The organism is Hymenobacter arizonensis (assembly GCF_900115775.1).
Classification (GTDB): Bacteria; Bacteroidota; Bacteroidia; order Cytophagales; family Hymenobacteraceae; genus Hymenobacter; species Hymenobacter arizonensis.
In genome coordinates this window covers 57,672-285,578 of record NZ_FOXS01000005.1, presented here as the reverse complement: position 1 = coordinate 285,578, position 227,907 = coordinate 57,672, and the positions used below count along the sequence as shown (strand labels likewise).

Genomic DNA, 227,907 nt, shown 5'->3' with positions numbered 1-227,907 from the left:
AATATCAGCGGTAGTTGGTGGGGTGGCCACGAAGAAATCGGAAGCAGAAGCGGTACCCTCGCGCAGGAGCTGCTCGGGCAGCAGCTCGTACTTCAACATGGGGAAACGGTGGCCGTTGGGCAGCGGGTGAGCGTAGGTGGGCGCGAAGGCAATGGGGAGCATGAAGCAATAACAGCCGTGGGGCTAACTGGTCGGCAAGCGCCAAAAGAAACACAACCGGCCGTAAATAGCGGTTTGCGCCTCAGCAATATGGCCAGCGGCCCAGCAAACGGGGAACTACGACCCCTACTCTGCACGTATTATTATTAAATAGCAATAAAGCACAACTACGCTTGCCTTTGTGCGCGTTGTATTGCTTCTTGCTGCTGCGAGTACGACCACCAGCTGCTGGCAAAGCTGAGGAAACCCCAGAGACATCAAAAAGCCCCGGCCGATGAGGCTGGGGCTTTCTTTTTGCGGAAGTCAGGATGAGCTGTGGCAGCTCTTTGAATCGGCCGTGAATGAGGCTCGCAGGGCTAGGCCAGCGCCTTAGTGCCATGTTACTCTTTGTATTGCTGCACGTTCAGATACATGCTGACGTTGATGGGTAGCACGCGCCATTCGTCCTCGCTCTTGTTGCGCACGGCCACGCGGTGCGCAACCGAGGGGAAGGCGCCGGGACCTCCGAAGGCCTGAGTGGCCTCGGGCAGCTTTTCGCCCTGCAGCCACTGCACGCCCACAGCTACGGTTTGCCCCTTGGGGAGATGAAGGTTGTAGGGGCTCAAGTCTACGCTGCTCCAGCCGGTTTGCTGGCTCGGAATGGTGAATTGAATGTCGTTGGTGAGCAACGATTTGGTGGGCTTGCCGCCTTCCACGGCATAGAGCGTAAAGCGCAGGCGAATGCGCTGAAACCCGTTCTGCTCGATGTAGACGCTAAAGGCGTCGAGGTAGCAGCTCTGGCGGATGGGCAGAATGGTGCTCACCTCCCAGCCCCGTTCGTCGGACGCCACGGAAGTCACGTCGCGGATGCTGGTGCTCCAGCGGGCGGTGCCGCCTTTGGAGTTGCGGCCAATAATGGCTGGCGTTACTTGCCGATGGCGCACCTGCACCTCCTGCAAGGCCTGCTTGGCGGGCTGCAAGGGCCACACGGCAGCCGGTTTGCTCAAGGCTGCAATGGTGAGGCGCAAAGCGCGGTACCCAATGCACGAAATAATGACGGAGTCGGTGGCGGAAACAGTAGCCGGAGCTTGAAAGGAAAAGCTGCCGGAGGCATCGGCGGTGGTGCCCACCGGTTTGCCCTTGACGCCGATGGTGGCGAAAGCTACCGGCACACCGGAACCCTCGGCCACCACGCGGCCGGCCAGCAGTTGGGCCTGGGCGCTAAGCGTGCAGCTCAGGCAGAGCAGAAACAACAGGGAAAACGTGCAACGAAACATGCGGAACTGGTAAGCTGAACAACGAGGAATGGAGCACCAGCATCCGCCAAAGGTTGCTTTCGAAACCCGTAGCTAGCTGAAAGCTTAGGCAAGACAATCAATTTTAAAGTTGGTCTTGCCTTACAACCAGGCATCTTTATTCAGCCAGCGGCCAAGACAAAGAACAACGGCCGAGCGCATCACCAAACCACGTTTAAAACTTGCAAAACAATCGAACCAACGGCAACCTCGACTAGCGCCTCGGTGACGGGAGGCCCTAAGGCTGCTGGCCGGCACACCCCGCCGCGACAAGCGGCTTTCGAGGGATTCGTCATTGGCCAATACGGCAAGCAAACGCGTTTTTTGACCCGGTGCGAGCCCCTGTGCTTGCATATTAATGCCCCCCCCGGGCCTATGGTCGTTGCTAAGGTGAGCGGCACGGCCCTGCCTATGACTTGTAATGGCTCACGCTAATACCATCCCGAAACGGGCATAACCGCTGGCCCGCACTTGAGCCCTTCCACTACTGTCGAGAACCGTATGATTTAAGGTACCTTTATAGTCTTTCTCTTAGTTTATTTTTAGTTCCGCCGCCATGTCCACCACTTCGGTTCCGTCTCATGGCGATGCTGCGGCCCTCGTTCCTCTTCCCGAGCTCGACCCCCTGATGCGCGACCTGTTGGCCATCTCGCTGACGGCCGTCAGCCTGTTGCGCCCCGCCTACAGCGAGGCCGGCGAGATTCACGATTTCACCCTTGACTACCTCAACCCCGCCGCTCAGCGCAGAGCGGGCTTACCCGAGCAGCCCAGCGAAACCCTGCGCAGCGGCTTTCCTAGCACGTTTACCAACGGCGTTTTCGACCTGTACCGGCGCACCTATGAAACCGGCCAGGACGGCCGCCTCGATTTCAACTACGAGGCCAATGGCCTGAGTCACCACTTCCAAGGAACGGCCCGGCGCAGCGGCGACTTGCTAGTGGTGAGTTCCACCGATACCGCCGACCAGCCCCACGCGGCAGCCGACGCAACCCTGCACCAGGCTGGCGCCGCCACCCAAGCCGATGACTTTAGCGAGCAGGTGCGCGCCCGCCAGCAGGTGCAGCAGCTCAACGAAGAACTAGCCGCCACCAACGCCGAGCTACACGCCACCAACGACGAACACTTGCGCACCAACACCGCGTTGAGCGAAGCGCAGCACCAGCTAAGGCAGCTCAACCAGCAGCTGGAAGCCCACGTGCTGGAGCGCACCCAGGACTTGGAAGGGGCGCGCAACGAGGCCGAGGCCGAGCGCCACCGCCTCCGCGCCCTTATTGCCGAAGCCCCCGCCCTCATCGCCCAGCTGCGCGGGCCCAACCATTTTGTGGAGCTGGTCAACGAGCGATTTGGCAGCTTGCTCAGCGGCCGCGAACTAGCCGGACTGCTGTACCGGGCCGCCATGCCAGAGCTGAAAAATCAGCCCTTTTTCGACCAGCTCGACGCAGTGTATCGCACGGGCGAGTCATACTATGGCAAAGAGGTCCCAGCCGTGCTGGACCGCTCTAATTCCGGGCAGCTGAGCACCGACTACTTCAACTACACCTACCAAGCCACGCACGATGCCAGCGGTCGGGTCGATGGGATTTTGGTTTTTGCTGAAGAGGTGACCGAGCAAGTTCTGGCCCGCCAGGAACGCGAAACCCAGCGCGAGCAGCTGCAAAATCTGTTCATGCAGGCGCCGGCTCCCATTGTCATTCTGGACGGACCAGCGATGGTGTACCAGCTGGTGAACCCGGCCTATCAGCGCATGTTTCCGGGCCGCGAGCTGCTGGGCAAGTCCTTGCTGGAAGCCCTGCCTGAGCTAGCCGGCTCAACCATTCCGCAGCTCCTACACGAGGTCTACACCACGGGCGAAGCCTACCTGGCGCGGGAAATGCCCCTGCGCATTGCACGCCACGAAGGGGCGCCCCTGGAAGACATGTACTGCACGTTTACTTACCAAGCCCGGCGCACCTGCTACGGCGTCATCGACGGGGTCCTGGTGTTTGCGCACGACGTGACCGACCAGGTCAGGGCCCGCGGGCGGGTGCAAGAGCTCAATCAGGAGCTGGCCGCCATCAACGAAGAACTGCACACCACCAACGAAGAGCTGGCCACTTCCAATACCCAGCTCGTGAGCATCAATTCGGACCTGGACAACTTCGTGTATACGGCCTCGCACGACCTTAAAGCCCCTATCTCCAACATTGAAGGCCTGCTCGCCACGCTGCGCGAAGAGCTGCCTGCGCCCGCCAAAGGCAGCGAAGTGGCGCTCATTCTGGACCTGATTCAGAACTCGGTGGAGCGCTTCACCCACACCATCTCCTTGCTCACCGACATCACCAAGCTACAGAAGGAATACAACCAGTTTGCAACCCCGGTGGTGCTGAGCCAAGTCATCGACGAAGTGCGCCTAGACCTGGCGCCCTTGCTGCAGGAAGTGGGCGGCCACCTGCACGTCAACGTAGCGGCCACGCCCACCATCACCTTTGCCGAGAAAAACCTGCGCTCAGTGGTCTACAACCTCGTGAGCAACGCCTTCAAGTACCACAACCCCGAACGGGAGGCTAATGTGACCATCCGGAGCCGGGTAGAGGCGGCATATCTGGTGCTGGAAGTGGAAGACAACGGCCTCGGCCTGGACTTGAGCGGCGACCACCAGTTGTTCGGCCTGTTCCGGCGCTTTCACACCCACGTCGAGGGTTCGGGCGTGGGCCTGCACATGGTGAAGAAGCTGGTGGAGAATGCCGGTGGCAAGATTGAGGTGAAAAGTAAACCCGGTCAGGGCTCTACCTTCTCCGTATACTTTCCTTGCTAACCTGCTTTCCGCTGCTCAACGCTGTGCCGGGCCTTTTGGCGTTCTCCCCCCACCCCGCCATGCCCCGATTACGCTGCGTTCTGCTCGTCGACGACGACCCCACCACCAATTATTTACACCGCAAGCTGCTCAATAAGCTGGGCGTTGTTGAGCACATCCTCACGGCCCTCAACGGAGTAGAGGCCATGGCCCTCGTGAATGCCCAGTGCCACGACGACTTTCGGACCTGCCCGGACCTGATTCTGCTGGACGTGAACATGCCGCTGATGAACGGTTTCGAGTTCCTGGATGCCTACCACTCCCTTCCCACGTCGCAGCAGTGTGCTAAGGTTGTGGTGATGCTCACCACCTCCCTGCACCCGCGCGACGTGGAGCGCGCCCACCATCTGCCCGTTTCCGGCTTCCTCACCAAGCCCCTCACGACCGATAAATTTCTGGACATTATCCAGGCAAACTTTGCTGCTAGGGTGACAGAGCCCATTTAGTGGCAACAATAAGTTGCCGTTTGTTTTGCGCACCGCTCAAGGGAATAGTAGGCTCCTCTTCCTCGAAGATTCTTAGCCGAGGCGGTTCAGGAAGGCTTCTCACGCTATCCAACTCGCCTGCCCACGACTCGAAAACCGGAACGCCGACGAGAGCAAAATCAATAAAAAAAACCCTCACTGCACATTGCAATGAGGGTTTCCTGTGAGGCGTATTGGGCTCGAACCAACGACCTCCACCGTGTCAGGGTGGCGCTCTGAACCAACTGAGCTAACACCCCAGGCTGTGGCTACGTACTAACGAGTAGCCGCCTCAAAGGTAGCGCTTGGGCGCACAGGCAGCAACCGTTTTTTCGCCTTTACTCAGCGCCCCGGCAACTTTCTGGCCCGGGCAAAGTATAGCTGCAAAAGGGGATAGTAATCTTACCCTGGGCATTGGCCTCATTTCCTCATCTTCTTTCACTCATGAAAAAGACTCTTCTGTTTTTACTGTTCGCCGTAACTGGTTCTACGGCGGCATTTGCACAGGCGCGGCCGGGCGGCAGCCTTTCTTCTAAGGACTACACCGGTGGCGGCGTCACCGACTCGCGCAATACGGGCTTTGGCATCAAGGGCGGCATCAACGTGAACAGCCTGCGCGGCGACGACGTGCAGAACGTAACACGAGATGCCCGCAACGACTTTCACACCGGGGTGTACGGCCAGTTTGGCTTCAACGAATTCGCCTCGGTGCAAGCCGAGCTGCTTTACTCGCGCCAAGGCTTCGACGCCAATACGGGCGTGGGCGCTGGCGCGGCAACGCAGCAGCGCTACCGCATGGACTACATCACGGTGCCCGTCATGTTTGTGGGCAACGTGACCGAAACGCTCAGCTTTCACGTCGGGCCGCAAGTGTCGCTGCTCACCAACATCCGGCGTGGCAGCGAAGACCTAGACATCTCGGCCAACGGCTTTAACTCGTTGGACTACGGCGGAGTAGGCGGAGTAGAAGCCCGCCTGGGCCCGGCGCGGCTTGGCGCCCGCTACAACCTGAGCTTGGGCAAGCTGTTCGAAGACGGCGGCTCGTCGACTACCATCAACCCCAATTTCTCGAACGCCAAAATCTACAACAACCTCTTCCAGATTTACTTGGGCATCGGCTTCACCCAATAAGCATTTCCCTTTTCCTTCTTCCACATTTCCATCCTCAAAAAAGGAAGTCTTCTAGGCTTCCTTTTTTTGTGGGGTGCCGCCCGCCCTGCCCATGCCCGACATTGCTTCCCTCCTCCTAGCCAGCGAATTGCTTATTGGCCGGGGCCTGGCCGTGCTCGCCGCCTGGGCCCTGCTCAACCTCGTGGTGAGCGGGTATATGGTGGCCAACGCCGACCGCCGCCACGAGCCCTACCATTTCCACAGCATGAACGTGGGCTGGGGCCTGGTGAACGCGGGGCTGGCCTGCTGGGGTATACTGCACCTGCACTTTACCGCCCCGGTGGGCTTGCGGCTGGCCGACTTGCTCCAGAGCCAGTTGGTGAATGAAAACCTGTTCATCTTCAACACCGGGCTCGACGCGGCTTATATTATGACTGGTTTCTACCTACAAGCCCTGGCCCGCCAGCCCGAGCAGGCCCACCCCACCCGGCTGCGCGGGTTTGGTCGCTCGTTGTGGCTACAAGGCGGCTTTCTGCTGGTTTTCGATGCCGTGATGTGGGGCCTGCTGCACTGGCAGGGCCAGGCGTGGCTCCCGCTGATGGGCACCTGAAGCAAAAAGCCCCGTTTCTGTGCAGAAACGGGGCTTTTAGGATGGAACAAAGTTCGCGTGGGCGAGCTGCAACTCTCCAACACGGGAGCTTAGGCGTTGCCGCCGTGCTGGGGCTCGAGCATTTCTTCTACAATCTTCTTGTTGAAGGCCGGAATGTCCTGGGGCTTGCGGCTGGTGATGAGGCCGTGGTCGGTTACCACTTCGGCGTCTTCCCAGTGGGCACCGGCGTTGCGCAGGTCGGTTTGGAGGCTGGGCCAGCTCGTGACGCGCTTGCCGCGCACGACGTCGGCCTCAATCAGCGTCCAGGGGCCGTGGCAGATGGCGGCGATGACTTTGTTGGAAGCAGCAAATTCGCGTACGAATCTGACCACGTCCTTGTCCATGCGCAGGATGTCGGGGTTCATTTGGCCACCGGGCAGCACCAAGGCGTCGTAGTCGGCGGGTCGAGCGTCGGCAATGACTTTGTCGACGTCTACTTTGCTGCCCCAATCTTTGCTGGGACCGTCCCAGCCCTTAATGGAGCCGCTTTTGAGGGAGATGACGTGGGTTTCGGCGCCCTCGCCTTCGAGGTATTTCTTGGGTTCGTCGAGCTCCGATTGTTCGAAGCCGTCGGTGGCAATGATGGCAATTTTCTTACCCTTGAGTTTGTCGCTGCTGAAGATGCTCATAGCTAGTGTGGTGTAAACGAGAAGGCCGGGGATATACCCGGCCTGCTTGGTTTACGCCCTCCCGCGCCTTTGGTTTGGCCTGCAGTGCAGGCAAAAGAAAAGCATTGGCTGGCAGCAAGTGGTAAAACGCCCGCTATGCCGAGCGCAGCCAACCACCGCCGCGCTACGCATCAAACCAGTGAATGGTAAACGTGGTGCCTTCGCCCACGGTGCTGGCCACCTCCAGGTGCCCGCCCCGGCTCGTGATGATGCGCTGCACCAGGTACATGCCCACGCCGGCGCCCCCAATGTGCGGATGCTGGCGGTTGAAGGGCTGAAAAACAGAATTGGGCGCGTCGGGCAAGGCCATGCCCAGGCCGTTGTCTTGCACGGTGAGGGTGGGCTGGCCCGTACTGCTGAGGTGGCTGTGCACCTGCACCAGGGGCGCCCGCTCGGGGTCGGCAAACTTGAGGGCGTTACTGAGCAGGTTGTGCATAATGGAGCGCAGGTTGGCGCGGCCGTAGGTGAGCGAGGGCGCTTCTTCGAAATTGAGCTCGACGGTGGCGCCGGCTTCCTGCACCTGGGCGCGCAGGCCCAGCAGCACTTCTTCGGCCACGCTGCGCAGGTTCAGGGCCTCGGCGGGGGCCGAGAGGCCGCGCTGGTCCTGCACGGTGGCGGCCAGCTCCTGCAAGGTGGTGTCGAGTTGGCTGAGGGCGCCGTCGACCATGGTCTGGATTTCTTCTTCTTCGGGGTCTTTGAATGAAGCGGTGCGGCGCAGCTCGTCAAACAGGCCGCGCAGGTTGAGCAGGGGCTGCTTGAGGTCGTGCGAAGCCGTGTACACGAAGGTGTCGAGGTCGCGGTTGGTGCGGGCCAGCTCGTCGTACTGGGTTTGCAGCACCTCGCGCAGGCGGTGCTGGTCGTCTACATCGGTGCAGGCCCCGAACCAGCGCGGGCCGCGCGTATCGGTGAGTTGGCGGGCCCGGATGATGTGCCAGCGGTAGACGCCGTCGTGGCGGCGCATGCGGAACAGGCCTTCGTAGGGCTCGCCGGTGGCGATGCTGTGCACCCAGCGGCGGGCCGCGTTGGCCTGCTCGCTGGGCTCGAGCAGGTTTATCCAGCCAGTGGGGCCCAGCTCGTCGCGGGTGAGGCCGGTGTACTCGCCCGTGAACTGGTTGTAGTAGTCGATAAAGCCTTCGGCCGTGGCCGTCCAGATGAGCTCCGGGATGCTGTCGGCCAGGAAGCGCAGCTCGGCCTCGCCGCGGCGCAAGGCCTCGGACAGCTCGCGCTGGTCGTGAATTTCGGTGAGGGCGCCGTGCCAGAACACGGGCTTGTCGGGGGCGTGTAGCTCGGGCAGGGCGCGGCTGAGCAGCCAGCGGTACTGGCCGTCGTGCCGGCGCAGGCGGTACTCGTAGTTCCAGCCGGTGCCGGCAGCCCGGGCGGTGTCGGACTGGTAGAGTATCCGCAGCCGGTCGTCGGGGTGGATGAGCAGGGGCCAGATGGCGTTGAGGTCGGCCGTGGGCGGCTGGCCCGTGAAGTAGTACCACTGCGGGCTCACGTACTCCACCTTCCCCTTCGCATTAAGAGTAAACGTGATTTGGGGCACCGTTTCGGTGAGCACCCGCAGGCGGGTGTCGAGGCGGCGGGTTTCGATGGCCAGCTCGTGGGCCCGTTGGCGGGCTTGTTCCTGGGCGGTCACGTCCACGGCAAAGAGCAGCAGGCCGCTCACGGGGCCGCCGCCTTCGCGCACGGGCTCCAGGGCAATGTCGTAGTAGCTAAGCTCGGAGGGCTGGCTCTCGCTGGCGGACATCACCAGGCGGTAGGCCTTGGCCACGAAGGGCCGGCCCGACTGGTACACCTGCTGCATGACGTCGAGCAAATCGGCGGGAATGATGCCGGGGTGCTCGGCCACCAGCCGGCCCTCCTGCGCCTCTTGCCCAATCACGGCACGCATGGCGTCGTTCACGAAGCCGTAGCGCAGCTCAGCCCCCTGCAAGGTGGCCACTCCCGCGGGCATGTGCTCGAGGATGTCCTGTAGTCTCTGCTCACGCATGGTTTTTATGCTTCAGGGAGCACCAGTGCCCATGAGTGGCAGCAGCGTTCCGGGGTGGGATGGCCCGGCGGCCGGGAATGTGCCTCAGGCATGGGCAGGCTCGGCCGGCTCGGTGGCCACGGCATCGGGGCCGAACACGGCCAGGCGCACCAAATCCACCATCATAGCGTCTGCGATGGTGAGGGTGCTGGGGGGCTGCCGCAGGTGGTCGGGCAGCAGAAATCCTTCCAGGGCATCGAAACCGCTGCTTTGCAGGGGGTGGAAAGCCATCGACCAGTCGGAGAAGCTGCGGGCGGCAATGTTTTTCTTCACCAGCTCGACCACGTTGGAGTGGCGGCCGTCGCGGGAAATCTTTTCAAACAAGGGTTCGAGGACGGCGGCATCGCCTTCGATGAGCTGGGCAATGTTGCCGTGGCTGTAAAACAAGACCCCGGTAACGTTGCGGCTGGCGTTGTCGCGGCGGCACTGGTCCAGCATTTGCTGCAACTCCTGGTCGGAGAGCGGGCGCACCGCCCGGCTCATGTAAACAATGTGAATCATACTGAAAACAGCGGCCCTGAAACGAAACCGCCGTGTTATACGGACTGATGCTTTAAGCGGTACAGTAGCACGCGAAAAAGTATCCCAAATATACGACACCTCAAAAACACAAGTGCCCCCCTGCTATCAGGAGCCACTTTCTAACATTTTGGCGGGGCCGTTTGATTCACAAACAGCTTTTCTTCTGGGGCTGGGAAGCTGCCTTTAAGGGCGGCAAAACAAGGGAGCATCACTTGAAGAGAAACCCAACTTAAGCGCAACTTTGAATGACGATTTTTGCTTATTCAGCTTACCAGCGGTACCTGACGGCTTGCTCTTTAAGCAGCTTTTGGCGTGGCGCGAATGGCAACGCCCGGCTCCCTTTCCTCCTAAAAAGTACCGGGTTACTGCAAGAAGATTTTCATTTTTCTAGTTACCTTACTACACTATGAAGCACCTCTTACTGGCTCACTTTACTTCTCGGCTGTGCTGGCTGCTGCTGGCCCTTTTAGCGCCGTTGGCAGCAACGGCCACGCACATTGTGGGCGGCGAGCTGGAATTGCAGCACAAAACCGGCAGCACCTACACGCTCACGCTCAACCTTTACTTCGACGCCATTAACGGCGAACCCGGCGCGCTCGACCCCCAGCTCACGGCCAGCATTTTTGCCAAAGCCAACAACCAGCGCATAGTGAATATAGTGCTGCCGAGGACCGCCGACACCTTCGTCAACTACACCAATCCGGCCTGCGCTGTGGGCTCGCTGAGCACCCGCCGCATTGTGTACACCCGCGACATCGTGCTCGAAGCCAACACCTACAACAGCCCCCAAGGCTATTACGTGGCCGTAGAGCGCTGCTGCCGCAACAACACCATCAGCAACATTGTGGCGCCCAACAACGCGGCCCAAGCCTTCTACATGGAGTTTCCGGCCGTGGTGCGCAACGGCGCGCCGTTTATCGACTCGACGCCCCGCATTTTCCCGCCGCTGGGCGACTACGCCTGCCGCAACGAGCTGTTCTACTACGACTTTGGCGGCCAGGACCCCGACGGCGACTCGCTGGCCTACGACATGGTGACCCCGCTCAACGGCTACACCAGCTCCACTGCCCCCTCGGTGACGCAGTCCGGCCCCGCGCCCTACCGCCTCATCACCTGGAACCCCGGCTTGGGCACCACCAACCAGATTCCGGGTAGCCCGGCGCTGGGCATCGACGCTCGCACCGGCCGCCTCACCGTGCGGCCCAGTAGCCTGGGCCTGTTCGTGTTCGGGGTGCGCTGCTCAGAATACCGCCGCGGCGTAAAAATTGGCGAAACGCGCCGCGACTTCCAGCTCTTCGTGCTCAACTGCCCCACCAACACGGGCCCGCAAATGCAGGTGCGCGCCACGGGCAGCCCGGCCGTGTATCGCCCGGGCCTCGACACCCTGCGCCTGGTGCCCGGCGGCAACCGCTGCCTCACCATCCGCTTCACCGACCCCGACCCCAACTCGGTGCTCACGATGAGCACCCGCCCGGTCAACTTCACGGGGCTGCTGCCACAGTTCACCACCGCCAGCACCGGCCGGGTGCGCGCCGCCGGTGCCCCCGATACCCTCACCACCACGCTTTGCTTTCCGGAGTGCATCGACACCCGCGGCCAGGTGTACCTGCTCGATGTGATAGTGGCCGACAACGGCTGCAGCCTGCCCCGGCGCGACACCGTGCGCGTGGCCTTCACGGCCACGCAGCCGCCCAATGCCCCGCCGGTGCTCACCAGCACGTTCCCACCGGCCCCGCTGCCCGTGTCCGAGGCCACGCCGGTGGTGATACGCCTGCCCCTGGGCACCCGCTACACCGCCACGCTGGCCGGCACCGATGCCGACCGCCACGCGCTGGCCCTTACGGCCACGGGCCTGGGCTTCGACTTGGCCAGTATGAAGATGAGCTTCACGGCCCAGAACGGCGCTGGCCAGGCCGATGGCACTTTCAGCTGGGACCCGGCCTGCGAGGCCGTTCCCTCCGGGGGCTTGCTGGTGCGGTTTCGCCTAACCGAAACCGGCCCTTGCGTACCCCAGACTCGGGACCGGCTGGTGCGGTTTGAAGTGGCGCCGCCTGGGGATTCCGCGGCCTTTCGTCCGCCCAACATCATCACGCCGAACGGCGACAAGCTCAACGACTTCCTCACCATGCCCGACCTGCCCGTCGACTTCTGCGAGCGCAAGTTTGCCAGCATTCAGATTTTCTCGCGCTGGGGCAAGCCGGTGTACCAATCGTCGGAGCGGGGCTTCCGCTGGGGCGGGCAGGGCGCGGCGGGCAGCTACTTCTACCTCGTCACGTACACCGACGGCCGCAAGTTCAAGGGCTGGGTGGAGGTGAAGCCCTAGCCAGCGCACCTACGATGTAGAAACGCGACACCTCGCGTCTCCGCGTCAGGCATCTCCGCATAAGGCATCGTTGACTATTTAATCCAAGACTTACGCAGTGCTACAAGCCGCGAAGCGGCGCCATGTTGGTAGTCAGTGGACTAATGTGCTGGCTTGAGCCGCGAAGCGGAGGCACTTTCGCCTGGCTACACGCCGCCGCTTTGCGGCTCCTGACCGCTTTTTCCGCTCTTTTCTACCACCGTGGCGCCGCTTCGCGGCTGATGGAACGGGGTAAATCCTACTATCGGTCGACACCGAGGCTCGAACCGCAGGTCGGCGCAGCCAAGTGGCGCGTCTTTACCTCGTTCCAGCGACTCAATATGCCTTGCGTAACCCTGCCACCAGCCGCTGCATCTGGTGCTGCTGAAACGGTGAGATGGCATGCACGTCCGAGAAATTATAGCGCACCACCACCGCATTGGCATTGTCGGTGAACTGGTCCAGAAAGCCTGGCACCAGCCGCAGCAGCGCCAGCACTTCGTAGCTCTCGTACACGAGGTAGGTGCGCCGGCTGCTGCCGTGGTGCAGCCGCTCTTTTTTGGCCAAGTCGAAGTAGCCCGTCAGCGGGGAAGAGTTGAAGGCAAACACCTTCTCCACCCGCGCGCAGGTGAAGCCCGCGTGCTGGGCCAGCCCACCGCCCAACGAGTGCCCGGCCGCGAAAATGCGCTGTCGGCCGCCATACGCCGAGTCCAGCTTGGCTACTAATATGGGCGTCAGGGCGCGGGTTTGTTCGTACTGGTCCCATACGCCGGGCGTGTTGGTGAGGGGCCGCACGTTGGCCACCCAGTCGGCAAATTCCAGGTAGTTGGTGCCCCTGAAAACCAGCACCGCCAGTGGCGGAGTGCCCGGCGCCGTTCGCACCCACACATCGTATACCAGTCCGCTGGCCATGCGCTGCTTGGTCGGTGGCGCCAGGGAGTGGCTGAAGGCAAATGGCTGCCAACCGCGCCGCACCAGCTCGCGCCGCTCCGTGGCGTACTTGGCGGTGTCCTGGCGGTAGTCGGGCCGGTGGTTACTGGATTTCACGCCCGAATACACAATGGCGCTGAGCATAGCCATATCGCCCACCAGCAGATAATCCGGGTCGTAGAGGGTGGGCGTTAGGCGGGCCTGCGCCACTTCCGCCACACTGCGGGTGTATTGCTTGGCTTTGATGCGCACCACTGCTTGGTCGTGCGGTTGGCAGGACGCGCTAAGCAGCAGGCAAAAACAGAAGCCGAGCATTCTAATAAGAGCCTCCTTCTGCAGATTTCTGCTTCGCATAAAATTCAGGGGCGCCTTTGAGCTCAGGCAATGTGTTTGCAGCCCAACGTTATTGGATGATGAGAGAGATAATCACAGCAATACCTTCCCAACAAGAGCGAATTTGAGCCCAATGTACACGCCGCGTTCCGTAGCGCGACCGTGCCCGGCAGGTCCCGAGCCCGGGGCGCCCCTAAGACCGATGCCCCTCCCCTACTTTTACTCCACGCAATGCAGCGCCAACCGCTGCCCCAGCGTCTGTAGCATCTTATGATTAGAACCATTCTTGCCCTCGCGCTGCTGGCGGGCTCGTTTCGCGCCACCGCCCAGTCTCTGTACATGCCGCGCGACATCCAGCAGGCTTACGACAAAGGCACCCGCAGCCCCGATGGCCGACCCAGCCCCAAGTACTGGCAAAACCGCGCCCGCTACGACATCACCGTGACGGCCGCCCCGCCCGCCCGCGACATCCGCGGCCGTGAAACCATCACCTACTTCAACAACAGCCCCGACACGCTGAAGCAAGTGGTGATGCGCCTCATCATGAACATTCACCGGCCCGGCGCCGCCCGCGACGGCGACGCCTCGCCCGACTACCTCACCGAAGGCCTGGTAATCGACACCCTCGGCATCAACGGGGAGGCCCGGCCGTTCCCGGCCAATCAGGGCTTGGGCACCATTCAGGGCGTGCGGCTGCCGCGGCCGCTGGCCCCGCGCGACTCGGTGAAGTTCACCGTGGCCTGGCACTTCCCCATCTCCCTCGAAAGCGGGCGCGAGGGCCGCATCGACCCCACCAGCTTCTTCCTGGCCTACTTCTACCCGCGCATCGCCGTCTACGATGACTACGCCGGCTGGGACCGCATTCCCTTCGTCGACAGCAAGGAGTTTTATAACGACTTCAACGACTACACCCTGCGCGTGCGCGTTCCGGCCAACTTCATTGTATGGGCCACCGGCACCCTCCAAAACCCCGACCAGGTGCTGCAAAAGCCCTTCGCCAAGCGCCTGAAGCAGTCCATGACCAGCGACAAGGTCATTCACGTGGCCACCGCTGCCGACTTGGCTAAGAAGAACATCACCGCCCAGCAGCCCTTCAACACCTGGGTCTGGACCGCTAAGGATATTTCTGACGTCACGGTAGGTCTCAGCAACCGCTACGTGTGGGACGCCGCTAGCGTGGTGGTAGACGCCCGCACCAAGCGCCGTGCCAGCATGCAGGCCGCCTACGCCGATTCCACCGTCGACTTCCGCCAGTCGGTGAAGAATGGCCAGTTTGCTCTCGGCTGGTTTTCTGACCCCAAAAACTGGCCCGGCATCCCCTACCCCTTCCCCAAGATGACGGCTTTCCAGGGCTTCGCCGACATGGAATACCCCATGATGGTGAACGACAGCCCCCAGGAAGACCCCAAGTTCGCGCAGTTTGTGCAGGACCACGAAATTGCCCACACCTGGTTCCCCTTCTACATGGGCATCAACGAAAGTCGCTTCGCGTTCATGGACGAAGGCTGGGCCACCACCTTCGAGCGCCTCATCAACACCGCCGAAAACGGCGCCGCCACGGCCGACGACTTCTACAAGAAATTCCGCGTCAGCCGCTGGATAAACGACCGCAACGCCGCCCAGGACCTGCCCATCATTACACCCAGCAACGAGCTGCGCGCCGGCTACGGCAATAACGCCTACGGCAAGCCCTCCCTCAGCTACTTCGCCCTCAAGGACATGCTCGGCGATGCCATGTTCAAGAAATGCCTGCACGCCTTCATGGCCGATTGGCACGGCAAACACCCCATTCCGTGGGACTATTTCAATTCCTTCAGCACTACCTCGGGCCAAAACCTGAACTGGTTTTTCAACAACTGGTTTTTCACAAATAGCTACATCGACCTCGCCGTGGCGCCCGTCACCGGCACCACCGTCACGGTCCAGAACATCGGCGGCTTCGCCATCCCCTTCGATGTGGCCGTGGAGTACACCGATGGCACCAAAGCCACCCTGCACCAGTCGCCCGCCGTCTGGCAGGCCAACCAGAAGCAAGCCACCATCACCCTGCCCAAAGCCCCCAAAACGGTGAGCTTGCAGCAAGGCGTTTTCATGGATGCGAACGAGAAAAACAATAGCTGGACTCAGCGGTAGCCGCCCCACTCCGAAACTCGCCGAACCGACCAAACAATAAAAGCCCTAAGTTGACGCCGAAAGCCCCCGCTGAGCACCAGCGGGGGCTTTCTTCTATGCCATTGGCGCCTGTATGCTCCTGATTCTGGTCGTTCTGCTTTTCTGCTTAATACTTGAAATTTCATGAAAAGTCCAGCCCGGCTGCGCGCGTAGAATGCCCCTTGATTTCCCAGTCTGAACAAGGGTTGGCTTTCCAGCATCTTCAGTTTATACCCTGTTTACGAATACAAGCGAAGATTTTCAGCTTTACGCTAATTTCCATTTGCTTATTAATGCAATAACGCAAGGTATCCCGCGGGCTGGGTTCCGAACAAGGGTTCCAAGTCCAGCCCGCAGGGCGGTGCACTATTCTATCATTAAGCGCCCTACCACCGGCTGGACATTGGTCATCTTAAGATGAACCGTGTACATCCCGGCAGCTAAGCGACGGACATCAACGACGGTCTGAATCCCGGCCGGGGCGGCGGCCACAGGCTGTTGGTACACCACCTGGCCAAGGCTATTGAGGAGCATAATGGTGCCCTTTTGGGTGAGCAGTCCCGCTGGCACGGCCAGTGTAAACTGCTGCTGGGCGGGGTTTGGATACAGCACGAGGCGCTGTGCCGTGGCGGAGGCAGTAGCGGTAGGACGGGCAGGCCCGTTCAGGTGAATGACCAGATTGAAATTACCAACGCTTGGAGCTACAAAGTCTAAATCGCCGTCACCATCCAGGTCGCCTACGGCAATATCGTCTTGGTTTGTGGTGGGCACCGCCGTGACACTAGTAAATAAAGCGCTGCCGTTGTTGAGGTGAGGCCGCACCTCGTTGAGGCCCCCTGTCACGCTGCGAACGTTAATCAGTGCGTCCAGGTCGCCGTCGCCGTCAATGTCACCAAACACTAAGCCTCTTGGCACTTCGTTATGAGTAGCATAAGTGATGTGCTGCCCCGGCGTAAAGCGGGCCAAGCCATCGTTGAGGTACACATTCAGGCCCGCATCTGCTATGCTAAAGTTTGGGTGGTAGCCCACAACGGCCGCATCCAAATCGCCATCGTTGTCGAGGTCAGCAATCGAAAAGCTAACCGGAACGCGGGGCAAGGCCAGCGAGTAAGTCCCCGTGAACGTACCGTTGCCATCGTTGAGGCGTACAACCAGCAAATTGCCGGACCCGTTTGTGTTAGTACCAGTAGCCACGAGGTCAAGGTCGCCGTCGCTGTCCACATCGCCTAGCCTTATGGAGCGACACGGGGTCGACATGGACTGCTGTGCCCCTGTTGTGAAGGTACCGGTGCCGTTGTTTTTAATTACATAAGCGGCCACCTGGTTGTAGTTCACGGTTACAATATCCAAGTCGCCATCGCCGTCGATATCGCCAACCTCTAGGCTTTGTCCGCCCGGGCCGTTGATGTTTTGCACGGAGCCAAAGGTTCCGGTGCCATCGTTCATGCGCACGGAGACAATAAAGTCGTGCACCGTCACGATATCCAAGGCGCCGTCGCCGTTGAAATCCGCTAGGCGCAGGAAGTGGGCATGTGCCGAAACCTGCAAAGGGGTAGCTTTTACGAACGTGCCATTGCCGTTGTTTAAGGCAAAATTGATAAAATCGTATCCGCCGTTAGTATAGTTGACGGTTACTACGTCTTGGTCGCCGTCATTATCAATGTCCCCGATTTGTGCTTCCCAAGGTCCTCCGCTTAGCGCCAGGGTTTGGGGGCTGCTAAAGGTACCCATCCCGCTCCCGCCGGTGGCGGCACGGAAGGTAAAGACTTGTTTGGAAGACTGCCCGCCTTGGGTACCCAGAAAAGAATTAGGGATGGTGACGCTCACTTCTTCGCCCGGAGCAAAGTCTTGCGCGGGGTCAAAGGTGAGCGAAGTGCTTCCGCCCCCTGCCATAACCCCGCCCCGCTTGCCGCGCACCTGGTTGCCAAACACGCGTATATCAGCAGCAGCTGCGCTGCTCACTATCTGCGAAAAATTCAGGTTTAGGTTCGCATTGCGGGCTACATGTTGGGCGTTGCGGCCCGGTGTGAAGCCCGAGGCTACAGCCGAGAACGTAAACGGCGTAGCACTGCTAGCGGTGCCACTGGGAGTGGTGACACTCAGTGCGCCGGTGCTGACTCCCGCAGGCACTAGCACCGTAATCACGGTTTCAGAAACCACATTGAAGCCTGGGGCAGTCAACCCATTGAATCGAACGGCCGTGGCGCCGCTAAAATAGGTTCCCGTAACGGTGACGAGCCGCTGCACCGCGCCGCTGCTTGGAGTAAAGCTGCTGATGGTGGGCGCCGGCATGGTGAAGTTGCTGCTGCTGGTGCTGGTGCCAAAAGGCGAATTGACAACAATTCGGCCGGTAGCCGTATTCGTCCTAATGGTGAGGGTAATTTGGGTGGATGAGACCACCGTAAACGGCACTGAAACCCCGCCCACGGTAACGCCCGTTACGCTGCTCAAAGCGGTGCCCGTGAGGGTAACAACGGTGCCGGCTCCACCACTTGTGGGGGTGAAGCTGCTTATGCTGGGCCCCACTGGCCGGTTGTGGTACACAAACAAGCCAGCCGTGGTACCAAGTCCGGGGCCCGAGAGGCTGTCGCCGCCGATGGTTAAATCCAGGCTGCCATCTAGGTCCATATCGGCCACGGTGACGCAGCGGGGCACAACTTTGTCGCCGAAAGAGGCCGGACGGCCAAACTGGCCCGAACCATTATTAAGCAGCAAAGTCACCCCTGAATAGCTGCTAAGTTGGCCCATAAGTAAATCCAGAGCGCCATCGGCGTCGAAATCGGCTAGGCGCAAGAACCCGGGGTTGCTATAATTTCCCACTTGCTGGCTCAGAACGAAGCCTCCCTGGCCATCGCCAAGAAAGAAGTGCACATTACCCTGAGTGTTATAAGGAGCGGTCCCCAACACCAGGTCGATGTTGCCGTTATTGTCCAAGTCACCTATTTCTAGGCTTATGCCGCCTGCCGGAAGCACAAGAGGCGAAGCAGTCACAAAATCGCCGGTGCCGGTGCCCATGCCACGGCTCATGTAGGGGGTGCCGGAACCGACCGTGAGCAAATCCAGCGTACCGTTGTTGTCGATGTCGGCCAGGCGTAAGGTGTTAGCATAGCGCACAGCCGCAGCATTAGCGTGTCGCCGGAAGGTGCCGTTGCCTTGGTTCATAGCCACCAGCACGCTGTCGGAACCCTGAATAAGAGCGGCAATATCAAGCTCACCGTCGGCGTTCAAGTCCCCCACGGCCACCTCTACGTTTTCTCCGTTACCGTTGAACTGATACAACGGCTGCACCGCTCCAAAGCTGCCCGTGCCAGTGCCTGCGCACCACGTCAGGCGGTTCACTTCGCGGTTGTTGCTACGGCGGGCGAAGTACTCCACCATTAGCAAATCCAAGTGGGAATCGCCATTGAGGTCGGCCACCCGCACCCCCCTCAGCAAAGGCACGGCAAATGCCAGGGTACGGGCTCCAAACTTACCGTGCCCGTCGTTGAACAAGATGCGCAGTTGACTTGAGGAAAACAATTCGATAGATACCAAGTCTGGAGCACCGTCTTCGTCAAAGTCGCCTACAGCACCTGCTGTCTGCGTGTAGTAAGCATAGAAGCCACCGGGGGCATTCGCATGATTCTGCGCCCAGCGCAGATTGGCCCGGCCCGGCCCGCTAGTGGCCGCCGTGAAATTATACACTTGAGGCTGGGCGCTGCCCGTGCTCACGCCGTTCGGCACAGGCAAGGAAACCTGCACCCGTTCTCCGGGTGCAAAACCCAAACTAGGGGCGAAAGTGCGGGAAGCCGTGCCTGCGCCACTGGCCGTGCCCGCGCGCCGGCCCTGCCGCTGCTCGCTGTGCACCACCAGCGCTCCGGCCGAACCAGTGGAAAGGCTTTGCGGAAAGCTCACACTCACATTCGCGCTCAACGCAACGCTCTCGGCATTGCGGGCCGGCGTGCGGGTTGCCACGGGCACAGGCACTACTACCGTGAAGGAATTAGGACTGGTGCCGGTGCCGCCGGGGGTGGTAAGAGCAACAGGGCCGGTGCTGGCAGCAGCAGGCACAACCACCGCGCACTCTGTGGGCGAGACTACCAAGATTTCGGTGGCAGCAACCCCACCAAACGTTATGCCCTTCGTACTGGTAAGATTGGTACCGAAAAGACTGACACGCGTGCCCACGGGCCCTTGCGCGGGTATCATGCTTAAAATAGTCGGAACTGGCCGGCCGGTATTGAATCGCACAGCCACAGTAGCTGCTGTTAGATTGCCGAATGCCAAGTCCACATCGCCGTCTCCATCAAAATCCCCAACCTCAGGCCTGGATACTTCTTGGTTGGCCACGGAAAGAGCATATACCTCCGGCAGCAACAGACCACCGCGCCCGTCGCCGAGACGCACCTGCAAAGAAGCAGCGCTGTTGAGCACCGACGTATTACTCGGTCGGTCGGTACTCATGGTCAGTGCATCGAGCCTGCCGTCTGAATTCACATCCGCCAACGCTAGCGTCTTGGGGTACAAAGGCAGTTCCACTGGTACACCGCGGGGCCCAAACTGGCCGTTGCCCAAACCGGGCCAAACGGCCAGAAGGCCCGGGAGATTACCTCCCCCATTAAGATGATAATTGTATGTTATTACGACTGCATCGGGGAACCCGTCGCCCGTGAGGTCGCCTATTTCCATATCCTGCACTATGCGCGGTGTGTTCACAGCCTGGCCGGGCTGGCGTACCATGACGCCGTGCCCGTTGTTGAGCGCCGTAGCCAGTTCCGTGTTGGAAACGGTCATGATGTCCAGGTCACCGTCCGCATCGAGGTCGGCTAGGCGCATCTGATAGATGTTATTAAATTCGGCTTTTCCGCCCACGACAAACATCCCCGTCCCATTGTTGAGAGCAATGTATACATCATCGGAATTTTGTGCAAAGGCCACGTCCAGGTCACCGTCAGCGTCGAGGTCGCCTACACGGAGCCACCGCAGCGAGTTGTTGGTTGGCACCACTAGGGTTGCCCCGGGTACAAACCTTCCTTGCCCGTTGTTGCTCCACACGCTAATGCGGTTGGCTTGTAACACCAGCAGGTCGAAGTCACCGTCGCCGTCGACATCGGCCGGCTCGGCTTCATAGTCGCCGCTCTGCAAACTGGGCGCCCCCGTGGTAAGGGCAGTAAATGTTCCGGTGCCATTGTTTATCCGTATAAGTAAGGAGCTAGTGGAGGTATTGCTACCCTGGGCTGCCACTATGTCGAGGTCGCCGTCGTTATCAATGTCAACCGCGCGCAGGCCCTGGACCGTAGCCGAAGCCGAGACGGAAGTACTGCCGGCTGCCTCAAAAACCCCTTCACCCGTGCCGCCTGTCGCTATTCGAAAATCAACTACCTGTCCTCTTACCGAGCCACCCGAGGTACCGGTAAGTGAAGCTGGCAGGGTTAACGACACTCGCTCTCCGGGCAAAAACGCCGGGCTGGGCAACAGGGTAAGAGTGGCCGTGCCGCCCCCGCTGGCCGTCGTTAGTTGCCGCCCGCGCCGTTGTGAGCCAAACACCCGCAGGCCAGAAGCAGAAAAGCTAGAAATTGGGCTATTAAAAGTGGCCTGTAAAGCGGCCGTAGCACTAGCTGCCACGGCGTTGCGGGCAGGCACGGTGCTCGTTATGAGCACTGGCGCAACGGGTCCGGACGTCACTACAAAGGGCTGAGGTAGTGTGACCGTGCCGCCAGGCGTGGTCACAGAAATGGGGCCCGTGCTGGCGCCAGCCGGCACTGCAACAGTGAGTTGCACATTAGAATTGACCACAAAACTGGCCGGCGTTCCATTGAATAAAACTACTGAGGTGCTGCTCAGCGCTGAGCCCGCTATGCGCACACCTGTGCCCACTGGCCCGGCACCCGGCGAAAACGCACTCAGCGCCGGCGCTACTACGGGCGGTGCCAAGCCGTTGCGCCCCAGTACTACCCTACCACGGGAGCCGTCGGCAGTGATGATGTCGAGGTCTAAGTCGCCGTCCACATCGCCCAGCGTAACGCCTAATGAATTGGGTAAACGGAAGGAACTCGCAGCTAATTCTAAAGCACCGTACTGAATAGCCAGCACCCCAGCACCATTATTAATATAGGTGATTACCTGACCGCCGCTCCCCTGGGCTACTACAACGTCCGGGTCGCCGTCGGCGTCTACATCGCCGATACTGAGCCCGCTGGGCGTGCTGCCGGTAGGCAAGGCCAGTGTGGTTGTGCCGGAAAACGTACCCAAGTTGTTGAAGCGCACGCTAAGCGTGCCATCTATGGCGTTGGTGGTGAGCAAGTCGAGGTCGCCATCAAGGTCTAGGTCAACCAGTGCCAAATCAGTAGGCGCGACGCCAACGGCCACGCTGGTACTTCCAAAAAACAAACCGGCACCATTGTTCAGCCGCACACTAACCGAGTTGCTACCGCTATTAGCTGTCAGCAGGTCTAGGTCGCCGTCATTATCGATGTCGCCCAATTGGACGGCCGTGGGCTGCTGTCCCACACTCACTGTGGAAGTAGTTGCCGTAAAAAAACCAGTAGTGCTGCTGTTAAAGCCCACGCTGGCCGTGTTACTGCTGAAGTTCGCTGTTACAAAGTCCAGGTCGCCATCACCGTCCACGTCGCCTGTAGCTATGCTCACAGGCCGGGCCCCTACCGTCACTAATTGTCCTGCCAGAGCCAAAATGCCAAATTCTCCGTTGCCGTTGTTGAGGGCAATGGCAACAGTGGCATTGTCGGCATCGCCGGCCAGCAAATCGAGGAAACCGTCGCCATTGACATCCGCCAGCGTGGCGCCACTAGGCGTACGGCCTACTGCAACGTTGCTGTGGGCTGTGAAATGGCCCTGGCCATCGTTGAAGTAAGAATACATCCCGTAGAGGCCAGCGCTAGTCAGCAGGTCCAGGTCGCCATCGTTGTCTATGTCGCCAAGGACTTGGTCGCGAGAATTGGTATGGGCTATTTCGGTGGTATCAAGAAAAAAGCCCCCCCCGGTACCGCCCGTAGCAGCCATGAACTGGTACACCTGACGGCTGGCGCCAATGCCTGCCGCATTGGTAAGCGTATTTGGAACCGTGACGCTTACTCGCTCGCCAGGCATAAACGCCTGAGTTGGGGCAAAATTCAACGTAGCTGTATTCCCCCCGCTCATGGTGCCAGGCCGCCGCCCGCGCGCCTGGTTACCGTACACCCGCAAGTTGGTCGCCGATGCCGCGGTGATGGCTTGAGTGAAGGTGAGCGAAACCGGCCCCAAGCGTGGGGCGGCTACTGCATGGCGGGCGGGCAGCAATGTAGTGGCAACAGGCACCTGCGACCAGCCCACCGAACTGTTTAAACCACTGAGTAGTGAAACAATAAAAACAAACTGTACTAAAGAAGTAAAAAATTGCTGCATATGCAAGATTACTAGAGATTTATAAGCAGCAAAGCTACTCACATCGTAATACTATTACGTTACGAATAACGAACTCTATTTATTACAGCATACTTATCAATCCCCCTTCAAATGTCACAGCTATCACCGAAGCACTAAAGCGCGACTATCCTCACGCCAGCGGGGGTTTTAGTTATGCGCCGACTGCATGAGCCCCCGCTTCTTAAGCATTACGCCGAAAGTAACCGTGCAGTAAGTCAGGCATAAGTACTCAATTAGGGTGCGGGCGCGTGGAGCTAAGCAAGCCGTCCTCCCTCAAGCATCACAGAGGGCTATTCTTATATCACCTAAGCTGCTCAACCCTACTTTTCGCTTTCTTCTCCGGTGGCTGCCCGCTTGCATGCCAGTATCCCAAGCGAGTACAGCGCCGCTACCGCCATACCAATATTGTTCTGGCCAGGCTATTGCGCTTAATGAGCAGAAGCTTGCTATGATAGAACTTGCTATTAGGTTAGAAACACGGGTTGTTTCATTGTCCTCCCACTATAGCTTCTTCGCTGGTTCCAGCAATTGCATAGCCTATTTGGATGCCCGTAACTGCTGGCCGCACGCCTTACGTTTGTGTTATATTTTAATAATATAATATCCAAATAACCTTGGCGTCACTATACCGTCGCGGCCATGGCCAGGCCCAAGCCTACTTATTCTTCTGAGCCTGCCGCGCGCCGCTGCTTCTTCAGCTGCTGGCGCACCTCTTTCACCCGCTCATCAAAGCCGTCCGGGTCGTAGTCGACGCCTTCTACGTCCAGCTCGTCGAGAAGGTCCATCATGGCGTTGGCGTGGTCGGTGCGAGTGCCGGCGGGCATGGCCACGTAGGCCATTTCGGACCACATCAGGGCCAACAGCCGCGCACCGGATTCGTCGCGCATCTGCATTTCCAGCACCAAACTGGAGTTGTCGAAGTGAATGAGCTGGCTGCTTATGCGTACCCGCGTGCCCTGCCGCGCCGGTTTCAGGTAACTAATGTGGTGCTTGGTGATAACCCAAGCGGCTTTTTGCTCACGGGCCAGCTCGCCCATGTTCAGGGCGTAGTGGGCGGTAGTGTGGTCTTCGCGGGCGTTGAGGAAGTAGTCGAGGTAGCGGGCGTTGTTGAGGTGGCCCAGCATGTCGCAGTCCTGAAAATAGACGTGGTGGGTGGTTTCGGGGGTTTTGACGAGCGCAGACATGAGGCTAAGACAATGGCGGAACAAGCGGAATTGGGGCAAATGTCGCAATTCGGGCTTTATGCGGCTTAGCTGGGCACCTCGCGAGTAACCTCACCCCCGGCCCCTCTCCAAAAGAGAGGGGAGCCTGACGAGATGTAACGCGGCCTCTGCGAGTCCGCGCCGGAACGATACCCGAACGACACCCGCCCACGCGCGGACTCGCAGAGTCCCTCCGGGCACGGCCACGCTACAGCTACGCCGCCGTGGCTCCCCTCTCCGCGGGAGAGGGGCCGGGGGTGAGGTTCTACGGAGCTGAATTTCCATGCAAAGCCCAGAAAACTACTCGGCACGCCTAACACTTTGCGGAAAAATTGCTACCTTTTAGCCATCAAAATTCCCGCATCATGTTCACGCTCACCCCAGCCCGTTCCGCTGTCCTTCACGCTCTTGCTGACACGATTATCCCGCCCCTGCCCGATGGCAGCCCGACAGGTTCCCTAGGGGTGGATTTGACAAAATTGGAAGCCGCCATTCAGGAGCAGCCGCTGGGGGCGCAGGCCGAATTTGGCAAGCTGCTCGACCTGATGGAGAAGCCCATCCTGGGCCTCACCTGGTTTGGGCCGCTGAAACCCTTCCGTAAGCTCGACGCCGAGCAGCGCGAGCAGCTGCTGCAAAGCTGGGCCAGCTCCAATGTGCCGCAGCTGCGCAAGGGCTTTCAGGCGGTGCGCAAGCTGTGCACGCTGCTGTACTACGGCGGCAGCATGGCCGATGTGCCGGCCGCCTGGGGCCGCCTCGGCTACCCCGGCCCCGACGAGAAGCCCGTGGACACGCCCCGGCCCATCCGGACCCTGCGCCCAACCCAGGACAGCGAGTACGACTGCGACGTGCTGGTAATTGGCAGCGGCGCGGGTGGCGGCGTGGTGGCCGGCGAGCTGGCCCAGGCCGGCTACGATGTGCTAGTGGTTGAAAAAGGCCCTTACTGCCACGGCTGCGACTTTACGCAGCGCGAAGTAGACATGCTCGGCAAGCTCTATGACGCCAAAGGAGCCCTTTCAACCCAGGACGGCAGCATCGGCATCCTGGCCGGCTCCTGCCTGGGCGGCGGCACCACCGTGAACTGGGCCGGCGCCTTCCGCACCCCCGATTACGTGCTGCAGGAATGGGCCCGTGAGCACAACGCCCCGCAGTTCACCACCCTCGAATTCAAGGAAAGCATCAACGCCGTGGCCCGCACCATCGGCGTGAACACCAACTATACCCGCCACAACGGCCAGAACCAGGCCCTCTGGGACGGCTCGACCAAGCTGGGCCAGGAAGTGAAGCTGATTCCACGCAACGAAAAAGGGCTGACTGATTCCGATAGCCACTTTCGCTCCCTGGGCTACACCACCCTCGGCGATGCCTATGGCATCAAGCAAGGCACCCTGAACACGTATTTGCAGACGGCCTTCGAGCATGGCGCCCGTATTCTGGCCGACACCAAAGTCGACCGGGTGACCATCGAAAACGGCCGCGCCACCGGCGCCGAAGCCGTGCACACCACCGACAACGGCCGCCACGTGCACATCCGGGTGCGGGCCCGGCGCGTGGTGGTGGCTGGCGGCGCCATCCAGACGCCCGCCCTGCTGCTGCGCTCCGGCCTGAAGCACCCGCACCTGGGCCGGCACCTGCACCTGCACCCTACCGTGGTGGTAGGTGCCCGCTACCCGCACGCCATGAACTCCTGGCACGGCCCGAGCATGAGCGTGGTCAACGACACCTACACCATGCTGCACGGCACCAACTTCGGCGCCAAGCTGGAAACGCCGCCCACCCACCCCGGCCTACTGAGCATGGTGCTGCCCTGGCTCTCGGGCAAGCAGCACCACGAGCTGCTGCGCGACGCTAACCACCTGGGCTCGTTCATTGTCCTCACCCGCGACCGCGACGGTGGCCGCGTGACCCTCGACAAGCACGGCGCGGCACTGATTGACTATACCCTGTCGGACTTCGACCGGAATAACATGTTGGAAGGCGTGCGCGCCGCCGCCCAGATTCACGTAGCGGCCGGCGCTACCGCCGTGTACCTGCCCCACGGCACGCTGCCTACCTTGCACGCCCAGGATGGCGCCCTGCAAAACCCGGAGGTGCTCGACAAGCTCCCACACCTGAGCTGGAAGCCCAACCAGTTCGGCCTCTACAGCGCCCACCAGATGAGTACCTGCCGCATGGGCGGCGACGCGGCCACCCACCCGCTCAAAAACAACGGCGAAACCGTGGAGGTGCAAAACCTCTTTGTGGCCGATGGCTCGGCATTTCCGGCGTGCAGCGGCGTCAACCCCATGCTCACCATCATGGCGCTGGCCCACTTCACGGCCCAAGGCATGAAAGCCAGCCGGGCTGTAGAATCGCAGCAAATGGCCACGGCTTAGTTGCACTCAGTTTTTGGCTTGGTTGCGAGCCGCTGGTTTCTCGCAGCTAAACCTTGACCCTCGGGGGCCAAGTTTGCGTATGCAGTCGCACGCTCCCATTTGGAGCCTTTCCGCTATGCTTCGCTTTTCCTATTTAAAACCTCATTTGGTTCTTGCAGCAGGCCTGCTGTTAACGTCAAGCTGCTCGTTGTTTCGACCACGCTCCAAAACCCCCGTGGTGGAAACCGTGCGCACCGAGGACTCGCCCACGCCCAAAACGGCCGCGCGCGACTTGGCCGACGTCATGACCACCGAGCTCCAGCTCACGCCCGACCAAACCATAAGGGTGCGAAACATCCTAAACGGCACCGTGGACCAGGCCAACGCGGCCAAAGCGAAGTACGAGCCCAAGTCGCCCCAACTGCTGGCGGAGCTGAAGCGCATCAACATCAGCTCCCAAAAAGAGCTTCAAGTAGTGCTGGGCCCAACCAAGTTCAAGCAGCTGCAAGCCAAACAAAGCAAAATGGCCGCTGAGATGCAGCAGCGTCGGCAGTAGCTGGGCCGGTAGCGCATTTCAGGTTTCGCACAAGAGCTTAGGCGTATTTCTGATTAATAAAGAACGTCATGTCGAGCGTAGCCGAGACATCTCGCGTGTGGTAGTAATCAATAATGCTACAACACAGCGAGCGAGATGTCTCGGCTGCGCTCGACATGACGTTCTTTTGAAATCGAGCCTAATGGCTATAAATACTTCACCAGTAGCTCTATCAGCTTGCGCACCTTGGGCGTGTAGGGCGGGTACATGGCTTTGATGCCGGTGAAGCCCACGCGCTGGCGCATCACTCCTTTTTCGTTGCTGAAGGCCAGAAAGCCGGAGTGCCCATGGGCCTTGCCGAGGCCGCTGTTGCCCACGCCGCCGGTAGGAAGCTCGGGGTGAGCAAAGTGCAGCACCGTTTCGTTGATGCCCGCGCCGCCAGCCGAGATGTTGGCCAGCAGGTAGCGGCGGTTTTCGGCGCTGTTGGTGAAGACGTACTGGGCCAGCGGCTTTAGGCGGGCGTTCACGTATTCGGTGGTTTCGCTCAGGCTTTTGAAGGTGAGCACGGGCAGCAGTGGGCCAAAAATCTCCTCCTCCAGAATGCGCGCTCCGGCTGGCACATTCGTGAGCAGCGTGGGCTCGATGTAGTTCTGTGAGGCATCGACGGCGCCGCCGGCCGCCACGGTGGCACCGCGGGTTTGGGCGTCTTCGAGCAGGCCGGCCAGGCGGGCAAAGTGGTGCTGATTAACGATGCGGGCCAGGGACTCAGACTGCTGAATGCCGGCCCCGTCGGGGTTGTAGGCCCGCTGGATGGCGGCGCTTAGCTCCTTCAGCAGTTCGGGCTGTACGCTTTCCTGCACCAGCAGGTAGTCGGGGGCTACGCAGGTCTGGCCGTTGTTGAGGAATTTGCCCCATATGATTTTCTCGGCGGCGTCGCGCAGGTTGGCCGTATCGTCGACCACGGCGGGGTTCTTACCGCCTAGCTCCAGGGTAAGGCCGCTCAGGTGCTGGGCGGCCGCCCGCATCACAATCTTACCTACTTCGGGACTGCCGGTGAAGAAAATATGGTCCCAGGGCAGCTTGAGCAGGTCGGTGGCTATTTCCTTGTCGCCCTGCACCAGCGTCACTTCCTCGGGCCGGTACAGTTCCTGGCAAATGCGTTCCAGCAAGGCTGAGGTGGCGGGCGTTTGCTCGGCGGGCTTGATGAGCACAGAGTTGCCGGCCGCGATGGCCGATATCAAGGGTCCCACGGCCAGGTAAAAAGGGTAGTTCCAGGGCGAGATAATGAGCACCACGCCTTTGGGCTCTACCTGCACCCAGGAGCGAGTGCCCAGCAGCGCCATGGACGTGCCCACGGGCCGCGGCGCCATCCATTGCTTCAGGTGCTTCATTGTGTGCTTCAGCTCCACGAGCGAAGTCCAGATTTCGGTCATGTCCGTTTCAGCGGCCGGCTTGCGGAAGTCCAGGTGCAGGGCCTCGTGGATGGCACTGCGGTTGGCGTGCAGCCAGTCGTGCAGCTTTTGCAGGCGGGCACGGCGCTCGGCCACGCCCTCGCGGCGCAGAGCCGGGGCGCGCTGCCGCAGGGCCTCAAACTGCGCTTGAAACGGGTTGGCCGGCTGGGCAGCTGCGGCATCGGGGGCGGAAACAGCGGGTTGCATGGGCAGAAGCAATGAACAAGCCGACCAACACGGTACCGACTCGCTGAAAGATACGCTGCTCGTCGAATATTCCGGGCCGCTATCCGTCGGCGCAAAAGATGACCGCGCCACGTTATTCCAGTGTTCTGCGGGTGTTACCTTTGTGGGTTACTCCGCGGGCCCGGGCTCGCCATTCACTTCGCTTCATTACTCGCTACTCAGTTTTTACCCGGGGTAGCAGCGCTGCTTTTATCATTATTTTTTCGTGAGTTACCATTACCCCCGCTGCGCCATGCGGCTGATTGTTGCGCTGTTTTTCAACCTGCTACTTGTTCCGTCCAGCTCTGCTAATGCCCTCCGCCCCTTGTTTGGTAGTGGGCCCGATTCCGTTGCTTTGGCTGTTAGCAACGGCGATACCACTGCTGCATCGGACACTACCCGGCTAGCACCGCGGGCCCTGAAAAACCCCGCTGCTTTGGCCCCGGCCGACACTTCGAAGCCCACCCTCCGCGATGTGCAGGGCCGCATATCCACCTACACCGTGGCCCCGGGCGTTACCTGGCACTACGCCAAGCCCCGCCCCTTCCGCTGGCTGCTGCACATTCCGCGCGACCTCGGCCAGTTTCCCGGCTATGCGTTTCGCAAGGAAAACACCGGCACTTTCGTTGGCCTCGCCGTGAGCTCCGTGGCCTTGTGGGCCATCGACCAGCCTCTGCTGGAATGGGCGCAGGACCTGGGCCGCAGCATGAACCTCAACGCCAGAAGCACCCAGACCACGCTGGTCTACATCCCCTTCCGCGTGGGCTCCGTCAACCTGCCCTTCGAGTTCAACGTGCCCGACAACCTGAACAGCACCTTCTACTACATCGGCGATGGCTGGACGCACCTGAGCGTAGCCACCGGCTTCTGGGTGTACGGCGGAATTAAAAAAGACAACCGCGCCCTGCAAACCTCCAGCCAGCTCGGCGAGGCCATTCTCAGCACTGGGCTGGTGGTGCAGGCCCTCAAGCGCAGCACCGGCCGCCAAAGCCCGTTTGTATCGACCAAGGACCGGGGCGAATGGCACCTGTTTCCGTCCTTTACGCGCTACCAAAGCTCCGTGCCGAAGTACGATGCCTTCCCCACGGGCCATCTGGCCACGGCCATGGCCACCGTCACGGTGATAGCCGATAACTACTCCGAATACCGCTTCATTCGCCCCCTGGGCTACTCGCTAATGGGCCTGCTGGGCTATTCCATGCTCAACAACGGCGTGCACTGGGCCAGCGACTATCCCGTGGGCATCGCCCTGGGCTATGCATTTGCCAAGCTGGCCGTGCGCAACGGTCGCACCCGCGTAGAGGCCCCTCTGGACCCCGCCACGGAGGGCACCGGCATGGCGCCCCCGCCCCCTAAGCATCAGCCCTGGTACCGGCAGGGCAAGTTTGCGCCCTACACCTATGGTCCCTTCACGGGGGCTTCGTGGTCGCTGCGCTGGTAGCGCCGGGCACCGGCATTGCAGTACTGCAGCAGCACGCCATTCGATTGTCATGCTGAGGCACGAAGCACCTTATCACCCATTGACAGTTCGTTTAACTGGGATAAGATGTTCGTGCTTCAGCATGACTGGTTTTATTTAGTGCAGTTTCGAAGTCATTGTGCAGTAGCGCGGACTAAAAGTCCCTCCGGGTACGACCGCGCTACTGTACGCTGACCGCGAAATGGTTAGGCTAATCGAGCCCTACTCTTGACTACCAAGCTGCAGCGTCGTGTCCATTTGCAGCTGTGACATAAGCAACAAAAAACCTCCACCGCGTACGGTGGAGGTTTTTTGTTGCCGACTGACTGTTATTGTCTGCAGCGGTTTTCTACTCGCTTACTGCCGCACGAAGCGACGAGTGGCGATGCCGTCGGTTGTTTTAGCACGCACGCTGTACACGCCGGCTGGCAGGTGGTGAAGGTTGAGCAAGGGCTGAGCTTGGCCAGTGGGAACGCTGCTTTCAAACACAACCTGACCCAGGGCGTTGATTACGGACAGTTCCACGCCTTTGCGATAGCCAGCAAGCTCAACCATCAGGCGGCCATCCAGCGTGGGGTTCGGGTACACATTGAGGGTGCTACCAGCCACGGCCGTTGCCGTGGAAGTGGCCGTGGCGCTAATGTTAATCGGTACCGGAGCCGAAGCAGCAGAAGCGCAGCCGCCCGACGAAGTAGCCATTACCGTGTAAACACCGTTTTGCGTGGGTGACGTCACGGTGTAGGTTTGGCCGTAGTTGCCGTGCAGCGGGCGGCCATCGAGGTAGAACTGGTTGCGCGCTGGAGAGTTGGAAGTCAGGATAATCGTGTTAGGAACGGGCTCAGCAACGGTCAAAACAGGCGTGTCGGGGGTAGCCTCCGCATTCAGGACAATGGGCTGGGAAGTGGTACCACAACCGCCGCCATTGGTGACCGTGACGGTGTAGCTGCCGCTGCCATGTGCTGCATACGTGGCCGAAGTGGCGCCTGCAATGGCCTGCCCGTCGAGGTTGAACTGATACGTGGCGCCCGAAACCGCGTCGGCAGCCAGTACCGCCGCGCCCCCGTTGCAGAAGGTATTAGCCCCCGAGCGAATGCTCAGCGAAGCGGCCGGCATGCCGTTGATGGTTACCCGGGCCGTGGCCGTAGCAGCTACGCAGCCCCCGCCAGCCCCGATGGTGTTGGTAATGGTGTAAGTGCCGGGCTGGCTATTGGCCAGCGTGATGCCGCCCGTGTTGGCATCGAGGGCAAGGCCGCTGGGCGAGGCGGTGAAAGCACCAGCCGATGCGCCCGCGCCCATGGATGGGGCAACTGCGGTGGCTGCTAAGGTGCAATAGTTGGTAGCGCCGTAGGAGAAGGTGGCCACCGGCGCATTCGTAACGGTGACCTGGGCCGTAGCCGACGTGGGGCAGAGCGCCGTGGATATGCGGTAAGTAACTGTGTAGGTGCCGGAAGTGGAAGCCGACAGGTTGATGACGCCCGTGTTTGCGTTCAGGCTCAAGCCGGTAGTGGAACTGAATGCGCCGCCCGTTGGGCCCGTAACGGTGGGCGTCGGGTTGGTACCGGTGCGGCAGTAGGTACCGGCGCTGTAAGCCAGCGTAGCTACCGGGCAAGGAGTCACAGTGAAGGCAACGCCGTTGGAAGTACCGGCGGGCGTGGTCACGGTTACGGGGCCGCTGGTGGCGCCGGCGGGCACGGTGAGCGCCAGCTGCGTGGCGCTGTTGCTGGTGAAGGTGCTCGTGTTGGTGCCGTTGAAGCTCACGCGGGTGGCGCCGGTCAGGTTGGTGCCGGCAATGGTTACGCTGGCGCCGACTACTGCGCTGGTCGGGTTGATGCTGGTGGCCACTACCCCGCTGGCGTCTTCAATGAAGAACAAGGGCGTTTCGGTGAGGGCTACGTTCTGGGCCGGTACTGTGCTTCGGGTGTTGGTGGTGGCGTGGTTCCACTCGTAGCGCTGCAGCCGGGTAACGTTGAAGGACGAGGGGAAGGAATACGTAGCGCTGGCCGATTCCTGGTTGTCGACCAGAGCTTTCGCCCACAGGGCATAGGCATAGGCGCCGTTTTTGCGGAAAGCAGCACCGTTGAGGCTGGCGGGCAGCGCCAGGGCCGTGGTGCGGGCGGCGTCGTACGTCCAGCCGTAGAGCAGCTTGGAAGTGGTGGCAAAGCCCTGGCCCGCCTGGGTAGCCTTCTGGTTGCCGGGGGTGTCGCGGATGAGGTTTTCAAAAATGCCCATCAGGGCCAGCTCGTCGTTGCCGTTTACCGACGTGCCCACGGCCGGTGCGTTCACCGATTCGCCCAGCTGGTACAGGTAAAACTGCTTGATGTTGTGGCGCTGAGAAAGTATCAACGACTTGATGACGTAGTTGCGCTGCCGCTCGTCCGAAGCCGTGCGGTCGCCGGAGGTGCGGCGGCTCACGTTGGTTTCGCTCATCAGCAGGTGCTTGGCGGGGTAGGTGCTGCCGTAGCCGTACTTGGTCAGCACGTCGACCATGTCCTGGCGCTCTTTCAAAAACTTGTTGACGGCGAAGTCCGAAGAACGGGTATAGGTGAAGCCGTTGATGGCCGTGCTCCAGGAGTGGAGCGAGTAGGTGGGGTAGCTGTGGAAGCTCAAGGCGTCGAGGTAGGCGCCGGCTTTGTGGGGGTACTGGGCCGTGACGGCACCGCCGTTGGGGTTGTCGGTGTAGCGCAGCAGGCAGTCCACGAACTGGGGGTAGCCCACGCCGCCGGTGGTGATGTAGGCATCGGGGCGGTACTTCTTAATTACCTCGTAGCTGATGCGCAGCATCCGGATGTAATGGAAGATGGGCGCCCGCAGGTTGGGCAACTCGTCGGGCCGCGGCAACCGGGTCAGCCAGTCGTTCTGGTTCTGGCCGTAGGTGAAGTCGGGCTCGTTCACCACTTCCCAGAAGCGCACTTTGTCGCCGTAAATCTGAAGCAGACGGAACAGGTAAATAGCGTAGTTGTTGTTCGGGTTCACGGTGCCGTCGGCATTCCAGATGGGCTCGTACAAATTTTTGAACAGCCGCGAGGGCTGCGTGCCACCCGGATAAATCGTGTTGTCGCGGCTGGCCGACGAAGGGCCTTCTACAAAACAGGTCAACTCCTTCATGCCATAGGTATTAAGGTAGGCATTGAAGGTGTTGGCCCGGATATTATAGCCGTAGCCCGAAACAAAATGCTCAGGCAGCGTAGGACGAACCGAGTGCGCGCCCATGGTTTGCGCTGCGGCCGCCAGCTGGTCGTCGCTCCAGGAAGGGCTATAATACCCCAGGTTGACGCCGTACTGGAAGGGCTCATTGTAGGGCCGAACAGCATTATTGGCATTCACTGTCGGTGCCTGCCCAAAAGCTGTCAAGCCTGCTCGAAAAACCAGTAATACAAAGAGAAGCGTAAAGTGTTTCAAAGCAATAGTATTTTAAGGTTAGAGAGATTAAATATTATAGACCGCAACGTACCGGTAATGTACAATTACTATTTGATAAGCCTAAACTAGCACAGGAATTTTAAATGCAAAATCGTCACTCGGTGAACTTGCCGGAAATGCCAGCAAAAACAATGTACCTGAGGAGAAAAAAAGCACGCGAATGCTGTATTATATAGGATAACAATATGGACTTTCTTAATATAATTTGAAGTGCCTGTTGAAAATTTTTGACTTCATCTTTTTATAAATCAGAGTATTACAGTCAATATTATTAGCTTCATTATTGATGAAGCAGTTTTTCTCACACAATTTTTTTCCCGTTTCACAACGCAAGCCCAACCAACCAACAAGCATCGCACTTCATGAATATACTCACTACTTCAAATATTAAAATCCAATTAAATCCACACCCAGTCACGTGATTTGACAGCTCATTTTACTCATAAACACAATTTATAGCCTCAAATAGCGCAGTTTATTTCACTGTATTAATGCAGGATTGAATCTTCCCAACCAACGCCTAGGGATATCAGGCAAGCGTAAAAACGCATTAGTAAAGGCATTCAAAATATATTAAATATTATATGTTTAACGCCGCTATAAGCCTGGGTAATGCCAATACCTTGCGCTGCGACATCGAGGGCTTATCGCTGAGTAGCTGGCCTGGGATGGACGCACAAAAAACCCCGCTCCAGTGAAGGAGCGGGGTTTTTTGATGAGCTAAGGACAGGAAGAACTTCGCCTCTAGGGGCGCTTCACCTTGCGGTTGCCGTCTTCGTCGATTTTGATTTTGGTGCCGTCGGCCATTTTAATTTTGCGCGAGCCGTCGTCGTCTACTTTCACCTTGGCGCCGTTGCGGTACTTGGTTTTGCTGTCGCCGTCGGCTTCGCGCTCCATCTTCTTGATGCCGGAGCCCTGGCCAATGCTGCTGGTGTTGCGCCCAGTGGTGGCACGCGGCGCGGCCGCCGTGGTGGTCGACAGCGTGTATGGGCCGTCGCCGTAGTTGGCGCGATTGGCCGAATAGGTGTTGTAGTACGCCGGGTTGTTCAGCGTGGTGCGGACTTCTTCGTCGGCCCGGTCATTGGCTTCGCGCATGGCCAGGTAGCGGCCGGTGGTGTCGCTTGCGTAGCGGGTTTCGAGGTTCCGCATGGTCTGGCTGCGGGTGTAGTAAGTGCGCTCGATGCGCGTGACGGCGGCGGTATCGGTCAGTTTGAGGTCTTCGGCTACGCGGGAGGCCAGGCGGCGGGCATCGTCGCGGGCCGACACGTCGTCGGTGGTCACCACCGCGGTATCAGCTTCGGTCGTGGTGGTCGTCTCAACCGTTTTCTCTTGTTGGCAGGCGGCGGTGGCGAGCGTAGCGGCCACCAGCAGGCCCAATAATTTCGTGTTCATGAGCAGGAAAAAGTAAAGCGTACAAAAACAGCTATACTGCTGTTTTTGTACGCTTTTACGGACGGGGTTAACCCGGGGTTGTTGGACTGGTTAGGTGTTCACGGTTTCGCCGCCGTTGGGGTGCAAGGTTTGGCCGGTGAAGTAGGTTGCGTCTTCCGATGCCAGAAAAACATAGGCCGGGCCCACCTCGCAGGGCTGGCCGGGGCGCTTCATAGTGGTGTCTTTGCCGAAGGTGGCTACTTTCTCGGCCGGGAAGCTGGCTGGGATGAGGGGCGTCCAGATGGGGCCGGGCGCCACGGAGTTGATGCGAATTTTCTTCTCAGCCAGCTGCTGGGCCATGGAGCGCACAAACACCGTGATGGCGCCTTTAGTAGAAGAGTAATCCACCAATTGCTGGTTGCCGCGGTAGGCGTTGATGCTGGAGGTGCAGATGATGGAGTCGTCTTCTTTGAGGTGCTTGAGGGCGGCGCGGGTCACGCGCACAAAGGAGAAGAAGTTCACCTGGAAGGTATCGAGCCACTGCTCGTCGGAAGTATCGGTAAGGTCGGTGCTCACGAACTGCTCGGCGGCGTTGTTGACCACGATGTTGAGCCCGCCGAGCTCTTGCACGGTGCGCTCCACAATGTCCGTGCAGTAGGTGGCGTCGCGCAGGTCGCCGGGCAGGGTGAGGCAGCGGCGGCCTTCGGCTTCCACCAGCTGGCGGGTTTCGTAGGCGTCCTGCTCTTCGGTGGGCAGGTAGGTGATGGCCACGTCGGCGCCTTCGCGGGCGTAGTGCACGGCCACGGAGCGGCCAATGCCCGAGTCGCCGCCCGTGATGAGGGCCACTTTGCCTTGTAGCTTCTCCGAGCCCTTGTAGTTGGGCCGGATATAGATGGGCATGGGCGTCATTTCGGCTTCGATGCCGGGCTGCTGGTCCTGGTGCTGGGGTGGCAGCGTGGTGGGTTGGTCAGACATAAATCGGGTAACAATTAAGTATGGAAAGGAATGAGCTATTGCTAACGGAGTGCGCCGGGAGGGGTTATTGTCGAGCCTGGCGGGCGCGGTGCCTACGGCGGGGTTTCTAACTTGCGGTTTGTAGCTTGATATTTTAGCCTTATTACTGTTTGCCGATGCCCCCCATGTCCTCCACCCGCCTCAATAAATTCATCAGCGAAAGCGGCTTTTGCTCGCGCCGCGAAGCCGACCGGTACATCGAGCAGGGCATGGTGCTCCTCAACGGCAAGCCCGCCCAGGTGGGCGACCAGGTGGGGCCGCGCGACCGGGTGAGCGTGAATGGCCATAAGCTGGAGCCCAAGCAGGCCGAAGACGCCGTGTACTTGGCCTTCAACAAGCCGGTAGGCGTGACCAGCACCTCCGAGCCCGGCGTGCGCGGCAACATTGTGGACTACGTGAATCACGCCGCCCGCGTCTTCCCCATCGGCCGGCTCGACAAGGACTCATCGGGCCTGATTTTCCTGACCAGCGACGGCGACATCGTCAACAAAATCCTGCGCGCCGGCAACAAGCACGAGAAGGAATACCTCGTGCAGGTGAACCGCATTCTCACCGACCGCATGCTGGAGGAAATGGCCCAGGGCATCCCCATGCTCGGCACCGTCACCAAGCCGTGTCTGATTGAGAAGGAAACGCCCTACATTTTCCGCATCACGCTGGTGCAGGGCCTCAACCGCCAGATTCGGCGCATGGTGGAGCATTTTGGCTACGAAGTGGTGAAGCTCGAACGCATCCGCATCATGAATGTGACGCTGAAAGGCCTGCCCGTGGGCGACTGGCGCGAATTGACCCCGCAGGAGCTGGCCGGCATCATGAAAATGGTGGAGAAGTCGAGCGGCACCGAAGACGCCTCGGGCGGGCGGCGCAAAGCACCAAGCGGCGTCCCCAAAACGCCCGGCGTAGACCGACGCCCCAAGTCCGGGCCGCCCTCCCAGAAAAACCCCTCGGCCAACGGCTGGTGGGGGCCCCGCCCCGAAAAAGCAGCGAGCCCCGGCGCCAGCAAGCGCCCGGCCAAAGCCGGCCCGGGCGGGCCATCGCGCGCCAAAAGCAGCGGCCCAGGCAAACCCGCTATTCGCCCCCCTGCCAAGGGTAGCGCCGGTGGGCGCAGCAAAGGCCCCGGCCCGCGCCGCTAACGCAGCCGCTGCCCCGCGCCAACAGCAGTAAAAGAGGCCGAAGCTCCCAGAGTTTCGGCCTCTTTTTTATTGGTGAACAGTGAAATACATGGGCGCCGGTGCAACTCCCTGAAGCATAGAGTTTCTTTTGGAAGTTCTTGGGCTGCAGCACCTGATTCGAGCCCAGGAGTGCGCTTTTCTCACCTGCTGTTTTCTGCACCTTAAATAACGCCCTGCGGCCTTACAGGCGGCTAGCGCTTGCTGCGCAGCACCTGCAAGGCCGCTTCCAAAGCCGGGTCGGCCACTTCGGCTTTGCTAGCTGCGCCCGGTTTCGGGTCCACGTAAATGGGTGGGCGGAAGCTCTCGCGGGGTTGGCCATTCACGTGAGAAAGTCGCTCGACGGGAATGTTGAAGCCGATGCCGGAATGCGGCAGCGAATAGGAATAGATGCCCCCGTGGAGCCGCGCCATTTCGGTGCCCACCACCTTGGCGCGCTGCAAGGCGTCGAAGCCGATGGCCAGGCCTTCGCCCATGCTGCCCGTCCAGCGGCCCACCAGTACCACCACTGGCGCGGTATAGCGCGGGCCGCGGGGCGCCACTATTTCCAGCCAGATGCGGCGCACGCCGGTTTGGGTTTCTTCCCGTGTCAGTTCGTGGCGTTGGTACGGGGCTTCGGCCTTGATAAACCGGCCCATGATGGCGCGCGCCACGGTAGTGTTGCCCCCGCTGGGGGTTTCGCGCAGGTCCAGCACCAGGCCTTGGGTGTCCATCAGCGCGGTAAGGGCACTATCGAACGGCACGATGAGGCCGTTATCGCCCAAGCTATTGTTGATTTTTAGGTAGCCGACACGGCCGAGGCGACGGGCTTCGAAGCGGCCCGAGTAGCTGATGTTCTCCAGGGCCATGCCGGCCTCGTCGGGGTGCGCGGTGAGGGCACGGCCACTGACCAGCAGGCTCCAGGTGCGCGGGGTGCGGTGGTCGCCTGCCAGCAGCTGGAGCAGCGCAAAATTGCGGGCAGCCGCATCGCTGCCGCGCTGGCTGGTGGGCAGGAATGGGCGCAGCGCATCGTTGAGGTCGACCCCATTGACGGCCGTAAGTACCATACCGGGGCGCACGCCGCTGCGCTCGGCTCCAAACCCGGGGCGTACGGCTTGCACCACGGCTTGGCCGTTCACAAACTCCGCCCATATGTCGGTGCCGGTGGGCACGAGGCGGCGCGAATCGGGTCGGTTGGTGCTCAGGCCGGCATGGTTGTCGTAGAGCTCGGCTAGGGAATTTTCGAGGAGCCGCACGAAAGCGCGGCGGCTGCTCAGGGTGTCGAGCTGCGGGCGAGAGCGGGCACGCACCTGCTCCCAATCCGTTTGCTTGCTAGCGAAATAGCAGTAGTTGGTGCGGATGGTATTCCAGAAAAAGTCAAAATCCTGTTGGTATTGCTGGCGCGTGAGTGGAGGCTTTTGGGCCGCTACCGGCCCTGGCTTCAGCCCCAGGCCGATGCCCGCGACAAGCAGAATCAGCAAACGTTTTTTCATGACCGTAAATAAACAGGAGTTTTGCACGGAACCGTTACATTTAACGACAGCCCGCCGGGAATCAAATTCCAGTTATTCCGGGTTAGGTTTGCTCATGAAGCATTTTCTACTTGCCCTGTTGCTGTGGCTACCCTGGCCACTGCAGGCCCTGGTGCCCCTCGAACCCCTGCAAATTGCCGAGCAGTTTGTGGCCCCCACTGGCTGGCCGGAAATGAAGGAATATTTATGCTGCGAAGCCGCAGGCCAAGCCAAGCGCGAAACGCTGGGCCAGCAGATTCCGCCACAGCTGCGTCGCACCTGCCAGCTGGTGCAGCAAGGGCTCAGCACCGCCGTGGTGGCCGTGGAGCTACGCGACTCCGTGGAGCGCCGCGACTTTTACCTGCACTTCACCAAGGAAGCGGGCGCTTGGAAGCTGCTCGCCATCCGCAACCTGGCCATGACGCACCTCGGGCCGCCCATGGTGGAATTACTCGCAGGCATGTCGCCGGCCGAAGTAGCCGATTACGACCAGAAACATCCCGACGCCAGCCACGCCTTCACCCTGGGCAACCTCCGCCTGTGGACCAGCGCCGACGCCGACATCGCCGGCCACTTCGCCCGCAACCGAACCGATTTTCAGAAACTGCTGCGCCTGGTGCAGGCCGGCAAGTACTTCGCCCCAACCCGCTCGGCCGGCGGTGCCAGCGTTGCCAACGGCGAAAAAGCCGCCAACGCCAACCCCGCCGTGCACACGCTGCTCCGCAAGCTGTTTCTGGCCCAGGTGACGCGCCGCGAAACCAACTGCGACAGCTGCCTGGAGTTTGTGATTGGCGGCAAAGTAGACAGCACGGTGGGCTTGCTCTATCAGCCCAAAGCGGCTTTGCTGCCGCCCATGGACCCCGAGCATTTCATCGTGCTCAAAGCGTTGGGCGAAGGATGGTATTTGTATAAGACAGCCTAAAGCGGATTTAAGTAGCGCGACCGTGCCCGGCAGGGACTTTGTAGTTCGCGTCCCCGCGCCGTTTGCAAATCGTTCGGGTGTCGTTCTGGCACGCGAACTACAGAGTCCCTGCCGGGCACGGTCGCGCTACTGCCTACTCGAAACGTTCTCCTCCCCACGTTCCGCAGCCACATCCGGTACCTTTGCGGCTTCAATGCCCTGCTCCTTATGAAGCCACCCCTCCCCGCTCCTGCCCTGGAAAAAGACCAGCTGCACCCGCGCAACCCGCACCGCGCGCCCTACGATTTTCCGCAGCTCACGCAGCACAGCCCCGAGCTAGCCGCTTTCGTGAAGCCCAACCAGTACGGCAACCTATCGATTGATTTTGCCAATCCTACTGCCGTGAAAGCCTTAAATAAGGCGCTGCTGCGGCAGTTCTACGGCATAGAGTTTTGGGACATCCCAAAGGGCTACCTCTGCCCGCCCATTCCCGGCCGGGCCGATTACGTGCACTACCTGGCCGACCTGCTGGCCGAAAGCAACGGCGGCGTCCTGCCGCCCGGCCAGGAAATCACTGTGCTCGACGTGGGCGTGGGCGCCAACTGCATTTACCCCATCATTGGGCGGTGTGCCTACGGCTGGCATTTTGTGGGGTCCGATGTCGACGGCGTGGCCGTGCGCGCCGCCCAGCAGATTGAGGCAGCCAACCCCGCCCTGGCCGGCGCCATCGAGGCCCGGCTGCAGCCCGCCCGCACCCGCATTTTCGACGGCCTCATTCAAGCCGGCGAGTTGTTCGACCTCACCATGTGCAACCCGCCATTTCATGCATCGGCCGCTGCTGCCGCCGCTGGCAGCCAACGCAAAACCAGCAACTTGGGCACCGGCCGTAGCTCCCGCCCGGCCCTGAACTTTGGCGGGCAAAACAACGAGCTGTGGTGTGAGGGCGGCGAGGCGGCCTTTATTCGCCGCATGGTGCAGGAAAGCGGCCGGCGGCCCCGCTCCTGCTACTGGTACACCAGCTTGGTTTCTAAAAAAGAAACCCTGCCCGGCGTGTACCGGGCCCTGAAAACGGCCGGTGCCACTGATGTGCGCACCATCGACATGGCCCAGGGACAGAAAAAAAGCCGGCTAGTGGCCTGGACTTTCCTCAGTCCCGCCCAGCAAGCCAAGTGGCGAGCCGAGCGGTGGGCAACAATTCAGTAGCGGAGCCGCGGAAAGGGGCTTAATATTGCGTATCTTCGTAGCAATCCACTCCTCTGTTTTGTTCCTCTACTTCAATTAGGAAAAACAGATACAATGATTTAGCAGTACAAAACTATGGGTAGGTCACAAGAGACTTTTGGTAAAAAGGACAACGAAAAAAAGCGCGCTAAGAAGAAAACCGAGAAGGAAGAGCGCAAAGCTGAGCGCCAGGCAAACGCCAAGGCCGGCCAGCCGCTGGAAGAAATGTTTGCTTACGTCGACGAAGATGGCAACATCTCTGCCACCCCGCCAGACCCCAAGAAGAAGCGCATCATCAAGGATGAGGACATTCAGATTGGAGTGGCCCGCCGCACCGATGACGACGACGACGACCCCGTGCGCACCGGCATCGTGAGCTTTTTCAACGATTCGAAAGGCTACGGTTTTATCAAAGACCAGACAACCCAGGAAAGCATTTTCGTGCACGCCAACGGCCTGGCCAGCGGCCCCATTGGCGAAAACGACAAGGTGACGTTTGAAGTAGAGATGGGACCCAAAGGCCCCAACGCTGTGCGCGTGAAGAAAGCCAGCGCTACACCGCCTCCGGCTCCCGCCGCCCCGGCTGCGCCCGCCGCTTAGTCACAATCAGCAACAAAAAAGAGGCGGACGCTCCCGGAGCGTCCGCCTCTTTTTTGTGGGCATTGGGTTGGCGCAGAAAAGCGCTAGGCCTGGTTTTCTTCGGCACCGTCCATGGCGCTTAGGCTCTGCTCGGCGGCGTTTGCATCAGACGATGTGTCGGTGGCCGTGGCGGCGGCTTGACCGCGGCGCTTGTTGAGGTAGCTCAGGCCGAGGGCCACCAGGGCCGCGCCGCCTACCACTTTGGAAGTGGTGCTCAGCCCGCCAATGCTGTTGGCGGTGCCTCTACCGAACTTTTTGAGCGACTTGGTGGCGCCGCCCAGGATGGAAGTCTTCTTGCCGGCTTTGGTTTTCACGGCCTTATTTTTCTTGGTCTTTTTCATAGCAGTTTGGGGAGGGTATGAGAATCTGTTTGTGGTACGAGCGAAACTATTAACTGGTCGTTCGCCAGCTATCGAAAAGCATCGGGCCAGCGCTGCGAAAGGGCTGAGGATGCTTTTTAGTCCTCGTGTTTGGTCTTGGGTGGCTTCCGGCTTTTGCGGGCGGCGCTGGGCTTGCTGGCCGGGGCAGCGGCTTCGTCGTCGGAAAAATCGGCCGCGGCAAGCCGGGCAAATTCGGGGCTGGAAGCTATTGGCGCGGCCTTTTTGTCCTCGGATTTGTCGGGCTTTGGGGCATCGGCTTTGTCATTCGAGTCGAATTCCATCTTAGCCAGGTAGGTGAGGCCAGCGGCCAGGAGGGCAAGGCCGCCCACTATCTTCTGGCCGGTGCTGAGCTTGTACACCTCCTTGGTCACCTTCCGGAACTTGCGCACCGACACGGCCGCAGCGTCCAGCAGGTCTTCCGACACTTCTTCTTTTAGCGAGTGCTTCTTTTTCTTTTTGCCTTTGCCCATGATGATAAGAGGTGAAACGGGTGAAGTATAGGAAAGCCCTAGCCCGTTGGGGAGCGGGGGCGCTACTGCACTCCACTCTCCAACGGGCTAGGTTATTCGCAAGGCTGGCAGATAAGGTTTCCCCGGTGGCCCGGCCCTGGCTTCACGGAGCTGCGGCTGGGGCACCTGTGGCTTAGTTGTCCATGCGCGATTTCTCGCCTTCGATGCCCGTGCTGCGGCGCTGGCTGGCTTTCACGTTCTTGTTGCCAAACTTGTAGCTGAAGTTGAGTTTCACGAAGCGGCTTTCGGTTTGGTCCACGTTGCGGGAGTTGATGCCGTTGGCGAGCACGCTGTAGCGGTTTTGCTGGGTGTTGAAGACGTCCGTCACGTTGAGGGTGAGCGTGCCCAGGTCCTTCAGCACCGATTTTGAGATGCCAAACCCAGTGTAGAAGCGGGATTTGAAAGCCACGCCGCCGAAGGTCAGGGGCGACATGTACATGCCCGATACTTCGGCCTTGAGGCCTTTGGCCAGCGCGAGGGTGTGGTTGGTGGAGAGCATGGCGGCCGGGCGGGCGTTGCGCAGGCCCACGCTGCCGTCGTTCACCTTGGCAAAAGAGAAGCCCGCGGTGGTAACGGTGGTCCATTTGCCGTTGAGTAAGGGCTTCATCAGGGTCATGCTGCCGTCGAGCGATTCGGCGCTGCGGAAGTTACCGAAGGAATTGACTACCACTTGGGTGGCGTCGTCTTTCCGATAGGTTTCGATGAGCACATCGGTGTGATGGCCGTAGCTGAGCGAGGTGCTGAGCAGGCTGCTGTAGGAGTGCGTGAACTCGAAGTTGTGCGAGAAGGACGGGCGGATGTTGGGGTTGCCCTGGGCGTAGCGATACTGGCTGATGTAGTTTACGAAGGGGTTCACGATGCCGAAGCGGAAGCGGTCAATCTTGCGGCTGTAGGAGAAGCCGAGCTGCACTTTCTCCGACTGATTGTACTGAGCCGAAAAGCTGGGGAAGAAGTTGAGGTAGTGGCGCTCGTTGGTTTGGTTGAGGGTGAGCGAGGTGCCGGTGGTGTTGGTTTGCTCGGCGCGCAGGCCCACCTGCACCTCCGTTTTCTTGATACTGCGGCTGTAGGTGGCGTAGGCGGCGTTGATGTTTTCGCGGTAGATGAAGTGGTTGGTCTTGCCCAGGTCCAGGGTCCAGGGCTGGCCGGCGGGCGCCTGCTCCCAGCGGATGTCGTTGTCGGTGGTGGTGAAGGTGGTTTTGAGGCCGGCTTCGAGGTTGCCTTTGTAGAAAGGCTGCGAATAGTCAGCCGAGAGGGATTTTACGGAGTTGCTGGCGGGCGAATTGTCGCGCAGAAAATCGGGGTTCTGGCCGGTGCTGAACTCGTCGGTGAAGGACGTGGCGTAGGTGTTGCCCGAAGCTTTGTTGTAGCCGAAATAGTCGGCGTTGAGGCGCAGTTCCTTGCCCAGGGTATCGAGCTTGGTTTTGTAGTAGAGGTTCACCGAAGGGCTCAGGACTTTGGCCGTGCCCACGGTATTCACCACCGACTCGCTTAGAGGCAGGCCGCGGGTGGTATTGAGCTCGGCGGTGTTCTGGCCGTCGCGACTGCGGGTGCTCAGCATGCCTTTCAGCAGCACACCCGCCGAGCTGTTTTTGCTGAGGTCGTAGTCCAGGCCGGCGCGCAGGGAATTGCTGGCGTTGCGACGGGTTTCGAGGCCATTTTCCTGGAGCTGGGTTTCGCTAGTGGCCGAGCGCACGGCGCGGGTGGTGGCGTAGGTTTTGCTTTCGAGCCGGTCGAGGCCGCCATAGATGTTGAGGCGGTCGGCGCGGTGGTTGAGGGTGAGGCCGGCGTTGTAGCGGCCGTAGCGCCCGGCGCCGGTGCCAGCCGTGAGGACGCCATTGGTGCCAAATTTGCGGCTTTTGGTGGTGATGATATTGATGACGGCGGCTCCCTGGGCGTCGTATTTGGCCGAGGGGTTGGCGATGACTTCCACCTTGTCGAGCGTGCTGCCGGGCATGGCGCTGAGCATGCTTTTCAGCTCCTCGCCGCTTAGGTTGGTGTATTTGCCGTCGAGCAGCACGGTCACGGTTTTGCCGCGCAGGCTGTAGCCGGCGCCGCTTTCCAGCACGCCGGGGGCGCGGCTCAGCACGTCGTGGGCGGTGCCGCCGGCGGCGATGGGACTGGCGGCTACGTTGAGCACCAGCTTGTCGGCCCGCTGCTCGATGAAGGCCTTGGTGGCGGTTACGGTCACGCCGGCCAGCACGTGGCGGTCGGCGGCCAGGGCCAGGGGCGCTACTGCGGTGCTGCGGCCCGCCGCTACGGCCACCGCCACGGGCGCCGATTCCTTGTAGCCCAGGTAGCGCACCAGCAGGGTGTACTGCCCGGCGGGCACCCCGGCCAGGCTGAAGGCGCCTTTGTCGGTGGTCATCGTGCTCAGCGCGTTCTGGGCATCGACGGGCAGCAGGATTACGGTGGCAAACGCCAGGGGCTCGCGGGAAAGGCTGTCGGCTACGGTGCCGGCCACGGAGCCAAGGGCGGCGGGAGTGGCTTGCGCAGCGGCCGTTTGGGCAATGGCCAGGCTAGGAGCGGCAGCCAGGGCACCAACGAGAAGCAGGGAGTTGAAAGCGTTTTTCATGGTGTTTGAGGGAAGAAGGTTTCAAGGGGAGCCCCGCCGCCAACCGGCTGGGAATGGGACAAAGCAACGGACCTCAAACCCCCTCTTTTGGCTTTATTCGACCATTCCCGGTCCGATTTCGACCAAGCTGACCGCGCCATTTTTTAGTCGAAAAAATCCCCGCATTGGTCGAAAACGGCCCCTGTTCATGCCGATACCCCGCCGAAAAGCTGCCACCTTCGTTCCATGCAACCTGCCCCCCCAATTGACCGGCCCAGCCGCTTCCCGCTGTTCTTCGAAATCCTGATTTGGACGCTCTATGTGGGCCTGTTCAAGTACGGTCATTTTCTGGACGAGGCAATTACCCCGCACCGGTCCATGGGCCGCGACCTGTTTCCTTACCCCCAGTTCGTGCTGTTTGGGCTACTCTCTACGCTGTATGTGGTGCCATTCTACCGGCTGCTGGTGCCTGGGCTCATTCGGCAGCGGCGCTACGCCATTCTGGGCGTGGGCTCAGTGCTCTACCTGTGGTGGGGCATCAAGCTGAATACCTGGCTGGCGGCGGTGCTGCTGGTCCCCTTTGCCGCCCCACCCGTGCTGGCCGATTTTTACCAATCATACGCCACTACCAGCCTGCAACAACTGCTCAGCGTAGCCAATCCGCACCTCAGCCTGCTCTTCACCGACCTGCTGGCCTTTAGCTGCGTGGCCTTCGTGCGTCTGGCTTTCGAGCAGGAATACCGCCGCCGCCACCTCGAAAAAGACCACCTGGCCCTGCAGTTGGAGCAGCTCAAGAGCCAGCTGCAGCCCCACTTCTTGTTCAACACCCTCAACAGCATCTATGGCCTCAGCCTGGCTGGCTCGCCCGAAACGCCGCGCTTCATCCTGCTGCTCTCGGAGCTGATGCGCTACGTGCTCTACGACAGCGGCAAGGAGTACATTGCGCTGCCCGAGGAAGTCACGTTTCTTGATAACTACTTCGAGATGGAGCAACGCAAGTACGCTGGCGCCCGCATTGCCCTCACCACCGTGGGCGAGACCGGCGGCCTGCAGGTGCCGCCCCTGCTGCTGCTGCCGCTGGTAGAAAACAGCTTCAAGCACGGCCGCCACCACTATTCCGACGCGGCCACGGTGGAGGCCACCCTCACGGCGACGCCGGGGCTGCTGCGGTTCGTCATCGAGAATGATATGTTGCCGGAGGCGCCAGCTGCTTCGCCCCGCCGCAGCGGAGGCATAGGACTGGTGAACATCCGCCAGCGGCTGAATCTGTATTACCCCAACGCCCATGAACTGGTGCTGTCCGAGCAAAACGGCCGGTACCGGGCCGAGCTTACCTTGCACGTTTCGTAGCGTGGACTTTTAGTCCGCGCGTGGCAGGTCCATTGTTGCTTTTACTCGCGGAATAAAAGTCCGCGCTACATCTTATGTCCTCCTCCCCCATCCGCTGCCTGATTGTTGATGATGAGCCGCTGGCCCACCAGGTGCTCACGCAGTTCATTGCCCAAACGCCGGGCCTTACCCTCAGCGGGAAATGCCGCAACGCCATGGAGGCCCACGACCACTTGCTGCAATACCCCGTGGATTTGATGTTTCTGGACATTGAGATGCCGCTCATCACCGGCCTCAATTTCCTCAAAACCCTTAAGCATCCGCCCAAAACCATCCTCACCACGGCCTACCGCGAGTATGCTTACGAGGGATTTGAGCTGGACGTGCTAGACTACCTGCTCAAGCCCTTCAGCTACGAGCGGTTTGTGAAAGCCACGGCCCGCTACCAGCCGGCCGCCGCCCCCGCCCCAGACCCAGCCGATGAGAAGCACCTGCTGCTAAAGGACCAGGGCGGCCTGCTCAAGGTGCGCCACCGCGACATTCTGTACGTGGAAGGCTGCAAGGACTACGTTAAGATTGTGACCCCGACCAAAACCTACCTGCACCACGAAACCATGAAGGAAATGGCCGATATTCTGGGTGAGCCCTTCGTGCGGGCGCACCGCTCCTTCATTGTGGCCGCGGCCCATATTAAGCTGCTACAGCCCGAGCAGGTGCTGCTGAACGATGGCAGCGTGATTCCCATTGGCAACTCCTACAAGTCAGATTTGCTGGCGTATTTCAAGAAGTAGCACGCTTAATTCGATGCTTTCCAATGAGGCATCTTAGCGTTTCGAAGCCACACTTATTTCTTCTTTTTTCTGCAAAACCACCTCCCAATGCCAAGTAAACTCTTACCTTTTCTCCTTTTCCTGGGCCTCTCGTGCGGCACTGTTTATGGCCAGACCAAGCGGCCCAAAACCAGTGCCGCACCGGCACCGCAAGCGGCGGCACCCTATAAAGCTGCAGCTCAAGGCGAGCTGTACCAAAAAGTAGCAAAGTTGGATGCTGAGATGTTTGCCGCCTTCAATGCCAAAGACGTGGACAAGCTGATGTCCTACTTTGCCGAAAACGTAGAGTTTTACCACGACAAGGGCGGCTTGAGCAACTTCAGCCAAACCAAGGAAGGGTTTGCGCGCCTGTTTGCCCAAACGCCCGATATTAGCCGGACCCTGGTGGCTGGCAGCCTGGAGGTGTACCCCGTCAAGGAGTATGGCGCAATGCACATCGGGGTGCACCGTTTTTGCCACGTCGAAAACGGTAAGGATGACTGCGGCAACTCCAAATTTGTGATGGTGTGGCAGCAGCAAGGCGACGCCTGGAAAATAACCCGAGTAGTGAGCTACGACCACTAAGATGCCTTTTTAGAACGATGTAGAGACGCATAATTGCGTCTCGTCGTTGAACGATGCTTGAGTGATGACGTGCTCACGGCGCGGACGCCGAGACGCCAAGTGTGGCGCCTCTACATCGCTGTGGAGCAACAGGTTGGATTCACAGCAGTAGCACGTCGATGCGGTGGGCGTGTACCTGCTGCAATTCCTCAGACCAGGCGAACACGGTGAAAAAACCGTCTTGAGAAGCCACCAGGGCCAGGGAATCGTGCTGGTCGTGCACAAACTGCGCGGCGGCCAGATGCCGGGTACCGCCGTTTTGGGCTGGGTGCAGCTGCACGGCTTCGCTGCCCACCACGGGCTCGGTGAGCAGCATGGTGTCAACGGGTGTGCCGCCTTGGGCCCGGGCCACCTTGGCCCCAAACGCCAGCAGCTGGTAATCCTGGGTGATGACCGTGGCGCCGTCGACAGCAGTGAACCCGCCCACTACCCCGATGCTGCGGCGCAGCGCATCTTGCCGCCGCCGAGCCGATTGCCCCAGCCGCCGCCGGGTACTGATGCTCTTGAAGGCTGGCGCCACGGGATACGTCAGGGGCTGCACCACCGAGGCCAGCCAGCGGTTTGACCCGGGCGGCACCACCAGCACCAACCCGCCGCGGCCGTGGGCCCGCATGGCCGTGGCAAGCTCCAACAGCACGTGGTCGGTGTGGCCGGTGACCGCCGTGGGCAGGCTCAGGCTGCGACCCGGGAGAAAAGCCTGCAGGGCCGGGCTGTCGCCCCAGCCCTCGTGCCCCTCGTCTACCAGCTGCAGTTGGTCGCCGCGCAGCACGGCTACGTTCACGTACTTGCCAAAGCCGCCGACCCGGCGGTGCTTCACCACCAACAGGCCCGGCTCCACCACTTCCAGCACAAAGCACAGGGGCGGCACCACAGTGGCCGTGCCCCACACGTAGAGTCCGTCTGCGTCGTGCCACACACCTAGGTGAATGCCGGGTTGCTCCACAGCCGGCGCCAGCTTCAGTAGGTTGTAGGGCGTGAGACGGCGGCGCTGGCCAAAAACCAGCGGCTGCCGGGTTTGCTCCGGCGAAAGCAGGGCCAAGGAAATACGCGGCGGGTGCCCTTCCTCCCGGCGCAGGCTGGCCCAAAAGCCCACATCAATCACGGCCTCTACCAAGTGGGCTTCGGGCGGCGCGGCCAGCCGGGAATCCTGCGGCGCACTGTTTGCTCGGTGCCGCGCAAATTGGGCTTCAATCGTAGGCGCCGCCATTCGCGCGGTGAGGTAGGTGGGTTCGGAATGCATGCTGACCAATACGAAGTTTTGAAAAAGTAATCCGTCGTGTTATTAAGGTGAAACCAGGGCCTGAATTGAACTCAGGCTTTTTTAGAGCTTTGCCTTTAAGAATGTCTAAAGAATCACCCAGTCTACCAAAGGAGACTTCTTACCGAAATCAAAATTGACAGGCTACTGACGATATATTTTTTGCCAGCCTAAGCAGCTGATACCATTCGCTTCTATCTTGTCAAATGTTTGATATCAGCATTAAAGCTCTATTGGCTTTCGCCGCTGGTGTCGGAACAGCAAAGTGGAGCCCAGAACCCACTCAAAAAAACGGGGCGTCACCGAAAAGCCTTACGAGTAGGACCTGTCTACCCCTTTTTATTTCATGCAACAATATTTACAAGCACTCCGAAACTACGCTGTCTTTACCGGGCGTGCCAGACGGAAAGAATATTGGATGTTCGTCCTGTTCAACATGCTGTTTGCCTTTGCCGCGGCAATTGCTGACAACATAATCGGCTTCTCAATTGGTGGCCTGGGCTACGGCTACATCTACATGCTTTACACCTTGGCTATGATTGTCCCGGGCATCAGCATTGGGGTGAGAAGGCTGCACGATGTTGGCAAAAGCGGCTGGTTTATGCTCATCCTCTTTATTCCCCTCATCGGCGCTATTTGGTTGCTGGTACTGGCCTGCACCGAAGGCACGCAAGGGGATAGCGAGTACGGCCCAGACCCCAAAGCACCTGCATTCGCTTTTTAAGCGCCGGCAATGAAAACGCAACAGCGGCTGATGCTCCCGGAGCGTCAGCCGCTGTTGCGTTTTGGCCCATGGGTGTCAGCGCGGGCATGTAAAGAAGCTTTTCCCCTTCAACCAACTCCAGAACCGATGTCACGGCTTGGTTTCGGCCAGCCCTCGCTTGATGGTTTGGAAGAGCGGGTTGTCGGGCTTGGACACCTTCTTAAGGTGGGTTTGGGCCGCCAGAAAGTGCGGGCGGGCCACTTTGGGGCGCTTGAGCTGCATATTGAGAATGGCAACGTAAAAATGCAGCAACCCCTGGGCCTCGGGCGTGTTTGGGGCCTTGGCTACTTGGCCACTGAAAAACGATTCGGCCTCGGCCCACTGGTTCTGGGCCTGGTAAATGTCCATGATGTCGGAAAACATCTGGTCATCGGCCGGATTGAGCTGATACAGCCGCGTGGCCCAAGCAGTGGCCTCGGAAGAGCGGTCGGCCACGGCCAGTTCCAGCATGCTGCGCAGCGAGGCATAGTTCTGCGGCTGCAGCTCAAGGCTCTGCTGAACCATTTTCCGCGCTTCGGCCGGTTGCTGTTGCTGGCTGTAAAGCTGACCCAGCATTCGGGCCGCATCGGCTTTCAGGTCCGGTTCGGTGTAGAGCTGGAAGGCCGTTTGGGCATGAGGTGTGGCCTCGGCCGGTTTTTGCAGCTGCAGGAGGGCGTAGGCCAGGTTGTAGTGCGAAGTGGGATACTGTGGGTTTAGGGCAATGGATTTTTCCAGCGGCGCAACGCTGAGCTGCGCTTGGTTTTGCACCAAGTGGGCATACCCTACGGCGTAATGGGACATAAAATCGCCCAACTGGTGGGCATGGGCTTGCTCATAGTTTTTAACCACCAGGTTCAATAGCTCGGCATCGGTCTTGTCGCCCTGGCCGCAGTGGCACATCACCATCTGGTAGTAATAATCGGCCAGTCCTTTGTGGAGGCGGTAGTCTTGCGGAAATCGTTTTTTCAGCTGTCCAATCCGCTGCGGAATGTCGACGAGGTGCATGTTGTAGTTGCCCTCTTTGCCACGCAGCTGCTCCACGGTTTCGCCGGGAGCCAGGTCCTTGAGCGCAAAACCTCGGAAGCCGAGGGTTAACAAGTAGTAGTCGAGCAGCAGCTTTTCCTTCTGCAAGAACACTTCAGGCTGTTGGTCTTTGGGGTCGGCTTTGTCCAGAATCTGGTAGGCAGACTCGTATTTTTTACTCCCTTCTAGCTTGGCCGCCTGCGCCAGGGCCGCAGTGCTTCCGGGCTGACTAGAGGCCGGTTGTGCCAGCACCAACAACATAGACAAAAGCCAACAGTACCGAATATAAAAAAGCATTGTCCGAAGCTGCTCAAGGAAAAATAGAAGGGCGAAGCTAACCATAAAAAGAGGCGAAAGCTCCCGCTGCTTTCGCCTCTTTTCGACGCTAAATGCGCTGGCCTATTTCATTGCCTTTCGTTGCACCAATAGGAGATGCGTTTACTCCCGGTCGAGGTTGGCGCGCTTGTTCAAGGCGGCCAAGCGCACGGTTTCGGCCACCCGCCGGGCGCGGGTTTCGGACTGTTTGGCGCCCAGCACCCAAGTCAGAATTGCCTTGCGGCCCGAGGAGGAGAAGGCGGCGAAATTGGCTTGCGCCGTGGCATCAGCGGCCAAGGCGGCGGCCAAGTCGTCGGGCACGGCACCGGCTTCGGCGGCGTCCAGGCTTTCCCAGGCGCCGTTTTGCCTGGCAATGGCAATGGCAGCCAGGCCGGCGGGCATGAGCAGCCTAGCGGCTTCGAGGCGCTCCAGTCGCTCCTTGTTGACCTTGCTCCAGCCGCTACGGGGCTTGCGCGGCGTGAAGAGCAGCTGCGTCCGGTCTGCGTCGAGCTTGCGCGGGTGCGAGTCTATCCAGCCGAAACAGAGGGCTTCTTCCACGGCCTCGGGGTAGGTGACGCTGGGCTGGCCGCTGGCTTTTTTGAAGTACACCAGCCACACACCGGGGCTGCTGGTGTGGTGCTCGGCCAGCCACTGCCGCCACTCGGCGCGGCTGGTGGGCTGGGCTTGGGGGTAGGCGTCGGTGCGAGGCATGGCGGGGCGCGAAAGCTGCAAAGTGAAACTGGCTTTTAATACTAGCTGGGAGTATTAGAGGATTACTTCCCGACCCGAAATACCCGGCCACCCTGGTAGCGGTAGCGGCCCGCCGCGAGCTTGGTAAGGTCATTGTCGCCGTTGTCGCGGCCGAGGCCTTCTGCTTCGCCCACCACAATGTCGCGCTTCAATTCGATGCGGCGCACCCAGCCGGTGGTGCGCTCGTAGTCGGGGTCGTGGGTGCGGCCGTCGGGCTCGTCGTTGTCGCGGCCGAAGTTTTCGTCTTCTATTTCTGCCAGCGCGCCCAACAGGCGAATGGGCGCCTTCGTTACATCTACCACGCACTTATAGGCCCAGCGACGCCCGCCGCCACTGCCGTAGTGGGAATTGTCAACCGTTACCAGCACCTCGGGGGCGCCGCGGCGGTCTAGGTTGGCGGTGTCGAGCGTTAGGGTGGCGCCGGTCCAGTCATCGCCGTCAAATTCGGGTAGGGCCAGGTCCATTTCCATCCATTGAGCGGCCCGCAGGTTGGTTTTGTAGAAAAGCCGGGGCGCGGCGCCTACTTCCCGCACTTGCATAAAGCCGCCCAGGAGAGTGTCTACCAAAAGGCCGATGGACGGGTCGGGGCGCAAGCCGCTCAGGCTTACCAGCTGCCATGCAAGAGCTACTGGACCTAGGCTGTCGCGCCGGGACGGTGCATCGAGCGGTGCCGGCATGAGGAAAGGCTCAGCCGGCGCCGCTGGCATGGGACCAGGCAAGGCTGCCGCCGAGGTTTCGCCAGCGACACGGTGGGGCGCGGTCCGGGATTCACAGGCGCAGCACAACAGCGTGAGGCCAACCAGAAATTGAGAGCTTAACATCAACCCAAAGATGTAGCACTAACGTGAAAGGCGATGAAAATTTCGGGGCCCTGAAACGTCTGCATTACCATTATATGGGCACCAGTTCGATGTTGAGGGCATTCGGCCGGACCGCCGCATCAGCCTAATAAAAAGGTCAGTCGCCGCGAGTTGTGGCTACGCTCCGGTTTCAGGTCGGCCGCCCAGAAAGTTTTGCGGGGACTCACCTGCATCGGAGTGGTACCGGCGGAACCTCTACATATACTCCCTGGCACAAAAAACCATGACGCCTCAGGACCGAAAGGCCTTCGTGCTCGTGGGCTCCGGCCACGCAGCCATGATGAAGGAGTTCATCGAAGCCGGCCAGCAGTTCCGGTTGAAAGCCTGAAGGACGTGCTGAAGTAGGCTGGGCAATACTTGCAGCGATTGCCCGCCTCTCAACCATGTGGTTGTGCTCTAGAATTCAGGTCACTTTTGGCCTTATTGCTGCCCCCGCAGCTCTTCGGCTTAACCGGCAAGTACCTGCGCAGAACTTACCGGGGCCAGTTAGGGGTTTCAGTAGCCGTCTGGCATCTACTCCAGCTTCTCTATGAAACCATTTGTGGCGCGCGCCGCGCTTTACTGGGGGCTGTTTGCAAGCGCTGTGGGAACCAGCGTGCAACGCCCTGCCCTGCCACCGCTGCCTTTGGCTGCGCACGAGGGCTTTTTGGTGGTGAAAGAGAATGAAGCCTTCTTTGCCCCTGCGCTGGAGCTGGGCACTATCCGGGCCGGCGACGCCGGAGATGAGCTCGATTGCGACTACCTCACCTTGGTGGAGCAGGCCACCGAGCAGGCCCGCCGCCTAGGGGCCAACGTGCTGCAGATTTACGAGCACCGGCACCCCGTGCTATGGGGCAATAATTGCCACCACATCCAAGCCAAAGCGCTACGGGTAATCGACCTGACGCCTTACGAGAAGGAAATACTGTGGCACCCCGAGCGCCACCTCCGGCAGGTTGACTTCAAGGCCCACACCGTGGGCCGGCCCTTCGACGCCGCTACCAGCAGCTTCCTTCGGTACCGGTATTTCAACCGTGCCCGGGAAGGGGTAGCGTTGGTGCGCATTGAAAATGTGTTCGACTGCCACCGCTCCTACTTTAAGGACGTTTATAACGCGGCCTATATTCTCGCCCACGAGCAGGCGCATTTCGATATCAGCGAAATCCATGCGCGCCGCCTGGCCCGGGCCTTGCAGCAACAGGTAAGCAACCTCGAGCAGCTCGACAGCAAGCAGGAACCCCTGTATGAGCAAACCGTAACGGAGCTACGCGCCATGCAAGAGTTGTTCGACCACGATGTGCATCTCAGCGGCCACGCCCACCAAGCTTGGCAGGCCATCATTGCCAGGCAGCTAAGCGCACTAGAGCCGTACGCCAGCAAGACCGTCAGGGTGAAGACTAGAGGGGCTACGTGAATGGTAGAAACTGAAAGCGGCTGAAGCTTCCGTAGCTTCAGCCGCTTTCAGTTTCTTACTTTCCTGCTCGCAATACCTTGCCGTTCTGGTAGCGGTAGCGGCCAGCGGGCAGCTTCGTTAAAGCGCACTCCCCACTTTTGGTGTTGCCGATAGTCCTCACTGGGCCGAGTACTAACTCGCGGCGGCGCACTTTAAAAGTGCGCTTACAGCCAGTGAGTTGTTCGCCTGGCTCAATTTCGTAACCATGCATCGTGGCATATCCTACAAAAGCCTCCTCTTCGGCGGCTAACAATGCCCGAAAAATCAGGATTGGGGTTGAACTGACATCAAGTATGCTTACATGGTCCCAGGCAGTGCCACTACCCGAACCATACGCTGCCGGACGAAACCGCAGCACGAGTTCAGCGGCGCTGCGCCCGTCCAGATTAACGGTATCCAACTCGGTTTCGCCCGATTCCATACCCCAGTGTATGTCCACATCGGGCAAGGCTAGGTCTATTTCCCTCCAAATGGAATCATGGGCGGCTATTTGATAAAACAAGCGCGGCCGTTCGATTCCTTCTACCAAGCGGAACCGGCCCAAATGGGTCGTTGAATAAAGGTTTTTATTTCTGTCCCAGTCGGCATTGAGGCTGTCCCATTCGGCCGTCTTCAACGGCCAGGTTGCCAGCGTATCCGGACCGGTGCGGTCCGTTACTTCCAGCCCCAACAGACCGGTTTCCTCGGGCAGCGCATCGGGCGCCGCGGTCTGCACGGCTGCAACCGGAGCAGCTTTCGGCGTCGGGCTGTCGGCCGGACGACTAGCCTTAGGCGCGGCAACCACCTGTTCTATTGTGCGAGGTCGGTTGCGTTCGCAAGCCAACAGCGAAAATAATACGGCCGCTCCCATAAGGAAGCGGCCGTATCGGATGGAGCCAAAAAGCCACATAACAACGCTGGCTATTCGGATTACATGTGAATCGCCCGGTTCTCCGTAGCCGCCAAGCAGGCTTCTTTCATGGCCTCGGCGTAGGTGGGGTGCGAGTGGCTCATGCGGGCCACGTCCTCGGCGGAGGCGCGGAACTCCATGGCCGTCACGGCTTCGGCGATGAGGTCGGCGATGCGCGGGCCAATCATGTGCACGCCCAGGATTTCGTCGGTCGTTTTGTCGGCCAGCACCTTCACGAAGCCGTCGGTATCGCCGCTGGCGCGGGCCCGGCCGCTGGCTTTGAACGGGAACGAGCCCACTTTGTAGGCCTTGCCCTGCTCCTTGAGCTGCTCTTCGGTGTAGCCCACTCCAGCCACTTCGGGCCAGGTGTACACCACGCCGGGGATGAGCAGGTAGTTGATGTGCGGCTTCTGGCCCACGATGGTTTCGGCCACGAACACGCCTTCTTCTTCGGCCTTGTGGGCCAGCATGGCGCCGCGCACCACGTCGCCGATGGCGTAGATGCCGGGCACGTTGGTTTGCAGGTGCTCGTCGACCTTGATGCGGCCGCGCTCTTCCATTTCGATGCCGGCGGCTTCCAAGTTGAGGCCGGCGGTGTAGGGCACGCGGCCCACGGCCACCAGGCAGTAGTCGCCTTCAAACTTCACCTCCTCCCCTTTCGGGTTGGTGGCGGTCACGGTCACGGTGTCGCCCTCGCGGGTAGCGCCGGTCACTTTGTGGCTGAAGAAAAACTCGATGCCAATTTTGCCCAGCACGCGGCGCAGCTCCTTGCCCAGGCCGCGGTCCATGGTCGGGATGATGCTGTCCATGAATTCCACTACCGACACTTTGGCGCCGAGGCGGGCGTACACGGAAGCCATTTCGAGGCCAATCACGCCGCCGCCTATCACAATCATGTGCTTGGGCACTTCGCGGATGTTCAGGGCCTCGGTGCTGGTGATGATGCGCTCCTTGTCCTGGGCGATGAACGGCAGCACCGTGGGCTTGGAGCCAGTGGCGATGATGACGTTTTTGGTTTCAATCTGCTGGGCCTCGCCGCCCGCCGTGGGCGCGATGCTGATGTGGGTTGCATCAACGAACGAACCCACGCCGGTGAGAACGTCGATTTTGTTCTTTTTCATCAGATAAGAGATGCCGTCGACGTTGGCTTTCACCACGCCGGCCTTGCGGTCTATCATCTGGTTCATGTTCACCCGCAGGTTGTCGAGCTCCACGCCGTGCTCCTTGAAGGCCGTGTGGGCGTTGTGGTAGTGCTCCGACGAGTCGAGCAGGGCCTTGCTAGGGATGCAGCCCACGTTGAGGCAGGTGCCGCCCAGGGTGGGGTATTTCTCGATGAGGGCGGTTTTGAGGCCCAGCTGGGAGCAGCGGATGGCGGCCACGTAGCCCCCAGGACCGGAGCCGATGACAGTGACGTCGTATTGATTCATGAGTAGCGCGTTGATGAAGCGGCACAAAGGTAACACCGCCTTGGGCAGGCGACAGGCAAAATATGGCGTTAGCGAAACGGGGCCTTGATGGCTTTTGGAAGGAGTAGGCAGTAGGAGGTTCGCCCACGGCGGCACCACGTTTTCGCAGCAACAGCCTTTTCTCCTCGAATGGTGTCCCGCACCGAGTGTGGCCAAACGTCCTACTTTAGCAGGGCCACTAGCCTACCGCCCCGAACATACCGCCTCCATGCACCCGCTGCGCGCCTACCTGCACCGTTTCGTACCCGCCCTGACGGATGCCGACTGGCAGCCGCTGGCTGAGGGCCTGCGCCCGTGCCACCTGACCCGCGGGGAGCATTTCGTGCAGGCCGGCGAGCGCCGCCCCGAACTGGCTCTGCTGCTCAGTGGCAGCTGCCGCCTTTACTTCCCACGCCCTGACGGCGAAGAGCGCACCACGTACTTCTTCTTCGAGAACCACCTGCTGGCGGATTATTCCGGCTGCCTGACGGGCCAACCCAGCCAGCTCAGCATTCAGGCGCTTACCGACACCGAGCTGGTTGTCTTCGACTACGCGCTGCTGCGCCGGCTCTACGACGAGCGGCCGGTGTACGAGCGGTTCGGCCGCCTGATGGCCGAATACCACCTGCTCGGCACCGATGCCCGCCTGGTCGAGCACCTGCTGCTCTCGCCCGAAGAGCGCTACCGCGCGCTGCTGGCCAGCGGCAAAACCAAGATTCTGGAGCGCATCCCGCAGCACCTGGTCGCCAACTACCTCGGCGTGACGCCGGTCTCGCTGAGCCGCATCCGGGGGCGGGTGGCACGCACCCGGGGCCAGTAAGCACGGCACCGCGTCGGGGGAGCGCGGCTCATTTCTTAGCTTTTGTTATCGTTGGGCGGGTCTGGGCCAGCGCAATTTTGGGGTGTTCAATGGTATCACCTCACCCCTGCTCTGCACTCATGAAAAACCTGTTAAAAACCGAAGAGCTAGCCGAAGCCCTGTTCGCCCTGGCCGTCTTTGCCCGCCTGCCTTATGCGTGGTGGGTGCTGCCCGCCACCTTCCTACTCCCCGACCTGAGCATGGTCGGCTACCTGGCCGCGCCGCGCGTGGGGGCCGCTTGCTACAATTTTGCGCACCACAAGGCGGTGGCCGTAGCCGTAGGGGTGGCGGGCTGGTGGCTGGGCCTGCCGGCGCTGGAGCTGGCGGGCACAGTGCTGTTCTTCCACAGCGCCGTGGACCGGCTGCTGGGCTATGGCCTCAAGTACGCGACCAGCTTCCGCGACACGCACCTGGGCCACGTGGGGGCCGGTCAGGCGGGATAGCATTTCATTCAACGCCTACAGCTTATACAGCTGCTTCACGCCTTCAACAAGGGATGTGGGCTGGCGGCCCAGAACCGTAGCCAAGTCGGGGCTTACTTCAGATTCCTGACCATGCTTGATATCGGTTATGAACCCTACGGTTCGCTCAATGGCAACTTCCGGCACGCCGCGCTGCCGCATGCCGGCCGCAAACGTGGCGGCTTCGACGGGCATGTAGGTCACCTCTTTTCCGGCTGCCTTGGTCAGGGCAGCGGCAACGTCGTCGAAGGAGTAAGCCTCGCTGCCGGTGAAGTGGTAGGTGCGGGTGCTAAAGTCACGCTCCAGGAGCACTTTGGCAATGGCTTCGCCCATGTCGCTGCGCAGGGCGAAAGTAACTTTGCCCTGGCCCGCGGGCAGGTTGATGCCCGTTTCCAGCACGTTGGGGCCAGTGAACAGAGGCAGCACGTCCATGTACAGGATGTTGCGGAACAGAATATGAGGCAGCCCGCTGGCCTCGATGTACGCTTCCGTATCGAAGTGGCGCACCATAAGCTGGTTGACGAGGGTTTTGGGGTCTTTTAGCGCCCGACTGGTGTAGGCCAGGCACTGCACGCCAGCCCGTTTGGCAGCATCCACTACGTTGTAGTGCCCCTGCAGGGCATCTTCTTCGCCGCCACCCGAAATGAGTAGCACCTGCTCGATGCCTTGCATGGCACGGTCCAGCGCGGCGGGGTCGCCGTAGTCACCCACGCGGATGCTCACGCCTTGGGCCTGCAAGGCAGCGGCTTTGCGCTCGTCGCGCACCAATGCCGCCAGTTGGGTAGCAGGCGTATTTGCCAAAAGAGTTTGCAGCACGGCCATACCTAGCTGGCCGGTTGCTCCGGTTACTAAAATCATAAAAGGGGATTTTGCGTGAAAGAATAGACAAGCAACTTCTGGCGGCGCTACTCATTGGCTCAGTATTGGTCCATCAGAAAGCCTCCTGAAGTTGCTGCTGCAAAATTCCCCACCCGGGCCGCTGGCCGGAATGGCTAGATGGCGGCAGGCTGTGGCGAAAAGGCGGCAAACGCCGCTATCCGGCCTGCCGGTAGGCCGTGGGCGAAAGGCCGGTGCTGTTTTTGAAAAACCGACTGAAAGCAAACTGGTCGGCGAAGTGCAGGCTCGCGGCCACTTCCTGAACGGGCAAGCCGGGTGTTTGCAGCAGGGCCTTGGCTTCCAGCACCACGGCCTCGGCAATCCAATCGCTGGCGGTGCGGCCGGTGGCTTCTTTCACCAGTTCGTTGAGGTGCTTCGGCGTGATGCACAAGGCCGCCGCGTAGAATGCCACGCTGCGGACGGTGGTGCAATGCGCCTGCACTAGCTGCCGGAAGGCCGCCGCCAGCTGCTGGCTTCTGCTTTGGCTGGCCGCGGGCAGCGCTGGGGGCAGGTCGTAGAGGGCGCCAATTTCGTAGAGCAGGCTGTTGAGAATGTTCTTCAAAATGTTGTCCCGCTCTGTGCTGGACGTGTGGTATTTCTGCTGCAGGAAGCGAAAAGACGCCGCCAGATTGGCCGCCTGGGAAGCCGAGAGCTGCAGCACATAGGTGGGCGGCGCCACGAAGAAGCGGAGTTTGCCCGTGGCCGCGTTATGGGTCGTGATAAAGTTCTTGGTAAAAAAAATGGACAGTGTTTCGTATTCATCGGCAATGTGCAGCCACTGCTTGATGACATCCGGCGTGGCCAGAACCAGGCAGTTGGGGCCAACGGCGTAGGTTTCCAGATTCGCCTTAAGCTCGGCCGTGCCCCGCAAGCACAGGCTGATTTTGTAGTAGTCGCCTCGATACGGGCGGTCCAGGGGAATTTTCCGAGTGGCCGGGGCGGCGTAATCGGGAAAGTACACGTCCGCAGGTGCGCCGTCGTGGCTGGAAAATGCCTGCAACTGGTAGGTTGGAATAAGCTCGCTCATCGGGAAGGGGCCGCGCCGGTCAGTTTATTAACACGCCGATGTAGTAGTTGAAGGTGTCGACTTCCAGCGTCTCCTTGGTAGCACCGGCCAGCTGCTTGATGGGCTCAAACTTGGTGGTGAGCGGGATAAACTGGTACTCACCGCCCTTCACCCGCAGGCGCACGGGCATGTCGAAGCCCGGCACGTTGGATATCCAGCGAGCTATGGTCTGGCCGTTTTCAAACCGCACTTCCAGCGTGGGAATGCTGGCGTGGCGCAGGTACTGGTCGAAGATTTTGGTGAGGTCTTTCCTGCTTTCGCGGTTGAAATACTCAATGACTTGCTGGCCCGTGACCGTCTGGTGGTAGAAGGTGCTGGAGAGGCCGCGCAGCAGCTGGCGCCACTTGGCATCGTCGTTGATGACGGTGCGCAGCATGTTCAGTAGGTTGCTGCCCTTGTCGTACATATCGCCCGAGCCTTCCTGGTTCACGCCGTAGGGGCCGATGATACTTGCGTCGTTCTGAATGTTGCGGCGCTGGCCGTGGATGTATTCCTGGCCGGCCTGCTTGCCAAACTGGCTTTCCACAAACAGCGCTTCGGAGTAGGTGGTGAAGCTTTCGTGCACCCACATATCGGCAATGTCCTGGGTGGTGATGTTGTTGCCGAACCACTCGTGGCCGCTTTCGTGGATGATGATAAAATCCCACTTGTCGCCCCAGCCGGTGTTGCTGCGGTCGCGGCCCAGGTAGCCGTTTTGGTATTTGTTGCCGTAGGCCACGGCGCTTTGGTGCTCCATGCCGAGGTGCGGGGCGTCCACCAGCTTGTAGCCGTCCTCGTACCACGGGTAGGGGCCGAACCAGTGCTCCATCGACTTAAGCATGGGCTGCACGTTGGCGGCAAACTGCTTTTTGGCCTTGGCCAGGTTCTCGGGCAGCACCCAGTAGTCGAGGGTGAGGGGGCCCTTTTCGCCGGCGTAGGTGCCGCCGCTGAAGTGCTGGTAGTCGCCCACGTTCAGGGCCACGGCGTAGTTGTTGATGGGGTTGCGCACAGCCCAGTCGAAGCGGGTGTAGCCACCCTTGAGCTTGGTGACTTTGCGCAGGCGGCCGTTCGACACGTTTTTGAGGCCATTCGGCACGCTCACGCTGATAAGCATGCTGTCGACCTCGTCGGCCTGCTGGTCTTTGGTGGGCCACCAGATGCTAGCGCCAGTGCCCTGGCAGGCGGTGGCTACCCAGGGCTTGCCCTTGGCATCCTGCGAAAACACCATACCGCCATCCCAGGGGGCCTTTTTCGCTACAATGGGATTGCCGGAGTACTGCACCGTGAATTCATCGCGGCTGCCTTTGGCAATGGTGGTGGGGAAGGTGACAAACACGGCATTGGCCTCGCGGGTAAAGGGCACTTCTTTGCCCTTATACAGCACCTTTTCCACCTTCAGATTAGCGAACAGGTCGAACTGCAACCGAGTGAAATCCTGCGTGGCGGTGTAGCGGAACAGGTTGGAGCCACTAATTAAACGCTTGGCCGGGTCCAGCTTCACGTCGAGGTGGTAGTAGTTGAGGTCGTAGCAGGTGCGTAGGGGCGTTTGGCCGCCCCGCAACGAATCGGCGCGGGTGAAGGTGGGCTTGTTTTGCAGCAGCTGCCCGGCAGCCGGGGCAAAGGAGCCCACGAGCAACAGCAGCAAGAGAAGCACTTTGGTGTTTGTCATGCTGCAAAGCAACAACGGGCCTTGGGAATTAATGCCTGACCCCACCACTCCGTCTGTCATGCAGAGCGCAGCGAAGCACCTTATCAGGTCTGAACGATTTGTTCAAACGTGATAAGGTGCTTCGCTGCGCTCAGCATGACAGTCGGCCCACACGAAACCGTTATTGCCGCCGAGCGTCTCACCCATTCTATCGGGCGTAATTTTGCCGCAATTCTTATCAATTATATGTCCAATTCAAGTTCCGTTGCTGCTCCGTCGCGGGTGGCAATGCTGTTAGCTTTTGCTGCCGTTTATCTCATCTGGGGTTCCACCTATCTGGTTATGAAGTTTGCCATCGCCAGCATGCCGCCGCTGCTCATGGCAGGCACGCGCTACGGCATGGCGGGCGGGCTGCTCTACCTCGTGATGCGCCTGCGCGGCGAGCCGCGACCCAGCTGGCGCGGCTGGGGCCACGCGCTGCTTATTGGCATTTGTTTGCTGGGCTTTGGTAATGGCGGCACCACGTTTGGGGTGCTGTATTTGCCCAGCGGTACTACTTCGCTGCTGGTGGCCACGGTGCCCATGTTTCTGGCGCTGCTGGGGTGGTTGAGCGGCGTGACGCCCCGACCCACGCGCTGGGTATCCGTAGGGCTGGCGGCCGGCCTGCTGGGCATGTACCTGCTGGCGGCACACCCCAGTTCGGCGGGCGTGCCGCGGCCGGGCCACCCCGAAATTGGCGTGACGCTAGTACTGCTGGCGGCGGTGATGTGGTCGGTGGGTTCGCTCTATTCCAAGAAGCACCAGCCGGCCTCCTCCCCTTTCATCTCGGGCGGCATGCAGATGATTTGTGGCGGCGTGGCCATGCTCATCCTGGGCTTGCTGCGGGGCGAAGCCGATGGCTTTGCGCTGGCGCAGGTCACCACCAAGTCGTGGATGGCGTATGCGTATCTGGTCACGTTTGGCTCCATTGTGGCGTTCACGGCCTACATCTGGCTGCTGCGCGTGGTAGAGCCGGCGCTGGCCGGCACCTATGCATTCGTGAACCCAGTGGTGGCCGTGCTGCTGGGCTGGGCTTTCGCCGGCGAGGTGCTGAACCCGCAAATGCTGGGCGGCGCGGCCCTCATTGTCTTGGCTGTGGTGCTGGTGGTGCTGGGCGGGCGCCGAAAAAAGGAGGTACCCGCCGCAGCGCCCGAAGCGGCAGTTGAGGTCTAAGCAAAGGCTTTTCTCTGACGGTTGGCAACCCCTACATGGGGCGCCATTCGCCATGGGCCGGCCGCTGCCCGCTAAGCAAAGCGGTGCCACCAGCTAGCACCAGAGCATCCTCCCCCACTCCCACCAATGCGACGGGCACACCCGATTTCTCGCTGATGCCCGTGCGCAAGGCATAACTAACGAACGTGGCGGCTACCGCCACCGCCCCACCCAACAAGCCACCGCCCACAGCGCTGCCCTGGCGCGACTTGTACCAGGTCGCCCCCACCAGCGCGCCCGACAGAAGTCGGCCCAGCAAAACTTCTGGAGCAATGCGGTTGGGCATCATGGGCAGCTTGTCGGCTACTATTTCCCCGGCTGCTATGGCCTTCAGCGCCGTGGCCGTGGCGGGCTTTTGCAGGAATCGCAGGGGCGAGCCATCCAGACCGGCGTGGGGCTGGCGCGACAAGTAGTGGCTTAAAAAGGCCGGCGCGCTCATGCTGCGCATACCAGCCAAGGTGCCGAAACCGATAACAGGCCAGAATTTGGCCGGACGATGCGTTTTTTTCGAGTGTTTCATAGCTGTAGAGAGTGAGTGATATTAAACGGTAGCAGTCGACTTTAAGCTGGAGACGCCACAAAAAAGCGGCCGACAAATGCTGTCGGCCGCTTCTGTTTAGGTTTCCAATGGGTGTAGTATGTGGCTTAACCACTTTCCGCTGTGCTATCCTAGGGCAACGCGCTGCTGCTCGTGGTGGTGGGCCGGCTTGCGCGAAGCTAGGTCACGCAGGTACTGCAGGTCCATGATGCTGAAACCTACTTTCGAGAAGAAGGGCACCACCACGAATAGCAACGTCTCCGTCGTTTGATTGAAAAAGCCGATACCCGAGGGCCCCAGCGCCCAAATGGTGGGGTAGCTGAACCAGAGCAAGGTCAGGAAGCCGACCAGCTTATTGTAGATACTGCCCAGTTCGGCGTCGCTATCTGCCGCAATGCGGCGCAGCGGCACCCATATCAGGTACAGCACTGCCAAAAACGCGCCTACCCCGCAGGTGTACCACATCCAGCGGGCCGTGCTCGACTCCGACAAATCGGCAAACAGCCCGCAAACTATCATCACCACATCGGCCGCCACCAGGCTAAACAGCAGGCTTTTGCTGCGCTCATCCTTCGGCGTGTAAAACATGGCCGTGAACGCCAGCGCCAACAGCAGCAGCGGGGTGGTTACCACCCAGTCGATGTAGCGGGCGTAGTGCGTGACCTGGCCGGCCACCTCAGTTTTGCCCTGGCCCAGCCCCATGCCCATGTATGCCAGCGCCGACCAGATGGGAATCATCATGGCAATGGCGTATTCGTATTGCGGCACGCCCTTGGGGTTGCGGCTCCAAGCCCAGAACAGCAGCGCGCCGCCGACCATAGAGGCCACGTAGAGCCAGTGAAGTAAGGTTTGAGTTTCCATAGGGGTAAGAAAGAATGTGAAAAAAAGCTCAAGCTTTGGTACTCTTACTGCCGTATTACGCTTTAAGTTAATTTTAATGTGGCCCGCCGAAGGCGCAATGATACATCCTGACAGCTACTTTGCTTCTTCCGTGTGGTCGCCCAAAGTGTCCTTCACGTAGAGCTCTTTAATCAACGTTATCAGTACTACCAGCGCCGGCATGGCGATGATGGTGCCGGGCAAGCCAAACAAAACCCCTCCCAATAACGCGGTGAGCAGCAGCAATGTAGGCGGCACCGAAACCGTGCGCTGCTGCACCAGAGGCACCACCAAGTAGCTTTCTATCTGCTGCACCGCCAGGTAAACCAAGGCGACATACAGCACCATTTGGGGCCCCTGCAGCACCGCCAGCAGCACGGCTGGCACAGCGGCCACCAGCGGCCCAATGAAGGGCACGAAGTCAAACACAAAAGCAATGACGGCCAGCACCATGGCCAGGGGCATGCCCAGCGCCGCCAAGCCCACCCACGTGAGCACGCCCACCGCAAACATGGCGATGAACTGGCCCAGCAGCCAGCTTTCGAGCCGGTCGGCCACGCTGGCCACCACCTCCCGGGCCCGCTGCCGGCGCGATACTGGAAACAGCCGCGCAAAACCCCTAATGTACAAGCCCGGGTCGAGGGCCAAAAACAGGCCCGCCACCAATATGACCACCGTGTTAGTGATTACGCCCAGGGTGCCGCCCACAATGCCCGTTACCCGGCTCAGCGACGGCGAGGGCATGTCCTCCTCCAGCTGCTTGAGCACCACCTGCCCCCATTGCGTGGCGTTTAGCTGGTCTTTAATTTTTTGGATGGACGCCGGAATCTCGGCCGTTAGCGAGTTCATCTGCTCCGAGATGCGCGGCGCGGCCAGCATTCCAAACCCGACCATGGCCCCCAGCAGCAGTACCGTTGCAATTCCCACGGCGGCCTTCATAGGAATTCGGCTTGAGATTTTGCAAATCAGCTTACCCACGGCCCGCAGCAGCACGGCCATCAGCACCACGCCAAACCCCAGCAGCAATATCGAGCGACTGGCCCACAGAAAGACCAGCAACAGCCCCACAAACGTGACAATCCCCACCACGATAAGCACCCGACTGGCAAAGCCGTCGGACTGCCGCACAGGCCGAAACGGCTCATCGGCGGGCGCCAGTGCAGCCTCTAGCCGGATGGGCGGAATAGGGCTTGAGTCCGGGTCTGGATTGGAGGAAAACCAATCTTTGAGGCTGGTAAATGTTGGCATAAGGCGCAGGTGCTTTACCCCTCTTTACGCAGCCAATCGACATAAAGGCCAATTACTTGGATGGAAGGCACTTCATAACTCATCAATTTGATGGTGATACTATAATTAGAATTTACCCAAATAGAACGGTCATGCAGAGCGCAGCGAAGCATCTCGCTCGCATCGTTCAACGATTGAGTTGCTACCCCACGCGAGATGCTTCGCTGCGCTCTGCATGACCGTTCTATTCGGATGGTTTCTCAGGGTAGCTTGCTCGTAGCTCTCTATGCAGCTAACAAGCAAAAAGCCAGCTTCTGCTGTGCAGAAACCGGCTTTTTTCAACTTAGGCAAATGCGCTGCTTACACGCCCAGCAGCAGGCGCGTAGGGTCTTCAAGCAATTCCTTCACGCGCACCAGGAACGACACCGACTCGCGGCCGTCGATGATGCGGTGGTCGTAGCTTAGGGCCAGGTACATCATGGGGCGAATTACCACCTGGCCGTTTTCGGCGATGGGGCGCTGCACGATGTTGTGCATGCCTAGAATTGCCGACTGCGGAGCGTTGATAATCGGGGTGCTCATCATCGAGCCAAACACGCCGCCGTTGGTGATGGTGAACGTACCGCCGGTCATCTGCTCAATGGTAAGCTTGTTGTCGCGGGCCAGCGTAGCGAGGCGCACCACTTCCTTCTCCACGCCTTCGAAGGAGAGCTTCTCAGCATTGCGAATTACCGGCACCACCAAGCCCTTAGGGGCCGAAACGGCGATGCTTATGTCGCAGAAATCGTTGAACACGATGTCGGTGCCATCAATCTGGGCATTCACCGAGGGCCACTCCTGCAGGGCCACGCACACCGCCTTGGTGAAGAAGGACATGAAGCCGAGGTTCACGCCGTTTTTCTCCTTGAACTTGTCCTTGAACTTGGTGCGCATGTCCATGATGGGCTGCATGTTCACCTCGTTGAAGGTGGTGAGCATGGCCGTCTCGTTCTTCACCGTTACGAGGCGGCGGGCCACCGTTTTGCGCAGGTTGCTCATACGCTCGCGGCGCTGGTTGCGGTCGCCGCTGGCGGCGGGGGCGCTGCTGGCAGCCGGAGCAGCCGCTTTTGGAGCCGAAGCCGCGGGAGCCGCCTGCGGAGCCGGAGCAGCAGGCTTGGCCTGAGCGTTCTGAGCGTCTTCTTTGGTGATACGGCCGTCGCGGCCGGTGCCGGCTACGTCGGTGGCAGCAATGCCTTTTTCACCCAGAATCTTGCCGGCCGCCGGCGAGGGCACACCGGTAGCGTAGGTGGCCGCGCCACCGCTAGCGGGCTGGGCCATGGCCGCAACCGGAGCTGCCTGCGCCGCTGCCGGAGCATCAGGGGCTGGCGCTGCCGCGCCGCCGCTGCCGCCTTCAATGCGCGCAATCACGGTGCCGATGGCGATGGTTTCGCCTTCTTTCACAGCGTGGCGGAGGGTGCCGCTGCCTTCGGCGGGCAGCTCAAAAGTGGCTTTGTCCGACTCCAATTCGGCAATTACCTCGTCGCGGCTCACTTGGGCGCCGTCTTCTTTCAGCCACTTGGCTACGGTTACCTCGGTGATGGATTCGCCCACGGTGGGGATTTTCATCTCGATGGCAGCACCGCCACCGGCGGGCGCAGAACCACCCGCCGCCGGAGCGTCGGAAGTAGCCGGAGCGCCAGGCGTAGAAGGGTCTTTGCTTTCGTTGCCGGCCGGAGCCCCGCCGTAGCCTGACTGGTTGCTGGCTTCGGGATTTTGCTCGCCCTGAGAAACTGGGTCGGCCGAACCGACCGCCGCCGGAGCAGCTGCAGGAGCGGCTGCCGAAGCTGCCGGAGCTGATTCCGCAGTTGGCGCAGCGCCGTTGCTACCTGCGTCGCCCAAATCGGCGATGATGGTGCCGATGCCAATGGTTTCGCCCTCGGCCACGCGAATTTTCAACACGCCGTCGGCCTCAGCAGGCAGCTCGAAGGTGGCCTTGTCCGATTCGAGCTCGGCAATTACTTCGTCGCGTTTCACGGCGTCGCCGTCCTGTTTGAGCCACTTCGCAATCGTGACTTCGGTGATGGATTCGCCAACGGCGGGAATTTTGATTTCAAGGGCCATAGGGCAGGAGAAAGCGTGAAGTGTTACAGAATGAAGGCCGCTGCAAGGGGCCTGAGTTTGTTTTGAAATCGATAAGCCATGGCTAGCAGCTCAGCCACAGTAAAATCAGGAGCATCGTCGCTTTCGTATCGCCATTTCACGGCGAAACTGTTCAAGATGGTCGCTGCCGATACATCGTCTTGGTCGAAGTGAACCTTAGACGCCAACCCCGAGGCTAAACTAGTCAAGTCGTGAATAAAGGGCGCGGGCAACCCGTAGCGAAATAAGGCAGCTTTTAAGTATTTCTCAGTTGCTTGTTGACAACTGAACCCGATGCTCTCATACAAATGTGGCGAATGCTGCGCCAGCGTTTCAGCCGTTTCCAAGTCGCGGTCAGCCGTTCGCAAGAAGGTCGCCACTTTGGTTTGAGCTGGGCTACTAGGCTGCTGCATATAGGGTTCGGCCGTTTTGGATTGCCGCCGCTTCGATGGTGTGTACCCTGGCTACTGCGTCGGCTAGTTCCTGGGGAGTACGAACGAAAATGTCCATTGGCGGCATCTCGCCCCCCCACAGCAAATGGCGGATGGCAAGGTCGCGCTCTATCGGCTTTTTCTCCGCGCTTGCTTTCACAATGAGCAAATCCAAGTCGCTGTCTTCCGTGGGCGTACCATAGGCGTACGAACCGAACAGAATGATTCTATCAGGTTTGTAGCCTTCCACAATACGCCGCACAATGGCTTGTATTTGCTCTTCGGTTATCATTTATGCTGGGCTGCTAGCTAGTGGCTCCTAACTGTTGGCTGATATTCTTTAACGAGGCTACCAGCCAACAGTTAGGAGCGAGCCAAAACCTAGTCTTGTGTTTTGGCGATTTCCGCCGTGGCTTCGATGGTGTCGTCGGCCACGGCTTCCTTTGGCTTGTCGAAAGCCCGGCCCACCAGGTCCTTTTGCTCCTTCACGTGGACTTTGTTGTAGCCCGTAGCCGGCGAGGCCGACGCTTTGCGGGCAATAACATCTTCCAGCTCGCGGCGCATGTAGCGGAGCATGTAGTTCCAGTAACCCATGTTTTCGGGCTCTTCCTGCACCCAGTAGAGCTTGGCTTTGGGGTACTTGGCCAACTCGGCGGCGAGCTGCTTTTTGGGGAAGGGGTGCAGCTGCTCGAGGCGCACAATGGCCACGTCGGTGCGGTTGGACTCGCGCTGCTCTTCCAGCAAGTCGAAGTAGACTTTGCCCGAGCACAGCAGCACGCGCTTCACCTTTTTGGCTTCGGCAAACGTGTCGCCGAGCACCTCGCGGAAGGTGCCGCTGGTGAATTCCTCAATGGGCGACACGCAGAGCGGGTTGCGCAGCATCGACTTCGGCGACATTACCACCAGCGGCTTGCGGAAGCTCCAGGTGAGCTGGCGGCGCAGGGCGTGGAAGAAGTTGGCCGGCGTGGTCATGTTCGCCACCACAATATTGTGCTCGGCCGCCAGCTGCAGGAAGCGCTCGGGGCGGGCGTTGGAGTGCTCGGGGCCCTGGCCTTCGTAGCCGTGGGGCAGCAGCATCACCACGCCGTTCATGCGCTGCCACTTGCTTTCGCTGCTCACAATGAACTGGTCAATCATGGTCTGGGCGCCGTTGGCGAAGTCGCCGAACTGGGCTTCCCACACCACCAGGGCCGTGGGGTTGGCCATGGCGTAGCCGAATTCGAAGCCCAGCACCGCGTACTCACTCAGCAGCGAGTTGTAAATGCTTAGCTGCTCCTGCTCGCCTTCCATGTGGTTGAGCGAGGTGTAGGGCGCCGAGGTCTCAGCATCGTGCAACACGGCGTGGCGGTGCGAGAACGTGCCGCGCTGCACGTCCTGGCCGCTTACGCGCACTTTGTGGTTCTCGCTCAGCAGCGAGCCGTAGGCCAGGAGCTCGCCGGCGGCCCAGTTCAGCACGCGGTTGTCGTAGAACATTTTCCGGCGCTCTTTCAGCAGGTTATCAATCTGCTTGAGGGGCTTGAAGCCCTCGGGCAAGGTGGTGAGGGCCTTGGCCACGCGCTGCACGGTGTCTTCGCTGATGCCGGTTTCGGGCGACTGGTCAAAGTCCTCGGGCTTGGAGCGGCGCAGGCTGCGCCACTCGTTTTCCAGCGCCTGGTAGTTGTAGGGCAGCGGCTTCTGCTTCACCAGGTCGAGGCGGGCCTGCAGCATGTCGCGGAACTCCCGGTCCATCTGGCTAGCCAGCTCGGCATCCACATCACCACGCTGCACGAGCATGGCGTTGTACACCTCGCGCGGGTTTTGGTGCTTAGAAATGATGTTGTAGAGCGTGGGTTGCGTGAACTTGGGCTCGTCCGACTCGTTGTGGCCGTGGCGGCGGTAGCACACCATATCAATGAAGATGTCGGCGTTGAACTGCTGGCGGTACTCGGTGGCCAACTGCACGGCAAACACCACGGCTTCGGGGTTGTCGCCGTTCACGTGCACTACTGGCGCATCGATGATTTTGGCCAAATCCGTCGAGTAAATCGACGAGCGGGCGTCTTCAAAGTCGGTGGTGAAACCAACCTGGTTGTTAATTACAAAGTGGATGGTGCCGCCCGTTTTGTAGCCTTCCAGCAACGACATCTGGGTCAGTTCGTAGCCAATGCCCTGGCCGGCCACCGCGGCGTCGCCGTGAATGAGAATGGGCAGAATCTTGCGGAAGTCGTCGCCGTACTGGTGCTCAATTTTGGCCCGCACAAAGCCTTCTACCACGGGGTTCACCGCCTCCAAGTGCGAGGGGTTGGGCGCCAGCTTCAGGTTCACTTTCTGGCCGCCGCTGGCTTCCACCTCCGAGCTGTAGCCCATGTGGTACTTCACGTCGCCGTCTCCCATGGTAAGGTCGGGCACGGCGGTGCCTTCAAACTCCGAGAAAATCTGCTCGTAAGTCTTGCCCATGATGTTGGCCAGCACGTTCAGACGGCCGCGGTGGGCCATGCCTATCATCACTTCTTCCACACCCAGTTCGGCGCCCTTGCCAATTATGGCATCGAGAGCGGGAATGGTGGTTTCGCCACCTTCCAGCGAGAAACGCTTCTGGCCCAGGAATTTAGTATGCAGGAAGTTCTCAAAAACAACGGCCTCGTTGAGCTTCTTCAGGATGCGCTTCTTGTACTCCACGCCGGGGTTGAACGACAGCGACGCCTGCTCAACCTTTTCGCGGAACCAGTCCAGCACCTGCGGGTCGCGGATGTACATGTACTCGAAGCCGATGGGGCCGGTGTAAATCTTTTCCAGGGCCGCCAGAATGTCGCGCAGCGTGGCCTGGGTGCCCAGGCCCAGCACTTCGCCGTTCTTGAAAACGGTATCCAAATCGGATTCGCCGAGGCCGAAATCGCCGAGGTCGAGGCGGGGCTTGCGGTCCTTGCGCTCGCGCACCGGATTGGTCTTGGCGCGCAGGTGCCCGCGGCTGCGGTAGGCGTGGATGAGGTTCCGTACAGCAGTTTCCTTATCGCTGGCGGCTACCGCGCTGCCGCTGATGTTGCTTGGCGCGTTGTTAGTAGACGCATCCGTTTGCAGCACGCCAAAGCCGTCGACCTGGTCGCCAGTAGCGGCAGTCGACTTGGGCGCCGCGGCCGCGCCATTCGAAGCGGTGCCATTAGTGACGGTGCCGTTGGTGGCAGTACCGTTGCCGGGCACCAAGGGCGCCCCTTCCGGGAATTGCTGGGAAAAATCGAAGCCCTCAAAAAACTTGCGCCAGCCAAAGTCAACTGACTCCGGGTTTTGCTGATAGGCTTGGTATAAGGTTTCAATGGCCGCCGCGTCGGCGTTGGCTATATACGAGTATGCGTCCATGAGAAATTCAGCTTAGGTAAGGCTGCGTAAAATTAGGGAGCTTATGATTCAGGCAAAAACCTAAATTCGACTACACGAATTCACCTGTTTTTCAACACAATGCTATTTATCGCTTTGCGAGGGCTCTTGGGCTTCGCTGGCCAATTTATCAAAATTTGGGAGGATGACCGGGTAGTGCTTACGCAAGCCAGCCTGAGATAATGTAAGCACTGGCGATTTAATGGCGGCTCCAATCACGGCAAACTCCTGTCTAACCTCGTTTCGTTCTATAAATTTTTGGCTACGAAGGCGTGATAGGCCACCTGAGGCGCACTCTATTTGGATAATTTATTTTCGGCAAACTTATCTATCTATCTAATCGTTAACACTTTTCCCCCGAATCACAACTCGGAGGACGCCGAAACTGCCAGGCGAAGAATGGCGGATGAACGAAACCCTTTTAAATGAGTAGTGTACGGTTATTTCTAGACATCCTTTTAGCAGCCTCCGCATTTACAGCCCCTCTTTTCTCTTCGTCACCAGCCGATAACAGCACCAAAGCCACCGGACTGGTTAAGTTTATTTCGCCGCTAGAAGTGAGCCGCCCCGCCGAGCGCCGGGTGGTTAAATCAAAAACTAAGGTTAAAAAGTCAAAAACCTACGTTACCAAAAGCCTGACTTATCGGGTAACGGCCACCATTTACGAAGCTGTGCCGGGCCAAACGGACAGCGAGCCGTTCATCACGGCCGACAACTCGCGGATTAAGCCGCACTACGGGACCAAACAGCGCTGGATGGCATTGTCGCGCGATTTGCTGAAGCCCTGGGGCGGAGAATTCGAATACGGAGACACGGTGCGCGTCACCGGAATAAACGCACAGCTCGATGGCGTGTACACCATCCACGATACCATGAACAAGCGGCACCGCCACTGCATGGACATCCTGGCGCACACCAGTGAAAACCTGGACATTTTTACCAAAGGCGTGAAAATCCAGAAAGTAACTTATCAATAAGCAGCCTACAATTAACCGCGCTGCGCTCTATTCTACCCTAATAAAAAAGCCCCGCCAATTATAGGCGCGGCTTTTTTTGTGCTTGAATAAACGCGGCCTCTACTTGGGCAGGGCCATTTTGAAGATGCGGAAGGGCGGCCGGGGCTGGCCCACGCCTTTGTTCCAGGTGGGCATTTTGTGAATGGCCGAGTTGGCCACGTACAGGTTGCCGTCGGCGGTGAAGCTGTAGGTGTCGGGCCACTGCAGGCGCGGGTCTTTCACGAGGGTTTCAATCTTGCCGTCGGGCGTGCGGCGCACCAGGGCGCTCTGCTCGAACGAAGTGAGGTAGACGTTGTTGGCCGCGTCGATTTCCATGCCGTCGGTGGCCGGAATGGTGCCCAGGTTCTCCACCTGCTGCCCGAGTTGGGCGGCGCTGAGGGAAGCATCGCGCAGGGCGGCGGTTTTAATGCGGTAGAGGGTGTGGCCCGTGAGCGGGCAGTAGTAGAGGTAGTTGTTGTCGGCACTGAGGGCGATGCCGTCGGCGTTGAACTCGGCAGGTTTGCCCTCGGGGTCAAGCATGGAATGGCCTTCGGCCTTTATCACGAGGCCTTTCTCGGCTTTAGTAGAGGGGTGGGTGTCGAGCAGGCGGCGCGACTTGTTGGTCTTTAAATCGACCACGACCAGGGCGCCAGTGCCGGACTCGGTGAGGTAGGCGTAGTTGTTCTGCAGGTCGATGCGCACGTCGTTGAGGTAGGACTTGCGCGGAGCCACGCTCTCGGGGAACGGGATGGTAAGCAGCACGCGGCGCGTTTTGGGGTCGGTCTTCACCAGCTTGGGGCCACCGGGCACCGTGCCTTTGATGCCGGGCGAGGCGGGGTCGAGCACCCACACCATGCCCGATTTATCGGTGTGCACGGTTTGGGGGCAAATCCAGTGCTTCTGGGGCTCGTTCTTCACCGAGTCGGTCCAGGTGCACCAGTTAGCGTCGGGGTAAGGCGTGAGGGTGTTATTGGGGCCGACCAGGGCGATGGGATACACGGGGTTGTGGTCCCAGCGCGGGAAGCAGGCGAATACCTGGCCGCCGGGCGCCACGGCCACGCCCACCATTTGGGGGCCGGTGAACTCGGCCACTACTTGCAGCGGCGAGTTGGCGGGAGCGGTGTTGAACATGGCCGCCGTGGAGTCGGGCCCGGCCGCCACGGCGATGCTTTGCGAATCGTTGTTGGGCGAGGAGCAGCTGCCCAGCGCCAAGCTGGCGGCAGCCAGGCCTACCAATAAGGCCGGCGGTAGAAGGTGAGAGAGAGCCATAAATAGCAGGTGGATTGGTTGAAGAAAAAACCTCAGCCGAATGGGCTAAGGTTTAGCATGCGGCCCGGGGTTGGGGACGTTGAATAGTGCAAAAAGAAATTTGTAGGATTAAGAACTCAGAAACTGATTAAGGAGAAAAGAGAACGATGTAGAGACGCTACATTTGGCGTCTCTACATCGTTCTGCTCCGCTTAGGGCGTATCGGTTGAGTCCGATGACACGGGAGCGGCAGGGGCAACGGCCACTGTATCTCGCCTTGGCGGGGCGGGCCGCCGCTGCACTGGCGGGGCAGGGTTGGTTGGCATCACGCGGATTGTTTCGGGCTCGGCTACTGCTGCCGGAGTGAGCGGGTCGGCTTGCGGGCCCGTTTCAATGGTGGTAGCTACCGAGTCGGCAGCAATTTGGCTGGTGCTGGACAACCGCTCGGACGGCGGCCGGTTGAGGGCCAGATATACTACCAAGCCCAGCAGCGCCAACAACCCTCCAATGGATAGGATAAGGGCCAGCGGGCTGCGGGCCTTCGGTCTATCCGACTCGGGAAACTCGTTATCTGCCCAGCCTTCTTCGTCGGCCACGGGTGCGGCACTGGGTAAAGGTTGTGGCGGCACCTGCGGCGGCACCCTATTCACTTCTGGAGAACGGGGCGGAGCTGAGGCGACCGGCGTAGGCGGCACCACGGGGTTGGGCGGGGTAGCAGAAACTGGCCGGCTGCCGCTGGGCACCTTGTTGAGCGACTCTACAATGAGCTGCGAAAGCGGCGTAGGGGCCGGCCTAGGAGGCGTGGCAACTGGCGACTGGGTAGTAGTTGGCGGGTTTGGGCCCTCCTCATTTTTCGGCGGTGCACCGCTCAGGCCGGGCGAGTTCAGCTCTGTTATTACCTGCTGCGGCCGGGCAGCCGGCGGCTCGAAAGCACGGGCCACAGGCGGCTCGTAACCAGAAGGGGCCGGAGCAGCCGAAGCCGGTGGGAACGGAGTAGCCGGCGTAGGAGGAAGCGAAGCAGCCGTAAACGAAGGATAGTCAGCCGGGGCGGGCGTTACCGGAGTCGGCGGCACGGGAGTAGCTGGCGTCGATGCCGGTGGCGCCGAAGCAGGCGGCGTGGGCGGCGATATATTGGTAGGTGGCGACGGGGCAGCGGCTGGCGGCGGCGAGGCTGGTGATGGCGAATTCGTGGCTTGGTCGGCGAACACCAACCGCTTTTTCAGGGCTTCAAACTCGGTGGGCGTGAGGGCCCCGGCATCCAGCATCTCCTTGAGTTGGCGCAGGGTATCGAGGGGCGAAGATGGGTTTTCCATAGCCTGAGTACGGCGCGCGCCCCGGCTAGTTCTTACGGTCGAGCGCGGAGAGGCGGTCGCGGCGGCGCTGCAGCTGCGTGCGGTTCACGTCGAGCACCTGGCTGTTTTTGACGAGCGAGGCCGAGTCGGAGCGTATCTGCTGCAGATTATCGGCATTTTTCTTCAGTAGCTCCTCTATTTTGGCCAGGTTGGAAGTGGTGTTATTCTGCAGATAAACGCGGTTCTTTTCGAGCTTCTCTTTTTCCTTTTCAGCGGTTTTCACGCTCTTTTCGGCTTCCGCAATCTGGTCGCGGTAGGCTTTGAGGCGGGCGGCGGCGGCGAAAGTCTGGGCCATTACCCGCATGGCGCTGTACTCGGTGGCGGTTTTGTCGGGGTCGAAGAAGGTGTTGTCATCGAAGCCCCCGAACAGGGCAACCTCCGAAGTAGAATCGGACGGAGCTACCACAGTCGCATAGAGGTCGACGAGCTTGCCGGAGATGGAATTGGCCGGCGTTTTGCGGGCCTCAAGCGCCTCGCTTTTGCTCAGGCCGAGCAAGCCGCCGTTCTTGAACTTGACGTTGTAGTTTTTCTTCATCCAGTCTTGGAAGAACTCGCGCACGTCGGACGCTTTGCCGTCGACCTGCACCTTGAGGGCGGCGCGGGTCTTGCGGTCGTAGTTCACCTCGCTGGCGCGCACGTCGTAGAGCTGGGCCGAAGCCGGGGCAATGGTAAGCAGGCCCACCAGGGCCAGCATGAGAGCGAAGATTTTTTGCATGGAAAAAAGGGTGTAGTAGTGTAGTAGCCTAACGCAGCTCCTGGCGCTCGAAGGCGGCCTGCAAATCGGCGCGCATGTCCTGAAAGCGGGCAATGGCCGCGGCCAGGAACTCCTCGTCCAGCAGCTCGCGCACTTCGGCGTCGGTACCGGTGAGCAGGTCGAGCTCCGCTACTTTGTAGGTCTGCTCGATGTTGCCTTGCTCTAGCTTGAGCAGGAACTTGCCGTTCCAGGCCAGGAGCGTGATTTTGACGGCGGGATGGGGAATGTCGGCGACGTGGCGCATAAGGAAATTTTAGAAGGCCAGAAGCGGGGCGAAGGTAGTAAGCTCCACCTAACTCCTCCCCTGCTGCCCGCGTAAAAATACAAGAGCTTGATGGCTCAGTCCCTCTTTCTTTCATCCTTAACCAGCTACTACCATGCCCCAGGGAGATAAATCGAAGTATACCGAGAAGCAGAAGCGCCAGGCCGAACACATCGAAGAGAGCTACGAGAAAAAAGGCATGCCCGAGGACGAAGCCGAAGCCCGGGCCTGGGCCACGGTGAATAAAAACGACGGCGGCGGGAAACTTCCCGGCGGCTCGGGCCGTAAAAAAGCAAGCAAGTAAGATATGATGCGCTTATGCGCTAGCCAGTGGCTATAACCCACAAAGAGAAGCCCCGCCAACTGAGTTGGCGGGGCTTCTCTTTTGCTCACTACCACGAATTACGGGCTCGCTGTACCTTGCGGCCCAATTAATTCCTGGTAATGAACAAGCACTTTCTCACCGCCCTGGCCTTGCTGCCGTTGGCAGCGGCGGCCCAAAATCCCACCACCGTCCTCACCCCCGAAAAGCTCTGGCAGCTGGGGCGCCTGGGCGAAATGCAGGTATCGCCCGATGGCAAAACGGTGGCTTACACCGTGACCCGCTACAGCCTGGCCGATAACAAAGGCAACGCCGACATATACCTCGTGCCCGTGGCCGGCGGCACCGCCAAAAAGCTGACCGACACGCCCTCTTCGGAAAACACCCTGAACTGGCGCCCCGACGGCAAGCTCACCTTCCTATCGGGCGAAAGCGGCACCGACCAGCTCTACGTGATGAACGCCGACGGCAGCGGCAAGCAACAGCTCAGCAGCTTCCCCGACGAAGGGCTGGGCAACCTGAAGTACGCGCCCAAGGGCAACTTCATTCTCTACACCCAGGACGTGAAGGTGACGCCCGACACCCAGGACCTGTTTCCGGACCTGCCCAAGGCCGATGCCAAAATCATCGACGACCTGAACTACCGCCACTGGACCGCGTGGGACGACCACAAGGCCAGCCACGTTTTCTTCCAGCCCCTCGGCGGCGACGGCAAGCCCCAGGGCTACGGCAAGGACATCATGGCCGGCGAAAAGTTCGACGCGCCTCTGATGCCCAGCGGGGGTGCCGAGCAGCTGGCGTTTTCGCCCGACGGCTACCGCATTGCCTACACCAGCCGCAAACTCACGGGCAAGGCCGAGGCCGAAAGCACCAACTCCGACATCTACCTCTACGATGTGCGCACCGGCAAAACCGAGAACCTGAGCGAGGGCCTGCCGGGCTACGACACTGAGCCCGTGTTCTCACCCGACGGCAGCAAAATCACCTGGCTGAGCATGGCCAAGCCCGGTTTTGAGGCCGACCGCAACGCCATCATCGTGCACGATTTTGCCACCAAAAAGCGCCAGGACGCCACCACCGGCTCGGAGCTGAGCGGCGCCAACGTGCGCTGGAGCGCCGATGGCAAAAGTCTCTACTTCGTATCGGTAGTGGCCGGGGCCGAGCAGCTGTACGAGGTGCCCGCCAAGGGCGGCAAGATTCGCCAAATCACGAAGGGCGCGCAGAACTACAACGCCTTCGAGCTGGCCGGCAAAAACACCGTCGTGGCCAACCGCACCACCCTCAGCGCCTTTGCCGACATGGTGCGCATCGACCTGAAAACCGGCAAGGAAACGCCCCTCACTACCATCAACCAAGCCGACCTAGCCGGCATAAAAATGGGCAAGGTGGAAGACCGCCGCGTGACCACCACCGACGGCAAGCAGATGCAGGTGTACGTCATTTACCCACCCGACTTTGACCCCGCCAAGAAGTATCCCACCCTGCTCTACTGCCAGGGCGGCCCCCAAAGCCCCATCACCCAAAGCCAGAGCTACCGCTGGAATTTCCAGCTGATGGCCGCCAACGGCTACATTGTGGTGGCGCCCAACCGGCGCGGTCTGCCCGGCTTCGGCCGCGAGTGGAACGACCAGATTTCGGGCGACTGGGGCGGGCAGCCCATCCGCGACTACCTCTCGGCCATCGACAAAATCAGTGAGGAGCCTTATGTGGATAAGGACCGCCGCGGCTGCGTGGGCGCCAGCTACGGCGGCTACTCGGTGTACTTCCTGGCCGGCAAGCACGAGGGGCGCTTCAAAACCTTCATTGCCCACGCGGGCCTCTACAACCTCACCAGCTGGTACCCCAGCACCGAGGAAATGTTCTTTGCCAAGCACGACATGAGCGGCGCGCCCTGGGATGCCACCCTGCACAAGTCGTACACCGACTTCAACCCGCAATTGTTCGCCAAAAACTGGGACACGCCCATGCTGGTCATCCACGGCGGTAAAGACTTCCGGGTGCCCGAGGGCCAGGGCATGGAGGCCTTCGGCACGGCGCAGCTGCGCGGCATTCCCAGCCGCTTCCTCTACTTCCCCAACGAGGGCCACTGGATACTGAAGCCGCAGAACGCTGTGCTCTGGCAGCGGGTATTTTTCGACTGGCTGGGCCGCACGCTCAAGCCCGATAGCGACAAGGCAGCAAAGTAAACCGCAGCTCTACTTGCAGCCAAAAGCCCTTCTCAGTACTGAGAAGGGCTTTTTGTTATGTAAATAATCAATAAGTTTTTATAAATTTTTAAACCATACACGCGAGCTACCACGAAGCTAGATTGACAATATGACCTTGCTATGACCGGAAACACTATGCTAATAATTAGCATGTTAAGACTACTTATAAAACCAATCATTGCCTGAATACGCAAATACGTTATTCATAATTAAAGTCGGCTTTCTATAAAAATGTATCAACATTAATCAAATCCATAGACTCATGCCTGCCGTAAGTAGGGCCTATTCCACCATTTTCATAATCACGCTCCTCATCTTTTATGAAGAAAACCTTACTTCTGGCAATGCTCTTGATGAGTGGTGCCGGGGCCGCCACCCAGGCCCAAACGCTTATTGACCCTGCTTTGAAAACCGCCTTGGCTACTGGCCCGGGCATTCACCAAGTCATTGTTACGTTCCAAGGCTCAGGGGCTCCTTCGGCCGCGGCCCTTCAGACGCTGCGCACCCTCGGCATTACCAAAGGCCGCACCCTGCGCGAGCTGCCCATTGCCGGCGTGCTGGCTACCAACGCACAGATTGCGCAGCTGGCCAATGACCCCAGCGTACTGTCGCTGTACCTAAACCGCTCGCTGAGCTTAGACAATGAAGGCGCCACCGCCCTCACCGGCGCCCAGCGCGTGCGCCGCGAAGTCAGCTTCACCTCGCGCAACGGCGGCCTGCCCGTGTCCGGCTCCGGCATCGGCCTGGTGGTGAATGATAGCGGCATCGATGGCACGCACCCCGACCACAAGCTGGGCGCCAACCTCAAGCAAAACGTGCTGGGCACCACCAATCTGAACGCCCAGGACGCCATGCTGCCCGTTACGTACCTGGAAGACATTCCCAACACCGATAACAGCGGCGGGCACGGCACGCACGTGGCCGGCATTGCGGGCGCCACGGGTGCGGCCTCCAACGGCCTGTATGCCGGCGTGGCGCCGGGCGCCGACCTGGTGGGCTATGGCACTGGCGCGGGTCTGTTCATTCTGGACGTAATCGGTGCGTTCGACTATGCCCTGGTGAACCAGTTCCGCTACAACATCCGCGTTATCACCAACTCGTTTGGCACCACCAGCGACATCGGTACGGACGTCGACCCGCGCGACCCCATCACCATGTCGACCAAGCGCTGCGTCGACCGCAACATTGTGGTGGTGTTCTCGGCCGGCAACTCCGGCTCGGGGTCGGGCACCATTACCGGCAAGTACAAGAAAGCACCTTGGATTATCACGGTAGCCAACGCCGACAAGGCCGGCGTGCTGGCGCCTTCGTCGTCGCGTGGCCGCAAGGGCGTGGGCGGCACGTTCTCCACCGATGGCCAGACCTTCACCTGGCGCGATGAGCCCACGGTAACGGCTCCCGGCACCGACATCATCTCAACCCGGGCCATATCGCCCATCGGGGCGCTCAGCACCCAGCAGGACATCGAATCGGGCATGTCGCCGGCGCACCTGCCCTTCTACACCCACCTCACGGGCACTTCCATGGCCGCGCCGCACGTAGCCGGCGTGGTGGCCCTGATGCTGGATGCCAACCCCGCCCTCACCCCGGCCCAGGTGAAGGCCATCATCGAAGAAACCGCCACCAACCTGCCCAACCGCGAGTCGTGGGAAGTGGGCCGCGGCATGGTGAATGCCTACGCCGCTGTGGACCGCGCCTTCCGCGCTGCGCCCGGCTACGGAGCTTTCTCCAACGCCACGCGCATCTTCAACAGCAGCGTAAATACGGCTTCGGTGAAGAGCACCTTCACCATCAACTACAGCCCGCTCACGGCCGCGGCCAATGCCCAGACCTTCTCGGTGCCCAGCGGCACGTCGTCGCTGGAAGTGAACTGCAAAGTGAGCGGCGTGCTCGGCGAAACCGGCAACCCCATCAACTTGGTGCTGCTCTCCCCCACCGGCAAGCGCTACGCCTCGGGCATTTCGGTGCTGTTTGCCACCAGCCCGGGCCGGGCAGTGGCCGTGGTGTCGCCGGAAGCTGGCACCTGGACGGTGCGCCTCGACGGCCTGCAGGGTGCGGCCTTCCCCGAAACCGTAACCGGTAATATCTCGCTGAACCAGGCCACCGGCACTTCCGGTCTGGCCGATGCCGTAGGCCACCCCGCCGAGGGCTCTATTAAGCTGGCCGTGAGCAAGCGCCTCGTGGACGGCCTGTCTTCGGGCTTCGCTCCCGACCGCGACCTGACCCGCATTCAACTAGCCGACTACCTGGTAATGGGCCAGGCCATCCGCCAGTTCCTGCCGCTCGATGGCTCGATTTCCTTCGGCGACGTGAGCAGCCGCGAGCGCCTGCTGGCCGAATCGGTAACGGCCCAAGGCGCGGCTTTGCGCGACCGCGACCAGAACAAAAACGGGGTGATGGTGCCCACCGCCGCCGGCGTATTCTCGCCCAACGCCGCCGTGACGCGGGCCAGCCTGGCCTACTCGCTGGTGCAAAGCCTGGGCCTGCAAGCCACCGCCCAAAAGGCCCCGAGCACAGTAACAGTGCTCGTGAACGGCCAGCGCATTCCGATTGAGGACGCCGCTCAGATTCCAGCCGGCCTGGCGGGCTACGTGCAAGTGGCCCTCGACATGAACATCATGAACGCCTTCTTCAGCGTGACACAGGGCTTGTTTGACTTGCAGCCCGTGATTCACGCCACCTTCAAGCCGGTGCAAACGGTGAAGCGCGGCGAGTTTGCCGTGCTCGTGACCCGCACCCACGACCAGTGGAATTCGCCCACGGCCACGGCCAGCGCCGCCGCCGCCACGGCTGGCAGCCCCGCCTCGCAGGATGCCAACCTGATTACGGCCTCGCCCAACCCCTTCCAGGGCCGCACCGTGCTCACTTACACCCTGCCCCAGGACGGTGCCGTGCGCCTGGAAGTGTTCAACCTGCTGGGCCAGCGCGTGAAAACGCTGAGCGACGAGATGCAAACGGCCGGCGTGCACACGCAGGTATTCGATGCGGCTCAGCTGTCGGCCGGCACTTACATCTACAAGCTCACGAGCGGGGCCAGCTCGGCCAGCGGCCGCGTGGTACTGACGCGCTAAACTATTAGGAGACGGCTGCTGCTAAAAGCCGGCCCGGGAAACTGGGTCGGCTTTTTTGTGCCATCTGCGGCCGGCCGTCAGCATGCTTACAGCAGTTACTAGAGTGTGCTTTTTATATCAAGCTCACTATATGATTAGCAATGAAACAGGCCTGCCCTTTTCTATTTTAAAAGAAGATAAAATTGTAGTTAATTGCCAGCCGAGTAGCGTTTACCCTTTCGCCTATGCGGTTTCAGTTCTTCATTGTGTTGATGCTGGGCTGGTGCTTTGTGAGCTGGGGAGAAGTGCGGGCGGCCAAGCCAGAGCAGATTCTGCGCGATACGCTGCAGCTGAAAGACGCCGAAAACCCTCACGTTTCGGAAGCCTACCGCTACTATACCGAAGACTTCAATGTGCCGCCCGACCCTGAGCAGGCCGAAGCGCAGTTTAGGGCCGGCAAGTTTCAGGCCGGGCCCTGGCACAAGCCCCTCAACCTGGGCACCCTGCACCAGCGCGTATGGATGCGCCTGCCCGTCCGCAACACCGAGTTGCAGCGCCTGCGCTTCCTGTGGAGCATTTTCAACTTCACTGATAGCGCTTCGCTGTATTGCCGGCGGCAGGGCGAAACCATGTTTACCCGCCTAGGCACCACCAGTTCCTGGACGCCGGCCTCCGAACGACTATTTCCGGCCCGCTCGCTCAGCTTTCCCTTCACCCTGGAGGCCGACGAGGCCGCCGTGCTGTACCTGCGGGTTGATGTGCACACGGGCGGCGTGTACCTGCCCACCTACATCGAAACCACCGAGCATTTCCTGGCTTGGGAAATGGGCTTTCCCTTTGAGCGGCACTGGGTGTGGCTGCTGGGGTTTTACCTGAGCAGCGCCTTGTTCAACCTGGTGCTGTTTGCGTTTCTGCGCGACCGCATTCATCTCTGGTACGTGGCCTACGTAGTGGGCGTCACGCTGTTTTTGATGATGGAAGACGGGCTGGACGCCCTGCTGCTGCCGGCCGGGCTGTACCGCGCCATATGGACGGTGGGCCAGTACAATTTTATTGTGCTGGCCGGGGCGGCGGGCATCCGCATCATGCAGCTGTTTCTGCGGCTGCGCAGCGGCTGGCGGGGCCTGCACCGGGCCGGCAACTGGGTGAAGGGCGTGGCCGCGGGGTTTGTGGTAGTTTACTCGGCGACGTTTCCGTGGGCAGTGCGCCACAGCCTGGGCCTGGTAGAGGCCCTGAATGGCGCGCGGGAGCTGCTGATGCTGCTGGTGTTCGGCTATGGCGCCATCACGCTGGTGGCGCTGCTGCTCAGCAAGCGGCGGCGGCGACTGGCCGCTTACTACGCCCTCACCTACTGGTTTTTCTTCATCGGTTTTGCCATTTTTTGGCTCAACCACCTGGGGCTAACCAGCTTCAACCCTGTCTATCCGAATGCGTTGGCCTGGGGACTGTTTCTTGAGTTGCTGGTGCTGAGCGCCTTGCTCACGGGGCGCTTCCGCCACACCCTGCGGCAAAATGCCCGGCTGCGCATCCGGGAGCTGCAACAGCGCAACCAAGTAGGCCAGCGACTGATTGCAGCCCAGGATGCCGAGCGCGAGCAGCTGGCCCGCGAGCTGCACGACGCCATGGGCCCCAACCTGGCGGCCCTGCACATGGCCTGGCAAAGCATGGCTGTGCGCGACGCGTTAGCGGCAGCTCCGGCAGCGGCGTCAATCGGCCAGCTAACCGAGGAAATTTTAGGTCAGCTCTACGCCCAGGTGCGGCAGCTCAGCCACGCGCTGCTGCCTTCGGAGCAGCTCACCAACAGCCTCACTACGTCCATGGCTGTACTGTGCCGCACGCTCAATATGCAGGGCACGCTGCGCGTGCACACCCACTTCGACGATGGGCTCGACCACCTGCCATCGCCCGTGCAGTCGGCTGCCTACCGCATTGTAGCCGAGCTGGTAAACAATGCCATGCGCCACGCCCAGGCCCAGCAGGTGCACGTACATCTGCGGCGCCGTCCGCCCCTGTTGGAGCTGTGCGTAGAAGACGACGGCCGGGGCTTCGGCCAAGGTGAGGACACTCCCATGACAGGCATCGGCCTGCGCGGCGTGCGCACCCGCGTGGCCTACCTGAACGGCAGCCTTAATATTGAAACGCCCGGGGTGGGGACACGGGTGGTGGTGCGGCTGCCGTGTTGAGGCTGGGAGCACTGAGCACGTCATGCAGAGCGTGGTGCCGGGGAACCTCACCCCCGACCCCTCTCCCGCGGAGAGGGGAGCCTGACGCTGGCTGTCATTGCGAGCGGAGCGAAGCAATCCGTCCTGTAAGAATCAGCCAGTTCACTGAAATGACAAGCCCCGGCTCTACGCAGAGCCGGGGCTTGTCACATGATTAGGGTATTCGCTGAGACCAGGACGGATTGCTTCGTCGTGCCTCCTCGCAATGACAAATGCGCCGCCGTGGCTCCCCTCTCCGCGGGAGAGGGGCCGGGGGTGAGGTTCCCCGGCACCACGCTCTGTATGCCATTCTATTGCCTGGAAACCACTAAGGGAATAGCTTCTCCCATTCATTCCCCAACAGCCAGCACCTCCGTCACCTTACCAATATCACCACTTACCTTTTGTAGAAAAGCGAGTTGCTCCAGCAGCGACTTATCATCGGGTGCCACAGGCGCGACGGCCTCGGCGGGGGGCAGCTCGGGCGCGGGAGCGGCGGCATCGGGAGCTATGCGCGTCAGGCTTTTGTGGAGGGTGGCCAGCGCGCTGGTGAGGGCGCGGCGGCCCTCGGCGGGGAAGGGTGGCACGGCGGGCGCGGCCTCGCGCAGGGTGGCCGTGAGCGACGCAATATTAGACGACAAAATGTGGTTCAGCACCACAAACTCGTGGGTTTTGGAAGGCTGATGCTGCTTGCTCTTGGGCTCGTTGAGCATGCGCTGGAACGCGGCGGCGAGGTTGGCGCCGGTCACGTACACTTCCTTGCGCAGGAGGCGGTACTCGTTGGGCGCCAGGGGGCGGCCGGCGAGGCGGTTGGCCAGCTGGCGCAGGTAGGCCAGGTTGGCCCGCAGGGCGGCGGCCATGTGGTCGGTGAGCTGCTCCGACTCCCAGTTGGGAAACAGAAAGTAACCCGCCGAAAACGCAATGGCACAGCCAATGAGCGTGTCGGCAATTCGCTCTTCCACCACGCCCACATAGTTCAGGCCCAGGAAACTGAAAAGGATGAGCAAGAAGGCCGTTAGGAACACGACCGTAACCAGGTACTTGGTGCGTTGAAAGCTATACGCCACCACCATAAACGCCACCAGAATGGCAAACTGCGCATCGGTCCAGGTCACCAGCCAGAGCACTGCCGCTCCCAGCGCCCCCCCGGCCAGCGTGCCCAGAATGCGCTCGATGTTGCGCTGCCGGGTGAGGCTAAAGCCGGGCTTGAGCATGATGGTCACGGTCATCAGAATCCAGTAGTCGTGCTCGCCGCGGGCCAGCCACTGGGCCACGGCAAACGCCACCAGGCAGGCCACCATCATGCGCAGGGAATGTCGGAACACGCCGGATTTTCGGGTCAGGTTCTGGCCCAGGGCCTGCAACTCAATTTCCTGATGCGACACAAACTGGCCGTGTTCGGTGGCGCGCTCGGGCACGGGCGCGGCGGCCAGGCTCTCGTCGAAATAGCGGCGGATGTTGCCCACCCGGCGGGTGATGTCGCGCAGGTTCACCAGAATTTTCTTCAGCACCAGCGTGCTGCCTTCGATGGCCGGGTCGGCGTCGAGGGCACTGATGCGTGCCTGCAGGCGGGCCAGCTCGGCGGTGAGGTCGGGGCCGGTGCCGGCGTAGGGCCGGTTGGCCTGAATGGCCACGCCCAGGTGGTCGAGCTCGGCGGCGAGGTGGCGGATGAGGGCGGCCACCTCGGGCAGTACCCCGCTGGGGCCGAAAGTGGCGCGCACCACGCTGTAGTCGTAGTAGCCCGCCGTGATGCGCTCGTACAAGTCCACCGTTTCCACAAACGTGAGCACCAGGCGGCGGCCGGTGCTGGTGGTTTCGCTCACAATCTGGCGGGTGCGAAACAGCAGGTCGCGCGCGGCTTCCTGCTTCTCGTTCACCACCACCTGCTGCGCCACCAGCTGCCGGTAATTGTCGTCGAGGGTTGTCAGGGGATTGTAGAACCGCGCTTTCAGGTCCAAGAATCGAGCTAGCGCGTGAATGCACTCGCCCAAGGCCTGCTGGGCCGGGCGGTAGGGCCGCACCCGGTGCACCAGCACCGCCAGGCTCGCGTACCAGAGCCCACCCAGCAGCAATAGGCCCGCGTGGGGCAGCACCTCGCCCAAAGCAGGCGGGTGAGCCAGCACCAGCACGGCATTGAGCAGGGCGGCCGTGCCCACCGCTCCGGCGCGGGCGCCCCACACCAGCAGCATGGTCAGCCCGAAGCTCAGCCCGCCCACGGCCAGGCCCAGCAGCCACACGTTGGTTGCGGCCACGCCCATGAGCAAGGCGGTGGCTACCACCAGCGCCAGCGCGGCCAGCATGCCGTTGCGGCGGTGCGCTACCGGCCCGGGCGTATCGGTCACGCTCAGGCACACGGCCCCGGTCGAGACCGTGATGCCGGCTTCAAAATGCCCCAGCTGCGCAAACACCAGCGCCGGCAGCAAAATGGCCAATGTGGTGCGCACCCCATCCGAAAAGTTCTGCCCGAAAAAGAAGTACTGAAGGCGGCGCGATTGGGTATTCATGCAGATAGATGACCGGCAGGGCAAGCTTTGCCACAAAAATGTCTCCGTGTCCGCAATTAACCCATGAATTGTTACGAAGTCCCTTTGGCGCCTATCCCACCGCGGCCTTGACAATTGGCCGTCATGCCAAGCGCAGCCGAGTCATCTCGCTCAAATCGTAGCCCCGATTGAGAATGCTACCCCACGCGAAATGCCTCGGCTGCGCTCGGCACGACAGCCTGTTCGGCCAAGTTCTTGGTCTGCACCAATCCCGTGCGCTAGCGGTGCATCACCTCCTGCACAGGCAGCGTGAAACGCTGGCCACAGCCGAGGATGTGCACGTGCAGGTCGCGAATGGTGAACGGCTCGCCCGGCTCGATTAGGTGAATGTTGGTAGAGGTAGCGGCCTGGCCTTCCACCACCGTCACCACGCCGCTGCCAATCACCTCCATTTCGCGGCCCTCGGTGATGACCACGCCGGTGTCTTCCTCTAACCCAAGCCCTATGCAGCCGGGGTTGGTAGCGATAATCTGGGCCATGCGAATGATGCGGCCCCGCGCCACAAAGTGCGTGTCGATGGCCACATCGCGCAAAAACTGCAGGCCGGTGGTAATGTGAATTTCATCCTTCAGCATGCCCTGGTTGTTGCGGCCCTGGTATATCATGGGCGTGCTCATGGCCGCGGCGCCGGCGCTGGTGCCGGCTATCACAATCTCGTCGTAGGTGTAGCGCTCCTTGAGGCGCACCAGCCAGGTGGTGCCGCCCAGCAAGGCCGTGAGGCGGAGCTGGTCGCCGCCGGTGAACAGCAAGCCCGCCGCTTCGTCCAGCAGCTTCAGGTTCTCCTCGTTTTCGGCATCGGCCCGCTCCGTAGCATTGAACACCTCCACCCGCTTTACCCCCAGCGACTTAAACACGTCGATATAGTCCTGAGCGGCGGCTTCGGGCTCCTCCGAGGCCGTGGGCACGACTACCACGGGGCCTTTGCCGCGCAACTCCTGCACAAACCGGCGCAGAATGGCATCGGGTGCGTGCTCGGCATCGGCCTTAACGTTCGTATCGGGGTTCTTTTCTTCGTGTCCGCCAATGGTAATGAGTGTGCCTCGCGGCGCTGGGCAAGCGCTTTCGGGCGATTTTTTTCTACGGGTGGGCATAGATTATGGGAAAGAAATAAGAAGAAACTCCGCCCGACTAGGCCGGCGCCAAGCCAGTGCCAGCCGGGCCGTTGAGGAGCTCGCCGAGCGCCGTGAAGCGCGAGCCGTGGCAGGGGCAGTCCCAGCTTTTCTCCAGCCCATTCCAGTGCACCACGCAGCCTAGGTGCGGGCAAATGGCCGAGCATTCGTGGGTAGCGCCCTTGTCGTCTTTGTACACGGCCACCTTCGTAATGCCCCGCCGCATTACGGCGCCGGTGCCGGCAGGAATTTCGTCCACGGAACTCACGTCGCCGCCCGTCAGCAGCTCGGTGTACTCGATGGCCACGTTCACGTTTTCCTTGATGAATTCCTGAGCACTTTCGCGCTTGAGCGTGATGCGGCCCGGGTCGTAGAGCTTGGCCCAGGGATTTTCGCGGTTCTCGATGAGGTCGGCCACAATCATGGGCCCCAGCGTGCCGTGCGTCATGCCGTGGCCCGAGTCGCCGGTGATGATGAACACATTATCGGAGTCCAAGGGGTTGCGGCCGGCGTAGCCGAGGCCATCGGAGGGCTCCATCACTTGGCCCGACCAGCGGTATTCAAAGTCTTTCACCATGGGAAACCGGTCGCGGGTCCATTCTTCCAGGCAGCGCAGGTGCGCTTCCGGGTCGTCAGACTGGCCGGTTTTGTGGTCTTCGCCGCCCACAATCAGCAGGTCATAATTAACCTGGCCGCCGCGAGGGCCAGCGTCAACCTCCTGCAGGCGCACGTAGTGGTAGGGGTCGGCCATGTCCCAATACAGGGCCTTGGTCACCGAGCCCTTGGGGATGCGGGCACCCACCACGTAGGTGCGGTAAGGGTGTTGTTTGGTGTGCATCACCACCCGGTCGTTGAACGGTGTGTTGGTGGCTACCACAATGCCTTTCTTGGCCTTCACCTCATACCCGTCGTCGGTCACGACATGCGCCTGGGCGCCGCCGTGCACTTCGCTCACACGAGTGTGGGTGCAGATGCGCCCGCCCTGCATCACAATGGCCTGGGCCAGCCCGTTGAGGTATTTCAAAATATGAAACTGACCCTGGCCCGGCCACCGCAGGCACTCGCCGGGCTCAAAACCCGTTGTGCCAGCGCTTTCCAGCAGTTCCACGTCGGGCAGGCCGGCGCGGTGGGCGGCTTCCAGCTCGTTGGTCAGGTCCTTGCGCTTGCCATCGGCGTGCAGGAACATGAAGCCGTCGAGGCGGGTAAAATCGCAATCGATTTTCTCGTTCTGCACAATCTCCTCAATCATGTCCACAGCCGCCGAGTGGCTTTCGGCCGCCAGCTGGGCGCCCTCTTCGCCGAAGAGGTTTTCCAGGGTGGTGTAGTGGTCGTCGAGGGCAAACGAAAGGTGGGCCGTGGTGCGGCCGGTTTCGCCGCTAGCCAGCTCGCCGTCTTCTAGCAAAATAACCTTACGGCCTTCCTTGCTCAACAAATAAGCCGTGGTAAGGCCCGCAATGCCTCCCCCTACTATCACCACATCGGCCTTGGCGTTTTCGGCCAGCGGCTCAAAGGTGGGCAAGGCCGGGGCCGTGCCAAACCAAGACGAAATAGTAGCACCAGAAGTACGAGCGGGATTGGGCAGTTTTGTGGGCATAAGGCGAAGGAAAAGGATGTGGAGTCCTTGCTTACGCCTGGGTGCGGGTTCGCGTTAGGTCGAGCTTATTTTCTGAAGGCAGGGAGCGAGTTGCGGAAGTCATAGAACGACCAACTCCCCTCCTCAGATGAGGAGGGGATGTTCGAGCCGCCAGGCTCGGACGGGGGTGGTTGAACTCGTTGAAGGATGCTAGAACGACTCGGCTAGCAACGGTGCAGGTAGCTCGTTCGGGTGTCGTTCAGCTGTCGTTCAACGAACCCAACCACCCCCGTTTTCGCTGCGCGAAAACATCCCCTCCTTATCCAAGGAGGGGAGCTGCTTGTTCTTAACCTGGCTTAACTTTAATACATCACGTCGTTCACGGCCACGGTTCTGGGTGGCAGCTCGGTTTCGCCCAGCAACTCGCGCAGGTCAATTTCAATGCTGCGGCAGATGGCCGTCATCGGCACGTCGTTGATTTGGTTGTCGAAAGGGTTCTCGCTGGCATGGCCCACCAGCTCAATGACGTTGAACACCCAGGACACGAGCACGGCAAACGGCACCATCAGCCAGACGTGGTACTCGCCCAGGGCTTCGCGGTGGTCAAATTCCTCGACCAGGCCCAGGGGCAGCACGGCCGCAAAAATCCAGACAAAAACAAAGCTGAAGTAGGCATACTGGCGCGGAAATGGAGTGTTCTTAATCCGCTCGCAGCCGCCCTGGGCATCAAACATGTCCTGTATGGTCTGCATCAGGGCCACGTGGCGGAACTCGCTGAGCAGGCCGCGCTGGTGCAGCATGCGCAGCTCTTCGCTTTGGTGGCGCAGCAAGTGCGTAGGCGGGTTGCTCATGCGCCGGGCCTCTTCCGATTCGGCGGGGTCGAGTAGAAAGGGCGCGACTTCGGTTTCCCAGCCCTCGGCGGTTTGACGGCGCAGGTGCAGGCGCAGGGCGTTGCACCAGCCAATCTGGCGGTAGAGCAGGCGGCGGTGCAGGTCGCGAAGCTCGCTCGGCTCGGGCTGCATCTCGTTGGGGGTGGGCTGCACGAAGTCGAACGCCCGAATGGCCCAGGTGCGGCTCACGTTTACGATGCTGCCCCAGAGGCGCCGGCCTTCCCAAAACCGGTCGTAAGAGCCATTGCTTTTAAAACCAATGTAGAACGCCACCGCCGTGCCCAAGGTGGCAACGGGCTGCCAGGGAATATCGAGAAAGTGAAAATTTAACCGACTGTACAAAAAGCAGATAAGAGTATCATACAGGAAAAAGAGCAGCAGCCCATTGCGTGACATGCGCCAGACAACTGACAGCCGTAGATTTCTGTGAACGTACATGAATAGTTATTAGGAAGAGAAAATTTAATTGGCCTGACTGGGCTAAAATACCGAAATAGGATTTTAAACAACGAATAACCTATGACTGAGCAGCAAGCCCACAGTCGGCGCTTTATCAATGCATTACCTTTTGCATCAGCAGCCGCAGGCCTTGACTTGCGATTGCTAAGCCCCGCAAACACTTAACCAGAAACCTGGGCAATGCATTTCAGCTCGATGGCAATGGGCGTGGGCAGACAGTTTATTTCGAGCGTGGTGCGGCAGGGCTGGGCCGTGGCAAAATACTCGGCATATAGCCGGTTGTAAATCGGAAAGTCGTCCTTCATGTTGGTGAGAAACACGGTCACGTCCACCAAATCGTCCCACTGGGCGCCGGCTTCTTCCAGAATGTAGCGCACGTTTTGGAACACCGCGTGACACTGGCTTTCAAAGTCATAGGCTAGAATATTGCCTTCAGCGTCAAGCTCCACGCCGGGAATGGCCTTCTGGCCGCGCTGGCGCGGGCCCACGCCCGACAGAAACAGCAAGTTGCCAACGCGGCGGGTGTAGGGGTAGGCCCCAACGGGCTCGGGGGCGCGGGAGGTTTGGTCGGTCATGATATTTTTTGGGCGCGAATGAAAATAAACCGCCCCAAAGAACGTCAGCCAGCCTGATACCCGGCCGGGCCAGCCCTGGCAAGGTTTTTAGTGGCACGGCCTTCCGGTTGCCGTTCAGGTTACCGATATTTGTAAAGGCCGATTTCCTTATTATACCTGCTATCGCCGTGCCATCATCCCTTATGAAATCCCCCCTACTCCTTTTGCTCGGCTGCTTCGGCTTGGCTAGCTATTTCGGCCCCAGTGCGCATGCGCAGAAGCGCAAGATGCCCGCCAAGCCCTCGGCAACAGAAGTCTACGACTCGGTGGCCCAGCCGGCCGTACCGCTGGGTGGCACCGAAAAGTACGCGCGCTTTTTGGCCGAAAACCAGCGCTACCCGGCTTCTGCCATGCAAAAAGGCATTCAGGGCACCGTGAAGGTGAGCTTCATTGTGGAGAAAACCGGCACCGTAAACGAAGTGAAAGTCGACGCCCCGGTGTCGCCCGAGCTGGACGCCGAGGCCATTCGCCTCATCAAGAGCGGCCCCAAGTGGACGCCCGCCAAGCACCGCAACCAAGTGGTGCGCCAGCGCATTTATGTGCCGGTGTCGTTCGTGATGTCGCCCGGCAGCGAAACCGTGAAGCTGCCCGCCAAGGACCGGCCCATTACCACCTCGGCCGCCGACATTGCCGCCTCGGCCAACCCCGACCGCCCAGCCGTGGTGGCGCCCGACAAGCCCACGCAGCCCGTGGGTGGCCCCCAGGCTTTTTTCGATTGGGTTGAAAAAAATCAGCAATACCCGCTGCTCGCCCGTCAGCGCAAAATTCAGGGCAAGGTAATGGTCGAGTTCATGGTGCAAGCCGATGGCAGCCTGACCGATGCCCGCGTCATCAAGAAGATGGGTTCCGGCCTCGATGAGGAGGCCCTGCGCCTCATCAAAGCTGCCCCAAAGTGGGAGCCGGCCACGTTCCAAGGCAAGCCATTAAAGCAAAAGATGGTGTTGCCTGTTTTGTTCCAGCTATAACAATTTGAACCACGACTCCCCTCCTTTTTTAAGGAGGGGATGCTCGAGCCAAAGGCTCGGACGGGGGTGGTTGCACTCGTTGAACCGAAGGTCGGCGTAGCCAACGACACCCAAACGAATTCCGCGTGAGTCGTTCCGCCATCGTTAAACGACTACAACCACCCCAGTTGTCGCTGATGCGACAACATCCCCTCCTTGGTAAGGAGGGGAGTTTTTGTTCTGTTCCTCTATTCCCTGCCATGACTCCCGTTCTTGCTCCCGCCCCCCCCCTGCTTTGGCCGCACCAAGCCCGCTACCGCAAGGCGGCCCAGGCGCTGGCGCAAGACCTGTTCGATGCCCTGGACGAAGAGTTGAAGCCCTACGTAGTGCTGCTGGCGCTTCCCACCTCTCCCGCCCAGCCCGCCCTCTGCCTGGAGCCGGAAGACTGCGGCTTGCCCGCCGATGAATTCTTTGGAGTGGTGGCCCGCGGCCGCACCATTCAGAACGCCACGCCCTGGCCCTACCCCGAGCGCGAAGACGTGACCCCGGCCATGCTGCGCCGCAAGCACGAAGGCATGGGCGTGCGCAATGCCGTGCAGGAAGTACTCGACCGGCTGGACGAGCATGGCCTCCAACAGCATTTTGCCGGCTACCCCATTCAGATTCAGGGGTACTTTGTGGTCACGATACTGCGGCTGCAGCGCAAGCCCATCCGGGCCTATCCGTCGCTGCGCCCCCACCGCTTCTACACCGATGGCCGGCCGCTGGCGCCTTCCCTGCTGGTGGCAGCCATGTACCGCTTCAACGAGGAAAGCGTGAAGGCCCTGAGCGAGCCCGAACCCGGCGCCGGTTTTATCGTTCGCCCCCGCGAGAGCGAGGAGCTGCTGCGCGCTGCCGGCAAGGCGCTGCTCGACACGCCCGCGCAGTCCCTGGGGTTCGACCCGGCCACTACCAAGCTGTTTGCCACCTGCAACACCATCAGCAGCCTGCGCTACGAGGGCGCCGAGGGCGTGGGCAAGCTGCTGCTGGCCCGCCGCGGCCACCCCAACATTGAGGAGATTTTTGCCCTCACCTGCCCCACCGAGCTCACCGACTACCGGGCCGTGCGCAAGCTGCTCGAAATGACCACGCCCGACATTCACCTGCTGGCCAATGGCGAAAGCGTGTATGCGCTGGGCCGCCAGGTGGGCAAGTACGATGCCGTGCGGGAAGACTTGTTCGTCATCAGCTTTGTTACGCACTATTCCTGGGAGCTGCAGCACGACAACCACGTGCTACTACGCTCGCACTACGGCCTGCCCGGCCTGCCCCGCACCCGCCTCAGCCGCACCGGGTTCCGGCGGGCCCTCAAGCGCACCTTCGCCCTCACCGACCCGCTGAAAGTAGAGCGCCTCTGGGACGTTGTGAACGAAGCCAGCCGCCAGAAGCACGGCACGCTGCTCGTCATCACCACCGAGGCCCTGGCCGAAGCCGACCGCCTCAAGCTGCAGTGCACGCTCATCGAGCCGGTGCCGCTCACGCCGCTAATCACGCGCCTCGTCACCAGCATCGACGGCGCGGTACTGCTCGACCCTGAAGGCTACTGCTATTCCATCGGCGTCATTCTCGACGGCCGGGCCTCGGGCCGCGGCGACAGCACCCGCGGCGCCCGCTACAACTCGGCCCTGCGCTATGTGGAAAGCTCCGACTACCCTTGCATTGCGGTGGTGGTGAGCGAAGACGGACTGGTGGATGTGATTACTTCGGTAGAAGAAGCCGCCGCATAAGGCAAAGCCAACGAACCGCTATTTTGCTTTCTCTGCCTTGTTGAGCAGGGCTGGAAACAACGCCGGCGCCTTGCGGTGCCGCGTGGCCTGCTCGTAAGCGTAAGTGTACTTTATCAGCTTAGCCTCATCAAATGAGCGGCCAAGGAACTGGAGCCCGGCCGGTAGGTTTTCGTAGGTGAAGCCCATGGGCACGGTGAAAGCTGGCTGGCCCGTATGCGGCGCGATGAGCTGGCTGTTATCACCCTTGTAGCCTTTGAAATCGCCAATTTTAGCAGGCGGATTGTTCCAAGTGGGGTATACCAAGGCACCTACCTGGTAGCGGTCCATCACAGCCGTGACGGCGTTGCGGAAGGCAATACGGCGCGGGTCGGTATAAGCCTCACCGCAGCCTTCGGTGGCAGTGGTGGCAGTCGCAATGCCGTTTGCCAGCTCATCCTGCAGGTTCTCCTTGATGTAAGCTGAATATTTCCCCGAAGCGAGTACTTCGTTGATGTTTTTCACGGGCGAGGTGGGGCCTAGCTCGGCTAGGTAGGCGTTGACATCACGCTTGAAAACCGAGCACCACTGGTCTTTGCTGACTTTCGCAAAATCGGGGATTTCCACGTCTACCACCTCGGCGCCAGCTTGGCGCAGGTCGGCTACGGCTTTTTCGAAGAGGGCTTTCACCTGCGGGTCGGGGCTGCGCTCACTCAGGGTGCGCAACACGCCAATGCGGGCACCTTTGAGGCCGTTCTTATCCAGAAATTGGCGGTAGCCGCCCTGCGGAACTTTGCCAGCGCTGTAAGCCGTGAGCGGGTCGGCGGGGTCGGGGCCGGCCATTACTTCGAGCAGGCGGGTGGCGTCGGCCACGGTGCGCGTCATGGGGCCGCCGGTGTCGTTGCGGAGGTAAAGTGGCGTGATGCCAGCTCGGCTCAGCAGACCCAGCGTGGGCCGAAAGCCCACCAGCGCATTGTGCGACGACGGCCCACGAATAGAGTTGCCGGTGTCCGTACCCAAGCCCACCGCCCCCAGGCTGGTGGCCACGGCCGCCGCCGTACCGCCGCTCGACCCAGCCGGCACGTGGTCGAGGTTGTAGGGGTTTCGGGTCTCGCCCGCAATGGAGCTGATGGTGACCATGGGACTGAAGGCCCACTCGGCCATATTGGACTTGGCCAGCACAATGGCCCCGGCTGCTTTCAGCGCCTTCACCATAGTGGCGTCGGTGGTGGGCGCAAACCCTTTGAGGGCCGCCGAGCCAGCCGCAGTTTGGAGGCCAGCCGTGTTGTAATTGTCTTTCACAATCACGGGAATACAGTGCAGCGGCCGCATTTTCTTGCTGCGGCGGTACTCCGCATCAAGCTGCCGAGCTGTCCCCAGCGCCGCCGGGTTGGTGACCACAATGGAGTTGAGCTTCGTGGGCTGGTCGTAAGCTGCAATGCGCGCCAAGTAGGCGCCTACCAGCTGCTCGCAGCTGCAGTCGCCACGCTCTAGCGCGTTGTGAATGTCCTCAATGGAATCCTCGGTCACTTCAAATGCCGACTTCTCATCTTTCTGTTCTTGAGCCGAGTTGGTGCAGCCGCTCAGCCACGCAACAGCAAATACGAGCAGAAAGGAAAACCAGAAATGGAAGAATGCACGCATAAGAGAAGCCGGAATGAGATAATGAGCAAGCCGAGTAGACGTCGCCCAAAAGTAACGGCTGCTTCTCAGTAGCAGGGCCCCATTTCATGTAAGCGCGCAGTGCCCTAGTTGGCTTACCGCTTTGCCCGAAACGACCATGTGATGCGGAACACCGCTACCACGTCGCCGGCCTCATCCAGCCCGGTGCTGGTGCACACCACGGTGCGGCCCTCGCCGGTAGCGCGGCTTTCGGCAATGGCCTGGGCTATCAGCGGGCCATCGGTCGAGGTGAAGGCAATCCGGCCGACGGCTTTTTTGGTGAAGTCTGCCTCCATCTTGGTCACCAGCATTGACACGGGACTGCCCGCCTGCACGTGCATCATGGCCTGAATGCCGCTGGCAAACTCGGCCGCCATGGCCAGGCAGGCAAAGTAGATGCTGCGAAACGGGTTCTGGGTAAGAAACTTAAACCGGATGGTGACTACCGCCTGCTCCGGCGTGAGCTGCGTCAGGCGCAGGCCCGCCAGCCACGCCATGGGCAGCTTCCGCATCAGAAACAGCCGCAGCTTAACGGGGCTAAGCACTTGGCGGCGGAAAGTGGCGGCTTGGGGCGTGTCGGTAACGGTCATAATAGCGAAGGTAACGTTCAGCGTCTTCTACTTTTTTCGGGCGGGGCGCTGCTTGGGGGCAGCCGGTGCTGGGTGCACCACCAATTCTTGATAGCCAAATGTGGGGTCCTCTTCGCGCCGAAAATCCAGGGCGGGCAGTTCGCCGAGCACGATTTCGGCCGTGGTGTACACCACGCAGCCGTCGAGCAGGTGCCCGCCAATGGTACGGCCCGTGCTGTCGGAAACCGCCAGGTGCAAGTGCGAGCCGTTAGTAGACAGCGTGCCCACCAAGGACACAATCTCAAAATGGCCGCGGTACACTGTGGGGCCCTCTTGGTTGGCGAGCCGCAGTGTGGCCACGGTGAGGCTGCCCACGCACGTGAGCAGGGCACCGGCCTGGATGTGGTTGGTCTTCACGAACGCAGTGAGCTGCTGGCGTAGGTCATCGCCAGACCGCAGACGCAGGGCGTAGGTTTTCAGAGGCGAAGACATGGCAGAGGGCACGGCGGGTGGGGCTTGAGCACGGGCCGGGCCGGCAAGTAGCCCAAGCAGCGGCAGTAACAGGAAGAATCGAAACACGCCGCAAGTTACTTACTGACCAACCGGCTGGGTCAGGTCGAAGTCGGCCTGGAAACGCAGCTGGCCCGCCCGCTTCAGGATGTAGCTAAACGTCTTCTGGTCCTCGCTCAGCACGGTTTCCCACTCATTGGTGGCGGCAGTGGGCAGCAGCTTGGCCGTGTAGTCATCGGCCGGGAAGCCCTGGCGGAATGCTGTGCCACCGGCCTTGGCGTAGCCGCCGTACATCGTCACCGAGTCGGGGGTGCCGTCGGGATGGCGGTGGTCGTGTTTCAGAAGCAGTCCCTGGGGGCTTTTGGTGAAAACCCAAGTGCGGGACTTATTCTCTCCAACCTGAAATGGCACCCGGATTTCGGTGTCGGAGCAGCTTTGCACGCGCATCAGCAGTTGCTGGCCAGCAAAGGGGTCTTTTCCGCCCTCCGGAAAAACGACTTTGCCGCGGTATGTCTGATTGCACAGCGCCCCCAGGCGACCGAAGAAATCGGTAGGTACCGTGGCAGCCTTGCGGGAGCCAACGCAGCCAACGGCCAGCACAGCCAGAAACAATAGGAGATTTTTCATGCGGAGAAAGCAGTTTGAGCGCCTGCGCCAGCACTTCCACAATGGCAGTGGCGGCGCAGGCGTCCGCAAACCTACTTGCTAAACCGCACAGTGCCGTAGCGCACCTTAATGTTGACGTTGCCCGCATTGCGGGCCGGGGCCACGCCGCCAAACACGCCGAGCACGTCGCTGGTCTGGGGGCCGTTTTCCTGCGAGAGCACGCGCACCATGTCTTTATCAACGAGCAGCTGGCCTTGCTCAGTGCTCACGTCGAACCGGAAGCTGGGCGACTCGGCAAAGCCCAGCCGGATGGTGCTAAAGCCCCCGTCGAGGTTTACCTGCTGGAAATTCGGGCCCATGTCGCGCACCACAAAGTCGGGGCAGTAGCGCAGGGCCATGTCCAGGGCCTGGTCGAGCTTGTCGACGGTGAAGCGCGTGTAGCCCGACGACCCGCGCAGGTTACGCACTGTGCCCAGGGCCACGTCGCCGTACTTGCTGTGAATGGTCAGGTCCTGCACCGTGCCAATGTCGATATCGGAATGGTTGTTTCGCAGGTCGACGGCCGTGCCCTGGTCGAGGCGCAGGCGGGCGTAGCTGGCATCAATGCTGGCCCGGCCCACGTAGGGAATGCTGCAATTGCCGTTGGCGATGCGCACCAGGTTTTGCGGCCCTTCGAGGCGGCCGGTGCGCAGGGCGCCGTATTCAACGGCCAGCTCGGTATTGCCGCTCATGGCGCCGCTGATGGTCACCTCGCCAAAGTTATTGTAAATGCTCAGGGCGGTGGTGCGGGGCAGCCACACGGTGTAGTTCACCTCGTAGCGGCAGCCCCCGGCCCGGCCACGTAGCAAGGGCCCAAACTGGGTGCTCACGGCCACGCCGCCGGTTTTGGCGTCGTAGTCCAACCATTGCACGCCCAGGGCATCGAGCACCTGCCGGGCACCGGCATCGGTTTCAGAGCGGGCCACCAGTTCGGCCTCTACTTTAATCTCGCTCTTGCCCCAGGGGTTTACCTGCACCCGGCCGTAGCGCGTGTTCAGGGAAAAGGCCCGGCCTGCCTTGGGCACATCGAAGCTGCGGGTGAGGCGGCGGCGCTGCTCGGCCTGTAGCACCGAAACTTCTTGGTCCGGCTGCTGCGGGGTTTGGGAGGCGCCACAGGTCATTTCCTCGGCGGTAAACGCCTGTATTTCCATCACCCGCACGCTCATGCCGGGGCTGAGCACGGCCCACTGGCTGCTCTGGGCCACAGCCTCCCGCGGAGGCAGTAGTCCGGCCACGGCCAGCATGGCCAAGCCCAGGGCCTGCCACATCATACGAGGGAGTAGTGGTTTCATTCGGCGCGGTGCTTGCTGTCGGCCAGCACGTAAGAGCTTGGGTTGCGGTCGGCTTCGGCAGCGGCACCCAGCTGCAGCTGCTGGTCCAGAATATCCAGGCGAACCTGCAGGTTGCGGTTCATGGCGGTGAGCACGGCATCGGGCTGCGGGTGGTGCAGCAGGTCTTGCTTCAGCTCGCGGTAGCTCGAGTCCAGCTCCACCAGCTCACGTTTCCAGTCGGCCCGCATGGCCGCCATGCCGGGGCCGCTGAGCTCTTGCAGCTCGCTCTGGCGGCGGGCCAGCTGGGTGGTGTAGTAGGCTTCCATGCCCCGCACGGCGCGCACCAGCTGGCTGTCGGCACCGGCCGAGCGGTCGGCGGCGGTCATCGCAATGGGGCCGCCGCCTAGGTACAGGGCAGCATCGGGGGCTTCGATGGGGTTGCTGTTTCCAGCGGGGCTGGTGGTCGCCACAGCCAGCTCTTCGGTTTTGTGACCCGATTTCCAGGCCTCGCTGGCCCCTGCGGCAAACACCAGCAGTGCCAAGGCAGCAGCTACGCCGTAGCGTTGCAGCCAGCCCCCACGCACAGCGGGAGTGGCTTCCGCGGCAGCAGCCAGCGGAGTGGTTTCGGCAGCGCCCATCAGGCGCATCACGGGCGTGGAGGGCGTAGCAACGACGACAGGTTCGGCCAACTGCTGCTCAAGCGCGGCCCACAGGTCGGGGCGCGGCTCGTGCGTGTCGAAATCGGCACGGTGCCGCTCGACGAAGTTTTCCAGTGAATTGTTCTTATTAGAGTCCATGAATGGGGAGCAGACGCACAGTTCTTCCAGTTCAAAGAGGTAGCGGGGCTATAGGATAACCGCAACCGGGCGAAAAAGGATGAAGGGTAGTGAAAAAGTGGATAACGGGGTTAGAAAATAGATAATTAACTCAGGCCGCGCTGGGCGGCCAACTCACGCAACCGGACCCGCGCCCGGCTGTATTGGGATTTAGAGGTAGACTCAGAAATGCCCAGAATGTTGGCGATTTCGAGGTGGTCGTAGCCTTCCAGCAAGTACAGGCTCAGCACCACGCGGTAGCCGTCGGGCAGCTCCTGAATGCAGCGGCGCAACACGTCGGCGCGGTAGTGGGTATCGGCCTCGTCCTCGTAGGAAACACTGCTCAGGTCAGCGGGTTCCTCGTGGTGCTGCTCGCCCAGCGGCACCAGCGCCAACCGCCGCTGCCGCAAGCAATTTATACTCTTGTTGACCACGATGCGTTTCAGCCACGCCCCAAACGAAGAGTCGCCTTTGTAGCCGCTCAGCTCCCGAAAGGCGCTCAGGAACGACTCCTGCAGCACGTCTTCGGCTTCGGCGTAGTCACCGGTGATACGCAGGGCCGCGTTGAACATGGCCTTGGCGTAGCGTCGGTAGATTTCGGCCTGGGCCTGGCGGTCATTCAGGCGGCAACGCTCCACGAGCGGGGCGTTGATGTCAACATAGGCGGAGGTAGCAAGAGCTTCCATGCAGAAAGTAGGAGTTAAGCGGCTTAAGCAAGTAAAGGACTACGCAGCCGGGGCGAGGGTTGCACCTTAGCCAGGTGTTGCGCACGTGGGTAAATTTAGCTGCCAACTACCTTTGTTCAAGTAAATTCCTCAATTCTTATTTTCATGCTGCGTTATCTACTTCTCGTCCTCTTATCACTCTCTTTGCTGGCCTGCAGCAAGTCCGATTCTAACCCCATTGTTGATTTCGGCGAGGGCCTAGGCATCACCTACCGCACTGCTCAAAACCTGCCCAATGGTCCCAACGACCCTACCGATTGGACATCGGACGGCAACTGGAATAAGCAGGAGCGCGGCCTGTTTTCCGACGTTGCTTTCGACCTCAATGCCCCACAGAAAGCACCTTCAGGTTTTGAAACTTCTGCTTACCCCAATCCCTCGCCGGGGCAAGCAGCTTGGACAATATGGGTTCGCACTAATCCTGGTGTAGTGCCTCCGCTCTATACAATGCGGGCAGCACTAGTTAACCGCAAGTACCAGGTAATGGAGCGACTAGGACCAGTCGTTACCCCATTGAATACAACTTATATTTTTGATTTCCCCAAATCTGGCTTAAGTCCCAACGAGCATTACCGGCTCTATTATGTAGTGTCCGACGCCAGTGGTCTAGTATTCAAGGGTCATGGTGATGTACGCTACTATTAGTCTATAGGCACACAACAGAAAAGCCCCGCCAACATGTTGGCGAGGCTTTTCTGTGTACTTTAATCAAGACTTACACGTCGAACTTTATCCCCTGCGCCAGCGGCAATTCTGTGGAGTAGTTAATGGTATTGGTCTGACGGCGCATGTAGATTTTCCAGGCGTCGGAGCCGGACTCGCGGCCGCCGCCGGTTTCTTTTTCACCGCCAAACGCGCCGCCGATTTCGGCGCCGCTTGTGCCAATGTTCACGTTGGCAATGCCACAGTCGGAACCGTTAGCGGCCAGGAAGGCTTCAGCCTCGCGCATGTTCAGGGTGAAAATGCTGCTCGATAGGCCCTGGCGCACGTCATTCTGCAGCGCAATGGCATTCTCCACGCCGCCGCTGTAGCGAATGAGGTACAAAATGGGCGCGAAGGTTTCTTCCTGCACCGTGTGGTAGTGGTTTTCTACTTCTACCAGGGCGGGCTGCACGTAGTTGCCACCGTTCAACTCGGTACTGCTCAGCACCTCGCCGCCGGTGAGCAGCTGGCCGCCTTCGGCCTGCACCTTGGTCAGCGCTTCGCTGAACATCTTAACGGCGTCGCCATCAATCAGCGGGCCGACCAGCGTGCCCTCCTGCAGCGGGTGGCCGATGGGCAACTTGGGGTAAATGGCCAGCAAGCGGGTTTTCACCTCCTCAAAAATGCTGTCTTCAATAATGACGCGGCGCGTGCTGGTGCAGCGCTGCCCAGCCGTGCCCACAGCTCCAAACACGATGGCGCGGATGGCAATGTCGAGGTCGGCGTTTTTGGTAACGATGATGGCGTTGTTGCCACCCAGCTCGAGCAGGGCACGGCCCAGGCGGGCGCCTACCACCTCCCCTACTTTGCGGCCCATGCGGGTGCTGCCCGTGGCCGACACCAGCGGCACGCGGCGGTCAGCGGCCATAGCGGCGCCAATGTCGGCTCCGCCAATAATGGTGCTGAATACGCCCTCAGGGATGTCGTTCTCAACCAGCACGTCGCGGATGATGTGCTGCACGGCCACGGCCGTAAGGGGCGTTTTCTCGGAAGGCTTCCAGATGCTCACGTCGCCGCACACAGCGGCCAGCATGGCGTTCCAGCTCCACACGGCCACGGGGAAGTTGAAGGCTGAGATGATGCCCACCAGGCCCAGGGGCTGGTACTGCTCATACATGCGGTGCGCGGGGCGCTCTGAGTGCATGGTGAAGCCGTGCAGCTGGCGCGAAAGGCCCACCGCAAAGTCGCAGATGTCAATCATTTCCTGCACTTCGCCGAGGCCTTCCTGCAGGATTTTGCCCATTTCGACGCTCACCAGCTTGCCCAGCGGCTCCTTATATTCCCGGAGCTTGTTGCCAATCTGACGCACAATTTCGCCGCGCTTGGGGGCGGGCACCAGGCTCCAGGTTTTGAAGGCTTCCTGGGCAGTTTTTACCACGGTGTCGTAGTCTTCAGTGGTGGCAAAGGCTACGCTGGCAATGCGACGGCCATCGGCGGGAGCGTTGATGGTACGACGCTCAGCATTGGCGCTGCCGCCCCAGTTGCGGCCGGTGCTGTAGGCGGCGTTTTCGGCTTCTACGCCCAACTGGCGCAGCACGTCCTGAATGCCGTGGGGGTCTTCGTGCGGGTACGGTACGGTTACGTCGGCAGCCGACGTGGCTTCTTCGAGAGCTTGCTTCATGGGAAGGGAGGGGGAATGCGGTGGGATATTGCTTGCGCAAAGCTACGGAAACCCTCGGCCACCCCCGAAGCGGGGTGCGGGCCGGTAGTGTCCCCACTATGTCGTTGGCAATTTGGGTTTTGCCCTGGGCCAGCTAGCGCGTTGTTGCGCTATCGCGCACTTTTATGCCGGCCCGTTCTTGCTGGTCTTTCAGCCAGCTCATGGCCTCGGCTTCGTCGTCGTAGAACAGCGGATAAGAATCCAGGGTGGCGGCGTGGCGGAGGTGCAGCTCCATTTCGGCGCTTTCGGCGGCCAGGCGCTGGTGCGGGCCGGCTAGGTAAGCGGTGAAAAGCGGGCCTTCCAATGCAGCTGCCACCTGCGGCGAAAACTGGTCCCGGAACCACTCGTTCAGGTCGGGCCCGGCCAGGGGGCGTCGGCGCAAGTCCAGCAGCCAGAAGCGGCAGTTGTCGTTCTTGCGGGCCGCCGACAGCATGGCCTGGTAAGTGCCCTGCAGCGCGGGCGGCGGCAGGGCTTGCAGCCAACGGCCGATAAGAATCCCAAGGTCGGGACGATATTCTAACGAAAAGGCGTCGGTTGAGAATGTCGACACAGATGGGGGGATGAGTCTATGATAATACCAAGCTATACGGTAGCTTTAAAAGAGAGTTAAGGCATAGCAGCGCTATGGGGGCACTATTTGCCTAGAAAACAGGCCAAAAAGCGGCTAGCGCGCCAGCTTAGCCAACCCGGATTGCCAGTTGCCAAGGGCCAAAAAAGAAGCCCCCGCCAATAACTGGCAGGGGCTTCTTTTTTCAGCAGTCAGCAGATTCGCTTACTCCTGACCGATGGGGTAGTACGCCTTGCGACCGTCGGGGTATAGGCCTTCCACCAAGGCGCCGGATTTCTCACGGGCTTGGTCGAGATAGCGCTTTACGTCGGCCGGCTTGGTCACTTCGTTTTTGTCGATGCGGGTAATAATGAAGCCGTCGGCCATGCCCGTCTCGCGGAAGTTGCTGCCCTTGATGCCGCTGATTTTAGCGCCGCCTTCCAGGCCTAGCTTGGCCTGCTCGCGGGCCGGCACTGGGCTTAGGGTAGCGCCTTCATACTTGATGGCGGCCGAAGCTGGCTCTTCGCGCACCACGCTGGTGGTACCGGTGGCGTTGCGCAGCACGGCGGTCACCTCGCTCGGCGTGTTGCCGCGCAGGTAAGTCACCTTGATTTTGTCGCCAGGACGGAAACGGGCTACCTGCTCCTGCAGCTGCGATGACGTATTCACGTTCACGCCATTGATTTTGGTAATCACGTCGCCGGTTTTCAGGCCAGCCACAGCAGCCGCGCTGCTCTCACTCAGGCCCTGCACATACACGCCGTTCAGGGTGTTCAGCTTCTTCTCCGAGGCCAGCTTTGCATCTACTTCCTGAATCTGTACGCCAAGCAGGGCACGCTGCACCACTTTGTACTTCAGCAGGTCATCGACCACTTTGCTAGCCAGCGAGCTGGGGATAGCGAAAGCGTAGCCTTCAAACGAGCCGGTGTGCGAGGCGATGGCCGAGTTGATGCCAATCAGGTCGCCGTTGAGGTTCACGAGGGCACCGCCCGAGTTGCCGGGGTTTACCACGGCATCGGTCTGAATGAACGACTCGATGCCCATGTTGTCCTTGCGGCGCAGGATGTCAATGTTCCGGCCTTTGGCCGAAATAATGCCCGCCGTCACGGTCGAGTTCAGGTTGAAGGGGTTGCCTACGGCCAGTACCCACTCCCCTACTTTCACGTCATCGGAGTTGCCGTACTTCACGAAGGGCAGGTTGTCGGCCTTCACTTTCAGCACAGCTAGGTCGGTGTTGGGGTCAGCGCCCACCAGCTCGGCTTCGAACTTGCGCTTGTCGTCGAGTACCACCTCAATCTTGGAGGCTTTGTCGATGACGTGGTTGTTGGTAACGATGTAGCCATTAGCAGCGATAATTACGCCCGAGCCGGAGCCCTGGCCACCGCCCCGCCCCTCGCGTTGCGGCGACTGTCCGTGAAACTGCTCCAATTGGTCGCCAAAGAACTGACGCAGGAAGGGGTCCATCTGCATCCGGCGCTGGTCAACGGCGGGAGCAGCGTATTCTGTCATTACGTGCACTACGGCCGGGGTCACGGCCGCAGCGGCAGCTACAAAGTTCATGCCTTCGGGCACGGCGTAGGTGCTGCGGCGCATCTCAGAAGTATAACGAACCTGGGGGTCGGCGGCTACAGCCTGGGGGGCCACAGGGGCCGGCTCCAACAGCTTATACCCCCCCACGGCCACGCCTCCACCAAGGATGGCAGAACCGAACAGGCCGAGCATCATTTGTTTTGCTTGCATGGGTAAGGGAAAAAGGTGGTTTGGTTATTTGAAGTACCTAAATTTAACAAGTCGGGTTTAAAAAACGACCGGTCGATAGCAAGTAATATTTTGGGCAACGCTGGAAGGATTCAATTTCGTGCCTCTGGGTTGCTTTTAGCAGAAAATGCCAGTTGGGGTGCTTGGTATGGTAACAAAGCTGGCGGCAAAAAAGGCACCCCGAGAGGTGCCTTTTTTTGCTAAACCACTCAGAAAATTAGCGAATTTCGATGTGTTGCTTGGTCACCTTCTCGGTGTCGAAGGGCAGCACGAGGCGCAGGATGCCGTCGGTCAGCTCGGCGCTGATGGCCTTCACGTTCACCGTCTCGGGCAGCCGGAAGCTGCGGGTGAAGCTGCCGTAGTTGGTTTCGACGCGGCGGAACTTGGGCGCAGCGGGAGCCTCGGGGGCTACCACGGCTGGCTTGTTCTCGTCGTTGGCGTTGTCTTCGGTAGCGGTGGCAGCGGCTTCTTTGGCAGCAGCAGCTGGGTTATGACGGTCGCCGGAAATCACCAGCTGGCCGTCGAGGAATTCAATGTTAACTGCTTCCTTCTTCACACCGGGCAGCGCCAGGTGCAGCTCAAAGCCTTCGGTCGTTTCGAGAACGTCGGTAGCGGGGGCGAAAGCGGGAGTAGGTTGTGCGGGAGCCGCCTTGGGGTCGCGGAGCATGTCGGCAAGCATCATGCTCAAAGCGCGGCTGGGACGCAGGGAAGGGCGGGTGTTATACAGCAAAGTTGCCATGGTGATGATAAAGATTTAAGGTTGTTGGTGAAGCTGTACCGCACTGCGGCACACTTCTCCTTCCTTAAATTCTGTACCAATCCCGCTGCAATATCAAATAACGACAATTTGTCTTTATTCAGCTAGCATATAAATGCAGAGATGACAGCACCTGCTATCAAAATGTCATTTCCAGGACATGAGAGCAGTTTGCTTAGCAGACCGGCTACCGTCAATTTGTCGCAATTATACTATTAGTGTTGGGTAGGCAGTTGCTTACGCTCGGCAGAATCGCCGCCTCGCAGAAACGTGAAACGGACATCGAGACCAATAACGGGTGCTATCAGGTTGAGCTTGCCCCCGCCCGTCTGTTTGCCGTTGGCGTCAAACTGTGCCAAGGTGTTGATGTAGGAAGTTTGATAAGCTACCCACGGCGTCAGGTCGAAGCGGGGCGATAGGCGCAGGCCTAGTTCGCCTCGAAGGCTTCCAAAATCCACTACCCGTTCCTGAAGAGAGTTTTCCGGGCGCTGCAGCCGCAGAAATGCAACCGCCTCGTAAGCGACCCGCGGGCGAAGCGCAACTTTTTCGTTTAGCGAAAACTGGCGCTCTACGTCAAAGCGCAGCCTAGCCAGAGCACGGCTCCGATTAGGGCTGTCGGGGCCATTGACGGGGTTATTGAACGTTATGGCGTATTCTGCGCCCAGACGCTGGCCAAAGGTGAACGAACCTATTTTGCCGGTATGACGCAGCAACAAGCCTGGTGTCACGTTACCAGGCAGGCGGATGATGTCACCGTAGCCGGCAAAATCTTCCCCCTGAAGAACCCGCAGGGTTGCCCCACCGCTCCATCGCTCATTCCAGAAATGTTCGTAGCCTAAGCGCAGCTGCCCCCCAATGTAGGTGCTGCCAAGGCTTTGAGTTAAGAACGTGAAGTTCACCCCAGCCAGCAGGTAATCGTTGCCGGCTAAGGCAACCTCTGCCTGCGCTTCGGGCACGAGCAATGGGTCCATGACGATACGCCGTTGAGCCGAGCCCGCAGTGGCAAACAACACACCAGCACCAGCCAGCAGCAAACGAAAAATAGACGGCATTGAGTCGATATTAGAAAACCAAAGCTACCAAATGTAACGGAACGCTAGCCCTGCAATTCTTTGATGGCCAGCCAGGCCATCAGACCAGGGCCGGTAGCCAAGGCCTGCTCGTCGATGTCGAAAGTAGGCGTGTGCACGGAGGAGGCAAACCGGCCGTCTTCGTGGCGCGTGCCCAGGCGGTAAAAGCACGCCGGCGCCGCCTGCGAGAAATAGGCGAAGTCTTCGGCGGCCATCCACTGGTCCAGCTCCACCACGTTTTCCGGGCCGAGGTATTCCTGTGCAGCCGCCTTGACGCGGGCGGTGAGCTGCGGCTCGTTTTCGAGGTACGGGTAGCCACGGCGGATTTCCAGCTCGCACACCGCGCCCATGCTATCAGCCAGGCCCTCGCAAAGGCGGCGCAGGTGCTGGTGAGCTTCGTCGCGCCATTCTTCGTTCAGGGTTCGGAACGTTCCTTCGATGTAGACTTCGTTGGGAATAACGTTGGTGGCGCCGTTGGCGATGACCTTGCCGAAGCTCAGCACCGACGGAATTTTGGGGCTGGAGCGACGGCTCACAATCTGCTGCGCAGCCACGATGATGTGGGCCGCCACCAGCACGGGGTCGAGGTTCATTTCGGGCATGGCGCCGTGGCCGCCTTTGCCGCGCACGGTCAGGTAGAGCTCGTCGGTGCTGGCCATGTAGCGGCCGGCGCGCACCCCAATTTTGCCCGCGGGCAGGTGCGGAAACACGTGCTGCCCGAGCACATTGGACACAGCCGGATTTTCCAGGATGCCCTCTTTAATCATCAGCGACGCACCACCGGGCAGCCGCTCCTCCCCTGGCTGGAACATCAGCTTGATGCTGCCCTTGAATTCGCCTTTTAGCTCGTTGAGAATGCGAGCCGCCCCCAGCAGCGAGGCCGTGTGCACGTCGTGGCCGCAGGCGTGCATCACGCCGGGGTTGGTCGATTTGTACGGCACGTCATTCGCCTCCAGAATGGGCAGGGCGTCCATGTCAGCTCGCAGGGCGATAGTGGGGCCGCCGGGCTGGCCTTCAATCAGGGCCACCACGCCCGTGTTGGCAATGGCCTGGGGCTGCAGGCCCAGCTTCTTCAGCTCCTCGGTGACGAAGGCGGCGGTGTTGGTTTCCTCGAACGACAGCTCCGGGTGGGCGTGCAGGTGGCGGCGTACGGCCACCGTGTCGGCGGCGTATTGGGCCGCGAGGCGCTGAATTTGGGGAATGAGGGCGAGCATGGAGTAGTCGTTAAACGATAAACTCCCCTCCTTATTAAGGAGGGGATGTTCGAGCCAAGGGCTCGGACGGGGGTGGTTGCACTCGTTGACCGATGGCTGAACGAGCCTCACGCAGTCGTTCGCCCATCGTTCAACGAGTGCAACCACCCCAGCTGCCGCTTCGCGTCAGCGTCCCCTCCTCAACTGAGGAGGGGAGTTTTTTGTGGTTATGGGTTCTTATTTAACAACACTTGCGTGGCCTCCAGCTCCAGCTTGGGGGTGAGGCCCCGGAGCCGGGCCATGCCGCGGGCTGCGTCCAGTTTGGTGACGTAGTCGCCGATGTACAACCGGTAAACCGGCGACTTAAACGTGATGTAATCGGTCTCATCGGGGTAGCGGCCGATGATGTTGCGGCGAATGGCCATTACCTGGTCGCGCTCCAGCCCGAGGTACACCAGAATGCGGTAGCCCTGGGTGTACTTCACGTTCTGGTTGGTGTAGGCCTGGTCGCGCAGGCGCTGCTCCACCTGCGCATTCACGTGGTTGGTGGGCGCCACCGCAGTTTTGATGGGCGCAACAGCAGACACTGGCGCTGCCTTGGGAGCAGCGAATACGGGGCGGTACTTGGTCACGTCCTCGGCCGGCATGGTGGGCGAAGACGTGGCCGCAGTGGTAGCCGCGGGCTTTTTTGTCGTATCAGCCGGCGTGCTGGCGCGCGGGGTTTGCGTGGCAGTGCTGGCGCAGGCGGCCAGGGCCAGCAGCGTGGGGGCCAATAGCATCTTAGGCAGCAGTCGTTTCATCGGTTTCATTAATCAGGGCCACACTGTTGGAAGAACCGATGCGGTCGGCACCGGCGGCCACCAGGGCCAGAGCAGCTTCGCGGGTGCGGATGCCACCGGCTGCCTTTATACGTACGGTGTCGGGCAGCACCCGGCGCATCAGCGTCACATCTTCGACCGAGGCGCCGCGGCTGGCAAAGCCTGTAGACGTCTTTACAAAGTCAGCTTCCCCGCCCACGCACAGCTGGCAGGCCAGCTCAATTTCCTCTTCCGTAAGCAGCGCCGTTTCAATGATGACCTTGAGCAGCGCCTGGTGCACGTGGCATAGGTCAGCCAAGTCCAGAATTTCGGCTTGAATAGCTTCCGTTTTTCCCGATTTCAGAGCCGAGATATTGATGACCATGTCCAGTTCGGTGGCACCGTTGTAAAGGGCCACTTCGGCTTCTTTGAACTTGACGCTGGAAGAAGAGTACCCTAGTGGAAACCCAATTACTGCGCAAATACCGGTGGTGGTTTCGGCTAGCTTCTCAGCCGCCAGGGCCACGTAGCACGGGGGCACGCACACGCTGGCAAAGCCGTGGGCCAGGGCCTCCTCGCAAAGCTGGGTGATTTGTACCTCGGTACAGTCGGGGCGCAGTTGGGTGTGGTCTATTCGGGCGGCAAGGGTCATAGGGCAAAGGTAGCGGGGAATGCAGCATGCACGGAGTAATGCCCTGGTTCGGGCTGCCCTTCTACTGCGAAAGCTGATTGCCGATATAGCGGGCGTACCTTTAGCCGCCTCAGCCCCCACCTTTATGCCCACGGTTTTCTCCGAAGTTTTTTCCCTCGATTACGAAGTGGCCCCCAACCTGCTGGTGGGCCGTTGGCTGACCAACGTGCCCGACCATACCCTGCACCCACCGCAGCAAGAGCTGCTCAGCGCGGCCCTGCAAAACAGCCGCTGCCGTTTCTGGCTGCTCGACATGCGCTCCCAGCACGAATTTTCCTCTGCCCTCCTCGACTGGCTAAAAGAGCTACTGGCCGAGCAGGTGGTAATGGTCCTCGGCTCGCCCGTGTTTCTGGCCTGTGTGGCCAGCGAAAGCCACCGCGACGAAATCGATAGCATCGGCACCGAAACCCTGTTGCGCCAGCAGGCCCAGCACGAGTTTTACCCCTATTTCTTCAACAACGAAGAAGACGCCCGCGAGTGGCTGGCCGAAAGCCAGTCGTACGAGTACCGCCCACCCCGGCGCTAGCGGTTGGCTGGCCACACAATAAAAAAAGAAGCGCCCCGACCAATTGGTCGGGGCGCTTCTTTTTTGTCACAAAACAACGCTAGTCCACCAGCACGCAGCGGTTGCTCAGCACGTCCTGCTCCACGGTCTTGTACTTCACGTCGCGTACCACGCGGCCGTCCATGTACTGCACGCTCACTTTGTCGTTACGGTTGGCCACTTTCTGGCTGCGCACGGGCACTTGCTTCTCTGCTACCTGCGGGTTCTGGTAGTCAGGGCCGAAGTCCTCCGGGCCCGCGCCCAGGGAGTCGAGGTTGCTTTCGTGCTCCACGGTGAGTTGGGGCTGGGGCTCCTCGTCTTCGAGGTAGTAGTCGGGTTCCTCGTTGGTACCCACCATGCTCTGCTGCACGGGCACATCGGCGTGGAACAGGAAGGAAGTAGTTTCCTCGTTCACCTTGCCAATCATGCGCTTGAATAGCTCGAAGCTCTCAAACTTGTATACCAACAGCGGGTCCTTCTGCTCGTACACCGCGTTTTGCACTACCTGCTTGAGGTCGTCCATCTGGCGCAGGTGCTGGGTCCAGGCCGTGTCAATCACGCTTAGCACCACCACCTTCTCCATCTGACGGAGGATGTCGTGGCCGCCGGTGGCCTGGGCGCGCTTCAGGTTGGCAATGGCTTGCACCTGCTTCTTGCCGTCGGTGAAGGGCACGGCGATGTTCTCGTAAGGCGAGCCGTTGTTCAGCAAGTCGTTCACCAGCGGCAGGGCGTTGGTGGCGATGTGCTCGTTCTTGCTCTGGAAGTAGCCGAGGGCTTCTTCGTAGAGCTTCTGGGTGAGTTGCGGCAGCTGCAGGCTGTTGAGTTCCTGCGCGGTGAGGTAGGTATCGTAGCCGAATACCTTGATGATGGCTAGCTTGAAGTCCTCGAAATCGCCCGTGATTTTGTGACCGGCGGCGATGTCCTCGCTCACGTCGTAAATCATGTTGAGGATGTCGACTTCCATGCGGTCGCCGTGCAGGGCGTTGCGGCGGCGCTTGTACACCACTTCGCGCTGGGCATTCATCACGTCGTCGTACTCCAGCAGGCGCTTGCGCGTGCCGAAGTTGTTTTCCTCTACCTTCTTCTGGGCGCGCTCAATGGAGTTGGTAATCATCGAGTGCTGAATCACCTCGCCCTCTTCCATGCCCATGCGGTCCATCAGCTTCGCAATCCGGTCGGAGCCAAACAGGCGCATCAGGTTGTCCTCAAGCGACACGAAGAACTGCGACGTGCCCGGGTCGCCCTGGCGGCCGGCACGGCCCCGCAGCTGGCGGTCGACGCGGCGTGATTCGTGGCGCTCCGTACCAATAATGGCCAGACCGCCCGACTCTTTCGACGTTTCGCGCAGCTTGATGTCGGTACCACGGCCGGCCATGTTGGTGGCAATGGTTACGGTGCCGGGGAAACCAGCGGCGGCCACAATTTCGGCCTCGCGCTGGTTTTGCTTAGCGTTCAGTACCTGGTGCGGAATGCCGCGCAGTTTCAGCATGCGCGACATCAATTCGGAGATTTCCACCGACGTGGTGCCCACCAGCACGGGGCGGCCGGCTTCCACCAGCTTCTGGATTTCCAGGGCCACGGCGTTGTATTTCTCGCGCACCGTTTTGTACACTTGGTCGTCGGAGTCCTTGCGCGAAATCACCCGGTTGGTGGGAATCACCACCACGTCGAGCTTGTAGATTTCCCAGAACTCGCCGGCTTCGGTTTCGGCTGTGCCGGTCATTCCGGCCAGCTTGTGGTACATGCGGAAGTAGTTCTGCAGCGTCACCGTGGCGTAGGTCTGGGTGGCGTCTTCCACGCGCACGTTTTCCTTGGCCTCGATGGCTTGGTGCAGGCCGTCGGAGTAGCGGCGGCCTTCCATGACGCGGCCGGTCTGCTCGTCCACGATTTTCACCTTGCCGTCGTCGGTCAGGATGTACTGGTCGTCCTTCTCAAACAGTGTGTAGGCCTTCAGCAGCTGGTTCACGGTGTGCACCCGCTCGCTCTTCTCGTTGTAGTCGCTCATCAGCTTTTCCTTCTGATGCAGCTTCTCTTCGGCCGAAAGCGTGGCGTTTTTCTCAATGTCGGCCACCGCCATGCCGATGTCGGGCATGATGAACAGCTTGGGGTCTTCGCCCTGGGCCGTAATCAGGTCAATGCCTTTTTCGGTCAGCTCAATCTGGTTGTTCTTCTCGTCGATGGTGAAAAACAGCGGCTCGTCGGCTTTGGGCATCTGGCGCGAGTTGTCGGCCAGATAGTGGTTCTCGGTGGCTTGCAGCACCGCCCGGATACCGGGCTCCGACAAGAACTTGATGAGCGGCTTGCTCTTGGGCAGTCCGCGGTGGGCGCGGAACAGCATCAGGCCCCCTTCGCCGTTTTTGTCGCCTTCTTCAACGCCGGTTTTGCCTTCGGCGATGAGCTTGCGGGCCTGCACGAGGTAGTTCTGCACCACTTTTTTCTGCTCATCGACCAGGCGCTGGATGCGCGGCTTGAGCTGGTAGAACTCGTGCACGTCGCCGCGGGGGACCGGGCCGGAGATAATGAGCGGCGTCCGCGCATCGTCAATCAGCACGGAGTCCACTTCGTCGACCATGGCGTAGTGGTGCTTGCGCTGCACCAGTTCCTCGGGGTCGCGCGCCATGTTGTCGCGCAGGTAGTCGAAGCCGAATTCGTTGTTGGTGCCGTAGGTGATGTCGGCCTGGTAGGCTTTGCGGCGCTCGGGCGTGTTGGGCTGGTGCTTATCGATGCAGTCCACGGTGATACCGTGGAACTCGAACAGCGGCGCGTTCCATTCGGAGTCACGCTTGGCCAGGTAGTCGTTGACGGTTACCAAGTGCACGCCGCGTTTGGACAACGCATTCAGGAACGACGGCAGGGTCGAAACCAGCGTTTTGCCTTCGCCGGTCGCCATTTCGGCGATTTTACCCTGGTGCAGTACCACGCCGCCGATTAGCTGCACGTCGTAGTGCACCATGTCCCAAACGATTTCGGCGCCGGCGGCCAGCCACTTGTTGCTCCAGGTGGCTTGGTCGCCCTGGATGACGCAGTTAGCGTGCGTGGCGGCATACTCGCGGTCGCGGTCGTTGGCGGTCACTACCAGCTGACCGTTTTCCTTGTAGCGGCGGGCAGTTTCCTTCACGATGGCGAAGGTTTGAGGCAGCACCTCGAGCAGCACGGCTTCAAGGTCTTTGTTGCGCTGCTTTTCCAGCGCGTCAATCTGCTCGAACAGCACCTCTTTCTGAGCTACGTCGAGCTGGGGCTGGTTCTCAATTTGCTGATGCAAGCCGGCAATCTGGCCATCGAGGCCCGCAAGGCGCTCATCAATGCGCGCACGGACATTTTGCGTCTGCTCGCGGAGCTGGTCGTCGGTCAGGCCGGCCAGTTTGGCATATTCGGCATTAATCAGCGCCACGTAGGGCACGATATCTTTCAAATCGCGCTCCGACTTGGAGCCAAATATTTTGGCGACGGTCTTGCCTAGGAATTCAAACATCAGGAAGTAGTTTAGCGAATAGCGCCGGGGCGCACCCCAAATTTACGGAGCCTTCCGCTAAAACCGTCCCAAAACAAATTTTACGACACCTTGGCAGAAGCGCAAAAGGTGTAACAGTGTAGTTGGCGTTGTGGTTCGCACGGCCGTCCAACCTCACCCCTAGCCCTACCGGGCACGACCCCTCCCCGCAGAGAGGGGAACCTGACGGCGCTATTTTTCATTGCGAGCGCAGCGCGGCAATCCGTCCTCTCAAGGTGAAAAGCCTTGGGGTATGACAAAGCTTTTTTATGCGAAAAGCCCCAAATGAAAGCAGAACCGGGGCTTTTCACATTATTAGGCTGGTCGCTGAGACTAGGACGGATTGCCGCGCTGCGCTCGCAATGACAGACGCAAGCTCACATCTACCATCCCACCAGCTAAACCCCTATCGGATGGTGCTCCATTTCCCGCACGCAACGGTCCAGGGCATGCTCCAGGGTGTGCAGCACTATGCCTTTCTCACTCACCAGCACGCTTTGACGGGGGCGGGCAGCGGGCAGGTCGAAGTGAGCCATAGGGCGAGGCACTACCAAATCCGGCGAAAGCCCGGCGCGCTCAATGGCCATGCGAGCCAGCTCGGCCCAGGTGCAGGAACCGTGGTTAGTGACGTGCCAAATGCCAGCGGCATCGTCTAGCAGCAAGTCCAGGGAAGTATTTACTAAATCGGGCACGAAGGTGGGCGAGATGCGCACGTCGTCGGCTGCTTCGAACTGCTCGCCGCGGCGGGCAGCCTGCACGGCAAAATGCACAAAATTATATTCGTCCCAGCTGCTGAAAAAGGCACTGGTGCGCACCACTAAGGCCTGGGGGTGCACGGCCAGCACGCGCTGCTCGGCGGCCAGCTTGCTGCGGCCGTACACGTTCAGCGGGTTAGGTTTTGATGACTCGGTGTAGGGGTCATCCTGCTCGCCATCGAACACCAAATCGGAAGAAAAGGTGAGGAAGGGCAGGTTGCGGGCGGCACAGGCCGTGGCCAGCACCGAGGGGCCGGTGGCGTTTTCGCTAAAGCACAAGCCAGCGTCGGCTTCGGCGGCGTCGACGCGCACGTAGCCGGCGGTGTTCACCACGGCCCAGGGGCGCACGGCATCCAAAACTTTTTCTGCCGATACGGGGCTGGTTACGTCAAGCTCGGCCCGGCCCAGGGCCACGGTTACCAGGCCCCGGGTGTGGCAGATGCGCTCCACCGCTCGCCCGAGCGTGCCGTGGGCCCCGGCTATGAGTAGGGGCCGAATGGCACGCTCGGGGACGTGGTCAGGCACAAAATCAGGCCGCATATTCGAGGTTTTCAGATTCGTCGTGGCGGGAGGCATACGTTGCCTTCTCGCGTGTTTTTACGGCGTTGAGTACGCGGGGTTGAGCCGGCGCGGTGCTGGGCTGGAACTGCACGCGGCTGGGGCGCTGCCACCAGCCAAGGCTCTGCATTATGGGGTGCTCGAACTTCTGGCCGTGGGCGAGGTGGCGCACCAGCTTGGCCAGCATGGTGGGGCGAAGCTGCCCGCTGCGCACGTCGAACACGCCGGTTTCGTAGCTGTCCACGTTGCGGGTGAGCAGGCTGTCCCAGTCGAAGGTGCCGAACAGCGACCAAACCGTGACGGCGCGTACGTCGGCGCCTTGAGCCCGGGCGGCGTTGGCCTCGTCCCACACATAGTGCAGCCAGCGCACCTGCTCCTCGCGGGTGCAGTTGAGGTGGGCCTCGGTGATGCTGACGGGCAACTTATAGCGCTGCCAAGCCTGCATGAGGAGGCTGCACACCCCGGCCATTTTCAGGGTGCCCACGCGCACGGCTTCCACGTCGGCGTAGTGCTGGCGGTGATTGCTGGCGCGGTGGCAAGGCCAGTAGTTGTCGGCGGCTTCGTCGAGGAATCGCTCGCTGGTGAGGTAGTAGTTTAGGCCCATCACATCGGGCGGGCAAGGGTTGTCGACCCAGCTTTGGAGTTCGGCTTCGCTGGCGCCGTGTTGGCGCAGGTATTTCCAGAAAGCGTGCGCAGGGGAAACTTTACCGCATAGAATATCAAAACTGAGCCAACGGCGGGTATTTTCAAAGTCGGCCTGGTAACGCATGGCCGGGGTGCTGTGAATTTGAGCCAGGTCTTCGGTTTGCACCAGCTTGGCGTGCGGGATGATTTCCCGGATGGCCTGCATGGAGAGCCGCGTGGCTTCGAGCTGGTTGAGCAGGGCGCGGACGAAGGTGCGGTCGTCGGCGGTGTGCGGGTACCAGTGCCCGTAGAGGGCGCTGAAGCGGGCGGTGGTCAGCGGCTCGTTCACGGGAGTGAAGTGCGTGAGCCAGGGGTAGCGTTCGGCCACTCTGGCCGCGTGCTGGGCCAAGCCGGTGGCAAAGTTGTCTTCGTGCAGGGCGGTGTAGCGGGGGCCGCTGCCGTGGTGCACCAGGCCGATAATGGGGTTGATACCAAGCTCGCGCAGGCGCGGCAGCCGGATGTCGGGCCAGGCCCAGTCGCAAGTGTCCGGATTATCGGGGCAGGTATGCTCCCAAAGGAGTGGGTAGCGCAGGGTTTTCAGGCCGAGGTCGGCCAGTGCGTCCAGGTCATCTAGGCGATGCCAATGGCCGTTACGGGTGAGTTGGTCAGAATATGTATCCCCCACGCGGCAGTGGCTGCATTCGATGCCGCCCCAGATATCTAGTTGGTTCATAGCGTTGGTAGTCGGTGGAACAAATGCCCCGCCCAGCATCCAGCTGGGGCGGGGCTTTAAATCATGCGGTTATCTTCAATACGAGCACATTGGAGCTTTTGGCTAAACTGATACTGGTACTACTGCTATGCCTAGCTCAGCCAGGCACCGTTCCAAGGCATCATCAATACTGGGCTGTATCATGCCTTTCTCACTCATTAACACGCTTTGGCGGGGCCGTAGCGCCGGCAATCCTAGCTCGGCGGTGGGACGCGCAATAATGAATTCTTCTGAGAACCCCGCCTTGCGGGCGGCCATGTGAGCTAGCTCGGCCCAGGTGCAGGCACCAAGGTTGGCCAGGTGCCAGATGCCGCTGGCCTCGTCGAGCAGCAGGTCGAGCGCGCCGTTAACCAAATCGGGCACGTAGCTTGGCGAGATGCGTACGTCGTCAGCTGCCTCGAAGGGCTGGTTGTGGCGGGCCGCTTCGAGGACAAAATGCACAAAGTTGAACTTGTCCCAGGCACTGAAGAACGCGCTGGCGCGAACCACCAGCGCCGCCGGGTACGCTGCCAGCACGGCTTGCTCGCCGGCCAGCTTGCTGCGGCCGTACACGTTGAGCGGGTTGGGCACCGACGACTCGGTGTAGGGCTCGTCCTGCTGCCCATCAAACACCAAATCCGAAGAGAAGGTCAGAAATGGTAACTCGCGTTCGGCACAGGCTGCGGCGAGGACGGCCGGGCCGGTGGCGTTTTCGCGAAAGCACCGTTCCTCGTCCGTTTCCGCCTCGTCGACGCGCACGTAACCGGCCGCGTTCACCACGGCCCAGGGGCGGTATTTGTCAAGGGCTCTGGCTACAGATTCCGGGTCGGCAATGTCCATGTCGGCGCGGCTCAGGGCTACGGCGGGCAGGCCACGCACGCCACACAGGCGGCTCAGGGCCTGGCCCAGCGTGCCGTGTGCCCCCGCAATGAGCAGGGGCACCGGCTGGGTTCCGCTATCAGGCTTAAGCTGCATGGTCTAGTTTATGTAGTGAGGACTCGGCCTGATTGCGCTGATTTTCTTCGTACATGCTCCTGGTTTCGGCCAAGTGCGGGCGGTAGAGCACGCGTTGGGGCCGCAGCCACCAGCCGGGAGTTTGCATCACCGGATGGCGGAATCTTTTGCCTTGCGCCAGCGTGCGCACCAGCTTGGCCAGCAGCGTGGGCCGGAGCTGGCCGCTGCGCACGTCAAAGGGGCCGGGCTCGTAATAGCCCACATTGCAGGTCAGGAGCTTATTCCAGTCATAGCTGCCCAGTATCGACCAGACCGTGACAGCGCACACATCGGCACCAAGCTGGCGGGCTTCCTGCGCCGCCTCCCACACGTGGTGCAGCCAGCGCACTTGCTCGTCGCGGGTGCCGTTGAGGTGGGCTTCGGTCACGGCGATGGGCAGGCGGTAGCGCTGCCAGGTTTGCAGCAGCAGGTTGGCGATGCCCACTGTTTCTACCCCGCCCACGTTGATGGCTTCGGTGTCGGAGTAGGTCAGGCCGTCGTTGACAGTGACGGTGCGCGCGGGGTAGTGTTCCATGGCCTCGTCCAGAAACCGCTCGCTGCTGAGGTAATGATTAATGCCCAACACGCAGGGCGGGCAAGGATTGTCGACCCAGCTCTGCAGCTCGGCTTCGGTTGCACCGTGCTCCGTGAGGTAGCCCCACAGCGGATGCGCAGCTGTCACGCGGCCGCACAGCAGGTCGAGACTGAGCCAGCGGCGGTGGTTTTCAAACTCAGCCCGGGCGCGCAGCGCGGGCGTGCTGTGCGCCTGGCCCAAGTCTTCGGTTTGCACCAGCTTGGCGTGCGGGATGATTTCGCGGATGGCCTTCATCGAAAGCCGCGTGGCCTCCAGCTGGTTGAGCAGGGCCCGCACGAAGGTGCGGTGACAAGTGGTGTGCGGGTACCAGTGCCCATAGAGGCAACTGAAGCGGGCAGTGGTCAGCGGCTCATTCACGGGGGTGAAGTGGGTGAGCCAAGGGTAGCGTGCGGCCACGTTGGCCGCATGTCGGGCCAGGCCGGGGGCGAAGTTGTCTTCGTGCAGGGCCGTGTAGCGGGGGCCGCTGCCGTGGTGCGTCAGGCCAATAATGGGATTGATGCCCAACTCACGCAGCCGCGGCAGGCGTTCGTCGGGCCAGGCCCAGTCGCTGGCATCGGGGCTGTCGGGGGCAGTATGCTCCCAAAGCAGTGGATAACGCAAGGTTTTGATGCCAAGGTCGGCAATGGCGTCGAGGTCGCTGATTCGCTCCCAGTGTCCGTTGCGGGAGAGCTGGTTATAGTAGCCTTCCCCGACGCGGCATTGACTGCATTCAATGCCACCCCAGATTTCTAATGGATTCATTTGAAAGAATATGTAGGGAGGATAATTGCCCGGCCAACGCTCAGCTTGGTCCGGACTTAAATCAAACTGCCACCCCAATGCTTGCGCGTGAGGTGGCAGTCTGAGATTGTGCGAGGAGTTTTTACTACTCCTGCTTGGGGGAACGGCTCACCAGTTTTTCAACCAACGACGTGCTGCCCGAAATGGCCGGACGGGCGGGCTTGGCCGCATTCTCGCGCTCCGTCAGCTTCTTGTAAAGCGTGAGCGCCTGAGCCACTACCTGGTCCATGTTGTAGTACTTGTAAGTAGCGAGGCGGCCTACGAAATGCACGTTGGGCGTCTCATCGGCCAGTTTCTTGTACTTGTTGTACAGCTCGGCGTTTTCCGGCATCGGAATGGGGTAGTACGGGTCGCCCTCGGCTTGGGGGTACTCGTACACGATGGCCGTTTTGGGGTGGTCCTGGCCGGTGAGGGCCTTGAACTCCGTGATGCGGGTGTAGGGGTGCTCGTTGGGGTAGTTCACCACGGGCGCGGCCAGGTGCTTCTCTTTGCTCAGCGTTTCGTGCTTGAACTCGAGCGAACGGTAGGGCAGCTTGCCAAATTTGAAGTCGAAATACTCGTCAACCGGGCCAGTGAAAATCATCTCCTTGAAGGGAATGAAGTCCATTACCTCGTGGTAGTCGGTGTTGAGCATCACCTTGATGTTCGGGTGGTCGAGCATCTTCTCAAACATCCGGGTGTAGCCGTGCAGGGGCATGGCCTGGTAGGTGTCGGTGAAGTAGCGGCCGTCGCGGTTGGTGCGGGTGGGCACGCGGCTGGTCACCGATTTGTCGAGCTGCGAAGGGTCGAGGCCCCACTGCTTGTTGGTGTAGTTCTTGAAGAACTTGTTGTAAAGCTCGCGGCCGACTTTGCTCACCACCACATCTTCCGACGTTTTGACGACGTCTACCTTCTCGGCTACCGACTCGAAGAACTGCTCCACTTCGAAGCTGGTCAGGTTCAGGCCGTAAAGTTTGTTGATGGTATCGAGGTTGATGGGCATGGGCACCATCTGGCCGTCGACAGAAGCCAACACATGGTGCTCATAGGGGCGCCAGTCGGTGAAATTGCCGAGGTAGTCAAATACATCCTTCGAGTTGGTATGGAAGATGTGCGGGCCATACTTGTGCACCAGAATGCCGTCTTCGTTATAGTGGTCGTAGGCATTACCAGCAATGTGGTTGCGCTTATCGATAACAAGGACCTTCTTATTGCTGCGGGTGGCCAGCCGCTCGGCTAGCACGCTGCCGGCAAAACCGGCCCCAACGATGAGGTAATCGAACATGGTGCGTAGGAGTATGGGAGTGTAGAAGGGACTAAATAAGTTGGGCTAATTGCGCAGAGCCGAAGCCGAGGGGCTGCCCTCGGACGTGCCATCGGCCGGTTGGTTGCTTGCGGCGGGGGCCGCGTCGGGAGTTTTCGCAGCGAGGCGCTGCTGCATCAGGTCGACCATGCCCTGCCAGGTTTGGTCCCAGGAGATGGTGGCCAGGTAGTCGTCGGTGCGCTGGCGCCAGTCGGCGTCGTCGCGCTGGGTAAGGGCCTTCTCGATGGCTGCGCCAAAATCGTTGGCGTTGTCAGCAATCTGCACCAGGTTCAGGTCGCCGTAGGGGCGCACCACATCGCGAATCGGTGTGCTTACTACGGGGTTGCCGGCCGACAGGTATTCCGGGGTTTTGGTCGGCGAAATGAACTTGGTGCTTTCGTTATCGGCGAATAGCAATGTTGCTACATCCCAACCCTTTAAATAGGCGGGAAGTTCCTTGTAGTCCTTACCGCCGAGGTAATGCACGTTGGCGGTACGGGGCAAAATAGCGGGGTCAATCTTGACCACAGGCCCAATAATGACGAATTGCCATTCCGGGTGGTTCTGCGATAATTCGCGCAGCAGCTCGATGTCGAGGCGCTCGTCGACCACCCCAAAGAAACCAACACGCGGGTGCGCAATGGAAGCTTGGTCGGCGGGTTCGGCCAGCGGGCCACGGGCCTGACCGAAGTGGTCCTTGTCGATGCTGCTGGGGAAGGCGTGGGCGTCGGCATGTTGCTCGCGCTTCGCTTCGTACAGCGTTTGGCCGCCCGTGAACACGAGGTCGGCTTTCTGGAACAACTCCTGCTCGCGCTTTTTCAGCTCGGGGTGGGCAAACTTGAAGTTGGCCAGCTCGTCCATGCAGTCGTACACGGTGAGCACCGGCGTGAAATGCCGCGACTTGCCTATCGCCATGGGCGTATAGTACCAGGAAACGTATTTCGTAATCTGTTGCTCGGTAAAGTATTGGCTTAGGATTTCGGCTTGCGCTTGCTCACTGGCCGTTTCATCGTCGCGCAGGCGCTGGGGCAGGTGCACCACCACCACCTTCACATTGTTGTCCCGCTCTTTTATCTCGATGTGCGGCTCAACCAGGTTGTCGCTGTGGTAAAAGGCATCTTCGATATAAAACACGCGCCCGTGCTGGGCAAAACGGGAAAACAAATGCTGGGGGCGCTGCCACACAAAGTCCCAATGCAAATGCGCAAAGCAAACCAGGTCTGGCAGGGTATATGCGGTAGTATTTTCGGCAGCTGATGCGCTGGGCCGGGCAGCGGTGGAGGAGGCACGCAGGGGTGCTTCCGCCGTCGACGATGGTGGCATGGAAATCAACAAGAAGATAAGATTTCGCGCCGCTCCGGAATAGCAACAGGATAGACGACCGGGGCGCTTGCCACCCTATACGGACCCGTTAGGGCGAAGGATATGGTTGAGCTTACTTTGCTAACAGGCCACGCATTAAATTCTTTAATGCTAAGTATAAATACCAAGCCTCCGGGAAAACGCGTAAATACACTATAGTAGGCACTGCCATTCCACGGCATCGTCCCAGCCGCTGGGAGTCCGCAGCCACTGGTGGCGCGTGCCCACCCGCCGGAACCCCGCGGCCCGGAACAACCTCAAACTAGGGCCATTACCAGCACCCACCGTGGCATACACTTGGTGCAGGCGCAGCACCTGGCGGGCATGAACTTTGAGCAGTTCCAGCGCTTGCCGGGCGTAGCCGTGCCGCCGGTGGCTGGCTAAAATGGTGATGCCAATTCCGGCCCGCTGGTGCAGCGGGTCGTACTCAAACAGGTCGACCACGCCAACCGGCGCGCTGCTAATTTCAGTAGTAACCACGAGCCGCAATTGCCTCACTACGTAGAAGTCGGCCGTAGCGTGCGTCAAATACTCACGCAGTGCGTGTTTGGACACGGGGCCCATTGTGTCCGACACGCCCCAGATGTCCGGGTCGTTCTCCAAGGAGAATAGGAAATCAAGGTCTTCGGGCTCGAGGGCGCGCAGATAGAGCATAGCACAAACGCCCAAACCTGGGCAAAGTCCCTTACGAAAACTACCGCAAGGCGGCTATGCGTTTCAGGTCTTGGTTGTTGGGTTCGAATGCCAGGCCTTTGCGGGCATAGGCTTTGGCGCTGACCACATCGTTGGCTCGGCCCGACGCCAGGCAAGCGGCCAGGTACACGTTGGCTACCACTTCGTTTTCAATGGAGGCGTCTTTGTGCGCGCGGGCCTGCTCAAACAGGGTGAGGTATTTCTTTCCTTCGGTGCGCTTGCCTTGTGCAAAGTAGTCGAAGGCCGCGCGGCCGTAGGTAAACAGGTAGGCTTGCTGCAGCAGCGGGCTGCTCTTCTCCTGCGGGTTTTCGTACGCAAACAAATCCAAGCTGCCCAACATGCGAATGCCGCCACCGCTGCGGCTGTTTTCTTCCCGCACCAAGGCATTAACCAAACCCTGCAGGTCGGCGCTGGCCGGATTGAAATGGTAGGCGCGCATGAGCAGCTGAAAGGCAGCCGTGTTGTTTTGCTGCAACATTTTTATGCGCCCCCGCTGCATGTAATAGACAAATGAAATAGCGCCCCGTGTGCTCGAATCGGCCACGCTGGTCTGAAAGACTTTGTAGACGCCGCGGTAGGTGGCGGTGTCGCCTTTGTCGAGAGAAACTTCTGAGTGAGCACCCGGAAGTCGTTGACCGCCTCGTCGCGAAACTTGGTGCCGGGCTGGCGGGCATAAAAATCCGCAAGCAATTCCACTTCTTCTATTTTGGAATAGCTAATGCCGCTTAGCCGGTGGCGCAGGCTTTCGAGCAGCAAGTACTTGGTTTCGACGGCGGGGAACAACTTCTCGACCTTTTGCAGGGCCTGGTAGCTTTCCTCGGGCGCTTCTTCGGTAAGGGCCAGCACGCCTTTGTTGTAATACTGCAGTGAAATGAGCTGGGTCAGGCTGATGGTTTTGTCGGCCTGAAATTTTTGCTTGAAAACTTCCTCGGTGCCCAGCCGGGCTACCTCTTCCTGGCTCACCAGCTTATGTTCGGCCAAGTACTCTACATAGGCCTTTTTGAAGCGCGCATCGGGCAAGAAGTAACCGCCCTGAGGGTCGGTGGCCTCCACGAGAATGTTGCTGCCTTCAGGGTCAGCCACCACGTACACGTGGGTGGGCTTTTGCTTGATGGCGTACGGAATGCGATAGTGCTCAAAAATCAGGGAGTACAGCGCCGAAACGCTCACGCAGTTGTACACGCCAGACGAAATGGTTTGGTCAAACGTAGCCTTGTCTTCGTACTTGGAGAGGAAGTCCTTGTGCACGATGTCGAAAATGGTGCGCACGCGCTTGGCCAGGGATTTGCCTTCGGGCCGGGTGGCATCTACCTGCGCATACACGTTGGCCAGCACCGTGGTGGCGTGCGCCAACTGGGCCTCATTGGCGCCGGGTTTGATGGCTAGTAGTTGCGCAAGGCGGCTTTTTTCCGTGGCGGGTTCGGCTGCATTCAGGGCCGCTTCTTCGAAAGCCGACGCATATACGAGGTGGCGCGCAATGGGCTTGGGGGTTTGCTGGGCAAAGGCGGCCGTGAGTGGCAAGCACAGGGCCGCGCCAAGAGCGAGTATTTTTTTATTCATAAAACAGGTAGAATATAGAATTAGGCTAAATAGTCCTCTGTTGCTAAAATCGAGCAATTTAGCAACCCAAACCCAAACCGCAATGCTTCTATTCTCCTATTTTTTTTACAAGCCTTCTACCGTTCCCTACTCCAGCACTCCGCCAAATACGCGCACGGCCGGCCCGCTCAGCCAAATATTGTTGAACCCACCGTCGGCTCGCTTGTCGAAGGACACTTCCAAGTCGCCGCCGGGCGTGCGCAGGCGCACCGGCGACTGCGCACCGCGGCCACTGGCGGCCAGCGCCACCGCCGTCACGCCCGTGCCGCAGCTTAGGGTTTCGTCTTCCACGCCGCGCTCGTAGGTGCGCACGGGCCAGGGCTGGCTGGGGTCGCCGGGCACTTCCACAAAGTTGACGTTGGTGCCGGCGGGGTCGTAGGCCTGGTCGTAGCGAATGTCGTGGCCAGCGGCGAAGACGTTGAAATCAGCTAGGCTGGGCGCCTCGGCCGGGTCGAGGAAGTGCACGTGATGGGGCGAGCCGGTGTGCAGAAAAACGTCGTCCTCCCTGCCGGGCACGGCCCCTACTTCGGCTTCTTGGGGCGGGGCCACGTCTATCATTTTCAGGCGCACGGTGCCATCGTCTTCGACCTTGGCGTCGTGGGGGCCGTCGATGGCCAGGAAATGGGCGGTGTCTTCGATAATGCCGAGGTACTTGGCAAAGGCCACGAGGCAGCGGCCGCCGTTGCCGCACATGGAGCTGGGGCGGCCGTCGGCGTTGAAGTACACCATTTCGAAATCGTAGCCGGTGAGGTCACGGAGTAGCATGAGGCCGTCGGCGCCGATGCCGAAGCGACGGTTACAGAGGCGGGCAATGTAGGCGTGGTCGGTTTCGTCGAACTCCATGGCCCGGTCGTCGATGATGACGAAGTCGTTGCCGGTGCCTTGGTATTTATGGAAAGTCATCTTTGGGAAACTACGGGGGTTGGCGACGGTTGGCCGTGAGCAGGCTTACCGGATGTAACTACAAAGATTCGCCTGAATAACCGTGCTACGCAGAACAACCTTGCTGGCAGGATAAGTTTTTCGCTGTCCGGGCTGCGCACCCGCCCTTCCGAGCCTACAGCTGTTCGCGCCGGGAGCCTTGGCTTCGAAACTGCCGAGGCGACTGCCCGGTGCGGCTCCGAAAAAACTTGCCGAAGTGCGACGGGTCGCTAAAACTCAGGTCGAAGGCTATTTGGGCCACCGTGCGCTGGGTGTAGGCCAGCAGGCGCCGGGCCTCGGTGAGGCGCCGCCGCGCAATGAGCTCCCCGGCCGTGGTGCCCAGTGCCTGCTGGCACAGCTGGTTGAGGTAGCGCGGGGTAATGCGGAGCTGGGCCGCGTAGTCATGCACCAAAAAACGGCGACGGTAATCGGCTTCCAGCAGCCGGCGAAAAACCTGCACCTGTTCCGGCTCGGGCGGGCGGGAAGCGGGCGCAGCGGCTTGCTCACGCACCAGCAGCGAGAGCAGCACCTGCAGGTAAGAGCGCACCAGTTGGGCGCTGTCGGGGGCGGGGGCGTCGCTCTCGCGTTCAATGCGCTCAAAAAGTGCCGCAATCTCGTCGGCGTGGTCCTGCACCGGCCCGGTGGCGCCTAGGCTGTCTTCGCGCAGCAATCCGGCTAGGGGGTTGTCGGCCACCAGGTCTTCGCTCAGCAGCAGCACATAGCCTTTGGGTACCTGGGTCAGCTCCCAGTGATGCACCTGGCCGGGCCGCACCAGGTAGAAGCGCTGCGGGCCCACCGGGCAGGTGTGAAAATCAATGGTGTGGCTGCCGCCGCCCTGCGTCAGGTAAATCAGCTCGAAATAATGCGCGTGGCCGTGCGGGGAAGTGGTTTTGATGACCTCGCGCATGCGGCGACACACCCATTCGTTGCGGGGGCCGCGCTTGTCCTTGATGGGAACTTCGGGCGCTTCGGGCAGGGCATTTCGCATAAAATAGGCAGGAAAGGAAAACAACTGGGAAGCCCGCGAGTCGGGCTAGGCTTCCGTATTATACCAGTAATGCGCGTTTTTGTACTGGCAGAAATAAGCGCGCTGCCGGACTTTTGTTTGCGGCTTTGGGCAGGTGCTTGCTTTTGGTTGTCCCGGCCGCAGGGCGGAAGGCTGCCGAAAACCGATAAACGAAGCCCACGATTCGCCACGGCTTGAAACGCGAGCTGCCCAGTCGCTTTATCGCCAATTGATATCAACTTATGCTCTCCCGCTTCTTACGCACCGACGCTGCCGCCACCACCTTGCTCATCCGCCTGATGGTGGGCCTAGTGTTCTTCACCGAAGGCCTGCAAAAGTTTATCCTGCCCGCCTCCCGCGGCGCCGGCCGCTTCGCCAAGATTGGGCTGCCGGCGCCCGAGTTCCTGGGCACTTTTGTGGGCGGGTTCGAAACCGTTTGCGGGCTGCTGGTGCTACTGGGGCTCTTTACCCGGCTGGCCAGCCTCCCTTTACTCATCATCATGCTGGTGGCACTGGCTACCACCAAAGCCCAGGTATTTGCCACCGAGGGCTTCTGGGAGCTGCTGCACGGCAGCCGCACCGATTGGGCCATGCTGCTGGGCTCGGTTTTTCTGCTCATTGAAGGCGGGGGGCGCTGGTCGGTCGACCGGCAGCTGACCGCCGGCCTACGCCATGCGTAGCCCGACGGCCGGCGCCCCGCGTACCTCGCTGGGCGAGCTGGCGGCGCTGTTTCTGCGCCTGGGCAGCACTGCTTTTGGCGGGCCGGCCGCCCACATCGCCTTGCTGGAAGAAGAAGTGGTGCGCCGCCGCGGCTGGCTAACCCAGGAGCGGTTTCTGGATTTGCTGAGCGCCACCAACCTCATTCCCGGCCCCAATTCCACCGAGCTGGCCATTCACATCGGCTACGAGCGGCGCGGCTGGGCCGGGCTGCTGGTGGCGGGCAGCTGCTTTATCCTGCCGGCCATGCTCATTGTGATGGGTTTTGCCTGGGCCTACGTGCGCTTTGGGACGCTGCCCGCGCTAACCGGGGTGCTCTACGGAGTGAAGCCCGTGATGGTGGCCGTAGTGGGGCAAGCGCTCTGGAGCCTGGGCCGCTCGGCCCTGAAAACCCGGCCGCTGCAGCTGCTGGCATTGGTCGCGCTGGCGCTTAGCCTACTAGGCGTAAATGAGCTGCTGCTGCTCTTCGCAGCGGGCGCGGCCATAGGCGCGCGGCGCTGGCCCACGCTGGAGCACAAAACGCTGCCACCGGCCCTGCTCCTGCTGCTCGGGGCGGTGGGCGCGCTGGCGCTGCTGCCGCTGCTGCTGGGCGTGCAACCGGCCGGCCCCACGGCCGCGCCGCTGGGGCTGCTGCCGCTGGGGCTGTCGTTTGTGAAAATCGGGTCGGTGCTCTACGGCAGCGGCTACGTGCTGCTGGCGTTTCTGGACGCCGACCTGGTGCAGCGCTTTCAGTGGCTCAGCCACGGGCAGCTGCTCGACGCCGTAGTGGTGGGCCAGGTGACGCCGGGACCCGTGTTCACCACCGCCACCTTTGTGGGCTACACGCTGCTGGGCTGGCGCGGGGCGCTGGTGGCCACGGCGGGCATCTTCCTGCCGGCCTTCCTGTTTGTGGGCCTCAGCATTAAGCTGGTGGAGCGGCTGCGGGAGTCGCCGCTGGCCGGCGCGTTTCTCGACGGGCTGAACGCCGCCTCTTGGGCCCTGATGGCGGCGGTCTCGCTCACGCTGGCCCGCACGGCCGTGGTAGACGGCCCCACGGTGGCGCTGGCGGTGGCCAGTACCATACTGCTGCTGCGCTACAAAATAAATTCGGCCTGGCTGGTGCTGGGCGGGGCGGCGCTCGGCTACGGCCTGCAGGCCCTGGGCCTGATTACCTGACCGTCGGCGGGCCCCATATCTATTAGCTAAAACTCTTTTTTTAACTCTCCTGCTTTATGAATTTTCACTTCTACTCACCGCGTAATGCCTCCGGTGCGGCGAAAGCTGCGCCCGTTTTTTCCCGCCTCACGGCGATGCTCCTGCTGTTATCTGCCGGGTTGCTGCCCCTCGATTCTTTCGGTTTCTGGGTGGTGAACTTCGGCACGGCGCGAACTATGCCGCGCAAGCGCATCGGGTTTGCGGCCGGGCTGGGCGGGCAGGTAGTGTTTCTGGGCGACCCGAGCCTGACCAGCGCTTTCTTCACCATCCCCCACGCCGGCTTCCGCTACGGCCTGGCCGAGCACTTGGACGTTGGCCTGCGCCTGGCGCCCATTCCGTTGCCTTTTTCCACGGTCGGCCCCGGCTTCGGCGTCAATCTGGACGCTAAGTTTTGGCTCACCAAGCCGGAAAGCAAGGTCGACCTGGCCGTGGTGCTGGGGGCCGGCGGCGCCCACGTGCTCATCGAAAACAGCTCCCGCTATGCCTACAGCCCCAACGCTGCACTGCTGGCCACCTACAACACCAACGAGACGACACACTTCACCGTGATGGGGCGCTACGTGAACCTGGCCATTCCCAGCGCCCCGGAAGGCGCCAGGCAGAACTTCGTCAACATTGCCGGAGCGTCTTTCGGCCTCAAAAAAGACCTGACGCCCAATATTTCGCTGCTGCCGGAAATAGGCGCGTACTGGTACGATGGCGAAATACGCGGGGTGAAGAAAAGTGGCCCCGGCTTTCAGTACGGTGTCATGCTGGCCACCAGCTTTTAGGTTCTTTCGCCCGCTCGCCTAAACAGCCAACTGCCGCGCTTATCGCTGCTCGCGTTGGTAGCGGTAGGTGCTGTATTGCATACGCTGCTCTTTCCGCTTGCGACGTGGGGCAATGCTACCCCGCAGGTATTTTTCAATAACCAATGCCGCAACTGGCGCGGCGGCCGTGGCTCCAAAACCGGCGTTTTCGAGGTACACGGCAATGGCAATCTGGGGGTTGTCGGCTGGGGCGAAGCCTACGAAGGTGGCGTGGTCGTCGCCCTCGTCGTTTTGCACCGTGCCGGTTTTGCCAGCGATGGCGATACCCACATCGGCCAGGCTGGAGGTTTCGGCCGTGCCGCCGCGGTGCATCACGGCCATCATGCCGGGCACCAGGGCCTCGAAGTGGACGCTATCGATAAGGGTGTAGTGCTTTTCGGTGAAGCGGGGCAACGGGCCATTGGCACCGACGCTGCGCACAAAATGCGGGGTGTAGTACCAGCCTCGGTTGGCGATGATGGCCATCATATTGGCCATTTGCATGCCGGTGAGGTTGATTTCGCCCTGGCCTACGCTCAGGGAGTAGATGGACCGAAACTTCCAGTTGTGGGTGCGCCGGCGCTCGTCGTAGTAGGCAGGTGTGGGCAAGAAGCCTGCCTGTTCGCGAGGCACATCGACGCCGAGCAGCGTATCGAGCCCGAACGACTTGGCGTAGCGCTGCCACGCGGCCAGGTTAGCGTGGCGGGCCGCTACGGTATCAGCCGCCAGGCTGTCGGGCACGCGCTCAATGAGCTTGCGCATCACCTGGTAGAAATAAGGATTGCAGCTGTATTGCAGGGCTACGGTGAGATTTTTGCCCGGTGGGTGGTGGTGCACGCAATTGATGAGCGACTGGTCGCAGCGAAACGAAGTGGTGGGCTGAATGGCTCCCAGCTGCAGGGCCACCGCCGCGTTCACCAGCTTAAACACCGAGCCGGGCGGGTTGGCCAGGGTGGCGGGGCGGTTGAGCAGGGGCATGTCTTCATGATACAACAGCTTTTGGCGGGCGCCAGCGCGGTCGGGCGCGGTGAGGGTGCCAGGCGCGAAGGTGGGCGCCGATACGGCGCACAGCACTTCGCCGGTGCGCGGGTCGAGGGCGACGAGGTAGCCTTTGCGGCCACCGAGCAGGCTTTCGGCATAGGCCTGCAGCTTGGTATCGAGGCTCAGGTGCAGGTCCTGGCCCTGCTGAAACGCGGTGTCGGGAGCCCAAGTGCCGTGCTCCTGCCCCAGCGTGTCGAGGAGCGGGTGGCGGGCGCCCCGGCGGCCATTCAGCAGGCCGTTGTAATAGGTTTCGACGCCGCCGTTGCGCAGGCGGTAGAACCGGCCGCGCCGGTAGCGTTGGGCGGCGCTCAGGAAGGGCTGCGCCTGCTCGGCGGAATAGCCCAAGATGCTGGCCGCCGAACCGGTGGTGTAGGTGCGCAGGGTTTGCTGCGTCAGGATTAACATAGGCCACTCGCGCTGGCGCTTGCGAATTTTTTCGGCCTCGGCATTGGTAAGCAGCAGCTTGACGCCCGCTTTGGGCCGGGCGCCTTCGTAGGGCAGGGCCGCAGCTATCCGATGCCACAAGGTGCTGTCGCGCCAGCCAAGCAGGCGGCTGAGCCCCATAGAATCGAGCGGCGGGCGAACTGGCAGCGTGAGCAGATACACGGGCCGCGTAGCCACCAGCACCGAGTCGTTGCGGTCGAGCACTCGGCCCCGGCGGGGTGCTTCTGATACTTCACGGCGCGGAGTAAGCGGCCCCACGGCCGAATCCTGGACAATCACCTCGGGTTGTTGGGCCGGCGATGAGCAGGCCGTCGTCAGCAGCAGTAACGCCAAGAAGTGAGCTTTCCAGGTAGCAAGGGCCATAAGCAGTCAATAAAGCCAAGCGGTGACCGGCAGGTGGGCCGGTAGTATTCGACAAACGAGATAAACGCTCATTCGGATGAATTGGGTTACCGAACGTTCGTTTCCGGGTGCCAGGCAACTGTTGGGCCAACTAGCAGCTATGGGCGCGGCGATGCGGCGTTAGTAGCCAGTGCACCTAACTACTATGGCGGCAACGATGGCCACGGCTAGCAGCGAGCCCAGGCGCAGGGCCAAAAACACCCAAGCTGGCAATTCAGGGTCTTTACGGATTTTGAACATCTCCATTTGTACGGCAACAGCCCGACAATGGGTATTCTCATGCGGTAGATGGCAGGCAAATACCAATGTCTGGTTGCATACACCACACCACTGCGTGGCGCTTCGCCAAGCCCGATGCTACGCTACTGCCTTGCGGAGCAGGGCGATTTGACCGGCGTGGTAGAGGTAGTGCTGCGCCACGCCGTGCAGCATTACATATGGCGTGTAGCCGGGGCCTTCCGAGTTTTCAAAAGTGGGTCCAAGGGGAATGTCCAGCGCACCATCGGCCACGGTGGCGCCGACTGTCAGCAATTGCTCGTGCGCCGCCTGTAGGGCCGCCAGCGAGGCTTGCCAGTCGGCTTCAGTTGGGGTTTGCGGCTGCGGGGGCCAGTCTTCGGAATCAGCGAGCGGCGGCAGCACGTTGCCGGCAAGGCGCTGACTTACTACTGCCGACCAAACCGGAATATGCAGGACAATTTCCCAAATGCTATGGGCTCCCGCCACCGGATGCTGGGCGGCTTGAGCAGCGGTGAGGCCGCCCAGGGTGGCCCGCAATGAGGGCCCGGACCAAGGCTCGCCGTCGAACGCCTGGCGGATTTGGTTGAGAAGGCGGGTGCTTTCGAGCATCATAAACGCGGAATTAAGGATTGGGAATGAGTAACTATACACTTCTGCTCACCACGCCAACTGTCCAAAGCGCCGGGCTGGGCCTTGCCAAATCGGCCCTACCCTACCTTTGCGCTCTCTATGTACGATTTCCTCACCACTTCGCCCTGGCCCGACTACGAACTCATCGACTGCGGCAACTTCCAGAAACTGGAGCGCTTCGGTAAGTACCTGCTGGCCCGGCCCGAGCCCCAGGCCATCTGGGACCCGCACCTGCCCCTACGCGAATGGGAAAAAGCCGATGCCGCCTTTGCCCGCGCCCCCGGCTCTACTGAAAAAGGCCAGTGGCGCCTCAAGCCCGCCATGCCCGAGCAGTGGGTGATTGCCTACGAGCGGCCCGACGGCCTGAAGCTGAAGTTTCGGCTGGGCCTGTCGTCGTTCAAGCACGTGGGCTTGTTTCCGGAGCAAGACCCCAACTGGCAGTTCATCTATAACCAGACGCGGCTGCGCCGCGCCAAGCAGCCGCGCGTGCTGAACCTATTTGCCTACACCGGCGCCGCCACCCTGGCCGCCCGCGCTGCCGGCGCCGATGTCACGCACCTCGATTCGGTGAAGCAAGTCAACTTCTGGGCTCGCGACAACATGGAAGCCAGCCAGCTCGACGGCGTGCGTTGGCTAGTGGAAGACGCCATGAAGTACGTGCGGCGCGAAGTGAAGCGCGGCAGCAAGTACCAGGGCCTCATCCTCGACCCACCTGCTTACGGCCGCGGCCCCAACGGCGAGAAATGGCAGCTGGAAGACGAGCTCAACGAGATGCTGAAGCTCAGCCAGCAGCTGCTCGACCCCGAAGACCATTTCTTCGTGGTGAACCTGTACTCCCTGGGCTTCTCGGCCCTGATACTAGACAATCTGACCACCGCCATTTTCCCCGGCCAAAAATCCGTCCGGGAGCTAGGCGAGATTTACTTGCACGACGCCGGCCAGCGCAAGCTGCCACTGGGCACTTTCTGCCGGTTTGCCAACTAAGTTTGACTGAACTGTCAACTCCCCTCCTTTTTTAAGGAGGGGATGTTCGAGCCGCAGGCTCGGACGGGGGTGGTTGCACTCGTTGAACGACGCCCGAACAAGGAATACTGCGATGTTCGGCTGTCGTTCAACGAGTGCAACCACCCCAGTTAGCGCTTTCGCGCCAACGTCCCCTCCTTAAATAAGGAGGGGAGTTTTTTCTTTCCGCTACACCATGCACACCGCTCACGCCCATCGCCGCCTTGCGCTCATCGACTTAGGCACGAACACCTTCCACCTGCTCATCGTGGAAATGCCAGCTACCCCGGGCGACAAGCCGGTGCCGCTGCTGCGCACCAAAGCGGGCGTGCGCCTGGGCGAAGGCGGCATCAGCAAGGGCATTATCTCGCCCGAGGCCTATGCCCGGGCCCTGCACACGCTGGCCGGCTTCAAGGAAGAAATTGAGCTGCACGAAGTCACCGAAATCCGCGCTACGGCTACCAGCGCCATGCGCGTCACCAGCAACGGGCCCGAGCTGGTGCGCGACATCTTCGAGCAAACCGGCATCAGGGTCGATGTGATTCCTGGCTCGCGCGAGGCGGAGCTTATCTGCGCCGGCATTCGGCAGGCCGTGCCGCTGGGCTCCGAGCCGCACCTTCTCGTGGACATTGGCGGCGGCTCGGTGGAATTTATCATTGCCGACGAAGCCACCATTTTCTGGAAGCAGAGCTTTGAGATTGGTGCTCAGCGCCTGCTCGACCAGTTTTTTCCGGAGCCCGAAGGCATTATGCCGGCGGCCGCGGTAGCCGCCGAGCAGCAGTATTTGGGCACGGTGCTGGCGCCCCTCATGGCCGCAATCGAGCACTACAAGCCGGTGAGCCTGGTCGGGGCGTCGGGCAGTTTCGACAGCCTGGCCGACATGCAGCTGGGCGAGCTCCGCACCGAATCGCAGCTACCCCCGCACACTGAGCTGCGGCTGGCCAGCTTCCAGGAAAGCTACCACTCGCTGCTGAGCAGCAACCACGAGCAGCGCGTGGCCCTGCCCGGCATCCTGCCCATGCGGGCTGATATGCTGGTGGTGGCGAGCGTGCTGATTGATTTCGTGCTGGGCATCTCCGGTATCAAGCGCATCCGCACGTCTGCTTATGCTTTGAAAGAAGGGCTGCTGGCCGAAATGCTCACTGCGTAACCTCTCCTCATGACCTTCTCCTACACCCAGCTTTTCGCTTTCACCGAAGGCATCTTCCGCAGCATGGGCTGCCCCGAAGACGACGCGACCCTGGCCACCGAAACGCTGCTCTCAGCCGACCTGCGCGGCATCGACTCCCACGGCGTGGCGCGGCTGGTGGGCTACGTGCGCCTCTGGGAAGCCGGCCGCATCAATGCCACTCCCCGGGTGGGCGTGACCTACGAGACGCCCAGCACTGCTGTGGTCGACGGCGACGGCGGGCTGGGGCTGGTGGTGGGGCCTAAAGCCATGCGCGTAGCCATCGAAAAAGCCCAGCAAGTGGGCACGGGCTGGGTATCGGTCAAAAACTCCAACCACTTCGGCATTGCGGGCTACCACGCCATGCTGGCCCTGGCCCATGACATGATAGGCGTGGCCATGACCAACGCCTCGCCACTGGTGGCGCCCACCCACTCGCTCGACCGCCTGCTCGGCACCAACCCTATTGCCGTGGCCGTGCCCGCCGGCGAGCAGCCCGATTTTGTGGTCGATATGGCCACCACTACCGCCGCCAACGGCAAGCTGGAAATCGCCCAACGCAAAAACCTGCCCCTGCCCGAAGGCTGGGCCCAAACCGCCGACGGCCAGCCCTCGACCGATGCCAATGCGGTGAAAAACGGCGGCGCGCTGCTCCCATTGGGCGGCGCCACCGGCTCGCACAAAGGCTACGCGCTGGGCAGCATTGTGGACATTTTCTCGGCCGTGCTTTCCGGGGCTAATTACGGGCCGTGGGTGCCGCCGTTTGTGGCGTTCCTGCAGCCCTCAGCCAATCCGGTGGGCCAAGGCCTGGGCCATTTCTTCGGCGCCATGCGCGTCGATGCGTTCCGGCCCGCCGAGGAGTTTAAAGCACACATGGACAACTGGATTACCACTTTCCGCAATGCCCAGGCCGTGGAGGGCAAAAAGGTGCTTATTCCCGGCGACCCAGAGCGAGAAATGGCCGCGCACCGCCTGCTCGACGGCATTCCGCTGCTTGAAGCCGTGGTGCAAGACTTAGAAGTTGTGGGCAAGAAGTTTGGGGTGAAGCTGTAGTTAGCTGTAGCCTAGGACAAGGGAACGTGCTTTTCTTAAGGCCTGACCTTACTAATCTATTCAAAAAAGAAAAGGCCCGGATGAGTCATCCGGGCCTTTTCTTTTGAAACAATTTTCGTTGGCTAACTCTGATTGACTAGGTTGCCTGACGATACCAGGGCCGCAACAGCAGCATCCTGGTTCAAATACTTCGAATCGTAACCGGCGTCGGACTTATTGATAAACAAGCAGGTACCGCCGTTCACGGCTTCAATGATTTCATCTTTCAAATCCATGGGCAGGGCGGGGCAGCCGAGGCTACGGCCCAAGCGGCCGTTCTGCTTGATGAAGTCTTCACTAACATAGTCCGCGCCGTGCATCACCACCGACCGGGCAGCGGCATTGGTGTTGAAACCCTCGTCGAGGCCTTCAAGGCGCAGGCTGCGGCCGTGCTTACCAGTATACTCGCTGCTCGTGGCATAGAAGCCCAGGCTGCTCATGTTGCTGGCGTCGGTGTTCGAGAAGTTGGTGGCCTCGTTTTCGCCGGAGTTGTGGCCGTGAGCTACCAGGGTGTGAAACTTGGTCTGGTTAGTAGCCAGGTCGAATACCCACAGGCGCTTTTCGGTCGAGGGCAGGTCAAAGTCGACTACGGTCAGCAACTGCTTATCCTCGGCCAAGCGGCCGGCTTCGCGCAGGTTGAGGTAGCCGGTCATGGCCTTGGCGAAGGTTTCGAACTTCAAACCTTGCTGCTCGGCGCCGATGGCGTTGTAGGTAGCGCGAAGCTTTTGCTCGAAAACAACCTCGGGCGAAACAAATGAATTGGGCATGCGCATCTCGTTGCCAGTGCTGCCAGCCATCGACTTGGTCACGGGCGCTGCGAGGGGCGTGGCCATGAACAACGACGCCAGAAAGGGCAGTACACGACGCGCCACGCGGGCCCGCAGCATCTTACGTTTGCGCTGAATTACGCTGGTCTGGTGCATGGTTTCTAGGTGTTAGCTGAGTGGCTATCAGAACCAAAGGAGTTCAAAAGCAGCCTTTGATTTTCAACCTTATACGTGGTTGTCCGTCGGGTGGCTGGTTTTCAAACGGCTCCCAAGAGCAAATGATTCCTTTTGGCCCTGGGCGGTCGAGTCAGGGCCGGCGCCCCAGCCACCCAATTATTCCCAGCCCCGGGCCAAAAAGCGCCGCCCAGCCGCTTGCCCATCGAGCCAGCGCGAAGCCAGCCCCGGACCGCTGATAAGCAGCATGCTGCCCACTCGCACCGTGGCAATTATCTCTTTGAACTGCTCGGGTGGCAGGGCTGGGCAACCGCGGCTGTACCCCAGGTGCCCGTGCTGCTCTATGTACTTGGGACTAGCATAGTCCGCCGCATGCAGCACCACGTAGCGGTCAAACGCATTGGAATTTTGCCCCTTGTCGAGGCCCTCGATGCGGCGCGAGTAGCCGTGAATGCCATCGTAGGTACCGGCCGTGCGATAGAACCCCAGCGAGGTGCAAGCCGATTTTTCCTGGTTGGAAAACCGCGTGGCCCGCAGCTGCCCCGAGCCTTCGCCGTGGGCCACCAGGCTGTGATGCAGCACACGGGCTTTGCGCAGGTCGAGCACCCAGAGGCGTTTGGCGGTATTGGGCAGGTCCATGTCGGCCACGGCCAGCAGGCCGGCGCGCTCGATGCGGCCGGTGGGATGCAAGGTGAGGTAGCCCACGCAGGCCTGCTCCAACACTGTGGGGCGTAGGTCGGCAGCGGCCGGGCCCAGGGCGGCGTGCAGGCGCCGAATGGCGCGGCGCAGCGTGTCGGGCACCTGCGGCAAGTCCGGCACTGGGGTGAGCGCCAGCGAATCGGGCAAGATGACGGTGGTGGGACTGGTCACAGAAACTGTGGTAACCGGCAACACGCTGGGGCTAGAGTGAATATCATCGGCCCGAAGCTGGCAGCCGCATAGGGCAGCGGCCATAACGACTACGGAAGCGAAGAGACGCCAGGAAATAGGTTTGGCAATTGGCGGGGCTACGGGAGTCTGGGCAGAGGCAAACATTGCCTGAAAGTACATCTGGATTTGCATCCGAACTGGTTTTCGAGTTGGAACAGCGACCCGAAAGTTTCTGGCAGCAGTGGCTGCTAAGCACCACTCGCAACGCCCATAGACAATATTGTGGCAAAGAGCTCCGCATGCTATTAAAAACTTCTATAGTATAAATATTACACTTGCGACGCACGTACTAGCTCATCCGTCGCACCTCGTCGAATTACAGCACTACTGGCCATATAAAGCATTAATAATTAATTGCATGCAGCACCCTTGCCCCATTGAGCGCGATGCTGCATCAGCACGGCTTTCTTCTTTTTTTCACAAACCCTAATTCCCACGCATGAAACACGCTACTCCTTTCTCATTCTTCCGCCGAACGACCCAGCGCTTACTACTCCTTGCGGTGCTGTTGGGCCTGGGCAACCAAGCGGCCCGTGCTCAACAAGTCGTGCTCCAGGGCTTCTGGTGGGACTACTGGAATGCCAATTACCCCAATGGCTGGGCCAACTACATCGCTGACCTGGCCCCGCGCCTCAAAGCCATGGGCATCGACGCGGTGTGGATGCCGCCCTCCATCAAAAACAGCAACCAGGGCAACGGCTACTCCCCTTTCGATAACTACGACCTGGGCGACAAATACCAGAAAGGCTTCCTGAACACCCGCGTGGGCAACAAGGATGAGCTGTTGCGCGGCGTGGCTATTCTGCACGCCAACGGCATCGACGTAGTGCAGGACATCGTGCTGAACCACAACGACGGCGCAGGCTCCTCGACCGGCGCGGGTGGGCAAGACCCCGCTGCCTGGGAAGACGGCACCACCAGCAAGTACAAGAACTTTCGCTACGTGAGCTACGCCACGGCTGCCGTGGACGAAACCGCCGCTAACTACCTGGCGCGCCGCGGCCGCTTCTCCAAAAACTGGCAGAACTTCAACCCCAACCCCGGCAACAACTCCACCAGCGGCGACCTCAACCAAATACTGTTCGGCCCCGACATCAGCTACTACAACGGCTCCTATGGCCAAAGCTCCAACGCCACCTTCAACCCCACCCAGGCCGCCGACTACATGCGCACCGGCAACCGCAACTGGCTGGTGTGGTACAAGAAGCAGATGGGCTTCGATGGCGTGCGCGTTGATGCCGTGAAGCACTTCCCGGCCTTCGCCATGGAAGACTTCCTCTACAACCTGCAGAGCAACGCCGGCTGGGCCAACGGCGGCGCCACCATGTACGCTGTGGGCGAATGGGTAGGCGGCGCCAGCCAGCTCGACCAGTGGTGCACCGACGTGCAAAACCGCGCCGGCACCTTCGACTTCTCGCTCCGCGACGGTATTTATGGCATGGTGAGCGGCGGCGGCAACTTCAACATCGGCAGCCTGCCAGGCTACCAGCAGGGCCGCCGCGTGGTGCTCATCGACGGCAAATACGTGCACCGCACCGTGCCTTTCGTGAACAACCACGACACCTTCCGGCCCCAGGTTAGCAGCACCGGCAACTACACTGGCTGGAACACCGGCTCGGAGCTGGCGCCCCACATCGACCCGTTCGACCCGCGCCTGTCGGCGGCCTACGCCGCCATGCTGGCCGTGGATGGCTCGCCGCAGCTGTTTTTTGAGGACTTGTTCAACATCGGCAACACCGGCAAGCGCTACTCGCACAGCCCCAAAAGCGCCACGGACCTGCCCGTGCGGTCTGACATAGAAAACCTGATTTGGTGCCACCAGAACCTGAAGTTCAAGCAGGGCGCCTACAAGGTGCGCTGGCAGGCCGCCGACCACCTCGTGATTGAGCGCAGCACCCGGGCCATCATCGGCATCAACGATAATTTCAGCACCTGGCAGAACAGCACCGTGAGTTGCGATTTCCCGGCCGGCACCGTGCTTAAGGACTACTCTGGCGCCAACGGCACCGCCACCGTCACGGTGAGCAGCTCGCAGACTGTGGCCATCAACACGCCTCCCTGCAACGGCACTGCTGCCGGCGGCCGCCGCGGCTACTCGGTGTGGGCGCCCACCAACGCCGCCATCGGCTACTCAAAAGCGGCCCGCACCACCACCCAGGAATGGGAGCTGGCCGACGACCTGGGTGACAAAGACAGCCGCTCGCTCGGCCAGGGTGGGCAGCTGCCGGCAGCGTCAACGGCCGTGCGCACGGCCGGCCGCATCTACGTGGCGTCGGGCAAAGCCATTTCCTACGTCCTCACCCCTACCGATGCTACCCGCAGCCTCACCGTTTCAGTAGTGAACAGCGCCGGCACCGTGGTGAGCACTCTCACCGGCACCGGCAACCTCACGGGTTCCTACAGCGTCCCCACCGAGGGCTGGTACACGCTGCGGGCCAACAACTCCTCCACCGCCAACCCGGCCCAGCGCTGCTTCATCCGAGCCACCTACATGCCGCCAGCCGTAGTGACCGGCGCCATGACCGGCCGCCGCGAAGCCCAGGTACTGGCCACCACCCAGGCCACGCTGAGCAATGAGCTGAGCGTATACCCCAACCCCACCACGGCCGACCGTATTGACCTGGTGGTGCAGGCAAGCCTGCAGCAGAACGCCACCATTCGTTTGCACGACATCACCGGCCGCTTAGTGCATGAGGAAACCGTGCGCCTCTACCCCGGCTCTAATGAGGTGCGGCTGGGCGTGAAGCGGCCTCTGGCCGCAGGCATGTACCAGTTGTCGGTGCCCGAGTTTAAAATCAGCCGCAAGCTGGCGCTGCGGTAACCTCACCCCCTAAGCAACCTCACCCCCTGACCCCCTCTCCCGCGGAGAGGGGGCACCGGAAATGCACCTACTTACATTAAAAAAGCCCGCTAAACAGCGGGCTTTTTGTTTTTTATCCAGCGTACGTTTGCGCAGAACCGGTGCCCCCTCTCCGCGGGAGAGGGGGTCAGGGGGTGAGGTTGCAGGCAGGCATCAAAAGAACACACTAGCATTCACCTTGAAGAAAAACGGCGTGCCGGGCGTGAAATGCAGCTGCTCTTCTACCGGCGTGGTTTGGCCGCGCAGGCGGCTGGGATTGGCAAACTGAGCCTCGTTCCAATCCACGTTCAGCAGATTTTCGGCGGTGGCTCCGATTTGGTAGCGCTGCTGAGTGTAGCTCAGCACGCCATCGAGCAGGAAGTAGCCACGGGCGCGAATGGAGTTGTCCTCGTTGGCCGGGCGGCTGTCGATGTTACGGTAGCGCAGGCTAGCGCCGAAGCCCTGGGGCGTTTTGAGCGTGAGGCCGCCCACGCTGGTGAAGCGCGGCGCCAGCGGAATGAAGTTTTCGCCCTCGGCCACGCCCACCAGCCGGCCGTGGTTGTAGTTCAGGTCCACATCGGCAAACAGGGCGCGGGTGAGTTGGTAGCGCACCGAGAGGTCGGCACCGTAGCGGCGGGTGCGGCCGGCGCTTTCCACAATGGCCTCGTCGCCTACGTACACCAGCTCGTCCTGCAAGTGCAGGGCCCAGAGGGCGGCGTTCACCACCACACCGGGCAAGGGCTTGAAGGTGCTGCCCGCTTCGTAGCCCAGGGCGCGGGGCAGCACGTTGTCGTTGGAGGTGCTGCGCACCACGCTGCGGGCGTCGTTGGAGTGGAAGCCGAAGCCGGAGCGGGCAAACAGCTGCACGGCCGGCGTGAGCTGATAATACAAATTCAACTTGGGCGACACCAGCGCGCGGGTTTTGCGGCCGTTCAGGGTTTCCAGGTTGCCTTCGTCGTTGGTGATGAGGCCCCGGAAATCGAACACGAACAAATCGGCGCGCACGGCGGCATTTAGCGTGAGGCGGTCGGTCAGGGTCAGGGTTTCGTCGAGGTAAGCGTTGATATTTTGCTCGTAGACCTTGCCCGCTGTGATGGTGTCGGTGATGGCGCGGCGCACGGCCCGGCGCAGGGTCACGTCGGCATCGTCGATGCGCGTGCCCAGGCCAAAAGTGGTGTGCAGGCTGCGGGCCCCGAGGCGGTCGTCGCGGTCGTAGGTGCCGGTGTAGCCGTAAATGTTGCGAGCGTCGGTCTGGTTGATTGCGTCGCCGTCTTCTTGGTTTTCCAGGAAAAAAGTGAAGTTGGAAAACAGGTTAAAGTTGTAGTTGGAGTAGTACAGCTGCTGCCGAATAATGGCATCGCCGGGCAGGCCCGTGGTAAGCACTACCGAGGCGTTGGTACGGTCGGTGTTGCCGCCCTCGGTGGGGTCGATGCTGCCGAAGCGGGAAATAACGCCGTCGCGCACGGCGCTTTCGGGTATCTGACCGCTGGCGTCCCAGCTCGAAGTAAAGTGCGAGCCCAGCAGGGTGAGCGAAGTGCGGTCGGAGAGCTGCCCGGTGTACTTGGCCAGGCCGTTGAAGCGCCGGAAATCCTGCGGCTGGTCGAAGTAGGCGTTGGTGAAGTTGTACTCGGCGGCGATGTAGGCGCTTTCCGGCTTTTTGGAGAATAGGTGGCGGTTGTTGTTGCCCAGCAAATCCAGCATCACCAGGGCCCGGCGCGTATCGAAGCGGCCCACTTCGAGCTTCACCTGGCTGGCATCGAGCCGGGTTTTTGTGCTGAACTCGCCTGCGCCGGCCGTGGCAAAATCACCAAACCGTGCGGTATAGGGCCCTTTGTATACCTTCAGTTGCTCCACGGTTTCGGGTATCACGAAGTGAAAATCGGCGTAGCCCTGCCCGTGGGCGTGGCTCACCATGTTCACGGGCAGGCCGTCGACACTCACGGCGAAGTCGGTGCCGTGGTCCACATCAAAGCCGCGTAGGAAAATCTGCTCGGCCTTGCCGCCGCCCGCGTGCTGGGCAATGAACAGGCCCGGCACCAGCCGCAGCAGGTCCTGGGCTGAGTTCACGGGCCGCAGCACTTTGTCGATTTGATTGATGGCGGCCAGGCTTTGGTTAGGGTCGCGCGGCTGGCTCACCGTCACTTCGGCCAAGCTGAGCACGGTGGGCGCCAGGGCGATGTTTACCGCGTTGGTTTCGCCCGTGGCCACTGTTACGGCCTGCCCGCGGCCACGGTAGCCCAGCCCTCCCACGCGCAGCGTGTAGGTGCCCGGCGCTGCATCGAGCCGGAAACGCCCCAGCGCATCGGTGGCCGTGCCGCCCGCCTGGCCTTCTAGCCCCACGCTCACGCCCACCATGGGCTGGCCCGACAGCGAATCGGCCACGGCGCCGCGCAAAGTGCCCACTCCCTGCGCCCGAGCAGCGGGGTGAGACCAACAAATGAAGAGTAAAAGGAGGACCAACGGCAACACCCGCCAGGCCGGCATGAGCGTAAGAAATTGTTTCATTAAGAAGATGCAAAGAGAGTGGTTGCTTATCGGCACGACCAGCAGATGAGAGAATACGCGCCGAACAAAGCCGGCTGAAGCTTGGCCGCTGCCCCTACTACATAAAGGCAGCGGCCAAGCAACTGACGCGCAGTTAGAAATTGGCTTTGCTCATGCACATGGCGCGGCATTGGGCCCGGTGCTGTGCTCGGTGCTGAGAAGGTCCGGTTCGCTGCCGGTCCTGCGCTGCGCCAGTGGACGGGCGCGGCAGGTAGTTGTCCTTGCTCAGCTCGGGGTGAAAAATGGCGCTGCGGGCTGCCATTGGCAGCTGCACACGGGAAGCAACGCCCACAGCGCCCGCTGCGGGTGAAAAAGGTAGGGTCCGGAAATTCATAACGTCGGGGAAAGTGCCCGGCAGCTGGCTCCACGGCGCAGCAGGCCAAGGGCAGTATGGGTTAGATAAGATGAAGCGGGTCGAACGCAAGCGTCCGCAGCCCGGGGCCCCGCAAGGCCGGCGCTCAACTTATCCCCGACAGGGTGGCAACTCAATCTGGCCCCGGTAGCCAGTGGGCACGGCGGCTTCGCGGGCCGCCAGTTGAGCCTCGGAACGCTGCCAAGCCTGCACCACAAACGCCAAGGGCAACTGCGGCAGGCAGTGCGTATCGAGGCCTTTGAGGGTAGAAAGCAAGACCTGCAGCGGCAGGGGCTCGCCGTTTTTCTTCACCACGTACTGCACGCCGTTGCAATCGTCGAAGCAGCCTATGCGCAGGGTGTTTTGCAGCTGGCAATCGTGGCTGTGCTCGTAGGCAAAGGGCCGGTCAATCACCCGGGCCGGGCGCTCCACGAGGCCAGCTCCAACCACCAGCAGGTAGTTGAGCAGCAGCAGCAGCGTGAGGTACGAGCGAGAAGCCACGAAAGATGCGTTATAGATGCCTGGCAATATCTACGGCGCTCCAGGCTTTTTGGATGCCCGGATTACGGCCTTAAAAACCAGAAATTGAATAATTTAAATCAAGCTTACAGCGCGCCTTCACGCAGGCCTTATTTCAAGTCAAAAACACCGATTGCTCGCCGGCAATGGGCCTGCTTTTAACAGCTTACCCAGCGCAGCAGTCAAGAAAAAAACACGCGCTCTACGGTCCAATAGGCCGCTATCAGGCCAATAACAACGGACACCGGTACCACCACGCGCTGCTTGTACCAGGTTTTGTGCGATGCCCAGCGCCCCACCAGCGCCCAGGCCAGCAATATCACGGCCACTTGCCCCAGCTCCACTCCCACATTGAAGGAGATAAGCGAGCCGAAGTAGTCCTTCTCCGGCAAGCCCAGACCGGTGAGCGCGCTGGCGAAACCCATGCCGTGCACCAACCCAAACCCGAACACAATAGCCACTCGCCACGGGTTGAGCCGGTTGGTAATCAGGTTTTCGATGGCCACAAACAGAATGGACAGCGCAATGATGGGCTCAATGACCTCCGAGGGCGGCTGAATCAGCCCATACATAGCGAGCCCCAGCGTGATGGAGTGCGCCACCGTGAAGGCCGTGGCCTGCAGCAGCACTGGCTTCAGGCGCGGCTCCAGAATGTAGAGGCTCAGAATGAAAAGAATGTGGTCGAGCCCGAGCGGAATAATGTGGGTGAAGCCCAGCTGCAGGTAAGTCCAGAAAATCTCGGTGCGCGAGAGCTTGCTCAGGTCGGTGTTGAGCACGTGGGCCGCGGCCGGCTGCGCCAACACGAACAGCACCGCCACCACGGCCAAGCCGCGGGGCCAAGCTTTCTTACCACAGGCTGCTCGGCCAAAAGTCGTACTCATCAGCGGGAAGCCAGCAGTGCTTTGCCTTCGGCTTCCACCTCTGGGTTGAGGTAGGGCGCGGTTTTTAGCGAGTTTTCAATTAGTCGTTGACCTTCTGCGTCTTTTCCCACTTTGGTCATGATAAGGCCGGCCCGGCACAGCAGCACGGGGTTTTTAGAGCCGGTGCGGCGGGCCACCTGCATGTACTTGTGCGCGCCAGCGTAGTCGCCGCGCTTGTAGAGCACCCAAGCCATGGTTTCGTTCACGTCGATGTTGTCGGGGCGGCGCTCGTACTCAATCTTGGCGTGCTCCAGGGCCTTGTCCAGTTCGTTGGTTTTAAGGTAAGCGTAGGCCAGTTCCCGGTCGGCGTAGTGGCCCATTTGCTCGTTCTCGTCGGCTTCCTTGGCGGCACCGGCCAGCATGGCAATGGACTCCCGGGCCATTTTTTCGGCCTCGACGGGCTGGCCGTTGAGGCGGTACAGGTCCGTTAGCTCGTCGGTGAAGGCGTAGTCCTGCACCATGGCGCGGGCCTGCTGGTAGTTTTTAATGGCAGTGGCATAATCCTTTTTGGCAGCGGCCATGCGGCCCAGGCCGGCCAGCGCGTAGGCGTAGCCGGGGCGGGCGGCTATTGCCATCAGAAAATTGTTGCGGGCGCGGGCGGTGTCGCCGCTCACTTCGTATAGGTGGCCCAGCGCCACGCGTGTCCACTCGGTTTGCTCCAAGCCAATAACGCCCGCTTTCACGGCGTAGTCCATGGCTTCGATGGCCCCGGGCACGTCGCCGTGAATCTCGCGCAGGTAGCTCACGCGAGCGTAAGCGGCCAGGTCAGGGCGCACTTGGTTCATCTTGTCGGCCATCCTAATGGCCTCGTCGTAGTGGCCCATCTCCACGTTGGCATCGGTCAGCAGGCCGTACACAAAACCGCTCCTGGGGTTCAGCTTCTGGGCTTTTTGGGCCAAACCAAGGCCTTGGGCAAAGTGGTGCTGGGTGAGGCTGAGCGAGGCCTTGCAGCACAGGGCTTCGAAGTTTTCGGGCTCAGCTTTCAGCACTTCTTCCACCAGCTGCATAGCGGCGCCGTCGTAATACGGATGGTCGCCGGTCACGCGGGCTTCCTGCATGTAGGCCTGGGCCAGCAGCAGGCGGCTTTTCTGGTCGTTGGGGTCGGTCCGCAGCCTGGCCAGCAGGTCCTGAATGGCGGCCTTGGTATTCAGCCACTCCTTGCCAACCGAAAGGTCGCTGTGGCGTTCCTTCAGGCCGGGCATGCGGGGTGCCGGTTTTTTAAACACGTAGATGGCCACCGCCAGCAAGCCAAATACGAGCAATAAGCTTGGGTATAGGTATTTTTTCAAAGCAGCAAGCCCTAGGCTAATTGAGTATGAGACCTGTAAGTGGAAGATACGAAAAAACGCCGCTGTCAGCTCGCGTTGGGGCTTTACCGCGCAGGCAGCCATTGTGTAACAAGCGGCTGCCAACATTAGATACTAACCCCTACCCATAAAAAGAGCCGCCGAACAGTCGCAAAATGACCAGCCGGCGGCTCTCTTCAAAGGCAAAGTGTTATTGACGCTCTACTCGTGTGGAGGTCAAGATGGTTTTGCCGCTATACAGCGTCACGTTGTAGATGCCGGGAGCAACGTCGCCGCTTGGCTGCCACATCAATTCGTTGGCGCCAGCTTTGAAGTTCTTGCCTGCCGCTACGGTTGCTACTTTGCGGCCCGTCTTAACGTCGGTCACTACGATGGTCACGTCTGCGGGACGAGCCAAGTCGAAGAACAGGGTAGTACGGTCCACGAAGGGGTTGGGGTAGCCCTGCAACACGGCCACTTTGGTTTGCATGCCCAATCCCATGGCGGGCATGGCCCGGTTCTGCATGGCAGCCATGTCGTTCTGGGCAATGTCGCCACCTTCATAGCCATTCCACGGCACAGCCACGTAGGGGAAAGCTGTTCTGAAAGCCTTGTCGTTTTTCTCCACGTTGGTGGTGAAGTTCAACACATTCAGCAGTTGTGGGGTGAGCGGGCTTGCGGTAGTGCCTGACACGAAGTCGTCGTAATATAGGCCGAGGGCGGCCAGCACGATACCACCCACTGCTTGCAGCTCGATGCGGGTCACGTCGTCTTCCAAGCGGCGACCGTTGGGGAAGCCGTCCATGTTCGGAATAAACTGCACAGCACTACTGGCATTAAAGCGCGGGTCAGCCAAGCCCAGTGCAGCGGCGGCCAGCAGCCCTTCCGAGCTAAAGTCGGGCGAATTGCGGGGCGTGGGGGGTACGGCCATGTTCAGGCGCAGCATGTCGCCAAACGTGGGCAGGAAGTTGTTGATAAAGGGTTTGCCGGGGGACAGCGGGTTGTCGACTTTGCCGGTAGCCAACTGGTAGGGAGGTAGGTTGGGCACACCCGTGTGGAATAGGGGCAGCAAGTCAACTGATCGGGGCTTGCCCGGACGCAGCAGGTACTCGCCAAAACCGCCTTGGGCAAAGGGTGCCAGGGCTGTGCCGTTCAGCACGGGGTTGCCGGCTAGCACGGCCAGGCCGTTGGCGCCGTTACGGAAGTCGAACCCATTGGGCACGGCTGGGAACAGACCAGCAAGCGAACGAGTCTGGACGCGTAGGGGGCTCAGGCCGGGAATGGCTTCGCCAAAGTACGTTTGGCCGGCAGGCTTCGGAGCAGCACCGTTCTTGGGCATGTCGTCGGCCATGTACAGGCCCAACTCTGGGTTCATTAGGTTTTCGTTCAGACGGAACTGAATCGAACCTTCGGCAGGCAGGGCAGCCTGGTAAGGGCTGCGCGAGTTCCACTCGTCCTTCAGGCCAATGGGGTTGATTACCTCGTTGGTGAGGGGCATGCCCAGGCGCGATACCTGCACAAAATCACCGCGGTGAGTTTCTGCTCCATTCTGCGCAATGGTGCGCATCGAGCGGCGGTTGGCTGAGGCCCACACACCGATGATGTAATTGGAATCCAGAATGTTGGTGGCCGGAGTCAGGGTACCCACGCCGGGCTTTGTGAGCAAGCGCACTGGCACTTTCATGGCAATGGTGTGCGTGTTAAAGCGCGCCAAACCGTCACGCGCCTGACCGCGAGCCCGAACGTGGCCTAGGTCAAAGATGGCTCCGATGTCGGTGAAGAACGGGTCGTCAATCTGCCCACAAAACACCTGAATGCCGCTGGAGGTGCGCCGGACGCGGCTTTGCATGTAGGCTTCGTAGCCCTCCGACCGGTTCAAACCTACAGGGGTTTCAATGGAGCGCGGTCCAATATTAGGCGCTGGCACCGGCTCGAAACCAAAAAGCTGAGTGGTTACGCCGTTACGGATTTCGTCCAGGGCGTAATAGGTTTTTAGGTTCTCCTTGCCCAGCCGCACCCGGAAGAACGTCGAAGGGTCTTCGTTGAAACGCTTAAAGGTAAACCGGTACGTGATGTCGTCGCCCTGGGTGTTCGCCTGGTTTTTGACGTGGATATCGTACTGGATGTTCTCGCCGAACGTGTAGTAAGTTGGTCCGCCTTGGGGCAGCTCAAACGGAATGTAGTCGGCAATAATGGTAACCGACGCATTAGCGTCGTTAGCGGGCGCATCCGGGCTGCGGAAGGCGTACACATCGGTGTTGTCAACCAACGGGTCGTCGGCGACAAGGGGGGCTTCGCGGTGGCTCGAGGCCTCCAGGTTGTTGTGCTGGCCAGTCCAAGCCAGCATTCCCCCAACCGAAGTTGCGACCAGCGCAATTTGGAAAAGGGGACGGGTAAGCAGGTTCTTCATAGAAAGGTTGTTAAGTGAAAAATGTGGTAAAAAGCAGCAAGAAATAATAGCCAGCCCGCGCTGCCACGCCGTATTAAAGGCTGTATAAAGCGCTTACAGTCGAGCCTTTGTATATCTTTCTTTGCCAGCTATCTACGACGGCACTTCACGATTGGACTTAGCTGTCGTAATTATTATTATTATAAAATTTTGTCATTTTATACAATTATAATTTTTCTTCTGCGTACTACTCCTGCCCCTACTTGCCTTTCCCAGCCGCGAGGGTTTGTAAGCTACTTTTGCATGGCTTTCCAAGGGAAGCTTTTGTATTTTTCTATTATCCTTTTTCAGCCTGCGAATCTGTTGGCTTTGTGCATCTATGGCTACTGTCTCTATCAACCTTGCCACTGGCACGTTTCAACAAGAAGAAATCATTGTCGGCATCGACCTCGGTACCACCAATAGCCTCGTCGCTTACGTGCACCCCGACAGTCGCCAGCCCGTGGCCATCAACGACCAAGGGCGCGGCAGCATCGTGCCCTCCGTGGTCCATTTCCCGGCCGATGGCGCCGAGCCCGTTGTAGGCAACGAAGCCCGCGAATTCCTCCTCACCGACCCGCAACGCACCATCTACTCGGTAAAGCGCCTGCTGGGCAAAAGCTACCGCGACCTCGGCAACCACGCCGACCAGCTCGGCTATAAAGTCATCGACGACAATTCGGAAGGCCTGGTCAAAATTCGGGTCGAAGACCATTTTTTCTCGCCCATCGAGTTGTCGGCTGACATCCTCAAGGAACTGCGGGCCCGGGCCGAACACGCCCTCAAAACGCCTGTCAACCGTGCCGTCATCACCGTGCCTGCCTACTTCAACGACTCGCAGCGCCAGGCCACCCGCGACGCCGGCCGCCTCGCCGGCCTCGAAGTGCTGCGCATCGTGAACGAGCCCACGGCCGCCGCATTGGCCTACGGCATCGGCCTCGACCCCAGCGACGAGAAAACCGTGGCCGTGTACGACCTCGGGGGCGGCACCTTCGATATCAGCATCCTGCGTATCCAGCAGGGCATCTTTGAGGTGCTGAGCACCAACGGCGACACCTACCTCGGCGGCGACGACCTCGACCGCGTCGTGGCCGAGCACTGGAGCACCACTTTCCAGCTGCCCGCCTCCTTCCACTCCAACCCGCACCTGCAGCAGCAGCTGCGCCTGGCCGCCGAGATGGCCAAGAAATACCTCAGCCAGCACGACGACTTCACCACCCAGCTCACCGACGAAGCTGGGCAGAACACTTCCGTCACACTCACCCGGGCGCAGTTCAATGACCTCATTCGTCCGCTGGTCGAGCGCACCATCACGGCCTGCCGCCAGGCCGTAGCCGATGCCAAGCTGACCACCAAACTCGACGCCGTGCTCCTGGTGGGCGGTTCCACCCGCGTGCCGTTGGTGTACGAAGCCGTGTCGGAGTTTTTCGGCCAACCTGCCAACAACTCCCTTAACCCCGATGAAGTGGTGGCGCTGGGCGCCGCCATCCAAGCCGACATCCTCGCTGGTAACCGGCGCGACGTGCTGCTGCTCGACGTGACCCCGCTCACGCTGGGAATCGAAACGCTGGGCGGCCTGCTCGACCCCATCATTCCGCGCAACTCGAAGATTCCGACCAAGGCCGGCCGCCAGTACACCACCAGCATCGACGGGCAGGTAAACCTGAAAATTGCCGTTTACCAGGGCGAGCGCGACCTTGTGAGCCAAAACCGCAAGCTGGGCGAGTTCACCCTGCAGGGAATTCCGGCCATGCCCGCTGGCTTGCCCAAAGTCGACGTGAACTTCCTGCTCAACGCCGACGGCATCCTGCAGGTGGAAGCCATTGAGCTGCGCTCGAACACCCGGCAACAAGTTGAAATCAAGCCCCAGTACGGCCTGACCGACGAACAAGTAGAGCAAATGCTGATGGATTCGCTGGTGAACGCCAAGGAAGACGTGGCCGCTCGATTGCTCATCGAGGCCCGCACGGCGGCCGAGCAGCTGCTGTACCAAGTAGACAACTTCACGCGCAAAAACCGCCAGCACCTCACCGAGGAAGAAGTAAGCACGACTGCAGCAAAAGTTGAGGTTTTGCGTACTGCCTTGACCGGCTCTGACCGCGACCCCATCCTGAAGGCAATGGACGAACTGGATGAACTCACCCGGCCCTACGCCGAACGAGTAATGAATATCTCCATCCAACAAGCCATGGCAGGCAAAAAAATCGGCTAGCACGAGGTCTTCTTTGCCGTAGTTTTGGCTGCACTAGATTCTTCTTCATGAATTCATCGCGCTACCGCTCGCTATTACTGCTGCTATTTTATAGCTCGCTGTTTAGCCTGCCTTTATCGATTAACTGGGTTGCCGAACGTTGGAATGTGGGCATGATGCTCTTTTCCGAGCCCCTCATGGTCCTCACCGTAGCGGCCGCTGCTGTGGGCGGCCTGCTTGGCTGGGTAGCAGTGCCACGTCTTAATCTACTTGATAAGCTGGTGGGCCTGCATTTCGGTGCCTTGCTCCTGGCCACCGTGTTTTCAACGGACCTGCTGATTTCTGCCAAGTTCTTTATCACGCTGCTGCTCTACGTCTCGTTTGGCTACGGCCTGCCCCGCCTACTCGCACCGACACGTTCCGAATGGCTTGCCGCCGTGGGCTCTTTGGCACTGGGCACGGCTCTGCTGGCAGTCTACGTAGTGGTGCAGCAAGCGCTACAGGGCATTTCCTACCAGCTGTCGTACACCATTGCCGAACCCTTCCTGCTCCACGGTCACACCAATCTCACCGTGATGCTCGAGCCGTTGATTCTGGTCTTAAACATGGTGCTGCTGTACCACACCCGCAACGAAGCCATCTGGAAGCAGGTGCTCACGGTGGTGCTCCTCATTGGCGTGCTCTCCATTGTCGCCTTCTCCTACTCGCGCGCCTCGTATGCTTCGCTGGCAGCTCAGGCAATGCTACTGCTGTTTTACGCGGGATGGAAAACTGGTCGTAAGCTGCTTCTGCCCTGGGCACTAGCCGGGCTGGTAATCTTGACGAGCTGGCAAATGCTGCAGGAAGTACACCCACAAACCACAGCACCTGCCAGCCCGCAGCTCATTACCGAGCTTAAATCCGTGAGCGACTTCTCGCCCGCTAATGAGTCAAATGCTGAGCGCAAAAACCGATGGATTTACAGCCTTAAGCTTTTCAAGCAATACCCCGTGCTGGGTGCAGGCCCGGGCACCTTTGCCGACCGGTACCTTGAGTTTGTTAATAGTACCCCCAATCACTCATCCTACTACACAACCCTGCGGCGGATGAATGCCCACAATCTCTACCTGAGCTGGCTGGTAGAAGCCGGGGCGCTGGGCTTAATTACGGGGTTGCTACTGCTCGGCTACGTGGTGTGGCGCGTACTACGCCGGGCTTTCCGGTGGCCAGCCCCATTGGGGCAAGTAGCTCTATCTGCATATTTTCTGTATTTCCTGATGCATTCCCTCACCCAAGACTTCTGGCAGGAGCCTCGTGTGGTAGTAATTTTCTGGCTGGCAGTTGGTTTGCTGCGCTTCTGGGACGAAGGTTATGCAGCTAGCGCTTCCGTGCCCGGTTGGAAGGCACGGGTTTCGCCTGCGGCACCGGCCGAGGCCCCGGGCGTAGTCCAAAGCTCAGCACAGCCCGTGTAGCGGTATCCCGAAATGTCACTTCTAAAATAGCTGGAGGCGGCACCACTCCCGAATCGGCCGCAAACGTGAAGGCATAAAACATGCGCGAAGAGTTGCCCGCTCCCAGCCGCACGCCTAGTTTGTAGAGCTCAATTTCCTGGCCCCGCCGTTGCCCGCTTTTCCAGAGGGGCTGCGCGGCCTCTTCGAAGCGCTCCAGGCTCACCGCTCGCCGCACTTCCGGAGCCAACCTGCTGTACGCCGTGCTATAGTCGCCGCGCAGCACGGCACGCAAAAACTGCCAGGCCGCCTGCCCCTGTGCCAAGCGGGCGGGCCTGGTAGGTGGGCTGGGCAGCGGCTTCCCGCCTGCCGCCGTCAGCCCTACCAGCAGTGCCAGGGTCCAGCCCAGCAGTGTCAGGCGCCTATGCGGCGATGCGGCCTCTTGCAGCCGTTGCCGAAAACCAATGGGTACATGCATGGTCAAAAGTAAGCGGGGGCAGCTAGCCAGGCGTTTAGCCCAGTCAGCTGCCCCCGCCCCTCAACGGCCTAGGCTAGCGCTTGCTATTGATACTATTCAATAACGACTCTCCGCGTCACGCTCAAGTTCGGTCCCGTGATGCGTAGCGAGTACACTCCCGAGGCCAGGCCTTGGGTAGCTACCTCCGCTCGGTTGGCACGGCCGGCGCTTAGCTGCAGCGGCTGTGAGCGCACTCGCTGCCCCAAGGCGTTGTATAGGTCCATGGTGGCGGCACACGGCGCTCCAGCACCGCTAAGCTCTACGCGTAGGCCGTTGCCCATTGCCACCGGGTTGGGCGCTACGGCCACCGTATAGCCAGCAGTTTGCTCGCGGTTGGCCAGCAGCACCGAAGACACCGTCACGGCCAAAGCGGCCATGTTATTGGTTTCGTCCGACTCGCTCACCACGTTCAGGGGGTCGGCCACAAACAGCACGTAGTAAGCGCCGGGCGTAACGTTACCCGGCACAACGGTTACCAGTTGGCGGTTAGCACTCAGGCCCGCTCCCAAGGCCGCGCCCGCACTGGTGCCCAGCAGCCGGTCGCTCGCATCCAGCACTCGGTTGGTGGAGAGGTAATAGCCCACAGCGGAACTAGCCGCCGGACCAGCACCATGGTTGGCCACGCCGGCACTCAGCGACAAATTACCGCCTGCCGCCAGCGTCGAAGGCGAAGCCCCAATCTGGGTTAGCACCAAGTCTGACTGCGGCGCCACGCCACAGGTCACGGTGGCGTCAAAGCCGGGCGCAACCACGCTGCCGTCGCTGGTAAACTCTACCGTGAGGGCACCGTCTACATTAGTGGCCAGCGTAAGTGGCGGCAATTGGTTGCCTGTGTAAGTACCCAGTAGCGGCGCGTTGGTATTCACGCCGTCATAGATACGCACATAGTCAAACCCCGACTCCAGTAAGAACGAATTGAATACCAGCTGTATCATCCCGCCCGGGGTGGCAGGCCGAATGGTTAGCGAGCCACTGGAGTTATCGGCGTAGTTGTTGTAGCCACCGTTGTCATAAATTGTAGTTGAGCAGGTTGTTACGGTGGCAGTACCCGTAAAGGGCACCAAAGTGCCGGCGAAGGGCCCCAGCACCGTGAGCGACTGCCAGTTCACGTTGTTGTTTTCGTTGGTTTCGGCCACCACGTTCTGCGGGTCCGCCACAAACAGCACATAGTAAGTGCCTGCCGTCGTCCCAGTTGGTATAACCAAGTTCGTCGAGCGGAACGAGCTTTGTCCCGCCGACAGCGCAAAGCCTGTGGTGCTGCTCAGCAGTACGTCGCTGGCATCCCACACCTGGTTAGTCGACAGGTAGTAGTCGACCGAGCTGCTCGGCGCGGTAGTATTGCCTGCATTGTGCACCGCGCAACCCGCCGAGACGCTAAAGCCCGGCGTGACAGGTCCACCCGAAAGCATAGGCTGCTGAATCAACAGGTCGATGCCAGGAGCTACCACGTTCACTTGCTGGGAGGCCACGTTGTTGTTTTCATTGGTCTCAGCCACCACGTTTTGCGGGTCTGCTACGAACAGAATAAAGTAGCTACCCGGAGTGGTCCCAGCTGGAATTACCGGGTTGTCGTAGCGGGCGAAGGACTGATTGGCCCCCAGTGTTCCGCCCGGCGTGGTTAGCATCAAAACGTCGCCGGCGTCCAGCACTGAGTTGGTCGACAAGTAATAGCCTACGGTGCTGCTGGCGGCCGGAGCATTGCCTATGTTGTTGATGTAGCAGCTGGTAGCAATCGCACTGCCCGGCGCCATGGGAGCCGTCGAGACATAAATCTGGGAAATCGTTAGGTCGATGACCGGGGGCACGACTTGCAGCGTAGCAAAGGATAAATTGTTGTTTTCGTTGGTTTCAACCACTTGGTTGAGGTAATCTGCGACAAACAGCACGTAGTAGCTACCAATGGCCGTGCCCGCTGGCACGGTCAAATTAATGTACCGTGACGAAGAGTTTCCACCCGATAAACTTCCGTTGGTGCTTCCCAACAACACATCGCTGGCATCCAACACCGCGTTAGTCGACAAATAATACCCTACCGTGGCTGGGGTTGCCGTGGCGTTGCCTTGGTTGTAGAGGTAGCAAGACGCCGCCGTTGCGCCGCCAGCCGCTACCGATACTGGGCTCAGGTACACGCTTTGGATACTCAAGTCCATCGTTGGAGCCTGCACCGTCAGGAATAGGCTGCGCACGTTGTTCGTCTCGTTCGTCTCCACAACCGCATCTTGCGGGTCTGCCACAAACAGCACATAATAGCTACCCGGAGCGGTGCCCACCGGCACCACCGGATACGCCGAGCGGTAGTTGGTCTGGTTAGCGCCCAGGCTTCCCCCCATCACCGTGCTCAGCAGCACGTCGCCAGCGTCCAGCACCGTGTTAGTAGACAAATAAAACCCCACCGTACTGCTATTGGCGGTCATATTGCCTTGGTTAACGATAGTGGCATTCACCTGCAGCGAGTTACCGGCTACCGTGGAGCTGGGGTACAGCTGCTCGTGCTGAATAATCAAGTCCGTACCGGGAGGCGATATCGTGATGCTTACCGCCGAAACGTTGTTATTCTCGTTGGTTTCATTCACCTGGTTCTGGTAGTCGGCCACGAAAAGGATGTAGTAGGTACCTGGTGCTACGCCCAAGGGAATGGCCGCCGTGCCAGACCGATACTCAGAATAATGGGCCGATAGCTGCGAGCCGTATTGGGAAGTCAGCAGTTGGTCCGATGCATCCAGCGTGGCATTGGTCGAGAAATAGAACCCTACGCTACTGCTGTTGGCCGTGGCGTTGCCCTGGTTCAGGATATAGCACGACATGCTGATGGGGTTGCCCGCCGCCGTGTTGAGCGGCGTAACTCCCGCCTGTTGAATGGTCAGGTCTATGCTGGGCGGCGTTACGGTGATGTTCACGGCCACCACGTTGTTGTTTTCGTTGCTTTCGCTCACCTGGTTCAGGTAGTCGGCGGCAAACAGCACGTAGTAGTTGCCAGGTGCCGTGCCAGGCGGCACCGTAAAGTTGCCGTACCGGTAGGACGACTGCCCCACGGCCAACGAAAAACCTTGCGAGTTGCCGAGCAACTGGTCGGCAGCGCTGAGCACCGCATCAGTAGACAAGTAATACCCCACCGAGCTGCTGCTGGCCATGCTCCCCGATAAGTTGTATATCGAGCAGGTAGACGACAGGCTCCCACCCGCTACCACACTCTGCACCGACAGCCACGCCCCCTGCACCGTGAGGTCCGGTAGCACCTGCGGCGGCACCGTAGTCACGCACTCAATACTCGCGACAAATCCGTTTAGCTCTATCGTTCCGTCCGAAGTCAGTCGCACCGTCAGGGCCCCCGAGGTCGAAGTTCCGTACACCGTGCCCGGTGGGTTGCTGGAACTGAAAACCCCAATTAAGGGCGCGTTCACCCCCGCTCCGTCGTAGATGTACACGGCATCAAACCCGTTTTCCACCGCGAACGAGGTGAACTGCAGCTTGATTTTATTTCCTGCGATGGCCGGCGTAATGGTAGTCGAACCGTTGGCGTAAGCAGAATACGGCCCGTTGGCCCCGCCATTATCATACAGCGTTCCCGAACAGGCTGTAATGTTGGTACTACCCGAATAAGGCAACAAATAGGTTTGTGCGTACAGGCTTTGCGGCCTGGTCACTCCCACAAGTATCAGTAGAATAATAACCCCGGTAATAAACCGCGAAGCGGCAGGGTAGATGTGTTTCATATGAGCAGAAAAAAGAGAGAACTGAATAAATAGCTTTTTGAATAATCAGACTCACAGGTGCCCCATCCCCTTCAAGGGGCAATTATGTAAACCCTGTCATTTGTTATTCGGCGGTGGCCGGCACCAACACAAACACGTCTTCCCCGGGGCGTTTCATCAGGTACCGCTCGCGGGCAAACTTTTCCAGCAGCGCCGGCGAGCTCATCAGTTCGGCCCGTTCCCGCTTCACCACCTCAATGTTGTCGAGGTAATACTGCTTCTCGTTGCGCAGCTCTTTCCACTTTTGGTAAATGTCGAACTGCTTGCCTAAGTCGTTGGCGTCGAACACCAGCATCCAGACCAAGAAGCCCATTCCCGTAAGAAAATAAAAGCTGCGTACAACGCGCAGAACAGGGCTAATGAATGAGGGTAATTGCATCAAGGTAAAGGTAATAGAAACGGCCGATTCAGTATGTGCTGAATCGGCCGTTTGCCCTATTAATAACTAAAGAATTACATTTTACGACCGGGGTAGTACGCCACTTCACCTAGTTCTTCTTCAATGCGGAGCAGTTGGTTGTACTTGGCCATCCGGTCCGAGCGTGAAGCCGAACCAGTCTTAATCTGGCCGGTGTTTAGGGCCACGGCCAGGTCGGCAATCGTGCTGTCTTCGGTTTCGCCCGAGCGGTGGCTCATGATGCTCTTGTAGCCATTGCGACGGCCCAGGTTCACGGCTGCGATGGTTTCGGTCAGCGTCCCAATCTGGTTTACTTTGATGAGAATGGCGTTGGCAATGTTCTCATCAATGCCGCGCTGCAGGCGGTCTACGTTGGTCACGAACAAGTCGTCGCCCACCAGCTGGATTTTGTGGCCCAGGCTCTCGGTGTGCAGTTTCCAACCGGCCCAGTCGTCCTCGTCCATGCCATCTTCGATGCTGATGATGGGGTACTTATTCACCCAGTCAGCCCAATAATCAGCCATTTGCGAAGACGTCAGCTTGTCGCCGGTGCTTTTCTTGAAGTGGTACATGCCATCGGAGTAAAACTCCGATACGGCCGCGTCCATGGCAATCATCACGTCCTCACCTGGGCGGTAGCCGGCCACCTCAATGGCTTGCAGCACCACTTTAATAGCTTCCTCGTTCGACTTGATATTGGGTGCAAAGCCGCCCTCGTCGCCCACGTTGGTGCTCAGGCCCTGCTTTTTCAGCACGCCCTTCAGCGTGTGAAAAATCTCCGAACCCCAGCGCATGGCTTCCGTGAACGATGAAGCGCCTACGGGCATAATCATGAATTCCTGGAAGTCAATCGAGTTGTCGGCGTGCGAGCCCCCGTTCAGGATGTTCATCATCGGCACTGGCATGGTCGAAGCCCCTACCCCGCCCACGTAGCGGTAGAGCGGCATGTTGGCATCGAGTGCAGCAGCGCGGGCCGCGGCCAGGCTCACGCCCAAAATGGCGTTGGCGCCCAGGTTAGCCTTGTTGGGCGTGCCGTCCATCTCTAGCATAATCTTGTCGAGCAGCGCCTGCTCGTACACCGAAAAGCCTACCAATTCCTCGGCAATGCGGCTGTTCACGTTGTCCACGGCCTTGAGCACGCCTTTGCCCATGTACTGGGAGTTATCCTCGTCGCGCATCTCCACCGCCTCGTGCTTGCCAGTGCTCGCGCCCGAAGGCACGGCTGCGCGGCCCATCACCCCCGAATCAAGGGTTACGTCAACTTCTACCGTGGGATTACCACGGGAATCAAAAATCTGGCGGGCGTGAATCTGCGAAATGAAGCTCATAGCGTCTCGGTTTTAGTTCGGTTTAGGTTGCACAAACCTACGCGAATCAGCCGGCATAAGCACAATGCTACCGCATTACCCTTCCAGCCAGCGCCGAAATTCCGGCGTTTGGGCCGCGCTGGTTGTGAGCACAACTTCGGGCATCACACGCAGCTTCACCGCCAGCCGGTTGTTGAAGTAGGGCTCCATCTTCTCCACAAAAGCAATGTTGACCAGCTCCGAGCGGTTCAGGCGGCCGAAGCGGCTTGGGTCGAGCTGCCGTTCCAATTCCGTGAGCGTGCCCGTGAGGGGGTAACGCGTGCCCGCTGCGTCCACCGCGAATGTTACGCCTTCGTCGGCCTGCACGTAGGCCACTTGGTCGGCAGTAAGTATGTAGAGATTATTGCGCATGCGCACCGAAAAGCGCTGCTTATACTGCGGCTGGCTGTTTTGGCGCAGGGCCCGGCTCAGTTCCTGCAGCACTGCGGGGCTGAGTGCGGCTTCCGCTTCGGCAGCGGGCGCCGTGGCGCTAAAGCTGCCTTGCAGCAGGTGGTACTTGTCCAGCGCTTCCTGAAACTGTTCGTAGCTGAAGGGCTTGAGCAGGTAGGCAATGCCATTGCCCCGAAACGCCGACAGCAGAAACTGGTCGTAAGCGGTGGTGAAGATGATGGGGCAGGTCACCCGAAATTGCTCGTAGAGCGCAAATACATTGCCGTCCAGCAGCTCGATGTCGGAAAAGAGCAGGTCGGGCATAGGATTCGTCTGGAGCCATGCCAGGGCTTTTTCCACGCTGCGAACTACGGGCGGGGCCACCTGGGCCAGTCCAGCCCGCTGCAGGAACTCAACGGTTTGGCGGGCCGCCAATTCTTCATCTTCCAGAATCAGGATATTCATTGCGCCACAAGTTGTTGAGGAGTAGACCAGCTGGTGGCCAGTGCCACCAAGGGCACGGCTACTGAGAACGTACCAGCCGCATCCGTTACCAGGATTTCCTGGTTGGTGAGCAGCCGGTACCGCTCGCGCAAATTAGTCAGCCCTGTGCCCATGGAATCCACGGCCGTGCGCTTGGGCCGGCGCGGGTGCACCACCGCGATAGAGGCTGCGTCGGCCCGGATGGTGATGAGCAGCGGCGCGTCGTCGTCGCCGGTGTTGTGTTTAATGGCATTTTCCACCAGCAGCTGCAAGGTGCCAGGGACCACCATCCGGGTGGTCAGGTCCATTTCCGGTGGCAGCTCCTGCCGGAAAGCGTACGCCGACCCAAAGCGGTGCCGAAGCAAATAGATATATTCGTCCACGAAGCGCAGCTCGTCACTGAGGGGCACAAAATCATCGTCCTTGTGCCGAATCAGAAACCGGTACAAGGCAGCAAAGCGGGTCAGGTAGGCGTCGGCTTCGGCCGGGTCGTGCTGCATCAGCACACGCAGCACATTCAGGTTGTTAAACAGGAAATGCGGGTCAATCTGTGCTTTCAGATTGCGCAGCTCGCTTTCAGTTTGGGCCTTTTGGGTGAGCAGCAAGCGCTGCTGCACATCGAAGTATCGTTTGCCGGCCAGCAAAATACCCAACATGCCGTAGCTCTGCGTGTGCTGCATCACGGCGTTTAAAATAACTGGAAAATGCCAGTGCAGCGGCTTTGGGTCTAGTAGCAAATGGTAGCCCAGCCAATAACAGTGCGCGTCGACAAGCACAAACAACACCAGGCCACCAAACAGCGCCCAAGGCTTGAGCCGCGCCAGGGCCAGCGGCAAGAAGCCAAACACCAGCAGATACACAGCCACCGAATCGAGCAGTATGGTGTACAGGATGGTTGCAATAGCCCGCGGTACTACAGTCTGGTGCTGGTAGCTATAGAAAATAATGGGGGCCGCCAACAGCCAGTACACCCCCACCAGTAACAAATCGGAGCGGCAAGGCCGTTGCAACTGCAGCTTCATAGCGCCAGAAAAATAGTGGAAACCGAAAGATGCTACTCTTTATCTGATTTCACGCGGCCCCTCTCCTCGTCTAGCCCCGTGGCGCGTTTGCGGGCGGCCTTCACCTGCTGGTTGCCGAGCTTGTAGCTGAAGCTAGCGCGCACCTGCCGGCTTTCCCCGTAGCTCAGGAAGCTCACGTCCAGGTCCTGGTAGCGCACGGTGCCGCGCTGCTTGCTCGTAAACAAGGCATCATTTAGGCTTAAACGGAGGGTGGCGCGGTCATGAAGCAGGGTTTTCTGCATGCCCAGGTTGAGCGCGCCAAAGCCCCGAAAGTTCACGAGGCCGTTTACGCCCGCCGTTTGGTAGAAGCCCGAGGCTTCAAAACTCAGCCCCTTGGCCAGCTTCACGTTCGACTGTGCGTAGAACGTGGCCGCCGTGCGCCCATTCCGGTAGGTGTCGCCCAGGTATTGGCTCAAGTACTGGTTGTGGAACACGTTCACGCCGGCATAGCCCGTCATCAGCTTCCCCAGGTTCAGTGGGAAGTTCAGCGTCGCACTGTAGCGCTCCAAATGGTCCAAATTGGCGGTCGTGGAATACACGACGCTGTCCTCGGTAGCCGTCACCAGGCTAATAACGTCCTTCGTGCGGCTGTACCCAAGTAGCAGAAAAGGCTGCTTATTGTAAGTGAGGGCCAGCTTGTAGTTGTTAGTAAACTGCGGGGTGAGGAAAGAATTGCCGCGTTGAGAGGTATACGGGTCCAGGTACACCACGCTCGGGTTCAAATCTTGGTAGCTCGGCCGGTCAATTCGGCGGCTGTAGGCTAGATTCAGCCCTACGTTTTTGTACACCGTCCGGTCCAGATTCAGGCTCGGAAACAGCTGGCCATATTGCCGCGCCACGGTGCGCTCGTCGGCCTTGGAAACGGCCAATGTATTAGTCCACTCCCCGCGCAGCCCACCCTGCCAGCTAAAGCCAAAGTGCTGCCCCTCCACTTGCGCATACCCTGCGCGGATGCTCTCGGTGTAGCGGAAGTCATCGGTCCGCTCGTTCTGTCCACCCAGCAGCTGCACTACGCTGCCAATGGTAGCCTGGCTGGTTTTCACCCCTAGCGCGCCCTTGAGCCCCCCTGCCAGCGTCCGGCGGTAGTCCACCTTCCCCGAGCGCAGGTTAATGTCCGTGAGCTGGTCGTTGCGAAGCTGCTCTACCCGCCGTCGGCTTTCCGAGCTCACTTCGTTCACCACCCGCCCGTAGCTGTCCGATTGGTAACGGGAATAATCTGCATCGGCCGCCAGTTCCTGGCCCAGCGTGTCGAGCAGCACCTTGTAGTTTAGGTTGGCTGCATACGAATCGGTAAGGCGCCGCGTGTTGTTAGTTATTTGCACCCGAGCGCCGGTGCTTGCCTCCGTTTGGTTTTCGCCAGCTATTTCCGTGCGGTTGGTGTAGTCGTTGAGCAGCACGCCGAGTGTCTGCCGCTTAGTCAAACTATAATCGCCCCCTAGGCGCAGCGTTTGCACATTGGCCGTGCGCGGCTGGTAGCTGGCCTGTTGGTAGGTTCCTTCGGCCTCCTCGGCGTTTCGCACCGTATTCAGCTGCTCATACGTCTTGCGGTGGGCATAGCTGTAATTGCCAAACACATTCACCCGCTTCGTGCGGTGGTTCAGGTCCAGCGTGCTGCTTGCTTTGCCAAACCGCCCATATCCCGCCCCCAGCGTCAGGCTGCCGTTAGTACCCAAGTCGGCGTTCTTATTCAGGATAATGTTGATGATGCCCACATTGCCCGCTGCGTCGTGGCTGGCACCAGGCTGCGTCAGCACCTCAATACGCGCAATGCTGCTGCTCGGAAAATCCTTGAGTACGCCCACCACATCCGTGTACTGCGTTGTTCGGCCATCAATCTGAATGATGACGCCCTCCCGACCCGCCAAATTTATCCGGTTGTTCATCACCACCAGCCCCGGCACCTTTTCCAGCGCCTCCAGCGCCGTGGCTCCAGCTGTTAAACTACCCGCCACGTTCACAACCATCTTTCCGGCTTGCATCTCCAGCAGTTGTTTGCGGCCTACTACCTCCACATCGCCCAAGGCCTGCGCCTCCGCCGCGAGCACCAGGTCTGGCAGCCGCAAGCCAGCAGCGCCCAAGGTAAACGCCTCACTCCTCCCCTTTGCAAATCCCACTGCCGTCGCCACCACCCGATACATCCCAGGCCGCACCGCTTCCATTTGGTATTCGCCTTTCTCATCTGCTCGCACGGCTAGTACCATCACCGAGTCTTTCGCATTGAGCAATGCCACCGTCGCAAACAACACCGGTGCCTGCTGCCTATCCCTTACCCGGCCCGTTATGGTTGCCTGTTGAGCAAAGCTGCTCGCGAATGAAAAAGTGATAAGCAGAAGCGTAAACAAAGCTTTCATGATGGCGTGTGTTGAGTAATGAGATACCCAAAACACGCTTCCCGAACACGCTGTACTAGGTCACATTTGTCGAACTCAATGAGAAACTCAATGAGTCAATGCAAATGGGCGTCGAATAAAATGCCATACAGTGGTGAATTGGTTCGGCTACATCGCCCACCCGACTTGACCTCACCCCTGGCCCTGCCGGGTACGACCCCTGTCCCGTAAAGTGGGGAGCTAAGGCGTCATAAGGGTAGCGCGGACTTTTAGTCCGCGAGGGGTTAAGAATTTTTGCGGTCAACTTGCGGACTAAGCAGTCAAGCAAAAGTAATCGTGTATTGTTTTCCGACGCTGCAGAGGACGTGTTCGAGCCGTTGCAGCAAGGTGAGGTCCGTCGCATAGTCTTGGGGCCGAATCCAGTAGTGCTTGCAGCGGTGCCAGAGCAGTTCGATGTGGTTGAGTTCGGGGCTGTAGGGCGGCAGGAACAGCAGCCGCAGGCCGGCGGCGGCCCACCGCTGGTGGCAGGCTTGCACGAGGTTCGCCTTGTGCACAGAGGCATTGTCGAGCACGAGCACGGTGGGGCCGGTCAGCTGCTGGCAGAAGTCGTCGACGGCCAACACGAACAAGTCGGCCGTCAGGCTGCCCTCCCGCAGGTAGGCCTGCAAGGGCTGGCCGGGGGCATGGGCCTGCCAGAAGCCCAGCACGGAGTGCCCGCCCCCGCACGGCGGGCAAGCCGACCGGAGGCTGGCCCCGTCGCTGCCAGGCGTACGGCACGGGGGCCAGGCGCGAAAAGCGGCACTCGTCGACGTACACCACCGCCCCTTCGCCGCGGGCCTCGGCGCGGTGCAAGGCGCACAGCTGCTGGGCAGCGGCAAACAAGTCGGCATTGCGCTGGCCCCGCAAGCTGCGACGGCACCGTTTCCAGCGGTAATTGGCCTGCCGCGCCATCCGCCGCAAGGTGCTCACGTGGAGCTTGATGCCCCACGCCCGGCGAATGGCAGGCACCCAATCGCGCAACTGTTGCGTCGCCTCCCCCAGCCAGGCACTACTTTTCTTTAACCACGCGGGGCAGCTTGGGTGGCCGGCCGGTGCGTTTTCCTTCGGCCAACCCCGCCACCCCGTGCGCTTGCCAGTCGCGCAGCCAGCCGCTGACGGTGTTGTAGCCAACGGCAAACAAGGCCGCTAATTGACCGATGCCACTGCCCCGGTGGTGCCCCAGCACCGCCTGCGCCCGCCGGTGCATCCGCGGATGCGGGCCACGAGCAGCAGCCGCTTCAAGCGTCGTGATTTCGGCAGCGGTCAGGTCAAGCGGGGCGAGGAACACCCCCGAAAGATAGATGAAGCTCGTCACACGATTACTTATGCATCACTGCTTAAGAGTCCTCGCTACTATAGTCCGGCTCCCCTCTCCCCGGGAGAGGGGTCGTACCCGGCAGGGCTAGGGGTGAGGTGCCGCCAGAAGCGACCTAGAACCCTACTCGCACAAAAAAAGGGACGCACCTCACGGCGCGTCCCTTTCATTCGTAACAGTTAATGCTAATTAAGCACCAGCCTCGTCAGCCTTAGCTTCATCGCGACTTTCGCCTTCTTTAACGGTCTCAGTAGCGGTATCAGCCGGAGCCGACGTCTCAACTACCGCAGCAGGAGCAACAGCTTCGCCGCTTACTTCGGTAGCCGAAGTAGCAGCAGCATCGCCAGTAGCTTTCTTACCACCACGGCTGCGCGAGCGGCGGGTAGTAGTAGCCTTTTCAGCAGCGGCCGACTTAGCATCCAGTAGGGTCTCGTTGAAGTCAACCAGCTCGATGATGCACATCTCAGCGTTGTCGCCCAGACGGGTATCGCTCAGCTTCAGAATGCGAGTGTAGCCACCGGGACGGGTAGCAATTTTGCTCGAAATGTTACCGAACAACTCCTTAATGGATTCTTTGTCCTGCAATGCAGCAAACACCATACGACGCGAGTGCGTAGTGTCTTCCTTCGACTTGGTCAGCATGGGCTCCACGTACTTGCGCAATGCCTTAGCCTTAGCTACGGTCGTCGTGATGCGCTTGTGGAGGATGAGCGACGAAGCCATGTTCGACAGCATCGCGTGACGGTGGGCGGTAGTCCGGCCCAGGTGGTTGATTTTTCTTCCGTGTCTCATTGGACGCTTGAAAAGATGTGCACTTGCGGGCGGCGACCACGGCGGGCCTTGATGGCCTCATTAGAACCGCTGCCCCTTGGGCGCACTGGTAAAAAATAAAAGGTTTATACAAAGCGAATGGCTGAACCGCTGGCCACCGACTGCAATACAGTCAACTTTCCAACGGTTCAGCCATTACGACTAGTCTTCTTCGAGGCGATACTTGCCCAGGTCCATACCGAACTCCAGGCCGCGCTCCTCAACGAGGTTCTCCAACTCGGTCAGGCTTTTCTTGCCGAAGTTGCGGAACTTCATCATGTCAGCGATTTCGAGCTGCACCAATTCGCCCATCGTCTTGATGTCGGCAGCCTTGAGGCAGTTCTTGGCGCGTACGCTGAGCTCCATGTCCTCCAAAGGAGTCTTGAGCATCTTGCGCATCTGCATGGTTTCCTCATCAATCGGCTCGTCTTCGGTCACGCGAGGACCTTCGAGGGTCATCGTGTTATCCGAGAACAGCATGAAGTGCTGAATGAGGATGTTGGCCGCACCTTTCAGTGCTTCCTCCGGGTGAATCGAACCGTCGGTCTGAATCTCGATAACGAGCTTCTCATAGTCGGTTTTTTGCTCCACACGGGTGTTCTCGATGCTGTACTTCACGTTCTTGATAGGCGTGTAGATAGCATCGATAGCAATCTGACCAAAAACCTGGTCAGTTGGCTTGTTCTCATCGGCAGGCACATAGCCACGGCCACGAGCAATGGTTAACTCAAACTCCAGCTCCGTGCTGGGGTCAAGGTGGGCAATCACGTGGTCGGGGTTCAACACCTCAAATCCGCTGGCAAACTTGGCAATGTCAGCACCCGAAAAGGTCTCCTGACCTTTCACGCGCACCGTAATTTTATCAGCAATGGCGTCGCTGGTCTTCTTGAACCGGACCATTTTCAGGTTCAGGATGATTTCGGACATGTCCTCAATCACACCTTCGATGGTCGAAAACTCGTGCAACACGCTGTTCGTGCGAACCGACGTGATGGCGAAACCCTCCAGCGACGACAACAGAATGCGACGCAGCGCATTGCCGATGGTGACGCCGTAGCCCTTCTCGAGCGGCTTAAATTCAAACGTCCCGGTGAAGTCGTCGGATTTCTCCATCACCACTTTCTCCGGCATCTGAAAAGCTAAGATTGACATATGTGGGGCGTAAAAAATGTAAAAAAAGTTGTTGAAGTATAAGCACAAGTGCGGCCCGACAAACTGCCGGGCCGCTACCAGTAGCGTTAATTACTTCGAATACAATTCGACGATGAGCTGCTCCGTGATTTTCTCAGGAATCAGCTCGCGGGCCGGAGCGTTGATGAACTTGCCAACCATCTCCTTGCCATCCCACTCCAACCAAGAAAACTGGCGTGAGTTACGAACCGACAGGCTGGTAGCAATGGCTTCCAACGACTTCGACTTCTCGCGAACACCCACCACGTCGCCAGCCCGGAGGTGGTAAGAAGGAATGTTCACAACTTCGCCGTTAACGGTGATGTGCTTGTGACCAACGAGCTGACGAGCAGCGCGACGCGTCGAGGCGATGCCCAAACGGTACACGGCGTTGTCCAAACGGGCTTCCAACAGAGCGAGCAGGTTGTCACCGGTGATGCCGGGCATGGTCGCTGCTTTGTGGAACAGGTTTTCGAATTGCTTCTCCAACATGCCGTACATGTACTTCACCTTCTGCTTTTCCATCAGCTGGACAGCGTACTCCGACTGCTTCTTGCGACGGCCGCGGCCGTGCTGGCCCGGAGGATAGGCTTTCTTGTTGAGCGCTTTGTCGGGGCCGAAAATCGGCTCGTTGAAGCGACGGGCAATTTTTGAGGTAGGGCCGGTATAACGTGCCATCTTAATCTACTATCTGAAGTTAAAAACTAAACGCGACGACGCTTGGGAGGGCGGCAGCCGTTGTGGGGCAGCGGCGTTACGTCGCGGATGGTGGTCACCTCAATACCCACGTTGCCGAGGGCGCGGATGGCCGACTCACGGCCCGAACCCGGGCCTTTCACGAATACTTCGGCTTTGCGCATGCCCAGGTCGTGGGCTACTTTACCGCAGTCGCTCATCGCCATTTGGGCGGCGTAGGGCGTATTTTTCTTGGAACCACGGAAGCCCATTTTGCCGGCCGAAGCCCACGAAATAACTTGACCGTTGTTATTGGTGATGGAGATGATGATGTTGTTGAACGAGGCACGGATGTGTACCTGGCCAACCTGCTCCACCACGACAACGCGCTTCTTGGCTTTGTCTTTTCTTTTTTGTGCCATTTGGTTATCGCAAAAAATGCGGGAGGTGTTGGCGCTGGCCGCGCAGATACATTATCCGCAGTAGCCAGCGCCGATTCCCGTGTGAGATTATTTGGTTGCCTTCTTTTTGCCGGCTACCGTCTTACGCTTGCCCTTGCGGGTACGCGAGTTGTTCTTGGTGCGCTGACCACGAACTGGTAGACCTTTGCGGTGACGCAAGCCACGGTAGCAACCAATGTCCATCAAACGCTTGATGTTGGTGGTTACCTCCGAGCGCAGAACGCCTTCCGTTTTGTGCTCAGCAGCAATGATGGCACGGATAGCACCCGACTCCTCGTCGGACCAGTCCTTCACCTTCTTGTTGATGTCAACCCCGGCTTTCACCAGAATTTTCTGAGAATTGCTCCGGCCAATGCCGAAGATGTAAGTCAGGGCGATTTCGCCGCGCTTGTTGTCCGGGATATCAACCCCTGCGATACGAGCCATTTTGTGTGGTTAAGTGTTTGCGGACAGAAACCCGGCAGCTGCTTGGAAGGCGACAACAACGGTTGTCAGTACCCAAGGCTCCGGGAATCTAAAAAAGGATTAACCCTGGCGCTGCTTGAAGCGGGGGTTTTTCTTGTTGATGACGTAGAGCTTGCCATTACGGCGGACCAGTTTGCAGTCCACGCTACGCTTTTTCACCGAGGTTTTTACTTTCATGACCTGTGGAGAGAAACGAGTTTATTTATAACGATACTTGATGCGACCCTTTGACAAGTCGTAAGGAGACATTTCCAGCTTCACCTTATCGCCGGGCAGAATCTTGATGTAGTGCATCCGCATCTTACCCGAAATGTGGGCAATCAGCTGGTGGCCGTTCTCCAGTTCCACGCGGAACATGGCGTTGGAAAGGGCTTCGAGGATGGTACCGTCCTGCTCAATCGAGGCTTGTTTTGCCATAAGGGCTACTGCTGCAATGCTTTTTCTATGTACTCAAAGGACGTGAGAATCTCCGCCTTATCTTTTCTAACAACAACTGTATGCTCAAAGTGCGCTGAGGGCTTGCGGTCTTTGGTGCGAATAGTCCAGCCATCCGCCTCCTGCACCACATCCTTTTTGCCCAGGTTTATCATTGGCTCAATCGCCAATACCAAACCTGTTTGCAAGAGCGGCCCGGAACCCCGTTTGCCATAATTAGGCACTTCGGGCTTCTCGTGCAGCTTCGCGCCAACTCCGTGGCCAACCAGCTCGCGCACCACCCCGTAGCCCAACCTGGCTACATGGTTTTGGATTGCGAAGCTGATGTCACCAACGCGGTTGCCGCTCACGGCTTGCTCAATACCCTTGTACAGCGACGCTTTGGTTTCAGCCAAGAGCTTCAGTACTTCGGGCTTCACCTCCCCTATTGGGTAAGTGTAGGCACTGTCTGAATGAAAGCCATTCAGGTAAACCCCGCAATCCACCGATAAGATGTCGCCGCTCTTCAGCGGTTCGTCGGTAGCAAACCCGTGCACCACCACCGAATTTGGCGAAAGGCACAAGCTGTAGGGAAACTTATTGTAGCCTTTGAAGGAAGGCACTCCACCATGGTCCCGGATGAACTCCTCCGCGCGCTTATCAAGCTGTCGCGTCGTCACTCCTTCCTTCACCATGCCCGCGATTTCGCCGTGGGCCTTGGCCAGCACTAAAGCACTGGCACGGATGAGGTCAATCTCTTCTTCGGTTTTATATTGAATACTGCCGCTTGCCATGACTCATTTACGAGGCCACCGAAATGGGCTGAGCTGTGCGACCGCGCAGCTTGCCCGATTTCATCATGCCATCGTAGTGCTGCATGAGCAAATAGCTCTGTACCTGGTTCACGGTGTCCAATACCACACCCACCATGATGATGAGTGACGTGCCGCCATAGAATGCCGAGAACGGACGTGTAACGCCAAGCAACAAAGCAATAGCAGGGAAAATAGCAATCAGTGCAAGAGCTACAGCACCCGGCAACGTGACACGAGTCAGGATTTCATCGATGAACTCCGACGTGTCGCGGCCTGGCTTCACCCCCGGCACAAAGCCCCCGCTCCGCTTCAGGTCATCGGCAATCTGGTTAGGATTGACGCTGATGGCCGTGTAGAAGTAGGTGAAAATGATGATGAGCAACGCAAACGTCAGGTTGTACTGCCACGACGTGTAGTCCGAAAACTTAACGCCGATGTAGCTCGCCATATCGCTCTGGTTCTGCCATACCGAGGCAACGATAGCCGGCACGAACATCAACGACTGAGCGAAAATGATAGGCATTACACCAGCAGCATTCACCTTAAGAGGAATAAACTGACGCTGAGCATCGAGCTGCGTAGTACCACCAACCTGCTTGGCATACTGCACCGCAATGCGGCGAACAGCTTGCGTAAGCACGATTACGGCCATCACGACGAGGAACAGAACGACCATCTCCAAGAGGAAAATGAGCGACTTGTTAACCCCCTTTGCCACTGCCTCACCGATGATAGCACCTGGGAGACGCGACACGATGCCAATCATGATGAGCATCGAGATACCGTTGCCGATACCTTTATCGGTGATTTTCTCACCCAGCCACATGCAGAACAACGTACCGGCCGTGATGATAATCATGGTCGACACGGTGAAGAACGTGCCCGGATTGATGATGGCGTCCGCGTTAATGGTAGCAATAAAGCCAACCGACTGCGCCAACACAATCGGAATCGTGAGAATGCGCGTGTACTGGTTGATTTTCTTACGGCCCGACTCTCCCTCCTTCTGCAACTTCTGGAAGTAGGGAACAGCAATGGTGAGCAACTGCAACACAATGCTAGCCGAGATGTAAGGCATAATGCCCAACGCGAAGATGGACGCGTTGCTAAATGCACCTCCAAGGAGGGTATCCAGAATGCCAAACAAACCTTCGGCACCCGTCTTAAGGCGCGTCGGGTCAACACCCGGCAACACCACGTAAACGCCAAGGCGATAGATGGCAATGAAGAAAAGCGTATTGAGGATTCGCGTACGCAAATCCTCAATCGCAAAAATGTTCTTTATCGATTCGATAAACTTATTCATTGCCGAAGGTAGCTTTTAGAGCGTTACCGCTTTGCCGCCCGCCTTCTCGATGGCCTCAACAGCCGACTTCGAGAATGCGTGAGCATGAACTTCCAGAGCCGTGGAAACTTCGCCACGACCGAGGATTTTGATTTTAGCGTTTTTCGATACCAGACCGTTAGAGATGAAGTAAGCGGCATCCATAGTGGTGGCGCTGTTCTTCTCGAGCAGGGTAGCGAGCACATCGAGGTTGATGGCTTTGTACTCTACACGGTTGATGTTAGTGAAGCCAAACTTAGGCACACGGCGCTGGAGGGGCATTTGGCCACCTTCAAAACCGGACTTGCGCTTGTAGCCCGAACGCGACTTGGCGCCTTTGTGACCACGGGTCGACGTGCCACCGCGCGTGGAGCCTTCGCCCCGGCCAATCCGCTTCTCGTTTTTAGTCGAGCCGTAGGCTGGCGATAGATTGCTGAGATTAAGCATGACGATATATAGTCTTACAGTTCGGTTACTTCTAGCAGGTGCTTCACGCTGTTCACCATGCCCATGATGGACGGGTTTACTTCGTGCTGCGCGGTGCTGTTCATTTTGTTCAGGCCCAGGGACTGAACGGTGCGCTTTTGACGCTCGGGGCGGTCAATGGCGCTGCGCACGAGCTTTACTTGAATTTGTGCCATGTCAATTAACCGTTAAAAACGCGGGCAAGAGAGATACCACGTGCCTGTGCAATCTGCAACGGGTCACGCATTTTGGCCAAGGCAGCAAAGGTAGCCTTTACCACGTTGTGGGGGTTCGACGAGCCTTTCGACTTCGCCAGTACATCCTTGATACCGGCGCTCTCGAACACGGCGCGCATTGCACCGCCGGCGATTACACCCGTACCAGCCGCAGCCGGCTGGATGAGCACGAAACCACCGCCGTAGCGGCCTTCCATGAGGTGAGGAACGGTGTGCTTGTACATCGGCACTTTCACCACGTTCTTCTTAGCGTCGTCAATGCCTTTGGCAATGGCGTCGGTTACTTCGTTGGCTTTGCCGAGGCCGTAGCCTACGTTGCCGTTGCCGTCGCCTACTACCACAATGGCAGAGAAGCTAAAGCGGCGACCGCCTTTCACCACCTTCGCTACGCGGTTGATGGCTACTACTTTTTCTTTGAAGTCGGAGTCAGCGCCCATGCGGGAGTTGTCCTTGTTCCGGTCGCGGTCGTTGCTGCGCTGACGGTCTCCGCCAGGACGATTGTTGTCGCGTTCTTGCGCCATGATATTCTTAGAAATTGAGGCCGCCTTCGCGGGCTCCTTCAGCCAATGATTTTACGCGACCGTGGTAGAGGTAACCCGAGCGGTCGAACACCACTTTGGTAATGCCTTTCTCCAAAGCAACGGCGGCAACCTGCCGACCTACGGCGGCAGCCAGGGCCACGCCATTGCCGCCATCGGCGGTTACTTTTTTCGACGTTGCAGCAGCCAGCGTGCGGCCGGTCGTGTCGTCGATAATCTGAGCGTAGATGCCCGTGTTGCTACGGAACACCGAGAGCCGCGGCCGCTCGGACGTGCCAGCCACCTTGGTACGGATGATGCGCTGAATCCGCTTGCGGCGTTGTGCCTTATCAAATGCCATGATGCGAACTTATTTAGAGGCCGTTTTACCAGCTTTGCGACGGATGATTTCGCCCACGAAGCGTACACCTTTGCCTTTGTAAGGCTCGACTTTACGCAAGGAACGAATTTTAGCGGCTACCTGACCCAGGAGCTGATTGTCGATGCTGTTCAGCGTCACAATCGGGTTCTTACCTTTCTCGGTAACGGCGGTAGCGGTTACTTCCTTCGGCAGGGCAATGTAGATGTTGTGCGAGTAGCCTAGGGCCAGCTCAAGCGTGGTACCAGCGAGGGAGGCTTTGTAACCTACACCTACAAGCTCCAGCTTCTTCTCGAAACCATTGCTTACGCCTTGAACCATGTTGTTGATGAGCGAGCGGTACAAGCCGTGCATGGCCTTGTGACGCTTCTGCTCAGTAGGACGGGTTACCGTGAGGGTACCGTCTTCAATGGCAACGTTGATGTCGCGGTCCACTTGCGTGGTTAGCGTGCCCTTAGGGCCTTTCACCGTTACCACGTTGTCTTTCTCAACCGAGATAGCGACCCCAGCAGGGACGGAAATCGGGAGTTTACCAATACGTGACATAATTGAGTTAGCTAAAGCGGTTCCGGATTAGTACACGTAGCACAGCACCTCGCCGCCCACGTTCTCGGTTTTGCACTCTTTCTCCGTCATCACGCCCTTAGAGGTCGAGATGATGGCGACGCCCAAGCCGCTGAGTACCCGGGGCAGGTTATCGGAAGACACGTACTGACGCAAGCCAGGCGTCGAAACGCGCTGCAGCTTGGTGATAGCAGGAGCCTTGGTGGTCGGGTTGTACTTCAGAGCAATTTTGATGGTGCCCTGAATCGACGAATCATCAAAACGGTACGACTGAATGTAGCCCTTATGATAGAGCACCTTCGTGATTTCCTTTTTGATGTTGCTGGCCGGGATTTCTACCACCCGGTGGTTCGCCTTGATGGCGTTGCGTACCCGGGTCAGGTAGTCGGCAATGGGGTCAGTATTCATTGATTATTAAATGCGTCCGCGTTTTTCGGAGCGCAAAGATAAGAAAATTTCGCCGGGTGCCCAACGGGACCAACGAAATTTCGGTTAAGACTACTTGGCTTGCCCGGCGACGGTGCAGCCAATGGTTTCTTTTGGCAACCTGCCAAATGGTTTGGGGCCTTCCCCAGCTTTTGGGAGTGCAAAGGTAACGGATAATGTGACACTTATGCAAGTGCACTGCATAAATCACTCTGAAACTTTCTTACTTAAGGTCTCTCCCCTACTGTTAGCCCTTCCTAAGTTTAGGTAGCTAAGATGCGGCACCCACAAAAAAAGCCCCCAATTGCTTGGGAGCTTTTCTGATTTTGCGATAAGCCTGACTGGATTACCAGCTCGACTTGGTCACACCAGGAATCTTCCCGGCGAGAGCCATTTCGCGGAAGCGTACGCGGCTGATGCCAAACTTGCGCATGTAGCCGCGGGGACGGCCGTCAATCATGTCGCGGTTGTGCAGGCGCACGGGCGAAGCGTTTTTGGGCAGTTTGTCGAGACCTTCGTAGTCGCCGGCAGCTTTCAGAGCCTTGCGCTTCTCAGCGTAGCGGGCCACGGTGGCAATGCGCTTGCGCTCCCGTGCTTTGATGGATTCTTTAGCCATGAGTTCGGGAGATTAAGCTTCTTTGTTAGCGTTAGCGAAGGGCATACCGAACGCCTTAAGCAGTTCGTAGCTCTGCTCGTCATTTTCGGCGCTGGTCACGAACGTAATGTCCATGCCCGAGATGCTCTTGATTTTGTCAATCGAGATTTCGGGGAAGATGATTTGCTCCTTCACGCCGAGCGTGTAGTTGCCACGACCATCGAAACCTTTATCGTTGATGCCTTTGAAGTCACGTACGCGGGGCAGGGCCACTGTCAGGAGACGGTCCATGAACTCGTACATGCGCTCGCCGCGCAGCGTTACTTTAGCTCCGATGGGCATGCCTTCGCGGAGCTTAAAGTTCGACACCGACTTCTTGGCGATGGTGGCAATGGCTTTCTGACCGGTGATAACCGTCAGCTCATCCACGCCGTTGTCGACCAATTTCTTGTCAGCTACCGCTGCGCCAATGCCGCGGTTGATGCAGATTTTGGTGACACGAGGTACCTGCATGATGCTCTTGAACTGGAATTTCTCCTGGAGCGCGGGTACGATGTCTTTCTTATAAATGTCTTTGAGACGTGCCATGATGCAGGGGGCAATTACGCCGTTTTGGCGGTGGCACGCTTAGTAGTCGGAGCTGCCGAAGCCGCTTCGCCTTTGCGCACACGCTCACCGGTGGTGGGGTTGATAGCCTGCACATTGCTTACGTGCATGGGCGCCTCCATCTTGGTGATGCCGCCCTGGGGCGATTTGGCGCTCGGCTTGTTGTGTTTCGTCACCAGGTTCAGACCTTCAACGATTACGCGCTGGGTCACCCGGTTTACCGACTTAATAACGCCGGTCTTGCCGCGCTCGTCGCCAGCAATCACCTTAACGGTGTCGCCCGACTTCACGTGCAGTTGTACGGGGTCTGCTTTCTTGATAGCCATAGCTTAGAGTACTTCGGGGGCTAAGGATACAATTTTCATGAACTGACGCTCACGCAGCTCCCGGGCCACTGGGCCGAAGATGCGCGTGCCGCGGGGCTCGTCGTTGTTGTTGAGCAACACGGCAGCGTTGTCGTCGAAGCGGATGTACGAACCGTCTTTGCGGCGTACTTCCTTCTTCACGCGAACTACTACGGCCTTGCTCACGGTGCCTTTCTTGGCGTTACCGGAAGGGATAGCCGACTTGATGGCTACCACAATCTTGTCGCCAACGCTGGCGTATTTCTTGCCCGTGCCACCCAGGACACGGATGCAGAGGACTTCCTTGGCGCCGCTATTGTCGGCAACCGTCAGGCGGGATTCTTGCTGTATCATTTGTCTGGATTACTTAGCGCGTTCAATAATTTCCACCAGGCGCCACCGCTTGGTCTTGCTCAGCGGGCGGGTGCTCATGATGAGGACCGTGTCGCCTTCGCCACACTCGTTGTTCTCGTCGTGGGCGTGGAATTTCGTGGTCTTGGTCACGAACTTGCCGTACATGGGGTGCTTTTGCTTCTGCACCACAGCTACGGTGATGGACTTGTCCATCTTCGAGCTCGTTACCGTGCCGGTGATTTCTTTGCGCAGGTTGCGCGAAGCTTCAGCGGCAGCGGTTTGGTCTTGGGTTGTTACGTCGGTTGCCATCGGTTATTGAGCGGTGTTAGTGGCCTGCTCGTTGTTCCGACGAGTCTGCTCGGTGAGCAAGCGGGCGACGTTTTTACGGTTGGCCTTGAGGCGGGCGGGGTTCTCCAGGGGCGAAATCGCATGAGCGAAACGCAACTGCTGGCCCTGAGCCTGCTCGGTTTTGATTTGCTCTTTCAGGGCTTCAACTGAAAGGCCTTTGAGGTCGGTCTTGTTTTTCATGACTTAGGCAGCGTCCGTATAGTCGCGGCGAACCACGAATGAAGTTTTTACGGGCAGCTTCTGAGCCGCCAGACGCAGCGATTCTTTGGCTACTTCCAGCGAAACACCGTCCGACTCGAACATGATTTGGCCGGGCTTAACGCAGGCCACCCAATACTCGGGCGAACCTTTACCCTTACCCATCCGCACTTCAGCAGGCTTCTTGGTAATGGGTTTGTCGGGGAAAATGCGAATCCATACTTGCCCTTCGCGTTTCATGGCGCGGGTCATGGCGATACGAGCTGCCTCAATCTGGCGGGCCGTAATCCAAGAAACCTCTAGCGACTTGATAGCGAACGAACCGAAGTCTATGGAGCTGCCGCGGTAGGCGAGGCCTGTTACGCGACCCTTTTGCATCTTGCGATACTTGGTCCTTTTCGGTTGTAACATTTGATTTTAATAAAAGAGAGTGTTCTGTAATAGAGAGGGGCGAACAGTCGAACATTTCGCTTCGTTCACCAAAGCGGCAAACGAAGCGAAATGACTTGACTTGTTCTAGCGACGCGGGCCGCGAGCAGCACCGCCGGCAGCTCCGCCACCCTGGGCGGGGCCATTGCGACGGGGACCGGCGTTGTCGCCGCGGGGAGCACCACCACCGGCGTTGCCGCCACGGTCGTTGCCACCACGGCCACCGGCACCACCGTCACGACGCGGGCCGCGGTCGCCTTCACGACGCTCGCCACGGGGGCCACGGTCGTCACGACGTCCACCGGCATCGCCACCGGGGTTGGTGAGCTGCTGGTTGGGCGAGAGGTCGGGCTTGCCGAACACCTCACCGCGCATTACCCACACCTTGATGCCAATTTTGCCATACACAGTCTGAGCTTCCGACAAAGCGTAGTCGATGTCAGCGCGCAGCGTGTGCAGCGGCGTACGACCTTCTTTGTACTGCTCCGAACGGGCAATTTCAGCACCGCCGAGACGGCCACCGCACTGAATCTTGATGCCTTCGGCACCAACACGCATAGCCGCCTGAATCGACATTTTCATGGCGCGACGGAAGGAGATACGAGCGGCCAGCTGCTGGGCGATGCTCTCGCCTACCAGCTTGGCATCCAACTCCGGACGCTTGATTTCGAAGATGTTGATTTGAACGTCTTTGCTGGTGATTTGCTTCAGCTCGTCCTTAATCTTGTCAACTTCCTGGCCGCCTTTACCAATTACCACACCCGGACGAGCCGTATTGATAGTGATGGTGATGCGCTTCAGGGTGCGCTCAATCACAATGCGGCTGATGCCACCTTTCTGAATGCGAGCGTTGATGTACTTGCGGATTTTCTCGTCCTCCACCAATTTCTCGGCGAAGTCCTTGCCGCCGTACCAGTTGGAGTCCCAGCCTTTGATTACTCCCAAGCGGAAGCCAACCGGATTTACTTTCTGTCCCATACTAAATTAGGATTTGGCGTCGGCCTTAGGTTTTTCGGTAGTACCAACTTGCTTGGCGTGCTCGGTGGTTTTCTTGCCGAGTTTCTCCACTTTCGTGTCGATTTTCAGCGTCACGTGGTTGCTGCGCTTGCGAATGCGGTGGCCACGGCCCTGGGGGGCGGGGCGCAGGCGCTTCAGCTGGCGTCCTTCGTCCACGAAGATTTCGCTGATGTAGAGGTTTGCGTCCTCAATCCGCTCTTCTTCGTTGTGCTGCTGCCAGTTGGCCAAGGCCGAAAGGAGCAGTTTCTCAATCTTCTCGGCGCCGATGTTGGCTTCGAAGCGCAGCAGGCCCAGGGCTTGCGTTACTTTCTTGCCGCGCACGAGGTCGGCCACCAAACGCATCTTACGAGGCGAGGTCGGCACATTGCGGAGTTTTGCTACTGCTTCCATCTTAGCGCTTGCCTTTATCTTTTTTGGCGACGTGACCACGGAAGTTACGCGTCGGGGCAAATTCGCCCAACTTGTGTCCTACCATGTTCTCGGTCACATACACCGGGATGAACTTATTGCCGTTGTGAACAGCGAACGTGTGGCCAACGAAATCGGGGGAAATCATCGAGCGGCGCGACCAAGTCTTTACCACCGATTTCTTACCAGCCGTTTCGAGTGCCGTGACTTTCTTTTCCAGCCGGAAGTCAATGTACGGCCCTTTTTTGAGTGAACGTGCCATATATTACTTCTTGCCTTTGCGGCTCACAATCAGGTTCTCCGAATACTTGTTCTTGTTGCGGGTCTTCTGGCCCTTAGCCAAAATACCGTTGCGGCTACGTGGGTGACCACCCGACGATTTGCCTTCACCACCACCCATGGGGTGGTCGACTGGGTTCATGGCTACACCACGAACGCGAGGACGACGACCAGCCCACCGGTTACGGCCTGCCTTACCCATCCGGGTGTTCATGTGGTCACCATTCGAAACGGTACCAACCGTGGCCATGCAAGTCACGAGGACCATGCGCATTTCGCCGGAAGGCAATTTCAACGTGGCGTATTTCTCTTCGCGGGCTACGATTTGGGCGTAGGTGCCAGCCGAGCGGGCCATGGCCGCGCCCTGACCGGGCTGCAACTCAATGTTGTGGAGGATGGTACCGAGGGGAATCTCGCGCAGCGGCAATGTATTGCCCACTTCGGGAGCTACGCCCGTGCCCGATACAACCGTCGTACCCACGGTCATGCCGGCGGGTGCGATGATGTAGCGCTTCTCGCCGTCTGCATAGTTCAGCAGAGCGATACGGGCGGTACGGTTGGGGTCGTACTCGATGGTCTTCACCACGGCCGGAACACCGGCTTTGTCGCGCTTGAAGTCCACGATACGATATTGGGTTTTATGACCACCGCCGATGTAGCGGTTGGACATTTTACCGGAAGAGTTCCGGCCACCCGATTTGGGGAGGGAAGTCATCAAGGACTTCTCCGGGGTCGACGTCGTTATCTCGTCGAACGCCGGCGCAACGCGGAAGCGCTGCCCTGGGCTGGTTGGTCTGAGTTTTTTAAGTGCCATTACTAGCTAGTTGTGCTTTTGCGGCGAAAAATTATGTGGCGAAGCGGTAGGCCTACAAGTTGCCGTAGAAGTCGATTACATCGCCTTCTTTCACGGTAACAATAGCTTTTTTGCCGTGGGCGCGACGGCCGGTCACCTGGCCGGTCTTGGTGCCTTTCGACTTTACTTTGCCAATGGTGCGCATCGTGTTGATGTCGGTTACCGTCACGCCGTACAGCGTTTCGATGTCCTTCTTGATTTGCACTTTGTTGGCCGTGCGCTCCACTTCAAAAGTGTAGCGACCTTTTTCGTTGAGGCCGGTGGCCTTTTCGGTCACGATGGGGCGTTTCAGCGTGCTCATTATTCGGCGGTGCTATAGAGTTCAACCAATGAAGCCATGCCGTCTTCCGAAATCAGCAGCGTGTCCGTGTTCAGCAAGTCGTGGGTGTTGAGGCCGATGGGCGTCGACACGGTCACTTTCTGCAGGTTGCGGGCGCTGAGAACAACGTTCTTGTTAACCTCACCGGTAACAAGCATGGTCTTTTTGCCATTGTTCAGCTTGAGGCCGTTCAGGATGGCGAGGAAGTCCTTGGTGCGGGGAGCATCCATGGCGATGTTCTCCACGAGGGAGATTTTGCCATCTTTAGCCAGGCTCGACAGAGCCGAGAGGCGAGCTACGCGCTTAGTCTTCTTGTTCAGCTTGAAGCTGTAGTCGCGGGGCTGAGGACCGAACATCCGGCCACCACCTACGAACACACCCGACTTCATGCTGCCAGCACGGGCACCGCCCGTACCTTTTTGTTTCTTGAGCTTCTTCGTGGTGCCGTGCACCTCGTTGCGCTGCTTGGACTTGTGCGTGCCCTGGCGCTGGTTGGCCAGGTACTGCTTCACGTCCAAGTACATCACGTGCTCGTTTACTTCGAGACCGAAGATGGCGTCAGACAGGGTCACCTTGCGGCCGGTGTCTTCGCCTTTGAGGCTATAAACTGAGAGTTCCATATTATAGTCTATTTCTCGATTACCACGTAAGAATTCTTAGCACCGGGAATCGAGCCGCTCACCAGAATCAGGTTCTTATCACCCACTACGCGCATCACCTTCAGGTTTTGCACTTTTACACGGTCATTGCCCATGCGGCCACCCATGCGCATTCCTTTGAATACGCGCGAAGGCCAGGAGCAAGCACCAATAGAACCTGGGTGACGCAGACGGTTGTGCTGGCCGTGAGTCTGGCCGCCAACGCCCTGGAAGTTGTAACGCTTTACAACACCCTGGAATCCCTTACCTTTAGAAGTACCCACTACGTCCACAAACTCGCCTTCTGCGAACAGAGTAGCGTCGATGGTAGCGCCAGCGGCGTAGGTCGATTCGGCGTCGAGGCGGAATTCAACCAATTTTTTCTTGGGGGTGGTACCGGCTTTAGCGAAGTGACCAACCAAAGCTTTGGTGGTGTTCTTGGCTTTTTTCTCGCCGTACCCAATTTGAATGGCGGTGTAGCCGTCATTCGCGATAGTCTTAACCTGCGTCACTACGCACGGACCCGCTTCGATGAGCGTGCAGGGAATGTTTTTCCCATCCGGAGTGAAGAGGCTTGTCATACCGATTTTCTTACCGATGATGCCAGGCATTCTGTTAATGATTAAATGACACAAAAAGAAAACGACCGAGTGCCGTTTTCGCTAAGGGAGTGCAAAGATAGGAAAAAAGCTCCGGGAATCACAACGACAGTTAGAAATATTTTCTAGCTGAGGCTGTTAGCTTACCCTTCTATGTAAAAATCGAGGCTTTACGCAGGCCGCCAAAGTGGGTCATTATCCTCGGTAGGCATCGACCCTTGTAACGCCAGCAACAAGAAAAATAGCACGTAGGCCAAACCTATCTGCGTTTCCAAAGTGTATTCTACCAAAAACGATAGTGCAATACTTACATAATGTGCTAGAAGTAGCGGAGCCTTTTTGCGCCTAGCCCACCAAGCTGGGTAAAACATGCCGACAACAAATACCAGAAGACCTAGCCCCCCGTGAGCAGCAAGATTGTAGAGGTACTGGTTATGAGGCAAGATGTAATACTCAGATTCCATCTCAGGATAGAAGATGGCATAACGCTTGGCCATCTCCCCTTCCAAGTCTGCTTTCCCTACCCCCAGCACTTTATTATCTCGCCAAACGCCTAGAGCGGCTTTATATGAGTAGACACGGGCAGCTATTGAGTACTTCTTCCCTTGTTTCGCTGATGTTTGCTTGACCTTACTTACATCAAGGCGTGTGTTATATACTCTGTTGTTAAAGGTTGGAAACGCTATGAAGCTAATTGCAAGCAATAGTATTAAAGCAGTCACTATTAGGGCTGCCTGTTTCCATAGCTTCTTCTTAAGAACAAGCCAGATGATGGCTAAGCCCGATAATGCGTAGAAAGTCAATTGACCACTACGAACAGACAGCAAATGCAAAAAAGCTGCTAGTAAGACGATGGTAACAATTAGCCAAGGACGCCACTTTTGCAATATGGCTTGGTGCACCAACAAGAGCACTCCAACTGCAATAGCTAGGGTAATGATGAGACTAAATCGGATATGGTCTGGCTCCGTTGGCATGACCTTAGAATGCAAATACAGTTCGTTGATTTCACGGAAGTGCAGCAAATAGTTGATTGTCGCTCCAACCGCCGCAACCGTCGTCAGGCCAATTAATAGAATCCACAACCAGCGCAAATACCGACTTGGCATTGCAGGCATTAGCCAAAACCCTAAAACCAGCGCCACAAAAGGCAACTTCAGCACTATGTCACGGTAGTACTCGCCAAGGTTGGCCGTATCGGTGTTTAGCCCCTGTGAGAGGAATAATAGATAAAGCGAGAATAAGCTTCCGAACACGGGCCACATCTCCCAGTTCGCTATCCGACGGTAGGTGCAGGCGTAAACAATGCCTGTAACCGCTATTCCTGCCACGCCGATACTTGGAAGTATCCGAAACCAATTGGCAATGAAAATACCAATGATGACACAGCTACTGAAGAAAAGACTTGCTCGTTGCAAGCGGGCCAAAGTGAATACAGTTTGCATGTGGGCTAAATAGTACCGGTGCAAGTTCCAAAGAAAAAGCCCCACTGCGACGAATCGCAGTGGGGCTTTTCTCATTTAAGACTGAAATTGAATCCTCAGACTTTGATTTCTACGTCAACGCCGCTGGGCAATTCCAGCTTCATCAGAGCATCTACCGTCTTCGACGAAGTCGAGAAGATGTCCACGAGGCGCTTGTAGGTGCAAAGCTGGAACTGCTCCCGGCTCTTCTTGTTCACGTGGGGCGAGCGCAACACGGTGAACTTCTCTTTTTGGGTCGGCAAAGGAATCGGGCCGCTTACGATGGCACCGGTGGCCTTCACAGCTTTCACGATTTTCTCGGCCGATTTGTCTACGAGGTTGTGGTCGTAGCTTTTCAGCTTAATGCGAATTTTCTGGTTCATTGGAATTGGTGGGGGCCGATTGCCCCCGTTAGAAAAGCTTATTTACCTCCTTTTACTTTGGCGATGATGCCTTCAGCCAAGTTGCTCGGCACTTGCTCGTAGTGCGAGAACGTGAGCGAAGCCGAAGCACGGCCCGACGAAATCGTGCGGAGCGCGGTTACGTAACCGAACAGTTCGGACAACGGAACGTCGGCTTTAATCAGTTGAGCACCGCCTTTGGTGTCCATGCCTTTCATCAAACCACGACGACGGTTCAAGTCACCGGTTACGGGACCCGTGTACTCGTCGGGGCAAACTACTTCCACGCTCATGATGGGCTCGAGCAATTTCGGGCCAGCCTGGCGGGCAGCTTCGCGGAAACCACCACGAGCAGCGAGTTCGAACGACAGGGCATCCGAGTCAACGTCGTGGAAGGAACCATGGTACAGACGCACTTTCATGCCCTCAACAGGGAAACCAGCTAACGGCCCCTGACGCATAGCCTCTTCGAAGCCTTTCTGAATGGGCTGGATGAATTCACGAGGAATAACACCGCCTACAATGGCGTTGTCAAACTCGAAGCCGGGCTTTTCGGGCTCGGTCTCTTTCGGGCCGAGTTCGAACACGATGTCACCGAATTTACCGCGGCCACCGGTCTGCTTCTTGTAGGTTTCGCGGTGGTCGACCTTCTTGGTCAGAACCTCCTTGTAAGCTACCATCGGCGCACCCTGGTTGATTTCCACTTTGAATTCACGACGCATGCGGTCGATGATGATTTCCAAGTGGAGCTCGCCCATACCACGCAACACGGTCTGACCGGTTTCGGGGTCGGTGTTAACCTTCAGGGTAGGGTCTTCTTCGATAAGCTTGGCGATGGCCATGCCCATTTTGTCGACGTCAGCCTGAGTTTTAGGCTCAATGGCGTAACCAATTACGGGCTCGGGGAAGCTCATCGACTCGAGGACGATGGGGTTCTTCTCTTCGCTCAGCGTATCGCCGGTTTTGATGTCTTTGAAGCCAACACCAGCTGCAATGTCACCCGCCTGGATTTTATCAATTGGGTTCTGCTTGTTGGAGTGCATCTGCATCAGGCGCGAGATACGCTCCTTCTTGCCGGTGCGGTTGTTCAGTACGTAAGAGCCGGCATCCAGCACGCCGCTGTAGCAGCGGAAGAAGCACAGACGGCCTACGAAGGGGTCAGTAGCAATTTTAAACGCCAGAGCGGTGAAAGGCTCGGAGTTGTCGGGGTGACGCTCCATTTCCTCGCCAGTCTCGGGGTGGGTACCGATGATGGCGGGCATGTCAAGCGGCGAAGGCAAGTAAGCCATAACGGCATCCAGCATCGTTTGAACACCCTTGTTTTTGAAAGCCGAACCACACAATACGGGCGAGAACTTCATGTCGATAACCGCCTGGCGGATAACAACCATCATTTCATCGCGGGTAATGGAATCGGGGTTGTCGAAGAATTTCTCCAGCAACGCGTCATCGTACTCAGCTACGCTCTCCACGAGCTTCTGACGCCATTCGGCTACCGTTTCAACGAGGTCCTCGGGAACGGGAATTTCGTCGTAGGATTTGCCTTCGGTTTTATCGTCCCACACAATGGCTTTGCCAGTCAGCAGGTCAACTACGCCTTTGAACGTGTCTTCGGCACCAATCGGTATCTGCAACGGAATTGGGTTAGCGCCCAACTTGTCTTTGATTTCGAGAACGGCTTTGAAGAAGTCAGCGCCGGCACGGTCCATCTTGTTGACGAAGCAAATGCGGGGTACTTTATACTTGTCAGCCTGACGCCATACAGTCTCCGACTGCGGCTCAACGCCCGAAACGGCGCAGAACAAAGCAACAGCGCCGTCAAGCACACGCAGCGAACGTTCTACCTCTACCGTGAAGTCAACGTGGCCGGGGGTGTCAATCAGGTTGATTTTGTACTGCTTAGTGTCAGCAGTCGGGTCACCCTTGATGTCGGTGGGGTAGTTCCAGAAAGTAGTCGTGGCAGCCGAGGTAATCGTGATGCCGCGCTCCTGCTCCTGCTCCATCCAGTCCATCGTGGCGGCACCGTCGTGCACTTCCCCGATTTTGTGGGTTTTACCCGTGTAATACAGGATACGCTCCGACGTCGTGGTCTTACCGGCGTCGATGTGCGCCATAATTCCGATGTTGCGGAGGTAGTAAAGTTCTTTATTTACGGCCATGATAGTGGTTAGGGCTTAGAAATTTGGGGTCTCAGGTCTCGGGTCGTTTAACAGAACAGTCCGTCAAATAAATCCAAGTCCCTAAGACCCCAAACCCAAATTTCCAGTTTAGAAACGGAAGTGCGAGAAGGCCTTGTTGGCCTCTGCCATGCGGTGGGTGTCGTCTTTCTTCTTAACGGCAGCACCTTCGCCTTTGGCGGCAGCGATGATTTCGCCAGCCAGCTTGTCCTTCATGGTTTTCTCACCACGACGACGAGCGTACTGAATCATCCATTTAGCACCCACCGAAATGCGGCGGTCAGCGCGCACTTCAATCGGAACCTGGAAGGTAGCTCCACCTACACGGCGGCTCTTTACTTCCACGGTGGGCATCACGTTGTTCAACGCTTTGCGCCACATTTCGAGGCCGCTCTCCTTGGTGCGCTGCTCCACGAGGTCGCAAGCGTCATAGAAGATGGTGTACGCCAGGTTTTTCTTACCATCGTACATCATGTAGTTCACGAAACGGGTTACCAGCGTCTCCTTGTACTTAGGGTCCGGCAGCAAGATGCGCTTCTTTGGTTTAGACTTTCTCATTGGTTTATTTAGTTGTCAGTTGTTAGTTGCTAGTTGTCAGCTGTTGAGGATGTTAAACAACCTAACAGCTGACAACTAGCAACTGACAACTAATAAATTATTTCTTTTTAGCTGGTGCGCCTTTGCCACCCTTGCCAGCGGCTGCTGCGGGTTGACCGGGCTTCGGACGCTTGGCACCGTACTTAGAACGACGCTGGGTCCGGCCGCTTACACCGGCGGTGTCCAGGGCGCCACGGATAATGTGGTAGCGAACACCTGGCAAGTCTTTAACCCGGCCGCCACGAATCAGCACGATGCTGTGTTCCTGGAGGTTGTGGCCTTCACCGGGGATGTATGCGTTTACTTCCTTACCGTTGGTAAGGCGCACACGGGCCACTTTGCGCATAGCCGAGTTCGGCTTCTTAGGCGTGGTGGTGTACACACGGGTGCACACGCCCCGACGCTGCGGGCACGAATCAAGGGCGGGCGACTTCGACTTGGTAGTCAAAGCCTCACGGCCTTTCCGTACTAACTGATTGATGGTTGGCATTTAGCGATTGGTTTGTTTGGAGCCGTTTGCCCCTAAAATTTGGCTTGCAAAGGTAAGATTATTTCGGCGCAATAGCAAACAGAGTGAGGATGTTAATTTTTGAACACCCCGATTTTCTCTGAAAACAAAAGCGCCTCCACTAGAAAATGGAGGCGCTTTGGCAGCTGTTGCTTCTGGTTCAGCTTAGGCCTCCCCTACCGCGCCACCGAAGTTCATTGGGTAGCTCGGAGCTTCATTCTGCATTTTGATAGCGCCAAAGGCGGCTTCAAACCGCTCTATGTTTTCCGTCAGGGCTTGCAGGAGGCGCTTAGCGTGCTCGGGCGTGACGACGATACGCGCCTTTACCTTGGCCTTGGGCAGACCGGGCATCATGCGGATAAAGTCAATTACAAACTCGCTGTTGCTGTGAGCAATCATGGCGAGGTTGGCATACTCGCCTTCGGCCATGGCTTCGGAAAGCTCAATGTTGATGGCGTTTGGGTCTGGGTTTTGGTCGGTTGGTTGCATAGGGTTATTGTTAGAACATTATAGTAGAACGTCATGCTGAGCTTGCCGAAGCATCTTTACCGCTTCGTTGTTAGCCCTGCCAAGTTTCCAAATCGATGTCAATCCAATCAGGATTTAAGGAATCTATTAGTGCGTCTTTTTTACTCTTTTCCATCCTTTCAGTTGCTTTTCGCGGGCAATGGCTTGGGTAGCATCGGGCAAGAGTTCAAAGTAAACTAGTAAATCGGCTTGGTAGCGGCCAGTGAACTTGCTAGCGTCTCCATAACCAATTAGATGCTCATACAAGCGTCGCACAAGGTTCCTGGTTACGCCGATGTATAAGACAGTACGGCCGGTATTGGTAAGGATGTAAACGTACATACCGTGTGGGCATTCATTCAACGAAGCGGTAAAGATGCTTCGGCAAGCTCAGCATGACGTTCTGTTGGGTTCAGCCCTACCCAAAGAAAAACAAAAAAGCCGACCGGGTTACCCCAGTCGGCTTTTCCACTACAAACCTACGGCAGATTACTCGGCCGATACTTCGCGCTTGCCAGCGCGGCTGGGCCGCTTGGCAGGCACTACTTCCTCGGCGGCCTTGGCGGCTTGTTGAGCAGCCTCCATTTCCTCTTTCGAGCCTACTACCTGACGCGTGTATTCGCGCAAGCCAGTACCGGCCGGGATGAGGTGACCGACGATTACGTTCTCCTTCAAGCCTAGGAGCTGGTCGGCTTTGCCACGGATGGCGGCTTCGCTCAGCACCTTGGTCGTTTCCTGGAAGGAAGCGGCCGAGATGAACGAGGCCGTACCCAGCGAAGCCTGCGTGATGCCTTGCAGCGTCGGACGCGAAACGGCAGGTTGAGCATCGCGCACTTGCACCAGAGCAAGGTCACGGCGCTTCAGGCTGCTGTTCTCGTCGCGAAGCTTACGGGCGTTCACAATCTGACCAGGCTTCATGTTGGTCGAGTCACCGGCTTCGGTCACGACTTTCATGTCGATAATCATGTCGTTCTCGGCCATGAAGATGATTTTATCAATCACCTGATTTTCGAGGAACGACGTGTCACCGGCATCCAGAATCACAACTTTCTGCATCATCTGGCGAACTACCACCTCGATGTGCTTATCGTTGATTTTCACACCCTGCAAGCGGTATACTTCCTGAATCTCGTTCACGAGGTATTCCTGCACGGCGCCGGGGCCCTGAATGCTCAGGATGTCCGAAGGCGTAATGGCACCATCCGACAGCGGCATGCCGGCGCGGATAAAGTCGTTGTCCTGCACCAGAATGTGCTTCGACAGCGGCACCATGTACTTCTTCTTGACACCGTCTTTCGACTCCACGTAGATTTCGCGGTTGCCACGTTTCACGGTGCCGTAGGTTACTACGCCATCGATTTCCGATACCACAGCGGGGTTCGACGGGTTCCGGGCTTCGAAAAGCTCGGTAACACGCGGCAGACCACCGGTGATGTCGCGGGTTTTGCCCACGGAGCGAGGAATCTTAGCCAGGATGTGACCGGCCTTGATTTTATCGTTGTTCTCCACGTTCAAGTGCGAACCCACGGGGATGCTGTAACCCTTCTGACCTTCGGCATCGCCCTTCTTGCCGGGGCGGATGATGATGGACGGGTTCTGGTCCTTGGCCTTCGATTCGATGATTACCTTCTCGCGGTGACCGGTCTGTTCGTCCGACTCCTCACGATACGTAATGCCTTCGGTGATGGCGTCGAACTGAACGGTACCGTCGAACTCGGCCAAAATAACGGCGTTGTAGGGGTCCCAGTTGTTCAGCTCTTGGCCTTTCTCCACTTCCTGACCTTCCTCTACCAGCATGAAAGAGCCGTAGGGAACGTGGTTGGTGGTGAATACTTTGCCAGTGCCTTTCTCCACGATGCGAATCTCGCCCGAGCGACCCATCACCACGGCACCTTTCACACCTTCCGGCGTGGTGGTAGCCACAGTACGTACGTCTTCGAATTCAACTACACCAGCGAATTTAGCTTTGATGTTGGCTTCAACCGCGATGTTGGAAGCCGTACCACCTACGTGGAAGGTACGCAGGGTCAGCTGCGTGCCGGGCTCACCAATCGACTGAGCGGCGATAACACCAACGGCCTCGCCACGCTGCACCATGCGGCCCGAAGCCAGGTTACGGCCGTAGCACTTGGCGCAAATACCGCGCTTGCTTTCGCAAGTCAGTACCGAACGAATCTCCACGGACTCGATGCCGGTAGCATCGATGCGACGGGTCGTGTCTTCCTTGATTTCCGAACCGGAAGTCAGGATAACCTCATCCGTGATGGGGTCGATGATGTCGTGAACCGTAACACGGCCCAGGATACGCTCCGACAGCGGCTCTACGACGTCCTCGTTGTCTTTCAACGCGAAGGTTTCGATGCCACGCAAGGTACCGCAGTCCGGCTCGTTCACAATTACGTCCTGCGAAACGTCTACCAGACGACGGGTCAGGTAGCCGGCGTCAGCCGTCTTCAGAGCCGTGTCAGCCAGACCTTTCCGGGCACCATGGGTCGAGATGAAATACTCGATTACGTCCAGGCCTTCTTTGAAGTTAGACAGAATCGGGTTTTCGATAATCTCACCAATCGAGCCCTGCAGCGACTTCTGCGGCTTGGCCATCAGACCACGCATACCGCCCAGCTGACGAATCTGCTCGCGCGAGCCACGGGCTCCCGAGTGCATCATCATGTAGATGGAGTTGAAGCCCTGGTTTTCGCGCTCCAAACGACCCATCAGCGTTTCCGTGATTTGGTTGTTGATACGCGTCCAGATGTCAATAACCTGGTTGTAACGCTCGTTGTCGGTAATCAGACCCATCTGGTAGTTCTGGGTTACCGCTTTCACGTCGTTCTGGGCTTGCAGAATCAGTTCGTCCTTCTCTTTCGGAATCTGGATGTCGCCCAGACCCATGCTCAAGCCGCCTTTGTAGGCCGACTGGAAACCAAGGGTCTTGATATCGTCCAGGAACTGCGCGGTGCGGGCCATGCCCGTGCGCTTGAACACCGTCGAGATGATTTGCTGAAGCTTCTTCTTGGTCAGCAGCTCATCGATAAAGCCCACTTCTGCGGGAATCATCTGGTTGAAGAGCACGCGGCCGGCCACGGTGTCAACCACCTTGGTTACCAAGTCGTCGTTCTCGTCACGAATCTGCGTACGCACCTTGATGTAGGCGTGCTTCGAGAGCTGGCCTTCGTTCAGAGCAATCACAACCTCCTCGTCCGAGTAGAACACACGGCCTTCGCCCTGAATCTTCTCGTCGTCGGTGCTGCGCTTGCCTTTGGTCACGTAGTACAGACCCAGAACCATGTCCTGCGACGGTACCGCGATGGGCGCGCCGTTGGCGGGGTTCAGGATGTTGTGCGAAGCCAGCATGAGCATGGAGGCTTCCAGAATGGCGGCCGGGCCCAGGGGCACGTGCACAGCCATCTGGTCACCGTCAAAGTCAGCGTTGAAGGCCGTACAAACGAGGGGGTGCAATTGGATAGCCTTGCCCTCGATGAGGCGCGGCTGGAATGCCTGGATGCCCAGACGGTGAAGCGTAGGAGCACGGTTGAGGAGCACTGGATGGCCTTTCAGCACGTTTTCCAGGATGTCCCAAACCACGGCGTCCTTGCGGTCCACGATTTTCTTAGCCGATTTCACCGTCTTCACAATGCCGCGCTCGATGAGCTTGCGGATGATGAACGGCTTGAACAGCTCGGCCGCCATGTTCTTAGGCAGACCGCACTCGTGCAGTTTCAGCTCAGGACCCACGACGATTACCGAACGACCCGAGTAGTCGACACGCTTACCGAGCAGGTTCTGACGGAAGCGGCCCTGCTTGCCTTTCAGCATATCGGACAGCGACTTCAGGGCGCGGTTGCCTTCGGCGCGCACGGCGTTCACCTTACGCGAGTTGTCAAACAGTGAGTCAACAGCTTCCTGCAGCATGCGCTTCTCGTTCCGAAGAATCACCTCGGGCGCTTTGATTTCAATCAGGCGCTTGAGACGGTTGTTGCGGATGATAACGCGACGGTACAGGTCGTTCAAGTCGGACGTAGCGAAACGGCCACCATCCAACGGAACGAGAGGGCGCAATTCCGGCGGAATCACCGGCACCATGCGGATTACCATCCACTCGGGGCGGTTTTCTACGCGGGTAGCGGCGTCACGGAAAGCTTCCACTACACGCAGACGCTTCAACGCCTCAGCTTTACGCTGCTGCGAAGTCTCGTGAGCAGCGGAGTCACGCAGCGAGTAGCTCAACTCGTCCAAATTGATGCGCTCCAACAGCATGTGCAGGGCATCGGCACCCATGCGGGCGATGAACTTGTTGGGGTCCTCGTTGGGCAGCATCTGGTTCTCCCGGGGGAGTTTGTCGATGATGTCCAGGTACTCGTCCTCGGTGAGGAAGTCGAGAATCTGCACACCTTCTTCAGCCAACGTACCGGGCTGAACGACAACGTACCGCTCATAATAGATAATCTGGTCGAGCTTCTTGGTGGGCAAGCCCAGCAGGTAGCCGATTTTGTTGGGGAGCGACTTGAAGTACCAGATGTGAGCAACGGGCACCACCAGTTCGATGTGGCCCATGCGCTCACGACGCACTTTCTTCTCGGTCACCTCCACGCCGCAACGGTCGCAGATGATGCCCTTGTAGCGAATGCGCTTGTATTTACCGCAATGGCATTCCCAGTCCTTAACCGGACCGAAAATCCGCTCACAGAACAAGCCACCCATTTCGGGCTTGTAGGTGCGGTAATTGATGGTTTCAGGCTTCACTACTTCGCCGGTGCTACGCTCCAGAATTGCTTCGGGCGAGGCCAGGGAAATAGTGACTTTGGAGAAGTCCTGTACCAGTTTCTTGTTTTTTGCGAAAGCCATTTGATTGGTTTTAAGCTGTTAGCTGTTGGCTTTGAGCTGTTGGGCGCCTCATCCTTCGCCAGAAGAATGCAAGAGTTCCAAACAGTTTGACTCTTAGAAAAGTGCCGTTACGGACCAGATAGGTATGATGCGCAAAAGCCTTTTAGAAGGTCGTTTATTCTAGTTGCCGGGGCAGCTGACGGATGGGAAGGCCTTCAGTTAGGAAACTCGGAGAGTGAATTGCTGTCCTGACCATATCTCGGAACAACCTCTCCTTTATCTGTCACCGAAGCGTTTTCGCACCCTTCGTTACATGAGCTGCTCAGTTAGCCGCTCGTATGGCTTGCCGGCAATTATTAGTTGTCAGTTGCTTGTTGTCAATTGTTAGGCTCTTTATTGAAACTAACAACTGACAACAAGCAACCGACAACTAAAAACCTACTCCAAGGTGATTTCCAGTGCCAAACCACGGAGTTCGTGGAGCAACACGTTGAACGACTCGGGGATGTTCGGCTTAGGCAGAACGTCGCCTTTTACAATGGCTTCGTACGCTTTGGCACGACCTACCACGTCGTCCGATTTCACCGTCAGGATTTCCTGGAGAACGTTGGAAGCACCGAAGGCCTCCAATGCCCACACCTCCATCTCGCCGAAGCGCTGGCCACCGAACTGCGCCTTACCACCCAGCGGCTGCTGCGTGATGAGCGAGTACGGCCCGATGGAACGAGCGTGCATCTTGTCGTCAACCAAGTGACCCAGCTTGAGCATGTAAATCACGCCCACGGTTACCGGCTGGTCGAAACGGTCGCCCGTCAAGCCATCGTGCAAGTAAGCACGGCCCCAATCGGGCAAGCCAGCCTCGGTCAGCTCACGAGCAACTTCGTCTTCGGTAGCACCGTCGAAAATTGGGGTAGCATAAGTGCGACCCATTTTCAGACCAGCCCAACCAAGTACGGTCTCGTAAATCTGACCGATGTTCATCCGGCTTGGTACACCGAGCGGGTTAAGCACGATGTCCATTGGCGTGCCATCTGGCAGGAAGGGCATGTCCTCATCGCGCACGATACGGGCCACAACCCCTTTGTTACCGTGGCGGCCGGCCATTTTATCACCCACCTTCAGCTTGCGCTTCTTGGCGATGTAAACTTTGGCAAGCTGCACGATGCCGGCAGGCAGTTCGTCGCCTACTTCCAGGGTAAAGCGCTGACGCTTGAATTTCGCAGTGATGGTGTTGCGGCGCTTGGCGTAGTTACGCACCAACTCCAGCACCAGGCCATTCACGCGGGCATCAGCCGTCCAGCCTTCCAGAATCAGGTCCTTGAACAGGTTCACTTCTTCCGGAACAGCGTAGTTGCTTTCGTCCTTGTAAGGGTTCTTCTCGGGGAACATCCCCTCGTTGATGTTCTTGCGGTTGAACTTCACGCCCTTGGCAATCATCTCCTCGCCGAAGCGGTGCTTGATGCCCTGTGACGTTTTGCCTTCCAGCAATTGCACCAGCTTGTCAATCATGATGGCTTTCACGCCACGCAGCTCCTGCGCGTAGGTAGCCTTCAGGTCTTCCACTTCCTTCTTCGACTTGGCCCGGAGGTTTTTGTCTTTCTTAGGACGCGAGAAGAGCTTGGTACCAATAACAACACCCTGCAAGGAGGGCGGCGCCTTAAGCGAAGCATCCTTCACATCGCCGGCCTTGTCGCCGAAGATGGCACGGAGCAGCTTCTCTTCCGGAGTCGGGTCCGTCTCGCCTTTGGGCGTGATTTTACCAATCAGGATGTCGCCTTCCTTCACTTCAGCACCGAGACGGATGATGCCGTTGTCGTCGAGGTTGCGCACGGCTTCTTCGCTCACGTTCGGAATTTCCGAAGTCAGCTCTTCTTCGCCGCGCTTGGTCTCGCGCACTTCCAGCTCAAACTCCTCAATGTGAATCGAGGTAAAGATGTCGTCACGAACCACGCGCTCCGAGATAACGATGGCATCCTCGAAGTTGTAGCCCTGCCATGGCATAAATGCCACCTGCATGTTGCGGCCCAGGGCGAGTTCGCCCTGGTTGGTGCCGTAACCTTCGCAAAGCGCCTGGCCTTTGGTTACCCGCTCGCCGCGCTTCACGAGCGGCGTCAGGTTAAGGCAGGTGTCCTGGTTGGTGCGACGGAACTTGATGAGGTCGTATGTAATACGCTCGGCGTCGAAGCTCACCATGATGTCGTCCTCGGAGAGGTCGTACTTCACCACGATTTTGTTAGCGTCAACGTAATCAATCTCTCCTTCACCTTCCGCCATAATCAGCGTACGCGAGTCGCTGGCAATGCGGCCTTCCAAACCCGTGCCCACAATCGGAGCCTCGGGACGGAGAAGGGGAACTGCCTGGCGCTGCATGTTCGAGCCCATCAGTGCACGGTTGGCGTCATCGTGCTCCAAGAATGGAATCAGCGAAGCAGCTACCGATACAATCTGGTTCGGGGCCACGTCCATGTAGGAGTACTCCGAAGGATTTACCACGGGGAAGTCACCTTCAAAACGGCCTTTCACGAGCTCCTGAGTCAGCTTACCGTTCTCATCGAGCAGGGAGTTGGCCTGGGCGATGTGGTGGGTATCTTCTTCCTCAGCAGTCAGGAACTTCACGTTCTCGCTCATGTCCACCTTGCCGGCTTTCACGTCGCGGTAAGGCGTCTCGATGAAGCCCATGGCGTTCACGCGAGCGTGCACGCACAGCGACGAAATCAGACCAATGTTTGGTCCTTCCGGCGTTTCGATGGTGCACAAGCGGCCGTAGTGGGTGTAGTGAACGTCACGTACTTCGAAACCAGCGCGCTCACGCGACAGACCTCCTGGCCCCAGAGCCGATACGCGACGTTTGTGCGTCACCTCGGCCAGCGGGTTGGTTTGGTCCATGAACTGCGACAGCTGGTTGGTACCGAAGAACGAGTTGATAACGCTCGATAGAGTACGGGCGTTAATCAGGTCAACCGGCTTGAAGTCCTCGTTGTCGCGCACGTTCATGCGCTCCTTGATGGTACGCGCCATACGGGCCAGACCCACGCCAAACTGAGCGTAGAGCTGCTCCCCTACCGTGCGCACACGACGGTTGCTCAAGTGGTCAATGTCATCGACAATGGCTTTGGAGTTGATGAGACCAATGAGGTACTTCACAATCAGAACAATGTCCTGGTTGGTCAATACCCGCGACTCTTGGTCCATGCCAATCTGCAGCTTCTTGTTAATCCGGTAGCGGCCTACTTCCCCGAGGTCGTAGCGCTTGTCCGAGAAGAACAGCTTCTGGATGATGTCGCGAGCGGTTTCTTCATCCGGAGCTTCCGTGTTACGGAGCTGGCGGTAAATCTGCTCAACGGCTTCCTTCTCCGAGTTGGAGTTGTCCTTTTGCAGCGTGTTGTAGATAATCGCGAAGTCCGCGATGTTCACGTTCTCACGGTGCAGGATTACCGACTTAGCGCCGGCCTCCAAAATCACGTCGATATCGGCATCCTCGATGGTAGCATCACGCTCCAGCAACACCTCGTTGCGGTCGATGGATACTACTTCGCCGGTGTCTTCGTCCACGAAGTCTTCCGTCCAGGTGCGCAGCACTCGGGCAGCCAATTTGCGGCCCACTACTTTCTTGAGGTTTTTCTTGTCGGCTTTGATTTCCTCCGACAAACCGAACAGGTCGAGAATATCTTTGTCGGTGCCGTAGCCGATGGCGCGAAGCAGCGTCGTCACCGGGAATTTCTTCTTCCGGTCGATGTACGCGTACATCACGTTGTTCACGTCCGTGGCGAATTCAATCCACGAGCCTTTGAACGGAATGATACGGGCCGAGTACAGCTTGGTACCGTTCGTGTGCTTGCTCTGGGCGAAGAATACGCCCGGCGAGCGGTGCAGCTGCGATACAATAACCCGCTCGGCGCCGTTGATAACAAACGAGCCCTTAACGGTCATGTAAGGGATGTTTCCGAGAAACACCTCCTGCTCAATCGTCTCGAAGTCCTCGTTGTCCTTATCATTGCAAATCAACCGGAGCTTGGCCTTCAGGGGAACCGAATAGGTCAGGCCGCGGTCGATGCACTCGTCAACCGAATATTTCGGTGGGTCGACGTGATAATCGATAAAGTTGAGCACGAAATTTTCGCGCGAATCCGAAATCGGAAAGTTCTCGGCGAACACTTTGAACAATCCTTCGTTAGAACGACGCTCAGCAGCGGTTTCCAACTGAAAGAATTCCTGGAACGAGCGTACTTGCACGTCCAGGAAGTCCGGATATTCAATAACCTTCTTAATCTTGGCGAAATTGATTCGCTCGGCGGCCGTTTTCTTCAGGGCGGCCGTCTTTGCTTTCGGTGTAGCCAATGCGATGGGGATTAAAAGATGGACACAGAAGCGTAATATTGGGAGCCAGGGTGGCGGCTGGCCAGCAATACGGGGCAGAACCCGCACTCCCTAACGCTCACATTAACAGTGGCATTAGCTGACGCAAAGAAGCGCGAACTAGAAAGCTCGCGCTTTTGACACACTACAAACAGGAAAAGACCTGGCTAAGTTGCCAGGTCTAATCCTTATTCGAAGCGGGTCCGGAGATGCTTCAGGAGCAGAAATTACTTAACTTCTACTTCAGCACCGGCTTCCTCGAGCTGCTTCTTCAGCGACTCAGCCTCGTCTTTGGTTACGCCTTCTTTCAAGGGCTTGGGAGCACCGTCAACCAATTCCTTGGCTTCTTTCAAGCCGAGGCCGGTCAGGTCTTTCACCAGCTTAACTACAGCCAGCTTGGCACCACCAGCAGCCTTCAGAATAACGTCGAACGACGTCTTCTCCTCAGGAGCTTCGTCAGCGGCAGCAGCGCCACCACCGGCCATCATTACGGGAGCAGCAGCAGCAGGCTCGATGCCGTACTCGTCCTTCAGGATGCCTGCCAATTCGTTTACTTCTTTCACCGTCAGGTTTACAAGCTGCTCAGCGAATGCTTTCAAATCTGCCATTTCTGTAGATTGTTAAAAAAATGTGTTGTTGAAAATTTATTATTGAAGTCGAAAAAGAGAAGTGGCGCTTAGGCGGCCTCTTTTTCGGAAAGCGTTTTGAGGATACCAGCCAGCTTGTTGCCGCCGCTCGACAGAGCAGAGATAACATTCTTAGCGGGCGATTGCAGCAGGCCGATGAGTTCACCGAGCAGTTCCTGCTTGCCTTTGATGGTAGTCAGGCCTTCGAGCTGACTCGAGCCGATGTAAATGCTAGCATCTACATAAGCACCTTTCAGCACGGGCTTGGGCTCTACACCGCGGGGGTAAGCCTGAGCTTTGTAGAAGTCGCGCAGCAGCTTGGCGGGTGCGTTGCCGCTCTCTTTCGAGAACAACACGCCCGACGAGCCTTTCAGCGCGGCGTCCATCTCCGTGGTATCGTGGCCGAGGGTGTCCAGCGCCTTACGGATGAAGGTGTTTTTGTACACCTTGTATTCCATACCGCGGTTGAAGCACAGACGACGGAAATCGTTGATTTTCGCTACCGTCATCACCGAAGCATCGACGATGTAGAACGAGTTGTGCGATTGGAATTTTCCGCTCAACTCATCCACGAGGGCTTGTTTTTCTTCCCTGGTCATGTTTGGTTGGGTTAATTAGTTAGCGGAATTAACTTGGCTGTCTACCGGAACGGCAGGCGACATCGTGCTCGAGAGCGTGATGCTCTTGATGTAAGTGCCTTTCGAGGAAGAAGGCTTTAGGCGACCCAGCGTCTGGATAATCTCCAGAGCGTTTTCAGCCAGCATCTGCTCGTTGAAAGAAACTTTGCCTACCGAGCAGTGAATGATGCCGGTTTTGTCAACTTTAAAGTCGATTTTACCAGCTTTCACTTCCTGCACAGCCTTGGCTACGTCGGTCGTAACGGTACCAGACTTCGGGTTCGGCATCAGACCACGGGGACCGAGCACACGGCCCAGGCGACCTACCTTAGCCATTACGGCGGGCATGGTGATGATTACATCGATGTCGGTCCAGCCTTTCTCGATTTTCGAGATATAGTCGTCTAGACCCACGAAGTCGGCGCCGGCGGCCAGAGCTTCGGCCTCCTTATCGGGAGTAACCAGAGCCAGAACGCGAACGGTTTTACCAGTGCCGTGGGGCAGGGTGGCCACGCCACGAACCATCTGGTCCGCTTTGCGGGGGTCCACACCGAGGCGAACGTCGATATCTACCGAGGCATCGAATTTGGTGTAGGTGATGTCCTTCACCACTTTGGCGGCCTCAATGAGGCTGCGCACTTCCGTGAGGTCGTGCTTGGCAAGGGCTTCCTTGCGCTTTTTGCTGATTTTTGCCATCTGTCGTTTTTCCTTTTAATTATTCAGCAAAAGGAGAGTCGCCCTTGATGGTGATACCCATGCTGCGCGCCGTACCTGCCACCTGCTTCATAGCTGCTTCCACCTTGAAGGCGTTCAGGTCAGCCATTTTAGTTTCGGCAATGGTGCGCACCTGGTCCCACGTCACGGAGCCTACCTTGTTACGGTTCGGCTCTTTCGAACCGCTCTGCAGCTTGGCAGCTTCCATGAGCAACACCGGAGCCGGTGCTGTCTTCACCACGAAGTCGAAAGACTTGTCGGTGTACATGGTGATGAGTACAGGACAAACTTGGCCGGCTTTATCTTGGGTGCGAGCATTGAACTGCTTGCAAAACTCCATGATGTTCAAGCCTTTGCTACCAAGTGCAGGTCCTACCGGCGGCGAAGGATTCGCGGCGCCTCCCTTTATCTGCAGACGCAGATAACCTCTGATTTCTTTGGCCATTTGATTGTGTTGGCTGTGGCTCCTACGTCGTAACTCGCGCTTGCCTCAGTTTGTATAAACTCCTAGTTGGAAGCCCCGCCGACCCGGAGCAATTAGCCGGCGTGGTATAATTGATGGAGGATTAAACCTCTTTTTCTACTTGGGTATAGCTGAGTTCTACCGGCTGCGAGCGGCCGAAAATCTTCACGACTACATTGAGCTTCTTGCGCTCTTCGAATACTTCGTCCACGTTGCCGGAGAAACCGTTGAACGGGCCGTCTACTACTTTCACGAGTTCACCTACTACGTATGGCTTGTCGAGAGTAGCAGTGGTTTGCTGCTCGGCTTCGTCCACGATGCCAAGGATGCGATTCACTTCGGAGATGTGCAAGGGAACGGGCTTGTTATTGGCCGCGTCCTTCTTGTCTTTGTCGCCGAGGAAACCAATCACGCCAGGTGTGCTGGTGATGATGTGGTCAACTTCACCGTGGCCGAGGTCGGCGTGGATGATGATGTAGCCGGGGTAGAGGTTGCGCTCGCGCACGCGCTTCTTGCCGTTGCGCATCTCGAACACCTTCTCTACCGGAATCAGCACCTGCGGCACAAGCTCAGTCAGATTATGCCGACCGAGCTCCGTTTCGAGGTAGTTTTTGGCTTTCTTCTCCTGGCCGCTCACTGAGCGTACCACGTACCATTTCAATTCGCCCATCTTATACTTTGATTAGCGAAACGAGTTATAGAAAGCTTTGAGAACCGTTTCAAAGCTTACATCCATAATGCCTACCACCACGGCAAACACGAGCGAGCCAATCAGCACGAGACCGGCGCTTTTTTGCAGTTCCGTCGTCGAAGGCCACGTTACGTTGTAGCGCATCTCCTCGATGGTAGTGCGGAAATAATTGCTCAGTTTGTCCATTGGTTAAGGAAAAAACAGCGTTGCCGCTGGAAACTTATGGAGCGGGCCAACCGGCCCAGATTGCACGAGTGGAGAGATTCGAACTCCCATCAAAGGTTTTGGAGACCTCTATTCTACCCTTGAACTACACTCGTTTGTTCACATTCCCGCTTAGCGCATTTCGCCAAAGGGAGTGCAAAGGTAAGAGAAACAGCGGACAAAACAAATACGCCCTTCTGTTTCAGCGTAAAAAAGCCGCCCCCGAGAAGTCGAGAGCGGCTTTTTTATTGCTTAAGCCAAAGCTTAGTCGAGAACTTCGGTTACCTGACCGGCACCTACCGTACGGCCACCCTCACGGATAGCGAAGCGGAGGCCTTTCTCCATCGCCACCTTGTTGATGAGCTCAACGGTGATGGTGATGTTGTCGCCGGGCATTACCATTTCAACGCCCTCGGGGAGGGAGATGATGCCGGTAACGTCGGTGGTGCGCAGGTAGAACTGCGGACGGTAGTTGTTGAAGAACGGCGTGTGACGGCCACCTTCCTCTTTCGAGAGAACGTACACCTCAGCCTTGAACTTCTGGTGAGGAGTTACCGAACCGGGCTTGCAGATAACCATGCCGCGACGGATGGCTTCTTTTTCAATACCGCGGAGCAGCAGACCTACGTTGTCACCAGCTTCGCCACGGTCAAGGATTTTGCGGAACATTTCCACACCCGTAACCGTCGACTTCAGGCCGGCAGCAGCACCCATACCGAGGATGTCAACTTGCTCACCCGAGTTGATGATGCCGCGCTCGATACGACCGGTAGCAACAGTGCCACGGCCAGTAATCGAGAACACGTCCTCAACAGGCATCAGGAAGGGCAGGTCGGTCAGACGAGCAGGAATCGGAATGAACGAGTCAACCGCGTCCATCAGCTCGTTGATTTTGGGAACCCAGTTGGCATCGCCGTTCAGGCCGCCGAGGGCCGAACCCTGGATAACCGGAATGTTGTCGCCGTCGAAGTCGTAGAACGAGAGGAGTTCGCGGATTTCCATTTCCACCAGCTCGAGGAGCTCGGGGTCATCCACCATGTCCACTTTGTTCATGAACACCACCAGCTGAGGAACACCTACCTGACGAGCGAGCAGGATGTGCTCACGGGTCTGGGGCATTGGGCCGTCGGTAGCAGCTACCACGAGGATAGCGCCGTCCATCTGGGCAGCACCCGTTACCATGTTCTTCACGTAGTCAGCGTGACCGGGGCAGTCAACGTGAGCGTAGTGACGGTTCTTGGTGGAGTACTCTACGTGAGCGGTGTTGATGGTGATACCACGCTCTTTTTCTTCGGGAGCATTGTCAATCGAAGAGAAGTCACGCTTTTCGGCCAGGCCCTGGTTTGCCAACACCATGGTGATAGCAGCGGTCAGGGTCGTTTTGCCGTGGTCGACGTGGCCGATGGTACCGATGTTTACGTGCGGCTTGGACCGGTCGAAATTTTCTTTAGCCATTGTAAAGAGTAAAAAAGAGGTGGTGAAGTGAATTTGAGGATAAATCCGACCCTACAACAAGAAAGCGAGACTCAGCCCCTACGAAATAGAAAACTGTGCGTCGCTTACCTGAGAGAACCGTGCCCGCAGCCCGAAAATATGAGCCGTAGGACTTGTAATGTAATCTGAGCCATTTATGGGATTTGAACCCATGACCTCTTCCTTACCAAGGAAGTGCTCTACCACTGAGCTAAAACGGCTTATTCTTTCAATTAACATTTATCAACTAACATTTAACAGCAGTTCATTTGGCAGCCTGACGGTCTGTTAAATGCTTATTGTTAATTGATAATTGACTTGAGCGGGAGACGAGGTTCGAACCCGCGACCTGCAGCTTGGAAGGCTGCCGCTCTACCAGCTGAGCTACTCCCGCAGTTGGCCTCTAAAAAGTGGGGAGAGAAGGATTCGAACCTTCGAAAGTTTACACTAACAGAGTTACAGTCTGTCCCATTTGGCCGCTCTGGAACCTCCCCAATTTGTTGCTTGCCAGCCGATTGCCAAAAAGCGTTTCCCTTTCGTTTTGCTGACTACCGAAGTAGTAGTGTTTCGTAAGGAGTCGCAAAATTAAGGGTTTTCTGACACGGAGCAAGCGATGACGCGAAAAAAGGTTAGACTTTTTTCTGAAAAATACGCTCCCGCGCTCTTACATAAGGTTATAGAACGCCTTGAGTCGGTCGTCAGTTTCTTTGTCGCGGATGTTTTGAAGCACTGCTTTGAGCGTGGGAGTGGTGGGGGCTAGCAAAGCCAACCCGCGATAAGCGCCCAGGCGCACCTCAAAGCGCGGAGCAGTGCGGGCGTATTCTTCCAAAATTTTAAGGCCTTTGTCGCGCTCCACTGGCGGGATGTGCGTCATGAGAGTGCCGAAGGCTTGGAAGAAAGCGTAGAGGTCGGCTTCGGCTACATCGGGCAGGCGGCGCAGGAACCAGCCGTATTGGTCAAGACCACCGCCGTTGGTGGCGTAGTAGTTGGCTACGGCTAGGATGAGCGGACTGCTGGTGGTATTGTCGAGAGCTGCTACTTGCTGGCGCGAGTTTTCGCTGGGCTTTTTGGCGAGGGCTTCAACAGCGGCGGCAGCTACTAGGGCAGAGCTGTCGTTGACAGCCGCACCGAAAATGGGGCCAAAGGTGGCGTCAGGGAAAGCAGCGAGGGTGGTAATGGCTTGGGCTCGGACGCGCGGGTTGGGGTCGGTTGTAGCCAAGCGTTGGATGTCTTTGCGCATGGCATCGGGCTCGGGGCCACGATAGCGGCGAACGTGGTCGAGGGCGGCACGCCGCACGGCCCAGAACTTATCGTTCATGGCATTGCGCATAAGGCTGCTTACATTGAGCTCGGCCGTTTTATTGTGCAGAAGCTCCATGGCTTCGGACTTCTGCTGGTAGCCGCGGGCGTGATAGAATTGAAATATCAGCTCGTCCTGGGTCCGCTCCTCTTCAAACTGCGCTAACAGCTGGCTTTCGTTGTCAAACTTTACCAAGCTAGGCTTCTGGTTAGCGGGCAGAACGAAGGTTTGGTTGGCTTTGGTAACGGTGATGCGGTGCTCGGTGGGCTGGTTGTTATTGGTCCAGACCGCTACGGTGACGGGCAAGCGGTAGACGGGCTGGAAAAGGGTGTCCTGTACCTGCTGCACGCGCAGGGTCACCTGGCCGTTGGTGTACGAGTGGCTGATGCGCAACTCTGGATGGCCGCGCTGCATAAACCATTGGTTGAAAAACCAGGTCAGGTCCTCGCCGGTGATTTCCTCGAATGCAGTGCGCAGCTTAGAGATTTCAACGGCGGTGTGCTTGTTTTGAACGAGGTATTGGTTGAGAGAGGCGAAGAAGGCTTCGTCGCCTACGTACTTACGGAGCATGTGCAGCACGCGCCCGCCCTTGTCGTAGGAGTGGCGGTCGAACATGTCTTCCCGGTTATTGTAGCGGTAACGGATGAGCGGCTCGCGTTTGGACAGGGATTCCTCGAGGTAGTTGTTGATTTTGGTTTCCTGCACCAAGCCAGCTTCATCGGCGCCCAGCTTATACTCGGCCCAGAGGAACTCGGAATAATCAGCAAAAGACTCGTTCAGGGGCAGGTTGGACCACGACTCACTGGTGACGTAATCACCGAACCAATGGTGGAACAACTCGTGAGCAATGGTTGACTCACCAGACTGATAATTGGCGTCAATCAGTTCGCGGCGGGTCAGTTGAATGCTGGACCCGTGGGTGGTGGCAGTGGTATTCTCCATGGCGCCACTCACGTAGTCGCGCACGGCTACCTGGGCGTATTTTTCCCAGGGGTACTCTACCCCGAGGCGCTTGGAGAAGAAATCCATCATCTCAGGCGTGCGGCCGAAAATGGTGCGCGCCGTGGTGGCGTACTGCGGCTCCACGTAATAATCGACGGGTTTGCCGTGCCAAGAGTCGTTCACTACGGTGAATTCGCCGACAACCATGGTTGCCAGATAAGGCGCGTGCGGCTCCTTAAGCTTCCAAGTATCGGTACGGGTGCCGTCGGCGTTGGCTTTGGAGGCGGTCAGGGTGCCGTTGGAGAGCGTTTTAAACTGCTTTTCCACCGTCATACTGATTTCCTGGGTCATCCGCTGGTTGGGCTTGTCGATGGTTGGAAACCACGCGGAGTTGGCCTCCGTCTCGCCCTGGGTCCAGATTTGCCGTGGCTTGTTCTTTTCCGTGCCCAAGGGGTTGATGAAGTAGAGCCCTTTGTCAGAAGTTATGGCAGCGGAGCCGCCCTGGGGCAGCTCGTTGGGCTTAGCTACATACACAATGCGGACTTGGTAAGGCGTATTGCGCGGGTAAGGCCGGTCGAGGGCAATGACGAGCTTGCGCTTATTGTAGTTGTAGGTAAGTGCCTTGTTTTTCTTGTCCCCTACCAGCTCGACCTTTTGAATATCGAAGCCTTTGGCGTCGAGGGCGACCTCGGACTGCGGGTAGAAGTGGGACTGTAGCGTGAGGATGGCCGTGCCCAGAAGGTACTGCTTTTTGTAGTCGAAACGGACATCGAGCTTGGTATCGACGACATCGGTAAGGATGGTGGCAGCTGGCTGGAGCGGCGCGTCGGCGGAGAGCCACGAGGGAACCACCAGCCCGGCAGGCGCAGGCGCAGACGTAACAGGAGTGTCTAATTTCTTATACACGGGCGCCTTTGCGGCGGGCTTCCGTGCGCCTTGCCCCGACGGTTGGGCTGCGGCCAGCAGGTGAACAAACAAGAGCAGGCTGGTGAAGCCCGGGACCAAATACCTCATGCCAACGATAACAGGCGAAAAACGCCTCAATTTCTGAATTAATTTGAGATTTGACCTACCTTTAACCCCCACTTCCATCCCACCCTATCCGCTTCAGATGCTACAAATCAGCACCGGCCCCGAACAACTCTGGGAAGTTGACTACCGCGCCGCCAATACCATCACGCTCAACAATGAGCCTTTCGCTTGGGACATAGCGGATTTGGGCGAAGGTCGGTTTCACGTGCTCCACGAAGGTCGTTCGTATAATGCTGAAGTGGTGTCAACGGACTTTACCACCAAGAATATTGTACTGAAGGTAAACGGGCAGCGCATTGAGCTGAACGCCAAGGACCGGTTTGACTTGCTGTTGGAGCGCTTGGGTATGAGCGACGCAACCGCTGCGAAAGTTAACGAGTTAAAAGCCCCGATGCCCGGTCTTATCGTAGACATCCGCGTAACGCCCGGGCAAACCGTGCAAAAAGGCGACCCACTGCTTGTATTAGAAGCGATGAAGATGGAAAATATCCTCAAAGCTCCGGCCGATGGCACCGTTGGCAGCCTTAAAGTAAACCTGCGCGACAACGTGCAAAAAGGCCAGGTATTGGTGCAGTTCTCGTAGCGCGCCTTCTTAAATCATTCAGAATTACTCAACCACTTCGATTTGAAATATCACCGCATCCTCCTTAAGCTCAGCGGCGAAGCGCTGATGGGCCAGCAGCAGTACGGCATCGACGCCGAGCGGCTGATGCAATACGCGTCCGAAATTAAAACTGTGGCGGCTACCGGCGTGCAAATAGCTGTCGTGATTGGTGGAGGCAACATTTACCGCGGCGTAGAGGCCGAAGCCTTTGGCCTCGACCGGGTGCAGGGCGACTATATGGGCATGCTCGCTACAGTTATCAACTCCATGGCTCTGCAAAGTGCCCTAGAGAAGCTGGAGGTAAGCACGCGCTTGCTGTCGGGCCTCACTATTCAGCGGGTGTGCGAGCCGTACATCCGTCGGCGAGCAGTGCGGCACCTGGAAAAGGGCCGCGTGGTCATTTTTGGAGCCGGCATTGGTTCGCCTTATTTCACGACGGACTCGGCGGCCTCGCTGCGGGCCATCGAGATTGAAGCCGATGTGGTGCTGAAGGGCACGCGGGTGGATGGTATTTACACGGCCGACCCCGAGAAAGACTCGACCGCGACTCGCTACGATGAAATCACTTTTGATGAGGTTCTGAGCAAGAACCTGAATGTGATGGACATGACGGCGTTCACGCTTTGCAAGGAAAATAACTTGCCCATCATCGTGTTCGACATGAACACGGAGGGCAACCTGCAGCGCCTGCTCGACGGCGAATCGATGGGGACGCTGGTGAGCGACGGCAAACCAGGCGGGCGCGATGGCCGCAAGTCCTTATTGGACCCCAAGCAGACCTTATTGCAGCCACTGGTAGGCAACCAGCCAGAGCAAGCGTAATTTTTAGTTGTCAGTTGCTTGTTGTCAGTTGTTAGTTTGCACTGAAAACTGGTAATCGGCCTGACAACTGACAACCACCAACTGACAACTAGAAACGAAATGGACGAAGAAATTCAGTTTTACCTCGACGAGCTTGCTGAATCAATGGGCAAGGCGCTGGCGCATGTGAACGTAGAAATGAGCCGCATCCGGGCTGGCAAGGCCTCGCCGGCCATGCTCGATGGCCTGCGTGTGGATTACTACGGCACTTCGACGCCGGTGAGCCAGATTGCTACCATCACCGCTCCGGACGCCCGGTCGCTGCTTATCAAGCCCTGGGAGAAAAACATGATTGGCGAGGTTTCCAAGGCCATCAAGAACAGCGACCTCGGCCTGAACCCAGTGACGGATGCCGAGGGCGTGCGCTTGAACATTCCGGCCATGACCGAAGAGCGTCGTCGTGAGCTGGTGAAGCAGGCCAAGAACGAATCGGAAGCTGGCAAAGTACGTGTGCGGGGCATCCGCAAGGATGTGAACGAGTCGCTGCGCAAGCTCCTGAAAGAAGGGGCTTCGGAAGACGCCATCAAGAGCGCCGAAGAAAAAGTGCAAAAGACAACCGACACCTACATTGCCGAGGTTGAGAAAACCCTTAGCAAGAAGGAAACGGAGATTATGACCATCTGATTTGACAGGTCATTGAGTAAAAAAGCCCCGGCTGCCAGTTGCAGTCGGGGCTTTTTTTGTGTCTAAGTGTTGACGCTTGAAAGCTACAAGTAGCTTTTCTCGGCTATCAGCACTGCTTCTACTGCACCGGGCACCAAGTAGCGTATGCTACGGCCCGTACGAAGGCTTTCGCGGATATAGGTAGCAGAGATGTCCAGCAATGGCGCAGCTACTACCTGGACGCGAGGAAAACCGGTGAGTTCGGGCAATTCAGTGCCGGGGCGCGGATAAACGTAGATATCTACCTCGGAGAGCAGGCGAGCTGACTCCTGCCAGCGGGGAAGGCCCGGGAGGTTATCTGCTCCCATCAGGAGCACAAAGTCGTGATTGGGGTGCCGCTGGCGCAGGGCGTCGAGCGTGGCAATGGTATAGCTGGGGCGCGGCAGGCTGAACTCAATATCCTCGGCGCGGAGGCGGGGATTGCCCGCCAAGGCTAACTCGACGAGTTGTAACCGCTCAGTATCGGGCAGCAAGTTGGCTGTTTCCTTAAAGGGGCTGTGCGGCGACACCACGAGCCACACCTCGGCCAGGTCGGTGCGCGTGGCGAAGTGCTCGGCCAAGATGAGGTGGCCAATGTGCACAGGATTGAACGAGCCAAAGAGAAGCCCTATTCGAGCCTGGCCGCTCATACGATGGCCGGCTCGGCGCTGATGAACTGGCGCACCAGCTTCTCGGCGTGAGCCGAAGCCTCGTCGAGGTCATCGTTGACCACGGTCACATCGAACTCTTCTTCAAAGCCGAGTTCGAAGTTGGCTTTGTAAACCCGCGAGGAAATGCTGGATTGAGAATCAGTAGCGCGGGCCTGCAGGCGTTGCTCAAGGACTTCGATGGACGGAGGACGGACGAATATCGCCAGAGCCCGGTCCTTATAAAATTCTTTGATGCTGAGGCCGCCTTTCACGTCGACATCGAGAATAGCGTGCTTGCCGCTATCCCAGATGCGCTCAATTTCGGATTTCAGCGTGCCGTAAAACGCACCTTCGTACACTTCCTCCCATTCCACAAATTCGTCGTGGCGAATCTTGTCCTGAAAGTCCTGAACGGAGATGAAATAGTAGTCCTTCCCATTGGCTTCGGTGCGGCCGCGGCGGTCACGGGTGCAAGCCGAAATGGAAAAGCTTAGCTCGGGTATCCGCTCCATGAGCCGATGCACGATAGTGGTTTTTCCGGCGCCTGACGGCGCTGAAAATACGATGATTTTGCCTTGCATCGCGCAAAGCTAGCCAGTAGCAGCCGGTATTAGGCCATCTGGGCGCCTACACGCGCCAAAATGGACTGCTGCAGGGTAGCGGGGCTGGACCGGCGGGATACGCCTTGGTTCAGGAAATTGATGAAGATGCGCTGCTTCTCGATGTCGTCGAAGCAGGGCGAGCAGTCGTTGGCGTGGTCGTAGAGGTAATCCTCGTCTTCCGCCGTCACGGGCTGGCCTTCGATGAGTTGGTCTAATACAGTATTCACGCGCTCGCAGTCGGGGCCGTTGTCGGGAGTGATGGCAACGGGAACCGACATATTGGTTTTAGTAGTAGCGGATTGGTCCATAATTGTAAATGCGTGCGACGCTGGAAAAGGGTGATAGACAATGACCTGTAAAGCAAAGCTACATTAGCAAGTGCTTTCTGGGGAGGTTAATTATTTTCCGGCTCGGTTAGTTCCGTTTCATCGTCTATTGCTTCATTGCCATATCCCATTGACTGGGCGTATCTCTCCAGTTTATCCTTGAGGAAATTCCGGGCCCGGTGCAAGCGCGAACGCACTGTACCTATCGGAATATCAAGCACTTTAGCCATTTCCTCATATGTAAATCCTTCTAGGTCGCAGAGGATGATTACAGTGCGAAAATCTACTGGTAAAGAATTTAAGGCGCTGGCCACTTCGTCGCCAATTAAATCGCGGGCTGACTGCTGCCGCATGTCGGACGACGACGCTCCAACCTCCCCTTCCGCCTCTACATCGTCGGGGTTGTAATAGCCTTCAATCTCGCTGTAATCGACTTTGGCGGGCTGCTTGCTCTTCTTGCGGAAGTCGTTGATGAACGAATTCTTAAGAATGCGGAAAAGCCATGCCTTGGCGTTGGTGCCGGGCTCGAAGTACTCAAAAAAGCGGTACGCCTTGAGGTAAGTTTCCTGCACCAAGTCGTTGGCATCATCCTCGTCGAGGGTGAGGCGATAGGCAAAGTTGTAGAGCGGGTCGAGCACGGGCATGAGCTCGGCCTGAAAGCGCCGGTCTTTTTCCTCTTTGCTCAGTTTAACCCGTTCGGGAGAATCGCTCATACAGGTGGGCGGGGGAAATTGTGGGTCGAAACCTACGAAATAATAGCTGACTAGGACAAATTTGACGGCAACAACTTCGCGCTTGCAGCAGCGAGCAGAAGGGTTTTAGCAATGGATTACCGTTGCTGTTAGCTTCTGCTAACCACTGACTAAGAAGGCTTGGTTGAGCAAACAAATGCCCCTTTCAGCTCCTCTTAGCACGTGAAGTTCTGTCCGATGTACGGATTACTGCGCTGCGTAGGTTGCATCCTGCGCAGCGAGCAATAGACTAACGGGACAGAATAGCTATTGTTCATTGCGTGGGGGCAATTCTGCATCTTTCGACGCCAGCGGCCTCCAGGATAGTACCTGCGCGGCCACGGCCAGGGGCTCGACGGCCCGAATGCAGCTGCACGCGGCGGGCTGAGTGCGGCAGTCCTGGCAGGTCGGCTTGTCGAACACCACAAAGCCGGCGTGCGGCCCCAGCGGCCCCCAGCGGCCCGGGTGCATGGGCCGGATGGGCGGGTAGATTCCCAACGCGTGGCGGCCTAGTGCTGCGGCCAAGTGCAGGGGGCCGGTGCTTCCGGCCACCAAGCCATCGGCGGCGGCGATAAATGCTAAAAACTGGGGTAATGAAAGCTGACCAGTGAGGTCGGCAGTTAGGAAGGGGGCGTATTGCTGCAGCCATTCGGCCAGTTCCTCGCCTTCGGCAGCAGTGCCCGTCACGAACACGCGGTGCCCGGCTTGGTGAAGCAGCTGGGCTAGCTGGCCGAAATTATCGAGGCCCCACTCCCGGGCGCTGCCGCGGCTGCGAGGGTGCAGGATTATGTTGAGCTGGTTGGGCTGACGTGCCCGTAATAAATCCTGAAACTGCGCGGGCAGCTGCTCAACGGGCTCCAGACGCACGAATTTGGCGACGTCCTGTAGCTCGAGTGTCTCTTGGAAGCCAAGTGGCTGGAGTAGGTGCAGGTTTAGCTGCGCTTCGTGCAGGGGCGAGTGGCGACGACTCAGGGGCACGAGGCGGTTGCAGGTAAGCCAGTGCTGCCAGCGGTTGCGAGTGCCGATGCGAACGGGAATTTTAGCCTTTTGAGCCAAGCGAGCCAGCGTTTTGTTCGGGAAAACGTGGATGATGGCCGCAGCGGCATAGGCTTGCAATGCGGCTATCTGCTCGGCTTCGGGCTTGAGGAGTAGCTCATCGAGGTTGAGAAAGTCATCGACCCACGGGCAAGCCGCGGCCACGGGTGCTGTGTAGGTGCGGCCAATGAGGACTACCCGACAACCGGGGAACAGCTGCTTGAGCTGCCCAGCTACCGGCAGCGTCAGTACTACGTCGCCAATGGCATCGGGGCGGGACACGAGGAAAGTTTGGCTCATGCGACGGCGCTTTCGGTGCGGGTTTTCAGCTTGGCGAACTTGAGAAATACGCCCCAGGCCGAAATGCCGGCGATGCACAGGCCGGCGAAGCCATCGAGAAAGCCCAGGCGAAAGAAGTAGCCGTGCACAAACTTCCAGAGCGGCTTGAGCAGCAGGTGAAAGAGACTGACGTTGGTTTTGCCGCGCAGGGCCAGCTCCTGAGCGGTGATGCTGGTGAACTTGTTGAGCTGGCTGACGTGCTGCGCAATGGAGTGGTAGCTGTAGTGCAGGGCATCGCCGGCGAGCTGGCCGGTGGTGTAGCAGGGGTTCACCTCGTATCGCTCGTGCAGGAGCAGACCGGTCCAACGGCCGTGGCGGCGGTCGTAGAGGCGCAGCTTGCGGTCGGGGTACCAGCCGCCGTGGCGCACCCAGTGGCCGCAGTAGTTGGTAAGACGGGCGAGGCTGTAGGCAGCGTGCTGCCAGTGCTGCTTGGCGGCACGAATGGACTCGCGCAACTCGTCGGTGAGCACCTCGTCGGCGTCGAGTTGGAGGACGTGGTCGAATTGAGCCTGGGCAGTGGCGTAGTTTTTCTGCTCCACGTAGCCGGCGAAGGCATTTTGAACAACGCGGGCACCGTGCTGCTGGCAGATTTCGACGGTGTTATCGGTGGAGAACGAGTCGACCACCAACACCTCATCGGCTACGTCGCCCAGCGCCTGGAGGCAGCGGGCAATGTTGGCTGCTTCGTTGAAAGTGATGATGACGACGGAGAGGGAAACCACGCGGAGAACAGAAGGGCAAGCAAGTGCCGACAAAGGTAAGTGAGTAAATAACCCACGTCTCGAACGAGATGTGAGGGATTAACTAGAGGACAGAAGCCCGCGTTGGGACAAGTAATCGGCTTGCCAGCCTAACGGCAATAGCGGGTTGGCCGTAGGAAAGAGTACAATTTCCAATGTAGCAACCCGGTCTCTGTGCGTAACTTGCGCCCATATTCGTTTTCCCACACATGAAAAAAACGCTTCTTCCCGGCCTGCTGGCCGCCGCTCTGATTGCCTTCACGCTGCCTTCGTGCGGTCCTTCGACGGGTGATACCAACGAAGACATTGTCACCTCCAAGCTGCCTCCCTTGCCAGCAGCCCCCGACACCACCGCTGGCGCCAAGCAGCCCGAAGCGTACCGGGAGCTAAACTCGGTGAATGCTACCGAAGACATCAAAAAGATGCAGCCACAGATGTAATCTGGGGTTTATTGCACGTATTCAGGCTTACCAGTTGGGCCGTTGCTGCTGAGGCGGTGGCGGCCCAATCTCTTTCAGCGCTGCGCACTCGCCGCCTCTTCTATGGAAAATAACGTTGTGTTGCGCCGCGGGGTAGAAACCGACCTGCCGCAGGTACTGGTCCTTATTAAGGAACTGGCCGAATACGAGCGGGCGCCGGAAGCCGTAACCAATACCCTCGCGGCCATGCAGCGCGATGGATTTGGCCCCGCGCCCATCTTCAGCTTTTTTGTGTTAGAAAACAGCAAGGCTAAAATTATCGGCATTGCGTTGTTCTACACCGCCTACTCAACCTGGAAGGGCCGCATGCTGTACCTCGAAGACCTAGTGGTGACCGAGGCGGCCCGGCGAGGCGGCTTGGGGCGCTTGCTATTTGATGCGGTGGTGGCCGAAGCCCGCGCCACCGGCGCGGTGCGCATGAAGTGGCAGGTGCTCGACTGGAACGAGTCTGCCATTGCCTTCTACAAAAAGCTAGGTGCCAACATTGAAGACGAGTGGCTCAACGGCAACCTCGACGCCACGCAGCTGGCCAGCTACACCGTAGCCCCCGCAGCAGCAGTTGCTGCTACGCCAGCGGCAAGGAGCCTGTAATAAGCCCTGAAGTAACGTGGCTCCTGCTTACAAGCGCACCGCTTTGAGGCTTCCGGTTTTGCCTTGGGTGTCTTGCCAAGTCAGCACATAAAACCCGGGTGGTAGGGCATCCACGTTCAGGGAAAGAATGTTGAGCCCCGCTGTGGTGCCTAAGCTTTGGGTGAGGATGCGGCGGCCCAGCGAATCGAAGAAGCGGAAGACTACAGCGCCTTCCGTGGCAGCAGGGTACTGCAGGCGCACGGGCTGGCCACGAACAATGGGATTGGGGAAGAGAGAGACGGTGGCGTTTGCGCCTTCGGTGGTAAGCACCACGGGCGTCACGCTATCGAGCGAGCCGTCGGGCCGGGTTAGGCGGAGGCGGTAGTAAAACAGGCCCGCGGGCACCTGGCCATCGAAGAATTGATAGGTATTTGATGGCGGCCGGGTGTTGACGGTGCCCACCCGGGTCCAGGAGGTGGTGTCGCCACCTTGGCTGCGCTCTATGGCAAAGTTGGTGACAAAGCATTCGTCGCGGGTAGCCCACGATACGATGACGCCGGCCCCGCGCTCAAACTGCGCGCTGAAGCTGATGAGGGGAGCTGGCAGCATAGGGGGCGTTGCCGGATTACCTCCGGAACAGCTAAAGCTTTTGAAGCTACGCATGCGTAGCACCTGCCGGCCGCCCACCACGTCGCTGGCAGGGTTCAGCGTCCGGGTGTTCTGGCCCCGGCCAATGGCATAATGCATCACGGCGCCCGGTAGAATGAGGTGGCTGAGCTGCTGCGCGTGCCCCAGCTCGTGCACCGCCACGGTTTCAAAATCGATTTGGTTGAGCGTGCCCACGGGTGGAGCAGGCCCGAACTGAAAGATGGCAGCATCGTCGTACTGCATGTCGATTTCTTTCACCCAAAATATCACACCACCAGCACCATCCAAACAGCCACGGTAGTAGCTGGTGGTGCGGCCCAGCACACGGTCGGGCAGCTGGGTGCCTACGTCGAAGGCCACGACGTTCTGGTTATCATCGGCAATGGCATTGGTGGTAAATGCGGGGCCTACCTCCCAGTTGACGCCCGTTTGGCAACGCCACGTGTTGATGGCCCGCTGCTTGGCAGCCACGGCGGCAGCATTAGCGGTGAAGTTGGGGCTGAAGCGGAACGTGATGCCGCCAGTGGAATTGAGGGCAATGTGGTTGGGGCGCTGCAGAAAGTTGCCATCGGTGCTCTCCACATTGGTAAGGGCGTAGTTGATAGTGACTGAGCCTGCGCTCTCGTTGCTTAGCTGGTCGTTGGTGGTTACACGGATGGGGCCGGAGCCGGCCGGATGCCCGTTGCTGGCCGGCTGGCCGCCGTTGGCTGAAGAAGGGACGCGCACTTGGATTCGTGTGTTGGTCCAGGAAACGTAGTCCCGCTCGCGGGCCCGCACGCGGGTGGCGCCGCCGTCATCGGCGTTGCGGAATTCAACAAATCCAGAGCCGCGGGTGGCCCCAAAACCGTCGCCGTTGATGGTGAGCACAGCTTCGGCGCCGGCGGGCAAAGTTTGTGGGGTAAAGTTGCTGACGGTGGGAGCCAGCGTGCCGCGCTGCTGAGGAACAGTTGCAGCCGCCTCGGCCGGACTGGCTTGCAGCACCCGGCGCGCCTGCCCCGTGAACCGGCTTACCTCCCGGAAGAAAGCCCCATCTATAGACGAGTAAGTGCGAAAAGGCTCGGATGCGGTGCGCTCGGCCAGGTCGTATTCGATGAAACCCTGCTCACTGCCGTAGGGCGTCCAGCCGCGGCCTCCGGCCAGGGGCAGGCCCGGCCACGGGGCCCGCGCCAAGAAGAATACACCCACTTGGCCAGTTGCCAGCCGCAGGGTATTGCTGAGCACGTGCTGGTCGAGCCCTAGGCGGCCCCCTTCGGTGATTACTACGAGACCGGAAGTATCGGCCACCTGGCCTTTAAGCAAGGAAAACACCCGCAACCGGTGTTTGGTGAACAAATGAGTGTGGCTAGCGTCCCAGAAGCTTTGTGCGTCCAGCACCTGGGCTTCAACCACCAGCCCCGATTGCTGCGCACGGCGGGCGGGCTCCAACGGCAGCATCAGGCACTGGCCCTCGGGCAGGGGAGCCTGCGCCAGCACGGGCCCAGCTAGGAGCATGCCCAAAACCGAAAAAACACCAAGCCGATGGCCGAATAAACGAAAGAGCGATGATGCTAACTGCATAGAAAGAAGTGTAACGCGCGTTGTGCCGAAGGTACGGAAAACGGGGAGCCGGTGGCTTGAATAAAAACAACTTTTGGCACCCTGGTCTTGTTTTCCAGCACTGTCCTCAGACGCAAGCCATGTGGGAATGCGCAACTACGGAGCAAACTCATAACTGCCCCACGGGGGCAGGCACTGGTTGCCACGAGGGCGAGTTGTTTTCCACCACGGGCCAGCCATTGATATAATTCAGCTTGTCGAGCAGCAGAATGCGGCGGGAGTAGCCTTCCGAGTCGTCAATGGCGTCGAAGGTGGGCTGGCGGGGGTCGATGGCGTGATAGGCCAGCCAGTCTTGGCCCGCGGCGTCGGTTACCACGCAGTTGTGGCCCGGGGCCAGCCAATGAGCGTTGGCCGCAAGCAGGGCGGCGTGGGGGTTGGCGGTGGCGGCAGCATAGGTTTCAAACGGGCCGGTGGCGTGCCGGGCACGCGCTACCAGCACGGCGTAGTGCGCGTTGGCGCCACAGCAGTTGTCGCCGGAGAAGAACAGGTAGTACCACCCGTGGCGGTAGTGCACCCAAGCCGCCTCTACCAAGCGGTGATAGTCGTCGGGGTCGTCGGAAACGCTGGGATGGATGATGGGCTGCGCCTCAGTGCCCGGCTGGAAACCCAGCCGGTCCTCGGTTAACTCGCGCACCCAGATGGGGCCAAACCCTGAACCCCAATACAGCAGCCGCTGGCCGGTGGCGGGGTCGTCGAAGGCCATGGGGTCGATGCAGGTGAACCCGGGGCCCGGGAGCAGGGGCTGGCCACTGTCGACGAACGGCCCGGCGGGAGCATCGGCCACCGCTACGGCCAGGCTCAGGTAGTCGGCGCCGGTGGGCCGAGCCGAGTAGTACAGGAAAAAACGTCCTTGGTGCTCGCTCACGTGCGGCGCCCATATTTTCTGGCTGTCGGTGGCCCACGCCGGCTTGTCGGGCAGGCCTTCGCCCAGGTATTCCCAGCTGACCAAATCCCGTGTGCGCGCTACTTGCAGGTTGATGATACGGCCGGCGCGCTTGGTTTGGGTACCGTAGGCGTAGTACCACCCATCGGAAGCACGGATGATGGTGGGGTCCGGGAAGTTTTCGTCAATGACAGGATTAGTATACATGCGGCGCGATGAGTGGGCAACTACACTCCTACTCCAGACGGCGGCTTACTGTTTACTGTTCGGAGTAGGTGCTCAGCGTTACCTGCTGTTGCTGCAGCCAAACGTAGGCCGAAGCCACGTCGTCGAAGGTGCCTACCCGGGGAGCCTCAATGGCGTGCACAGTGCTCTCGACAGATTGGCGAGCCAACAGGCTTTGAGGCAGCACCCAGGCAATGTATTGCAGGCCGGCCAGCCGCATCTGTTCTACCCAGCGGATGCCCCACTGCGTGAGCTGCATGCTGGTACGGGTGATGTTGGAGTTGTCGTTGAGGATTTTCTGGCAGGGCATCGCCCGCAGGCTCTCCAGCATCAGTTCGCAGCCTGCCTGCGACGAAGACTGGTTGTGTTCTCCTTTCCAGTCCACATAAAGCCAATCATTTTTTGTGTCGTAGCCAATAAATAGCTCGGGTGAATCGATAATAGCTTCCAACTGCATACGGGCACGGGGTCCCCCTCGGGATACGAGGGTACATGAGCAGCCAAATTTACGCTGGCAAATTGCCAACCCTGCAATGATTTTAACAAGAGCCGCAAACAAGCCCGCGCTACAGCCGCCGCCAGGGCCCAACGGCCCTAGCTTTGTGGTCCTGCTTTCGGGTAGCAGGCCGAACCCATCGGAAAGTCGTTCGCTCCCGTTTTACTGTTAATTCCCTCTATGTTCAGAAGTTGCATTGCCCTGCTGGTTTGCTTATGCGCGCCCATTGGCGTGTTTGCCTGGGGCACCGTTGGCCACCGGGCCGTGGCCAAGATTGCCGAAAACCATCTCTCATCAACAGCGAAGCGCGAAGTAGCCCGCATTTTGGGCACCGAAACCCTGCCCCTGGTGAGTACGTGGCCTGATGAGATTCGCTCGGACCCGCAGTACAAGGAAACGGGACCTTGGCATTATCTTAACGTAGCAGCCGGCCTCGACTTCCCGGCTTTCACGGCGCAGCTCACCGCCACGCCGGCTACTCCGCCGGCCAACGCCTATACGGCCTTGCTACAAGTGCGGCAAGACCTGAAAGACCCCAAGAAAACAGCCGCTGAACGGTTATTTGCTTTAAAATTTCTGGTTCATCTGGTTGGCGATGTGCACCAGCCCCTGCACGTGGGCCACGGCGAGGACCGGGGCGGCAACAGCATTCAAGTAAGCTGGCGTGGCCGCGACACCAACCTGCACAGCATTCTGGACGGCGACCTTGTGGAATACCCCGGCTTTACGTACTCAGAAATGGCAACCGCCTACGACCGGGCCACCAATGCCCAAATCAAGCAATGGCAGAAAAACGACGTGGCTACCTGGCTATTTGAGTCGTACCAGTTGTGCACGCCCATCTACGCCGCAGCCGCAGCCAATCCGAAATTCGACTACCAGTTTTACCCCGCCTTCGGCCCCTCTGTGCAACAGCAGATTCTCAAAGCGGGCATCCGCTTAGCAGGTGTGCTCAATGAAGTATTTGCGAAGTAAATCGTCTGTAATCGCAACGTCATTAAGCACATAGGCAACTTGAAACATTGACTTTGTAAATAGCCCTATTAAATCAGGCTTCCTAAATCTCCATTTCTCATACTGATGAGCTCAATGAGCTTCTCAGCATGAGAAATGGAGATTTTGTGATTATTACCTTTTCAGGTATTGCCGAGTGCGGCCTGTATCCGACACCTGCGTTTATGACATAACCTTTAACTGCTTAATTACTTTAACTGCTGCATCATCTTACTGGAGGGAGCACTCATCTGCTTGGGCGAAATCTTTTGTTGCTGCAAAAAAATAACTTCAGCAGTATTATCTAACACTTTGTTGATTGCTCACACAATAATTTTTATGTTAAATTAGAAGGAAATAACTGTATCTAGTCTTAATTGAAATATACAAATAATAATGAATAATTTACACTAACTTTCTTTATTATTAGTTCACCATTATTTTGTTAAAAAAGCAGGATATTGCAAATCAAACCATTTGGTTGGGAGTCAGGGCAAATGGTAAGGCTCCACCTATTAGTGCTTCTTCCTTTTCATCTTTTTTCCATGACAAACTTTTACAAACGGAGTAAGTGGGCCCAGGGCCTGCGAAAACTTGGCTTTGCGGCATTGCTCACCATGGGCACGGCAATAGCCGGTCAGGCGCAAGTGTTGAACTACAGAATAACTGGTGCCTTAAACACTGTAACTACTTACACTGACCTTGGAACAACCGGCACTGCCGTTGCCACAGCTAACACGGATGACGCTAATTCTACAGCGCAACCTATTGGTTTCACATTCAGCTATAACGGCGCAACTTTCACACAGTTTGTTCTCAATACCAACGGCTTCATCAAATTAGGGGCGATTGCACCTTCTTCTGCAGCCATGTTCTTAGATGAAGATGCGTCTTCCTCTGTTGAGAACCCATTCGAGACTGCCAACGACCCTAACCTCATAGTCCCGTTTAACATAGACCTTACGGCAGGCAGTACAGGGGGTACCGAATACCGGGTGGCTACTACCGGGACGACAGGCTCTAGAGTGTGCACGATTCAATGGAAAAACGTGCAAGACAAAGCCAGTGTTGCCCCAACCCAGTATGCCAACATGAGTTTCCAAGTGCGTCTCTATGAGGGCACTAATGTTATTGAACTGGTTTACAATGCGGCATCAGCCGGCGGCACTTCGGCTTTACGCTTTGCACAGGTAGGCCTCAAAGGCACCGACTTTGACGACGGACAAATTGTGCAGGTTGTCAAGCAATCGACAGCTGCTTGGAGTGCGGCAACTTTTGCCAATTTCACGGAGGTAGTGACCACTGGTTTCCTTAACACGTTCAATATTCGCTCAGTAGCAGCGCCCGATGCAGGCCGCACATTCCGTTTCACACCTATCACGCCCATTCCCAACGACATTGCGGTGCTTGCCGTCTATACCTTGGGCAAAATTGCCACTCCTAGTGCCCTGCCCCAAGCTGTTCGAGTGTTTATATCGAACGAGGGTACAAATGCTCAGAACGGCGTAGCCGTAACGTTGTCCATCACAGGTGCTAACACCATCACCAACACCGTGAACGTGAACGTACCCGTTGGTGTCGGTGGAATTGTAACCTTCCCCGCGTTGCCCGCCACGCTGGCTCTCGGCACTAACACCGTGACAGTGAGCGTAGCAAACGATGATAATAACGCAAATAACTCAGCTACAGTAACGCAATTAGTTACGGCCGACCGCCTCAGCTACATCGACCAAGGCCAGCCCATTAACAATGCCGGTCCCACGAGCTATGGCGCCACAGGTGGCGTACTCAGTGTAAAGTACACAGTGACTAACCCAGTGGTACTAGCCGATGCATCGATTACGTTTGCTGCCGTCAATGGCAACCCCACTACTTCGTTTCAGGTAGTGGTGCACGATGCAACAGGCACTGGCAATACCCCTGGTAATCTAATTTTCAGCTCACCTGCACAAAACCGCCCCGCTGCAGGCGGCAATGTCACAGTAGCGCTGCCATCGCTGCAGCTTTCTGGCTCGTTTTATATCGGCGTTAAAGAACTGGAACCGACCGGAGCCGCCATTGCCAGCCAAACAGAAGCCCCCCTCCGGTCTGGCACTTTCTATGTTTCAGCCAATGGTTCGGCTCCTTGGATTGATTTGGCAGCAACCACCTTCACACGGCGCTTTGCCATTGAGGCAGGATTAGCTCCGGCCCCAAACTGCGCTCCAGCTACTGCTTTGGCCGTAACGAGCTCAACACCGAACGGGGCTACGGTAACATTCACCGATGCCAGCAACTCTGGCAGCTACCAGCTCATCTACGGCCCAGTGGGCTTCCAACCAAATACCAGCGGCACCACCATTACTGCTACCGCTTCGCCCTTCACCCTCACGGGCCTGCAACCCGGCACTACCTACCAAGTGTATGTACGGACTAACTGCAGTGCCGGAGGCACCAGCTTGCTCACGGGACCTGTTAGCTTCAGCACCTCTTGCAACGCGGTTACAACCATCTCAAGCTTTCCATACACCGAAAATTTTGACGCCTTACCTACCGGTGTAAGCTTGCCTTGTGGGTATACCATCCTCAACGCCAACAACGATGGAGCTACCTGGGCAATTACAAATACGAACCCCAGTTCGGGGGCTAACAGCATTCGCTACCGCAGCCTACTTGCAAACAGCGTGGCCGCCGACGATTGGTTCTTCACTCCGGCCTTGACACTAGGTGCTACCTCACGCTACCAAGTAGCTTTCCGCTACCGCGGCGAAGGCATCGCAAACAGCCCATCTAACTTCACTGAGAGCCTAGAAGTGACCTCGGGCACAGCTCCTACCGTGGCTGCCCAAACCAATGTGCTCTACACCAACACGGCCATCACCAATACCACCTATGCCTTGGCCAATGCCTCCTCTACTCCTATGGTGGCATTGCTACCAGCCGGCGCTAGCACCCAGTACGTAGGCTTTCACGTCAAGAGTGCCGCTAATCAGGGGGCACTCTACATCGACGACATTTCCATTACAACTACCGCCGTTACTGCCAATTCCGAAGCGCTGCTGCGGGCCATCAGCGTGTTCCCTAACCCTTCGACTACGGGCTTTTTCGACCTCGAAATTCATGGCGCGAACGCCAAAGGCCGTCTCGGTGTGCTGGTTACCAACACCCTAGGTCAGCAAGTCTACTCTGGTTCGGCCCGTGATAACTACAGCAACAAACTGGACCTAAGCAACCTTGCTCCCGGCATCTACTACCTGCAGGTACGCAACGGCAACGAGCAAATGACCAGCCGCGTGAGCATTGTGAAATAGCGCTAGTTGGTGCAACGTCCCCTTTGTTAAAAGTATTGGTGCCGAAGCTTTTCCGACTTCAAACGGCAAGCTCCCCCTTCTGGTCAAGCTTGCCAGCCAATTTGTGCCAGCTCCTTTCCACAGGAAAATGCTAGAGTTGAAATACTCTTGCTTCGGCGCCAATACTTTAAGCCAAAACTCTATTCCGTATTTAACGGAAGAATAGGAATTTTTTCGGCACACTTACCGTCTTTCCAGACAATACCCGGATAGACAGTTTTTTAAGCTCCTTTTTCGTCTTTGACTTTATATGGCATTGATTCTTACTAACTCGGGCTATCGCAAGCTGGCGCTGGCCATTGCACTGGCTGTGCCCGGCTTGGCGGTTGCGCAGCAGGGCACACCAGTGACTGAAGCGCTGGCTTCCTTTTCGGCCAAAGCGCAGCGACAAAGTCCCCTAAGCGCGGCCGACGTAGCCAACCCCTACGTGACCAGCTCCTACTTTGACCCCAGCACAGGCCTTACCCACACATACCTGCAGCAGCGCGTAAATGGCCTGACTGTGTTCAACGCCAACGGCGCGGTGCATACTGACCGGAGCGGCAAAGTGGTGTTTTTCAACCAGGACTTTTTGCCGGGTGCCGCCGCTGTAGCACCTTCAACTACTCCAACGCTCACACCAGAGCAAGCCGTGGTGGCTGCAGCTAAGCGCCTCGACTTGCCCCGCCCTGTTTCGTTGCAGCGACTGGTAGAAGCCCGGGTCGCCGACGGCATCGTGTTCAACAAAGGCGGCATTTCGGAAGAGAACATTCCGGTGCGTCTGATGTACATGCGCGTCGACAACAAGCTGGTGCTGGTGTGGAACGTGACCATTGCCCAGCTCGACCAGCAACACTACTGGAACGCCCGCATTGATGCGCAAACCGGTCGTTTCGTAGACCGCAACGACTATGTAGTGAGTGAGCGGGCCACCTTTCAGCAGCATGTGCTGGAAAGCAAAAAGCCGAGCCGCCAGCCAATGGCCACCACGGTGGCTGCTCTCGCGGCCGATGCCAAGCGCTCGACGCTGGGCACTAAAGGCACGGCGGCGGCGAATAGCATGACCGTTATTCCGGTTCCTTTTGAAAATCCGGACATCTCGCCTCGGGTAGTGGTGCCATTTAGCTCGGCCAATCCGCTGTATTCGCCCTATGGCTGGCAGGTAGGCGAAGGAAAGGCTCCCGCCAACTTCTTTGCCGATACTTACTCGCTGCTATCGAGCGGCAAGCAGCTTACCCGCGGCAACAACGTAGCTGCTTACGACGACAACGCAACTACGACGAATGGTAACGGCACCCTTACCTCCACTACTAATTCTCCCGATGGTGGGCCCACGCTGAACTTCGATTTTCCCTTCAACCAAAGATTAGGCGCGCGCAATCCCGGCAACGTGGCAGCCGGTATCACGAACTTGTTCTACTGGAACAACATGCTCCACGACGTGATGATGAGCAAGGGGTTTGACGAAGTGTCGGGCAACTTCCAGTACAAGAACATCACTAACCTGGGCCGGGGCAACGACTTTGTGCGGGCCGAATCGCAAGACGGCAGTCGTCGCAACAATGCCAGTTTTACATCCCCCCCAGATGGCACCCCTGGCCTGATGCAGATGTACTTATGGGATAATGAGGCCGCCAATACCCTAACGATTACAGCGCCTACCAGTGCAGCAGGTACTTACAAATTTAACACCGCCTCCTTTGGCCCATTACTTTCGACGTTGCCCAATGGGTTGTGTGGTGATATCGTGGCCGTTAACGACGGCGTGTCGGCCGATGGTGGCATCAGTTCCTGCGCCACTCCTTATGTGAACGCGGCAGCTATTCAAGGCAAGATTGCTCTAATTCGGCGCGGTGGCTGCAACGCCCCTGCTACTAACAACTTTACCGATAAAGTCAAGTTTGCTCAGCTGAATGGAGCAATTGGTGCTATTGTTTATGACTCCAACCCTACGGGCACTACTCCTTCACCTATGGGGGGCACAGATGCTACAGTTACAATACCTGCAATCGGTATTAGTGGGGTTGATGGGGAACGCTTAAGAGCAGCACTGGCAAATAACGCCGTAGCAACGGGCTGCGCCACAACTGGTCCCGACTTTGACGGCTCGTTTGATAACGGAGTGGTATCGCACGAGTATGGCCATGGCATCAGCACTCGTCTCACCGGCGGCCCTGCCAATTCAAACTGCCTTGAAAATTCCGATGGTAACCAAACCATGGGTGAAGGCTGGAGCGACTTCTTTGCGCTGTGGATGACTACCCGCCCTGGCGACGGCGGCGGCAACAGCCGCTACGTGGGAACATATGACGGTGGCGAGCCTTATGCCGTGGGTCCCGGGTTCCGCAATAAACCATACAGCACCGACTTCGCAAAAAACGACTACACCTACTCACAATTGGGCACGGCAGCGGGCCAAGCTCAGCGAACTCACGACGTGGGCGAGGTGTGGGCCACGGTGCTGTGGGATTTGAACTGGCAATTCATTTACAAATACGGCTACAGCGCTGATTTCTTCAGCGCCAACGGCGGCAATAACAAAATGCTTAAACTGGTGCTCGACGGCCTCAAGCTGCAGGTGTGTAACCCCGGCTTCCTCGACGGCCGCGATGCGCTGCTCCGCGCCGACACCGTAACCAACCGGGCCGCCAACGCGGACCTTATCTGGAACGTGTTTGCTCGTCGTGGCATGGGTGCCAACGCCGTGCAGGGCCCCCGGGTAAACGGGGTTCCAACCGTTGGGGGCGTTGTTCAGGGCTTTAACCTCCCCCTCGGAACTCGCGTGATTGCGCTGTCAAACAAGAATGGCAACGTGGTGGGCAATGCCCTCGAAGCCTACCCGAACCCAGCTCAGGAAAAGCTGACCGTGCGCACGCAGCTCAACAGCGCGGTGCCCATGCAAGTGATTATTGTTGACTTGCTGGGCAAAACGGTGCTGCGTTCCGTATCCGTACCAGCGGCCCGGATGCAGCAAAACGGCCTGGAGCTAAATACCAGCTCGATTGCTACTGGTGTTTATGTAGTGCGGGTAACGACCAGCGAAGGCACGTTTACCACCAAGGTGAGCATTCAGCACTAAGTGCACGAACAGCCTGATTATGAAAAAAGCCCGGTCTTGGCCGGGCTTTTTTGTGCTCTTTTATTTCATAAATGGGGTACCGGGAAACCCATGAATCAGTCCAGCAGAGCTGGGCGCCGGGCAAACCAAGGCTGAGCTTGCTCCAGCTGCCCGGCCAAGCGAAGAAGCACGTCTTCGGCTCCCAGCGGGGCAATGAACTGCACGCCGCAGGGCAGGCCATCGGCGGTCCAGTGCAGGGGGACCGACATGGCCGGTTGCCCAGTGAGGTTGGCCACTTGGGTGTAAGGTGTCTTTTCCAGGCTTTGCTCGGCCAGCTTCTCTACAATGCCAGAGCGCCGGATGAGGCCGCCCAGACCGAAAGTATTGACCAGCTTGAGCAGGGTTTGCTCGATGGGTTTGGGCTGCAGCTCGCCTATGCGCACGGGCGGCGTGGCCAGCGTGGGCGTTAGCAGCAGGTCGTAGGTTTGGTGAAAGCGGCCCATGCGGCGGGCGCTGTCGTTCCAGGTGTGGCGAGCGGCGGCGAAGTCGGCGGCCGTGTAGGTGCGGCCCAGCAAGCCCAGCAGCCAAGTGGTGGGCTCCACATCGGCGGGGCGGGCGGGGCGGCCCAGCACTTTGGCCAAGGCGACAATGCTAGCGCCCGTTTCACCAAAATACAGCATGAGAAAGGCGGCTGCCACAGCGCGGCCGTCGAAGGGCAATAGTACTTCCTCCACGATGTGTCCCAACGACTCCAAGAGCGTAGCGGCGCCCCGCACGGCCGTGGCGCACTCCGTATGCAGCGTGCTGCCCAGCGGGTGCCCCAGACTAAAAGCAATGCGCAGGCGGCCGGGCGGCCGGCTGACTTCTTCCAGAAAAGGCCGCACGGGGCCGGGCAGGAAATACGGTGCGCCCGCATCGGCGCCGTGCGTGGCATCGAGCAAGGCGGCGCTGTCGCGCACCGAGCGGCTGAGCACGTGTTCCACGGCCGCGCCTTGCCATTTCTCGCCCTGCTCGGGGCCAGTTGGGACGCGGCCCCGGCTGGGCTTCAACCCAAATAACCCACAGCAAGCCGCCGGAATTCGGATGGACCCGCCGCCATCGCCGGCACCGGCCACGGGCACGATGCCGGCAGCTACGGCCGCCGCCGCGCCACCGCTGGAGCCACCGGGCGTATGGGCCAAGTGCCAGGGGTTGCGGGCCGGCCCAAAAAGCGCGGGCTCGGTTACGCCCATCAGGGCAAATTCGGGAGTGTTGGTTTTGCCCAGGATGTTGAGCCCCGCCACCTGCCAGCGGCGCGCCAGTTCGGCATCGGCGGCGGGCACGAAGTGGCGCAGCGCCCGGCTGCCCGACGTGTGCGGCACGCCCGCGTACTGCGCCCCAAAGTCTTTAAGCAGAAAGGGCACCCCGCCGAAAGCGCCGGCCGGCAGCCCCTGGCTCGCCCGCTGCCGAGCTGCCTCGTACAAAGGCAAGACAACTGCATTCAGTCGAGGATTGACTGCTTCGGCGCGGGCAATGGCGGCCTCGCACAAGTCGGAGGCCGTGAGCTGGCCGGAGCACACCAGAGCAGCCATGGCCAGGGCGTCGAGTTGGTCGTATTCGGAGGCAGAAATCATGGCTTAAATGTAGCAAAGTTCTGGGTCAGCCATTTTCTTACCCCTTAGCGGCAAACCTCGACCATTTTCTTAATTCCTATATGACTTCCAGATGGATATGCCACAGATAAGTTCACTGGGTTTAGCTGGATATCGAATAGAGAAGTTTCAATATCCCATGAGCAGGTAACTAGACTTGTAAGTACTATCATTAGTAACTTCGAAGATTCTACCCTTCTAACGCATATGGTAACACCTATATTCCACGTTTTTGACTATCATCAAGCTTACGAATTTTACATTGAGTGGCTGGGGTTTCACCTCGACTGGGAAGACCGGCCCGCCACCGGGCCGCTGTACATGCAGGTATCGCGGGGCGACGTAGTGCTGCACCTTACCAGCCACCACGGCGACAGCTGCCCCGGCTCGAAGGCAATTGCTGAAATAAAGGGCCTGGTGGCGTACCACTACAGGCTGGTGCAAAAAAACCATTCCTTTGCGCGCCCAGGGCTGGAGAAAACCAGCTGGAGCGAAAAGGTAATGCAGACCGAAGTCGTCGACCCCTTCGGCAACCGCTTGGTTTTTGTAGAGGCCTGCGCCTAGCGGCTCATAAGCTGAGCAGCTCCCGAAAGCGCACCGACTGCTGCCGCGACACTTCTACTTCGGGACCGTCGCGCAGGGTGAGGCGCAGGGTGTTGCTGAACCAGGGCTCGATGCTGGCAATCCATTTCAGGTTGATAATCTGCTGGCGGTTGACCCGGAAAAATACCTTGGGGTCGAGCCGGGCTTCCAACTGCTGCAGCGTGCGGGGGATGAGCGGCCGCTGGTCTTCGAAATGAATGCGGGTGTAGCTTCCGTTGATTTCAAAGAGCTTGATGTCGGCTAGCTTCACAAACCAGCACCGCTCCCCGTCCTTCACAAAAACCTGGTCTTGGGCCGTGAGCGGGGCTTGGGGCGGGGCAAAGGGCGGCTCATCGGGCGCGGCCTCGGCGAAAGCGGGCGCCCGCAGCCGGGTTCTGGCCTTGGCCAGGGCAGCAGCCAAGCGCGATTCCTGCACGGGCTTGAGTAGGTAGTCGAGGGCATTTACCGCGAAGGCCTGCAGGGCGTACTCGTCGAAGGCGGTGGTGAAAATGACGTGCGGGGCCGCGTCCAGCGTGGCCAGGAGCTCGAAGCCGGTTTGGCCGGGCATCTGCACGTCGAGCAGCAGCAAATCGGGCCGCAGGGCTTCTATCTGGGCGCGGGCTTCGTCGGCGTGGCGGGCCTCCCCTACCACGTTCACATCGGGGAAGGCCTGCAGCAGGTGGCGCAGCTCGGTGCGGGCCAGGCGCGAATCATCGACCAACAGCACTTTCATTAGGCGTTCAGGAATTGGGGCGTTGAGGCGGTGGGGAGCTGCATGGCAGCGGGCGGCGCCACTGCGCCGGGCTGCAGCGGCAGGCGGAGCTCGGCGGTCACGGTGTCGGGCTGCAGCGCGTCGGGGGCAATGCGGAAGCTGGCGCGGGGCCCAAACAGGAGCTGCAACCGCTCCTGAACATTGGGCAGGCCCACGCCGGTGTGGTCGGGGGCGTTGGGCGTGGGCTGGTACTGGCCCGGGTTGCGCACGGTAATGAGCACCTGCTCCGGCGCTCCCAGCTGAGCCCCTACATAGATGCTGCCCCCGCCCGGCCGCGGCGTGATGCCGTGCTTAATGGCGTTTTCGACCAGCAGCTGCACTGTCATGGGCGGCACCAGCACGTCGAGCGTGGCAGGGTCCACGTCCAGGGTGTAGTGCAGGCGCTCTTCCAGCTGCAGGCTTTCGAGGGCGAGATAATGCACCACAATCTCCAACTCGCGGGCCAGGGGCACCTGCTCGCGGCTGTTGAGCTGCAACGAATACCGGAGCAAGTCGGACAGGTGCGTCATCATCTCCCGGGCGCGCGCCGGGTTTTCCAGCACCAGCGCCCGGATATTGTTGAGGCCATTGAAGAGAAAATGCGGATTAATCTGAGCTTTGAGTGTACGCATTTCGGCCTCGCGCACGGCCGCCGCCAGCTTCCATTTGTCGATGTCGGCCTGTCGGTAATTGTCGAGGTAGTGTAGGCCGAAGTACAGGCCCGTCCAGAGCCAGAACACGAAGTTCATGTTCAGGGTGTATAGCAGCAGGTAGCTGCTGCGAAACTCCGCTACCGTGAACACCCGCAGGCCGTAAATCATGACCAGAGTTACAAGGCACTGCGTCAGAAAAGCGACTGTTAGGTTCAGGGGCAGCAGCCGGAACAGCACCTGGGGCACCGACAGCTTCAGCCAGCCGCCGCGCCGGATGAGCGCGCGCAGGCCGTGGGTGGTAGCGATGTACACACCCATCATAAAGACCTGCGTTTGCACACTCGCCAGCGAGAGCTTCTGCCCTACCATGGCCATAATGAGCAGCCCCAGCGCCCCAAATATGCCCCAGCAGCCTATTTGCAGGGCCCAGTATAGCCGGCGACGGGAAATGCGAATCGACATGAATAAGGTGCTAAAGGCAAGGAAAACCCAGGGCGGCTAAACGCTACTGAAGGCCGATACCGGCTCAAGATAGAGCTTCGCATTCTGTTTGTAAGCAATGACCAGCAGCGCGCTCAGCACCACCATAGCCCCCGCCACAAACCCCGGAATGAGGTAAAGCTCCTGCGGGCCGACCCGCAGGCCCAGCAGCATGGCTCCGACCGAAATGACGCCAGCCATGTAAGCGAAGGCTTTGGTGCGGTAAAACCAGGCGTAAGGGAAGAAATGTGCGCCGGTTATAATGGCATAGGTCATGATAAAATGCTACGGCTGCTTTGAGTACATGAACATCAGAATTGGGAAGTAGAACAGCTGCGCGAAATTCAGCCACAAGCCCAGCGGCTGCAGCGGGTTGTCTTTGATGGTCCAGTTGGTCTTAAACACCTTAGACATGGCCCAGGCCAACGGCAACATGAGGCCCCCAACAAAAAAGGTAATCATTCCGTTTTTGGCCGGGTGGTTGGGCTGCAGCCACACCACCGCGATAACAGACCAGATGATGCTGGCGGCTACTATAAAATCAATTCCGTTTTTAGCCTTCACCGACAGTTCCAGTTTCAGGGCGGTGAGGTCGTTCTCGGTTATCGTTGGCATGGCAGGCGGAAGGTATTCTTTGCAGGTAAATGCTGAAGCGAAAAGGTGAGGATGGGTGACGCACAAGCTGGCTAGCCAGCGGCAGTGCATCGGGAGAGCATCACGAAATTATTGTTATTTCCGAGCCACACTGCTTTGCTTTAGAAAGCCATCGGTTTGGGCAAAAAACCACGTTGTGTCGTCGTACATGAGGAAATGTCGACCCGCCTCTGACATTTCGATGCGCGCCTGGGGCAGCTGGGCAAATTGCTGCGTGAAGATGGCCCGGGTGCTTTCCTTGGTAGAGCCGTATTGCTTGTAGGCCGCCCAGGCTCCCAGCACCAGCACGGGCTGCTGCACCCGGCCGAGGTCGGCGCGCAAGTCGGTGGTGTACATGTCATACATGGCCTGGGCCGTGGTGGCGGGGTCCGACGCCGTGCCCCAGCGGGCTATCTGGCTAACGCGGGCCGTGTCGATAACCAGGCTGGCTATCATTTGGCGCTGGGCCGCGGCGGGCATGGGGCCCTGCTTCACTTGGTTGCGGAGGCCGGCAGCCATGGTTTTGGCCGCTTCCAGGGTAGCCCCTGGGGACTGAACGCCTGCCAGGAAAGGCAGCGAGTCTACAATCACGAGGGGGCCCAGCGCATCGGGCTGGGTGGTGCTCAGCCACAGGGCCAGGAAGCCGCCCAGGCTATGCCCTACCACGGTGGGCTTATTCAGCTTTTGGGTTTTGATGTAGGCCAGGAGCTGGTCGCGCACAGCTGGCAGCAGCGGGTCGACAGCGGGGGCTGGCGCCGTGCCGGCAAAGCCCGCCAGCGATACCACGTGGCACTGGTAGCGCTGCTGGAAATGGGCTACTACTTCGTTCCACACTTCGCCGGGGCAGTTGAGACCGGGAATGAGCAGCATGGGCTGGCCCTTGCCCACTACCCGCACCGTGAAGGTGGGATGAGCAGCAGGATTGTCGGCCACCGGCGCAGTGGCCTCTACGGCAGCCGAAGCTGGTGTGGCCGCCAGTACCGGGCCAGCGGTTCCGGCCATTAAAAGCGCAGCAATCAGAAAGCGGGTGAAAGCAGAAGGTTTCATGGAGTAAGTGGGGTTATGGGTGATTGAATGACCCAAACTTACCGGCCCATTTCAGCTACCGAAACACAATTTCAGCGAACGGTAAACCGGCCCGCTGAACGGTTGGAAAACCGGCTGAACGGATTAGCGACATACCGCCTCAAAAACGACACTGGCCCCAAGCCTTCCGAAGAAGCCCCGAGAGCCGATGAAATATTGAATGGTCGCGCTTAGTACCGCCTACTTCTTTTTGGTTTTCGGCGCGGGAGCCTTCTGCCCACCGGCCGCTGGCATTACCAGGCTATTGAGGTAGTTCTCCAGGTTGGTGTAGCCGTTGGCGGCGATAGTTTGGCGGTCGGCGGGGTTGTTGGGGTTTAGGCCGTTGGCCTTTTCCCAGGCATCGGGCATGCCGTCGTGGTCGGTGTCGGTGGGGGCAGTTGCGGACTTCAGCACGGGCCAAGCCCGCTTCGTTACGCTGTAGGGCGTGCCGTGGGGGTAGTGGCCCTGCACGTCGATGATGGTGCCCGTTCCCGCCCGCACCTCGCGCACAATGCGCTGGTCGAGTGTATCACGCCGCGGCCGAATGGCGCCGGCGCCTTGCAGCACCGCCTCAAACGCTGCTGCCGCCGGCTGCAGCGCCAATTGCCCGATGGCGAAGGGCTGGTCGACTTTCGACAGCACGGTATCGGCGGGAGTGCCGCCGTTCATCGCTACGCCGCGCCAGTTGCGGGCCGTCACGGCGGGGGAGCCGGCCACGTAGTTGCCGGTCAGGTAAAACTTGCCGTAGGGCAGGCGGCCCGGCTCCTTGTCAATTTTGTAGGGGTTCAGCACCTGGGCGCGCACTTTGGTGGCGGTGTTCGGGCCGGGCTTGTAGTAGTTGTTCACCACGTTGTAGTTGCCGCCCTCGCCAGCGTAAACGTTGTTTTCGCCCCAGTTGTAAATGACGTTGTTGGCAAAGTCGCAGTTCTCGAACCCCGCCGGGTGGGTGTAGCGGCTCCCGTTGAAACGGGGCGTGCGGCTTTTGCAGTGCGCAAACAAGTTGTGATGAAACGAGGCGTGCTGCCCGCCCCAAATGCCGCCAAAGCCGTGGCGCTCGAAATCCTCATCGCCCCGCTCGAAATGATAGGAGTAGTTCAGCGGCTCCGCAATGAGGTTCCACTGCAGGGTAGTGCTATCGCCCTCATACACCGACATGGCTTCGTCGGTGCTCCAACTCATCGAGCAGTGGTCGACAATGAGGTGCTTAATGCGCTGCGCTCCGAAGGCATCGTCGCCCCCTGCGCCGTGCACGAAGCCTTGGTTTTGGTTTTTGTCGCCCATGCGGAAGCGGATAAAGCGCACAATCACGTTGTTGGCCTTCACCGACACAGGGTAATCGGCCAGGCAGATGCCGTCGCCGGGCGCCGTTTGACCGGCAATGGTGGTGTTGGGCTTGCTGATGTTGAGCGGCGCAGTCAAGTGAATGGTGCCCGATACCCGAAATACCACCGTGCGCGCTGCCGCGGTCTTGCCGAGGGCATAGCGCAAGCTGCCGGGCTGGTTGTCGTCCTCAAGGTTGGTAACCTCAAACACTGTAGTCGGCACTGTTGCTGAACCCCGCCCGCCCGAAGTGTATCGCCCCGCTCCTTCGGCTCCGGGGAAGGCCACCGGCCCCTGTGCCTGGCTCAGGGCCGGAGCCAGCAGGCCCAATAATGCCAGCACATAGCCCGACGTATTTAAACTTAAGACAACAGGAAACCCAACAGAAACACGTAGCATAGAGCAGAAATAAATGACGACTTACCGCAGCCGGAGCAAGCACACGCCCCTGCGGAAGCGCCTCACCCATAAAAACCGAGCCAGCCTACAGGCCTACTTTCCCGTGCTGCGGCCACTTTGAGAGCTACTGTGTACGGCTGAGATGCGCCGGTGGCATCAACTTTCTGTAACGTAAAAAGCAAACGGGCATGTCGCCCGCTCAACTCCAAACACCCTCTCTAGACAATGAAACCAACTGCTGCAAGGGCAGCCTTAGCTAAGCTGCAGCGCCGGCTGAGCGGCTGGCACACAACTCAATCAGCCACTGGTGCAATGGTTTTGGATATTTCAAGCACGCTCAATTGTGATTGACTCGTTGCTTTATTCCTCAACTACTACCGCCAGCTTATCATTGGCAGCGTTGATGGCCAGTCGGCTCATTTTCTTCAGAGTGGGCATTGCTCCTTTTAGGGTCACAGGCTGCCAATTCTGGCCACTACCGGGCTTTCGGCTGTAAATCTGCTCGCCGTTGCTCATCAGCATCAGGCCATTGCTGGTCCAGGCCACGTCCTCTGCTCCGGTTAGGGCCGGGGCGAGGGTCGTGACGGCTTGGGTTTGGGTGTCGAACCGTCGAATGAGCCACGTACCATCCGGCGCGTGTTCCAGGAAGCTGATAGCCGACTGGTTAGGGATGCGTTTCAGCGAGCGCCCAATGTTGCGGGCAATGATGGTATCGCGCCCCGTTGCGAGGTCGTGAAAGTGCAGCTCGCTTACGGGCGTAGCCAGCACGAACATCAGCAGGCGGGTTTGGTCAGCCCAGGCATGATATCCGACTTTGAGGTTGTCAATCAGCACCACGGGCGGGCCGCCTGCCAGTGGATATTTGCCCAAGTCCTGCTGGCCATTGTCGCGCTGAATGATGCAGGAGAGAAACTGCTGGTCCTCAGTCAACGTCGGTGAATACTCCCGCTCGGGCGTGGCCGTAATCTGCTTGGTCAGGGCCGTGCGGTAGTTATATGACTTCAGGTCGGTGCGACCACCCTCGGCGCTCGACGTGTAGTAAAGAACCGGTTGAGTGGCGTGGAAAAAGGGCTGGTTGTCGTAGCCTGGATGGGACGTGGCATTGCGCGGTTTGGTAAGCACCACGTTGCCTGCTTTCACCGAGAGGTCGAACAGGTAAATGTCCGTGCTCGGCTGAGCCATTGCAGACAGGGAGAACAGACAGCAGCAGAAAACAATGAGCTTTTTCATTGCATAAATCAGTAGTAGTAAGCAAAAAAAGCCTGAACTAGTCCATAAAGCTCATCCCCGGCATGCCAATGGGCGCGCCGGGCGGCATGTCTACCGCAGGCGCGGGCGTAAAAGCAGTCGGGTTGGCTCGGAACCGCTCAATCTGCGATAAGCCGAACAGCAGGTTGGCTTGCTGGGGTGCTTTGCCCCGCTTGGCCTGGCTGTGCATCCACCGTTGCAGGCCATCCACCGCGAGCAAGGCCTGCCCGCGCACGCTGGCCGGCGCTTTCGCGTTGGCCGCCAGCTGCAGCAGGTGCTGCAGGGCGAGGTTGTTCACTACCGTTTGCACAGCCCCGGCGTAGCCGGTTTCTGGCCGGGCGCGCCACGTGCGCGCCAGCAGCTGCTCCACCACCGGCAGAAAGCCGGGCTGCTTGCTGTCGCGGGCCTGGTATTCAATCAGGCGAGCGGCACGCTGCGGGTTCAGAAGCGAGGCAATGGTGGGGCCAGCCGCCGCTTCGGCCGCCGCCAGCGGGTCGAAGGTGGGCCCGGTGTAGCGGCCGAAGGTTTCCA

General features: G+C 59.1%; 198 protein-coding genes, 5 tRNA genes and 2 pseudogenes (2 of these 205 running past the window's edge). 50 read left to right on the top strand and 155 right to left on the bottom strand.

Translation table 11 applies throughout. The annotated features are described in order from the left end of the window. Window positions 1–162: the 5' end (the start) of a histone deacetylase family protein gene (locus BMZ66_RS17790; RefSeq protein WP_092676769.1), read on the bottom strand. 741 nt of this gene lie to the left of the window's left edge; only the first 162 of its 903 coding nucleotides appear in the window; it begins with the start codon at window positions 160–162; the stop codon falls past the left edge of the window. 377 nt (window positions 163–539) lie between these two features. Continuing rightward, window positions 540–1,415, bottom strand: coding sequence for a carboxypeptidase-like regulatory domain-containing protein (locus BMZ66_RS17785; RefSeq protein ID WP_092676767.1), 876 nt, complete (start codon window positions 1,413–1,415; stop codon window positions 540–542). A gap of 574 nt (window positions 1,416–1,989) precedes the next feature. Between BMZ66_RS17785 and BMZ66_RS17780 the strand changes: the two genes are divergently transcribed. Then, on the top strand, window positions 1,990–4,227 hold the full coding sequence (locus tag BMZ66_RS17780) for a sensor histidine kinase (RefSeq protein WP_092676765.1): 2,238 nt from the start codon (window positions 1,990–1,992) through the stop codon (window positions 4,225–4,227). 59 nt (window positions 4,228–4,286) lie between these two features. Next, window positions 4,287–4,712 carry a response regulator gene (locus BMZ66_RS17775; RefSeq protein ID WP_092677116.1) on the top strand — a complete coding sequence of 142 codons (426 nt, stop codon included), beginning with the start codon at window positions 4,287–4,289 and terminating at the stop codon, window positions 4,710–4,712. A 203-nt stretch (window positions 4,713–4,915) separates the two neighbouring features. Here BMZ66_RS17775 and BMZ66_RS17770 read toward each other — a convergent pair. Continuing rightward, window positions 4,916–4,990 (bottom strand) — tRNA-Val (locus BMZ66_RS17770). A gap of 184 nt (window positions 4,991–5,174) precedes the next feature. On the opposite strand from BMZ66_RS17770, the gene BMZ66_RS17765 reads away from it, so the two are divergent. Together BMZ66_RS17765 and BMZ66_RS17760 are read left to right on the top strand one after the other, a co-directional pair. After that, a complete protein-coding gene (locus tag BMZ66_RS17765; RefSeq protein ID WP_092676763.1) occupies window positions 5,175–5,861 on the top strand; it encodes a porin family protein in 687 nt (228 codons plus the stop codon). Window positions 5,862–5,952: 91 nt separating this feature from the next. Further along, window positions 5,953–6,450: a DUF6992 family protein gene (locus tag BMZ66_RS17760; RefSeq protein ID WP_143080268.1), complete on the top strand. Its 498-nt coding sequence runs from the start codon at window positions 5,953–5,955 to the stop codon at window positions 6,448–6,450. An 89-nt stretch (window positions 6,451–6,539) separates the two neighbouring features. On the opposite strand, the gene BMZ66_RS17755 is transcribed toward BMZ66_RS17760, so the two are convergent. From BMZ66_RS17755 to BMZ66_RS17745, 3 genes are all read right to left on the bottom strand, one after another. Further along, entirely contained in the window at window positions 6,540–7,118 is a 579-nt protein-coding gene (locus BMZ66_RS17755; RefSeq protein WP_177204787.1) for a type 1 glutamine amidotransferase domain-containing protein, read from the bottom strand. A 163-nt stretch (window positions 7,119–7,281) separates the two neighbouring features. Further along, a complete protein-coding gene (locus tag BMZ66_RS17750; RefSeq protein WP_092676759.1) occupies window positions 7,282–9,147 on the bottom strand; it encodes a PAS domain-containing sensor histidine kinase in 1,866 nt (621 codons plus the stop codon). Window positions 9,148–9,231: 84 nt separating this feature from the next. Then, window positions 9,232–9,687 carry a BLUF domain-containing protein gene (locus BMZ66_RS17745; RefSeq protein ID WP_092676757.1) on the bottom strand — a complete coding sequence of 152 codons (456 nt, stop codon included), beginning with the start codon at window positions 9,685–9,687 and terminating at the stop codon, window positions 9,232–9,234. A 427-nt stretch (window positions 9,688–10,114) separates the two neighbouring features. Between BMZ66_RS17745 and BMZ66_RS17740 the strand changes: the two genes are divergently transcribed. Continuing rightward, window positions 10,115–12,031, top strand: a complete 1,917-nt coding sequence (locus BMZ66_RS17740; protein WP_092676754.1) for a T9SS type B sorting domain-containing protein — start codon at window positions 10,115–10,117, stop codon at window positions 12,029–12,031. Window positions 12,032–12,385: 354 nt separating this feature from the next. Here the strand turns inward: BMZ66_RS17740 and BMZ66_RS17735 are convergent, their stop codons facing one another. Continuing rightward, complete coding sequence (locus tag BMZ66_RS17735) at window positions 12,386–13,294, bottom strand: Tle-like phospholipase domain-containing protein (protein ID WP_092676752.1); 909 nt, start codon at window positions 13,292–13,294, stop codon at window positions 12,386–12,388. Window positions 13,295–13,582: 288 nt separating this feature from the next. On the opposite strand from BMZ66_RS17735, the gene BMZ66_RS17730 reads away from it, so the two are divergent. Then, window positions 13,583–15,445 carry a M1 family metallopeptidase gene (locus BMZ66_RS17730; protein ID WP_092676749.1) on the top strand — a complete coding sequence of 621 codons (1,863 nt, stop codon included), beginning with the start codon at window positions 13,583–13,585 and terminating at the stop codon, window positions 15,443–15,445. Window positions 15,446–15,829: 384 nt separating this feature from the next. On the opposite strand, the gene BMZ66_RS17725 is transcribed toward BMZ66_RS17730, so the two are convergent. Both BMZ66_RS17725 and BMZ66_RS17720 read right to left on the bottom strand, forming a co-directional pair. Beyond that, complete coding sequence (locus tag BMZ66_RS17725; protein ID WP_092676747.1) at window positions 15,830–22,843, bottom strand: FG-GAP-like repeat-containing protein; 7,014 nt, start codon at window positions 22,841–22,843, stop codon at window positions 15,830–15,832. Window positions 22,844–23,523: 680 nt separating this feature from the next. Beyond that, window positions 23,524–24,048, bottom strand: a complete 525-nt coding sequence (locus BMZ66_RS17720) for an acyl-CoA thioesterase (RefSeq protein ID WP_092676745.1) — start codon at window positions 24,046–24,048, stop codon at window positions 23,524–23,526. Window positions 24,049–24,431: 383 nt separating this feature from the next. Between BMZ66_RS17720 and BMZ66_RS17715 the strand changes: the two genes are divergently transcribed. Both BMZ66_RS17715 and BMZ66_RS17710 read left to right on the top strand, forming a co-directional pair. Further along, window positions 24,432–26,438, top strand: coding sequence for an FAD-dependent oxidoreductase (locus tag BMZ66_RS17715; RefSeq protein WP_092676743.1), 2,007 nt, complete (start codon window positions 24,432–24,434; stop codon window positions 26,436–26,438). A gap of 187 nt (window positions 26,439–26,625) precedes the next feature. Continuing rightward, entirely contained in the window at window positions 26,626–26,973 is a 348-nt protein-coding gene (locus tag BMZ66_RS17710; protein ID WP_092676741.1) for a hypothetical protein, read from the top strand. A 185-nt stretch (window positions 26,974–27,158) separates the two neighbouring features. Here BMZ66_RS17710 and BMZ66_RS17705 read toward each other — a convergent pair whose 3' ends face one another. After that, window positions 27,159–28,610, bottom strand: coding sequence for an aldehyde dehydrogenase family protein (locus BMZ66_RS17705; protein WP_092676739.1), 1,452 nt, complete (start codon window positions 28,608–28,610; stop codon window positions 27,159–27,161). 244 nt (window positions 28,611–28,854) lie between these two features. Here BMZ66_RS17705 and BMZ66_RS17700 point away from each other — a divergent pair, with 244 nt between their 5' ends. After that, window positions 28,855–30,069 carry a phosphatase PAP2 family protein gene (locus BMZ66_RS17700; protein ID WP_177204785.1) on the top strand — a complete coding sequence of 405 codons (1,215 nt, stop codon included), beginning with the start codon at window positions 28,855–28,857 and terminating at the stop codon, window positions 30,067–30,069. A 375-nt stretch (window positions 30,070–30,444) separates the two neighbouring features. Here BMZ66_RS17700 and BMZ66_RS17695 read toward each other — a convergent pair whose 3' ends face one another. The 3 genes from BMZ66_RS17695 to BMZ66_RS17685 all read right to left on the bottom strand — a co-directional run bounded on the left by BMZ66_RS17695 (window position 30,445) and on the right by BMZ66_RS17685 (window position 35,853). Then, window positions 30,445–33,486, bottom strand: coding sequence for a T9SS type A sorting domain-containing protein (locus BMZ66_RS17695; RefSeq protein WP_143080267.1), 3,042 nt, complete (start codon window positions 33,484–33,486; stop codon window positions 30,445–30,447). Window positions 33,487–34,251: 765 nt separating this feature from the next. Next, complete coding sequence (locus tag BMZ66_RS17690) at window positions 34,252–34,899, bottom strand: hypothetical protein (protein WP_092676733.1); 648 nt, start codon at window positions 34,897–34,899, stop codon at window positions 34,252–34,254. 90 nt (window positions 34,900–34,989) lie between these two features. Next, a complete protein-coding gene (locus BMZ66_RS17685; protein ID WP_092676731.1) occupies window positions 34,990–35,853 on the bottom strand; it encodes an SDR family oxidoreductase in 864 nt (287 codons plus the stop codon). Window positions 35,854–36,008: 155 nt separating this feature from the next. Here BMZ66_RS17685 and rluF point away from each other — a divergent pair, with 155 nt between their 5' ends. After that, entirely contained in the window at window positions 36,009–37,025 is a 1,017-nt protein-coding gene (rluF, locus tag BMZ66_RS17680; RefSeq protein ID WP_092676729.1) for a 23S rRNA pseudouridine(2604) synthase RluF, read from the top strand. Between the two features lie 230 nt (window positions 37,026–37,255). On the opposite strand, the gene BMZ66_RS17675 is transcribed toward rluF, so the two are convergent. After that, window positions 37,256–38,533: a S41 family peptidase gene (locus tag BMZ66_RS17675; protein ID WP_092676727.1), complete on the bottom strand. Its 1,278-nt coding sequence runs from the start codon at window positions 38,531–38,533 to the stop codon at window positions 37,256–37,258. Between the two features lie 94 nt (window positions 38,534–38,627). Here BMZ66_RS17675 and BMZ66_RS17670 point away from each other — a divergent pair, with 94 nt between their 5' ends. From BMZ66_RS17670 to BMZ66_RS17660, 3 genes are all read left to right on the top strand, one after another. Beyond that, a complete protein-coding gene (locus BMZ66_RS17670; RefSeq protein ID WP_092676725.1) occupies window positions 38,628–39,473 on the top strand; it encodes a hypothetical protein in 846 nt (281 codons plus the stop codon). A gap of 207 nt (window positions 39,474–39,680) precedes the next feature. Next, window positions 39,681–40,655 (top strand): 23S rRNA (adenine(1618)-N(6))-methyltransferase RlmF, encoded by a 975-nt coding sequence (gene rlmF, locus BMZ66_RS17665; protein ID WP_092676723.1) that lies wholly within the window; start codon window positions 39,681–39,683, stop codon window positions 40,653–40,655. 114 nt (window positions 40,656–40,769) lie between these two features. Beyond that, the gene (locus tag BMZ66_RS17660) at window positions 40,770–41,273 is read left to right on the top strand and encodes a cold-shock protein (protein ID WP_092676721.1); all 504 of its coding nucleotides are present in this window, start codon (window positions 40,770–40,772) and stop codon (window positions 41,271–41,273) included. An 83-nt stretch (window positions 41,274–41,356) separates the two neighbouring features. Here BMZ66_RS17660 and BMZ66_RS17655 read toward each other — a convergent pair whose 3' ends face one another. The 3 genes from BMZ66_RS17655 to BMZ66_RS17645 all read right to left on the bottom strand — a co-directional run bounded on the left by BMZ66_RS17655 (window position 41,357) and on the right by BMZ66_RS17645 (window position 44,773). Further along, on the bottom strand, window positions 41,357–41,653 hold the full coding sequence (locus BMZ66_RS17655) for a hypothetical protein (RefSeq protein ID WP_092676719.1): 297 nt from the start codon (window positions 41,651–41,653) through the stop codon (window positions 41,357–41,359). 116 nt (window positions 41,654–41,769) lie between these two features. Next, entirely contained in the window at window positions 41,770–42,162 is a 393-nt protein-coding gene (locus tag BMZ66_RS17650) for a hypothetical protein (protein ID WP_092676716.1), read from the bottom strand. Between the two features lie 172 nt (window positions 42,163–42,334). Next, the gene (locus BMZ66_RS17645; RefSeq protein WP_092676714.1) at window positions 42,335–44,773 is read right to left on the bottom strand and encodes an outer membrane beta-barrel family protein; all 2,439 of its coding nucleotides are present in this window, start codon (window positions 44,771–44,773) and stop codon (window positions 42,335–42,337) included. 225 nt (window positions 44,774–44,998) lie between these two features. On the opposite strand from BMZ66_RS17645, the gene BMZ66_RS17640 reads away from it, so the two are divergent. From BMZ66_RS17640 to BMZ66_RS17630, 3 genes are all read left to right on the top strand, one after another. Then, the gene (locus BMZ66_RS17640) at window positions 44,999–46,102 is read left to right on the top strand and encodes a sensor histidine kinase (RefSeq protein WP_092676712.1); all 1,104 of its coding nucleotides are present in this window, start codon (window positions 44,999–45,001) and stop codon (window positions 46,100–46,102) included. Window positions 46,103–46,176: 74 nt separating this feature from the next. Then, entirely contained in the window at window positions 46,177–46,872 is a 696-nt protein-coding gene (locus BMZ66_RS17635) for a LytR/AlgR family response regulator transcription factor (RefSeq protein WP_092676710.1), read from the top strand. Between the two features lie 87 nt (window positions 46,873–46,959). Then, window positions 46,960–47,475, top strand: coding sequence for a nuclear transport factor 2 family protein (locus BMZ66_RS17630; protein ID WP_092676708.1), 516 nt, complete (start codon window positions 46,960–46,962; stop codon window positions 47,473–47,475). A 139-nt stretch (window positions 47,476–47,614) separates the two neighbouring features. Here BMZ66_RS17630 and BMZ66_RS17625 read toward each other — a convergent pair whose 3' ends face one another. Further along, complete coding sequence (locus BMZ66_RS17625) at window positions 47,615–48,754, bottom strand: putative sensor domain DACNV-containing protein (RefSeq protein WP_092676706.1); 1,140 nt, start codon at window positions 48,752–48,754, stop codon at window positions 47,615–47,617. A 364-nt stretch (window positions 48,755–49,118) separates the two neighbouring features. On the opposite strand from BMZ66_RS17625, the gene BMZ66_RS17620 reads away from it, so the two are divergent. Further along, on the top strand, window positions 49,119–49,496 hold the full coding sequence (locus tag BMZ66_RS17620) for a DUF805 domain-containing protein (protein WP_092676704.1): 378 nt from the start codon (window positions 49,119–49,121) through the stop codon (window positions 49,494–49,496). 129 nt (window positions 49,497–49,625) lie between these two features. Here BMZ66_RS17620 and BMZ66_RS17615 read toward each other — a convergent pair whose 3' ends face one another. The 3 genes from BMZ66_RS17615 to BMZ66_RS17605 all read right to left on the bottom strand — a co-directional run bounded on the left by BMZ66_RS17615 (window position 49,626) and on the right by BMZ66_RS17605 (window position 52,423). Then, the gene (locus BMZ66_RS17615) at window positions 49,626–50,798 is read right to left on the bottom strand and encodes a tetratricopeptide repeat protein (RefSeq protein WP_234795160.1); all 1,173 of its coding nucleotides are present in this window, start codon (window positions 50,796–50,798) and stop codon (window positions 49,626–49,628) included. Between the two features lie 177 nt (window positions 50,799–50,975). Next, a complete protein-coding gene (locus tag BMZ66_RS17610; protein ID WP_092677112.1) occupies window positions 50,976–51,563 on the bottom strand; it encodes a YdeI/OmpD-associated family protein in 588 nt (195 codons plus the stop codon). A gap of 62 nt (window positions 51,564–51,625) precedes the next feature. Further along, complete coding sequence (locus BMZ66_RS17605) at window positions 51,626–52,423, bottom strand: hypothetical protein (RefSeq protein WP_143080266.1); 798 nt, start codon at window positions 52,421–52,423, stop codon at window positions 51,626–51,628. 100 nt (window positions 52,424–52,523) lie between these two features. Between BMZ66_RS17605 and BMZ66_RS26280 the strand changes: the two genes are divergently transcribed. Next, a complete protein-coding gene (locus tag BMZ66_RS26280) occupies window positions 52,524–52,790 on the top strand; it encodes a DUF5694 domain-containing protein (protein WP_369407605.1) in 267 nt (88 codons plus the stop codon). A gap of 201 nt (window positions 52,791–52,991) precedes the next feature. Beyond that, window positions 52,992–53,855 (top strand): hypothetical protein, encoded by an 864-nt coding sequence (locus tag BMZ66_RS17600; RefSeq protein WP_092676698.1) that lies wholly within the window; start codon window positions 52,992–52,994, stop codon window positions 53,853–53,855. A gap of 55 nt (window positions 53,856–53,910) precedes the next feature. Here BMZ66_RS17600 and BMZ66_RS17595 read toward each other — a convergent pair whose 3' ends face one another. Both BMZ66_RS17595 and lpdA read right to left on the bottom strand, forming a co-directional pair. Then, on the bottom strand, window positions 53,911–54,783 hold the full coding sequence (locus BMZ66_RS17595) for a hypothetical protein (protein ID WP_092676696.1): 873 nt from the start codon (window positions 54,781–54,783) through the stop codon (window positions 53,911–53,913). A 20-nt stretch (window positions 54,784–54,803) separates the two neighbouring features. After that, window positions 54,804–56,210, bottom strand: a complete 1,407-nt coding sequence (lpdA, locus tag BMZ66_RS17590; protein WP_092677110.1) for a dihydrolipoyl dehydrogenase — start codon at window positions 56,208–56,210, stop codon at window positions 54,804–54,806. A gap of 247 nt (window positions 56,211–56,457) precedes the next feature. Between lpdA and BMZ66_RS17585 the strand changes: the two genes are divergently transcribed. Both BMZ66_RS17585 and BMZ66_RS17580 read left to right on the top strand, forming a co-directional pair. Beyond that, the gene (locus tag BMZ66_RS17585) at window positions 56,458–57,048 is read left to right on the top strand and encodes a Crp/Fnr family transcriptional regulator (RefSeq protein WP_092676694.1); all 591 of its coding nucleotides are present in this window, start codon (window positions 56,458–56,460) and stop codon (window positions 57,046–57,048) included. Window positions 57,049–57,167: 119 nt separating this feature from the next. Further along, window positions 57,168–57,530: a DUF4260 domain-containing protein gene (locus tag BMZ66_RS17580; protein ID WP_092676692.1), complete on the top strand. Its 363-nt coding sequence runs from the start codon at window positions 57,168–57,170 to the stop codon at window positions 57,528–57,530. Between the two features lie 15 nt (window positions 57,531–57,545). Here the strand turns inward: BMZ66_RS17580 and BMZ66_RS17575 are convergent, their stop codons facing one another. From BMZ66_RS17575 to BMZ66_RS17565, 3 genes are all read right to left on the bottom strand, one after another. Next, window positions 57,546–58,406, bottom strand: a complete 861-nt coding sequence (locus BMZ66_RS17575; protein WP_092676689.1) for an SDR family oxidoreductase — start codon at window positions 58,404–58,406, stop codon at window positions 57,546–57,548. Between the two features lie 175 nt (window positions 58,407–58,581). Further along, complete coding sequence (locus tag BMZ66_RS17570; RefSeq protein ID WP_092676687.1) at window positions 58,582–59,451, bottom strand: AraC family transcriptional regulator; 870 nt, start codon at window positions 59,449–59,451, stop codon at window positions 58,582–58,584. A 19-nt stretch (window positions 59,452–59,470) separates the two neighbouring features. Then, on the bottom strand, window positions 59,471–61,138 hold the full coding sequence (locus BMZ66_RS17565) for a M1 family metallopeptidase (protein ID WP_092676684.1): 1,668 nt from the start codon (window positions 61,136–61,138) through the stop codon (window positions 59,471–59,473). A gap of 135 nt (window positions 61,139–61,273) precedes the next feature. On the opposite strand from BMZ66_RS17565, the gene BMZ66_RS17560 reads away from it, so the two are divergent. Beyond that, a complete protein-coding gene (locus BMZ66_RS17560; protein WP_092676682.1) occupies window positions 61,274–62,329 on the top strand; it encodes an EamA family transporter in 1,056 nt (351 codons plus the stop codon). Between the two features lie 31 nt (window positions 62,330–62,360). Here the strand turns inward: BMZ66_RS17560 and BMZ66_RS17555 are convergent, their stop codons facing one another. The 7 genes from BMZ66_RS17555 to BMZ66_RS17525 form a co-directional block, all read right to left on the bottom strand. Next, entirely contained in the window at window positions 62,361–62,888 is a 528-nt protein-coding gene (locus BMZ66_RS17555; protein ID WP_092676680.1) for a DUF4126 family protein, read from the bottom strand. 144 nt (window positions 62,889–63,032) lie between these two features. Continuing rightward, the gene (locus tag BMZ66_RS17550; protein ID WP_092676678.1) at window positions 63,033–63,767 is read right to left on the bottom strand and encodes a bacteriorhodopsin; all 735 of its coding nucleotides are present in this window, start codon (window positions 63,765–63,767) and stop codon (window positions 63,033–63,035) included. Window positions 63,768–63,881: 114 nt separating this feature from the next. Continuing rightward, on the bottom strand, window positions 63,882–65,033 hold the full coding sequence (locus BMZ66_RS17545; protein ID WP_092676676.1) for an AI-2E family transporter: 1,152 nt from the start codon (window positions 65,031–65,033) through the stop codon (window positions 63,882–63,884). Window positions 65,034–65,372: 339 nt separating this feature from the next. Beyond that, window positions 65,373–67,112, bottom strand: coding sequence for a 2-oxoglutarate dehydrogenase complex dihydrolipoyllysine-residue succinyltransferase (gene odhB, locus BMZ66_RS17540; RefSeq protein ID WP_092676673.1), 1,740 nt, complete (start codon window positions 67,110–67,112; stop codon window positions 65,373–65,375). Between the two features lie 23 nt (window positions 67,113–67,135). Then, complete coding sequence (locus tag BMZ66_RS17535) at window positions 67,136–67,543, bottom strand: HEPN domain-containing protein (protein ID WP_092676671.1); 408 nt, start codon at window positions 67,541–67,543, stop codon at window positions 67,136–67,138. Next, a complete protein-coding gene (locus tag BMZ66_RS17530) occupies window positions 67,530–67,853 on the bottom strand; it encodes a nucleotidyltransferase domain-containing protein (RefSeq protein ID WP_092676669.1) in 324 nt (107 codons plus the stop codon). Before BMZ66_RS17530 ends, BMZ66_RS17535 begins: the two co-directional genes overlap by 14 nt. Before the next feature lie 89 nt (window positions 67,854–67,942). Further along, a complete protein-coding gene (locus BMZ66_RS17525) occupies window positions 67,943–70,894 on the bottom strand; it encodes a 2-oxoglutarate dehydrogenase E1 component (RefSeq protein ID WP_092676667.1) in 2,952 nt (983 codons plus the stop codon). Between the two features lie 575 nt (window positions 70,895–71,469). On the opposite strand from BMZ66_RS17525, the gene BMZ66_RS17520 reads away from it, so the two are divergent. Then, window positions 71,470–71,889, top strand: coding sequence for an RlpA-like double-psi beta-barrel domain-containing protein (locus BMZ66_RS17520; RefSeq protein ID WP_092676665.1), 420 nt, complete (start codon window positions 71,470–71,472; stop codon window positions 71,887–71,889). A gap of 99 nt (window positions 71,890–71,988) precedes the next feature. Here the strand turns inward: BMZ66_RS17520 and BMZ66_RS17515 are convergent, their stop codons facing one another. The 4 genes from BMZ66_RS17515 to BMZ66_RS17500 form a co-directional block, all read right to left on the bottom strand. Continuing rightward, entirely contained in the window at window positions 71,989–73,176 is a 1,188-nt protein-coding gene (locus BMZ66_RS17515) for an SMP-30/gluconolactonase/LRE family protein (protein WP_092676662.1), read from the bottom strand. Window positions 73,177–73,367: 191 nt separating this feature from the next. Then, window positions 73,368–74,468, bottom strand: a complete 1,101-nt coding sequence (locus BMZ66_RS17510; protein WP_092676659.1) for an SHOCT domain-containing protein — start codon at window positions 74,466–74,468, stop codon at window positions 73,368–73,370. A gap of 25 nt (window positions 74,469–74,493) precedes the next feature. Then, a complete protein-coding gene (locus BMZ66_RS17505) occupies window positions 74,494–75,222 on the bottom strand; it encodes a hypothetical protein (RefSeq protein WP_092676655.1) in 729 nt (242 codons plus the stop codon). Window positions 75,223–75,250: 28 nt separating this feature from the next. Next, on the bottom strand, window positions 75,251–75,505 hold the full coding sequence (locus tag BMZ66_RS17500) for a hypothetical protein (protein ID WP_092676651.1): 255 nt from the start codon (window positions 75,503–75,505) through the stop codon (window positions 75,251–75,253). A gap of 133 nt (window positions 75,506–75,638) precedes the next feature. On the opposite strand from BMZ66_RS17500, the gene BMZ66_RS17495 reads away from it, so the two are divergent. The 4 genes from BMZ66_RS17495 to BMZ66_RS17480 all read left to right on the top strand — a co-directional run bounded on the left by BMZ66_RS17495 (window position 75,639) and on the right by BMZ66_RS17480 (window position 83,285). Then, complete coding sequence (locus BMZ66_RS17495) at window positions 75,639–75,827, top strand: hypothetical protein (protein ID WP_092676648.1); 189 nt, start codon at window positions 75,639–75,641, stop codon at window positions 75,825–75,827. A 140-nt stretch (window positions 75,828–75,967) separates the two neighbouring features. Further along, window positions 75,968–78,031: a S9 family peptidase gene (locus BMZ66_RS17490; protein WP_092676645.1), complete on the top strand. Its 2,064-nt coding sequence runs from the start codon at window positions 75,968–75,970 to the stop codon at window positions 78,029–78,031. Window positions 78,032–78,372: 341 nt separating this feature from the next. Then, window positions 78,373–81,123, top strand: coding sequence for a S8 family peptidase (locus BMZ66_RS17485; RefSeq protein WP_092676641.1), 2,751 nt, complete (start codon window positions 78,373–78,375; stop codon window positions 81,121–81,123). A gap of 224 nt (window positions 81,124–81,347) precedes the next feature. Then, the gene (locus BMZ66_RS17480) at window positions 81,348–83,285 is read left to right on the top strand and encodes a sensor histidine kinase (protein WP_092676637.1); all 1,938 of its coding nucleotides are present in this window, start codon (window positions 81,348–81,350) and stop codon (window positions 83,283–83,285) included. A 368-nt stretch (window positions 83,286–83,653) separates the two neighbouring features. Here the strand turns inward: BMZ66_RS17480 and BMZ66_RS17475 are convergent, their stop codons facing one another. From BMZ66_RS17475 to BMZ66_RS17455, 5 genes are all read right to left on the bottom strand, one after another. Further along, window positions 83,654–85,807: an FUSC family membrane protein gene (locus BMZ66_RS17475; RefSeq protein ID WP_092676634.1), complete on the bottom strand. Its 2,154-nt coding sequence runs from the start codon at window positions 85,805–85,807 to the stop codon at window positions 83,654–83,656. A 257-nt stretch (window positions 85,808–86,064) separates the two neighbouring features. Continuing rightward, window positions 86,065–86,937 carry a cyanophycinase gene (locus tag BMZ66_RS17470; protein ID WP_092676631.1) on the bottom strand — a complete coding sequence of 291 codons (873 nt, stop codon included), beginning with the start codon at window positions 86,935–86,937 and terminating at the stop codon, window positions 86,065–86,067. 37 nt (window positions 86,938–86,974) lie between these two features. Next, complete coding sequence (locus BMZ66_RS17465; RefSeq protein ID WP_092676628.1) at window positions 86,975–88,549, bottom strand: FAD-dependent oxidoreductase; 1,575 nt, start codon at window positions 88,547–88,549, stop codon at window positions 86,975–86,977. A 341-nt stretch (window positions 88,550–88,890) separates the two neighbouring features. Beyond that, on the bottom strand, window positions 88,891–89,856 hold the full coding sequence (locus BMZ66_RS17460) for a bestrophin family protein (RefSeq protein ID WP_092676625.1): 966 nt from the start codon (window positions 89,854–89,856) through the stop codon (window positions 88,891–88,893). A gap of 182 nt (window positions 89,857–90,038) precedes the next feature. Further along, window positions 90,039–90,452, bottom strand: a complete 414-nt coding sequence (locus BMZ66_RS17455; RefSeq protein ID WP_092676622.1) for a RidA family protein — start codon at window positions 90,450–90,452, stop codon at window positions 90,039–90,041. Window positions 90,453–90,634: 182 nt separating this feature from the next. Between BMZ66_RS17455 and BMZ66_RS17450 the strand changes: the two genes are divergently transcribed. Together BMZ66_RS17450 and BMZ66_RS17445 are read left to right on the top strand one after the other, a co-directional pair. Further along, the gene (locus tag BMZ66_RS17450; RefSeq protein ID WP_092676619.1) at window positions 90,635–91,456 is read left to right on the top strand and encodes an energy transducer TonB; all 822 of its coding nucleotides are present in this window, start codon (window positions 90,635–90,637) and stop codon (window positions 91,454–91,456) included. Window positions 91,457–91,695: 239 nt separating this feature from the next. Then, entirely contained in the window at window positions 91,696–93,201 is a 1,506-nt protein-coding gene (locus BMZ66_RS17445; protein WP_177204781.1) for a DNA integrity scanning protein DisA nucleotide-binding domain protein, read from the top strand. 18 nt (window positions 93,202–93,219) lie between these two features. Here BMZ66_RS17445 and BMZ66_RS17440 read toward each other — a convergent pair whose 3' ends face one another. The 7 genes from BMZ66_RS17440 to BMZ66_RS17410 form a co-directional block, all read right to left on the bottom strand. Further along, window positions 93,220–94,821 carry an amidase gene (locus tag BMZ66_RS17440; RefSeq protein ID WP_092676613.1) on the bottom strand — a complete coding sequence of 534 codons (1,602 nt, stop codon included), beginning with the start codon at window positions 94,819–94,821 and terminating at the stop codon, window positions 93,220–93,222. A 113-nt stretch (window positions 94,822–94,934) separates the two neighbouring features. Beyond that, window positions 94,935–95,429, bottom strand: coding sequence for a DUF4442 domain-containing protein (locus tag BMZ66_RS17435; RefSeq protein WP_092676610.1), 495 nt, complete (start codon window positions 95,427–95,429; stop codon window positions 94,935–94,937). 27 nt (window positions 95,430–95,456) lie between these two features. Beyond that, entirely contained in the window at window positions 95,457–95,900 is a 444-nt protein-coding gene (locus tag BMZ66_RS17430) for a PPC domain-containing DNA-binding protein (RefSeq protein ID WP_092676607.1), read from the bottom strand. A gap of 99 nt (window positions 95,901–95,999) precedes the next feature. After that, window positions 96,000–96,545: a hypothetical protein gene (locus BMZ66_RS17425; protein ID WP_092676604.1), complete on the bottom strand. Its 546-nt coding sequence runs from the start codon at window positions 96,543–96,545 to the stop codon at window positions 96,000–96,002. Window positions 96,546–96,616: 71 nt separating this feature from the next. Further along, window positions 96,617–97,855, bottom strand: a complete 1,239-nt coding sequence (locus tag BMZ66_RS17420) for a hypothetical protein (RefSeq protein WP_143080265.1) — start codon at window positions 97,853–97,855, stop codon at window positions 96,617–96,619. After that, complete coding sequence (locus BMZ66_RS17415) at window positions 97,852–98,631, bottom strand: hypothetical protein (RefSeq protein ID WP_092676597.1); 780 nt, start codon at window positions 98,629–98,631, stop codon at window positions 97,852–97,854. Before BMZ66_RS17415 ends, BMZ66_RS17420 begins: the two co-directional genes overlap by 4 nt. Window positions 98,632–98,756: 125 nt before the next feature. Further along, a complete protein-coding gene (locus tag BMZ66_RS17410; protein ID WP_092676594.1) occupies window positions 98,757–99,335 on the bottom strand; it encodes an RNA polymerase sigma factor in 579 nt (192 codons plus the stop codon). Window positions 99,336–99,479: 144 nt separating this feature from the next. Here BMZ66_RS17410 and BMZ66_RS25210 point away from each other — a divergent pair, with 144 nt between their 5' ends. Further along, a complete protein-coding gene (locus BMZ66_RS25210) occupies window positions 99,480–100,019 on the top strand; it encodes a hypothetical protein (protein ID WP_143080264.1) in 540 nt (179 codons plus the stop codon). Between the two features lie 70 nt (window positions 100,020–100,089). On the opposite strand, the gene amaB is transcribed toward BMZ66_RS25210, so the two are convergent. The 8 genes from amaB to deoC form a co-directional block, all read right to left on the bottom strand. Next, window positions 100,090–101,697: an L-piperidine-6-carboxylate dehydrogenase gene (amaB, locus tag BMZ66_RS17405; protein ID WP_092676591.1), complete on the bottom strand. Its 1,608-nt coding sequence runs from the start codon at window positions 101,695–101,697 to the stop codon at window positions 100,090–100,092. Window positions 101,698–101,830: 133 nt separating this feature from the next. Further along, window positions 101,831–102,286 carry a hypothetical protein gene (locus tag BMZ66_RS17400; RefSeq protein WP_092676588.1) on the bottom strand — a complete coding sequence of 152 codons (456 nt, stop codon included), beginning with the start codon at window positions 102,284–102,286 and terminating at the stop codon, window positions 101,831–101,833. Between the two features lie 222 nt (window positions 102,287–102,508). Further along, window positions 102,509–104,023, bottom strand: a complete 1,515-nt coding sequence (locus BMZ66_RS17395) for a S1C family serine protease (protein ID WP_234795140.1) — start codon at window positions 104,021–104,023, stop codon at window positions 102,509–102,511. A gap of 235 nt (window positions 104,024–104,258) precedes the next feature. Further along, window positions 104,259–104,780, bottom strand: a complete 522-nt coding sequence (locus BMZ66_RS17390) for an Hsp20/alpha crystallin family protein (RefSeq protein ID WP_092676585.1) — start codon at window positions 104,778–104,780, stop codon at window positions 104,259–104,261. A 233-nt stretch (window positions 104,781–105,013) separates the two neighbouring features. After that, entirely contained in the window at window positions 105,014–105,850 is an 837-nt protein-coding gene (locus BMZ66_RS17385; RefSeq protein WP_143080263.1) for a hypothetical protein, read from the bottom strand. Between the two features lie 44 nt (window positions 105,851–105,894). Further along, window positions 105,895–107,082, bottom strand: a complete 1,188-nt coding sequence (locus BMZ66_RS17380) for a M20 metallopeptidase family protein (protein ID WP_092676579.1) — start codon at window positions 107,080–107,082, stop codon at window positions 105,895–105,897. Between the two features lie 206 nt (window positions 107,083–107,288). Beyond that, a complete protein-coding gene (locus BMZ66_RS17375) occupies window positions 107,289–107,861 on the bottom strand; it encodes a sporulation protein (protein WP_143080262.1) in 573 nt (190 codons plus the stop codon). After that, entirely contained in the window at window positions 107,842–108,510 is a 669-nt protein-coding gene (deoC, locus tag BMZ66_RS17370) for a deoxyribose-phosphate aldolase (RefSeq protein WP_092676573.1), read from the bottom strand. The genes BMZ66_RS17375 and deoC overlap by 20 nt, the downstream gene beginning before the upstream one ends. Before the next feature lie 124 nt (window positions 108,511–108,634). Here deoC and BMZ66_RS17365 point away from each other — a divergent pair, with 124 nt between their 5' ends. Then, window positions 108,635–109,075, top strand: a complete 441-nt coding sequence (locus tag BMZ66_RS17365) for a hypothetical protein (RefSeq protein WP_092676570.1) — start codon at window positions 108,635–108,637, stop codon at window positions 109,073–109,075. 79 nt (window positions 109,076–109,154) lie between these two features. Here BMZ66_RS17365 and secA read toward each other — a convergent pair whose 3' ends face one another. The 12 genes from secA to BMZ66_RS17315 form a co-directional block, all read right to left on the bottom strand. After that, entirely contained in the window at window positions 109,155–112,565 is a 3,411-nt protein-coding gene (secA, locus tag BMZ66_RS17360) for a preprotein translocase subunit SecA (protein WP_092676567.1), read from the bottom strand. A 416-nt stretch (window positions 112,566–112,981) separates the two neighbouring features. Next, window positions 112,982–113,878: an SDR family oxidoreductase gene (locus tag BMZ66_RS25850; RefSeq protein ID WP_214607024.1), complete on the bottom strand. Its 897-nt coding sequence runs from the start codon at window positions 113,876–113,878 to the stop codon at window positions 112,982–112,984. Further along, complete coding sequence (locus BMZ66_RS25845; protein ID WP_234795139.1) at window positions 113,868–115,253, bottom strand: family 1 glycosylhydrolase; 1,386 nt, start codon at window positions 115,251–115,253, stop codon at window positions 113,868–113,870. Before BMZ66_RS25845 ends, BMZ66_RS25850 begins: the two co-directional genes overlap by 11 nt. Window positions 115,254–115,355: 102 nt before the next feature. Next, on the bottom strand, window positions 115,356–116,246 hold the full coding sequence (locus BMZ66_RS25840) for an SDR family oxidoreductase (protein WP_214607022.1): 891 nt from the start codon (window positions 116,244–116,246) through the stop codon (window positions 115,356–115,358). After that, window positions 116,236–117,600 carry a glycoside hydrolase family 1 protein gene (locus BMZ66_RS25835; RefSeq protein ID WP_214607021.1) on the bottom strand — a complete coding sequence of 455 codons (1,365 nt, stop codon included), beginning with the start codon at window positions 117,598–117,600 and terminating at the stop codon, window positions 116,236–116,238. Before BMZ66_RS25835 ends, BMZ66_RS25840 begins: the two co-directional genes overlap by 11 nt. A 124-nt stretch (window positions 117,601–117,724) precedes the next feature. Beyond that, window positions 117,725–118,903: a UDP-galactopyranose mutase gene (gene glf, locus BMZ66_RS17345; protein WP_092676564.1), complete on the bottom strand. Its 1,179-nt coding sequence runs from the start codon at window positions 118,901–118,903 to the stop codon at window positions 117,725–117,727. Window positions 118,904–118,948: 45 nt separating this feature from the next. Then, entirely contained in the window at window positions 118,949–120,244 is a 1,296-nt protein-coding gene (locus BMZ66_RS17340) for a glycosyltransferase family 1 protein (protein WP_143080261.1), read from the bottom strand. Window positions 120,245–120,436: 192 nt separating this feature from the next. Next, window positions 120,437–120,937 (bottom strand): GNAT family N-acetyltransferase, encoded by a 501-nt coding sequence (locus BMZ66_RS17335; RefSeq protein ID WP_092676561.1) that lies wholly within the window; start codon window positions 120,935–120,937, stop codon window positions 120,437–120,439. 40 nt (window positions 120,938–120,977) lie between these two features. Continuing rightward, a complete protein-coding gene (locus BMZ66_RS17330; protein WP_092676557.1) occupies window positions 120,978–121,454 on the bottom strand; it encodes a hypothetical protein in 477 nt (158 codons plus the stop codon). Window positions 121,455–121,456: 2 nt separating this feature from the next. Then, complete coding sequence (locus BMZ66_RS17325) at window positions 121,457–122,536, bottom strand: hypothetical protein (RefSeq protein WP_092676554.1); 1,080 nt, start codon at window positions 122,534–122,536, stop codon at window positions 121,457–121,459. A 126-nt stretch (window positions 122,537–122,662) separates the two neighbouring features. Further along, window positions 122,663–123,478, bottom strand: a complete 816-nt coding sequence (gene dapF, locus BMZ66_RS17320) for a diaminopimelate epimerase (RefSeq protein WP_092676551.1) — start codon at window positions 123,476–123,478, stop codon at window positions 122,663–122,665. Window positions 123,479–123,632: 154 nt separating this feature from the next. After that, the gene (locus tag BMZ66_RS17315; RefSeq protein WP_143080260.1) at window positions 123,633–124,484 is read right to left on the bottom strand and encodes a helix-turn-helix transcriptional regulator; all 852 of its coding nucleotides are present in this window, start codon (window positions 124,482–124,484) and stop codon (window positions 123,633–123,635) included. Window positions 124,485–124,744: 260 nt separating this feature from the next. Here BMZ66_RS17315 and BMZ66_RS17310 point away from each other — a divergent pair, with 260 nt between their 5' ends. The 3 genes from BMZ66_RS17310 to BMZ66_RS17300 are packed head-to-tail and all read left to right on the top strand — an operon-like array spanning window position 124,745 to window position 127,183. Continuing rightward, the gene (locus tag BMZ66_RS17310; protein ID WP_092676545.1) at window positions 124,745–125,182 is read left to right on the top strand and encodes a DoxX family protein; all 438 of its coding nucleotides are present in this window, start codon (window positions 124,745–124,747) and stop codon (window positions 125,180–125,182) included. Then, the gene (chrA, locus tag BMZ66_RS17305) at window positions 125,175–126,374 is read left to right on the top strand and encodes a chromate efflux transporter (RefSeq protein WP_092676542.1); all 1,200 of its coding nucleotides are present in this window, start codon (window positions 125,175–125,177) and stop codon (window positions 126,372–126,374) included. The genes BMZ66_RS17310 and chrA overlap by 8 nt, the downstream gene beginning before the upstream one ends. 56 nt (window positions 126,375–126,430) lie before the next feature. Continuing rightward, window positions 126,431–127,183 carry a hypothetical protein gene (locus BMZ66_RS17300; protein ID WP_092676539.1) on the top strand — a complete coding sequence of 251 codons (753 nt, stop codon included), beginning with the start codon at window positions 126,431–126,433 and terminating at the stop codon, window positions 127,181–127,183. 39 nt (window positions 127,184–127,222) lie between these two features. Here BMZ66_RS17300 and BMZ66_RS17295 read toward each other — a convergent pair whose 3' ends face one another. Both BMZ66_RS17295 and BMZ66_RS17290 read right to left on the bottom strand, forming a co-directional pair. Next, window positions 127,223–129,049, bottom strand: a complete 1,827-nt coding sequence (locus BMZ66_RS17295; RefSeq protein ID WP_092676536.1) for a peptidoglycan D,D-transpeptidase FtsI family protein — start codon at window positions 129,047–129,049, stop codon at window positions 127,223–127,225. 396 nt (window positions 129,050–129,445) lie between these two features. Beyond that, window positions 129,446–129,937 carry a DinB family protein gene (locus BMZ66_RS17290; protein WP_092676533.1) on the bottom strand — a complete coding sequence of 164 codons (492 nt, stop codon included), beginning with the start codon at window positions 129,935–129,937 and terminating at the stop codon, window positions 129,446–129,448. A 117-nt stretch (window positions 129,938–130,054) separates the two neighbouring features. On the opposite strand from BMZ66_RS17290, the gene BMZ66_RS17285 reads away from it, so the two are divergent. From BMZ66_RS17285 to BMZ66_RS17275, 3 genes are all read left to right on the top strand, one after another. Next, complete coding sequence (locus BMZ66_RS17285) at window positions 130,055–130,939, top strand: class I SAM-dependent methyltransferase (RefSeq protein ID WP_092676530.1); 885 nt, start codon at window positions 130,055–130,057, stop codon at window positions 130,937–130,939. Between the two features lie 214 nt (window positions 130,940–131,153). Beyond that, window positions 131,154–132,107, top strand: a complete 954-nt coding sequence (locus BMZ66_RS17280) for a Ppx/GppA phosphatase family protein (RefSeq protein WP_092676527.1) — start codon at window positions 131,154–131,156, stop codon at window positions 132,105–132,107. A gap of 9 nt (window positions 132,108–132,116) precedes the next feature. Beyond that, window positions 132,117–133,178 (top strand): Ldh family oxidoreductase, encoded by a 1,062-nt coding sequence (locus BMZ66_RS17275; RefSeq protein WP_092676524.1) that lies wholly within the window; start codon window positions 132,117–132,119, stop codon window positions 133,176–133,178. A 122-nt stretch (window positions 133,179–133,300) separates the two neighbouring features. Here the strand turns inward: BMZ66_RS17275 and BMZ66_RS17270 are convergent, their stop codons facing one another. Next, the gene (locus BMZ66_RS17270) at window positions 133,301–134,140 is read right to left on the bottom strand and encodes a murein L,D-transpeptidase catalytic domain family protein (RefSeq protein WP_092676521.1); all 840 of its coding nucleotides are present in this window, start codon (window positions 134,138–134,140) and stop codon (window positions 133,301–133,303) included. Window positions 134,141–134,317: 177 nt separating this feature from the next. Then, window positions 134,318–135,112 (bottom strand): murein L,D-transpeptidase catalytic domain family protein, encoded by a 795-nt coding sequence (locus tag BMZ66_RS17265; protein ID WP_177204779.1) that lies wholly within the window; start codon window positions 135,110–135,112, stop codon window positions 134,318–134,320. Window positions 135,113–135,527: 415 nt separating this feature from the next. Here BMZ66_RS17265 and BMZ66_RS26575 point away from each other — a divergent pair. Together BMZ66_RS26575 and BMZ66_RS26555 are read left to right on the top strand one after the other, a co-directional pair. Next, a pseudogene (locus BMZ66_RS26575) lies at window positions 135,528–135,932 on the top strand (hypothetical protein); the annotation flags it as partial. 366 nt (window positions 135,933–136,298) lie between these two features. Continuing rightward, the gene (locus BMZ66_RS26555; protein WP_500778587.1) at window positions 136,299–137,909 is read left to right on the top strand and encodes an alpha-amylase domain-containing protein; all 1,611 of its coding nucleotides are present in this window, start codon (window positions 136,299–136,301) and stop codon (window positions 137,907–137,909) included. A 192-nt stretch (window positions 137,910–138,101) separates the two neighbouring features. On the opposite strand, the gene BMZ66_RS17255 is transcribed toward BMZ66_RS26555, so the two are convergent. The 6 genes from BMZ66_RS17255 to BMZ66_RS17235 all read right to left on the bottom strand — a co-directional run bounded on the left by BMZ66_RS17255 (window position 138,102) and on the right by BMZ66_RS17235 (window position 145,958). Then, window positions 138,102–140,432 carry a TonB-dependent receptor gene (locus BMZ66_RS17255; RefSeq protein ID WP_092676512.1) on the bottom strand — a complete coding sequence of 777 codons (2,331 nt, stop codon included), beginning with the start codon at window positions 140,430–140,432 and terminating at the stop codon, window positions 138,102–138,104. Window positions 140,433–140,565: 133 nt separating this feature from the next. After that, window positions 140,566–140,805 carry a hypothetical protein gene (locus BMZ66_RS25205; RefSeq protein ID WP_143080259.1) on the bottom strand — a complete coding sequence of 80 codons (240 nt, stop codon included), beginning with the start codon at window positions 140,803–140,805 and terminating at the stop codon, window positions 140,566–140,568. A 129-nt stretch (window positions 140,806–140,934) separates the two neighbouring features. Then, window positions 140,935–141,324 (bottom strand): hypothetical protein, encoded by a 390-nt coding sequence (locus tag BMZ66_RS17250; protein WP_092676509.1) that lies wholly within the window; start codon window positions 141,322–141,324, stop codon window positions 140,935–140,937. A gap of 200 nt (window positions 141,325–141,524) precedes the next feature. Continuing rightward, entirely contained in the window at window positions 141,525–142,223 is a 699-nt protein-coding gene (locus BMZ66_RS17245; RefSeq protein ID WP_234795138.1) for a HupE/UreJ family protein, read from the bottom strand. Then, on the bottom strand, window positions 142,223–143,551 hold the full coding sequence (locus BMZ66_RS17240; protein ID WP_177204778.1) for a tetratricopeptide repeat protein: 1,329 nt from the start codon (window positions 143,549–143,551) through the stop codon (window positions 142,223–142,225). The genes BMZ66_RS17245 and BMZ66_RS17240 overlap by 1 nt, the downstream gene beginning before the upstream one ends. 208 nt (window positions 143,552–143,759) lie before the next feature. After that, window positions 143,760–145,958: a DUF4331 domain-containing protein gene (locus BMZ66_RS17235; RefSeq protein ID WP_092676503.1), complete on the bottom strand. Its 2,199-nt coding sequence runs from the start codon at window positions 145,956–145,958 to the stop codon at window positions 143,760–143,762. A gap of 358 nt (window positions 145,959–146,316) precedes the next feature. Between BMZ66_RS17235 and hscA the strand changes: the two genes are divergently transcribed. Beyond that, on the top strand, window positions 146,317–148,188 hold the full coding sequence (gene hscA / locus BMZ66_RS17230) for a Fe-S protein assembly chaperone HscA (RefSeq protein WP_092676500.1): 1,872 nt from the start codon (window positions 146,317–146,319) through the stop codon (window positions 148,186–148,188). A 47-nt stretch (window positions 148,189–148,235) separates the two neighbouring features. Continuing rightward, entirely contained in the window at window positions 148,236–149,618 is a 1,383-nt protein-coding gene (locus tag BMZ66_RS17225) for an O-antigen ligase family protein (RefSeq protein ID WP_092676497.1), read from the top strand. Here BMZ66_RS17225 and BMZ66_RS17220 read toward each other — a convergent pair. The 59 genes from BMZ66_RS17220 to BMZ66_RS16930 form a co-directional block, all read right to left on the bottom strand. Then, window positions 149,524–150,072 (bottom strand): hypothetical protein, encoded by a 549-nt coding sequence (locus BMZ66_RS17220; RefSeq protein WP_143080258.1) that lies wholly within the window; start codon window positions 150,070–150,072, stop codon window positions 149,524–149,526. The two genes, BMZ66_RS17225 and BMZ66_RS17220, sit on opposite strands and share 95 nt — an antisense overlap. Window positions 150,073–150,164: 92 nt before the next feature. Further along, entirely contained in the window at window positions 150,165–153,824 is a 3,660-nt protein-coding gene (locus BMZ66_RS17215) for a CARDB domain-containing protein (RefSeq protein ID WP_092676491.1), read from the bottom strand. Window positions 153,825–153,927: 103 nt separating this feature from the next. After that, the gene (locus tag BMZ66_RS17210) at window positions 153,928–154,176 is read right to left on the bottom strand and encodes an FtsB family cell division protein (RefSeq protein WP_234795137.1); all 249 of its coding nucleotides are present in this window, start codon (window positions 154,174–154,176) and stop codon (window positions 153,928–153,930) included. 140 nt (window positions 154,177–154,316) lie between these two features. After that, entirely contained in the window at window positions 154,317–155,588 is a 1,272-nt protein-coding gene (gene eno, locus BMZ66_RS17205; RefSeq protein WP_092676485.1) for a phosphopyruvate hydratase, read from the bottom strand. Window positions 155,589–155,663: 75 nt separating this feature from the next. After that, on the bottom strand, window positions 155,664–156,461 hold the full coding sequence (locus tag BMZ66_RS17200) for a LytR/AlgR family response regulator transcription factor (protein ID WP_092676482.1): 798 nt from the start codon (window positions 156,459–156,461) through the stop codon (window positions 155,664–155,666). Beyond that, the gene (locus tag BMZ66_RS17195) at window positions 156,458–157,501 is read right to left on the bottom strand and encodes a sensor histidine kinase (RefSeq protein ID WP_092676479.1); all 1,044 of its coding nucleotides are present in this window, start codon (window positions 157,499–157,501) and stop codon (window positions 156,458–156,460) included. Before BMZ66_RS17195 ends, BMZ66_RS17200 begins: the two co-directional genes overlap by 4 nt. A 32-nt stretch (window positions 157,502–157,533) precedes the next feature. Next, window positions 157,534–159,891, bottom strand: a complete 2,358-nt coding sequence (locus tag BMZ66_RS17190) for an outer membrane beta-barrel protein (RefSeq protein WP_092676476.1) — start codon at window positions 159,889–159,891, stop codon at window positions 157,534–157,536. Window positions 159,892–160,190: 299 nt separating this feature from the next. Beyond that, complete coding sequence (locus BMZ66_RS17185) at window positions 160,191–160,577, bottom strand: transposase (RefSeq protein ID WP_177204777.1); 387 nt, start codon at window positions 160,575–160,577, stop codon at window positions 160,191–160,193. 341 nt (window positions 160,578–160,918) lie between these two features. Beyond that, entirely contained in the window at window positions 160,919–161,197 is a 279-nt protein-coding gene (locus BMZ66_RS17180) for a helix-turn-helix domain-containing protein (RefSeq protein WP_143080257.1), read from the bottom strand. A gap of 216 nt (window positions 161,198–161,413) precedes the next feature. Then, entirely contained in the window at window positions 161,414–162,016 is a 603-nt protein-coding gene (gene rplQ, locus BMZ66_RS17175; RefSeq protein ID WP_092676467.1) for a 50S ribosomal protein L17, read from the bottom strand. Between the two features lie 180 nt (window positions 162,017–162,196). After that, window positions 162,197–163,186: a DNA-directed RNA polymerase subunit alpha gene (locus BMZ66_RS17170; RefSeq protein ID WP_092677104.1), complete on the bottom strand. Its 990-nt coding sequence runs from the start codon at window positions 163,184–163,186 to the stop codon at window positions 162,197–162,199. A 90-nt stretch (window positions 163,187–163,276) separates the two neighbouring features. After that, window positions 163,277–163,882 (bottom strand): 30S ribosomal protein S4, encoded by a 606-nt coding sequence (rpsD, locus tag BMZ66_RS17165; RefSeq protein WP_092676465.1) that lies wholly within the window; start codon window positions 163,880–163,882, stop codon window positions 163,277–163,279. Between the two features lie 26 nt (window positions 163,883–163,908). Beyond that, complete coding sequence (gene rpsK, locus BMZ66_RS17160) at window positions 163,909–164,301, bottom strand: 30S ribosomal protein S11 (RefSeq protein WP_035567868.1); 393 nt, start codon at window positions 164,299–164,301, stop codon at window positions 163,909–163,911. Between the two features lie 87 nt (window positions 164,302–164,388). Then, complete coding sequence (gene rpsM / locus BMZ66_RS17155) at window positions 164,389–164,766, bottom strand: 30S ribosomal protein S13 (protein ID WP_070727294.1); 378 nt, start codon at window positions 164,764–164,766, stop codon at window positions 164,389–164,391. Between the two features lie 99 nt (window positions 164,767–164,865). Next, window positions 164,866–164,982, bottom strand: a complete 117-nt coding sequence (gene rpmJ, locus BMZ66_RS17150; RefSeq protein ID WP_046246595.1) for a 50S ribosomal protein L36 — start codon at window positions 164,980–164,982, stop codon at window positions 164,866–164,868. A gap of 21 nt (window positions 164,983–165,003) precedes the next feature. Beyond that, a complete protein-coding gene (gene infA, locus BMZ66_RS17145) occupies window positions 165,004–165,222 on the bottom strand; it encodes a translation initiation factor IF-1 (RefSeq protein WP_035567874.1) in 219 nt (72 codons plus the stop codon). Window positions 165,223–165,227: 5 nt separating this feature from the next. Then, window positions 165,228–166,013 carry a type I methionyl aminopeptidase gene (map, locus tag BMZ66_RS17140; protein WP_092676462.1) on the bottom strand — a complete coding sequence of 262 codons (786 nt, stop codon included), beginning with the start codon at window positions 166,011–166,013 and terminating at the stop codon, window positions 165,228–165,230. A 7-nt stretch (window positions 166,014–166,020) separates the two neighbouring features. Continuing rightward, a complete protein-coding gene (gene secY, locus BMZ66_RS17135) occupies window positions 166,021–167,340 on the bottom strand; it encodes a preprotein translocase subunit SecY (RefSeq protein ID WP_035567878.1) in 1,320 nt (439 codons plus the stop codon). A 15-nt stretch (window positions 167,341–167,355) separates the two neighbouring features. Continuing rightward, the gene (gene rplO, locus BMZ66_RS17130) at window positions 167,356–167,805 is read right to left on the bottom strand and encodes a 50S ribosomal protein L15 (protein WP_092676459.1); all 450 of its coding nucleotides are present in this window, start codon (window positions 167,803–167,805) and stop codon (window positions 167,356–167,358) included. 14 nt (window positions 167,806–167,819) lie between these two features. Continuing rightward, the gene (rpmD, locus tag BMZ66_RS17125; protein ID WP_092676456.1) at window positions 167,820–167,999 is read right to left on the bottom strand and encodes a 50S ribosomal protein L30; all 180 of its coding nucleotides are present in this window, start codon (window positions 167,997–167,999) and stop codon (window positions 167,820–167,822) included. A gap of 5 nt (window positions 168,000–168,004) precedes the next feature. Next, window positions 168,005–168,496 (bottom strand): 30S ribosomal protein S5, encoded by a 492-nt coding sequence (gene rpsE, locus BMZ66_RS17120; protein ID WP_035567955.1) that lies wholly within the window; start codon window positions 168,494–168,496, stop codon window positions 168,005–168,007. A 91-nt stretch (window positions 168,497–168,587) separates the two neighbouring features. Next, window positions 168,588–168,938 carry a 50S ribosomal protein L18 gene (rplR, locus tag BMZ66_RS17115; RefSeq protein ID WP_092676453.1) on the bottom strand — a complete coding sequence of 117 codons (351 nt, stop codon included), beginning with the start codon at window positions 168,936–168,938 and terminating at the stop codon, window positions 168,588–168,590. A gap of 9 nt (window positions 168,939–168,947) precedes the next feature. Beyond that, window positions 168,948–169,502 (bottom strand): 50S ribosomal protein L6, encoded by a 555-nt coding sequence (rplF, locus tag BMZ66_RS17110; protein ID WP_092676450.1) that lies wholly within the window; start codon window positions 169,500–169,502, stop codon window positions 168,948–168,950. 27 nt (window positions 169,503–169,529) lie between these two features. Beyond that, window positions 169,530–169,928, bottom strand: coding sequence for a 30S ribosomal protein S8 (gene rpsH / locus BMZ66_RS17105; RefSeq protein ID WP_092676447.1), 399 nt, complete (start codon window positions 169,926–169,928; stop codon window positions 169,530–169,532). A gap of 364 nt (window positions 169,929–170,292) precedes the next feature. Beyond that, the gene (rpsN, locus tag BMZ66_RS17100; RefSeq protein ID WP_035567891.1) at window positions 170,293–170,562 is read right to left on the bottom strand and encodes a 30S ribosomal protein S14; all 270 of its coding nucleotides are present in this window, start codon (window positions 170,560–170,562) and stop codon (window positions 170,293–170,295) included. Window positions 170,563–170,574: 12 nt separating this feature from the next. Further along, a complete protein-coding gene (rplE, locus tag BMZ66_RS17095) occupies window positions 170,575–171,129 on the bottom strand; it encodes a 50S ribosomal protein L5 (protein ID WP_092676444.1) in 555 nt (184 codons plus the stop codon). 14 nt (window positions 171,130–171,143) lie between these two features. Continuing rightward, on the bottom strand, window positions 171,144–171,473 hold the full coding sequence (gene rplX / locus BMZ66_RS17090; protein ID WP_092676441.1) for a 50S ribosomal protein L24: 330 nt from the start codon (window positions 171,471–171,473) through the stop codon (window positions 171,144–171,146). A gap of 3 nt (window positions 171,474–171,476) precedes the next feature. Next, window positions 171,477–171,845, bottom strand: coding sequence for a 50S ribosomal protein L14 (gene rplN / locus BMZ66_RS17085; protein WP_035567895.1), 369 nt, complete (start codon window positions 171,843–171,845; stop codon window positions 171,477–171,479). Window positions 171,846–171,854: 9 nt separating this feature from the next. Continuing rightward, entirely contained in the window at window positions 171,855–172,154 is a 300-nt protein-coding gene (gene rpsQ / locus BMZ66_RS17080) for a 30S ribosomal protein S17 (protein ID WP_092676438.1), read from the bottom strand. 3 nt (window positions 172,155–172,157) lie between these two features. Next, window positions 172,158–172,373: a 50S ribosomal protein L29 gene (gene rpmC / locus BMZ66_RS17075; RefSeq protein ID WP_092676434.1), complete on the bottom strand. Its 216-nt coding sequence runs from the start codon at window positions 172,371–172,373 to the stop codon at window positions 172,158–172,160. 3 nt (window positions 172,374–172,376) lie between these two features. Further along, window positions 172,377–172,802, bottom strand: a complete 426-nt coding sequence (gene rplP, locus BMZ66_RS17070) for a 50S ribosomal protein L16 (protein ID WP_046246580.1) — start codon at window positions 172,800–172,802, stop codon at window positions 172,377–172,379. Between the two features lie 105 nt (window positions 172,803–172,907). Further along, a complete protein-coding gene (rpsC, locus tag BMZ66_RS17065) occupies window positions 172,908–173,798 on the bottom strand; it encodes a 30S ribosomal protein S3 (RefSeq protein WP_092676431.1) in 891 nt (296 codons plus the stop codon). Window positions 173,799–173,804: 6 nt separating this feature from the next. Continuing rightward, window positions 173,805–174,227, bottom strand: coding sequence for a 50S ribosomal protein L22 (rplV, locus tag BMZ66_RS17060; protein ID WP_070727270.1), 423 nt, complete (start codon window positions 174,225–174,227; stop codon window positions 173,805–173,807). 1 nt (window position 174,228) lies between these two features. Continuing rightward, window positions 174,229–174,507, bottom strand: coding sequence for a 30S ribosomal protein S19 (gene rpsS, locus BMZ66_RS17055; protein WP_068191730.1), 279 nt, complete (start codon window positions 174,505–174,507; stop codon window positions 174,229–174,231). Between the two features lie 3 nt (window positions 174,508–174,510). Further along, window positions 174,511–175,338 carry a 50S ribosomal protein L2 gene (gene rplB, locus BMZ66_RS17050; RefSeq protein ID WP_092676428.1) on the bottom strand — a complete coding sequence of 276 codons (828 nt, stop codon included), beginning with the start codon at window positions 175,336–175,338 and terminating at the stop codon, window positions 174,511–174,513. Between the two features lie 52 nt (window positions 175,339–175,390). Further along, window positions 175,391–175,678, bottom strand: a complete 288-nt coding sequence (gene rplW, locus BMZ66_RS17045) for a 50S ribosomal protein L23 (RefSeq protein ID WP_092676425.1) — start codon at window positions 175,676–175,678, stop codon at window positions 175,391–175,393. Then, the gene (gene rplD, locus BMZ66_RS17040; protein ID WP_092676422.1) at window positions 175,678–176,316 is read right to left on the bottom strand and encodes a 50S ribosomal protein L4; all 639 of its coding nucleotides are present in this window, start codon (window positions 176,314–176,316) and stop codon (window positions 175,678–175,680) included. Before rplD ends, rplW begins: the two co-directional genes overlap by 1 nt. An 8-nt stretch (window positions 176,317–176,324) precedes the next feature. Beyond that, window positions 176,325–176,945 (bottom strand): 50S ribosomal protein L3, encoded by a 621-nt coding sequence (gene rplC / locus BMZ66_RS17035; RefSeq protein WP_092676419.1) that lies wholly within the window; start codon window positions 176,943–176,945, stop codon window positions 176,325–176,327. A gap of 158 nt (window positions 176,946–177,103) precedes the next feature. After that, on the bottom strand, window positions 177,104–178,378 hold the full coding sequence (locus BMZ66_RS17030) for an O-antigen ligase family protein (protein ID WP_177204776.1): 1,275 nt from the start codon (window positions 178,376–178,378) through the stop codon (window positions 177,104–177,106). Window positions 178,379–178,473: 95 nt separating this feature from the next. Then, entirely contained in the window at window positions 178,474–178,779 is a 306-nt protein-coding gene (gene rpsJ / locus BMZ66_RS17025) for a 30S ribosomal protein S10 (RefSeq protein ID WP_035567915.1), read from the bottom strand. Between the two features lie 38 nt (window positions 178,780–178,817). After that, window positions 178,818–180,956 (bottom strand): elongation factor G, encoded by a 2,139-nt coding sequence (gene fusA / locus BMZ66_RS17020; protein WP_092676413.1) that lies wholly within the window; start codon window positions 180,954–180,956, stop codon window positions 178,818–178,820. 108 nt (window positions 180,957–181,064) lie between these two features. Further along, window positions 181,065–181,532, bottom strand: coding sequence for a 30S ribosomal protein S7 (rpsG, locus tag BMZ66_RS17015; protein ID WP_035567919.1), 468 nt, complete (start codon window positions 181,530–181,532; stop codon window positions 181,065–181,067). A 97-nt stretch (window positions 181,533–181,629) separates the two neighbouring features. Beyond that, the gene (gene rpsL, locus BMZ66_RS17010; protein ID WP_068191715.1) at window positions 181,630–182,061 is read right to left on the bottom strand and encodes a 30S ribosomal protein S12; all 432 of its coding nucleotides are present in this window, start codon (window positions 182,059–182,061) and stop codon (window positions 181,630–181,632) included. A 183-nt stretch (window positions 182,062–182,244) separates the two neighbouring features. Beyond that, entirely contained in the window at window positions 182,245–182,568 is a 324-nt protein-coding gene (locus BMZ66_RS17005) for a DUF3467 domain-containing protein (RefSeq protein WP_092676410.1), read from the bottom strand. A gap of 126 nt (window positions 182,569–182,694) precedes the next feature. Then, window positions 182,695–182,928: a GIY-YIG nuclease family protein gene (locus BMZ66_RS17000; RefSeq protein WP_369407603.1), complete on the bottom strand. Its 234-nt coding sequence runs from the start codon at window positions 182,926–182,928 to the stop codon at window positions 182,695–182,697. Between the two features lie 147 nt (window positions 182,929–183,075). Next, window positions 183,076–187,431, bottom strand: coding sequence for a DNA-directed RNA polymerase subunit beta' (rpoC, locus tag BMZ66_RS16995; RefSeq protein WP_092676407.1), 4,356 nt, complete (start codon window positions 187,429–187,431; stop codon window positions 183,076–183,078). 417 nt (window positions 187,432–187,848) lie between these two features. Then, complete coding sequence (gene rpoB / locus BMZ66_RS16990) at window positions 187,849–191,718, bottom strand: DNA-directed RNA polymerase subunit beta (protein ID WP_177204800.1); 3,870 nt, start codon at window positions 191,716–191,718, stop codon at window positions 187,849–187,851. A 275-nt stretch (window positions 191,719–191,993) separates the two neighbouring features. Continuing rightward, window positions 191,994–192,374, bottom strand: coding sequence for a 50S ribosomal protein L7/L12 (gene rplL, locus BMZ66_RS16985; RefSeq protein WP_092676402.1), 381 nt, complete (start codon window positions 192,372–192,374; stop codon window positions 191,994–191,996). A gap of 68 nt (window positions 192,375–192,442) precedes the next feature. Then, window positions 192,443–192,991: a 50S ribosomal protein L10 gene (gene rplJ, locus BMZ66_RS16980; RefSeq protein WP_092676399.1), complete on the bottom strand. Its 549-nt coding sequence runs from the start codon at window positions 192,989–192,991 to the stop codon at window positions 192,443–192,445. 15 nt (window positions 192,992–193,006) lie between these two features. Then, a complete protein-coding gene (gene rplA, locus BMZ66_RS16975; RefSeq protein WP_092676396.1) occupies window positions 193,007–193,705 on the bottom strand; it encodes a 50S ribosomal protein L1 in 699 nt (232 codons plus the stop codon). A gap of 19 nt (window positions 193,706–193,724) precedes the next feature. After that, window positions 193,725–194,168: a 50S ribosomal protein L11 gene (gene rplK, locus BMZ66_RS16970; RefSeq protein ID WP_068191703.1), complete on the bottom strand. Its 444-nt coding sequence runs from the start codon at window positions 194,166–194,168 to the stop codon at window positions 193,725–193,727. A 121-nt stretch (window positions 194,169–194,289) separates the two neighbouring features. Then, the gene (gene nusG, locus BMZ66_RS16965; RefSeq protein ID WP_068191701.1) at window positions 194,290–194,856 is read right to left on the bottom strand and encodes a transcription termination/antitermination protein NusG; all 567 of its coding nucleotides are present in this window, start codon (window positions 194,854–194,856) and stop codon (window positions 194,290–194,292) included. A 12-nt stretch (window positions 194,857–194,868) separates the two neighbouring features. Continuing rightward, window positions 194,869–195,063: a preprotein translocase subunit SecE gene (gene secE / locus BMZ66_RS16960; RefSeq protein ID WP_092676393.1), complete on the bottom strand. Its 195-nt coding sequence runs from the start codon at window positions 195,061–195,063 to the stop codon at window positions 194,869–194,871. A 63-nt stretch (window positions 195,064–195,126) separates the two neighbouring features. Next, window positions 195,127–195,197 (bottom strand) — tRNA-Trp (locus tag BMZ66_RS16955). A 148-nt stretch (window positions 195,198–195,345) separates the two neighbouring features. Next, on the bottom strand, window positions 195,346–196,536 hold the full coding sequence (gene tuf, locus BMZ66_RS16950) for an elongation factor Tu (RefSeq protein WP_046245268.1): 1,191 nt from the start codon (window positions 196,534–196,536) through the stop codon (window positions 195,346–195,348). Window positions 196,537–196,703: 167 nt separating this feature from the next. After that, window positions 196,704–196,775: transfer RNA gene (locus tag BMZ66_RS16945), tRNA-Thr, on the bottom strand. A gap of 100 nt (window positions 196,776–196,875) precedes the next feature. Further along, window positions 196,876–196,948 (bottom strand) — tRNA-Gly (locus BMZ66_RS16940). Between the two features lie 17 nt (window positions 196,949–196,965). Then, window positions 196,966–197,048 (bottom strand) — tRNA-Tyr (locus tag BMZ66_RS16935). A gap of 170 nt (window positions 197,049–197,218) precedes the next feature. Further along, the gene (locus BMZ66_RS16930; protein ID WP_092676389.1) at window positions 197,219–199,810 is read right to left on the bottom strand and encodes a M1 family metallopeptidase; all 2,592 of its coding nucleotides are present in this window, start codon (window positions 199,808–199,810) and stop codon (window positions 197,219–197,221) included. Window positions 199,811–199,907: 97 nt separating this feature from the next. On the opposite strand from BMZ66_RS16930, the gene BMZ66_RS16925 reads away from it, so the two are divergent. The 3 genes from BMZ66_RS16925 (at window position 199,908) to frr (ending at window position 201,917) form a co-directional block, all read left to right on the top strand. Further along, a complete protein-coding gene (locus tag BMZ66_RS16925) occupies window positions 199,908–200,411 on the top strand; it encodes an acyl-CoA carboxylase biotin carboxyl carrier protein subunit (protein ID WP_092676386.1) in 504 nt (167 codons plus the stop codon). A gap of 42 nt (window positions 200,412–200,453) precedes the next feature. Continuing rightward, complete coding sequence (pyrH, locus tag BMZ66_RS16920) at window positions 200,454–201,254, top strand: UMP kinase (RefSeq protein WP_092676384.1); 801 nt, start codon at window positions 200,454–200,456, stop codon at window positions 201,252–201,254. A 99-nt stretch (window positions 201,255–201,353) separates the two neighbouring features. Beyond that, the gene (gene frr, locus BMZ66_RS16915) at window positions 201,354–201,917 is read left to right on the top strand and encodes a ribosome recycling factor (protein ID WP_092676380.1); all 564 of its coding nucleotides are present in this window, start codon (window positions 201,354–201,356) and stop codon (window positions 201,915–201,917) included. Window positions 201,918–202,000: 83 nt separating this feature from the next. Here the strand turns inward: frr and nadD are convergent, their stop codons facing one another. From nadD to BMZ66_RS16885, 6 genes are all read right to left on the bottom strand, one after another. Next, window positions 202,001–202,585, bottom strand: coding sequence for a nicotinate (nicotinamide) nucleotide adenylyltransferase (nadD, locus tag BMZ66_RS16910; protein WP_092676377.1), 585 nt, complete (start codon window positions 202,583–202,585; stop codon window positions 202,001–202,003). Beyond that, on the bottom strand, window positions 202,582–203,166 hold the full coding sequence (gmk, locus tag BMZ66_RS16905) for a guanylate kinase (protein ID WP_092676375.1): 585 nt from the start codon (window positions 203,164–203,166) through the stop codon (window positions 202,582–202,584). The genes nadD and gmk overlap by 4 nt, the downstream gene beginning before the upstream one ends. 29 nt (window positions 203,167–203,195) lie before the next feature. Beyond that, a complete protein-coding gene (locus BMZ66_RS16900; protein ID WP_143080256.1) occupies window positions 203,196–203,465 on the bottom strand; it encodes a hypothetical protein in 270 nt (89 codons plus the stop codon). Window positions 203,466–203,581: 116 nt separating this feature from the next. Further along, window positions 203,582–204,226: a sigma-70 family RNA polymerase sigma factor gene (locus tag BMZ66_RS16895; RefSeq protein WP_092676368.1), complete on the bottom strand. Its 645-nt coding sequence runs from the start codon at window positions 204,224–204,226 to the stop codon at window positions 203,582–203,584. A 285-nt stretch (window positions 204,227–204,511) separates the two neighbouring features. Then, window positions 204,512–205,579, bottom strand: coding sequence for a glycosyltransferase family 9 protein (locus tag BMZ66_RS16890; RefSeq protein ID WP_092676365.1), 1,068 nt, complete (start codon window positions 205,577–205,579; stop codon window positions 204,512–204,514). Beyond that, window positions 205,576–206,340 carry a glycosyltransferase family 2 protein gene (locus BMZ66_RS16885; RefSeq protein ID WP_177204775.1) on the bottom strand — a complete coding sequence of 255 codons (765 nt, stop codon included), beginning with the start codon at window positions 206,338–206,340 and terminating at the stop codon, window positions 205,576–205,578. Before BMZ66_RS16885 ends, BMZ66_RS16890 begins: the two co-directional genes overlap by 4 nt. Before the next feature lie 227 nt (window positions 206,341–206,567). Here BMZ66_RS16885 and BMZ66_RS16880 point away from each other — a divergent pair, with 227 nt between their 5' ends. Beyond that, window positions 206,568–206,798, top strand: coding sequence for a hypothetical protein (locus BMZ66_RS16880; protein ID WP_092676360.1), 231 nt, complete (start codon window positions 206,568–206,570; stop codon window positions 206,796–206,798). Between the two features lie 102 nt (window positions 206,799–206,900). Further along, window positions 206,901–207,428, top strand: a complete 528-nt coding sequence (locus BMZ66_RS16875) for a GNAT family N-acetyltransferase (protein ID WP_092676357.1) — start codon at window positions 206,901–206,903, stop codon at window positions 207,426–207,428. Between the two features lie 27 nt (window positions 207,429–207,455). On the opposite strand, the gene BMZ66_RS16870 is transcribed toward BMZ66_RS16875, so the two are convergent. The 3 genes from BMZ66_RS16870 to BMZ66_RS16860 all read right to left on the bottom strand — a co-directional run bounded on the left by BMZ66_RS16870 (window position 207,456) and on the right by BMZ66_RS16860 (window position 211,216). Continuing rightward, window positions 207,456–209,546 (bottom strand): matrixin family metalloprotease, encoded by a 2,091-nt coding sequence (locus BMZ66_RS16870; RefSeq protein ID WP_177204774.1) that lies wholly within the window; start codon window positions 209,544–209,546, stop codon window positions 207,456–207,458. A gap of 214 nt (window positions 209,547–209,760) precedes the next feature. Then, window positions 209,761–210,741, bottom strand: a complete 981-nt coding sequence (locus BMZ66_RS16865) for a glycoside hydrolase family 43 protein (RefSeq protein WP_092676350.1) — start codon at window positions 210,739–210,741, stop codon at window positions 209,761–209,763. Between the two features lie 52 nt (window positions 210,742–210,793). Next, on the bottom strand, window positions 210,794–211,216 hold the full coding sequence (locus tag BMZ66_RS16860) for a hypothetical protein (protein WP_092676347.1): 423 nt from the start codon (window positions 211,214–211,216) through the stop codon (window positions 210,794–210,796). Window positions 211,217–211,435: 219 nt separating this feature from the next. Between BMZ66_RS16860 and BMZ66_RS16855 the strand changes: the two genes are divergently transcribed. The 3 genes from BMZ66_RS16855 to BMZ66_RS16845 all read left to right on the top strand — a co-directional run bounded on the left by BMZ66_RS16855 (window position 211,436) and on the right by BMZ66_RS16845 (window position 218,635). After that, window positions 211,436–212,230, top strand: a complete 795-nt coding sequence (locus BMZ66_RS16855; RefSeq protein WP_092676345.1) for a S1/P1 nuclease — start codon at window positions 211,436–211,438, stop codon at window positions 212,228–212,230. Between the two features lie 515 nt (window positions 212,231–212,745). Continuing rightward, complete coding sequence (locus BMZ66_RS16850; RefSeq protein WP_092676342.1) at window positions 212,746–215,538, top strand: NIDO-like domain-containing protein; 2,793 nt, start codon at window positions 212,746–212,748, stop codon at window positions 215,536–215,538. A gap of 289 nt (window positions 215,539–215,827) precedes the next feature. Beyond that, entirely contained in the window at window positions 215,828–218,635 is a 2,808-nt protein-coding gene (locus tag BMZ66_RS16845; protein WP_092676338.1) for a M36 family metallopeptidase, read from the top strand. Window positions 218,636–218,730: 95 nt separating this feature from the next. On the opposite strand, the gene BMZ66_RS16840 is transcribed toward BMZ66_RS16845, so the two are convergent. Then, a complete protein-coding gene (locus tag BMZ66_RS16840; protein WP_092676335.1) occupies window positions 218,731–220,227 on the bottom strand; it encodes an amidase in 1,497 nt (498 codons plus the stop codon). Between the two features lie 225 nt (window positions 220,228–220,452). Between BMZ66_RS16840 and BMZ66_RS16835 the strand changes: the two genes are divergently transcribed. Further along, complete coding sequence (locus BMZ66_RS16835) at window positions 220,453–220,809, top strand: glyoxalase superfamily protein (RefSeq protein WP_092676333.1); 357 nt, start codon at window positions 220,453–220,455, stop codon at window positions 220,807–220,809. A gap of 4 nt (window positions 220,810–220,813) precedes the next feature. On the opposite strand, the gene BMZ66_RS16830 is transcribed toward BMZ66_RS16835, so the two are convergent. The 7 genes and pseudogenes from BMZ66_RS16830 to BMZ66_RS16800 form a co-directional block, all read right to left on the bottom strand. Beyond that, window positions 220,814–221,560 carry a LytR/AlgR family response regulator transcription factor gene (locus BMZ66_RS16830; RefSeq protein ID WP_092676330.1) on the bottom strand — a complete coding sequence of 249 codons (747 nt, stop codon included), beginning with the start codon at window positions 221,558–221,560 and terminating at the stop codon, window positions 220,814–220,816. Continuing rightward, window positions 221,560–222,693 carry a sensor histidine kinase gene (locus tag BMZ66_RS16825; RefSeq protein WP_092676327.1) on the bottom strand — a complete coding sequence of 378 codons (1,134 nt, stop codon included), beginning with the start codon at window positions 222,691–222,693 and terminating at the stop codon, window positions 221,560–221,562. Before BMZ66_RS16825 ends, BMZ66_RS16830 begins: the two co-directional genes overlap by 1 nt. Before the next feature lie 36 nt (window positions 222,694–222,729). Further along, a pseudogene (locus BMZ66_RS26550) lies at window positions 222,730–223,326 on the bottom strand (DUF7010 family protein). Window positions 223,327–223,440: 114 nt separating this feature from the next. Continuing rightward, a complete protein-coding gene (locus tag BMZ66_RS16815) occupies window positions 223,441–224,391 on the bottom strand; it encodes an alpha/beta fold hydrolase (protein ID WP_092676324.1) in 951 nt (316 codons plus the stop codon). A 219-nt stretch (window positions 224,392–224,610) separates the two neighbouring features. Further along, the gene (locus tag BMZ66_RS16810) at window positions 224,611–226,128 is read right to left on the bottom strand and encodes a pectate lyase (protein ID WP_234795136.1); all 1,518 of its coding nucleotides are present in this window, start codon (window positions 226,126–226,128) and stop codon (window positions 224,611–224,613) included. A 360-nt stretch (window positions 226,129–226,488) separates the two neighbouring features. Beyond that, entirely contained in the window at window positions 226,489–227,310 is an 822-nt protein-coding gene (locus BMZ66_RS16805) for a TolB family protein (RefSeq protein WP_092676317.1), read from the bottom strand. An 85-nt stretch (window positions 227,311–227,395) separates the two neighbouring features. After that, window positions 227,396–227,907 carry the 3' end of a zinc-dependent metalloprotease gene (locus tag BMZ66_RS16800; RefSeq protein ID WP_234795135.1) on the bottom strand. 2,026 nt of this gene lie beyond the right edge of the window, so 512 of the gene's 2,538 nt are visible here — the last part of the coding sequence; its start codon lies off the right edge, out of view — the gene reads right to left on this strand; the stop codon is at window positions 227,396–227,398.

What these genes read in the sequence shown, in the direction of transcription:
- rplP (WP_046246580.1), bottom strand. Translation starts at nt 172,802, where the DNA reads ATGTTACAACCGAAAAGGACCAAGTATCGCAAGATGCAAAAGGGTCGC.
- BMZ66_RS17340 (WP_143080261.1), bottom strand. Translation starts at nt 120,244, where the DNA reads ATGCCACCATCGTCGACGGCGGAAGCACCCCTGCGTGCCTCCTCCACC.
- BMZ66_RS17570 (WP_092676687.1), bottom strand. Translation starts at nt 59,451, where the DNA reads ATGAGCGAGCTTATTCCAACCTACCAGTTGCAGGCATTTTCCAGCCAC.
- BMZ66_RS26555 (WP_500778587.1), top strand. Translation starts at nt 136,299, where the DNA reads ATGGGCTTCGATGGCGTGCGCGTTGATGCCGTGAAGCACTTCCCGGCC.
- BMZ66_RS17200 (WP_092676482.1), bottom strand. Translation starts at nt 156,461, where the DNA reads ATGAATATCCTGATTCTGGAAGATGAAGAATTGGCGGCCCGCCAAACC.
- BMZ66_RS17575 (WP_092676689.1), bottom strand. Translation starts at nt 58,406, where the DNA reads ATGATTTTAGTAACCGGAGCAACCGGCCAGCTAGGTATGGCCGTGCTG.
- BMZ66_RS17460 (WP_092676625.1), bottom strand. Translation starts at nt 89,856, where the DNA reads ATGTACGTTCACAGAAATCTACGGCTGTCAGTTGTCTGGCGCATGTCA.
- BMZ66_RS25840 (WP_214607022.1), bottom strand. Translation starts at nt 116,246, where the DNA reads ATGCAGCTTAAGCCTGATAGCGGAACCCAGCCGGTGCCCCTGCTCATT.
- rpmC (WP_092676434.1), bottom strand. Translation starts at nt 172,373, where the DNA reads ATGAAAAACAAGACCGACCTCAAAGGCCTTTCAGTTGAAGCCCTGAAA.
- BMZ66_RS16805 (WP_092676317.1), bottom strand. Translation starts at nt 227,310, where the DNA reads ATGGCTCAGCCGAGCACGGACATTTACCTGTTCGACCTCTCGGTGAAA.
- BMZ66_RS17785 (WP_092676767.1), bottom strand. Translation starts at nt 1,415, where the DNA reads ATGTTTCGTTGCACGTTTTCCCTGTTGTTTCTGCTCTGCCTGAGCTGC.
- BMZ66_RS17560 (WP_092676682.1), top strand. Translation starts at nt 61,274, where the DNA reads ATGACAGTCGGCCCACACGAAACCGTTATTGCCGCCGAGCGTCTCACC.
- rpsS (WP_068191730.1), bottom strand. Translation starts at nt 174,507, where the DNA reads ATGGCACGTTCACTCAAAAAAGGGCCGTACATTGACTTCCGGCTGGAA.
- BMZ66_RS17195 (WP_092676479.1), bottom strand. Translation starts at nt 157,501, where the DNA reads ATGAAGCTGCAGTTGCAACGGCCTTGCCGCTCCGATTTGTTACTGGTG.
- BMZ66_RS17030 (WP_177204776.1), bottom strand. Translation starts at nt 178,378, where the DNA reads ATGCAAACTGTATTCACTTTGGCCCGCTTGCAACGAGCAAGTCTTTTC.
- BMZ66_RS17500 (WP_092676651.1), bottom strand. Translation starts at nt 75,505, where the DNA reads ATGCGCCACGTCGCCGACATTCCCCATCCCGCCGTCAAAATCACGCTC.
- BMZ66_RS17330 (WP_092676557.1), bottom strand. Translation starts at nt 121,454, where the DNA reads ATGTTGCAGCAAAACAACACGGCTGCCTTTCAGCTGCTCATGCGCGCC.
- tuf (WP_046245268.1), bottom strand. Translation starts at nt 196,536, where the DNA reads ATGGCTAAAGAAAATTTCGACCGGTCCAAGCCGCACGTAAACATCGGT.
- rplL (WP_092676402.1), bottom strand. Translation starts at nt 192,374, where the DNA reads ATGGCAGATTTGAAAGCATTCGCTGAGCAGCTTGTAAACCTGACGGTG.
- BMZ66_RS17475 (WP_092676634.1), bottom strand. Translation starts at nt 85,807, where the DNA reads ATGAATACCCAATCGCGCCGCCTTCAGTACTTCTTTTTCGGGCAGAAC.
- BMZ66_RS17615 (WP_234795160.1), bottom strand. Translation starts at nt 50,798, where the DNA reads ATGTTGTTGGTGCTGGCACAACCGGCCTCTAGTCAGCCCGGAAGCACT.
- BMZ66_RS17580 (WP_092676692.1), top strand. Translation starts at nt 57,168, where the DNA reads ATGAAAAACCTGTTAAAAACCGAAGAGCTAGCCGAAGCCCTGTTCGCC.
- BMZ66_RS17445 (WP_177204781.1), top strand. Translation starts at nt 91,696, where the DNA reads ATGACTCCCGTTCTTGCTCCCGCCCCCCCCCTGCTTTGGCCGCACCAA.
- BMZ66_RS25850 (WP_214607024.1), bottom strand. Translation starts at nt 113,878, where the DNA reads ATGCGGCCTGATTTTGTGCCTGACCACGTCCCCGAGCGTGCCATTCGG.
- BMZ66_RS16925 (WP_092676386.1), top strand. Translation starts at nt 199,908, where the DNA reads ATGCTACAAATCAGCACCGGCCCCGAACAACTCTGGGAAGTTGACTAC.
- rluF (WP_092676729.1), top strand. Translation starts at nt 36,009, where the DNA reads ATGCCCCCCATGTCCTCCACCCGCCTCAATAAATTCATCAGCGAAAGC.
- BMZ66_RS17390 (WP_092676585.1), bottom strand. Translation starts at nt 104,780, where the DNA reads ATGGCAACTTTGCTGTATAACACCCGCCCTTCCCTGCGTCCCAGCCGC.
- rplF (WP_092676450.1), bottom strand. Translation starts at nt 169,502, where the DNA reads ATGTCACGTATTGGTAAACTCCCGATTTCCGTCCCTGCTGGGGTCGCT.
- BMZ66_RS16815 (WP_092676324.1), bottom strand. Translation starts at nt 224,391, where the DNA reads ATGAAACCTTCTGCTTTCACCCGCTTTCTGATTGCTGCGCTTTTAATG.
- rpsE (WP_035567955.1), bottom strand. Translation starts at nt 168,496, where the DNA reads ATGGGCGCTGACTCCGACTTCAAAGAAAAAGTAGTAGCCATCAACCGC.
- rplR (WP_092676453.1), bottom strand. Translation starts at nt 168,938, where the DNA reads ATGGCATTTGATAAGGCACAACGCCGCAAGCGGATTCAGCGCATCATC.
- BMZ66_RS16890 (WP_092676365.1), bottom strand. Translation starts at nt 205,579, where the DNA reads ATGAGCCAAACTTTCCTCGTGTCCCGCCCCGATGCCATTGGCGACGTA.
- BMZ66_RS17635 (WP_092676710.1), top strand. Translation starts at nt 46,177, where the DNA reads ATGTCCTCCTCCCCCATCCGCTGCCTGATTGTTGATGATGAGCCGCTG.
- BMZ66_RS17245 (WP_234795138.1), bottom strand. Translation starts at nt 142,223, where the DNA reads ATGAGTACGACTTTTGGCCGAGCAGCCTGTGGTAAGAAAGCTTGGCCC.
- BMZ66_RS17295 (WP_092676536.1), bottom strand. Translation starts at nt 129,049, where the DNA reads ATGGCCCTTGCTACCTGGAAAGCTCACTTCTTGGCGTTACTGCTGCTG.
- BMZ66_RS17265 (WP_177204779.1), bottom strand. Translation starts at nt 135,112, where the DNA reads ATGGCCGCTGCCCTATGCGGCTGCCAGCTTCGGGCCGATGATATTCAC.
- rpsL (WP_068191715.1), bottom strand. Translation starts at nt 182,061, where the DNA reads ATGCCAACCATCAATCAGTTAGTACGGAAAGGCCGTGAGGCTTTGACT.
- BMZ66_RS17410 (WP_092676594.1), bottom strand. Translation starts at nt 99,335, where the DNA reads ATGGAAGCTCTTGCTACCTCCGCCTATGTTGACATCAACGCCCCGCTC.
- BMZ66_RS16810 (WP_234795136.1), bottom strand. Translation starts at nt 226,128, where the DNA reads ATGCTACGTGTTTCTGTTGGGTTTCCTGTTGTCTTAAGTTTAAATACG.
- BMZ66_RS17775 (WP_092677116.1), top strand. Translation starts at nt 4,287, where the DNA reads ATGCCCCGATTACGCTGCGTTCTGCTCGTCGACGACGACCCCACCACC.
- BMZ66_RS16845 (WP_092676338.1), top strand. Translation starts at nt 215,828, where the DNA reads ATGGCATTGATTCTTACTAACTCGGGCTATCGCAAGCTGGCGCTGGCC.
- BMZ66_RS17465 (WP_092676628.1), bottom strand. Translation starts at nt 88,549, where the DNA reads ATGCCCACAAAACTGCCCAATCCCGCTCGTACTTCTGGTGCTACTATT.
- BMZ66_RS17675 (WP_092676727.1), bottom strand. Translation starts at nt 38,533, where the DNA reads ATGAAAAAACGTTTGCTGATTCTGCTTGTCGCGGGCATCGGCCTGGGG.
- BMZ66_RS17780 (WP_092676765.1), top strand. Translation starts at nt 1,990, where the DNA reads ATGTCCACCACTTCGGTTCCGTCTCATGGCGATGCTGCGGCCCTCGTT.
- rlmF (WP_092676723.1), top strand. Translation starts at nt 39,681, where the DNA reads ATGAAGCCACCCCTCCCCGCTCCTGCCCTGGAAAAAGACCAGCTGCAC.
- BMZ66_RS17505 (WP_092676655.1), bottom strand. Translation starts at nt 75,222, where the DNA reads ATGCAAAAAATCTTCGCTCTCATGCTGGCCCTGGTGGGCCTGCTTACC.
- rplK (WP_068191703.1), bottom strand. Translation starts at nt 194,168, where the DNA reads ATGGCCAAAGAAATCAGAGGTTATCTGCGTCTGCAGATAAAGGGAGGC.
- BMZ66_RS17375 (WP_143080262.1), bottom strand. Translation starts at nt 107,861, where the DNA reads ATGAAACGACTGCTGCCTAAGATGCTATTGGCCCCCACGCTGCTGGCC.
- BMZ66_RS17605 (WP_143080266.1), bottom strand. Translation starts at nt 52,423, where the DNA reads ATGTTAAGCTCTCAATTTCTGGTTGGCCTCACGCTGTTGTGCTGCGCC.
- BMZ66_RS17715 (WP_092676743.1), top strand. Translation starts at nt 24,432, where the DNA reads ATGTTCACGCTCACCCCAGCCCGTTCCGCTGTCCTTCACGCTCTTGCT.
- BMZ66_RS17640 (WP_092676712.1), top strand. Translation starts at nt 44,999, where the DNA reads ATGCAACCTGCCCCCCCAATTGACCGGCCCAGCCGCTTCCCGCTGTTC.
- BMZ66_RS17585 (WP_092676694.1), top strand. Translation starts at nt 56,458, where the DNA reads ATGCACCCGCTGCGCGCCTACCTGCACCGTTTCGTACCCGCCCTGACG.
- BMZ66_RS16830 (WP_092676330.1), bottom strand. Translation starts at nt 221,560, where the DNA reads ATGAAAGTGCTGTTGGTCGATGATTCGCGCCTGGCCCGCACCGAGCTG.
- BMZ66_RS17655 (WP_092676719.1), bottom strand. Translation starts at nt 41,653, where the DNA reads ATGAAAAAGACCAAGAAAAATAAGGCCGTGAAAACCAAAGCCGGCAAG.
- BMZ66_RS17440 (WP_092676613.1), bottom strand. Translation starts at nt 94,821, where the DNA reads ATGCGTGCATTCTTCCATTTCTGGTTTTCCTTTCTGCTCGTATTTGCT.
- frr (WP_092676380.1), top strand. Translation starts at nt 201,354, where the DNA reads ATGGACGAAGAAATTCAGTTTTACCTCGACGAGCTTGCTGAATCAATG.
- BMZ66_RS17735 (WP_092676752.1), bottom strand. Translation starts at nt 13,294, where the DNA reads ATGCTCGGCTTCTGTTTTTGCCTGCTGCTTAGCGCGTCCTGCCAACCG.
- BMZ66_RS17600 (WP_092676698.1), top strand. Translation starts at nt 52,992, where the DNA reads ATGAAACCATTTGTGGCGCGCGCCGCGCTTTACTGGGGGCTGTTTGCA.
- BMZ66_RS17620 (WP_092676704.1), top strand. Translation starts at nt 49,119, where the DNA reads ATGCAACAATATTTACAAGCACTCCGAAACTACGCTGTCTTTACCGGG.
- BMZ66_RS17495 (WP_092676648.1), top strand. Translation starts at nt 75,639, where the DNA reads ATGCCCCAGGGAGATAAATCGAAGTATACCGAGAAGCAGAAGCGCCAG.
- BMZ66_RS16855 (WP_092676345.1), top strand. Translation starts at nt 211,436, where the DNA reads ATGTTCAGAAGTTGCATTGCCCTGCTGGTTTGCTTATGCGCGCCCATT.
- BMZ66_RS16875 (WP_092676357.1), top strand. Translation starts at nt 206,901, where the DNA reads ATGGAAAATAACGTTGTGTTGCGCCGCGGGGTAGAAACCGACCTGCCG.
- BMZ66_RS17425 (WP_092676604.1), bottom strand. Translation starts at nt 96,545, where the DNA reads ATGAAAAATCTCCTATTGTTTCTGGCTGTGCTGGCCGTTGGCTGCGTT.
- eno (WP_092676485.1), bottom strand. Translation starts at nt 155,588, where the DNA reads ATGAGCTTCATTTCGCAGATTCACGCCCGCCAGATTTTTGATTCCCGT.
- BMZ66_RS17470 (WP_092676631.1), bottom strand. Translation starts at nt 86,937, where the DNA reads ATGCCCACCCGTAGAAAAAAATCGCCCGAAAGCGCTTGCCCAGCGCCG.
- hscA (WP_092676500.1), top strand. Translation starts at nt 146,317, where the DNA reads ATGGCTACTGTCTCTATCAACCTTGCCACTGGCACGTTTCAACAAGAA.
- BMZ66_RS17490 (WP_092676645.1), top strand. Translation starts at nt 75,968, where the DNA reads ATGAACAAGCACTTTCTCACCGCCCTGGCCTTGCTGCCGTTGGCAGCG.
- nusG (WP_068191701.1), bottom strand. Translation starts at nt 194,856, where the DNA reads ATGGGCGAATTGAAATGGTACGTGGTACGCTCAGTGAGCGGCCAGGAG.
- BMZ66_RS16840 (WP_092676335.1), bottom strand. Translation starts at nt 220,227, where the DNA reads ATGATTTCTGCCTCCGAATACGACCAACTCGACGCCCTGGCCATGGCT.
- BMZ66_RS16835 (WP_092676333.1), top strand. Translation starts at nt 220,453, where the DNA reads ATGGTAACACCTATATTCCACGTTTTTGACTATCATCAAGCTTACGAA.
- BMZ66_RS17235 (WP_092676503.1), bottom strand. Translation starts at nt 145,958, where the DNA reads ATGAAGAACCTGCTTACCCGTCCCCTTTTCCAAATTGCGCTGGTCGCA.
- BMZ66_RS17255 (WP_092676512.1), bottom strand. Translation starts at nt 140,432, where the DNA reads ATGAAACAATTTCTTACGCTCATGCCGGCCTGGCGGGTGTTGCCGTTG.
- rplO (WP_092676459.1), bottom strand. Translation starts at nt 167,805, where the DNA reads ATGCTTAATCTCAGCAATCTATCGCCAGCCTACGGCTCGACTAAAAAC.
- BMZ66_RS17190 (WP_092676476.1), bottom strand. Translation starts at nt 159,891, where the DNA reads ATGAAAGCTTTGTTTACGCTTCTGCTTATCACTTTTTCATTCGCGAGC.
- BMZ66_RS17755 (WP_177204787.1), bottom strand. Translation starts at nt 7,118, where the DNA reads ATGAGCATCTTCAGCAGCGACAAACTCAAGGGTAAGAAAATTGCCATC.
- BMZ66_RS17730 (WP_092676749.1), top strand. Translation starts at nt 13,583, where the DNA reads ATGATTAGAACCATTCTTGCCCTCGCGCTGCTGGCGGGCTCGTTTCGC.
- rpoC (WP_092676407.1), bottom strand. Translation starts at nt 187,431, where the DNA reads ATGGCTTTCGCAAAAAACAAGAAACTGGTACAGGACTTCTCCAAAGTC.
- BMZ66_RS17385 (WP_143080263.1), bottom strand. Translation starts at nt 105,850, where the DNA reads ATGCCGTCTATTTTTCGTTTGCTGCTGGCTGGTGCTGGTGTGTTGTTT.
- rplA (WP_092676396.1), bottom strand. Translation starts at nt 193,705, where the DNA reads ATGGCAAAAATCAGCAAAAAGCGCAAGGAAGCCCTTGCCAAGCACGAC.
- BMZ66_RS17420 (WP_143080265.1), bottom strand. Translation starts at nt 97,855, where the DNA reads ATGAAACCACTACTCCCTCGTATGATGTGGCAGGCCCTGGGCTTGGCC.
- BMZ66_RS17365 (WP_092676570.1), top strand. Translation starts at nt 108,635, where the DNA reads ATGCCCACGGTTTTCTCCGAAGTTTTTTCCCTCGATTACGAAGTGGCC.
- rplN (WP_035567895.1), bottom strand. Translation starts at nt 171,845, where the DNA reads ATGATACAGCAAGAATCCCGCCTGACGGTTGCCGACAATAGCGGCGCC.
- BMZ66_RS17290 (WP_092676533.1), bottom strand. Translation starts at nt 129,937, where the DNA reads ATGATGCTCGAAAGCACCCGCCTTCTCAACCAAATCCGCCAGGCGTTC.
- BMZ66_RS16900 (WP_143080256.1), bottom strand. Translation starts at nt 203,465, where the DNA reads ATGTCGGTTCCCGTTGCCATCACTCCCGACAACGGCCCCGACTGCGAG.
- BMZ66_RS17535 (WP_092676671.1), bottom strand. Translation starts at nt 67,543, where the DNA reads ATGCAGCAGCCTAGTAGCCCAGCTCAAACCAAAGTGGCGACCTTCTTG.
- BMZ66_RS17380 (WP_092676579.1), bottom strand. Translation starts at nt 107,082, where the DNA reads ATGCTCGCCCTCATTCCCCAAATTCAGCGCCTCGCGGCCCAATACGCC.
- rpsC (WP_092676431.1), bottom strand. Translation starts at nt 173,798, where the DNA reads ATGGGACAGAAAGTAAATCCGGTTGGCTTCCGCTTGGGAGTAATCAAA.
- BMZ66_RS17225 (WP_092676497.1), top strand. Translation starts at nt 148,236, where the DNA reads ATGAATTCATCGCGCTACCGCTCGCTATTACTGCTGCTATTTTATAGC.
- rpsJ (WP_035567915.1), bottom strand. Translation starts at nt 178,779, where the DNA reads ATGAACCAGAAAATTCGCATTAAGCTGAAAAGCTACGACCACAACCTC.
- rplV (WP_070727270.1), bottom strand. Translation starts at nt 174,227, where the DNA reads ATGGAAGCAGTAGCAAAACTCCGCAATGTGCCGACCTCGCCTCGTAAG.
- BMZ66_RS17285 (WP_092676530.1), top strand. Translation starts at nt 130,055, where the DNA reads ATGTACGATTTCCTCACCACTTCGCCCTGGCCCGACTACGAACTCATC.
- BMZ66_RS17275 (WP_092676524.1), top strand. Translation starts at nt 132,117, where the DNA reads ATGACCTTCTCCTACACCCAGCTTTTCGCTTTCACCGAAGGCATCTTC.
- rplJ (WP_092676399.1), bottom strand. Translation starts at nt 192,991, where the DNA reads ATGACCAGGGAAGAAAAACAAGCCCTCGTGGATGAGTTGAGCGGAAAA.
- BMZ66_RS17480 (WP_092676637.1), top strand. Translation starts at nt 81,348, where the DNA reads ATGCGGTTTCAGTTCTTCATTGTGTTGATGCTGGGCTGGTGCTTTGTG.
- BMZ66_RS17310 (WP_092676545.1), top strand. Translation starts at nt 124,745, where the DNA reads ATGCTCTCCCGCTTCTTACGCACCGACGCTGCCGCCACCACCTTGCTC.
- BMZ66_RS17690 (WP_092676733.1), bottom strand. Translation starts at nt 34,899, where the DNA reads ATGAACACGAAATTATTGGGCCTGCTGGTGGCCGCTACGCTCGCCACC.
- BMZ66_RS17450 (WP_092676619.1), top strand. Translation starts at nt 90,635, where the DNA reads ATGAAATCCCCCCTACTCCTTTTGCTCGGCTGCTTCGGCTTGGCTAGC.
- BMZ66_RS17005 (WP_092676410.1), bottom strand. Translation starts at nt 182,568, where the DNA reads ATGCAACCAACCGACCAAAACCCAGACCCAAACGCCATCAACATTGAG.
- BMZ66_RS17280 (WP_092676527.1), top strand. Translation starts at nt 131,154, where the DNA reads ATGCACACCGCTCACGCCCATCGCCGCCTTGCGCTCATCGACTTAGGC.
- BMZ66_RS17645 (WP_092676714.1), bottom strand. Translation starts at nt 44,773, where the DNA reads ATGAAAAACGCTTTCAACTCCCTGCTTCTCGTTGGTGCCCTGGCTGCC.
- BMZ66_RS17705 (WP_092676739.1), bottom strand. Translation starts at nt 28,610, where the DNA reads ATGCAACCCGCTGTTTCCGCCCCCGATGCCGCAGCTGCCCAGCCGGCC.
- BMZ66_RS17725 (WP_092676747.1), bottom strand. Translation starts at nt 22,843, where the DNA reads ATGCAGCAATTTTTTACTTCTTTAGTACAGTTTGTTTTTATTGTTTCA.
- rplE (WP_092676444.1), bottom strand. Translation starts at nt 171,129, where the DNA reads ATGGCACGTCTCAAAGACATTTATAAGAAAGACATCGTACCCGCGCTC.
- BMZ66_RS17630 (WP_092676708.1), top strand. Translation starts at nt 46,960, where the DNA reads ATGCCAAGTAAACTCTTACCTTTTCTCCTTTTCCTGGGCCTCTCGTGC.
- BMZ66_RS16865 (WP_092676350.1), bottom strand. Translation starts at nt 210,741, where the DNA reads ATGTATACTAATCCTGTCATTGACGAAAACTTCCCGGACCCCACCATC.
- BMZ66_RS17435 (WP_092676610.1), bottom strand. Translation starts at nt 95,429, where the DNA reads ATGACCGTTACCGACACGCCCCAAGCCGCCACTTTCCGCCGCCAAGTG.
- BMZ66_RS25205 (WP_143080259.1), bottom strand. Translation starts at nt 140,805, where the DNA reads ATGAATTTCCGGACCCTACCTTTTTCACCCGCAGCGGGCGCTGTGGGC.
- map (WP_092676462.1), bottom strand. Translation starts at nt 166,013, where the DNA reads ATGGCAAGCGGCAGTATTCAATATAAAACCGAAGAAGAGATTGACCTC.
- rpsQ (WP_092676438.1), bottom strand. Translation starts at nt 172,154, where the DNA reads ATGGCAACCGACGTAACAACCCAAGACCAAACCGCTGCCGCTGAAGCT.
- glf (WP_092676564.1), bottom strand. Translation starts at nt 118,903, where the DNA reads ATGTTCGATTACCTCATCGTTGGGGCCGGTTTTGCCGGCAGCGTGCTA.
- BMZ66_RS17760 (WP_143080268.1), top strand. Translation starts at nt 5,953, where the DNA reads ATGCCCGACATTGCTTCCCTCCTCCTAGCCAGCGAATTGCTTATTGGC.
- gmk (WP_092676375.1), bottom strand. Translation starts at nt 203,166, where the DNA reads ATGCAAGGCAAAATCATCGTATTTTCAGCGCCGTCAGGCGCCGGAAAA.
- rplW (WP_092676425.1), bottom strand. Translation starts at nt 175,678, where the DNA reads ATGAGCACGCTGAAACGCCCCATCGTGACCGAAAAGGCCACCGGCCTC.
- BMZ66_RS17210 (WP_234795137.1), bottom strand. Translation starts at nt 154,176, where the DNA reads ATGGGCTTCTTGGTCTGGATGCTGGTGTTCGACGCCAACGACTTAGGC.
- BMZ66_RS17545 (WP_092676676.1), bottom strand. Translation starts at nt 65,033, where the DNA reads ATGCCAACATTTACCAGCCTCAAAGATTGGTTTTCCTCCAATCCAGAC.
- BMZ66_RS17270 (WP_092676521.1), bottom strand. Translation starts at nt 134,140, where the DNA reads ATGCACCAGACCAGCGTAATTCAGCGCAAACGTAAGATGCTGCGGGCC.
- secE (WP_092676393.1), bottom strand. Translation starts at nt 195,063, where the DNA reads ATGGACAAACTGAGCAATTATTTCCGCACTACCATCGAGGAGATGCGC.
- rpsN (WP_035567891.1), bottom strand. Translation starts at nt 170,562, where the DNA reads ATGGCTAAAGAATCCATCAAAGCACGGGAGCGCAAGCGCATTGCCACC.
- BMZ66_RS17595 (WP_092676696.1), bottom strand. Translation starts at nt 54,783, where the DNA reads ATGTGGCTTTTTGGCTCCATCCGATACGGCCGCTTCCTTATGGGAGCG.
- rpmJ (WP_046246595.1), bottom strand. Translation starts at nt 164,982, where the DNA reads ATGAAAGTAAAAACCTCGGTGAAAAAGCGTAGCGTGGACTGCAAACTG.
- rpsG (WP_035567919.1), bottom strand. Translation starts at nt 181,532, where the DNA reads ATGAGAAAGTCTAAACCAAAGAAGCGCATCTTGCTGCCGGACCCTAAG.
- BMZ66_RS16895 (WP_092676368.1), bottom strand. Translation starts at nt 204,226, where the DNA reads ATGAGCGATTCTCCCGAACGGGTTAAACTGAGCAAAGAGGAAAAAGAC.
- BMZ66_RS17335 (WP_092676561.1), bottom strand. Translation starts at nt 120,937, where the DNA reads ATGCTCTATCTGCGCGCCCTCGAGCCCGAAGACCTTGATTTCCTATTC.
- nadD (WP_092676377.1), bottom strand. Translation starts at nt 202,585, where the DNA reads ATGAGCGGCCAGGCTCGAATAGGGCTTCTCTTTGGCTCGTTCAATCCT.
- BMZ66_RS17000 (WP_369407603.1), bottom strand. Translation starts at nt 182,928, where the DNA reads ATGTACGTTTACATCCTTACCAATACCGGCCGTACTGTCTTATACATC.
- BMZ66_RS17650 (WP_092676716.1), bottom strand. Translation starts at nt 42,162, where the DNA reads ATGGGCAAAGGCAAAAAGAAAAAGAAGCACTCGCTAAAAGAAGAAGTG.
- BMZ66_RS17215 (WP_092676491.1), bottom strand. Translation starts at nt 153,824, where the DNA reads ATGAAACACATCTACCCTGCCGCTTCGCGGTTTATTACCGGGGTTATT.
- BMZ66_RS17430 (WP_092676607.1), bottom strand. Translation starts at nt 95,900, where the DNA reads ATGTCTTCGCCTCTGAAAACCTACGCCCTGCGTCTGCGGTCTGGCGAT.
- rplD (WP_092676422.1), bottom strand. Translation starts at nt 176,316, where the DNA reads ATGGAACTCTCAGTTTATAGCCTCAAAGGCGAAGACACCGGCCGCAAG.
- BMZ66_RS17565 (WP_092676684.1), bottom strand. Translation starts at nt 61,138, where the DNA reads ATGACAAACACCAAAGTGCTTCTCTTGCTGCTGTTGCTCGTGGGCTCC.
- BMZ66_RS17660 (WP_092676721.1), top strand. Translation starts at nt 40,770, where the DNA reads ATGGGTAGGTCACAAGAGACTTTTGGTAAAAAGGACAACGAAAAAAAG.
- BMZ66_RS16860 (WP_092676347.1), bottom strand. Translation starts at nt 211,216, where the DNA reads ATGCAGTTGGAAGCTATTATCGATTCACCCGAGCTATTTATTGGCTAC.
- BMZ66_RS17765 (WP_092676763.1), top strand. Translation starts at nt 5,175, where the DNA reads ATGAAAAAGACTCTTCTGTTTTTACTGTTCGCCGTAACTGGTTCTACG.
- BMZ66_RS17515 (WP_092676662.1), bottom strand. Translation starts at nt 73,176, where the DNA reads ATGGCTCTCTCTCACCTTCTACCGCCGGCCTTATTGGTAGGCCTGGCT.
- BMZ66_RS17625 (WP_092676706.1), bottom strand. Translation starts at nt 48,754, where the DNA reads ATGCATTCCGAACCCACCTACCTCACCGCGCGAATGGCGGCGCCTACG.
- rplC (WP_092676419.1), bottom strand. Translation starts at nt 176,945, where the DNA reads ATGCCTGGCATCATCGGTAAGAAAATCGGTATGACAAGCCTCTTCACT.
- BMZ66_RS17740 (WP_092676754.1), top strand. Translation starts at nt 10,115, where the DNA reads ATGAAGCACCTCTTACTGGCTCACTTTACTTCTCGGCTGTGCTGGCTG.
- rpsK (WP_035567868.1), bottom strand. Translation starts at nt 164,301, where the DNA reads ATGGCACAAAAAAGAAAAGACAAAGCCAAGAAGCGCGTTGTCGTGGTG.
- BMZ66_RS17325 (WP_092676554.1), bottom strand. Translation starts at nt 122,536, where the DNA reads ATGAATAAAAAAATACTCGCTCTTGGCGCGGCCCTGTGCTTGCCACTC.
- BMZ66_RS17315 (WP_143080260.1), bottom strand. Translation starts at nt 124,484, where the DNA reads ATGCGAAATGCCCTGCCCGAAGCGCCCGAAGTTCCCATCAAGGACAAG.
- BMZ66_RS17685 (WP_092676731.1), bottom strand. Translation starts at nt 35,853, where the DNA reads ATGTCTGACCAACCCACCACGCTGCCACCCCAGCACCAGGACCAGCAG.
- BMZ66_RS17485 (WP_092676641.1), top strand. Translation starts at nt 78,373, where the DNA reads ATGAAGAAAACCTTACTTCTGGCAATGCTCTTGATGAGTGGTGCCGGG.
- chrA (WP_092676542.1), top strand. Translation starts at nt 125,175, where the DNA reads ATGCGTAGCCCGACGGCCGGCGCCCCGCGTACCTCGCTGGGCGAGCTG.
- BMZ66_RS16850 (WP_092676342.1), top strand. Translation starts at nt 212,746, where the DNA reads ATGGTAAGGCTCCACCTATTAGTGCTTCTTCCTTTTCATCTTTTTTCC.
- secY (WP_035567878.1), bottom strand. Translation starts at nt 167,340, where the DNA reads ATGAATAAGTTTATCGAATCGATAAAGAACATTTTTGCGATTGAGGAT.
- infA (WP_035567874.1), bottom strand. Translation starts at nt 165,222, where the DNA reads ATGGCAAAACAAGCCTCGATTGAGCAGGACGGTACCATCCTCGAAGCC.
- BMZ66_RS17745 (WP_092676757.1), bottom strand. Translation starts at nt 9,687, where the DNA reads ATGATTCACATTGTTTACATGAGCCGGGCGGTGCGCCCGCTCTCCGAC.
- BMZ66_RS17300 (WP_092676539.1), top strand. Translation starts at nt 126,431, where the DNA reads ATGAATTTTCACTTCTACTCACCGCGTAATGCCTCCGGTGCGGCGAAA.
- BMZ66_RS17670 (WP_092676725.1), top strand. Translation starts at nt 38,628, where the DNA reads ATGAAGCATTTTCTACTTGCCCTGTTGCTGTGGCTACCCTGGCCACTG.
- BMZ66_RS17395 (WP_234795140.1), bottom strand. Translation starts at nt 104,023, where the DNA reads ATGCAAGCAAAACAAATGATGCTCGGCCTGTTCGGTTCTGCCATCCTT.
- rpsH (WP_092676447.1), bottom strand. Translation starts at nt 169,928, where the DNA reads ATGAATACTGACCCCATTGCCGACTACCTGACCCGGGTACGCAACGCC.
- BMZ66_RS17455 (WP_092676622.1), bottom strand. Translation starts at nt 90,452, where the DNA reads ATGACCGACCAAACCTCCCGCGCCCCCGAGCCCGTTGGGGCCTACCCC.
- BMZ66_RS17750 (WP_092676759.1), bottom strand. Translation starts at nt 9,147, where the DNA reads ATGCGTGAGCAGAGACTACAGGACATCCTCGAGCACATGCCCGCGGGA.
- BMZ66_RS16870 (WP_177204774.1), bottom strand. Translation starts at nt 209,546, where the DNA reads ATGCTCCTAGCTGGGCCCGTGCTGGCGCAGGCTCCCCTGCCCGAGGGC.
- BMZ66_RS17525 (WP_092676667.1), bottom strand. Translation starts at nt 70,894, where the DNA reads ATGGACGCATACTCGTATATAGCCAACGCCGACGCGGCGGCCATTGAA.
- BMZ66_RS17510 (WP_092676659.1), bottom strand. Translation starts at nt 74,468, where the DNA reads ATGGAAAACCCATCTTCGCCCCTCGATACCCTGCGCCAACTCAAGGAG.
- BMZ66_RS16930 (WP_092676389.1), bottom strand. Translation starts at nt 199,810, where the DNA reads ATGAGGTATTTGGTCCCGGGCTTCACCAGCCTGCTCTTGTTTGTTCAC.
- BMZ66_RS25845 (WP_234795139.1), bottom strand. Translation starts at nt 115,253, where the DNA reads ATGAACCAACTAGATATCTGGGGCGGCATCGAATGCAGCCACTGCCGC.
- BMZ66_RS17720 (WP_092676745.1), bottom strand. Translation starts at nt 24,048, where the DNA reads ATGTCTGCGCTCGTCAAAACCCCCGAAACCACCCACCACGTCTATTTT.
- odhB (WP_092676673.1), bottom strand. Translation starts at nt 67,112, where the DNA reads ATGGCCCTTGAAATCAAAATTCCCGCCGTTGGCGAATCCATCACCGAA.
- rplQ (WP_092676467.1), bottom strand. Translation starts at nt 162,016, where the DNA reads ATGAGACACGGAAGAAAAATCAACCACCTGGGCCGGACTACCGCCCAC.
- BMZ66_RS17555 (WP_092676680.1), bottom strand. Translation starts at nt 62,888, where the DNA reads ATGAAACACTCGAAAAAAACGCATCGTCCGGCCAAATTCTGGCCTGTT.
- secA (WP_092676567.1), bottom strand. Translation starts at nt 112,565, where the DNA reads ATGTTTGAATTCCTAGGCAAGACCGTCGCCAAAATATTTGGCTCCAAG.
- BMZ66_RS25210 (WP_143080264.1), top strand. Translation starts at nt 99,480, where the DNA reads ATGCTGCGTTATCTACTTCTCGTCCTCTTATCACTCTCTTTGCTGGCC.
- rplX (WP_092676441.1), bottom strand. Translation starts at nt 171,473, where the DNA reads ATGGCTATCAAGAAAGCAGACCCCGTACAACTGCACGTGAAGTCGGGC.
- BMZ66_RS17550 (WP_092676678.1), bottom strand. Translation starts at nt 63,767, where the DNA reads ATGGAAACTCAAACCTTACTTCACTGGCTCTACGTGGCCTCTATGGTC.
- fusA (WP_092676413.1), bottom strand. Translation starts at nt 180,956, where the DNA reads ATGGCCGTAAATAAAGAACTTTACTACCTCCGCAACATCGGAATTATG.
- rpsM (WP_070727294.1), bottom strand. Translation starts at nt 164,766, where the DNA reads ATGGCTCGTATCGCAGGGGTTGATATCCCGGACAACAAGCGCGGCGAA.
- lpdA (WP_092677110.1), bottom strand. Translation starts at nt 56,210, where the DNA reads ATGAATCAATACGACGTCACTGTCATCGGCTCCGGTCCTGGGGGCTAC.
- BMZ66_RS16825 (WP_092676327.1), bottom strand. Translation starts at nt 222,693, where the DNA reads ATGTCGATTCGCATTTCCCGTCGCCGGCTATACTGGGCCCTGCAAATA.
- BMZ66_RS16880 (WP_092676360.1), top strand. Translation starts at nt 206,568, where the DNA reads ATGAAAAAAACGCTTCTTCCCGGCCTGCTGGCCGCCGCTCTGATTGCC.
- BMZ66_RS17530 (WP_092676669.1), bottom strand. Translation starts at nt 67,853, where the DNA reads ATGATAACCGAAGAGCAAATACAAGCCATTGTGCGGCGTATTGTGGAA.
- BMZ66_RS17415 (WP_092676597.1), bottom strand. Translation starts at nt 98,631, where the DNA reads ATGGACTCTAATAAGAACAATTCACTGGAAAACTTCGTCGAGCGGCAC.
- dapF (WP_092676551.1), bottom strand. Translation starts at nt 123,478, where the DNA reads ATGACTTTCCATAAATACCAAGGCACCGGCAACGACTTCGTCATCATC.
- amaB (WP_092676591.1), bottom strand. Translation starts at nt 101,697, where the DNA reads ATGAAGCAAGCTCTCGAAGAAGCCACGTCGGCTGCCGACGTAACCGTA.
- BMZ66_RS17610 (WP_092677112.1), bottom strand. Translation starts at nt 51,563, where the DNA reads ATGCCTCGCACCGACGCCTACCCCCAAGCCCAGCCCACCAGCCGCGCC.
- rplB (WP_092676428.1), bottom strand. Translation starts at nt 175,338, where the DNA reads ATGGCACTTAAAAAACTCAGACCAACCAGCCCAGGGCAGCGCTTCCGC.
- rpsD (WP_092676465.1), bottom strand. Translation starts at nt 163,882, where the DNA reads ATGGCACGTTATACCGGCCCTACCTCAAAAATTGCCCGTCGCTTCAAC.
- BMZ66_RS25835 (WP_214607021.1), bottom strand. Translation starts at nt 117,600, where the DNA reads ATGAATCCATTAGAAATCTGGGGTGGCATTGAATGCAGTCAATGCCGC.
- BMZ66_RS17220 (WP_143080258.1), bottom strand. Translation starts at nt 150,072, where the DNA reads ATGCATGTACCCATTGGTTTTCGGCAACGGCTGCAAGAGGCCGCATCG.
- BMZ66_RS17170 (WP_092677104.1), bottom strand. Translation starts at nt 163,186, where the DNA reads ATGTCAATCTTAGCTTTTCAGATGCCGGAGAAAGTGGTGATGGAGAAA.
- rpmD (WP_092676456.1), bottom strand. Translation starts at nt 167,999, where the DNA reads ATGGCACAAATTCAAGTAAAGCTCGTGCGCAGCGCCATTGACCGCCCC.
- deoC (WP_092676573.1), bottom strand. Translation starts at nt 108,510, where the DNA reads ATGACCCTTGCCGCCCGAATAGACCACACCCAACTGCGCCCCGACTGT.